192 protein-coding genes, 1 tRNA gene, 1 other RNA gene, 2 pseudogenes and 1 riboswitch (2 of these 197 only partly in view) are annotated in these 230,686 nt (G+C 44.0%); of the genes and pseudogenes, 55 read left to right on the forward strand and 141 right to left on the reverse strand.

Annotation, left to right across the window (positions count from 1 at the left end; genetic code table 11):
* A protein-coding gene (locus A8F94_RS11015) for a zinc-dependent alcohol dehydrogenase (RefSeq protein ID WP_066199733.1) crosses the window boundary here: on the forward strand, positions 1 to 625 show its 3' portion. Its footprint begins 524 nt before the window's first position; the window shows 625 of its 1,149 coding nt (coding positions 525–1,149); its start codon lies beyond the left edge, outside the window; it ends in the stop codon at positions 623 to 625.
* A gap of 664 nt (positions 626 to 1,289) precedes the next feature.
* On the opposite strand, the gene A8F94_RS11020 is transcribed toward A8F94_RS11015, so the two are convergent.
* Positions 1,290 to 2,150, reverse strand: coding sequence for a hypothetical protein (locus A8F94_RS11020; RefSeq protein ID WP_139070071.1), 861 nt, complete (start codon positions 2,148 to 2,150; stop codon positions 1,290 to 1,292).
* A 178-nt stretch (positions 2,151 to 2,328) separates the two neighbouring features.
* Here A8F94_RS11020 and A8F94_RS11025 point away from each other — a divergent pair, with 178 nt between their 5' ends.
* Positions 2,329 to 3,231, forward strand: coding sequence for a nuclease-related domain-containing protein (locus A8F94_RS11025; RefSeq protein ID WP_066199737.1), 903 nt, complete (start codon positions 2,329 to 2,331; stop codon positions 3,229 to 3,231).
* Positions 3,232 to 3,527: 296 nt separating this feature from the next.
* A complete protein-coding gene (locus tag A8F94_RS11030) occupies positions 3,528 to 5,177 on the forward strand; it encodes an FAD-binding dehydrogenase (RefSeq protein WP_066199740.1) in 1,650 nt (549 codons plus the stop codon).
* 88 nt (positions 5,178 to 5,265) lie between these two features.
* Here the strand turns inward: A8F94_RS11030 and A8F94_RS11035 are convergent, their stop codons facing one another.
* The 3 genes from A8F94_RS11035 to A8F94_RS11045 all read right to left on the reverse strand — a co-directional run bounded on the left by A8F94_RS11035 (position 5,266) and on the right by A8F94_RS11045 (position 10,057).
* A complete protein-coding gene (locus A8F94_RS11035; protein WP_066199743.1) occupies positions 5,266 to 5,709 on the reverse strand; it encodes a hypothetical protein in 444 nt (147 codons plus the stop codon).
* 82 nt (positions 5,710 to 5,791) lie between these two features.
* On the reverse strand, positions 5,792 to 6,430 hold the full coding sequence (locus tag A8F94_RS11040; protein ID WP_066199745.1) for an SMI1/KNR4 family protein: 639 nt from the start codon (positions 6,428 to 6,430) through the stop codon (positions 5,792 to 5,794).
* A gap of 558 nt (positions 6,431 to 6,988) precedes the next feature.
* Positions 6,989 to 10,057, reverse strand: coding sequence for an efflux RND transporter permease subunit (locus A8F94_RS11045; protein WP_175384399.1), 3,069 nt, complete (start codon positions 10,055 to 10,057; stop codon positions 6,989 to 6,991).
* A gap of 340 nt (positions 10,058 to 10,397) precedes the next feature.
* Here A8F94_RS11045 and A8F94_RS11050 point away from each other — a divergent pair, with 340 nt between their 5' ends.
* Together A8F94_RS11050 and A8F94_RS11055 are read left to right on the forward strand one after the other, a co-directional pair.
* Positions 10,398 to 11,825, forward strand: a complete 1,428-nt coding sequence (locus tag A8F94_RS11050; RefSeq protein ID WP_066199751.1) for a PAS domain S-box protein — start codon at positions 10,398 to 10,400, stop codon at positions 11,823 to 11,825.
* A 243-nt stretch (positions 11,826 to 12,068) separates the two neighbouring features.
* Positions 12,069 to 13,961, forward strand: a complete 1,893-nt coding sequence (locus A8F94_RS11055; protein ID WP_066199754.1) for an alkaline phosphatase D family protein — start codon at positions 12,069 to 12,071, stop codon at positions 13,959 to 13,961.
* A gap of 69 nt (positions 13,962 to 14,030) precedes the next feature.
* Here the strand turns inward: A8F94_RS11055 and A8F94_RS11060 are convergent, their stop codons facing one another.
* Complete coding sequence (locus tag A8F94_RS11060; protein WP_066199756.1) at positions 14,031 to 14,567, reverse strand: DUF1572 family protein; 537 nt, start codon at positions 14,565 to 14,567, stop codon at positions 14,031 to 14,033.
* Between the two features lie 152 nt (positions 14,568 to 14,719).
* On the opposite strand from A8F94_RS11060, the gene A8F94_RS11065 reads away from it, so the two are divergent.
* Positions 14,720 to 16,534: a monovalent cation:proton antiporter family protein gene (locus A8F94_RS11065; RefSeq protein ID WP_066199759.1), complete on the forward strand. Its 1,815-nt coding sequence runs from the start codon at positions 14,720 to 14,722 to the stop codon at positions 16,532 to 16,534.
* A 315-nt stretch (positions 16,535 to 16,849) separates the two neighbouring features.
* Here A8F94_RS11065 and A8F94_RS11070 read toward each other — a convergent pair whose 3' ends face one another.
* The 8 genes from A8F94_RS11070 to A8F94_RS11105 form a co-directional block, all read right to left on the reverse strand.
* Positions 16,850 to 18,139, reverse strand: a complete 1,290-nt coding sequence (locus A8F94_RS11070) for a purine/pyrimidine permease (RefSeq protein WP_066200467.1) — start codon at positions 18,137 to 18,139, stop codon at positions 16,850 to 16,852.
* 141 nt (positions 18,140 to 18,280) lie between these two features.
* Positions 18,281 to 19,231, reverse strand: coding sequence for a carbamate kinase (arcC, locus tag A8F94_RS11075; RefSeq protein WP_066200474.1), 951 nt, complete (start codon positions 19,229 to 19,231; stop codon positions 18,281 to 18,283).
* A gap of 16 nt (positions 19,232 to 19,247) precedes the next feature.
* The gene (locus A8F94_RS11080) at positions 19,248 to 20,411 is read right to left on the reverse strand and encodes an ankyrin repeat domain-containing protein (RefSeq protein ID WP_441294186.1); all 1,164 of its coding nucleotides are present in this window, start codon (positions 20,409 to 20,411) and stop codon (positions 19,248 to 19,250) included.
* Positions 20,412 to 20,710: 299 nt separating this feature from the next.
* Positions 20,711 to 21,160 (reverse strand): nucleoside deaminase, encoded by a 450-nt coding sequence (locus tag A8F94_RS11085; RefSeq protein WP_066199765.1) that lies wholly within the window; start codon positions 21,158 to 21,160, stop codon positions 20,711 to 20,713.
* A gap of 24 nt (positions 21,161 to 21,184) precedes the next feature.
* Positions 21,185 to 22,726, reverse strand: coding sequence for a xanthine permease (locus A8F94_RS11090; RefSeq protein WP_066199768.1), 1,542 nt, complete (start codon positions 22,724 to 22,726; stop codon positions 21,185 to 21,187).
* 110 nt (positions 22,727 to 22,836) lie between these two features.
* On the reverse strand, positions 22,837 to 24,264 hold the full coding sequence (locus tag A8F94_RS11095) for a DUF1116 domain-containing protein (protein WP_066199771.1): 1,428 nt from the start codon (positions 24,262 to 24,264) through the stop codon (positions 22,837 to 22,839).
* 3 nt (positions 24,265 to 24,267) lie between these two features.
* Positions 24,268 to 25,812: an acyl-CoA synthetase FdrA gene (fdrA, locus tag A8F94_RS11100; RefSeq protein ID WP_066199774.1), complete on the reverse strand. Its 1,545-nt coding sequence runs from the start codon at positions 25,810 to 25,812 to the stop codon at positions 24,268 to 24,270.
* Positions 25,803 to 26,693: a DUF2877 domain-containing protein gene (locus A8F94_RS11105; RefSeq protein WP_066200478.1), complete on the reverse strand. Its 891-nt coding sequence runs from the start codon at positions 26,691 to 26,693 to the stop codon at positions 25,803 to 25,805. The genes fdrA and A8F94_RS11105 overlap by 10 nt, the downstream gene beginning before the upstream one ends.
* A 350-nt stretch (positions 26,694 to 27,043) precedes the next feature.
* Between A8F94_RS11105 and A8F94_RS11110 the strand changes: the two genes are divergently transcribed.
* The 3 genes from A8F94_RS11110 (at position 27,044) to A8F94_RS11120 (ending at position 31,760) form a co-directional block, all read left to right on the forward strand.
* A complete protein-coding gene (locus A8F94_RS11110; RefSeq protein WP_066199776.1) occupies positions 27,044 to 28,747 on the forward strand; it encodes a PucR family transcriptional regulator in 1,704 nt (567 codons plus the stop codon).
* Positions 28,748 to 28,759: 12 nt separating this feature from the next.
* The gene (locus A8F94_RS11115) at positions 28,760 to 29,635 is read left to right on the forward strand and encodes an alpha/beta hydrolase (RefSeq protein WP_254660833.1); all 876 of its coding nucleotides are present in this window, start codon (positions 28,760 to 28,762) and stop codon (positions 29,633 to 29,635) included.
* A 178-nt stretch (positions 29,636 to 29,813) separates the two neighbouring features.
* On the forward strand, positions 29,814 to 31,760 hold the full coding sequence (locus A8F94_RS11120) for a GTP-binding protein (protein WP_066199779.1): 1,947 nt from the start codon (positions 29,814 to 29,816) through the stop codon (positions 31,758 to 31,760).
* Between the two features lie 307 nt (positions 31,761 to 32,067).
* Here A8F94_RS11120 and A8F94_RS11125 read toward each other — a convergent pair whose 3' ends face one another.
* The 5 genes from A8F94_RS11125 to A8F94_RS11145 form a co-directional block, all read right to left on the reverse strand.
* On the reverse strand, positions 32,068 to 33,006 hold the full coding sequence (locus tag A8F94_RS11125) for an STAS domain-containing protein (protein ID WP_077247665.1): 939 nt from the start codon (positions 33,004 to 33,006) through the stop codon (positions 32,068 to 32,070).
* 310 nt (positions 33,007 to 33,316) lie between these two features.
* Positions 33,317 to 33,988 (reverse strand): SGNH/GDSL hydrolase family protein, encoded by a 672-nt coding sequence (locus tag A8F94_RS11130; protein ID WP_066199783.1) that lies wholly within the window; start codon positions 33,986 to 33,988, stop codon positions 33,317 to 33,319.
* A gap of 639 nt (positions 33,989 to 34,627) precedes the next feature.
* Positions 34,628 to 35,221, reverse strand: a complete 594-nt coding sequence (cysC, locus tag A8F94_RS11135) for an adenylyl-sulfate kinase (RefSeq protein ID WP_066199785.1) — start codon at positions 35,219 to 35,221, stop codon at positions 34,628 to 34,630.
* On the reverse strand, positions 35,214 to 36,377 hold the full coding sequence (gene sat, locus A8F94_RS11140; protein ID WP_066199788.1) for a sulfate adenylyltransferase: 1,164 nt from the start codon (positions 36,375 to 36,377) through the stop codon (positions 35,214 to 35,216). Before sat ends, cysC begins: the two co-directional genes overlap by 8 nt.
* A gap of 15 nt (positions 36,378 to 36,392) precedes the next feature.
* Entirely contained in the window at positions 36,393 to 37,127 is a 735-nt protein-coding gene (locus A8F94_RS11145; protein WP_441294187.1) for a phosphoadenylyl-sulfate reductase, read from the reverse strand.
* 196 nt (positions 37,128 to 37,323) lie between these two features.
* On the opposite strand from A8F94_RS11145, the gene A8F94_RS11150 reads away from it, so the two are divergent.
* From A8F94_RS11150 to A8F94_RS11160, 3 genes are read left to right on the forward strand one after another with little or no spacing between them, the layout of a single operon-like run.
* Complete coding sequence (locus A8F94_RS11150; RefSeq protein ID WP_066199794.1) at positions 37,324 to 38,082, forward strand: 2-phosphosulfolactate phosphatase; 759 nt, start codon at positions 37,324 to 37,326, stop codon at positions 38,080 to 38,082.
* Positions 38,009 to 38,761 carry a phosphosulfolactate synthase gene (locus A8F94_RS11155; RefSeq protein WP_066199797.1) on the forward strand — a complete coding sequence of 251 codons (753 nt, stop codon included), beginning with the start codon at positions 38,009 to 38,011 and terminating at the stop codon, positions 38,759 to 38,761. The genes A8F94_RS11150 and A8F94_RS11155 overlap by 74 nt, the downstream gene beginning before the upstream one ends.
* A 13-nt stretch (positions 38,762 to 38,774) precedes the next feature.
* On the forward strand, positions 38,775 to 39,173 hold the full coding sequence (locus tag A8F94_RS11160; protein WP_066199800.1) for a VOC family protein: 399 nt from the start codon (positions 38,775 to 38,777) through the stop codon (positions 39,171 to 39,173).
* A gap of 512 nt (positions 39,174 to 39,685) precedes the next feature.
* On the opposite strand, the gene A8F94_RS11165 is transcribed toward A8F94_RS11160, so the two are convergent.
* Complete coding sequence (locus A8F94_RS11165) at positions 39,686 to 40,102, reverse strand: RrF2 family transcriptional regulator (protein WP_066199803.1); 417 nt, start codon at positions 40,100 to 40,102, stop codon at positions 39,686 to 39,688.
* A 170-nt stretch (positions 40,103 to 40,272) separates the two neighbouring features.
* On the opposite strand from A8F94_RS11165, the gene A8F94_RS11170 reads away from it, so the two are divergent.
* Positions 40,273 to 41,157: a sulfite exporter TauE/SafE family protein gene (locus tag A8F94_RS11170; RefSeq protein WP_066199806.1), complete on the forward strand. Its 885-nt coding sequence runs from the start codon at positions 40,273 to 40,275 to the stop codon at positions 41,155 to 41,157.
* Positions 41,158 to 41,954: 797 nt separating this feature from the next.
* Here the strand turns inward: A8F94_RS11170 and hmpA are convergent.
* Positions 41,955 to 43,163, reverse strand: a complete 1,209-nt coding sequence (gene hmpA / locus A8F94_RS11175; protein ID WP_066199809.1) for an NO-inducible flavohemoprotein — start codon at positions 43,161 to 43,163, stop codon at positions 41,955 to 41,957.
* 414 nt (positions 43,164 to 43,577) lie between these two features.
* On the opposite strand from hmpA, the gene A8F94_RS11180 reads away from it, so the two are divergent.
* Together A8F94_RS11180 and A8F94_RS11185 are read left to right on the forward strand one after the other, a co-directional pair.
* Positions 43,578 to 44,276, forward strand: a complete 699-nt coding sequence (locus tag A8F94_RS11180; protein ID WP_066200486.1) for an ankyrin repeat domain-containing protein — start codon at positions 43,578 to 43,580, stop codon at positions 44,274 to 44,276.
* Between the two features lie 225 nt (positions 44,277 to 44,501).
* The gene (locus tag A8F94_RS11185; protein WP_066199811.1) at positions 44,502 to 45,185 is read left to right on the forward strand and encodes a DUF421 domain-containing protein; all 684 of its coding nucleotides are present in this window, start codon (positions 44,502 to 44,504) and stop codon (positions 45,183 to 45,185) included.
* 60 nt (positions 45,186 to 45,245) lie between these two features.
* Here A8F94_RS11185 and mnhG read toward each other — a convergent pair whose 3' ends face one another.
* The 7 genes from mnhG to A8F94_RS11220 are packed head-to-tail and all read right to left on the reverse strand — an operon-like array spanning position 45,246 to position 51,004.
* Entirely contained in the window at positions 45,246 to 45,608 is a 363-nt protein-coding gene (gene mnhG, locus A8F94_RS11190; protein WP_066199813.1) for a monovalent cation/H(+) antiporter subunit G, read from the reverse strand.
* Positions 45,592 to 45,876 carry a Na(+)/H(+) antiporter subunit F1 gene (locus A8F94_RS11195; protein ID WP_066199817.1) on the reverse strand — a complete coding sequence of 95 codons (285 nt, stop codon included), beginning with the start codon at positions 45,874 to 45,876 and terminating at the stop codon, positions 45,592 to 45,594. Before A8F94_RS11195 ends, mnhG begins: the two co-directional genes overlap by 17 nt.
* Positions 45,876 to 46,352 (reverse strand): Na+/H+ antiporter subunit E, encoded by a 477-nt coding sequence (locus A8F94_RS11200; protein ID WP_066199819.1) that lies wholly within the window; start codon positions 46,350 to 46,352, stop codon positions 45,876 to 45,878. The genes A8F94_RS11195 and A8F94_RS11200 overlap by 1 nt, the downstream gene beginning before the upstream one ends.
* Positions 46,353 to 46,358: 6 nt before the next feature.
* Positions 46,359 to 47,846 (reverse strand): Na+/H+ antiporter subunit D, encoded by a 1,488-nt coding sequence (locus tag A8F94_RS11205; RefSeq protein ID WP_066199822.1) that lies wholly within the window; start codon positions 47,844 to 47,846, stop codon positions 46,359 to 46,361.
* Positions 47,839 to 48,180, reverse strand: coding sequence for a Na(+)/H(+) antiporter subunit C (locus tag A8F94_RS11210; RefSeq protein WP_066199823.1), 342 nt, complete (start codon positions 48,178 to 48,180; stop codon positions 47,839 to 47,841). Before A8F94_RS11210 ends, A8F94_RS11205 begins: the two co-directional genes overlap by 8 nt.
* Positions 48,180 to 48,605, reverse strand: a complete 426-nt coding sequence (locus tag A8F94_RS11215; RefSeq protein ID WP_066199826.1) for a Na(+)/H(+) antiporter subunit B — start codon at positions 48,603 to 48,605, stop codon at positions 48,180 to 48,182. Before A8F94_RS11215 ends, A8F94_RS11210 begins: the two co-directional genes overlap by 1 nt.
* Positions 48,602 to 51,004, reverse strand: coding sequence for a Na+/H+ antiporter subunit A (locus A8F94_RS11220; protein WP_066199829.1), 2,403 nt, complete (start codon positions 51,002 to 51,004; stop codon positions 48,602 to 48,604). The genes A8F94_RS11215 and A8F94_RS11220 overlap by 4 nt, the downstream gene beginning before the upstream one ends.
* 393 nt (positions 51,005 to 51,397) lie before the next feature.
* On the opposite strand from A8F94_RS11220, the gene A8F94_RS11225 reads away from it, so the two are divergent.
* A complete protein-coding gene (locus tag A8F94_RS11225) occupies positions 51,398 to 51,781 on the forward strand; it encodes a YkvA family protein (RefSeq protein WP_066199831.1) in 384 nt (127 codons plus the stop codon).
* A 325-nt stretch (positions 51,782 to 52,106) separates the two neighbouring features.
* Here A8F94_RS11225 and A8F94_RS11230 read toward each other — a convergent pair whose 3' ends face one another.
* The 3 genes from A8F94_RS11230 to A8F94_RS11240 all read right to left on the reverse strand — a co-directional run bounded on the left by A8F94_RS11230 (position 52,107) and on the right by A8F94_RS11240 (position 54,862).
* Positions 52,107 to 52,499, reverse strand: coding sequence for a DoxX family protein (locus A8F94_RS11230; RefSeq protein WP_066200489.1), 393 nt, complete (start codon positions 52,497 to 52,499; stop codon positions 52,107 to 52,109).
* Between the two features lie 263 nt (positions 52,500 to 52,762).
* A complete protein-coding gene (locus tag A8F94_RS11235) occupies positions 52,763 to 53,539 on the reverse strand; it encodes a 3-hydroxybutyrate dehydrogenase (RefSeq protein ID WP_066199834.1) in 777 nt (258 codons plus the stop codon).
* Positions 53,540 to 53,572: 33 nt separating this feature from the next.
* Positions 53,573 to 54,862, reverse strand: a complete 1,290-nt coding sequence (locus tag A8F94_RS11240) for a GntP family permease (protein WP_066199837.1) — start codon at positions 54,860 to 54,862, stop codon at positions 53,573 to 53,575.
* A gap of 551 nt (positions 54,863 to 55,413) precedes the next feature.
* Here A8F94_RS11240 and A8F94_RS11245 point away from each other — a divergent pair.
* From A8F94_RS11245 to A8F94_RS11260, 4 genes are all read left to right on the forward strand, one after another.
* Positions 55,414 to 56,157 (forward strand): threonine/serine exporter family protein, encoded by a 744-nt coding sequence (locus tag A8F94_RS11245; RefSeq protein WP_066200493.1) that lies wholly within the window; start codon positions 55,414 to 55,416, stop codon positions 56,155 to 56,157.
* A gap of 12 nt (positions 56,158 to 56,169) precedes the next feature.
* Positions 56,170 to 56,625, forward strand: coding sequence for a threonine/serine exporter family protein (locus A8F94_RS11250; RefSeq protein WP_368072781.1), 456 nt, complete (start codon positions 56,170 to 56,172; stop codon positions 56,623 to 56,625).
* Between the two features lie 278 nt (positions 56,626 to 56,903).
* Positions 56,904 to 57,452, forward strand: a complete 549-nt coding sequence (locus A8F94_RS11255) for an NADPH-dependent FMN reductase (protein ID WP_066200496.1) — start codon at positions 56,904 to 56,906, stop codon at positions 57,450 to 57,452.
* Positions 57,453 to 57,669: 217 nt separating this feature from the next.
* Positions 57,670 to 58,407, forward strand: a complete 738-nt coding sequence (locus A8F94_RS11260) for an AAC(3) family N-acetyltransferase (RefSeq protein ID WP_066200499.1) — start codon at positions 57,670 to 57,672, stop codon at positions 58,405 to 58,407.
* A gap of 282 nt (positions 58,408 to 58,689) precedes the next feature.
* Here A8F94_RS11260 and A8F94_RS11265 read toward each other — a convergent pair whose 3' ends face one another.
* The 16 genes from A8F94_RS11265 to rpoN form a co-directional block, all read right to left on the reverse strand.
* Positions 58,690 to 58,923: a DoxX family protein gene (locus tag A8F94_RS11265; protein WP_066199843.1), complete on the reverse strand. Its 234-nt coding sequence runs from the start codon at positions 58,921 to 58,923 to the stop codon at positions 58,690 to 58,692.
* Between the two features lie 90 nt (positions 58,924 to 59,013).
* A complete protein-coding gene (locus A8F94_RS11270) occupies positions 59,014 to 61,626 on the reverse strand; it encodes a TrlF family AAA-like ATPase (protein WP_254660834.1) in 2,613 nt (870 codons plus the stop codon).
* 484 nt (positions 61,627 to 62,110) lie between these two features.
* Positions 62,111 to 62,447: a transfer-messenger RNA gene (gene ssrA / locus A8F94_RS11275) on the reverse strand.
* A 160-nt stretch (positions 62,448 to 62,607) separates the two neighbouring features.
* Positions 62,608 to 63,075 carry an SsrA-binding protein SmpB gene (gene smpB / locus A8F94_RS11280; RefSeq protein ID WP_066199848.1) on the reverse strand — a complete coding sequence of 156 codons (468 nt, stop codon included), beginning with the start codon at positions 63,073 to 63,075 and terminating at the stop codon, positions 62,608 to 62,610.
* A 429-nt stretch (positions 63,076 to 63,504) separates the two neighbouring features.
* A complete protein-coding gene (rnr, locus tag A8F94_RS11285) occupies positions 63,505 to 65,844 on the reverse strand; it encodes a ribonuclease R (RefSeq protein ID WP_441294191.1) in 2,340 nt (779 codons plus the stop codon).
* 75 nt (positions 65,845 to 65,919) lie between these two features.
* The gene (locus tag A8F94_RS11290) at positions 65,920 to 66,660 is read right to left on the reverse strand and encodes an alpha/beta hydrolase (RefSeq protein ID WP_066199857.1); all 741 of its coding nucleotides are present in this window, start codon (positions 66,658 to 66,660) and stop codon (positions 65,920 to 65,922) included.
* 151 nt (positions 66,661 to 66,811) lie between these two features.
* Positions 66,812 to 67,045 carry a preprotein translocase subunit SecG gene (gene secG, locus A8F94_RS11295; protein WP_066199860.1) on the reverse strand — a complete coding sequence of 78 codons (234 nt, stop codon included), beginning with the start codon at positions 67,043 to 67,045 and terminating at the stop codon, positions 66,812 to 66,814.
* Positions 67,046 to 67,432: 387 nt separating this feature from the next.
* On the reverse strand, positions 67,433 to 68,809 hold the full coding sequence (gene nagE, locus A8F94_RS11300) for an N-acetylglucosamine-specific PTS transporter subunit IIBC (RefSeq protein WP_066199863.1): 1,377 nt from the start codon (positions 68,807 to 68,809) through the stop codon (positions 67,433 to 67,435).
* Between the two features lie 341 nt (positions 68,810 to 69,150).
* Complete coding sequence (eno, locus tag A8F94_RS11305; protein WP_066199866.1) at positions 69,151 to 70,446, reverse strand: phosphopyruvate hydratase; 1,296 nt, start codon at positions 70,444 to 70,446, stop codon at positions 69,151 to 69,153.
* Positions 70,447 to 70,470: 24 nt separating this feature from the next.
* Positions 70,471 to 72,006: a 2,3-bisphosphoglycerate-independent phosphoglycerate mutase gene (gpmI, locus tag A8F94_RS11310; RefSeq protein ID WP_066199868.1), complete on the reverse strand. Its 1,536-nt coding sequence runs from the start codon at positions 72,004 to 72,006 to the stop codon at positions 70,471 to 70,473.
* On the reverse strand, positions 71,999 to 72,760 hold the full coding sequence (gene tpiA, locus A8F94_RS11315) for a triose-phosphate isomerase (RefSeq protein ID WP_066200502.1): 762 nt from the start codon (positions 72,758 to 72,760) through the stop codon (positions 71,999 to 72,001). The genes gpmI and tpiA overlap by 8 nt, the downstream gene beginning before the upstream one ends.
* 377 nt (positions 72,761 to 73,137) lie before the next feature.
* Positions 73,138 to 74,322 carry a phosphoglycerate kinase gene (locus A8F94_RS11320; RefSeq protein ID WP_066199871.1) on the reverse strand — a complete coding sequence of 395 codons (1,185 nt, stop codon included), beginning with the start codon at positions 74,320 to 74,322 and terminating at the stop codon, positions 73,138 to 73,140.
* Positions 74,323 to 74,618: 296 nt separating this feature from the next.
* Entirely contained in the window at positions 74,619 to 75,626 is a 1,008-nt protein-coding gene (gap, locus tag A8F94_RS11325; RefSeq protein WP_066199874.1) for a type I glyceraldehyde-3-phosphate dehydrogenase, read from the reverse strand.
* An 80-nt stretch (positions 75,627 to 75,706) separates the two neighbouring features.
* Entirely contained in the window at positions 75,707 to 76,729 is a 1,023-nt protein-coding gene (locus tag A8F94_RS11330; RefSeq protein ID WP_066199876.1) for a sugar-binding transcriptional regulator, read from the reverse strand.
* Positions 76,730 to 76,899: 170 nt separating this feature from the next.
* Positions 76,900 to 77,157, reverse strand: coding sequence for a glutaredoxin family protein (locus A8F94_RS11335; protein ID WP_066199879.1), 258 nt, complete (start codon positions 77,155 to 77,157; stop codon positions 76,900 to 76,902).
* 233 nt (positions 77,158 to 77,390) lie between these two features.
* Positions 77,391 to 78,698, reverse strand: coding sequence for an RNA polymerase factor sigma-54 (rpoN, locus tag A8F94_RS11340; protein WP_066199882.1), 1,308 nt, complete (start codon positions 78,696 to 78,698; stop codon positions 77,391 to 77,393).
* 295 nt (positions 78,699 to 78,993) lie between these two features.
* On the opposite strand from rpoN, the gene A8F94_RS11345 reads away from it, so the two are divergent.
* From A8F94_RS11345 to A8F94_RS11355, 3 genes are read left to right on the forward strand one after another with little or no spacing between them, the layout of a single operon-like run.
* Positions 78,994 to 79,680 (forward strand): hypothetical protein, encoded by a 687-nt coding sequence (locus A8F94_RS11345; protein ID WP_139070074.1) that lies wholly within the window; start codon positions 78,994 to 78,996, stop codon positions 79,678 to 79,680.
* Entirely contained in the window at positions 79,677 to 81,290 is a 1,614-nt protein-coding gene (locus A8F94_RS11350; protein WP_066199889.1) for an Mbeg1-like protein, read from the forward strand. Before A8F94_RS11345 ends, A8F94_RS11350 begins: the two co-directional genes overlap by 4 nt.
* Before the next feature lie 15 nt (positions 81,291 to 81,305).
* A complete protein-coding gene (locus A8F94_RS11355; protein ID WP_066199891.1) occupies positions 81,306 to 81,518 on the forward strand; it encodes a hypothetical protein in 213 nt (70 codons plus the stop codon).
* A 106-nt stretch (positions 81,519 to 81,624) separates the two neighbouring features.
* On the opposite strand, the gene A8F94_RS11360 is transcribed toward A8F94_RS11355, so the two are convergent.
* Positions 81,625 to 81,696 (reverse strand) — tRNA-Arg (locus A8F94_RS11360).
* A 181-nt stretch (positions 81,697 to 81,877) separates the two neighbouring features.
* Here A8F94_RS11360 and A8F94_RS11365 point away from each other — a divergent pair.
* On the forward strand, positions 81,878 to 82,450 hold the full coding sequence (locus A8F94_RS11365; RefSeq protein WP_066199894.1) for a DUF6241 domain-containing protein: 573 nt from the start codon (positions 81,878 to 81,880) through the stop codon (positions 82,448 to 82,450).
* 188 nt (positions 82,451 to 82,638) lie between these two features.
* Positions 82,639 to 83,250 carry an ATP-dependent Clp endopeptidase proteolytic subunit ClpP gene (gene clpP / locus A8F94_RS11370; RefSeq protein ID WP_066199897.1) on the forward strand — a complete coding sequence of 204 codons (612 nt, stop codon included), beginning with the start codon at positions 82,639 to 82,641 and terminating at the stop codon, positions 83,248 to 83,250.
* A 445-nt stretch (positions 83,251 to 83,695) separates the two neighbouring features.
* Here clpP and A8F94_RS11375 read toward each other — a convergent pair whose 3' ends face one another.
* The 21 genes from A8F94_RS11375 to hprK all read right to left on the reverse strand — a co-directional run bounded on the left by A8F94_RS11375 (position 83,696) and on the right by hprK (position 104,396).
* A complete protein-coding gene (locus tag A8F94_RS11375; protein ID WP_066199900.1) occupies positions 83,696 to 83,950 on the reverse strand; it encodes an HPr family phosphocarrier protein in 255 nt (84 codons plus the stop codon).
* A gap of 170 nt (positions 83,951 to 84,120) precedes the next feature.
* Positions 84,121 to 85,077 carry a DNA-binding protein WhiA gene (gene whiA, locus A8F94_RS11380; RefSeq protein WP_066199903.1) on the reverse strand — a complete coding sequence of 319 codons (957 nt, stop codon included), beginning with the start codon at positions 85,075 to 85,077 and terminating at the stop codon, positions 84,121 to 84,123.
* Positions 85,078 to 85,230: 153 nt separating this feature from the next.
* Complete coding sequence (locus tag A8F94_RS11385) at positions 85,231 to 86,199, reverse strand: gluconeogenesis factor YvcK family protein (RefSeq protein WP_066199906.1); 969 nt, start codon at positions 86,197 to 86,199, stop codon at positions 85,231 to 85,233.
* Positions 86,196 to 87,089, reverse strand: a complete 894-nt coding sequence (rapZ, locus tag A8F94_RS11390) for an RNase adapter RapZ (protein WP_066199909.1) — start codon at positions 87,087 to 87,089, stop codon at positions 86,196 to 86,198. The genes A8F94_RS11385 and rapZ overlap by 4 nt, the downstream gene beginning before the upstream one ends.
* Positions 87,090 to 87,129: 40 nt before the next feature.
* On the reverse strand, positions 87,130 to 87,588 hold the full coding sequence (locus A8F94_RS11395) for an NUDIX hydrolase (RefSeq protein ID WP_066199914.1): 459 nt from the start codon (positions 87,586 to 87,588) through the stop codon (positions 87,130 to 87,132).
* 454 nt (positions 87,589 to 88,042) lie between these two features.
* Positions 88,043 to 88,996 (reverse strand): thioredoxin-disulfide reductase, encoded by a 954-nt coding sequence (gene trxB, locus A8F94_RS11400; RefSeq protein ID WP_066199917.1) that lies wholly within the window; start codon positions 88,994 to 88,996, stop codon positions 88,043 to 88,045.
* Between the two features lie 161 nt (positions 88,997 to 89,157).
* Positions 89,158 to 90,654: a winged helix-turn-helix domain-containing protein gene (locus tag A8F94_RS11405; protein WP_066199919.1), complete on the reverse strand. Its 1,497-nt coding sequence runs from the start codon at positions 90,652 to 90,654 to the stop codon at positions 89,158 to 89,160.
* A 171-nt stretch (positions 90,655 to 90,825) separates the two neighbouring features.
* On the reverse strand, positions 90,826 to 91,515 hold the full coding sequence (hisIE, locus tag A8F94_RS11410) for a bifunctional phosphoribosyl-AMP cyclohydrolase/phosphoribosyl-ATP diphosphatase HisIE (RefSeq protein WP_066199924.1): 690 nt from the start codon (positions 91,513 to 91,515) through the stop codon (positions 90,826 to 90,828).
* Positions 91,512 to 92,270, reverse strand: coding sequence for an imidazole glycerol phosphate synthase subunit HisF (gene hisF / locus A8F94_RS11415; RefSeq protein WP_066199926.1), 759 nt, complete (start codon positions 92,268 to 92,270; stop codon positions 91,512 to 91,514). The genes hisIE and hisF overlap by 4 nt, the downstream gene beginning before the upstream one ends.
* Positions 92,271 to 92,538: 268 nt before the next feature.
* Positions 92,539 to 93,264: a 1-(5-phosphoribosyl)-5-[(5-phosphoribosylamino)methylideneamino]imidazole-4-carboxamide isomerase gene (gene hisA, locus A8F94_RS11420; RefSeq protein WP_066199928.1), complete on the reverse strand. Its 726-nt coding sequence runs from the start codon at positions 93,262 to 93,264 to the stop codon at positions 92,539 to 92,541.
* A 108-nt stretch (positions 93,265 to 93,372) separates the two neighbouring features.
* Positions 93,373 to 94,014: an imidazole glycerol phosphate synthase subunit HisH gene (hisH, locus tag A8F94_RS11425; RefSeq protein ID WP_066199931.1), complete on the reverse strand. Its 642-nt coding sequence runs from the start codon at positions 94,012 to 94,014 to the stop codon at positions 93,373 to 93,375.
* A 77-nt stretch (positions 94,015 to 94,091) separates the two neighbouring features.
* Positions 94,092 to 94,682 carry an imidazoleglycerol-phosphate dehydratase HisB gene (gene hisB, locus A8F94_RS11430; RefSeq protein WP_066199935.1) on the reverse strand — a complete coding sequence of 197 codons (591 nt, stop codon included), beginning with the start codon at positions 94,680 to 94,682 and terminating at the stop codon, positions 94,092 to 94,094.
* Positions 94,683 to 94,902: 220 nt separating this feature from the next.
* Positions 94,903 to 96,174, reverse strand: coding sequence for a histidinol dehydrogenase (gene hisD / locus A8F94_RS11435; RefSeq protein ID WP_066199937.1), 1,272 nt, complete (start codon positions 96,172 to 96,174; stop codon positions 94,903 to 94,905).
* Complete coding sequence (hisG, locus tag A8F94_RS11440; protein ID WP_066199942.1) at positions 96,171 to 96,809, reverse strand: ATP phosphoribosyltransferase; 639 nt, start codon at positions 96,807 to 96,809, stop codon at positions 96,171 to 96,173. Before hisG ends, hisD begins: the two co-directional genes overlap by 4 nt.
* On the reverse strand, positions 96,802 to 97,977 hold the full coding sequence (locus tag A8F94_RS11445) for an ATP phosphoribosyltransferase regulatory subunit (RefSeq protein ID WP_066199945.1): 1,176 nt from the start codon (positions 97,975 to 97,977) through the stop codon (positions 96,802 to 96,804). The genes hisG and A8F94_RS11445 overlap by 8 nt, the downstream gene beginning before the upstream one ends.
* Positions 97,978 to 98,124: 147 nt before the next feature.
* On the reverse strand, positions 98,125 to 99,837 hold the full coding sequence (locus A8F94_RS11450; protein ID WP_066199948.1) for a cell wall-binding repeat-containing protein: 1,713 nt from the start codon (positions 99,835 to 99,837) through the stop codon (positions 98,125 to 98,127).
* 463 nt (positions 99,838 to 100,300) lie between these two features.
* Positions 100,301 to 100,834: an acyltransferase gene (locus A8F94_RS11455; RefSeq protein ID WP_066199950.1), complete on the reverse strand. Its 534-nt coding sequence runs from the start codon at positions 100,832 to 100,834 to the stop codon at positions 100,301 to 100,303.
* Entirely contained in the window at positions 100,831 to 101,478 is a 648-nt protein-coding gene (ppaX, locus tag A8F94_RS11460; RefSeq protein ID WP_066199957.1) for a pyrophosphatase PpaX, read from the reverse strand. Before ppaX ends, A8F94_RS11455 begins: the two co-directional genes overlap by 4 nt.
* A 35-nt stretch (positions 101,479 to 101,513) precedes the next feature.
* Positions 101,514 to 102,455 carry a nucleoside recognition domain-containing protein gene (locus A8F94_RS11465; protein ID WP_066199960.1) on the reverse strand — a complete coding sequence of 314 codons (942 nt, stop codon included), beginning with the start codon at positions 102,453 to 102,455 and terminating at the stop codon, positions 101,514 to 101,516.
* Positions 102,456 to 102,580: 125 nt separating this feature from the next.
* Positions 102,581 to 103,420: a prolipoprotein diacylglyceryl transferase gene (lgt, locus tag A8F94_RS11470; RefSeq protein WP_066199963.1), complete on the reverse strand. Its 840-nt coding sequence runs from the start codon at positions 103,418 to 103,420 to the stop codon at positions 102,581 to 102,583.
* 37 nt (positions 103,421 to 103,457) lie between these two features.
* A complete protein-coding gene (gene hprK / locus A8F94_RS11475) occupies positions 103,458 to 104,396 on the reverse strand; it encodes an HPr(Ser) kinase/phosphatase (RefSeq protein WP_066199966.1) in 939 nt (312 codons plus the stop codon).
* A 414-nt stretch (positions 104,397 to 104,810) separates the two neighbouring features.
* On the opposite strand from hprK, the pseudogene A8F94_RS11480 reads away from it, so the two are divergent.
* Together A8F94_RS11480 and A8F94_RS11485 are read left to right on the forward strand one after the other, a co-directional pair.
* Positions 104,811 to 105,142, forward strand: a pseudogene (locus tag A8F94_RS11480) (YnfA family protein).
* A gap of 96 nt (positions 105,143 to 105,238) precedes the next feature.
* Positions 105,239 to 106,048: an N-acetylmuramoyl-L-alanine amidase gene (locus A8F94_RS11485; protein WP_066199969.1), complete on the forward strand. Its 810-nt coding sequence runs from the start codon at positions 105,239 to 105,241 to the stop codon at positions 106,046 to 106,048.
* A 237-nt stretch (positions 106,049 to 106,285) separates the two neighbouring features.
* Here A8F94_RS11485 and A8F94_RS11490 read toward each other — a convergent pair whose 3' ends face one another.
* From A8F94_RS11490 to A8F94_RS11530, 9 genes are all read right to left on the reverse strand, one after another.
* A complete protein-coding gene (locus A8F94_RS11490) occupies positions 106,286 to 106,642 on the reverse strand; it encodes a phage holin family protein (protein ID WP_066199972.1) in 357 nt (118 codons plus the stop codon).
* 73 nt (positions 106,643 to 106,715) lie between these two features.
* Positions 106,716 to 107,846, reverse strand: a complete 1,131-nt coding sequence (locus tag A8F94_RS11495; RefSeq protein WP_066199975.1) for a DUF4097 family beta strand repeat-containing protein — start codon at positions 107,844 to 107,846, stop codon at positions 106,716 to 106,718.
* Positions 107,847 to 107,885: 39 nt separating this feature from the next.
* Positions 107,886 to 108,218: a DUF4870 domain-containing protein gene (locus A8F94_RS11500; RefSeq protein WP_066199978.1), complete on the reverse strand. Its 333-nt coding sequence runs from the start codon at positions 108,216 to 108,218 to the stop codon at positions 107,886 to 107,888.
* A 60-nt stretch (positions 108,219 to 108,278) separates the two neighbouring features.
* The gene (locus A8F94_RS11505; RefSeq protein WP_077247667.1) at positions 108,279 to 109,196 is read right to left on the reverse strand and encodes an ABC transporter permease subunit; all 918 of its coding nucleotides are present in this window, start codon (positions 109,194 to 109,196) and stop codon (positions 108,279 to 108,281) included.
* The gene (locus A8F94_RS11510) at positions 109,196 to 110,134 is read right to left on the reverse strand and encodes an ABC transporter permease subunit (RefSeq protein ID WP_066199983.1); all 939 of its coding nucleotides are present in this window, start codon (positions 110,132 to 110,134) and stop codon (positions 109,196 to 109,198) included. Before A8F94_RS11510 ends, A8F94_RS11505 begins: the two co-directional genes overlap by 1 nt.
* A gap of 1,203 nt (positions 110,135 to 111,337) precedes the next feature.
* The gene (uvrA, locus tag A8F94_RS11515) at positions 111,338 to 114,220 is read right to left on the reverse strand and encodes an excinuclease ABC subunit UvrA (RefSeq protein WP_066199985.1); all 2,883 of its coding nucleotides are present in this window, start codon (positions 114,218 to 114,220) and stop codon (positions 111,338 to 111,340) included.
* Between the two features lie 7 nt (positions 114,221 to 114,227).
* Complete coding sequence (gene uvrB, locus A8F94_RS11520) at positions 114,228 to 116,204, reverse strand: excinuclease ABC subunit UvrB (RefSeq protein ID WP_066199988.1); 1,977 nt, start codon at positions 116,202 to 116,204, stop codon at positions 114,228 to 114,230.
* Between the two features lie 434 nt (positions 116,205 to 116,638).
* Positions 116,639 to 116,872, reverse strand: coding sequence for a CsbA family protein (locus A8F94_RS11525; RefSeq protein WP_066200507.1), 234 nt, complete (start codon positions 116,870 to 116,872; stop codon positions 116,639 to 116,641).
* 131 nt (positions 116,873 to 117,003) lie between these two features.
* Positions 117,004 to 117,849, reverse strand: coding sequence for an STAS domain-containing protein (locus tag A8F94_RS11530; RefSeq protein ID WP_077247668.1), 846 nt, complete (start codon positions 117,847 to 117,849; stop codon positions 117,004 to 117,006).
* 234 nt (positions 117,850 to 118,083) lie between these two features.
* Here A8F94_RS11530 and A8F94_RS11535 point away from each other — a divergent pair, with 234 nt between their 5' ends.
* Both A8F94_RS11535 and A8F94_RS11540 read left to right on the forward strand, forming a co-directional pair.
* Positions 118,084 to 118,818 (forward strand): YqjF family protein, encoded by a 735-nt coding sequence (locus A8F94_RS11535; protein WP_175384401.1) that lies wholly within the window; start codon positions 118,084 to 118,086, stop codon positions 118,816 to 118,818.
* A 422-nt stretch (positions 118,819 to 119,240) separates the two neighbouring features.
* Positions 119,241 to 119,591, forward strand: a complete 351-nt coding sequence (locus tag A8F94_RS11540; protein WP_066199993.1) for an NIPSNAP family protein — start codon at positions 119,241 to 119,243, stop codon at positions 119,589 to 119,591.
* A gap of 270 nt (positions 119,592 to 119,861) precedes the next feature.
* Here A8F94_RS11540 and A8F94_RS11545 read toward each other — a convergent pair whose 3' ends face one another.
* Complete coding sequence (locus tag A8F94_RS11545) at positions 119,862 to 121,337, reverse strand: spore germination protein (RefSeq protein ID WP_139070075.1); 1,476 nt, start codon at positions 121,335 to 121,337, stop codon at positions 119,862 to 119,864.
* A 260-nt stretch (positions 121,338 to 121,597) separates the two neighbouring features.
* Here A8F94_RS11545 and A8F94_RS25735 point away from each other — a divergent pair, with 260 nt between their 5' ends.
* Entirely contained in the window at positions 121,598 to 122,146 is a 549-nt protein-coding gene (locus tag A8F94_RS25735; protein ID WP_254660835.1) for a CueP family metal-binding protein, read from the forward strand.
* Positions 122,147 to 122,233: 87 nt separating this feature from the next.
* On the opposite strand, the gene speD is transcribed toward A8F94_RS25735, so the two are convergent.
* A complete protein-coding gene (gene speD / locus A8F94_RS11560) occupies positions 122,234 to 123,121 on the reverse strand; it encodes an adenosylmethionine decarboxylase (RefSeq protein WP_066199999.1) in 888 nt (295 codons plus the stop codon).
* A gap of 254 nt (positions 123,122 to 123,375) precedes the next feature.
* On the opposite strand from speD, the gene A8F94_RS26185 reads away from it, so the two are divergent.
* The gene (locus A8F94_RS26185) at positions 123,376 to 123,834 is read left to right on the forward strand and encodes a PCYCGC motif-containing (lipo)protein (RefSeq protein ID WP_368072782.1); all 459 of its coding nucleotides are present in this window, start codon (positions 123,376 to 123,378) and stop codon (positions 123,832 to 123,834) included.
* A gap of 275 nt (positions 123,835 to 124,109) precedes the next feature.
* Positions 124,110 to 124,565 (forward strand): PCYCGC motif-containing (lipo)protein, encoded by a 456-nt coding sequence (locus A8F94_RS11570; protein ID WP_368072783.1) that lies wholly within the window; start codon positions 124,110 to 124,112, stop codon positions 124,563 to 124,565.
* Between the two features lie 270 nt (positions 124,566 to 124,835).
* Here A8F94_RS11570 and A8F94_RS26375 read toward each other — a convergent pair whose 3' ends face one another.
* From A8F94_RS26375 to A8F94_RS11585, 4 genes are all read right to left on the reverse strand, one after another.
* Complete coding sequence (locus A8F94_RS26375) at positions 124,836 to 124,958, reverse strand: hypothetical protein (protein WP_302621309.1); 123 nt, start codon at positions 124,956 to 124,958, stop codon at positions 124,836 to 124,838.
* Between the two features lie 13 nt (positions 124,959 to 124,971).
* Complete coding sequence (locus tag A8F94_RS11575) at positions 124,972 to 127,410, reverse strand: heavy metal translocating P-type ATPase (RefSeq protein WP_066200012.1); 2,439 nt, start codon at positions 127,408 to 127,410, stop codon at positions 124,972 to 124,974.
* A gap of 160 nt (positions 127,411 to 127,570) precedes the next feature.
* Positions 127,571 to 127,777: a copper chaperone CopZ gene (copZ, locus tag A8F94_RS11580; protein WP_066200015.1), complete on the reverse strand. Its 207-nt coding sequence runs from the start codon at positions 127,775 to 127,777 to the stop codon at positions 127,571 to 127,573.
* 27 nt (positions 127,778 to 127,804) lie between these two features.
* The gene (locus A8F94_RS11585) at positions 127,805 to 128,152 is read right to left on the reverse strand and encodes a metal-sensitive transcriptional regulator (protein ID WP_066200018.1); all 348 of its coding nucleotides are present in this window, start codon (positions 128,150 to 128,152) and stop codon (positions 127,805 to 127,807) included.
* A gap of 223 nt (positions 128,153 to 128,375) precedes the next feature.
* On the opposite strand from A8F94_RS11585, the gene A8F94_RS11590 reads away from it, so the two are divergent.
* Positions 128,376 to 129,515 (forward strand): SpoIIE family protein phosphatase, encoded by a 1,140-nt coding sequence (locus A8F94_RS11590; protein WP_066200021.1) that lies wholly within the window; start codon positions 128,376 to 128,378, stop codon positions 129,513 to 129,515.
* A gap of 165 nt (positions 129,516 to 129,680) precedes the next feature.
* Here A8F94_RS11590 and A8F94_RS11595 read toward each other — a convergent pair whose 3' ends face one another.
* The 4 genes from A8F94_RS11595 to A8F94_RS11610 form a co-directional block, all read right to left on the reverse strand.
* Entirely contained in the window at positions 129,681 to 130,499 is an 819-nt protein-coding gene (locus A8F94_RS11595) for a CheR family methyltransferase (protein WP_066200024.1), read from the reverse strand.
* Between the two features lie 133 nt (positions 130,500 to 130,632).
* The gene (locus tag A8F94_RS11600) at positions 130,633 to 133,407 is read right to left on the reverse strand and encodes an ATP-binding protein (protein ID WP_066200027.1); all 2,775 of its coding nucleotides are present in this window, start codon (positions 133,405 to 133,407) and stop codon (positions 130,633 to 130,635) included.
* Positions 133,408 to 133,587: 180 nt separating this feature from the next.
* Positions 133,588 to 133,944, reverse strand: a complete 357-nt coding sequence (locus A8F94_RS11605; protein WP_066200030.1) for an STAS/SEC14 domain-containing protein — start codon at positions 133,942 to 133,944, stop codon at positions 133,588 to 133,590.
* A gap of 81 nt (positions 133,945 to 134,025) precedes the next feature.
* Complete coding sequence (locus A8F94_RS11610) at positions 134,026 to 135,123, reverse strand: alpha/beta hydrolase (RefSeq protein ID WP_066200033.1); 1,098 nt, start codon at positions 135,121 to 135,123, stop codon at positions 134,026 to 134,028.
* A gap of 113 nt (positions 135,124 to 135,236) precedes the next feature.
* Between A8F94_RS11610 and A8F94_RS11615 the strand changes: the two genes are divergently transcribed.
* Positions 135,237 to 135,773: a DUF1697 domain-containing protein gene (locus A8F94_RS11615; RefSeq protein ID WP_077247671.1), complete on the forward strand. Its 537-nt coding sequence runs from the start codon at positions 135,237 to 135,239 to the stop codon at positions 135,771 to 135,773.
* A 278-nt stretch (positions 135,774 to 136,051) separates the two neighbouring features.
* Here A8F94_RS11615 and A8F94_RS11620 read toward each other — a convergent pair whose 3' ends face one another.
* Positions 136,052 to 137,878 (reverse strand): APC family permease, encoded by a 1,827-nt coding sequence (locus tag A8F94_RS11620; protein WP_066200036.1) that lies wholly within the window; start codon positions 137,876 to 137,878, stop codon positions 136,052 to 136,054.
* Between the two features lie 140 nt (positions 137,879 to 138,018).
* A riboswitch (cyclic di-AMP (ydaO/yuaA leader) is annotated at positions 138,019 to 138,148 on the reverse strand.
* A 194-nt stretch (positions 138,149 to 138,342) separates the two neighbouring features.
* Here A8F94_RS11620 and A8F94_RS11630 point away from each other — a divergent pair.
* The 3 genes from A8F94_RS11630 to A8F94_RS11635 all read left to right on the forward strand — a co-directional run bounded on the left by A8F94_RS11630 (position 138,343) and on the right by A8F94_RS11635 (position 139,491).
* On the forward strand, positions 138,343 to 138,543 hold the full coding sequence (locus A8F94_RS11630) for a hypothetical protein (protein WP_066200042.1): 201 nt from the start codon (positions 138,343 to 138,345) through the stop codon (positions 138,541 to 138,543).
* The gene (locus A8F94_RS26550; RefSeq protein ID WP_077247672.1) at positions 138,544 to 138,813 is read left to right on the forward strand and encodes an OsmC family protein; all 270 of its coding nucleotides are present in this window, start codon (positions 138,544 to 138,546) and stop codon (positions 138,811 to 138,813) included. It abuts the gene before it with no gap.
* Positions 138,814 to 139,032: 219 nt separating this feature from the next.
* Entirely contained in the window at positions 139,033 to 139,491 is a 459-nt protein-coding gene (locus A8F94_RS11635; protein ID WP_066200044.1) for a GyrI-like domain-containing protein, read from the forward strand.
* A gap of 109 nt (positions 139,492 to 139,600) precedes the next feature.
* Here A8F94_RS11635 and A8F94_RS25395 read toward each other — a convergent pair whose 3' ends face one another.
* Both A8F94_RS25395 and A8F94_RS26555 read right to left on the reverse strand, forming a co-directional pair.
* The gene (locus tag A8F94_RS25395) at positions 139,601 to 139,852 is read right to left on the reverse strand and encodes a hypothetical protein (protein WP_139070076.1); all 252 of its coding nucleotides are present in this window, start codon (positions 139,850 to 139,852) and stop codon (positions 139,601 to 139,603) included.
* Entirely contained in the window at positions 139,810 to 140,067 is a 258-nt protein-coding gene (locus A8F94_RS26555) for a DJ-1/PfpI family protein (RefSeq protein WP_077247673.1), read from the reverse strand. Before A8F94_RS26555 ends, A8F94_RS25395 begins: the two co-directional genes overlap by 43 nt.
* Positions 140,068 to 140,208: 141 nt before the next feature.
* Between A8F94_RS26555 and A8F94_RS26380 the strand changes: the two genes are divergently transcribed.
* Entirely contained in the window at positions 140,209 to 140,334 is a 126-nt protein-coding gene (locus tag A8F94_RS26380) for a hypothetical protein (protein ID WP_302621310.1), read from the forward strand.
* Between the two features lie 2 nt (positions 140,335 to 140,336).
* Here A8F94_RS26380 and A8F94_RS11645 read toward each other — a convergent pair whose 3' ends face one another.
* The 4 genes from A8F94_RS11645 to A8F94_RS11660 all read right to left on the reverse strand — a co-directional run bounded on the left by A8F94_RS11645 (position 140,337) and on the right by A8F94_RS11660 (position 146,681).
* A complete protein-coding gene (locus A8F94_RS11645; RefSeq protein ID WP_066200046.1) occupies positions 140,337 to 142,610 on the reverse strand; it encodes a glycoside hydrolase family 65 protein in 2,274 nt (757 codons plus the stop codon).
* 12 nt (positions 142,611 to 142,622) lie between these two features.
* Positions 142,623 to 143,456: a carbohydrate ABC transporter permease gene (locus A8F94_RS11650; protein WP_066200049.1), complete on the reverse strand. Its 834-nt coding sequence runs from the start codon at positions 143,454 to 143,456 to the stop codon at positions 142,623 to 142,625.
* 12 nt (positions 143,457 to 143,468) lie between these two features.
* Complete coding sequence (locus tag A8F94_RS11655; RefSeq protein WP_066200052.1) at positions 143,469 to 144,683, reverse strand: carbohydrate ABC transporter permease; 1,215 nt, start codon at positions 144,681 to 144,683, stop codon at positions 143,469 to 143,471.
* Positions 144,684 to 145,409: 726 nt separating this feature from the next.
* Positions 145,410 to 146,681, reverse strand: coding sequence for an extracellular solute-binding protein (locus A8F94_RS11660; protein WP_066200054.1), 1,272 nt, complete (start codon positions 146,679 to 146,681; stop codon positions 145,410 to 145,412).
* A 107-nt stretch (positions 146,682 to 146,788) separates the two neighbouring features.
* Here A8F94_RS11660 and A8F94_RS11665 point away from each other — a divergent pair, with 107 nt between their 5' ends.
* The 3 genes from A8F94_RS11665 to A8F94_RS11675 all read left to right on the forward strand — a co-directional run bounded on the left by A8F94_RS11665 (position 146,789) and on the right by A8F94_RS11675 (position 150,329).
* Positions 146,789 to 147,559, forward strand: coding sequence for a helix-turn-helix domain-containing protein (locus A8F94_RS11665; protein ID WP_077247674.1), 771 nt, complete (start codon positions 146,789 to 146,791; stop codon positions 147,557 to 147,559).
* 188 nt (positions 147,560 to 147,747) lie between these two features.
* Entirely contained in the window at positions 147,748 to 148,347 is a 600-nt protein-coding gene (locus A8F94_RS11670; RefSeq protein WP_066200057.1) for a DUF5317 domain-containing protein, read from the forward strand.
* 161 nt (positions 148,348 to 148,508) lie between these two features.
* Positions 148,509 to 150,329: a bifunctional diguanylate cyclase/phosphohydrolase gene (locus A8F94_RS11675; RefSeq protein WP_066200060.1), complete on the forward strand. Its 1,821-nt coding sequence runs from the start codon at positions 148,509 to 148,511 to the stop codon at positions 150,327 to 150,329.
* A gap of 84 nt (positions 150,330 to 150,413) precedes the next feature.
* Here the strand turns inward: A8F94_RS11675 and A8F94_RS11680 are convergent, their stop codons facing one another.
* Complete coding sequence (locus A8F94_RS11680; protein WP_066200063.1) at positions 150,414 to 150,767, reverse strand: hypothetical protein; 354 nt, start codon at positions 150,765 to 150,767, stop codon at positions 150,414 to 150,416.
* Positions 150,768 to 151,203: 436 nt separating this feature from the next.
* Between A8F94_RS11680 and A8F94_RS26655 the strand changes: the two genes are divergently transcribed.
* The 5 genes from A8F94_RS26655 to A8F94_RS11700 all read left to right on the forward strand — a co-directional run bounded on the left by A8F94_RS26655 (position 151,204) and on the right by A8F94_RS11700 (position 154,491).
* A complete protein-coding gene (locus A8F94_RS26655) occupies positions 151,204 to 151,284 on the forward strand; it encodes a DUF1541 domain-containing protein (RefSeq protein ID WP_441294192.1) in 81 nt (26 codons plus the stop codon).
* A 274-nt stretch (positions 151,285 to 151,558) separates the two neighbouring features.
* A complete protein-coding gene (locus A8F94_RS11685) occupies positions 151,559 to 152,230 on the forward strand; it encodes a response regulator transcription factor (protein WP_066200066.1) in 672 nt (223 codons plus the stop codon).
* A gap of 394 nt (positions 152,231 to 152,624) precedes the next feature.
* Positions 152,625 to 152,954 carry a four-helix bundle copper-binding protein gene (locus A8F94_RS11690; RefSeq protein ID WP_066200070.1) on the forward strand — a complete coding sequence of 110 codons (330 nt, stop codon included), beginning with the start codon at positions 152,625 to 152,627 and terminating at the stop codon, positions 152,952 to 152,954.
* Positions 152,955 to 153,135: 181 nt separating this feature from the next.
* A complete protein-coding gene (locus A8F94_RS11695; RefSeq protein ID WP_254660848.1) occupies positions 153,136 to 153,747 on the forward strand; it encodes a YdhK family protein in 612 nt (203 codons plus the stop codon).
* Positions 153,748 to 153,858: 111 nt separating this feature from the next.
* Positions 153,859 to 154,491 (forward strand): flavodoxin family protein, encoded by a 633-nt coding sequence (locus A8F94_RS11700; protein WP_066200073.1) that lies wholly within the window; start codon positions 153,859 to 153,861, stop codon positions 154,489 to 154,491.
* A 198-nt stretch (positions 154,492 to 154,689) separates the two neighbouring features.
* Here the strand turns inward: A8F94_RS11700 and A8F94_RS11705 are convergent, their stop codons facing one another.
* The 13 genes from A8F94_RS11705 to A8F94_RS11765 form a co-directional block, all read right to left on the reverse strand.
* The gene (locus tag A8F94_RS11705; protein ID WP_066200076.1) at positions 154,690 to 157,938 is read right to left on the reverse strand and encodes a hypothetical protein; all 3,249 of its coding nucleotides are present in this window, start codon (positions 157,936 to 157,938) and stop codon (positions 154,690 to 154,692) included.
* Positions 157,939 to 158,093: 155 nt separating this feature from the next.
* Positions 158,094 to 159,395 (reverse strand): alpha-glucosidase/alpha-galactosidase, encoded by a 1,302-nt coding sequence (locus tag A8F94_RS11710; protein WP_066200083.1) that lies wholly within the window; start codon positions 159,393 to 159,395, stop codon positions 158,094 to 158,096.
* A 75-nt stretch (positions 159,396 to 159,470) separates the two neighbouring features.
* Complete coding sequence (locus A8F94_RS11715; RefSeq protein ID WP_066200086.1) at positions 159,471 to 160,718, reverse strand: sugar ABC transporter substrate-binding protein; 1,248 nt, start codon at positions 160,716 to 160,718, stop codon at positions 159,471 to 159,473.
* A 722-nt stretch (positions 160,719 to 161,440) separates the two neighbouring features.
* Entirely contained in the window at positions 161,441 to 162,640 is a 1,200-nt protein-coding gene (locus A8F94_RS11720; protein ID WP_066200089.1) for a PDZ domain-containing protein, read from the reverse strand.
* Between the two features lie 576 nt (positions 162,641 to 163,216).
* The gene (treR, locus tag A8F94_RS11725) at positions 163,217 to 163,933 is read right to left on the reverse strand and encodes a trehalose operon repressor (RefSeq protein ID WP_066200521.1); all 717 of its coding nucleotides are present in this window, start codon (positions 163,931 to 163,933) and stop codon (positions 163,217 to 163,219) included.
* A 203-nt stretch (positions 163,934 to 164,136) separates the two neighbouring features.
* Positions 164,137 to 165,804, reverse strand: a complete 1,668-nt coding sequence (gene treC / locus A8F94_RS11730) for an alpha,alpha-phosphotrehalase (protein WP_066200092.1) — start codon at positions 165,802 to 165,804, stop codon at positions 164,137 to 164,139.
* A 126-nt stretch (positions 165,805 to 165,930) separates the two neighbouring features.
* Positions 165,931 to 167,352, reverse strand: coding sequence for a PTS system trehalose-specific EIIBC component (gene treP, locus A8F94_RS11735; protein WP_066200096.1), 1,422 nt, complete (start codon positions 167,350 to 167,352; stop codon positions 165,931 to 165,933).
* Positions 167,353 to 168,406: 1,054 nt separating this feature from the next.
* Complete coding sequence (locus tag A8F94_RS11740; protein ID WP_066200099.1) at positions 168,407 to 169,861, reverse strand: S41 family peptidase; 1,455 nt, start codon at positions 169,859 to 169,861, stop codon at positions 168,407 to 168,409.
* 344 nt (positions 169,862 to 170,205) lie between these two features.
* Complete coding sequence (locus A8F94_RS11745; RefSeq protein ID WP_066200102.1) at positions 170,206 to 171,582, reverse strand: murein hydrolase activator EnvC family protein; 1,377 nt, start codon at positions 171,580 to 171,582, stop codon at positions 170,206 to 170,208.
* A 108-nt stretch (positions 171,583 to 171,690) separates the two neighbouring features.
* Positions 171,691 to 172,575, reverse strand: a complete 885-nt coding sequence (gene ftsX, locus A8F94_RS11750) for a permease-like cell division protein FtsX (protein ID WP_066200105.1) — start codon at positions 172,573 to 172,575, stop codon at positions 171,691 to 171,693.
* Positions 172,565 to 173,251 carry a cell division ATP-binding protein FtsE gene (gene ftsE / locus A8F94_RS11755; protein WP_066200108.1) on the reverse strand — a complete coding sequence of 229 codons (687 nt, stop codon included), beginning with the start codon at positions 173,249 to 173,251 and terminating at the stop codon, positions 172,565 to 172,567. The genes ftsX and ftsE overlap by 11 nt, the downstream gene beginning before the upstream one ends.
* Before the next feature lie 631 nt (positions 173,252 to 173,882).
* Positions 173,883 to 174,188, reverse strand: a complete 306-nt coding sequence (gene cccB, locus A8F94_RS11760; protein WP_066200111.1) for a cytochrome c551 — start codon at positions 174,186 to 174,188, stop codon at positions 173,883 to 173,885.
* 50 nt (positions 174,189 to 174,238) lie between these two features.
* Positions 174,239 to 175,054, reverse strand: coding sequence for a YitT family protein (locus A8F94_RS11765; protein ID WP_066200524.1), 816 nt, complete (start codon positions 175,052 to 175,054; stop codon positions 174,239 to 174,241).
* Between the two features lie 235 nt (positions 175,055 to 175,289).
* Here A8F94_RS11765 and A8F94_RS11770 point away from each other — a divergent pair, with 235 nt between their 5' ends.
* The gene (locus tag A8F94_RS11770) at positions 175,290 to 175,568 is read left to right on the forward strand and encodes a hypothetical protein (protein WP_066200114.1); all 279 of its coding nucleotides are present in this window, start codon (positions 175,290 to 175,292) and stop codon (positions 175,566 to 175,568) included.
* 159 nt (positions 175,569 to 175,727) lie between these two features.
* Here A8F94_RS11770 and prfB read toward each other — a convergent pair.
* Together prfB and A8F94_RS11780 are read right to left on the reverse strand one after the other, a co-directional pair.
* Positions 175,728 to 176,829 (reverse strand): peptide chain release factor 2 gene (gene prfB / locus A8F94_RS11775; RefSeq protein WP_139070077.1). Its coding sequence is split into 2 segments (ribosomal slippage): positions 175,728 to 176,756 and positions 176,758 to 176,829, totalling 1,101 coding nucleotides; the frame shifts between segments, so codons are not numbered across the junction.
* A 107-nt stretch (positions 176,830 to 176,936) separates the two neighbouring features.
* Complete coding sequence (locus A8F94_RS11780; protein WP_066200119.1) at positions 176,937 to 178,484, reverse strand: gluconokinase; 1,548 nt, start codon at positions 178,482 to 178,484, stop codon at positions 176,937 to 176,939.
* A gap of 202 nt (positions 178,485 to 178,686) precedes the next feature.
* Here A8F94_RS11780 and A8F94_RS11785 point away from each other — a divergent pair, with 202 nt between their 5' ends.
* The 4 genes from A8F94_RS11785 (at position 178,687) to A8F94_RS11800 (ending at position 182,293) form a co-directional block, all read left to right on the forward strand.
* Positions 178,687 to 179,538: a DUF1028 domain-containing protein gene (locus A8F94_RS11785; protein WP_066200122.1), complete on the forward strand. Its 852-nt coding sequence runs from the start codon at positions 178,687 to 178,689 to the stop codon at positions 179,536 to 179,538.
* A gap of 17 nt (positions 179,539 to 179,555) precedes the next feature.
* Complete coding sequence (locus tag A8F94_RS11790) at positions 179,556 to 180,110, forward strand: chromate transporter (RefSeq protein ID WP_066200124.1); 555 nt, start codon at positions 179,556 to 179,558, stop codon at positions 180,108 to 180,110.
* Positions 180,107 to 180,637 carry a chromate transporter gene (locus A8F94_RS11795; protein WP_066200126.1) on the forward strand — a complete coding sequence of 177 codons (531 nt, stop codon included), beginning with the start codon at positions 180,107 to 180,109 and terminating at the stop codon, positions 180,635 to 180,637. Before A8F94_RS11790 ends, A8F94_RS11795 begins: the two co-directional genes overlap by 4 nt.
* A 330-nt stretch (positions 180,638 to 180,967) precedes the next feature.
* Positions 180,968 to 182,293, forward strand: coding sequence for a NapC/NirT family cytochrome c (locus A8F94_RS11800; RefSeq protein ID WP_066200129.1), 1,326 nt, complete (start codon positions 180,968 to 180,970; stop codon positions 182,291 to 182,293).
* Positions 182,294 to 182,432: 139 nt separating this feature from the next.
* Here the strand turns inward: A8F94_RS11800 and A8F94_RS11805 are convergent, their stop codons facing one another.
* The 6 genes from A8F94_RS11805 to A8F94_RS11830 form a co-directional block, all read right to left on the reverse strand.
* Positions 182,433 to 183,563, reverse strand: a complete 1,131-nt coding sequence (locus A8F94_RS11805) for a cytochrome c3 family protein (RefSeq protein WP_066200132.1) — start codon at positions 183,561 to 183,563, stop codon at positions 182,433 to 182,435.
* A gap of 302 nt (positions 183,564 to 183,865) precedes the next feature.
* A complete protein-coding gene (locus A8F94_RS11810; protein WP_066200135.1) occupies positions 183,866 to 185,587 on the reverse strand; it encodes a cytochrome c3 family protein in 1,722 nt (573 codons plus the stop codon).
* Between the two features lie 150 nt (positions 185,588 to 185,737).
* Positions 185,738 to 186,709, reverse strand: a complete 972-nt coding sequence (locus tag A8F94_RS11815) for a 6-bladed beta-propeller (RefSeq protein ID WP_066200137.1) — start codon at positions 186,707 to 186,709, stop codon at positions 185,738 to 185,740.
* Positions 186,710 to 186,711: 2 nt separating this feature from the next.
* Positions 186,712 to 187,407: a tetratricopeptide repeat protein gene (locus A8F94_RS11820; protein ID WP_066200140.1), complete on the reverse strand. Its 696-nt coding sequence runs from the start codon at positions 187,405 to 187,407 to the stop codon at positions 186,712 to 186,714.
* 20 nt (positions 187,408 to 187,427) lie between these two features.
* The gene (locus A8F94_RS11825; protein WP_066200142.1) at positions 187,428 to 188,621 is read right to left on the reverse strand and encodes a cytochrome c3 family protein; all 1,194 of its coding nucleotides are present in this window, start codon (positions 188,619 to 188,621) and stop codon (positions 187,428 to 187,430) included.
* A gap of 28 nt (positions 188,622 to 188,649) precedes the next feature.
* Entirely contained in the window at positions 188,650 to 190,056 is a 1,407-nt protein-coding gene (locus tag A8F94_RS11830; RefSeq protein WP_066200144.1) for a cytochrome c3 family protein, read from the reverse strand.
* A 1,116-nt stretch (positions 190,057 to 191,172) separates the two neighbouring features.
* Here A8F94_RS11830 and secA point away from each other — a divergent pair.
* On the forward strand, positions 191,173 to 193,677 hold the full coding sequence (secA, locus tag A8F94_RS11840) for a preprotein translocase subunit SecA (protein WP_066200148.1): 2,505 nt from the start codon (positions 191,173 to 191,175) through the stop codon (positions 193,675 to 193,677).
* Positions 193,678 to 194,031: 354 nt separating this feature from the next.
* Here the strand turns inward: secA and hpf are convergent, their stop codons facing one another.
* The 9 genes and pseudogenes from hpf to A8F94_RS11890 all read right to left on the reverse strand — a co-directional run bounded on the left by hpf (position 194,032) and on the right by A8F94_RS11890 (position 205,441).
* A complete protein-coding gene (hpf, locus tag A8F94_RS11845) occupies positions 194,032 to 194,583 on the reverse strand; it encodes a ribosome hibernation-promoting factor, HPF/YfiA family (RefSeq protein WP_066200149.1) in 552 nt (183 codons plus the stop codon).
* A 178-nt stretch (positions 194,584 to 194,761) separates the two neighbouring features.
* A complete protein-coding gene (locus A8F94_RS11850; RefSeq protein ID WP_066200154.1) occupies positions 194,762 to 195,472 on the reverse strand; it encodes a ComF family protein in 711 nt (236 codons plus the stop codon).
* 29 nt (positions 195,473 to 195,501) lie between these two features.
* Positions 195,502 to 197,028: a DEAD/DEAH box helicase gene (locus A8F94_RS11855; protein WP_066200157.1), complete on the reverse strand. Its 1,527-nt coding sequence runs from the start codon at positions 197,026 to 197,028 to the stop codon at positions 195,502 to 195,504.
* Positions 197,012 to 198,037 (reverse strand): nuclease-related domain-containing protein, encoded by a 1,026-nt coding sequence (locus A8F94_RS11860; protein ID WP_066200160.1) that lies wholly within the window; start codon positions 198,035 to 198,037, stop codon positions 197,012 to 197,014. Before A8F94_RS11860 ends, A8F94_RS11855 begins: the two co-directional genes overlap by 17 nt.
* A gap of 384 nt (positions 198,038 to 198,421) precedes the next feature.
* Entirely contained in the window at positions 198,422 to 200,227 is a 1,806-nt protein-coding gene (locus A8F94_RS11865) for a TIGR04190 family B12-binding domain/radical SAM domain protein (RefSeq protein WP_066200162.1), read from the reverse strand.
* A 202-nt stretch (positions 200,228 to 200,429) separates the two neighbouring features.
* Positions 200,430 to 201,272, reverse strand: a complete 843-nt coding sequence (locus A8F94_RS11870) for a DegV family protein (protein WP_066200165.1) — start codon at positions 201,270 to 201,272, stop codon at positions 200,430 to 200,432.
* A gap of 211 nt (positions 201,273 to 201,483) precedes the next feature.
* Positions 201,484 to 203,061, reverse strand: a pseudogene (locus A8F94_RS26660) (5'-nucleotidase C-terminal domain-containing protein).
* A 516-nt stretch (positions 203,062 to 203,577) separates the two neighbouring features.
* Positions 203,578 to 204,264 (reverse strand): response regulator transcription factor, encoded by a 687-nt coding sequence (locus A8F94_RS11885; protein ID WP_066200177.1) that lies wholly within the window; start codon positions 204,262 to 204,264, stop codon positions 203,578 to 203,580.
* Between the two features lie 31 nt (positions 204,265 to 204,295).
* On the reverse strand, positions 204,296 to 205,441 hold the full coding sequence (locus tag A8F94_RS11890; RefSeq protein WP_066200179.1) for a sensor histidine kinase: 1,146 nt from the start codon (positions 205,439 to 205,441) through the stop codon (positions 204,296 to 204,298).
* 767 nt (positions 205,442 to 206,208) lie between these two features.
* Here A8F94_RS11890 and A8F94_RS11895 point away from each other — a divergent pair.
* Positions 206,209 to 206,853, forward strand: a complete 645-nt coding sequence (locus tag A8F94_RS11895; protein ID WP_066200182.1) for a YigZ family protein — start codon at positions 206,209 to 206,211, stop codon at positions 206,851 to 206,853.
* Between the two features lie 92 nt (positions 206,854 to 206,945).
* Positions 206,946 to 207,980 (forward strand): LCP family protein, encoded by a 1,035-nt coding sequence (locus tag A8F94_RS11900; protein WP_066200184.1) that lies wholly within the window; start codon positions 206,946 to 206,948, stop codon positions 207,978 to 207,980.
* 23 nt (positions 207,981 to 208,003) lie between these two features.
* Here A8F94_RS11900 and A8F94_RS11905 read toward each other — a convergent pair whose 3' ends face one another.
* From A8F94_RS11905 to A8F94_RS11980, 16 genes are all read right to left on the reverse strand, one after another.
* On the reverse strand, positions 208,004 to 208,669 hold the full coding sequence (locus A8F94_RS11905; RefSeq protein WP_066200186.1) for a hypothetical protein: 666 nt from the start codon (positions 208,667 to 208,669) through the stop codon (positions 208,004 to 208,006).
* Positions 208,666 to 210,147: an O-antigen ligase family protein gene (locus A8F94_RS11910; RefSeq protein ID WP_066200190.1), complete on the reverse strand. Its 1,482-nt coding sequence runs from the start codon at positions 210,145 to 210,147 to the stop codon at positions 208,666 to 208,668. The genes A8F94_RS11905 and A8F94_RS11910 overlap by 4 nt, the downstream gene beginning before the upstream one ends.
* A 72-nt stretch (positions 210,148 to 210,219) precedes the next feature.
* A complete protein-coding gene (locus tag A8F94_RS11915; RefSeq protein WP_077247675.1) occupies positions 210,220 to 210,930 on the reverse strand; it encodes an N-acetyltransferase in 711 nt (236 codons plus the stop codon).
* A gap of 10 nt (positions 210,931 to 210,940) precedes the next feature.
* Positions 210,941 to 212,056 carry a DegT/DnrJ/EryC1/StrS family aminotransferase gene (locus A8F94_RS11920; protein WP_066200194.1) on the reverse strand — a complete coding sequence of 372 codons (1,116 nt, stop codon included), beginning with the start codon at positions 212,054 to 212,056 and terminating at the stop codon, positions 210,941 to 210,943.
* Positions 212,057 to 212,074: 18 nt separating this feature from the next.
* Positions 212,075 to 213,211 (reverse strand): glycosyltransferase family 4 protein, encoded by a 1,137-nt coding sequence (locus A8F94_RS11925; RefSeq protein WP_066200199.1) that lies wholly within the window; start codon positions 213,209 to 213,211, stop codon positions 212,075 to 212,077.
* 81 nt (positions 213,212 to 213,292) lie between these two features.
* Entirely contained in the window at positions 213,293 to 214,507 is a 1,215-nt protein-coding gene (locus A8F94_RS11930; protein ID WP_066200202.1) for a glycosyltransferase family 4 protein, read from the reverse strand.
* Between the two features lie 143 nt (positions 214,508 to 214,650).
* The gene (locus tag A8F94_RS11935; protein ID WP_066200205.1) at positions 214,651 to 215,988 is read right to left on the reverse strand and encodes a nucleotide sugar dehydrogenase; all 1,338 of its coding nucleotides are present in this window, start codon (positions 215,986 to 215,988) and stop codon (positions 214,651 to 214,653) included.
* Positions 215,989 to 216,078: 90 nt separating this feature from the next.
* Positions 216,079 to 217,422: a flippase gene (locus A8F94_RS11940; RefSeq protein WP_139070078.1), complete on the reverse strand. Its 1,344-nt coding sequence runs from the start codon at positions 217,420 to 217,422 to the stop codon at positions 216,079 to 216,081.
* Positions 217,423 to 217,427: 5 nt separating this feature from the next.
* Positions 217,428 to 218,711: a glycosyltransferase gene (locus A8F94_RS11945; RefSeq protein ID WP_066200213.1), complete on the reverse strand. Its 1,284-nt coding sequence runs from the start codon at positions 218,709 to 218,711 to the stop codon at positions 217,428 to 217,430.
* 15 nt (positions 218,712 to 218,726) lie between these two features.
* Positions 218,727 to 219,785: a glycosyltransferase family 4 protein gene (locus tag A8F94_RS11950; protein WP_066200216.1), complete on the reverse strand. Its 1,059-nt coding sequence runs from the start codon at positions 219,783 to 219,785 to the stop codon at positions 218,727 to 218,729.
* Positions 219,786 to 220,055: 270 nt separating this feature from the next.
* The gene (locus A8F94_RS11955; protein ID WP_254660837.1) at positions 220,056 to 221,549 is read right to left on the reverse strand and encodes a cell wall-binding repeat-containing protein; all 1,494 of its coding nucleotides are present in this window, start codon (positions 221,547 to 221,549) and stop codon (positions 220,056 to 220,058) included.
* 120 nt (positions 221,550 to 221,669) lie between these two features.
* On the reverse strand, positions 221,670 to 223,865 hold the full coding sequence (locus tag A8F94_RS11960) for a SpoIID/LytB domain-containing protein (protein WP_066200218.1): 2,196 nt from the start codon (positions 223,863 to 223,865) through the stop codon (positions 221,670 to 221,672).
* Positions 223,866 to 224,036: 171 nt separating this feature from the next.
* Positions 224,037 to 225,761, reverse strand: a complete 1,725-nt coding sequence (locus tag A8F94_RS11965; protein ID WP_175384403.1) for a cell wall-binding repeat-containing protein — start codon at positions 225,759 to 225,761, stop codon at positions 224,037 to 224,039.
* A 118-nt stretch (positions 225,762 to 225,879) separates the two neighbouring features.
* Positions 225,880 to 228,093 carry a N,N-dimethylformamidase beta subunit family domain-containing protein gene (locus A8F94_RS11970; protein ID WP_139070079.1) on the reverse strand — a complete coding sequence of 738 codons (2,214 nt, stop codon included), beginning with the start codon at positions 228,091 to 228,093 and terminating at the stop codon, positions 225,880 to 225,882.
* Between the two features lie 162 nt (positions 228,094 to 228,255).
* Positions 228,256 to 229,947, reverse strand: a complete 1,692-nt coding sequence (locus tag A8F94_RS11975; RefSeq protein ID WP_066200230.1) for a cell wall-binding repeat-containing protein — start codon at positions 229,945 to 229,947, stop codon at positions 228,256 to 228,258.
* Positions 229,948 to 229,974: 27 nt separating this feature from the next.
* A complete protein-coding gene (locus A8F94_RS11980) occupies positions 229,975 to 230,367 on the reverse strand; it encodes a hypothetical protein (RefSeq protein ID WP_066200233.1) in 393 nt (130 codons plus the stop codon).
* Between the two features lie 169 nt (positions 230,368 to 230,536).
* Here A8F94_RS11980 and tagU point away from each other — a divergent pair, with 169 nt between their 5' ends.
* A protein-coding gene (gene tagU, locus A8F94_RS11985; protein WP_066200236.1) for a polyisoprenyl-teichoic acid--peptidoglycan teichoic acid transferase TagU crosses the window boundary here: on the forward strand, positions 230,537 to 230,686 show its 5' portion. The gene runs 798 nt beyond the window's last position; only the first 150 of its 948 coding nucleotides appear in the window; its start codon is at positions 230,537 to 230,539; the stop codon falls past the right edge of the window.

Raw genomic sequence — 230,686 nt, forward strand, 5'->3', positions numbered from 1 at the left:
CGGGGTGAAAAAGGGTGATACCGTTATTGTCCTTGGCTGCGGCCCCATCGGTTTGATGGCGCAAAAATTCGCCTGGATGCACGGTGCAGAGCGTGTCATCGCGGTGGACAATGTACCATACCGCTTAATGAAGGCAAAAACGATGAACAATGTTGAAATTTACAATTTTGATGACCATGACGGTGAAATTGAAGCTGGGAAGTTCCTGCGTGAGCTGACAAATGGCGGTGCACAGGTTGTTATTGACTGCGTCGGGATGGACGGAAAGAAATCACCGATCGAAAAAGTTCAGCAAAAACTGAAGCTCCAGGGTGGTACGCTTGGCCCAATCCAAATTGCTATGAACGCGGTCCAGAAGTTTGGAACAATCCAGGTGACTGGCGCTTATGGTGCACTGTATAACGCATTCCCGCTAGGGCATATTTGGGAAAGGAACCTTACCGTTAAAACTGGACAGGCACCGGTCATCCATTATATGCCGATGCTGTTTGATAAAATTACGAATGGCGAATTTGACCCGACTGAAATCATCACTCACAAGGTTCCGCTTGACGATGCCGCCAAGGCGTACCAAATTTTCCATGACCATGAAGATGAGGTCGTCAAGGTTATCCTGAAACCTTAATTCTCTTAAAGAAAGAGGCTGTCCTAAATGAAAACTTGGGACAGCCCTTTTTAATGGTTCATACCTGCTGATTTGCGATCGGCTAGTAGGCTCCCCTTAAAAAAAACTCATTTGTACCAGTTTGAACCTCTCGAGTGCCCAAAACGTTGCCAATACACGTTATTGGTGCCATTTTGAACGTCTGCAAAGCCTAAAACGTTATCAATACAGGTTATTGGTTACATTTTAGACCTCTCCAAAGCTTGAAACGTTACCAATACACATTATTGGTTACATTTTGAACGTTCCTAGAGCTCGAAACGTTATCAATAGTTCTTAGTCCATCAGTCAACAACGTATAACAGCGCGATTTTCCATATACATACGTTTTCAACTTAACCTCCAATTCGGACTTCCGCCTTTCCGCCAGCATCGGGCTTTATCACTATCTACCTGGCTGTGGAGCAACCGCCGAGGAAATACTTGAACTTGCCGACAAGGAAATGTACAAGGAAAAATCGGCGCTGAGGCCGGTGGGGAATGCATAAAAGAGGCTATTCCCAGTCGTTGGAATAGCCTTCTATGACGGCTTGTCTGTGCTCGAAATGGTGCCAGCAGCCTATTGATGACATTTCGCTTGCTCTTTGTACCCGAAACGGTGCCAATACACCTTATTGGTGACATTTCACCTGGACTGGAGGTTTTGAATCGTTTCTTTTTTATAATTCCTGCTTAACTCATGGGCTGTTTTGTACAGAGGATTCTTTTTTCCATTGGTTAGGTCTTCGACGAATCTGATTTTAACGGTTTCCTTCATTTCCTCCCATAGCTGGTTGCCTTGCTGAATTATTCCCTTAACAGGTTTCTCGGCTTTTTCTATAGAAACTGAAAAGTTTTTAGTCCAGTGCTTTTGGTCAGTAAGTATAACAGCTGAAGTAAACTTTCGCTTTTTAATTAATCTTAATGCATCTATTACAGCTATGTATTCACAGGTTACTGATTTTTCATTTTTAACATTATGAACATTTGACTTGCCTGTAACCTTCTCCCAGTTTTCCACAAGAACAATTCCTGTTCCAGCCTTTGGTCTGGTATAGGAGCCATCAACGATTAACACTGGTGTTTCTTTAGGAACGTTCATGGTAAGCAGGCCTAAAAGGGCTTTTAGAGGTTCTTCTATTTCATGCTTTTGCAGCGTGTCGCCTACCCTGAAGTGATCCAATATGTCCTGTATATGAAAAAAGTCCTTTTTACCGACTGTTACATACGGCATCCCTTTGTTTTTTAGAGAATTCAGATGTACCGTGCTTATCCTTAATGTTGAATGAGCGATTGCCTCTGTTACATACTCTCCAAGCGTCCTGCCTTTTTCATCAAGAAAGCCACTTTCAAGCCGTTCTTGCTCATAGGACTCTAACCACTTCATTATCTCGCTTTCAAGAAAACGATATTGCTCGCCAAGAGAGTAATAAGGTAGCCCGGTTTTTATGTAGGATTCTAGTTGGGCATTTGTAATATTTAATTTATCTTGAAGTTCTTTTTTCAAAAGTAAAACTTCTGGAGCCGACATTTTGTCACCTGCGTTCTTATGTATAGCTTTCCATCTTCTCCCTTAATTTAAGGTGGTGTATAATGGAAAAGGAATCTTCTCTATTATCCTCTTTTTTACCCCTCGATACTATCATTTTTCCATTCTTATCAAAAATAAATAAAGGATGTGGCGTATGCTTTACAAAGCCCGAACTAAATCTGAGGAACATCTTATCCTTGAACATCTGGACAGACGTATGAACTTATCGGAATCCGACAAACAGCGGCTGTACAGATTAAACAAGGGATACGAGGGAGAAATCCAATTTGAAAAACTGACATCCGGACTCCAAGCACAATGTATCGTTTTGAGTGACTTAAACTTCAAAGTTAATAACTCCGACCTTCAAGTCGATTCCACCATCTTGTTTGGAAAAACTATCAAACCTTTTGAAGTGAAAAATCTTGAAGGCGACTATTACTTAAACGATGACAAGTTTTTCATGAGGAATGGAACAGAGAAAAATAATCCGCTGCTGCAAACGAAACGAATTGAGAGCCTATACCGCCAATTATTCAAAGAGATCGGATGCCACTTACCCATTGACGCCTCCACCGTGTTCGTTAACCCCGCGTTCACCATGTACAACGCCCCACTCGACCAGCCAATCATTTACCCAACCCAGCTTAAGCGATTGACCGATCAATTAAACAACATTCCTTCAACCTTAACTCAGTATCATTGGAACCTTGCTGACAAGTTGATCTCATTAAACAAGGTAAAATCTGAATATACAAAACTTCCTGAGTATCAATTCGGCAATCTTAGAAAGGGCCCCACCTGTTGCAATTGTCACTCGTTTGACATCGGGGTTTATGGGCATAAGCTAGTTTGTTTACAATGCGAACAAACGGAAGAAGTGGCAGAGGCTATCATGAGGAATGTTCAAGAGGTGAAGTTATTGTTTCCAGATGAAAATATCTCAACACAACTTATCCATAAATGGTGCCTAATCATACCTGAAAATAGAATAAGAAGAGTTTTAGAAAAAAACTTTACACTAACCTGGAATAGTAGATGGTCCTACTATAGTTAATTGCTAACCAAAGATTTTCCAGATTTTCATTGGTTACATTTTAGTCGCTTTTGTCTCTCAAAATGTAACCAATACGATCTATTGGTTACATTTCTCCAATAAAAATAGATTAAAATGTTACCAATAGACTTTATTGATGCTTTTCTGGAGTATTTATCACCTAAAACGTTACCAATACAATTCATGCAGCCTCCTAATCGATAACTTCCTATATTTTTTACATGAATATGCAGGAAATCACCCTAATCTGTGGAACCTTTAACACTATTAATGTATTCAAAAAGGGGCTTTTCACTATGACTTTCGACGCAATTGTAATTGGCGCGGGACTCGCGGGACTGGTGGCGACTGGGGAACTGACGGAGGCCGGCAAAAAGGTGCTGCTCTTGGATCAGGAGCCGGAAGCGTCACTCGGCGGACAAGCGTGGTGGTCTTTTGGCGGCTTGTTCCTTGTCAACTCGCCCGAACAACGGCGGCTTGGCATCAAGGATTCAAAGGAACTCGCGATGCAGGACTGGTTTGGGACAGCAGGATTTGACAGGGAAGAAGACTATTGGGGGCGTCAGTGGGCAGAAGCATATGTAAACTGGGCAGCCACAGGAAAACGGGAATGGCTCTACAACATGGGCATACGATTCTTCCCAGTCGTTGGCTGGGCCGAGCGAGGGGGCTATCTGGCCGAGGGACACGGCAACTCAGTGCCAAGGTTCCACATCGTCTGGGGAACCGGACCGGGTATCGTGAAACCGTTCGAGAAAAAACTGCGCAATGCCATCTCAAAAGGGCTAGTCGATTACCGGCCGCGCCACCGCGTTTCAGAGCTGTTCACCCAAAGCGGATCTGTCACTGGCGTCAAAGGCGAAATCCTTGTTCCGAGTGATGCCAAACGAGGTGAATCAAGTTCCCGGGAAGCAATCGGCAGCTTCGAATTCACAGCACCGGCAGTACTCGTCACAAGCGGCGGGATTGGCGGCAACCACGAGCTTATCAGAAGAAACTGGCCGACTCGGCTTGGGTCTCCGCCGAAAAGGATGATTTCCGGTGTCCCAGAGCACGTTGACGGCCGGATGCTCCAAATCGCCGAACAGGCAGGCGGCCGAATCGTTAACCGTGACCGGATGTGGCATTACACCGAAGGCATCAAAAACTGGGATCCCATCTGGCCGAACCATGGCATCCGGATTCTTCCGGGGCCGTCGTCGATTTGGCTTGATGCAAGAGGTAGGCGTTTTCCGGCACCGAACTTCCCCGGTTTTGACACGCTCGGCACGCTCGAAACAATTATGAAAACCGGCTACGACTACTCGTGGTTTATCCTGACTCAAACAATCATTGAAAAAGAATTCGCGCTCTCTGGCTCGGAGCAGAATCCTGATTTAACCGGAAAAGACATCCGCCAGGTGCTGTCACGTATTCTCCCTGGCCCGGCCGCACCAGTCAAGGCGTTCATGGACAAAGGTGAAGACTTCATCATTGCCGACAACCTCCCTGACCTTGTCGCCGGCATGAACAAACTGACCGGTGAAAACCTGATCGACTTTCACGAAATCGAAAGTCAGCTCATCGCGCGCGACCGCGAAATGGACAATACTTTTACAAAAGACCTGCAAATCACAGCGTTAAGAGGCGCACGAAATTACATAGGAGATAAACTAATTCGCGTCGCGAAACCCCATAAACTGCTCGATCCAAAGAACGGCCCGTTGATTGCTGTTCGCCTGAACATTGTCAGCCGCAAGACGCTCGGCGGCCTCCAGACTGACCTTGATGGCCGGGTGCTCGGCATTAACGGGAAACCTGTTAAAGGCCTGTATGCAGCAGGCGAAGTTGCTGGGTTCGGCGGTGGCGGTGTCCACGGCTACCGGGCGCTCGAAGGCACCTTCCTCGGCGGCTGCCTGTTTTCCGGGAGACAGGCTGGGCACGGGGTTATTGCCGACTTGGGTTAAAGGGGCCGACGCAAGGGGCTAAACCGTAAGATTTCAAAGAGTTCTAAATGGTGTTCCGAGAAAGAAATAAGCAGAGTTTTCCCTGCTTTTAATGAGTTTCCCAGTCTATGTGTAAATTTTCTATAGTCTCAGCGAGTTTATTATTGCCGGATATTCGGTATTGCTCTTTCCCGATGAGTGCCAATTCGTTGTCCATTATAATGTCGAAGCCTTTTATTTCTTCTACATCAGTATAGAAGGTCAACCAATACACAATTGCCGGATTTCTATCATGTGTTTTTAGTTCCATATCGACTGGTTCTTTTAACAAACGGTTTATACTATCTTCATTAGAAATAATAGCGGTTTTTCTACTAGTTACTGCGTTATCATTATATGACGTTTTGGATATTTCCACTCTTATAACAGTTTCATTATCTTTAAGTAAATTTGATACAACGTCCCCATAAGTAGTTTGTTCTATTGAAAAATAGTTGTAGGCGAAAAATGCAGCCAAGAGCGTTATAGTAATTAAAAATGTATTTCGTTTCATACAACACCTCTTTCAAAATTAACATAGTCGAGCATATTTATATGTATGCTCGATTCTATATTTTTGCAGTTGAATCTTCGAATCAATTATTGTGCCGTAAACTTATCACAGTGCCGGTATCACCTAACTTCTCTACCATTTTTCTTGCTTTTCCGTATGGAAAGTTCTCTGCCAGAATAAAAGGCGGATTTTTTGAACCTTTTAGCAATTCTGCAGTTGAAATAGTAATACCTAGTTCCCTCTTTATTCTCGCTAAATCTTTTAGGCCGCCAGGAGGAGTACGATCTATTAAAATAGTGCAATAATCAGATTGATCGCCAGCTATGTCCTCCTCTGTTAAACAACCGTTACGAATCCAACCGCTGAAGTCCCAAGTAATGAAAGATGCATTTTGAGGGTTCATGTCTCCGGAATCCACAACAAGCACTTCTGTTGTGTCATAATCTTGCAACATCAAGAAAACATTCCCACCTCCGTCATCCCCGATGGAAATATACCCAGTTGCATAATCGGCCACTTCCCAGGTTTCATTTCGTTCTACGAAATCTTCAGTACCGTAAATAGTTAATCCTCCATCAATTGAAAACCCATCTGATTGTTTTAATAGACCCTTATATATAGTTGGCAGTTTAATATCCAGCAGATTTTCCACCTCAAGAATTTTACCATCACTTGCTGGTTGGTTTTTTATTAAGTTAGGAATCTTGGATAAATCTAACATCGCTTAAGCCTCCTAGACTTGTGTAATGATATTTGAGAATCGGTTGTTGCAAAGAAGTACAATTGATTGCCCAGGAACAACTCATATCTGAAGGTACGGGCTTTCCTGTTAAACTCAATTCTATTTGCGTGGTGAACCTGGTACAATTTGCAATAGAAAAAACATAGGTGTTTTTCCATTATATATGGCTGGAGTCTCATCTTTGATTAGGTAACATAAATTGTCCATAACAGTTTCCTTATGAATAAATTATAACAAATTTTCCCTTTTTAATTTACATTCCAGTTAGAGCCTGGAATTATTTCAGAATTTCTCAGGAAGAGATTCTGTTTCTGCTACCAAGCCAAGTACAGATGGCTGTCCCGGATGGCAGTTAGGCTGCCGGTAATGGTTGAGGCCAATTATAATGATTGCAAGTTGCAAAAGTAAGATTTCCCCCCTCCTTTTTAATCAACAAAAAAAGAGCCAGCCACCATCGGACAATGTATCCCATGGCGGCTGGTTCCTCCTGATTCCGAGTATTCATTTAAATCCACTATACGGTGACAGGTTTTACAGTTAGGATGGCTTCGTGGCCGTCATGACAACTCCAGCAGGTGCACCCTTCGTTGATTGAGCCATACTGCCTGACTGTGCATGCTTTGCTTTTTTCACCGGATGGAACAGGCTATACAGCACTGGCACAATAAACAGTGTCAGCAAGGTTGAGGTTGCAAGCCCGCCGATGACGACGACTGCCATCGAGGATGAAACAATCCCGGCGTGTGACGAGACTGCCATTGGGATGAGCGCGCCAACTGTTGCGATGGCTGTCATCAAGATCGGTCTGATCCGCACTGCACCTGCTTCAATTAAAGCTTCCCGAACGCCAAGTCCGCTGCCTTCATTTTGTTTGACTTTGTCAACGAGAACGATGGCGTTTGTTACGACGATTCCATTTAGCATCAGCAAGCCAATCATCGCTGGCATCCCGATTGGTTCATTGACAATGAACAGCCCAAGCAGTGCCCCGATCAGTGAGAACGGAATCGAGAACAGGATGACGAAAGGCGCTTTGCCTTCACCGAACGCGATAACCATTACAAGGTAAACGAGCAGGATGCTGACGGCAATGGCGATCGCCATGTTGATAAAGCCTTCCTGCATGACAGCGGAAGCACCTTCCTTGTAGTAGTTTACCGTATCAGGAAGGTCGAGGCCGGCGATTGCATTGTCCGCTTTTTTAGTCACCGCCCCAGTATTGCTGTCAGTAATTTGCGCGAACACCATGACATATTCGTTCTTGTTCAGGTGGGTGATGACAGTCCGGCTGCTTGCCTTTTTCAGCTCGCCAATTTCCTTCAATTTTACTGGCATGCCCATCATGTTGGTGACCTGCTGTTCACCTAGTTCATCCAGTGAAGAAATGGTATCCATCTGTAAGCCAAGTTTAACGTCGGTAGTTGTATCATCAAGTGTCATCGATGTCACGACATCGCCGTGGATCAGTTCGCGCAGGCTTTTTCCAACCATCGCGGGCATCAGGCCATTTTCGGCAAGCTTCTTATCATCCATATCGAGGACGATCTCCGGCTCATCCCCTTCTAGCGAGGAGCGGACATCGGCCATGCCTTCAATTCCCTTCAGTTCACCGACAATTTCCTGGCTCGCGGATTTGATGTCTTCAAAATTTGAGCCGTTGACAATAAGGACATATTGAGACTGGCCGCCGCCTGCGATGCCGCCGACTCCTGTGACGGTAATTTCCTTTGCCATATTCAGCTCGGCAAATTCGCCGCGCAAATCTTCAATAAATCCATCAACGTCCTCAAGAGATTCCTTTATCTCAAAATTGATGGAGGCAGTCTCGAATTGGCCGTTGACGCTTGTGCTGACCAGCTTTACCTCGTCTTTTTCAAGAAGAATTTCCTCGATGCGGCTGGCTGCTTCGCTTGTTTTTTGAGGTGATGAGCCTTTTTCCATTGTCATGCTGATGTCAAAATTGCTGACGCGCTCCTGCGGCAGGAATGTAGTGCCAAGTTTTGGAGCAATAAAGCCAACGCTTCCAGCAAGCAAGATGAGTGATGCGCCCAATGTGAGCAAGCGATGGCTAAGCACCCAGCCAAGCGAGCGGCGATACGTTTTTTGGATAAAGCCGTCCTTGTGCTCTACAGGTGAAAGCTTCAACAAGAACCATTTTGAAAAAAGCGGCACGACCGTGATTGCGACGACTAACGAGAATAGCAGCGAGATGACGATCGTCCATGCAAGCGGGGCAAACATTTTCCCAACAACGCCTGGGACGAAAGCCATTGGCAAGAAGACCGCGACTGTTGTAATCGTAGACGACGTGATTGCGGAGGCCACTTCCCGGGTTGCTGCTTCAACCAGTTCCTCATTGCGTTCCTTTGCGGCCCGGACCCTTCTAAATACGTTTTCAATAACAACAATCGAGTCATCGACGACCCGGCCGACCGCAACTGCAATCCCGGCTAGCGTCATGATGTTCAAGGTGTAGCCCAGCATATTCAAGACCGTTAACGATGCAAAAATGGACAATGGTATGGAAATGATTGCAATGATGGTTGAACGGATATTCCTTAGGAACAGAAAGGTAACAACAACAGCCATCAGCGCGCCAAGCACAGCTTCACGAAGCATCGAGTAAACAGAGTCCTTAATTTCGACTGATTGGTCACGGAGAATTTCTGTCTTGATTCCAGCAGGCGTACCTGCTTCCTTCAACTCTTCCTTTGCTTTTTCAACAATCGATACGACGTTTGCTCCGCCTTCGGCAACGATGCCAACGCGGACGCCTTCTTTTCCGTTAATACGGGTAAAATCGCTCTTGTTTTCACTTTCGTGGGTAATCTTAGCAACATCACCAAGCTTGATTGGCTGTTTGCCAGGGATAAACAATGTGATTTCCTTCAAATCCTCCAGTGATCCTAATTCCTTGCTAACCCGAACCGGCAATGTTTCATCTGATAAGGAAACATCCCCAGTCGGGATTGCCATATTATTAGCGGAGATTGCTTGTTTGACTGCATCAAGTGTCAGGCCAACCTTTGCGGCCTCTTCTGGAATTAAGCGCACCTGAACGCTCTTTTCTGCAAGCCCGCCTGTATCAACTTGGCTAACACCTTCAATTGTTTCAAACCTAGGGACAAGCTCTTCTTTTACAAAGCGCTGGACATCCGCATTCGCCTCATCTGCGTAAGCGCCGACGTAGAAAATCGTCGGGTCGCCATCCGGTCCCTGGCGAATGAATTCAGCCGCCTGAGCAGCTTCAGGAAGTGATACTTTATCGACTGCCGCCCTGACCGACTGTTCTGCATCATCCATATTAATGGACATATCGAACTCCATCGTTGCATAGACAGCGTTGGCAACGCCATCCGTATAGACATTTTTGACCCCTTCCAGATTCATGAGCTCTCGTTCGACCGGCTCGCCTATTTCCTTCATTGACTGCTCAGGCGATGCACCCGGGTACGGAATTGCTACTGTCAGGTAAGGAATATCGATATTGGGATATTTTTCAATATTAATCTCCTTTACCGAGTAAATCCCGCCCCCAAGGATTAAGGCGACCATCAACAACAAAGCGACCCCATTTTTCATACTGAATTGAATAATGTTTTTCATACTTTTCCCCATTCCCATTTATTCGCCAGCTCTGGCGGGTTTTTCCACCTCTTTATCCTAACCTGATTATACATTCTCGATATGAAGCTGTGGAAGGATTTTCCACTACGACTTAAGACTGAGATCGAATAGGTTACTAGGTAAAAAGTTTGTAAAGATGTTGGGAAAATTCAGCGGGAGGGCCGGCTTGCCAGGAGAAAAGGGATAGGACAAGCAATCTATTTTTTGTATAATAAGAGTGGAAACATATGTATATTTACATACAAAAATACTTTCAGCCAGACCGTGACTTTAATCCCTCTACATATATAATTTTCTATTTTGAAAGGAATGGTACGAATTGTTTAACTCGGAACAAGCAAATGCAGTACCTTCCTGCTCCAACAAGCAGGTTGAGTCCGAAACGCTTCAATTGGCCCTCACCTTTGCAAAAGACTTAATTTCAAGGCATACAGCGGATGGTTTCTTTACATACGTCTCTCCTTCTGTCAAAACGCTGCTGGACTACACCCAGGAAGAAATCGCTGGACAGACTATTTTTTCTTTATGCCATCCGGACGATAAAGCGACAGTGAATCAGCTTTTCCTTTACCTTTGGAATTCTGACCGGCGCGTTCGCTTCCGCATCCGTAAAAAAGAAGGAGATTATATTTGGGTTGAAACAAGCAGCTCAAAAGTAGGGAGCTCCCAGGACTTCCTATTGGTTTCCAGGGATATTACGACGCAAATGATAATGGAGGATGGAATCCTTGAAACACAGGAACGCTACCGCCTCCTGGTTGAGCATGCCAAAGATTCGATTGGAATGATGACAGATAAAGGAATTTGGACGTACATTAACAGCCAGGGAAAGAAGCTGTTCGGATTTGCCAGTGCCAAGGAAGCAATTGGTACCTCTCTCTTTGACTATATTCCCTTCTCAGATTATCCGCTTCTTACAAACTACCTCAAGGAAATGCGGCATATGCATTTTGAGATGACGATTAAACGGACAGACGGCGGCTTAAAGAAAGCCCATATCTCGCTCATTCCTATGACATTCAGGAACAGGAAAATCTTTCAGGTGATCATTAAGGATATTACATCCCAGAAGGAAACCGAGGAAAAGCTGCTTCAAGCAGAAAAACTTTCTCTCATTGGCCAAATGGCCGCAGCGATTGCCCACGAGGTCCGCAATCCAATCACTTCGATTAAAGGCTTTACTCAATTTCTCAACGAGAAAGACCCGAATGAGTATTGCCAGGTCATTCTTGGTGAATTGGACCGACTCGACGGCATCGTCAACGACCTGCTTGTCCTTGCCAAGCCTCCATTATCTAATGCCGTTGTTTCCAACCTAGTCCGGCTTACTCAAAATGTTCTCGCTCTCCTGAAGCCATTTACCGAGATTGAAAATATTACATACAAGGAAAACTACGAGTCTTCCGAAATCCTTGTCCAGTGCGAGGAGGACAAAATGAAGCAGGTCCTCATCAATGTCCTGAAAAATGCGATTGAAGCGATGCCGTCTGGAGGAATACTTTCCATTTCAATCTCGAGGGAAGGAGACGTTGTCAGGCTTACTGTCGAGGATGAGGGCACAGGTATAGAAAAGGAAGATCTGGCGAAGATTGGCGAGCCTTTTTACAGTACAAAACAAAACGGAACCGGGCTCGGACTGATGGTGTGCAAGAAAATAATAGAAGAGCACGGCGGAAGAATCTACATTAGAAACCGTGAAACGATTGGGACCGCTGTGAGCATTCTTTTGCCGTTACTAGCAAAGTAATAATCTCACTATTTTAATAACTAGTGTGTAAGAAACTCAGGCGGAATAACTGCCTGGGTTTTTCTACAGTAAAAACCACCTTTCAAAATGGTAAAGAAAATCAGGATTTAAGGCCTATAAAATTTCATAAAATTCTTACATTTGTTTACACGTGATTTATTCACCATTAACAAGCTCCTGATACCATTTACCATAAAGAGAAATGCCAATACAACAATATATCTAAAAAGAAGGAGCAAAGCTATGAACCATGAGATAAATGTGGATAAAAGCAGGAGAAAGTTATTAAAGGCTTTTCTGGCTGGTTCTGCCCTTTTCGTTTTAGAAAGTGCACTATCACCGCTCAATACACTTGCAAAACCAAGAACCAGTAATCAAGTTGTAAAGGCTGCCCGCTATATAGCCGTTCATCCTGCAGGAGTCGGCTTTACGCAATCTGTTGCGTCAGGAGATCCTACTCCGTCTGGTGCAATGCTTTGGACCCGGGTAAATCCTGAAATAACAGGGATTGAAGCAGTCTCTGCAGACATTGTAGATCAAACTATGATTCAATGGCTTGAGAGCGGGCGGAATGGCTCATCAGTGAAAATCGCCGAATTCATTAAAAATGGGCAGGCGGTTATGGTTGAAATCAGTAAATCCAGTGATTTCAGCACGACAGTCCTGACAGGCTTCACCCCTGTATGGAAGGATTTCGATTATATTGTCCGCCTCGATGTTGATGGGCTTCTTGATCCTTCAAGCTACTATTATTATCGCTTCACGACTAAAAGCGGATTCGTCAGCCAAACTGGACGATTCAAAACCCTTCCGGCAGAAACGGATGAAACCCCTGTTAAATTTGCCTATATAACTTGCCAGGATTATACAAATGGCTATTTCAACGCTTTGAACCATTTGGCAGAGGAAGAGCTTGATTTTGTCGTTCACGTTGGCGACTATATCTATGAATCTGTCGGTGATCCGCTTTATCAAAGCCCAATAGAAGGAAGGCAAATCACCCTCCCAAGCGGCGGGACCAAGGCAACGACGCTTGAAGACTACCGGACTATTTACCGGATTTACCGGGAAGATGCGGATTTGCAAAAGCTGCATGAGCGGCATGCGATGATTGGCATTTGGGATGACCATGAATTTGCAAATGACACCTACTATCCGGCAATCGCCCCGGACGACAGCCTTAGTCCGGACCCCGAGCGGCGGCTTATCGCCAATCAGGTGTGGTACGAGTATATGCCGGCACGGGTGATGTTTGATAAGGGTGCGCCATTCGATCAGTCAATTCAAATCTATCGTTCTTTTAAAATCGGAAGCCTTGTTGAGCTGATCATGACCGATGAACGATTGTACCGCAGCCCCCATCCATGCGGGCCGGCGGTGACAGATAAATATTTTTCAAGCGGCTGTGCCGATATCGATAATCCGAACCGGTCCATGCTCGGGACAGAGCAGAGGGAATGGTTTTTTTCAAAACTTGCCTCCTCGGACGCTGTCTGGAAGATCTGGGGCAACGAGGTTCAATTCGCTGTCTTGAAATTGCTTGGGCGATATCTGAATCTGGATGCATGGGACGGCTATGATGCGGAACGGCAGAAAATCGCCCGGCATTTGAAAAACTTCAATGTCAAGAATGTCATCGCATTGACAGGTGACTTCCATACGTTTGACGCCGCGCTAATGAAAGAAGATTACATACATGACCCTGATTCCGAAGCGGTTGGGGTTGAACTGATGGTTGGTTCGGTCACCTCAAGCAATTTACGCGAAGCATTGAGGAATGCGCTGAATAATGTTCCAACCAATTCCAGCCCAATCCCTCTCCCTGTGCTTGATGAAATTATCAAGGTTCTCAAGAGCCGCTTGGGCATCGTGACGACTTTAACTGCAGAGCTTTTGTTAAAAGAACTGCAAAGCATCATTAAGCTCGAAAATCCCTGGATTGAACTTTTTGACAGCACCACCCATGGGTATGCAGTTCTCGAGCTGTCGCAAGCCAAGGCAATTTGGACTACATATACTGTCGACCAAATTGAAACGAAAGGCGCCCGGAAATCCTTGCACTGGCAGTGTGAAATTCCACGTGATAAGGCAGAACTGCGGGTTTTGGAATCTAATACTCTATTAAATCTATTTTAAAAAAGCGGGGTTGCTCCCGCTTTTGCTTTGGCATTTGTTTATGCTGAACCGCTAAAGCTGTTTCCTGTTTTACCTTTTGAATTTTTCCTTATATCCTTCAGTCCACTTCTCCGATTGCCCCCTGGCAATGCTCAATGTTTTCCAGCTTTCATGTTTGATCATTTTTGCAATGTAGACTATTTGGCCGACATGTCCGGATTGATGGACGATCGCACGCTGGATGGCATTGATGGCTGAGTAAGGTTCGCTGCGGATTGTGATTGTCCTGGCAAGGTCATCATCCGTCATCCCTTCCAGCGTTTCGAACAGGACATTCCAGCCCGTGTTCCAAGTTTGAAGCAGCTCTTCCTTTGATTTGAACGACCCAACAAATTCCTCATCCCGCTTCCGGTCCGGCTTCTCCCCATCTTCCGTCAAAAAGGAGCTGAACCTTGACTTCAGGTTTCCGCTCATATGCTTGACAAGAATGGCAATGCTGTTGGACTCCGGATTTGGGGCCCAATGCAGTTCTTCCAATGACAACTGATCCATTGCCCGCTCTGCCTGTGCTTTCATTCCTTTGAAGCTTTCTTTGGCTATTTTCAAAAACTTCGTTTCCGTGTTCATTCCCTCATCTCCCTTTTCCTGGATGGTTAACTTTATTCCGCACGGTCAGCGCACTTCCCTCCTTTTTGAAAAAAGAGATTGTATTTAGGTAAGAATTATGATATCGTTTGGTTTTTTACTACTACTCAATGATTATCAAAGGAGGTTGCCAGATGCAGGAACATGCATCGTTTACCGCACTCATGCTCGTGGTTTCAGCCGCGTTTCTAATACCGATCTTGCTGCACCGTTTCCGCCTTAAGTTCATGCCTGTCGTTGTGGCTGAAATCCTGGTAGGTATTATCCTCGGTCAAAGCGGACTTGATATCATTCATCCGGGCCCCTGGCTGGAAGTGCTATCGGCTCTAGGACTTATTTATCTGATGTTTTTGAGCGGTGTTGAAATAGATTTCACTACTTTTAGCAAAAAAGGAAAAGGTTCGGGCAAGCTGCCGAATCCGTTTATTATCTCGTCACTTATTTTCGGTCTGATGCTCGGGCTGTCATTTGCATTGGCTGAATTAATGAAATGGATGGGGCTTGTGAAGGATCCGTTTGTAATGGCCATCATCCTGGCAACGGTTTCGCTTGGTGTCGTCGTCCCCGTTTTAAAGGAAAAGAAACTGCTCAACACCGAACTTGGACAGACAATTCTGTTGACGGCTGTCCTATCTGATTTTGTGACAATGCTGCTGTTTGTTTTTTATCTTGCTTCGAGAACGGAAGGCGGCTTAAGCCCGTTCTGGATTTCAATGTTGTTGGTTTTCGTATTCGTTGTGTATTTTCTTATTAAAAAAATGGACAATGGCAAGGTATACGATTCTTTGCGCCGTGGAACAACCCAATTGGGAACACGGGGAACTTTCGCATTGATTCTCGTGTTTGTGGTCATGGCGGAAGCACTTGGTGCCCAAGCGATACTAGGCGCTTTTTTGGCTGGAGTAATTGTTTCGCTCTTATCCCCGTCAAAGGATTTTGCTCACCAGCTTGATTCATTCGGCTATGGATTCTTGATTCCAATCTTTTTTATCATGATTGGCGTCAACCTCGATCTCCGGGCTATTTTTAATGATCCGAACGTCTGGATGCTTATCCCTGTCCTGCTAATCTTTATTTATATCGCCAGGGTCACCCCGACTCTTCTATTAAAACGATATTATTCGTGGACGGAAGCAGCCAGCTCGGGTGTCCTGCTTGGCGCAACACTGAGCCTGGGAATCGTGGTCGCAACCGTCTCCCTCGATTTCGGCCTTATTACGGATTCGGTGGCCAGCGCAATCATTTTAGTTTGCATCCTTAGCTGCTTCATATCTCCGATTATGTTCCAAAGGAATGTCAGGACAATTTTGCCGGAGAACCCACGCGTTTCGATGGTTGGAGCAAACACGATTATACTGCCAGTCTCACTCGACCTGCAGGCTGAAGGCTTTGACGTAACAGTCTACGGCGCTGCCCAGAACAAGATAAACGAAGAAGAACACCACTTTCCAATGATTGAGCTCGATGAACTAAGCACCGAGAGCTTGGTTGCTGCGAACGCATTCGAGGCAGACATCCTTGTTCTTGGTACAGGCAACGAGGAGAAGAATTTAGAATTAGCTTCATTTGCAAAAGAGAAAGGCGTTGAACGAATCATCGTCCGGGCAGAGCTACCTGAAACACACAGCAAGCTGGTTGAGGAAGGCTACACAGTTTTTTCAACAACCACCGCCACAAGGGTGCTGATGAAATCGCTCGTTGATAATCCCGAAATGATTCAAATGATTTCCCAGCCTGGTACCCTGCAGCAGTTGAAGGTCGGCAACAGCTTGTATCACGGGCTGCTGCTCCGCCAGCTTCCCTTCCTTGGGGATGCGTTGATTGTGAAAATGTATCGAGGCGATATCCCGATTATTCCTCATGGCGACACTAAACTGCTGCTTGGTGACCGGCTGATTGTCAGCGGCAGTTCGGAGAATATAGAGATGTTGAGAAACGAATTGGGTTAGGCAGAGCGACTGTTGTGCTGGTAGTCCTAAACCACTCCGTTTGTGGGTAAAGGCTGCTTGGAAATTTTACGTTGACCAAGCTTATGGGCAGTTGCTTTAAAATGAATAGCTTTAGTGCTTGAGCCCTTTTCGGACACCCTGCTAAAGGTAAGGGGTTCCGTTTTGGACGATAGAAATCTTAAAAAATGCCCGAGACAAAGGCAGTCAATTGACTGCCTTTGTCCTCCCCTTTTGCGAATGTCCTCTAAAACTTTGGTTAACCTTACTATTCAAACAAAAAAACACTTTCGTACGGCGAAAGTGTCCACATTCAAATTACATTCTCTCTTCTTTCCATAAGCGTTCAAGAATAATCGCCGTAAACGTACCAAGCAAAAGTCCATTCCTCACTAAATTTTGGATGATGTTGGGCAAGCCGGTAAAATTCTCCCCTTGAACAAACATAATTCCAATTCCGACTAAAAGTGATATTCCCACCACTGTCAATGTACGCTGGCTAAGGCCGTTTCTTGTTAACGATTTTAAGGAAATACCCAGCATTTCAATAAGTGTTGCCATCAATGCCGCACTTGCAACAGGCAGGGGTAATGAGGATAATGCACTCACTATGAATGGGAATAGTGATATACCGACCATGATTATACTTGCGAATAGAAACGGAATAATCTTGTTCTGCCTTGAAAGTTTAACAAAACCAGCAGTGGCCGGCAGGGGAACGATTCCGACTGTTGAAAAGACAGAGGATAAAAGATGGGAAATTCCTCCCGCTGCAACCCCTGCGCTCAGACGATTTCCCACCTCTTTTCCGGTATCCTCTTTTTGGTGAACTTCACTCGAAGCCGTAATTGCAGCAATTGTATTTGAAATTAACAAAAAGCTAAATAAAACAGCCGTAATAATCATACTTTCATTTAAGACTGGCGTTCCCCATTCCCATAAGCCCGGCAATTGAACGGCTGCTCCCCCTGCCGGCTCCGATAAATGACTTTTGCCAAGCAGAGCAAAGGCCCCCCACCCCAGTAGGATACCAATCAGAATAGAGTAGCTCTTCATCCAGTCCTTACCCTTTATTGTTAATAAAAAGATCAGGAAAAATACTGCAGCGGATAAAATGAAGCTGCCACTATCCAATTCCCCGCCCGCTCGTTTCCCGGACATCATTCCGGTCAGGAATACCCCGCTCAATTGAATGGCCAGGATAAATAAAAATGTACCTGTCACCAATGGGGTAAACAAAGCTATTAAAATACGGACCCATTTTGTTATTCCCAATATTAATAGAAGAAGGCCTGAAATCATTAGCCCCGCCTCTAAAATCTGCAGGGAATGCTTCAATGAATAGCCCATTTCTACACCGATACTTGCATACAGGATAAATATACTCACCCAGGAACCTGCAGGCCCATCTGCAATTGGGAAACGATGCCCCCATCTTGCTTGAATGAAGGAGCTTAGCCCAACTACAAAGAATGTCCGCTGCATGAGTTCCGATGTTTCCTTAAGGGATAAATCAAATATATTTCCAAGTACGATCGGAAGGGCAACCGAATTCGCCAACAAATAAACAAACCATTGAAACGTGCTCAAATAATAGTTCTCTCTCATTCCTCTTTTAGTCACCCTCCCGTCCCCATACAATTTTCAGTCCTTTTACTATACCAAAAGAGGTTTCCCACAGCCATCGGTACCAGGAACAGGGACCCCAATATAAAAGGCAGCTGAGTTATACAGCTGCCTTTTATCCACTTATCTAATAATGTGTGTACCTGTATTTCTCTTTACTGCCTCTTTTAGGCTTTCCGGGCTGGTGATAATAACTCTCTCTCCGCCGCCCTTAAGAAAGTCCAAGCTCGCCTCTATTTTTGGCAGCATGCTTCCAGGCGGGAAATGTCCTTCCTGCACAAACATTTCCATTTCGGGAATAGTCACCTGATCCAGTGCCTTTTGTGCAGGTTGACCAAAATGAATACAAACTCTTTCAACACCTGTCGTAATGATCAGGGTTTCGGCACTAACCTGTTCAGCGAGAAGACTTGTTGCAAAGTCTTTATCTATGACAGCATCTATTCCGTGGTAGGTTCCATTATCCGACTTGATAACCGGAATGCCCCCACCCCCTACAGCAATAACGATATATCCCTTCTCAACCAGTGATTTAATCACGTCTTTTTCAACTATATCAACAGGTTTTGGTGATGGGACAACCCGGCGGTAACCCCTTCCTGAATCTTCTATGAAATGCCAATCAGGATGCTCGCCTTTCAACTCTTCTGCCTGTTCGAAAGAATAAAATCCCCCAACCGGCTTTGTCGGATTCAAAAAATTCGGGTCGTCTGCTGATACTTCCACTTGAGTAATGACAGTCGCAACCTTCTTGTTAATTCCTCTTCTGGCAAGTTCATTTGTTAATGCCTGCTGAATCTGATAACCAATTCCGCCCTGTGTATCCGCTACACAGTTAACAAGAGGTACTGAAGGCAGGCCTGCTGTTTCATTTGAAATTTCAGATCTTCTGAGTTCATATCCTACCTGTGGCCCATTACCATGGGTAACGATTACATTAAGGCCTTCCTCCACCATGTCTACAATATGGCGGGCCGTTTCACACGCAGCTTCATATTGATCATCAATCGAATTGCTTCCATTGTCTTTAACCAGAGAGTTACCGCCTATAGCAACTATTACAAGATTTTCCAAAGCTGTATCCTCCATTTTACTCCGCAGTCTCCCCAAGCAATTCCAGGGATTGTTTTTTATGCTGGTGATACAAAGGGTTTTCAGGATCATGTTTAATCGCATTCTCAATCGCTTCAATCGCATCCCTGTGCCTTCCTAGCGACCTCAGGCTGTTTGCCTTATGAAACGAGAAATCATACCGGTGAGGCTGCATCGCCAGCAGCTGGTCCATAGCCCGCACCGCTTCTTCATGCCTGCCAAGTTCCCTTAAATAATTTGATTTATGATACAAGTAAAAGGTTTCTTCAGGGTCCCTGCCAACCGCCTTATCGTACTCAAGGAGAGCCGCTTCAGGCTCATTCATCAGCCGCAGACAATTTGCTGTATAGAAATAAAAATCCAGGTCATCCGGGCTTATTTCCAGCGCCTTGTTGTACTCTGCAAGAGCCAATGCGTACTGCTTTAATTCCTGTAAGCAAAATCCCTTATAAAAATATAAGTCTACTAGATTAGGATTCTCCTGAAGTTCCCCGTCTATAACCGAGATTGCTTCTTCATACCGGTCTTCCAGATAAAGCAATTTGGCCTGTTTGACCGCTTCATTCTGCTCTACATATTTTTGCTCAAGAATGGCTTCTACTTTAGCTTGTTTGAGCATTCGGGCATGCTGCAATGATGACGTTCCGTCTCTGTCCTCAAGATGAACATCCGCACCCGCTTTTACAAGCAGTTCAATAATAGTAGAATACAAGCGGCCGCCATTTCCTAAAATAACAGCCTCAAGCAGGGCACTCCAACCGAGATTGTTTACATGATTGACAGGAATGCCGGCTTCCAGGCATCTCTGTACAGTTTTCAGGTAACCCTTTTCACTTGAAGGCAGCAATGCTGTACCGCCAAAACGGTTAACACTCTTCAAGTCTGCTCCATAGTTCAGCATTAAGCTTAAAATCTCATGAAACCCGTTTGCCCCGGAGCAAATAAAAGGAGTTAAAAGAGTGATATCCCTGGTATTTACGTCACTGCCAGCCTCTAATAATCTCTTAACCACTTCATAGTTGTTTTTCTGGGTTGCCGCCATTAAAGCTGTGCGGCCTGCTGCATCTTTATATTCAACATCTGCTCCATCAGCTAATAGTTGACGGACAGCATCAACATCACCATATTCACTTGCCTCAATCAGTTGTTGATTTAAAGTCACCATTATATACTCCTCTTATTAATATAGAACGAACAATAGTTTTGAACATGGTTGTTGATTTCCGTTCCAGGCACTTCGCTTTCCGCGGGGCGGGCGGTGAGCCTCCTCGGCGTAAACACCTGTGGGGTCTCACCTGCCCCGCTGCTCCCACAGGAGTCTTCGTGCCTTCCACTTCAATCAACGGGAGGCTCATTTATAGTTCGTTTTCTATAGCGTAATTACCTGGGCACTGACCCATAGGAACATCTTTCCGGGTAAAAATTCATCCAGCGCTGCAGGTTCCAGCACCGGAGATTTGTCTATTTATTGTTTTTATGGAAAAACTCAAACAGCTCATCGCAATCTTCCCGCTGCTCTACCTTAACCATATTGAGGACACTTTTATCTTCACCTGTTAAATACTTGCGTAAGTGCATATCAGAGAAGCCATGTTTATCGGCATCTTCGCTCGTATTGCAGTAGTATACTTCTTTAATTCCTGCCCAGATGATGGCGGACACACACATTGGACAAGGTTCACAGGTGGCATAGATAACACAATCAGACAGATCCATCGTGCCCAGTTTTTTAGTGGCTTTACGTATGGCAACCATTTCAGCGTGGGCGGAAATGTCAGTATCCCTCATCATCGTATTGCTCACGACAGCAATAATTTCATCGCCGCGTACGATTGTTGCTCCAAATGGCCCGCCAACCTTGTTGGCCATACCAACAAACGTTGCATCCGCCGCTAATTTCATATAATCCATATCCAAACTCCTCCATATCAGGTTTTACTCTGTAACAGGACCAATATTATGTTTTTTATTTACGTAAAGCTTATACGCCAAGAAGAGTGCAATGAGCAGATATCCCCAAACGAAAGGCATTGCAGCCTCTTGTGCAAATCCGATCGAGACTGTATGAATGGCACCAGCAAAAGTTAAAATGGCTCCTAGCACTGCAGCTATGATGCCTCCAATTGGCGTGTTTCGGATCGTAAATACAGCTATACAACCCCAGATAACACTACTAATAGGTGCGCCAGTACCTAAAGCAACCAAGCCATCGTAGAAAAGTCCGGCATTTTCCAGGGCAAGTGATGATACCTGACCGGCAGCTTCCCCCGCAGCCGTACCAGCTGCTGAAAGTGCATTATTAACAGCTACTAATGCCCAGTTTGCTACCCATGGGAAGAAAGTGACAAAGATTGCAGGAACTTCAAATCTCGGACTTTCACTGACAGCCTGATGCCCCGTAACAATCGCAATAAACACGAGCATCGGAGCAATAGCAGCTATCGGAACAATAGCAAGCAACAGACCCATTAGACTAAATATCGATAATAAGAATATGGCACCGGAGCTGGCAATCGAATACCCTAAACCTGCACCAACTGCCTTCCACCCAGCATGACCTACATAGACTGTTACTGGGAATGGGTTACCACAAAGGCCGCCGACTAAAGTGGAAAATCCGTTTGCAAGCATAACGTCTCTCGTATTGTATTCGTCCCCGGCAATAGCAGCAGCTTCAATGTTTTCCAAGTTGAAAATGAAGTTTGACAATCCCAGGGGGATAGCCGTTAAAAGGTAAGGCAAAGCAGCGCTAAAATGGTCGAAAAGCCCATTTAAATGTAGCTTAGGTGGATTAAAGCCAAATGATTTTAGTGCCTCAGTAACATCAGCAGGATTTTGATATCCAGCGATCCAGGCAATTGCAGTTCCAACTAATAGTAATAATAAACCCGTAGGTATTTTCGTTAAGATTGGATGTTTGCTTAACCAGTTCATGAAGATGATGATGAGCGCAACAAATGCGACAATCGGCATTTCAAAAGATTGCATCATTGGATTCATACCTAAGAATACAAATGCCAAACCTGCCAATGCTGCCAACAATACAGTTGTTGGTACTACCCTTCTAATCGCTTCACCAAAAAATGCACCTAAAAATAAAAAGGAAGCCTCGAAGAATACCCAAATTACTGCGACTGCTGTTGTGAAAACAGCATCTTGTGTCTGATGGTAGAGTGGAAGCATAATCACAAAGACGATTAGGAAAATACCAGGTGAACTGGACCCCGATGGGAGTGCGGTAACATCCTTTCTACCTGTTTTCTTAGCCAGCCTGTAGGCAAAATAAGCAAGGATAATCCCGGATAGAAGGACAGCAAATCCAAAGCCGGGAACAATCCGTTTAAAAACAAAATCACCTGGCATACCAACGACGAAAATTAATAACGAGATCATGACCAAAAAGTCTGTTAAAACGTTAACAAACAATCCGAAGGAGGCCGCAAAGTCTCCTCTCCTCCATAAAGCAACCTGTCCCATGTAATATCCCCTTAACATTTATATTTTTTTGTTGCGGTCTACATTTTTACAAGCATGGGAGACACTGGGGAAACGCGGAATGATTGGTTTCCCCAGTGCGTTGTTAAAATCTATTGAATCGTTTCGCTTAAAGCCAGGACTGCTTTTTCAAATGCTTCAACTGGCGGATATGTTATACCTGCACCTATCATGCCGATTCCCGCTTCTTTATGGGCAATCGCAGTATTAATTATCGGCATAATGCCTGTTTGAAGTACTTTCCGTACGTCAATTCCTGATGGGATGCCCATAAAATCGAGCAATGGAATTGTTACGTTTGGATTTTCAGCCGTTGTAATTTCTTTCATTTTGGTCGAGAAGCCAATCGCTTCCTCAACTGTACCGCCAACAAGTGCAACAATGGCAGGGGCCGCTGCCATAGCGAAACCGCCAATTCCATACGTTTCAGTGATTGCACTGTCTCCGATGTCCAGGCCGGAATCTTCAGGCTTATATCCTGCGAACATCGGTCCAATAACCTTCTGGGCAGGGCCAGTGAACCAGGTGTTGCCGCCAATGCCGCTTACACGGATACCGAATTCTGTGCCATTACGGGCCATTGTTGTAACAACTGTACTGTTTTCGATTCCATGGGCAGCGTCCATGGCGCATTTTGACATGGCCATCCAGGTTGGGCCCGAGAAATAGTCACTGCTTGCAACAAACTCGAACACTTCGCGCTTCTGCTCTGTTGTGAAATCGGTTTGCAGTATATAAGGAGTCAACGCCTGGATTAACAGGGTTGTACCAGCAACGTTCCTGTTATGGCATTCATCTCCCATATGGAGGGCCTGAGCAAGCATCAAACGCAGGTCGATTCCATTCGGATTAAGCTTCATTGCCTCCCGCAGCATCGGCCCGAGAACATCCCGCATCCATACAAGCCGGTCGATTACGGACTGATCATTTGCACCCATCCGTAAAATCTTGGATAATTGCTCACTCAAATTTGTATAGGCGATGTTCCCATATGTCTTGTTCTCGACAATATGCATGAACATGGAAGCAGATGTAACACCAGCCATTGAACCAACACAGTTGTGTTCATGGCATGGGGAGAATGTGATTTCACCTGAAGCAGCCAATTCTTCTGCTTCCTTTAGGTCCTTGGCCAACCCTTCAAATACAATTGCACCAGTAACAGCGCCTTTCATTGGTCCGTTCATCTTATCCCAGGTAATCGGAGGGCCGGAGTGAAGGATTGTCGTCTTTGTCATGCCAGGCACAACATTGATTGCCTGGTCAAAACCTATTAATACTGGCTGTGAATTGATAATCCGCTCCACTGCCAATTTATTAGCCGCTTCGATTTTTTTGAGGATTTCCTGGCGTTCCAGTTTATCCAGAGCCTTGATGATCTCAGGCTTTCCTCCGCCCGGCGGTTGCCAGTCAAGATGTGTTGCGCTTGCATTTTGCTTTAGAATATCGTCCTTGAAAAACTCGATTCCAACGTTTAGTGCATGGATTTTACTATTAAAAAGTTCTGTAATTTTGCTCATGGATTATTCTCCTTTCACCACGAATTCCCTGGCCAATAGCCCGGCATTTTGGCTGCTGCTCGCATGTGTTGCACCCGAAGCAATCAGTTTGTTTACCTGTTCCTCAAGATTTTGAGGGTCTGCATCAGTTCCAAGCACATAGCCAAGAATTTCAAGATGCCTTCCTTCTTTTTCAGCGAGCTGTTTTGCTTCCACAATGGCCGGAAGCATAACGCCTACCGGATCTTCATGTGAGCCGAAGCCGAGAACAAAGTCCATGACAATTACGCCAACTTCAGGATCTTTTGCTTCCTGCAAAAACCTTTCAATTCTCGAAGAAGGATCAATCATTGGGTGAGGTTTTCCATTAGTGAATTCATCGCTGCCAAAATCAATAAATGTATGTTCCTTACTGACGTGGACATCAGCCAGTTGATAATTCGGGTCCTTCTGGATGTTGCTGTAGACATTATCGAATTTTTCCAAAGTTGCATACATCGCTTCGTCGCAAAGTGTTCCCCCGCAGAATAGTCCGCGGATATATTGTTGTTCCGGAGAAAGCTTTGTCCGCACTTCTTCAATAAGCGGAATGTTCAGGGCCTTCTTATTGATCTTTGACTCATCTGCTCCTGCAAGAAGGACTGCTTTCAGGGCACCCTCTTTTGACATTTTTGCAAAATGCCCTCCAGCTTTTGTTACCTTCTCTTCGTCTCCGCCAATGAACCAAACAACCACAGGCTTTGAACATTGCTGGATTTTGTTTAGAATTTTGTCCTCCACACTCGGCGCAGGTGGTTTAGAGACCACAACGATAACCTTTGTCGCATCATCTTCTTCCAATGCATGAATGCCATCAAGCATCATGATTCCGCCAACTTCTTCACTTAGGTCTCTTCCTCCGGTACCGATCAGCTGGGAAACTCCGCCGCCAAATTCATGAATGCGGACACTCATCTCCTGGCTGCCTGTACCTGAAGCACCAACAATGCCAATGTTCCCTTTTCTCACAGCATTAGCGAAGCAAAGGCCGACGCCATTGATGATGGCTGTACCACAGTCAGGTCCCATCAGCAGCAACCCATTGTCGTGCGCGAAATTTTTAAGTTCAATCTCTTCCTCAATGCTGACATTGTCGCTGAACAGCATGACATGAAGATTGTTTTCAAGAGCTTTTTTTGCCTCTCTTGCTGCAAAGGCGCCATTTACGGAAATAACGGCTAGGTTTGCGTCCGGGATGCCTGCAGCGGCAGATGCAACTGTTGAAAATTTAACTTCCGCCTTGCTTTTGCCAGAATTTTTCTTAGTAAATAATTCTTCTATGTTCAAGTAACCGTTTTCAGCCAATTCATCAGTTTCTGCTTTTACAACGATCATTAGGTCACTTGTTTGGGCGTCTTCCAATTGCTGTGTAATCAGGCCTATGTTACGCAGGACCTCTTTATTCATTTCAGTCCCCATTGCTACAAAAGCCTGCTCTACACCTTCAATTTGATTTGCTTTTGTTGAAAGGGACATCAGGGATACAGAGTCAAAATACGTGTTCTTTTTAATCACAACTTTTACAGCCATGTCTTACCTCCAACTTTGATAATTAATTCCAATCCTGCAAGCATTCCAAACGCGATATCAGTCCCGGATGTGGAACCGATTGATAGGACCGCCTTAAGCCGTTCCACCACTTCCTTTTGCGAACCGCCAATTACGGACATTGCCAACTGTACAATCGATTCCCTTACTTCACCGACAGAGGCTTTTTTAATCGCCATATAGCTGATTTCGTTCGTCAACGGTTTCGCAATCCCCGCTACCCGCTCTGCAAAGCCACGGTAATTCGAGGCCGGGGAATCTACAAAATGGAAGGCGGCGAACAAGCCTACTAAAAAATCATCTCCGGAAGGGGTTAAACCAGGACCGAGGCCAACCAATCCTCTTGCCTTTTCAATGGCTGCCGCTTCCCTGCCGAGCTCCAAATTTTCGAGCAAGGATTTTATCCTTTCCTCCAGCAATCTGGATGTTTCGTTTTCGAACATGTTACCGTAACTGCCTACAGGCTTTATCCCTCCCTTTTTTCCAAAAAGAGAAAGGCTGTCCTTTACGATTTCGATATTCTGTTCTAACTGGCGTGGATCTTTTGGATACGGGGGCATCGTACACTTCCACGATTCCGTCTCCCAATCCGCTTTATACAGCTTGTTTCTTATTAATAAACGGTTGTTCTCAGAATAGACGGAGTCTTGAATCCGAACCTGCAATTCTTTGAAACTTTTAGTATAGTCAACAATGAGTGTATTTGGAGCCAAATCGACAGTGGGAGCAGCTAGCGTATAAAGTTCTCCATCTTCCTGCCTCAAAATATTAATAGTCCGGTCAAAAACGCTATGGACTGTACCTGTAAACCCGGTGGATATGGCTAGGAGAAAGTTTTCTTCCCCAGCAATAACTCTGTTCATCGATACCACCCCGCCTTCCGCCTGCGAAAATTCCAAGCCTGGACTGGAAACGGATTCATAAAGCCCCGCAGCCATTTCCCTGTTACACTTATAACAGGACTGTTCCTTACCCAATTCGTGCGAATTTGCTGTGCACAAGCAAATTCACGAAAACGCAACTTTTCAAAGCAAGCTGTTTGAGCTATTATCAAAAACAAAATCAATTTCTGGGCAGCCAGCCGCCTTACATGTACAATAGTAGACCCTATACCTTTGCAGGTCACTGTTTACCAAAACCGAAAAGACAGGATTCTGATTGGGCAACTTGCACAATTAATTGTGTAAATTTTTTGACAAAGGAGAGAGTGGATTTGCTGACTGTCAAAGATCTCTTTAGTATCAAGGCAATTGACGGCCTGAAGATAGTGGCGGGGGAACAAGGTATAAACAGGGAAATTTCACTTGTCAATATCATTGAAAATCCCGATGCCTTCGATTGGCTGTCGCCAAATGAGCTGTTATTGTCCACAGGCTATATTTTCAAAGACAATATAGACTACCAGAACAGGATTATTAAAGAATTGGCTGAAATCAACTGCGCGGGTCTTATAGTAAAAATGAGGCGGTATTTTGAAAGGCTACCCCAAAATATGATTGAGCAGGCGAACAAATATGGGCTGCCCCTCATTGAACTGCCATTTGAATACACTCTTTCGAAGGTTATATCGATCATCAACGAGAAAGCATCTGGAAGGTATGACTTGTTAAACAGAAAGACTCTTGACATGCATAACTTGTTTTTCCGAATTACCCTAGAAGGCGGAGGCATTGAACGAATTGTGTCCCTGTTATCGGAAACTATCAATAACCCTATTGTTCTAGTAGACAAAGACTGGAGGCTTTTGCATTATACGGAGCACAAGAATAATAAAATTCCGCTTGAATATAGCCTTGATCTTGTAAAAAACAGGCCTGCCTTTAATCAGGCTTTCCAGGATTCCATTCCAATAACAATTAACGATATAAAAAAGTCGATTAAAAGGATTTATGATCTGGAAGGAATTGAGGTGAAGTGCAGAGTATTGCCGGTTGCTGTTTCCAGCCAGCTTTTCGGATATATTGTCGTCTGGCAGACTGTAAACGAGTTGACTGAATTTGATTACATTATCCTTGAACAGGCATCGACCATCCTGGCTTTGGAAGGGATTAAAGCAAAAGAAATTGAGGAAGTAAAACTAAGAATACGGGAGGACTTTTTTGATGATTTGCTGACAGGGAAAATTACTTCGTCTGATACGATTAAGACTCTCTGTGACCTGCATGGCCTGAATGCAAATTATATGTACAGCACCATCGTTATAAACATGGATCCTCTAGATTATGAAAACAATGAGGATTTAATAGCCCGTAAGTACCACTTAGAGAATCGCGCAAAGCGAATTGTTGAGCTTATTTATGAATATTGCTCATTTGCCCACGGTGAAATTACTGCTTTTTACAGAAACAACCGGATTATCATTCTGCTTGGCCAGAACGCTAACCGCGAGCCCTTAACAGTTAACGAAGCAAAGAATTACGGCAGTGAAATCTTGCGAATCCTGGAAAAGCACATTTTAAAGACCGCCTTTCAAATTGGGATCGGAAGGCAGTACCGACGGATTGATTCACTTCATAAAAGCTTCTCTGAGGCTACTGAATCAATACGGCTTATGCAGAGATTGAACCACCAAAACGGTGTGGCACATTTCGAGGACCATTCCGTCTATCATTTTCTCGATTCCAATATAAAAGACTTGCAGTTGGAAGACTTTTTCATGAAAAGGCTTGGAAAACTATATGAACAGGATAAAACACAAGGTACAGATTATATCTCAACACTAGAAAACTATTTTGCGAACAATATAAACATTAGTGAAACAGCCAAAGCGATGTTTCTGCATAGAAATACAGTGATTTATCGGATTGACAAAATCAAAGAAATATTGAACACAGACCTAAAAAACTCTGAAGAGCTGTTGCAAATACAGCTTGCCCTGAAAATCTACAGACTGCTTAACAAGAAACTGCTGAGGTAAGGATGTGAAACAGTGATAAAAGAGACGGTTATATACAAGAAGGAATCCGGCTTTGCCATCCAGGCGGATTTTTACGGAATAGATAAGAAGGATTGTCCGGTTGTTGTTTATATTCATGGCGGCGGATTTATATGGGGCTCCAGAAAGGACGTACCCCATGACTTTCTTCAGCTATGCCATGATCATGGGTATGCTGTTTTTTCAATCGACTACAGGCTTGCCCCCGAAACGAAATTGGATAAAATCCTTGAAGACATCAGAGATGCGCTAACATGGCTGCAAACAGAGGAGGCCCGCCGTTATTCAATTAATAGTGGGAGAATTGCAGTAATGGGGGCTTCAGCAGGAGGATTTCTGGCTCTCTCTACAGGAATATTACCGAACAGGCCCCGCGCCATTGTATCATTTTACGGGTATGGAGATATCAGCAGCAGCTGGGCGGCAGATCCAAATTCCTTTTATCAAAAAAGCCAATTGATAAGCTGGGAGGATATCGAAAATCTGGCTTCTAGCGAAATGATTACTGAAGGCCCGGTTCACCCCCGCTATCTTCTTTATCTTCATGGAAGGCAGCACGGCACGTGGACCAAGCAGGTTACTGGCTTTGACCCTTTTGCACAATCCCATCTCCTAAAGGAGTTATCGCCGTTATATAGGCTGAAGGAGGATTTTCCGCCAGCCTTGCTTGTGCATGGCACTAAGGATACGGATGTCCCTTATGAACAATCCGTTTTTATGAAAGCTGCCATTCTTAAAGAAAAAGGACAAGCCTCCCTGATAACCGTACCGGGGGCTGGGCATGACTTCGAAAAGCACTCACCAAAACCCGTTATTGATGACGTTTATAGGCAAGTCTTCCAATTTATAAATAGTTATTTAAAGAATTAAAAAGGCGGGGACTCCTACTCCGCCTTCCTCCTAACTTTTGTGCCATAGCAAATAGCTTTTGGTTTCAAGATTAAACCCCGGGTAATATCACCTACTAGATCATCCCTACTATCCCTATAATTAACTTGCCTTTTTTTGATAGAATGAGAGTATCCATTTTCCATAGAGGTGTAGCAATATGAAAAAAACGATTGGGATGTTTGCACATGTGGATGCCGGCAAGACTACGTTAGCTGAGCAGCTGCTTTTTCACACGAACGCAATTAGGCAAAGAGGCCGTGTCGATCATCAGGACACGTTTCTTGACCATCATGATATCGAAAAACAGCGAGGTATTACGGTTTTTGCAGGACAGGCTAACTTTACTTACAGGGACTCTGACTATTATTTAATTGATACACCGGGCCACGTCGATTTTTCGCCAGAGATGGAGCGGGCGATAACGGTCATGGACGCAGCCATCATTATTGTCAGTGCTGTCGAGGGCGTTGAAGGCCATACGGAAACAGTCTGGAACTTATTGAAAAAGCATAACGTTCCGGTCTTCTTTTTCATCAATAAAATCGACAGGGCTGGAGCGGATCCTGTACGGGCCTTAGAGGAAATCCGCAGCCAGTTGACCAGAGATGCTTTCGATGTGGCTGGGTTACAGGCAGATGGCATGATGACAAGCGAGGTCATTGAATTTCTTGCCGAACGGGATGATATGCTTTTCGAGTATTATATGGAAAATGGCTGCGATCTGGAGATTTGGTTCCATACGATGAAAAACATGATCCAGGAAGGACGGCTTTTTCCATGCATGAGCGGCTCAGCCCTCCAGGATAAAGGGATCGGGGAGCTTTTGCAAAAGCTCGACATGCTGACTGTAACGGATTACCGCCCGGATGAGCATTTTGCCGGACGGGTTTATAAAATTCGCTATGATGAAAAAGGAACAAGAATTACGTTCGTCAAAGTGCTGGCCGGGGATCTAAATGTGCGGGATGAAATTCGTTATGGTGAAGATAAATTCGAAAAGGTAACGGGGCTCCGAATCTATAATGGTACAAAGTTTAAAACTGTCGAGGAAGTATCTGCCGGAGACATTGTAGCTGTTATAGGCCTGTCTGAGGCAAAGGCTGGTGATGGCCTCGGTACCTTAAAGGAGCAGGTTAGCTATGAAATGGTTTCCGCGCTCAAGTCCAAGGTTTTGTTTGACAGGAGTTTGAACGTGAAGGATGTACTCGGCTATTTTAAAAAGCTTGATGCTGAGGATCCCGCCCTTAATGTCAGTTGGGAGGAACGTACGCAGGATATCCATATTCATGTGATGGGAGTCATCCAGCTTGAGGTCCTCAAACAGGTGGCAAGAGATCGGTTCGGGATTGATATCGGCTTTGCCGAGCCGGAGATTTTATATAAAGAAACAATCGAGGGTGAGGCAGTTACCGGTTATGGCCATTTCGAGCCGCTCGGCCACTATGCCGAGGTTCATCTGCAGATTCAGCCTGGTCCATCCAATAGCGGGATTTCATTTGAAAGCGTCTGCCATCCGAACGACCTTGAAATCGGCACCCAGAATGTAATTCGAACCCATTTGTTTGAACGTGACCATCACGGGCTTTTGACAGGCTCGCCTTTGACCGATGTGCAGATCACGCTCCTGACCGGACGAGCCCATAATAAACATACATCGGGCGGCGACTTCCGGGAGGCCACCTTCCGCGCACTGCGCCAAGGCCTTGAAAAAGCAAAAAATATACTGCTTGAACCTTATTATGAATTTAAGATAAAAGTAGAAACCGATCATATTGGAAGAATATTAACGGACATCCAACAGGCACATGGCAGATTTGAGGCACCAGAAACTCATGGCAGCTACACACTCTTGGCCGGCAAGGTTCCGGTTGCCACGTTCATGAATTATGGGCCGGAGTTTGCTTCGATTACTGGCGGAAAGGGAACGATGAACCTTGTACTTGCCGGCTACTTTCCTTGCCACAACCAGGCGGAAGTGATTGAGATAATTGGCTATAATAAGGATGCTGACCCGGATTATACTTCATCATCGATTTTTTGCGCAAAAGGGCATGGCTATACTGTGCCATGGGATGAAGCCGAGGCCGAGATGCATTGCTTATAGATATTTTTATAAAAGGTGTAAGACTGTATGAGAGGTTTCAAATGTATATGTCGGATTGGCACTGTTTTGAGTTCTATAACCATATTAAATGTGCCCAATAGCTCGCATTAGCAACGTTTGGGGTTCCGCAAACATGCAAAATGTGCCCAATAGATGGCATTAGCAACGTTTAGGGTTTCGCAAACATGCTAAATGAGCCCAATAACTCTGATTGGCAACGTTTAGGCTTTTAACCATGCGATAAAGAAGTGCCCATGATAAAACAATTAAAGGACAACCCCACATCATAATGGGTTGTCCTGCTCCTTTATAGCACAGCTTCTTTTGCCTGTTGTAATTTATACGTTTGCAATGCCTGCTGTAGGCTGGAGAATGTTTTGATTTTAGACGTATCAATTCCGAGCAGTACCATCGTTTGGGCAATTTCCGGACGGATTCCGCTCAATACTGCTTCAACGCCTAAAAGCCTTAATGCATCAATCACCTGGAAAATTTGGTTCGCGACCATTGTATCCACAATCGGAACCCCGGATAGGTCTACGATAAAATAGGTAACCCCAAGCTGGGCGCTCTTTCTGAGTGACTCTTCCATTAGCAGTTTTGCCCGATACGTGTCAATTGTCCCTACGAGTGGCAGTACAGCCACGCCTTCCTCAAGCGGGACAACCGGAACAGACAATTCCTCAATCTCTCTTTGCGCCTTTTTCATTATTTCCTTATGATGTGCAACGAAAGCAATGCTGAAGCTCTGGGCCGCCTTATCTATAATTCTTTGCAATTTCTTGTTCGCTTCATGATATTCGGCCAACGATTTATCGCTCTCCTGGCCTAATTCAAATATGATTTCAGTCAATTCCTCACGGTAATAATTCAGTTCGTCCAATGCCATGTCGATCGTCATCCCGAGTTCGGAACAAAAGGCTCCTGTCTTTTCGCCCCATTCTGTAATCTTTGCCATGGCGGTTTCGAAGTCATCAACGAGCAATTCCTCATACAAACCGATCAGTTTCACTCTTTCTTTTCGAAGCTGATCTGAAATCGGACCAAGCTGTTCTGGATATCTCTCTACTTGTATATCGGTTATTTCATTGGCCAACTCTACTTTTATTTCGCTGATTTTTTTTATTACAGCCGAAAAATCAAACATCTTCTTCAGACTCCCCTTTCCAACAAGTGATTTTACCCTCTGTTCATTTTGTTTAAACCACTTTTTCGAAAAAATAAAATATGGCAGCTGCCATGCCATTTGTAGTCTTCCTGGCAGGATAAATGTGGCAGAATAGTGAAATTCTCGGATATATCTAAAAAGTCTCGGATATTCGCTCAGAAAGAAAACCCGGATATAGTATCCAAATTCCCGGATATATTTGCTTCAAAAGCAAAACCACTGATATATTAACTGACCATCTTCAAAGTTTACAGAAAAAAAGACTGCCATAGCAGTCCGAAAAAATCGCTACCCTATAAAACAAGCCCTCCCGCAACCTAGAACGGGAAGGTATATCCAAACATAATTTTAATCAGGGCCTTAATGATTCTCTATAATTCATTTCAGATTATTTCTCTCCAGAATGTTTCCAATCAAACCCTGCCGCGTTTAAAAATGCTCTGGCCAATACCATATGGCCTGCAGAGGAGGGATGGACGCGGTCCCAGGCAAGTGATGCAGAGTAAAACTCCTTTAGGACAACATCGAAGGCAGCCTGTGTGTTAATGAAAATAGAATCTGTTTCATTGGCAATCTTTTTCACAATCATGCCATACTCGTCCATCGTTTTGCGCATGCTGTCATCCTTGTTGCCTTCCAAATAATATGGTGTCATCAGGATGATTCCTTTAACAAGCGGCTTTGTTTCACAAACCAGTTCCCGGAGTGTCTTTTCATATTCATTTGCATATACATGTGTTTCTTTAATAAATGGCATGTCATACTGACGCCACACATCATTAATTCCAATCATAATTGAAAGCCAATCCGGTTTTTGGGCAATTACGTCTTCCTGCCATCTGCCCTTTAAATCGCGGACTGTGTTGCCGCTAATCCCTTTATTGACAACCCGGATTGCACGTTCGGGATAAGTCGCCTGAAGGAGCGCGTCAACAAAAGAAACATAGCCTGTCCCTAATGGACGGTTGATGTGAAGCCCTTCCCCGTCCGGTTTGGCACGGTCACAATCTGTGATTGAATCGCCAATAAACAGCAGCTTTTGTGATTTTTCAAAAAGCATGGATGATTAACCCCTTTCCTAGTCCAAAGAAGCTGACTTTATTACCAGCTCCCACTGCTTGTATCCTTGCTTAATTTTGTAATGCTCTCGGCTATAAACTTCTCAACCGTTGCTCTCGTAGCGGAACCGTCAATTCCGATAACCAGCCCCCGCTACCAACATACTGTGCTCTTCCAAGAGGAGAACCGAGCTCAATTGCTATATTCAGTTTATCACTTTTGGAAAGGTTTTCATTTTGATAAGCCTTGGAGAACAATAAAGAAAAACTAGTCTTGTTAGAAAAGTAGAACAGAGGATAAATTCTTGAAACGGGCAACTCCTATCAGGGATAATAAAAGGAAGCAGTAAGTTCCTGGAGGGATTATTCTTGAAAAATATTAACTATAGAAATCCAAAGGTTGCGAGCTATCTAGTACTCGGCAGTTTATTCGTTATTTTAGGGTTTTCTAAGGGGTTAGTCTTCTTTTTATTGGGAGCCCTTTTAATCGTTGGTGGGATAAGAGAGAATAGTAAACTCTCTTAATAGTTTTGTAATACAAAAATATACACTCTCAAGCCCAAGCTATACGCAATAAAAAAAGACTAAATAGGCTGCTATTTAGTCCCCTAAACTCATATCAATTTCCCCTCAAGTTTTTATCATATCAATCTTCTATTCTGCAGATATTCAATGACCCGCTCTGCTGAGTCCACAACGCCACTCTCCGATGTATCAATAACCAGTTCCGGCGAAAGCGGCGTTTCATAAGGAGAGCTGATTCCGGTGAATTCGCGGATTTCACCTTTCCGGGCTTTGCGGTATAAACCTTTGACGTCCCTTTTTTCACATACCTCAAGCGGGCATTGCACCCAGACTTCAATGAATTCACCTGGCTCAAACAATGCTCTTACCCTTTCCCGGTCTTCACGGAATGGTGAAATAAATGCGGTCAGCACAATCTGGCCGCTATCGACAAACAGCTTGGAAACCTCGCCAATCCGGCGGATGTTCTCGATCCGATCTTCCTTGCTGAATCCCAGACCGCGATTGAGGCCATGGCGGATATTGTCACCATCAAGGACATAGCTTCTCACGCCCAGTGCATGCAGCTTGCGGTCTACTTCATTGGCGAGCGTTGACTTGCCTGAGCCGGATAGCCCGGTAAACCAGAGAACGAAGCTTTTATGGCCGTTCAATAAACGGCGGTCTTCCTTTGAAATAACAGTCGGATGCCAGACAATGTGCTCAGTCATGTTTAGCCACCGACTCCTGAAGAGAGCCCACCTGCTTCTGCATCCCCTCAATCAATATCTCGGCAACTTCCGGGCGGCTGTATTCCTTTGGAGGGGCTTCCCCATTATTGAGCATTGCCCTTACTTTTGTTCCTGACAAGGAAACGTGATGTTCCTTGCCATGTGGGCATGTTTTGACAGATGCCATATTGCCGCATACTTTACAAAAATAGCTATTTTCAAAGAATAAAGTTTGGATGCCAATTTCCTCTTTTTTAAATTCGGAAAAAATCTTCTGGGCATCGTAGGTCCCGTAATAATTGCCGACTCCGGCATGGTCGCGGCCAACAATGAAATGGGTACAGCCATAATTTTTTCGGATCAGTGCGTGAAAAATTGCCTCACGCGGGCCTGCATAACGCATTGCGGCAGGAAAAACGGAAAGCAGCACCCTGTCCTTCGGATAATATTTTTCAATCAGCGCCTTGTAGCTTTTCATCCTGATATCGCCCGGTACATCGTCCGCCTTCGTCTCTCCGACAAGTGGGTGCAGGAAAAGTGCATCAACTGTTTCAAGCGCGCATTTTTGCAAGTATTCATGTGCCCGGTGAATCGGGTTCCTTGTTTGAAAGCCAACAACGGTTTTCCAGCCATTTTTTCTAAAAAGCTCACGGGTTTCCTTCGGTTCGCGGTTTTCTTGAGGATATGGGTTCTCTGGCCTCCTGATCATGACAACCGGGCCGCCGATATAAACGTCTCCTCTTTCAAACAATTTTTTGACTCCTGGATGCTCCATATCATCTGTTTTGTAGACAAGCCTTGCTTCCTTTTTCTTATCGGGAATAAACTTGTCAGCAATCCACATGACTCCGTAAACAACACCATTCTTCTCGAGCCTGACCGTATCAGCCGGCCCCAATTGTTTGGCTACCGCTTTTGAAACGGCTAATGTAATCGGGATGCTCCAGACAGTTCCATCCTCAAGGCGCATATGTTCAACAACTGACTGGTAATCTCTTTTGCCCAAAAACCCATTAAGCGGGCTATAGGCGCCAATTGCCAGCAGCTCCAGGTCGCTAAGGGCCATCGCATCCAGTTCGATTGCCATCGAATGTTTCGGGATGGGATATTCCTCGTTCACAAGATTCACTAATACTCCCCCATGGGGCTGGATCATGTAACTTCCTCCTAACTAGTCGAGTCGGCTTAACTTGTTCGCATTGGCACTATGCAGCCCGCATTCGGTCTTCTGTGCAAACGCCCAGCGGCCTGAGCGCATATCCCCGCCTTCTTCTACAGGCAATGTGCATGGCTCGCAGCCGATCGATGGGTAGTTTTTATCATGCAAAGGATTATAAGGAAGCTTGTTGAGCTCGATATACGTCCAAATATCCTCCCAAGTCCAATGAATTAACGGGCATATCTTTATGTTTTTAAAATTATCGTCTTTGTTTATGAATTGAACATGTTTCCGGGTTTCGGACTGTTCCCTTCTAAGCCCTGATATCCAGGCGTCCACTTCGGAAAGCTCCCGGGCAAGCGGTTCAACCTTCCTGATTTTACAGCAGAGGTTTGGATTGCACTTCCACAGCTCTTTCCCATGAATGGCTTCCTGCCCGCTCAAAGTGAGATCAGGTTTCACCATATTGATGGTAAATCCGGGATACCTCTTTTTCACCGAATCAATCAGCTCATAGGTTTCCTTAAAATGAAGATCTGTGTCCAGAAACAGGATTTGTGCATGTTTGTTCACCTTTGAAATGAGGTCAAGCAGGACAATTCCTTCCGCACCAAAGCTGCAGGCATAGACGAGGCGGTCTCCATATTCCTTAAATGCCCATTTCAGGACCTCCATCGTATCCGCATTGTTCCTAAGCATGGTACTGGCCTTCTCTTCCTCCCATGTTTCATATGTTAAAACTGCCATCTCCATCCCCTCTCAATCTTTCAATGTACCGGGGTACTTTGCCGATATGGGTTAAAACCTACGTACAGGTTATTCAGTTTTCACATAAAGTGTTCGGATGGTAAAAGCCTATTTCAAATTTAAAGTGGATTAGGTACCCATTTCCGGTCTGGGCATATACTTTTGGAGAGATTTGAACCCCATAGGAGATAACCAGATGAAGGTGAATATTTTTCAAGGCCACAGTCCTGACCTGCCACATTCAACTGCCAACATTGTCATCGATGTGATCCGGGCGTTCACGGTCGCTCATTATGCGTTCGAGCGCGGAGCAAAGGAAATACTCCTGGTTGGAACTACAGATGAAGCGTTTCGTTTAAAAAGAACCAATCCGGATTATCTTCTTGCTGGCGAAATAGGCGGGCTGCCCATTGAAGGCTTCGATTTTGACAATTCGCCGAAAAAGATGTCAGAGGCAAATGTGGCAGGAAAGACACTTGTCCAAAAAACGACGAATGGAGTACGGGCGACTCTTAATGCACTTGATGCGGAGGCAGTGTTTGTGACAGGCTACTCCAACGCGAAAAAAACCGCTCAAGTTGTCCGTGAATTGTGCGGGCCAGATTCGATTGTTAATATCATTGCCTCCCACCCAGAAGGCGACGATGACCTCGCGTGTGCCGAGTATATAAAAGCAATCCTGCTTGGCGATGAAAGTGCGAGGAGTGAGGTTGTGGTTGAGCGCATCAAGGGCTGTAAGCAGGCTGAAAAGTTTTTTGAACCTGCCATGCGTGAATTTGATGAGGAAGATATCTCTTTTTGCGTGAAAGAACTGGCAAGTGATTTTGTGATGTATGTGGATTGTACAAGAGGACTGCCGCGAATAGTGAGGGTGAATGAACATGAACTACACCGGGTTGGAGCTGCCGGTTCGGGAAATGAAACCGAGAAGCAGAGGGTTAACGATTTTAATTGATAACGGCATTCCAGAAGCTCTTTTTAAGGATACAATCAAGAGCTCTGCGGGCTTTGTTGATTTTGTGAAGTTTGGCTGGGGCACATCCGTTGTCACGCATAGCCTTGAAGGAAAGATTTCATGCTTGATCGAAAATGAAGTCGACTATTTCTTTGGCGGAACTCTTTTTGAAAAATTCCTTAGCCAAAGCAAACTCGACGACTACTATTCTTACTGCAAAAAATATAACTGCAAATACATTGAAATCTCAAACGGAACACTGCCGATTTCCAATAAGAAAAAGGCTGCATATATTGCTGATTTTTCAAAGGAATTCCACGTTTTCAGTGAAGTAGGCAGCAAGGACAGCAGTGTGGAGGCTGACTCGTCCGAATGGCTGGAGTTTATCCTTGAGGATTTTGAAGCAGGCGCCTCCAAAGTGATTACCGAGGCGAGAGAAAGCGGCACAAGCGGCATCTGCCATGCAAGCGGGGAAATGCGCTTGGATATTATCGACGAAATCATCGAATCCGGGTTGGCGTTGGATAAGATGATCTTTGAAGCACCGAATAAAAAAATGCAAACGTCGTTCATCCTGCTTGCCGGACCGAATGTAAACCTGGCCAATATTCCGTTTTCCGATGCAATCGCCCTGGAAACACTGCGCCTCGGGCTGCGCTCAGATACATTTTTCATATAAAGGAGTTAAGAACATGAGAGATACAAATAAGGTTTTCCACCTAGCAATTCCATGCAAGGACCTTGATGAAACCGTCGACTTTTACGAAAAGCTCGGATGCCGGCTGGCGAGGAGGTATCATGACCGGGTCACGTTCGACTTCTTTGGCGACCAGGTTGTCTGCCATTTGAATCCTGACAAAATTGACCTTGCTCCAAAAATGTATCCCCGCCATTTCGGGATTACCTTTGTAGACCGGGACGAATTCAATCAGGCTCTCGATCACGCGCAGAAAAACGAGCTTCCGTTTTTCCAGGAGCTAATGGTTCGGTTTGCAGGCAAGCGAGAAGAGCATGTGACATTTTTCCTGGTTGACCCTGCGAACAATCTGCTCGAGTTCAAGTATTACCATGATGATGGGATGATTTATTAAAGGGTGATGCCGGTTTAGCTTTTCGGAGCTGACCGGTTTTTTTATTTTTTAGAAGAAAATTCCCGATCACACCGGCCCATGGTTGTATGAATGACAACTCGCTCTCTTTTTAACTTGAGTTGCCATTCAATCGCTTTATGATTTACAACTTGCCCTCTTCCTAACCCTGTGTTGTCATTCAATCGCTTTATGATTAACAACTAGCACTCTCCCTAACCCCGTGTTGTCATTCAATCGCTTTATGATTAACAACTTGCACTCTTCCTAACCCTGTGCTGTCATTCAATCGCTTTATGATTAACAACTTGCACTCTTCCTAACCCTGTGCTGTCATTCAATCGCTTTATGATTAACAACTAGCACTCTCCCTAACCCTGTGTTGTCATTCATCCACTTTATAAAAGACCTTCAACAAGGAACATTAGAATATTCTGTTTGTTATATAAAAAAGCAGCCATTCGAATTGGCTGCTTGTATTCCATTGCTAGCTATTTTAACGGTGTCGGATATTGTTAGCTATAAACCCTTCCCTCCAGCAAATCCTTCAGTGTTGTATGGTCCAATAATTGCGCAACCGTATCTCTCACCAAGGCCCATAACGGCTTCAGCATGCAGCCAGCTTCGAGTGGGCAGCTCTCATAGGATGTTATGCTGACACACCCCATTGGAGCCAAGGGGCCCTCCAGATTACGGATAACCTCGCCAATGATAATATCCTCAGAGTTTCTGCTAAGTTTATATCCCCCGTTCACGCCGCGCTTGCTTTGAACGTAACCGTTTCGTTTCAGCTGCAGCAGCAACTGCTCCAAATAATTGATCGGGACGAGGGTTTTTTCTGATATTTCACTGATCGAGACTAACTTGCTATCGTTGCTTCCAAGGCAAATAAGCGCGCGTAGAGCATACTCTCCCCTGCTCGATAGCCTCATTGCTCCCCCTCCTTTTATATAGGCATTTATCCCATTCTGATTCGAATAACGAACCCTCATTTTTGTCCGCGCATATTGTAGGTTACAAACTTGAGTAGATTAGTCGACAATCCCAAAACAATCATCTCTAACTAGTCTATTCATGATTTTTGAAAAAAGGAGAGATATTATTGAGGAGGCTTATTATTCTTGCATTGATTGGCCTGGCAGCACAGCTGGTTGATGGTTCCCTAGGCATGGCGTATGGGGTTACTTCAACATCATTGCTGCTCATGTTTGGAATTGCTCCTGCCGTGGCATCTGCTTCTGTCCATATGGCAGAGGTGGTCACGACAGCTGCATCCGGTGTTTCGCACATCCGGTTTGGAAATGTCGATAAACAAGTTGTTAACAAACTAATCATTCCTGGGTCAATCGGGGCCTTTCTCGGGGCCATTTTTCTCGGAAGCATCCCAGGTGATATCATAAAACCTTATGTTTCTGTGTTCCTTCTTTTGTTGGGCGTCTTCGTTATCTACAGGTTCTTGTTCAAATTTTCCAATGTGAACAAGCCTTCTGTTAAAAAGAGAGGCAAAAAGTTCTTTGTCCCGCTCGGCTTTATCGCTGGTTTTTTTGATGCAACCGGCGGCGGAGGCTGGGGCCCAATCGCTACACCGGTTTTGCTGACCAGCAGCAAGATGGAGCCGCGAAAAGTTATTGGTTCGGTTGATACGAGCGAATTTGCAATAGCCGTCTCTTCAACAATTGGTTTCCTCCTGACACTTGGATGGTCTCAGGTGAACGTTCAATGGGTGATTGCTTTAATGATTGGCGGATTAATTGCAGCGCCGATTGCGGCCTGGCTTGTGAAAATCATTCCGACGAACCTTTTGGGCACACTTGTCGGGGGGATCATCATTTTGACCAACATCAGAACCTTGCTTGGAGCACTCGGTGCATCCCAGACAATCAGCCTGTTCACTTACGGTAGCCTTGCCATCCTATGGGCCACAGCAATAGGATTCGTGGTTTATAAGTTACGGCAGGGAGTTGCCGGGACAGCAAGCTTGGAGTAAATAAGGGTTAGCTGGGGCAATTAATTGCGTAACTCACTTTTTGTGGATTAATTGTGGGTTTTGAAGGAGCAATTAATCTACGAAACCTCCTTTTGTGGATCAATTGTGGATTATAAAGAGGAGATTAATCTACGAATCCAGCTTTTGTGGATTAATTGTGGGTATCGAAGAGGCTATTAATCTACGAACCAACTTTTTGTGGATTAGATGTGGATTTTGAAGGGGCGATTTATCTACGGACCAATAGTGTAAATGATTAACAGAATCGAAATTAGGAGCTGCACAGGTGATCGGAGAATGAGATTTAAAATGGGCTTTCAAGTCATCCTAATTTCTGATTTCTTTACGGTAATTAACCTGCTGGCGGACCTAGTTTGTCCTGAATATCTGAAAATCTGCCCTAAAAAGTTTGGGAAATGTCCTGAATAATCCGGGAAATGTCCTGTATATGTAAAAATCTGTCCTGTATATTGAAAAAGTTGTCCTAATCAACTTATCAGGCTGCATGTTTGGATCGTTAATGTCCCCTATCACCAACTGAACCAAGTTTATGTGGATTAATTGTGTGTAATTGAAGGGTCAATTTATCTCTATGAAACCACTTTTTGTGGATTACTCATGGTTTTAAAGAGACGATTAATTTACAAAACTGCATTTTGTGGATTACTTGTGGGTAATTATGAAGAGGCAATTAATCTGCGAAATTTATTTAAAAAGCGCAGGTTAATTTTCAGGTAAAAATTAAAAACGGTCCAAAGGGGATAACCTTTGGACCGTCTGCAATTTACGTTTCTCGCTTACAGGTTGCCTTTTGGCCCGAAAAATTCAAAATGAATCCGGTCTTCTCCTACACCCATTTCCTTCAAAGCGCTATTGATTGCTCTCATGAACGGAACTGGTCCGCAGAAATAGAAGTCCGCCTCGTCGACCGGGACATTCTTTTCCAGCCACTCTCGGGTTACATAGCCTTCAACATCGAACTTTTCCCCAATCCGGTCTTCTTCAGTTGGTGAATCATAGAATACGAAGGTTGAGATGTTTTCATTTTCAGCAAGAGCTTCCACCTCATCTCTCAGCGCATGCAGCTTGCCATTTTGAGCCGCGTGGATAAAGGTTACATTTCGTTCACGCTGAGCTGCCGCAACGGTTTTGAGCATGCTGATCATTGGAGTTAGGCCAACACCGCCGCTTAGCAATACGACTGGGTTTTCCTTCTCTGTATTAAGGACAAAATCTCCAGCCGGAGCACTGACAGGAAGGATGTCACCTTCACTAACCTGACTATGCAAATAGTTAGATACGATACCTTCTGGATTGTCGGCACCCTCTTCACGCTTCACGCTGATTCGGTAATAATCGTTTCCTGGTGCATCAGAAAGGCTATATTGGCGGATATGGGTATATTCCTCGCCTTCGATTTCAAGCTTGACGCTAATATATTGGCCTGCCTGATGAGAGGCTACTTCCTTTCGATCCTCGGGTTTCAGATAGAAGGAAGTGATCACATCGCTTTCCTTTACCTTGCGAGCTACAACAAAGTTCCGGAAACCGTCCCATCCGCCTTTTTGGCTGGATGCTTCATCATACATTTCTGCTTCAACACTGATGAATGCATCGGCAATCACTCCATACGCTTGAGCCCAGGCATTAATAATTTCGTCGGTGGCAGCTTCGCCAAGTACATCCTTGATTGCCATTAAAAGATGCTTTCCTACAATAGGATAATGTTCTGGCTTTACACCAAGGCTGCGATGTTTATGGGCGATTTGTTTTACGACTGGAATGATGGCGCCTAGATTATCAATATATTTTGCCGCTGCATAAACCGTTGCAGCAAGCGCCTTTTGCTGTCGGTTTTGTTTTTGGTTGGTGTGGTTGAAGATATTCAGTAATTCAGGATGATTTGTGAACAACATTTGATAAAATCGAGTGGTGATCGCTTCCCCATGGACTTCCAGAACTGGGACAGTGGATTTAATGATTTCAATCGTCTTTTGGTCTAGCAAAACAAGCACTCCCTATATGTAGTTATTACTATTTACATAGTGATAATATATCAATTTTCACATGAAGGAAGTGATGTAAATCACACATTAATATATTTATATAATTTTCCCGACAATCCCCACTTGCACCTCTTTTGTTCTCCAAAATAGAGGCGGAAAACCTCAATCAGCTCAATTACTTGTAAAAAGGTATAGTACATGGTTAATTAACAGGGAATGGACTATAGGATTAGGAGTGGTTTGAAAGTGGCTCATCAGGAGAACATGGAGATGGCCATTGAATTGGTTTATCGTAGGACGAAGAACAAAACAGGCAAACCGTTCAGGGCTATCGTCATGAAGGATGGAGAACAATACCTCTCCGCTTTGGAAAGAGCTAAACTCGTAATGGACAACAGCTTTTTTTCAATAGCAATGCGAGCGGTAATTGTGTTATGCTGCCTCCTGTTCCTTCAAGGCTGTGTCTCCTTGAACAATAACGAACAGGCAGAGGAGAAAATGAAACACATGACAACGGAACTAGATGGGCAGCTGCTTCAAGCTGCTGAAAGCGGGGATACAGAAACAGTTGAGAGGCTGATTGAAGAGGGAGCCAACATCAACGTGCAAAATGAACAGGGACAAACTCCAACTATGATTGCAACTTATAATAACGATGTTGACACGGCAAGAGTATTGATTGAAGCAGGAGCTGACGTCAATAAACAGGATGATATGAAAAATAATCCATTCCTGTATGCAGGAGCTGAGGGCTATCTTGATATCCTGCGCCTTACGATTGACGCTGGGGCTGATCCAGCTATTACAAACCGCTACGGAGGAACCGCCTTGATTCCTGCCTCGGAACATGGATATGTCGAAGTGGTAAAAGAACTCCTTACGAAGACTCGCGTTGACGTGAACCACGTCAATAATCTGGGCTGGACCGCCCTGCTCGAAGCCATCATACTTAACGACGGCGGTAAAAAACAACAACAAACCATTAAGCTGTTAATTGAACATGGTGCCGATGTAAATATCCCCGACAGCAATAACATTACCCCTTTGCAGCATGCCCGCGAAAGAGGATTTAAAGCAATTGAACAAATTTTAATGGATGCTGGTGCAAAATAGGAAGCACAACCTTGCGAAGGGCAGGGTTGTGCTTTTTGCTTTTATCTCCATGTTTGCCCGCCTTCCATCACTTGCTTAATTTTCCATAAATAGTTCATGCACAAAGCGGCAAACTAATGAAAAAACTATGATTCTGCCTACAGATGCGCTTTCATTCGTTATTCTTTCATGCAATATGTAACAATCATCGCAAGGGTGATTTTAATCCTAATTCGAGGTGTTCACGTGGACAGCAACTGGTTTGATATAGTGCTTCGTTCTTTTTTATTTTTAGCTGCCCTCTTTTTGATGACTAAATTATTGGGCAAGAAGCAAATCTCGCAAATTTCGTTTTTTGAATATGTGTCCGGAATTACAATTGGAAGTATAGCAGCTGAAGTCATTATGGGCCTTGAGAGAAACTTATGGCATGGGATTGTGGCCATTTTTATATTTTTTGCGATCACTTACCTTGTTGACTATATTTCTTTAAAAAATAAAAAGGTCCGGGATTTTACTGAAGGCAAAGCAACTGTCTTTATTGAAAACGGAAATGTCCTTGAGGAGAATTTAAAAAAGGAGCTTTATACGATTGATGACTTAAACACATTGCTTCGGAATAAAAACGTGTTTAACATTTCTGAGGTAGAATACGCCGTTTTGGAGCCGACTGGTGATATAAATGTTTTTCTTAAAAAAGAGAACCAGCCGTTAACTCCAAAAGACCTCAATCTTAATGTTACAAATCAACAAGTCACTCAAACGGTTATCATGGACGGGAAAATATCATACGATTCCCTTGCTGCCGCAAAACGGACTCCCTTATGGCTCAAGGCGGAACTGGAAAAGCGGGGATTAACTGTCGAAAAGGTCTTTTTGGCACAAGTCGATTCATTCGGGAAATTAACTGTGGACCTTTATGATAACTAACTCGGCCATACAAAATACAAAAGGGCATAGCACCTTAGAATGGGCTATGCCTTTTTACACTTATAACGGACTTTTGTCTCTTCCTTCGTTATATGCCTTCAAATCATCGCGGACACTTTTGTCCCAAAGCTTCACCCCGGAGTTGTAGGCAGAGCGATTGATCAAGTGGCCGGAAATAGGTGAAGTCATAAACAGGAACACAAATCCGAGAATCAGCCTGGAATTAAAATGATCCAGGAAGGCATAGAAGTAGATAAACGTTCCGACTAATATGAACATGACTCCTAAAGTCGTCGCTTTCGAGGCGGCATGGTTGCGTGTGTACACATCCGGAAGCCGAATCACGCCGAACGCAGCAATCAGGCAAAGGAACGCACCTGCCAAAATGAAAAATGCGATTAGGAAATTAACGATTAGGCTCATTTTCGATAATCTCCCCTCTTTCCAAATATTTTGCAAAGGCTACCGTTCCGATAAACGCCAAAATCCCGATTAAAAGAATAATATCAAGAAAGGCAGTCGACTTGTTGGCAACTGAAAACAAGGCGGTTATCGCGATAAGATTGACGCCAATCGAATCGAGGGCAATAACCCGGTCTGCTGTTGAAGGCCCTTTAATGACCCGGTAGATGAGTCCGAGCATCGAGAGTGAACAGCATAGTAATGCTATCCAAATGACAACTTCAAGCATTAGCTGCTCACCTCCAAAATTGCCCGCTCAAACGTATTTTTTATACTTTGAATTTCTTCCTCAATTTCCCCTATATTCATCGCATGGACAAACAGAATTTTATTGTCATCAGATACGGAAATGACGAGGGTTCCAGGCGTCAAGGTAATTAGGCTGGACAAGAGCAAGATTTGCCAGTCTTTTGTTAACTCTGTCTCGAGGGCAAAAATGCCTGGCCGCATATCCAATTTCGGTTTAAGGACAATCTTGATAATTGCAATATTGGATAACAATAGCTCCTTGAAAAATATTAGTGTGAGCTTCACCCAAGACCATATTCTAAACAGATAGAAGCGGCCCTCGAAAAAGCGTCTCAGAACAAAAAGGACAAGCAAACCAAATATATATCCCTTTATAAAATCAATCGGGCCATACGAAACCTTGATGAACATCCATAATAAAGCCAATACGACATTTAACAAAATTTGAAGGGACAACCTGAATCACTCCTTTAAGACAGCTTCAATATAGGTACTTGGGTCCATTAACGTTTCAGCTGCCATGTTAATATACGGCAGGAAGGATTCTGAACCTATACCGTAAATAGCGGATAAAACAACCAGGATGGCCGGAGAGATGAGAAGCCATTTAACAGGAGTCTTTTCTTCCCCTTCATATGTCTGCGCCTTTCCCCAAAAGCCATTTATAAAAATTTTCATGACTGAAAAGAGGACAAGCAGGCTTGACAGCAAGACGAGGCCGGCCCCAATGTAACTTTCTCCCTCAACCCCGCCCTGAACAATCAGGAGTTTACCAAGGAACCCGCTTAGCGGAGGAATGCCTGCCAAGGATAAAGCAGCAAGGAACAATGTCCAGCCAAGTCCTGGGTATCGCGTGATCAGTCCGCTGATTTTCCTCAGATTGCTTGTCCCTGTTATCGCAATCACAATTCCAACAATCAGAAACAAAGCTGCTTTGATGATCATGTCATGAATCAAGTAGTAGACCGAACCTGTTAAGCCAGCAGGATTCATAACAGAAACGCCATACAAAATTACGCCGACAGCGACAATGATGTTGTAAATAACAATATATTTTATATCCCAATAGGCTATGGCCCCAATTACACCTACAATCACCGATAAAAGAGCCAAAATGGCGAGTAGCTGGAAAACGAAGCCATCATGATAAAAGAAAAGCGTATAGGTCCTTGTAATCGCATATACGCCAACTTTTGTCAGCAGCGCCCCAAACAGCGCCAGAACGGCTGCCGGAGGTGCGTAATAGGAACCAGGAAGCCAAAAGTAAAGCGGGAAGATCGCGCCTTTCAGCCCGAATACAATTAAAAACAAGACCGCAATGACTGTTAATATTCCCGGCATTCCGTTTATGCTAATCTCATTGATCCGCGTTGAGATATGAGCCATGTTCAGCGTCCCGACGACCGAATACAAATAGGCAACAGAGATGACAAATAAGGCCGAAGAAATAATATTGACGAGCAAATATTTAATGGTCTCCCTTAATTGAATCTTCGTCCCGCCTAGAACCAGCAGCACATAGGAAGACATGAGCATCACTTCAAAGAAGACGAACATGTTGAAAATATCCCCGGTTGTAAAGGCTCCGTTAACCCCGACCAGCAGAAAATTAAAAACCGAATAATAGTAATGATTTTCCCGATTTTCGCCTATGGATTTAAACGAATATAGCAAGCATGCGAATGCGATGATACTCGTTGTAAACACGAGCAGCGCCGATAGCATATCGGAAACAAGCGTAATCCCAAACGGTGCATCCCAGCTGCTAATGTTGAGTGATTGCACCCCGTCGGTGCGGACCTTTTGAACAATAATGAAGGAAACAATTATCCCCGCTAGAGCCGACAACGTTGCCAGCACGCGCTGAACGAGTTTATTTTTTCCAAAAAAGATTAAGATTGCCCCTGTAAGTAAAGGGATTAAGATCGGCAAAACAATTAAGTTAGTCATTAGGCTTGGTACCTCTCATTTCTTCCACATTATCGGTGCCAAGTTCCTTGTAAGATCGATAGGCGAGAACGAGGAAAAAGGCGGTTACTCCGAAAGAGATAACAATGGCGGTCAAAATTAGAGCCTGAGGGAGCGGATCGGTATAGGTGTCAATTTCATCCCTTAGGATTGGAGCTGCTCCCCTCTTCAAGCCGCCCATCGTTAAAATAAGCAAATGCGCACCATGGCTGAGCAGGCCTGTCCCAATGATAATCCGCAGCAAGCTTCTTGACAGCATTAAATAGGTAGCAGTCATAAATAAAATCCCTATGACAAAGGCCATTAAAATTTCCATTATTCATCCCCTCCTATTGTTTGAATAATGGTCATCGTCACACCGATTACAACCAAATAAACACCGAGGTCAAACAAGGTTGCAGTATGGAGGGATAACTCACCAAGAACCGGGAGTTGAACGTCCGTAAAAACATGAGTCAAAAACGGCACGTTAAACAAGATTGCCCCGGCACTTGTTGCAATGGCGATCAATAATCCAGTTGCGGTGAGGAACCGATAATTCACAGGCAAAATTTTTGCAACCGTTTCGATATCATACGTGATTAGCAGGAGAACAAGCGCACCCGATGTCATCAGGCCTCCGATAAAGCCGCCTCCGGGGTAGTAATGTCCCGCAGTGAAAATATAAACGGAATAGAGGGCGATGATAAAAAGTAATACTTTAAGGGACGTTTCAAGAATAATGTTATTGACTTTTCTCATCCTTCTTTCCCCCTATTCTTTAATTTGATCATACCGAAAATCCCCAGTGAGGCAATCGCAAGGACGGTTATTTCAAAAAGGGTATCAAAGCCGCGGAAGTCAACGAGGATGACATTGACCATGTTTTTCCCGGCTGCTTCAACGTACGTATTTTCAACATAATACTGCGAAATCGAATCAAACAGCTTATTGCTATGCGCTGATAATGCAATCACCGTAACAACTGCCCCAACCCCTATCGAAATGACCGCGTTGGTCAGCCTGAATCTCATCCTCGTTTCAAGCTTACGGAGTTTTGGCAGGTGATAAAAACAAAGCAGGAACAGGGAGACCGAGATCGTTTCAATTACCAGCTGAGTCAGGGCCAAATCCGGTGCCCTGAACAGCACATAAAACAATGAAACCGTATAGCCAACTGAACCCAGAAGGATAATCGACGTCATCCTTGACTTCACAAATAAAATGCTAATAGAACCAACGGCGATAAACAGAACAAGCACAAGTTCATAAATACCGATGTCGGAAACATTGCTTGTATCAACTTTAAATGCATTCTCTCTCAAGAGGACCCCTAATAAAAGAATGATAAAGAATCCGAAGATATAAAGAAGATATGATCTGATGGAGCCAGTCATATACCTATTCATCAATTTGTTCGAACCTGTTTGGGATCCTTTCAATAAACCGTCATATAATCGGTTCAGGGAAAGTCCTTCGGGAATACGTTTGTAAATATTCCCCCACTTCGGATACGTTTTAAAAAGGATATACCCCAGCACCATAACGCCAAGTGTCATCAACAGCTCCAAATTAGGCCCATGCCAGAAATAGATATGAACATCAAATTCATCACCTGCTCCCAATAAATTAGGAAGGATAGCTGCCATTGCAGGTGCAATAAGGCTGTTTGACAGCAGGTTTGGGAAAAAGCCGAATATAATCACAAGAGACACAAGAATAAGCGGAGAAATCAGCATTCCGATTGGTGCCTCATGAGGCTTTTTCGCCAGTTTTTCCGGCTGGAATTTGCCTGTGAATGTTTTGAAAATAAAAATCATGCTGTAAACAAACGTAAAGATACTGGCAATCCAGGCAAGGACCGGAAACAGAATTCCCCAGGTTTCCAGATTAAAGATATTCATTTCTGTAACTTGAATCATGGCCGTAAAGAACATTTCTTTACTTAAAAATCCGTTAAAAGGCGGGATCCCGGCCATCGAGAAGGCCCCGATAAGCGAAACTGTAAACGTAATTGGCATAAGATGTATGAGCCCGCCAAGGTTGCGGATATCCCTCGTGCCTGTTTCATGGTCAACAATTCCCGCAGCCATAAACAGGCTTCCTTTAAAGGTGGCATGGTTGATCAAATGGAAGATTGCCGCCATTATGGCGATAGTAAAAATATTGTCATCCAACGCCTCGAAATGAAGCGCTGCTGCTCCAACTCCAAGCAAGGACATAATCAGACCAAGCTGGCTTACCGTCGAGAAGGCAAGAATTGCTTTTAAATCGGTTTGTTTGACTGCAAAAAACGAACCCCAAATCAACGTTAGCAGGCCAACTCCGCCAACAAGCAAGAACCACACACTTGATTCCCCAAAAACCGGCGTGAAGCGTGCAACAAGATAAATTCCGGCTTTCACCATTGTTGCTGAGTGCAAATAGGCACTAACCGGCGTTGGTGCTTCCATTGCATCCGGAAGCCAGATGTAAAACGGAAATTGAGCCGACTTTGTAAAGGCGCCCAGCAAGATACAAAGTAAAGCGGGAATAAACAGTGCATGGTTAAAAATCTGATTAGCTGACAGGATGATTTCAGTCATGCTGAATGTGCCAGTCATCACATAAAGAAGGATAATCCCGCCAAGCATCGCCAGCCCGCCAAACACTGTAATCAGCATCGACTTCTGGGCACCGTATCGGGACCTCTCCCGTTCGTACCAATAACCAATCAACAGAAACGACGAAAAACTGGTCAGTTCCCAGAAAGCATACATGACGATTAAGTTGTCCGATAAGACAACCCCAAGCATCGCTCCCATAAACAGTAACAAGTAAACATAAAAGTGATTGAGCCGCTCTTTATCTTTCGCCAAATAGTAAATGGAGTAGAGTATTACGAGAGCGCCGATCCCCGATATTAATAGCGCGAATAATAAGCCAAGCCCATCAACCTTGGCCGTGAAATTCATCCCTAACGATGGAATCCATTCCAATGATGCCATGACGGTTTTTTGGCTCATCGTTTCGGGCAGGAAGGAAAGAAAATAGATAAATAACAAAATCGGCAGTGGAAGAGCAAACCAGCCTGTATGTACGCGCCTAAACCCGTTATGGAAAAATGGAATGAAAATAGCAAATAACAGCGGCGAAACGATCGCCAAATGCAAGTAAGACAAACGGTAAAACCTCCTATCCATGATTAGTAGTTTTAGTATGTACAATTCACTTCCGTTTTTGGGCTCCAGGTGAAGGAAACGCGAAGAGGGCGCCGTCTATTTTTTACCCAAAAACGAAAGAGTTGAAGATACAAAAAGAAGCCTGCCGCCAAAGGGCATACTTTCCCCCCGGTGACAGACTCCTCCATTGAAAACAAATTTTTATAATAGTCGGAATTTAGTAAACCCTCATTAGAGTACCACTTTCTTTTATTGCGTTCAACTAACTTGCTTTTAACATCGGGTTTTTAATACAGAGGTGCTGGCACTTTTCTAGTACTATATAATGAAAAGATACAAGAAGCGCAATCTCGCTTCGGAACGGAAAAGGATTTTTTAAAAAGAGGAGATACTATGTTTAATAAGATTAAAGCTTGGGCGAAGCAGTTAAAACGGCAGATATTCATTTTGTATTTTGCTTATAAAGATGAAAGAGTGCCTTGGTATGCGAAAGTGTTTACTGCTGTTATCGTCGCATACGCGTTCAGTCCGATTGACTTAATACCCGATTTCATTCCCATTCTAGGTTATTTGGATGAGGTGATTCTGCTTCCAATAGCGATATGGTTTGCTTTAAGGATGATCCCGGAGGCGGTGTTGTCTGACTGTGAAAGTAAGGCAGACCAGCTGATGAAGAATGGTAAGCCGAAGAATTGGGTTGCCGGCTCGATTATCGTGCTACTTTGGGTTGGAGTAATGGTGTGGGTATTTATAAAAGTTTATCAGTTCCTAAATTAAAACTAAATTCAATTTCCGCCATTTTACTAATGAATTTCCAAAGCTAGATAAGATGAACTTATTTAGTTTAACTATTTAATTTTCGCTCCAGGCGCTTCGCTTTCCGTGGGGCGGGAGGTGAGCCTCCTCGGCGCCAGCGGCTGTGGGGTCTCACCTGTCCCGCTGCTCCCACAGGAGTCTTCGCGCCTTCCGCTTCAATTATATTAAGATTCTTTAGTTCATCTTATTAATATGTGAAAGGTTTTATAGAAAAAAGAGCTAATCGACTTGATTAGCTCTAAATTATTTACCAACTAGGAACGTATAAGGTCTTTTGGCTAGGATACTATGCTTCCTTCCCCTTACCCATCAGCTGGCCAAGAGAAAATAGCTTGCTGCCATTCAAGACCAAATACACTGCCAGAGCTAATAACACAAGGTCGTAAGCATAGCCATCTAGGAACCCAGCTGGCAATTTCACCGTAAAGATTGCACCAATCATAATAAGGCCTAAAAGCAATGAAGCAATCCGGGTCCCTATACCAAGAATCAGCGCAATCCCTCCTGCCACTTCAATGACTGCTACTACATAAGCAAGAAAACCTGGAATCCCAATACTATCAAACCAACCTACCGTATTCTCTATTCCACCCTGAAATTTAGACACGCCGTGTGCTAAAAAGACGATGCCTAGCACAACACGAAGGATTAAAGTTCCAATTTCATTTTTGTTTAAGATAAGATGTACCTCCAATTAAATATTTTATCTTCACTTGATATATTATAGTTTAATATATTTTTAATTCAAGATTGTAAGGTTATTTTACAATAACTTTACATTACCAATTTCCTTCTGGCATGAGGACCTCATCTGAAAACACAATAGAATAGGAGTAGAATAGCTCTATAAATCGGATTCGGATAAATCACCTCACTATAAAAAGGCTGAAAGGAGTTACTACCTCCTTTCAGCCTTTCAGAGTTTTGTGTAGATATACCTTTTTATTGCGCTGTATATCCACCGTCGATTACGACAGCTTGTCCGGTTACACTCTTTGCTTTATCACTAGCAAGGAACAACGCATAATCAGCAATTTCGCCTACATCAAGTAGCCGCTTTTGAGGAACCAGCGGCAAAAGAACTTCTGCCAATACATCTTCTAAAGGCACATTCCTGGTTTTTGCAAGGTCAGCCATTTGTCCGCGAACAAGTGGAGTGTCTACATATCCTGGCGCAATTGCGTTTACAGTAATGCCGTGTTCAGCACCTTCCAGTGCAGCTACCTTTGTCAGGCCAATTACGCCATGCTTCGCGCTGTTGTATGCAGCTTTTCCCGCAAATCCAATCAAGCCGTTAATTGAAGCTATATTAATAATCCTGCCAAACTTTTGTTCTTTCATAATAGGGAATACATGTTTAGTAAGAATAAAAGGTGCTACAAGCATAATCTTTTGCATCAATTCAAACTTGGCTGTTGGGAATTCTTCAATTGGTGAAACATGCTGCAACCCAGCATTGTTAATGACTATATCAACAGTGCCATATGTTTCTTTGGCGACATTGACTAAATTAATCAGTTCTTCCTCACTTGTTACATCCGCTTTTATTCCAATAGCTTCATAGCCTAATTTTTTTAGAGATTCGGCAGATTCCTTTACTTGTTCTTCATTAATATCCGATAGAACGACCTTTGAACCTGACGCAGCAAAATGCTTTCCAATTTCAAATCCAATTCCTCTAGCAGAACCAGTAATAATCGTAACTTTGTTTTCAACCATAATAAAACCCCTCCATCTATTCACTATTAATTATTAAATCAATCCGATAGCGCCCATTATGATGCCAACAATCATGGCTATTGTCGGAATAAGCAAGGCAACCATAAATACATCCTTATAGGTTTCCTTATGACTCAAACCAGTTACAGCGAGAAGCGTTAGCAACGCGCCGTTGTTTGGAAGAATGGATGCACCTGATGCTACCGCAGCCATCCTATGGAAGACTTCTGGGCTAATTCCCGTCGTTTGCGATAATTGATAAAAAGATTCTCCCAGAGTAGAAAGGGCAATTCCCATACCACCGGAAGCAGAACCTGTAATCATTGCCATAATTTGAACAGCCAAAGACTCGGCAACTAATGGATTATCGGAAAGATTGAATAACCAGGTAGTAATATTGTCAAATGCAGGTACTGCTGCAATGACTGCACCAAAACCGACAGCGGCACTTGTATTCAAGATGGCCATGACCGAGCCTTTGCCGCCTTCATTTATAGAAGAAATAAACTTTTTGCGTTTCTTTAAATTAAGAACCATAATGCTCAATACACCTATTAAGAGTGCATACAAAGCTTCCATTTTGACTATATTCAGAAGGATCACTACCATAAGCAAAGGAATTAAAGATATGATCCAGTTCGGAATCTCTTTTTCTTCTTTCTCATCGGAAGCTTCCGGACCCTTTGCAGGTTCAGTAAATACTTCTCCTTTTGCAGTTAGTTTTTTCCGCCTGCGGGCAAGCCAGAGATAACCGCCAATTGCCATAATAAGTGAAGTTACAATCCCTATAACAGGACCTGCAGTAGGAGTGGTATTAAAATATTCCATTGGTATTAAGTTTTGAATTTGCGGCGTTCCAGGCATAGACGTCATGGTAAACGTAAACGCTCCAAGTGCAAATGTTGGAACAAGCAACCTTCTGGAGATATTAGCCTCCCGGAACAATTCCACAGCGATTGGATAAATCGCAAATACTACTACAAACAAACTAACCCCGCCGTATGTTAGTACAGCGGCGGCTATCAGCACTCCAAGAAGTGCTCTTTTTTCACCAATGAGGCCAGTTATTTTCTTAGCAACTGCACTTGCTGCCCCTGTTTCTTCCATCAGTTTTCCGAAAATGGCACCCAACAGGAAGATTGGGAACCAGCTCTTAACAAAATCAACAAGGCCATCCATATAAGTCACTGTATACGTTTCAAAAACGTTTAATCCGCTTAAAAGCGCTACTACCCCGGCAGCCAGCGGTGCAACCCAAATAATGGACCACCCAAGGTAAGCTAAACCTACGAGCAAAAGCAAACCAATAATAATACTTAGCACTGGAAATCACCTCTGTTTCGTATAAATCTATCCTGTTGCCATCCCTCTTGCCAAATGCTTTTAGTTGAAAAAATCTATAGATAGATCGCTTCCTTAAACTTAATCTTTACATTGCAATCCTAAAAATATTTCCAATTGATAAATTATCACACGAAAAATTATTAACCTATATATCTCCATATTGAGATATCTTTGTATAGGGATTTATTGTTTCTAAGATAACTCATCAGTTAAATTACCGGAAAGAAACATACCTTCAATAAGTCAATTCCCTTATCCCTATCATTCAAACAACAAATTCCTCTTCTCCTGTTACTATTCTAAAATGAAATTAAGATTATTGTCAGCAGTTCTAGAATGCCGAGCAGCCTTTTATTGGATTTCCTCTTTAAAAAGCTTTTCCGACTCTTTTGTCATTCCCTACCGCCCATAGTAAAAAGCCTGTGTTTAACTAGAAATTCTTTATGTCGTTAAATGTATATAATCCCAAATAAGTTGGAAGATAACAATAGCCTTATGTTTAATGGAGTGGGTTACAGTTGGATAAAAGAATGAACGCTGATGAATTAGGAGAGCTGTGTTTACTTGCCGGAAAAATAATGTTAGAAAGCGGAGCGGAGACATACCGAGTTCAAGATACAATGATGAGAATTGCAGCTGCTTTTGGGATAAACAACCCAAACAGTTATGTGACACCGACTGGAATTATATTTTCAATATGTGGAACTGAAGAAACCAAATTAGCACAAATCTCAAAACGGTCTACGGACTTATATAAAGTTATTATCGTAAATAGTATATCCAGGAAGATAAGCAGCGGGGAAATCTCAGCAGAGGATGCCTACTCTACTTTAAGAAAAATCGAGAAAGAAAACCTAAACTATCCTAACTACGTAAAGATCATCGCTGCTTCCATCTTAAGCGGCTTTTCCGTCGTCATGTTTAATGGGGAGTGGAATGACTTTTTTTCGGCATTCCTGGCCGGTGGTACAGGTTATTTCTGTGTGAGTTATATTGATCGTATAGTAGATATTAAATTTTTTACAGAATTTTTAGCAGCTCTAATCGTGGGTTTAATGTCCTATCTTTTCCGACACATAGGTTTTGGACAGGATCTTTCCAATATTATCGTCGCAAGTATTATGCCTCTAGTACCCGGCCTTCTGATTACGAACGCTGTAAGAGATTTAATGGCAGGGCATCTTGTTTCTGGATTAGCAAAAGGTGCAGAGGCAGCCTTGACTGCATTTGCCATTGGGGCTGGTGTAGCGGTTGTTTTTTCGCTATTTAAATAAATCGAGGAATACATGGATATGATTATACAGCTTTTGACTAATTTTATTGTTTCAGGGGCCTTTGCTGTACTATTTAATGTACCTGTAAAGAATATCCTGCAATGCTGCGTTGTTGGAATGGTAGGGAGACTTTTACACAGTTCATTAATGAACCATGATTACAATACAGTACAAGCTACATTAATTGCCGCTTTATCTATTGGCATTGTTAGCCGAATATTTGCGAGGATTTACAAGACTCCTGTTATTGTATTTAGTATTTCAGGTATTCTTCCATTAGTACCTGGCGGTTTAGCCTATGAGGCAACAAGAAACTTTGTTGAAGATCACTATAACTTAGCAATTCAATTTTCCGTAAAAGCCATTATGACAGCAGGTTCCATTGCTGTCGGATTAGTGCTGGCAGAAGCAATCATGATTATTTTAAAAATAAGAAAAAAAATTCATTTTAATGGATTTGACAAGTAAATATTGAAAAAGGAATAAAGAGCCTACTAATAATTGGGCTCTTTATTAGTGGACTCCCCCATTTAATCTCTAAACTTACCCTCTCAAACGCAAATAAATAATCCTCAATTTTTAATTTAAGTAGTGATCAACAGAGCTTCGGTCAATTCTTTTAAACCATTGAAATTACCGTAGATCTATCTCACATTTTATTTAAAGCATTTCTTTTGACTAATTACCTTTAATTAAAGATAATTATATTGAATTCAAAATAAGTTAGAAGGATGGCGATGAATAGTATGACAAAAGTTGGTATTATCGTTGGTAGTCTTCGTAAAAATTCTTTTTCAAAACAAGTTGCTGATAACGTAGCACCTTTATTCCCAGAAGGATATGTAACAGAGTTTGTTGAAATCGGCAACCTGCCACTTTTTAACCAAGACTTTGAAGGAGACCTGGGAACTCCTGCAGAATATACTGAATTCCGTAATAGGATTAAAGAATTAGACGCGGTATTATTTGTAACACCTGAATATAACCGTTCTATCCCAGCTGCATTAAAGAACGCACTTGATGTAGCATCTCGCCCTTATGGAGAAAGTGTTTGGAATGGAAAACCTGCAGCAATCATTAGCCAATCTCCAGGTGCGCTTGCTGGATTCGGTTCCAACCATCACTTACGTCAAGTACTCACTTTCTTAAATATGCCTGTTGTTCAACAACCAGAAGCATATATCGGTTCCGTACATGAATTATTAGATGAAAATGGTAAGCTGAATGAAGGTACAGTAGAATTCCTACAAGGTTTCGTTAATGAATTCGTTGAATTAATCAAGAAGTATCAATAAGGTATAAAAAGTTGGAGTGTTGTGCAGAACATATCTGCCAAAGCTCCAACTTTTATTTTTTTTTGCAGAATATAGGGGTAAATATTCTTTCTACATTTTTCCTTCTAATAAATGACAAGTAATCTCTCTTATATCTGCAAGCTTCCAGGGAATATAGACAAATAATCCGAATATGGTAATCTTTTAAATATATTTAAGGATTGAAGGGCTGAATATGATGTACAAGAAACAAGATTTATTAAATCATCTTAAAGAATTGGGAATCGACGAAAATGGAACATTACTTGTTCATTCATCAATGAAAAGTATCGGGCAAGTAGAGGGTGGGCCGGATACTGTTCTTGATGCACTTTCAGAATATATGAAAAATGGACTTTTGGTTTTTCCTACCCATACATGGTCGTATATTAATGCGGAAAATCCTCGGTTTTATGTCAATGACTCACCATCTTGTGTTGGGTTATTAACGGAACGGTTTCGAAAACGTCCGGGAGTTGTTCGCTCATGGCATCCAACGCATTCAGTAGCTGCCCTGGGAAAAGGGGCACATGAATTTGTTTCGGGTAATGAACAATTTGACACACCTTGTGCACGAGAATCGAGTTGGGGGAAATTACTCGATCAGAAGGCAACCATCTTGTTAATCGGAGTCGATTTACGAAGATGTACATATATTCATGGAGTCGAGGAATGGCTTGATATACCAGGTCGATTGACCGATGCTCACGAAATGCTTTACACAATATTACCGGATAAAACGGAAATTTCCGTGCCGCAAAGAAGACATATTGGTCATGTCTCTGAAAAATACGATCGGGTTGAAGATATTTTTCTAAATAATCAAGTTATGTACAAAGGGAAATTCGGCGATGCAACAGTAAGAGTATGTGACACAGCAAAAATGACAGACTTGCTATATCACTTACTAAAAGAAAACCCAGAATTATTTTCTTGATTTAGGGAGACGGATCTCGTGCATTATTTGCATTTTCAAATGATACATGAGAACCGTCTCTTTGTTACCCTTGTTTCTTTACTATATTAAAATTGAAGAGAAGTGTCAGAAACGACTCAAAAAAATGGTGGTGCCTGGCACTTTTTGATATGTTACCGGGGTAATGGTGTAGAGTTCATGAAAATTTGTCCACTCTTAAACTTAGGCGAAAAACTAAGAGCTAATCAACTTTACTTGATTAGCTCTTTTAGTAATTTTAAATGTTGTTATTGGGCTAAGGGTTTATGCTTCTTTTCCCTTAACCATCAGTTGGCCAAGAGAAAATAACTTGCTGCCATTCAAGACAAAGTATACTGCAAGTGCTAATAATACAAGATCGTACGCATAGCCATTTAGGAAACCATCTGGAAATTTCACTGTAAAGATTGCACCAATCATAATAAGACCCAAAAGTGCTGAAGCAATCCCTGTTCCCACACCAAGGAACAGCGCAATAGCACCTACCTCTTCAATCAATAAGCAAAGAAAACCTAGAATCCCATACTCAAACTAGCCTACCGTATACAAAATTATATAATACTATATCTCGTATTTATTGTAACTTATTTACAGATTATATTTTACCTTTCTCATTTTAAATGCAATATCTCCCCCTTCAAGGGTATTAACAACAGCCGATTTAACATTTTGATTATCCACTGACCCTAACGAAGTTTGATCAATATGTCCTTGTCCTTCAATTTCTTGCATAACCATGATTAATTCGGCATCACCAAATACTGGAATATTTGCATTATGGGTGGCAAAAATAAATTGTCTATTTAGCTTATAGTTTCTTAAACCATCTACAAAGTTGTTTGCTATATATGCATTGTCTAAATTATCTTCTGGCTGATCTATAATTAACGGATCGTTATTATCTAACATTAATATGTTTAAAATGGCGGTACATTGCTGACCTTTAGAAAGCTTATTAAGCGATTTAAAATTCTCTTCTTGCTCACTACCAGTATTTAATTTTACATCTATAATATCTAGTAGTTGCACCGTCTCGAGTTCGTATATTTTCTCTAACGGTAGCCCTGCTATTAAATCTGCCTTAGCTTGGGTCATATTATACTCTTCAATAAGTTTGCTGCTGCCTTGTAATAAATGCTCTATAAATGCAAATAATGAAAATTCATCTTTTTCTCTTATCCAGTTTAAACTTTTAGGTCCAAGACCATCTACTTCTGATAATACTTTTATTAGTTGGTCTCTATTTTTCCCAGAATGAACTTCTACATTAACTTTCCCCTTTAATTTCCCTTTATTTATCTTCTTAACTGCCTTTCTCAAAATATCATTGGACTCATCACGGTTCTTTTTTAATTTTTCTATAAGAACTTGTCTTCCAGTCTCAAGTTTACTTTTCTCTTCTTGCAAGCGTTTTACCTCATTTTTATTAGGATTAATCCTTGCAATCTCAGCAACTGTTTCTTTATATTCTAAAGCAATTTCAGGTCCTGTTTTACCATTAAGCCCTTCCAATGAACTGATTGATTGTTTTATTTCACCATCTGCTTCCCTTTTATTTTCTTCCCATTGCAACTTTATTTGCTGTACTTTTTGGGCAGACTCCTTAACAAGTCTCTCATACTCATCCTTTAATTTTAAAAGACCTAAATTAAAGGATGTTATTACATTTTTAATATCATAAAATTCTTTTGAGTTAGGAGTCTTTTCTAGAAATTCATCAGGAAAAGGACTATTTAACTCGTAAAAGTTTACTTCATGTTGTGTTAGAACATCGATAGAACTTTTTATGTATTCTTCCTCGGTTGATAAATGTTCTATTGTACTAAGTTTCTCAGCTATTCCATTTTCCTTAAAAAATCTAACCTTTTCCTCTAATTTAGGTAAACTAGATATTTTGCTTTCTAAATCATCTAACTGTTGGAAGTTATCCAACAGTGCTGTAGCATTTTGTTTTAAATCTTTTATTATCTGTTCCCTCTCCAATAGATTTTCTTCTTGGTTTGGAAGGAATCTATTTAATATATTTAATTTAGCCTCTTCATTTGATACTAATTCCATTATTTCATTTTGTCCGTAAATTTCTATATTAGGCAATATATCTTTTACAGTAAGGTTAGATACGGTGCCATCAATGTTTTTAATGACTACAGGGTCCTCAAACCTCTTAATTATTTTATATTTTTTACCATAGCGTTGGTTTGAAGTAACGTATAGCTCAACCCTACCATTTTCCGCTCCTAAATTAGATCTTATTAATTCTTTAGTGTATCTTTTTGATTCTGTACTTTTTGGTTCCAAATCTAAAGCATACCTAATTAACTCAATTAAAGTTGATTTACCTGTACCACGTCCACCTATAGTTGTGTTTAAATTCTTTGATAACTCAACTGACAAACCATCAAGGTAACCACCGTAAACTTCAATTTTATCTATACTACTATGAAAAAGTTCATTTTGGTCATAAGAAAGCTTAACTCTTGCTGTAGGATCTTGAAACGCCTCTTTGAAACAAGTAAACTTTACTTCTGACATTTTAACCAAACAATAAGCATTTTTCTCTTTAATATCATTTGGTCTACAAACATCCTTTGCATTTATAAAAGCAAAGGGTGTTTCCTTTTTGTACATCGGTTCCTTATTTTTTATAATAGTTAAATATCGTGGATCAACTTCATCAATGCTACGGGGAATTTGAGCTGCTTTTAGCCTTGCATCCCGCCAGATATGATTCATTTGACCCATTTTTAAAATGCCATTATCACTTGTAATATGCGCAGCATACCAGAATCCACCTAAGTCATCCTCTACAATTTTAGCAATGTCTAAACAGGATAAGTTACTTGGCATTACACCATTTTCTACATTTGTTAAACCTAATCTTCCTAGGTAACGATTCAATTGCTCTGGAGTTGTATTTTCTTCAAAAAGGCATACTACATGAATCTTTTCAGCTGTTGCTATTTCAAATCCTGGGAAAACAACAATATTGTTATCACTAAGCAACTTCCTCAGTTTTTCAGAAGTTTCAATATTTCCATGATCAGCAAGCCCAACAACTTTTATATTTTCTGATATGCAATTTTCTAATATCAATTGATTATAACCCTCTTCATCGAGAGTATGGTCTTCTCCCCGATATGCTATATAACTATAAGGATTTACTTGCAAAGCGCACTTGTAAAATTCGGCGTACTTCTTCACTGGTATCCCCCCAAAATTTTATCTATAAATTCATTATAATACAAAAACCGACAGAGAATTTAGAAAGCTTTGTTAAATAAAAAAACACTGTCTTAAGACAGTGCATTAACTCCATAAAGCCTTGCCTTTCAAAAAAAAGCTCTGCTTTACAAAACTTTCATTATAAAATAAAAAAGAAAAACCACCAATATATGTATTGGTGGAGACGGTGGGACGTGCCCTTCCATGCTTTCGACATGGCACTGACTATATCTTCGACCTTCACGGGAAGGCCGTCTGGCGTATTATGCGGAATGTAGTTTTACCCGGACTCCCGGGCAGATCCCGCATCCTAGTACTGCCGCGTGGGCAGCCTATAAGTCGATACACAGCTGTTGGATTGCTCCACATACTGCTCGGTATTGCCTTATCGTTTTTGCGACTTAGGTTTCACCGATAAAGCCAGATTTTCACTTGCATATTGCTATGCAAGGCGACTAATTACTAATCGAACCCACGTCCAAGAATATCGGCACTTAGGCTTCTACGAGTGTAGTCGACATATTCGCGTTTCGCTGATCCATCTGCCTGTCGACAGGCGTCCGGTCAGCTATCCTGGTTGTTCTCTTCCTTCTTCCTCAGGAGGTGGAATCCGGCGTAGCCCACTAAGAGTGAGTCCGCTACCCTACCACATGGGCGATGGAGGGGCGAACAGCTATGCAGTTATTAAGCTGCGAAAGCTAGGTTTTGTTTAGAGTTGCCAGTTATTGGCGTTGACGTTTTTACGAGGCCGATCCCCTCGACTCGCCACCCAAGCTCGAACTACCCCTGTCGAATCCGTAGCGTCCCCATTATAAAATGTGCGGTGATTGGTTAATCACCAGACGTCGGAAAACTCAAGCAGTGAGCTTGATGGTCTGCCACAGAGTCCCTGTGACACTATTTATTATACCATAAACAGCGGTATTTTCAATTGGTAAGACTTGTTTTGAGTCGCAGTACTTAGTACTTCTGCTTTTCCCTCAATGCGCGCTGGATGTCGCGATTAGCGTCCTTCTGTTTCAAGTCTTCACGCTTATCATATTTCTTCTTACCTTTTGCCAGACCAATCAGTACCTTGGCAAAACCATTTTTCAGGTACATCTTCAATGGAACAATCGCATATCCGGCTTCCTTTGATTCACCAATCAGCTTGTTGATTTCCCTTCTGTGTAAAAGAAGCTTCCTGGTCCTAAGCGGATCGTGGTTATGGATATTGCCCTGTTCGTATGGTGAAATATGCACACTGTATAAGTACATTTCACCGTTATGAATCCGTGCATAGGAATCCTTTAGCTGGACCTTGCCTGCACGAATTGATTTGATTTCCGTACCCTGCAAGACGATTCCTGCTTCATACGTTTCTTCTATTGAATAATCATGATAGGCTTTTTTATTTTGCGCAACCGTTTTACCCGCACCTTTAGGCATACTGGCTCCCCCCTAACGTTTCTCTTTTCCGCCGCATTAGCGGTATATCTGAACTTTAAGGGCAGCTGCCGTAAAGTTCATTGGTGAAAAAAACCTTCTCTACTGGAAGGTTTTCTTTATTTTATCAAAATATTGGCCGTCCTACAACGAGTGGGCACTTAGTTGAGTTTTGTACGGCTTGATATTGTTGGAGCCGGGTTTCTATTTGTCCTGAATCTGCAAAAATGTGTACTGTATTTTTTAAAAATGTGTCCTGTTTTTCCAAAAATCTGTCTTGCATTTTTAAAATTGTGTTCTGTATCGTGAAAAAGTTGTCTTGATTGGCAACCGAGTTTGTCTGGAATATTCTGACCCGATTAAATTATCAGTACTAAAAGAGAGCCCCGCCCGGCGAGGCCCTCCTCCGAACTGGTCGCCAGGCAGCCAGTCTTAACGTCTCTTTTTCTTACGCTTTGTGCTTTTATTTACCGGCACGTTTTCGTAGAATTTTCGTTTCTTTTTATACTTAGGCTTATCGCCATTACTGTCTTCGCGGCCGATGCTTTTCGCGACGCCACTGCCACCGCTGCCACGTCCGCCACCTGCTCCGCTGCCTTCCTTGCCGCGCCGAGGTTTCTTTTCGGTGCTGCCCGTATTGAAGACACGCTTTTCGCTTGGGCGCTCACGCCTTGTGCCTTTCATGCCGACGATTTCAAAATCAATCGAGCGCTCATCTTTATTGACATTGATGACGCGAACAGTGATTTCATCGCCGATCCGGAACACATTGCCGGTTCGCTCGCCAATCATCGCGAAATGGCGATCATCAAAGCGATAATAGTCATCGGTCATATAGCTGACATGGACAAGCCCCTCAATCGTATTCGGCAGCTCGACGAACATCCCGAAATTCGTGACGGAAGAGATAATTCCATCGTACTCCTCGCCAATTTTGTCCATCATATACTCGGCTTTCTTTAGCTCATCGGTTTCACGCTCGGCATCCACTGCACGGCGCTCCATTTTCGACGTATGGTCGGCAATCTCTTGCAGCCTTGCATCCCATTTCTCACGGGTCGACTGATCGAGCTTGCCCTGGATTAAATACGTCCGGATTAAGCGGTGGACAATCAAGTCCGGGTAACGCCTGATCGGGGAAGTAAAATGCGTATAAAATTCAGCGGACAAACCAAAGTGTCCAAGACTGTCAGGCGAGTATTTCGCTTGCTGCATTGAGCGCAGCATCACCGTGGAAATGACCATCTCCTCCGGCTTGCCCTGAACCGCTTCGATGATTTCCTGAAGCGCGCGAGGATGGATGGAATTGGCTGTTCCTTTTACGATGTAGCCGAAGTTCGTAATGAACTCGAAGAACCTGCGCAGTTTGTCTTCTTTCGGGTCTTCATGGATTCGGTAGATGAACGGCACTTCCATCCAGTGGAAATGCTCGGCAACCGTTTCGTTGGCTGCAAGCATGAACTCTTCGATCAGCTTCTCGCCAACAGAGCGCTCGCGCAGTACTACATCGACCGGTTTGCCATCTTCCTCCACCAGTACCTTCGATTCTTTGAAGTCAAAATCAATCGCGCCGCGGTCCATTCTTTTTTTACGAAGAATCGCAGCAAGCTCTTCCATCTGCTCGAACATTGGCACCAGCGACTCATATCGGCTGCGCGTTTCCTCGTCTTTATCAACGAGAATCTTATTCACATCCGAATAGGTCATCCGCTCGGTTGTTTTAATCACACTTTCAAAAATTTCATTAGCTACGACTTTACCTTCAGAATCAATCTCCATCTCACACGATAGCGTGAACCGGTTGACCTTTGGATTCAATGAACAAATCCCGTTTGACAGCCGGTGCGGAATCATCGGAATCACCCGGTCTACAAGATACACACTTGTCCCGCGTTCCTCGGCCTCGCGGTCAATCGGGGATCCCTCGGTAACATAGTGGCTGACGTCGGCAATATGGACGCCGAGCTTGTAATTTCCGTTTTCAAGCCGGGTAACAGTAACAGCGTCATCAAGATCCTTTGCATCGGCTCCATCGATTGTGACAATTACTTGGTCGCGCAAGTCACGGCGCTTGCCGATGTCCCGCTCATCAATTTCTCCCGGAACCGCATTTGCCTGGTCAAGCACCTCCTGCGGAAACGCAAGCGGCAGCCCGTGCTTATGGATGACGGACAAAATGTCGACGCCCGGGTCATTCTTGTGGCCAAGAATTTGGATGACTTCTCCTTCTGCACTTGTGCGCCCTTCCGGGTAGTTTGTAATTTTAACAACTACCTTATGGCCCTCGACAGCACCGCCATTAGCGGCCTTCGGAATGAAAATGTCTCCAGCGAACTTCTTTTCATCCGGAATCACAAAACCAAAATTCTTGCTTTCCACATAGGTCCCGACCATTTGGGTGATGCCCCGTTCGAGAATCCGGACAATTGTACCCTCCCGACGTTCACCGGAAGATTCGGATGAAACGCGGACCAAAACGGTATCCCCGTGCATCGCGTTGTTCGTCTCATTTGGCGGAATAAAAATGTCGTCCATGCCAGGCTCTTCCGGCATAACGAACGCAAAGCCCTTAGCATGGCCGGCAACCTTTCCGCGGATCAAATTCATTTTTTGCGGAAGGCCGTAGCGGTTTGAGCGGGTCCGGACGACGAGCCCTTTTTCCTCCATCTGGACTAGCGCCTTTACAAACTCCTTGAAATCAGCCGAATCCTCAATCCCGAAAGCTTCCTCTAGTTCCTGGACAGTCAGCGGCTTATACGCTTCATCCCTCATATATTGCAAAAGCTTGTCTATATGCGCTTGAATGTTTTCTTCCAAGCTTATCCCTCCCTTACAGGGTGTTTCTTATTATTCTTTCCAATCCAGGCTTTCTAAAAACGCATAAACGTCCTCATGAAGCTGGTCTTTTTCCACATCGAACGTAATCGTATGCCCGGACTCTTCGTACCACTTCAGTTTCTTGTCCACCGACTCCGCCTCATTGTAGATTATATTGGCGCTGTTCGTGTTAATCATCCCATCATGGCGTGCCTGGACAACAAACAGCGGTGCATAAATCAGGTCCACATGGTCACGGACGTCTTGGATCAGCCCGTTCAGCTGTTTTAGCAGCGGTTTTGGATCGAACGCAGCCATTTCCGCCTCGATTTCAGCCTGCGTCTTCTTCTCGAACTGTTTGTACTCGCGCGCATAATAAAGGACCCCATTATGGACAGTCTCATCACTCCTGAAGTCCATCGGGGCACACATCGGAACAATACCCTTTACAGGAACAGTGTAACCAAGCTTTAGAGAAAATACCCCACCAAGCGACAGCCCGGCAACTGCAATCTCCTCATAGCCCTTATTTTTCAAAAACTGATAGGCATCCATTACGTCCTGCCACCAGTCTTCTGGAGTATACTTGACCAGCTCCTCAGCAGCAGTTCCATGCCCTCTGTAAATCGGCGCATGGCATGTATAGCCTTTATCGTTCAAGTAGCGTCCAAGCATCCGGACATCGGCCGAATTCCCGGTGAACCCGTGCAGAAGCAGTACCGCACGCGGACCTCCTTCGAACATAAATGGTTTAGGCGGTTGAATTCTCATTACTATAGTTCTCCTTACTCTTGTGGTTTCCTTTAGTTTAAGCAAAGCAAGCCCCGACATTCCAGAAATACGGCTCGGACTGGTGCTTTTGTGGGGACTGTTTTTCAGAAAAAATAAAGCCCGGCACAAAGGCCGGGCTCAATTTACGGTATTAAAGCTTTGCGTATGTTACGGCAATCGTAAGGACGAAGAACAGCACGGACAATACAACCGTAATCCTGTGCAGGATCAAGTCGATGCCACGGGCTTTTTGCTTGCCAAACAGCTGCTCCGCTCCGCCAGAAATTGCGCCGGAAAGACCTGCGCTACGGCCTGATTGTAGTAATACAACGACAATAAGTGCGATAGAGACAATAACTAAAAGCGTTACGAGTATTGCATGCATGAAGGCCACCTCCTGTTAGACGTTCATTCACAGTATTCTTAATTTAACATAAAAATCCTGTTTCGACAATAGCGGGATTTGTGGAGGTTTCGGGACAGGCTGTTTCCAAGCTTATCTACGTTCTCCGGTAATTTTTACTTTTGTGTTTGTCTTGAGAAGGTATGAGAGCTTTTCAAGGATTCCTTAGTACTTTCGGAGGATCCCTATGAGCACTTTCTAAGTTTTTATGAGCACTTTTTGATGATTTGTTAGCACTTTTTAAAATTTATGAGCACTTTTCTCGAATTTACGCGTGGTTTCAGAGATTTATGCAGACTCTTCACTTTTAGGTTCCTCGTATCGAAACCAAAAATGCCCGACAAACTTCCGTCGGGCACACTGCATTTCTTAAAGTTTTTTAATTTCATCAGCGAGGAACTCAACATCCGTTCCTACGACGACCTGTACATCTTTTGAGCTGACTTTGATTATCCCTTTTGCACCGAGCAGTTTCAACCGTTTCTCGTCGATTAATTCCATATCCTTGACCGTCAGGCGCAGTCTGGTTACGCAGTTGTCAATATTGAGCAGGTTATTCTTGCCACCAAGCGCATTGGCATATTGAACGGCTGCAGCGCTGTAGTCACCTCCAGTATTGGTGCTGCCTTCAAACTCGCCGTCAACTTCATCTTCGCGGCCAGGTGTTTTTAAATCGAGCTTTTTAATCAGGTAAGAAAATACAAAGAAGTAGATAACTGCATAGCTGAGGCCGACTACTGCTAGGAGCAGCGGTTTTGTGGCGATACCATAGTTAAGGAAATAATCGAATGCCCCAGCCGAAAAGCCAAAGCCATGCTTAATATCGAGCAGGTAGGTTACTGACATCGCAATACCAGTCAAGATGGCGTGAGTAAAATAGAGGAGTGGAGATAGAAACATGAATAAGAACTCAATAGGTTCTGTGATACCAGTCAGGAATGAAGTGAGCGCAAGGCCGAACATTACGCCGGCAGTTGCTTTGCGCCGTTCCTTCTTGGCAGTCGCAACCATTGCAGCGGCTGCTGCGGGAAGCCCGAACATCATAATGGGGAAGAAACCAGTCATAAAGCTGCCAGCAGAAGGATCTTTTGCAAAGAAGCGGGTCAAATCCCCTTTGACTACCTCTCCTGCCGCATTTGTGAAAGAACCAAATTCAAACCATGCGAGCGAGTTGAGAACATGATGAAGCCCCAAAGGAATGAGCAGACGATTCAGGAAGCCAAAAATACCAACTCCAACTGCACCTGCGTCAACAATCCCTTGGCCAAAATTATTGAGGACATTTTGAATTGGAGGCCAAACATACCCGAATACTCCGGCAAGGATCAGCATAACCAGGCCGGTAATAATTGGAACAAACCGTCTCCCGCCAAAGAAGCCGAGCCAATCAGGAAGTTTGATTGCATGATAGCGATTATACAAGTGGCCGGCTATAATACCTGACAAGATACCTCCAAGCACACCCATATTGATGTCTTCATTAATCGTAGCGCTTCCTTTTGTTAAAACAAAATAACCAATCGCACCGGCAAGTGCAGCAGCCCCGTTACCATCCTTGCTAATCCCGATCGCAATGCCAATTGCAAACAACAGTGCAAGGTTTGCGAATACAGCTTCCCCTGATGCGGCCATGAACTTAATGTTCAACAAATCCTCCTGCCCTAAACGCAAGAGCAATGCGGCAACAGGCATAACAGCTATCGGCAGCATTAACGCCCGTCCGATCCGTTGCAAATAGCCCAACATAGAACCCACCTCTTTCATATTATTTTTTATATAAATAAGTACATAAAGGTGTTGCACTACAACTATATGAGCTAATCCTAATACCTATTCTCACTGAATTGAATGGCTGCAACTAAATCTTGGATCACCAAAGATTAGTTGCCGCTTATTCTATCAGGACAACTTTTTATAGATACGAGACAGTTTTTTCGATATTCATGACATTTCCCGAAAAATACAGGACATTTCCCAAACTTTACAGCACAGTTTTTCAATTTTCCAGGACAAACCAGTCCGTCGCAGTTTTTAAACCCAAAATAAAGGGTACGCATTGGTCAATGCGTACCCTTCTCTGCTAGCTATTATTTTTTCAAGTTGTAGAAGCTCTTTAGGCCGTGGTACTGGGCAGTTTCACCAAGCTGATCTTCGATGCGAAGAAGCTGGTTGTATTTTGCCACGCGGTCCGTACGGGACGGAGCACCTGTTTTGATTTGGCCAGCGTTGGTTGCAACAGCGATGTCAGCGATTGTTGCGTCTTCTGTTTCACCGGAACGGTGGGAGATGACTGCTGTGTAGCCAGCGCGTTTCGCCATTTCGATTGCGTCTAGTGTTTCGGTCAATGTACCGATTTGGTTAACTTTAATCAGGATTGAGTTTGCGATACCCTTTTCAATTCCTTCAGCAAGCTTTTTGGTGTTTGTAACGAACAGGTCGTCACCAACTAGCTGTACTTTGCCGCCAAGGCGCTCAGTTAGAAGCTTGTGGCCTTCCCAGTCGTTTTCATCAAGGCCATCTTCGATTGAGATGATTGGGTATTTAGAAGACATTTCTTCATACCAGTCAACCATTTCAGCAGATGTTTTTACAACACCTTCGCCTGCAAGATGGTATTTGCCGTCTTCTTTGTTGTAAAACTCGGAAGATGCAGCATCCATTGCGAGCATAACTTCTTCACCTGGCTTGTAGCCAGCTTTTTCAATTGCTTCAACGATTGTTTGAAGTGCTTCTTCGTTTGAGCCAAGGTTTGGAGCAAATCCGCCTTCATCACCAACAGCTGTGTTCAAGCCTCTTTCTTTCAAAACAGACTTCAGGCTGTGGAAAATTTCAGCTCCCATGCGAAGTGCTTCCTTGAAGTTTGGCGCGCCGACAGGCATAACCATGAATTCCTGGATATCAACGTTGTTGTCAGCATGCTCGCCGCCGTTGACGATGTTCATCATTGGAACTGGAAGCTGCTTGGAGTTTACACCGCCAAGGTATTGGTACAATGGCATGCCAAGGTAATCAGCTGCAGCATGAGCAACTGCCAGGGAAACGCCAAGGATTGCGTTCGCACCAAGCTTGCCTTTGTTTTCAGTGCCGTCAAGGGCAATCAAAGCCTGGTCAATGCTTACTTGGTCAAGGACGCTGTATTCGCCGATCAGTTCAGGAGCGATCAGGTCATTAACGTTGTCAACTGCCTTTTGAACTCCTTTTCCTAGGTAGCGGCCTTTGTCGCCATCGCGCAGCTCGACTGCTTCGTATTCACCAGTGGATGCACCGCTTGGTACAAGGGCACGGCCGAATGCGCCGGATTCTGTTAGTACTTCTACTTCGACTGTTGGGTTTCCGCGGGAGTCAATAACTTCGCGTGCGTAAACATCAGAAATAATTGGCATGGAAATCTCTCCTTAAAAGATAATTTATTGTTTGATTAATGTTTTTCCAGTCATTTCATCAGGCTGCTTAACACCAAGCAAATCAAGGACAGTTGGTGCAAGATCGCCGAGGATGCCGCCATCTCTTACTTCGACGCCTTCCTTTGTCACGATGACAGGGACAGGGTTTGTTGTATGGGCAGTCATTGGATTGCCTTCGATTGTTACAACTTCATCTGCGTTACCGTGGTCCGCAGTGATGATTGCCGTGCCGCCTTTTTCCAAAAGGAGGTCGACAATTTTGCCAAGGCATTCATCGACTGTTTCAACGGCTTTGATAGTTGGCTCGAGCATACCTGAATGGCCGACCATGTCCGGGTTGGCAAAGTTTAGGATGATGCAATCGAACTTGTTAGCTTCAATTTCGTTTAAAAGTGCATCGGTTACTTCGTAGGCACTCATTTCAGGCTTCAGGTCATAGGTTGCAACCTTCGGCGAGTTAATGAGGATCCGCTCTTCGCCAGGGAATTTATCCTCGCGTCCGCCGCTCATGAAGAACGTGACATGAGGATATTTCTCGGTTTCAGCAATCCGAAGCTGCTTTAAACCGTTGTGGGAAAGCACTTCGCCGAGCGTGTTGTCGAGATTGGATGGCTTGAAGGCCACATAACCGTCAACCGTTTCGCTGAAGTGAGTCATACAAACAAAGTGCAGGTTTTTCGGATGTTCTGGTCCGCGGTCAAACGCACGGAAGTCTTCGTTCGTAAAAGTATTTGAAATCTGGATGGCACGGTCAGGACGGAAGTTATAGAAAATAACAGCGTCATTGTCTTGTATCCTCCCGACAGGCTCACCTTCTGGATCTGTCAAAACAGAAGGAAGGACGAATTCGTCAAAGATACCGTGTTGGTAGGAGTCTTCAACAACTTCCATCGGTTCGGAGTAGGAAGGTCCGTCTCCATAAACCATTGCCCGATATGCCTTCTCAACACGCTCCCAGCGCTTGTCGCGGTCCATCGAATAATAGCGTCCCGAAATGGTTGCAAACTGGCCGACGCCGTACTCTTTAATTTTCTCCAGTGTTTCTTCAATAAATGTGCCTGCTGTCTGCGGTCCGACATCGCGGCCGTCAAGGAAGGCATGGATGTATACCTTATCGAGGCCTTCATCAGCAGCCAGCTTCAGCAGTGCATACATATGCTGGATGTGGCTGTGTACACCGCCATTGGATAAGAGGCCGAACAAATGCAAGGCGGTCCCATTCTCTTTGGCGTGGCGGACTGCGCCAACCAATGTTTCATTTTTCTGGAATTCACCCTCGCGAATTGCGATATTCACGCGGGTCAAGCTTTGATAAACAATCCGGCCGGCTCCAATGTTCAAGTGGCCAACTTCGGAATTGCCCATCTGCCCTTCAGGTAGGCCGACTGCTTCACCGCTAGCCGTCAGGGTGTTATGAGGATACTGATTCCAGTATCGTTCAAAATTTGGTTTTTTTGCTTGTGCAACTGCATTCCCGAAACGCTCGCCCCGGAAACCGAAGCCGTCGAGAATGATCAGTGCTACAGGGGATTTACTCATTCTTGCCTGCCTCCAAAAGCTGAAGGAACGAGTTCGCCTCAAGGCTTGCACCGCCGACAAGCGCGCCATCGATATCCGGCTGGTCCATATATTCACGGATATTTTCAGGCTTTACACTGCCGCCATACTGGATGCGGATGCTGTCCGCTGCTTCCTGTGAAAATTGCTCTGCAACGGTCCTGCGAATATGGGCACATACTTCGTTTGCGTCTTCAGCTGTAGATGATTTTCCTGTGCCGATTGCCCAGATCGGTTCATACGCGATAACTGTTTGTTTTACCTGGTCCTCAGTCAGGCCGTTCAAAGCCTTCTTGATTTGTCCAGCAACGAACTCATTTGTTTCGCCGCGTTCACGCTGCTCAAGAGTCTCGCCGCAGCATACAATCGGCGTCAAACCATGTTTGAATGCAGTGAGAGTTTTCTTGTTTACCGCTTCATCTGTTTCGTTGAACATTTCACGGCGCTCAGAGTGGCCTAGAATCACATATTTAACGCCAAGGTCTGCCAGTGCAGCCGCGCTGATTTCACCTGTGAATGCTCCTTTGTCTTCAAAGTGCATGTTTTGGGCACCGACATCAACCGGATAGTTTTCCGTTTCTGTTACAAGCGAGGATAAAAACAGCGCCGGTGCACAAATGACGGAATCAATTTTTGAACTGTCAGGTACAAGACCGTTTACTTCTTCTACAAAAGCTTTAGCCTCAGAGAGGGTTTTGTGCATTTTCCAGTTGCCTGCAATGATTGGTTTTCGCATACTGGCACTTCCTTTCTGTCTATATGGGCGGTTCTGCTTTCGGGCGAGCAGATGCTGCTGCTTGCCGGAGGCTTGTCCGCCTGCCATTCGTTCCCCAAATAGTTCGTGTAGACATGACCCATTTTTCAAAAGGCGCAGTTAAGGCAATTTGAAAAATTAGAGGATAAATTCCCTTTAAGCTGGGAAATACCAATATTTCCAGAAAAATAAGGGGCGTTTTTCCCTCTATTTGATTAAAACACTTGTTTTTTGCTTGATAAAATCAAGTTAAAGGGAAAATTTCCCTATATCTCTGCTTCTTAAGCTTCTCTAATTTAATTAAAGGGAAATTCTCCTTCTATTAGCTTAAGACCCGCCGTTCAATTCAACATGAACAATTACTTATCATTCAATGCTACGACGCCTGGAAGCTGCTTGCCTTCCATGAATTCTAGCGAGGCACCGCCGCCTGTGGAGATGTGGCTCATTTTATCGGCAAGGTTGAACTTTTCGACTGCTGCCGCAGAGTCCCCGCCGCCGATGACCGAATATGTACCTTCGGCTTCTGCAAGGGCTTCGGCAACTGCCTTTGTTCCGCCTGCGAATTTATCAAATTCGAACACGCCCATTGGGCCGTTCCAGATAACGAGTTTCGAGCTTTGGATGACGTCACGGTATGCTGCCGCTGTCTTCGGCCCGATATCAAGTGCTTCCCAGTCGGATGGGATTTTGTCGATGTCGACTACTTTTGTATTGGCATCAGGCGAGAAATCATCGGCAACAACAACATCTACTGGCATATGGAAGGAAACACCCTTTTCCTTCGCTTTTTGAATGAAGGAATTGGCCAGGTCGATTTTATCCTCTTCAAGAAGTGATTTTCCGACTTCGTGGCCCTGTGCTTTTACGAATGTGTAAGCAAGCCCGCCGCCGATGATCAAATGGTCAACTTGTTCAAGCAGGTTTTCGATAACGCCGATTTTGTCTTTTACCTTAGCGCCGCCGATGATGGCTGTGAACGGGCGCTCAGGATTGGAGAATGCTTTGCCGAGCACTTCAATTTCTTTTTCCATCAGGAATCCCGCAACAGCTGGAAGATGGTGTGCAATGCCTTCTGTGGAAGCATGGGCCCTGTGAGCGGCGCCAAATGCATCATTTACATAAATGTCTGCAAGTGCAGCAAATTCTTTCGCTAATTCCGGATCGTTCTTTTCTTCACCAGGATAGAAACGAACGTTTTCTAAAAGGATGACGTCGCCTTCGTTCATACTGTCAATTTGCGATTTTACAGCGTCGCCATACGCTTCAGTAGCGGATTGGACATTTTTGCCCAAGAGCTCGCCGAGTCTAGCACCAACCGGCGCAAGGCGCATTTCTTCTACGACCTTGCCTTTCGGACGGCCGAAGTGGCTTGCAAGGATTACCTTTGCACCCTGTTCAACCAGGTATTGGATGGTTGGAAGCGCGGCGCGGATCCTTGTTTCATCGGTAATTTTGCCATCTTGCATCGGGACGTTGAAGTCGACACGGCAGAATACGCGTTTCCCTTTAACATCGACATCTTTAAGCGTCTTCTTGTTCATGGATACCCTCCTGGACATCAAATTTAAATCAGAGTAGAGTCTCTCTTCTTTCGGCAAAGGAGAACAGTACCCTTAGCAAAAAAAAGGCGGTGGAGCTAAGCCAATCTATCCTTGTCAATAGAAAGATAACTGGACCTCTGAACCCTTATCACAGAATTCAATCCACTTGCGCCGCTCCGCCCCTTCTCCATAAATATAGGGAGGGGGATTCTTCCCCGCTCCCCTTTAAAAGCTATTTTTATTATATAAGTTTAGAGACTGGATATCCAATGATACCCAAATCAATTAACCTTGTATTATAGGCCTTTTTCTGCAATGTATTCGCAAAGGTCAACTACACGGTTGGAGTAGCCGTATTCGTTGTCATACCAAGAAAGGACCTTTACCATGTTGCCTTCTAGAACCATTGTGGACAAGCCATCGATTGTAGAAGAAACTGTGCTGCCGTTGTAGTCAGAAGATACAAGCGGAAGATCAGTGTATGCCATGATGCCTTTCAGTGGGCCTTCTGCAGCTTCTTTAAGCGCTTGGTTCACTTCTTCAGCTGTTACATCTTTTTCAAACTCAGCTACAAGGTCAACAACAGAAACGTTTGGAGTTGGCACACGCATAGCCATACCGTTCAGTTTGCCTTTCAGTTCAGGAAGAACAAGGGCAACAGCTTTTGCAGCACCAGTTGTTGTTGGTATCATGTTTTCTGCAGCTGCACGAGCACGACGGTAGTCCTTGTGTGGCAAGTCAAGGATTTGCTGGTCGTTTGTGTATGAGTGAATAGTTGTCATCATACCGCGCTTAAGACCGAACTTGTCGTTCAGTACTTTTGCAAATGGTGCTAGGCAGTTTGTGGTACAAGATGCGTTTGAGAGTACATGATGGTTTGCAGCATCATATTTATCTTCGTTTACACCCATAACGATTGTGATATCTTCGTTGGAAGCTGGTGCAGAAATGATTACTTTCTTAGCGCCGCCTTCAAGGTGTTTCGCAGCGTCATCGCGCTTTGTGAAACGGCCAGTTGATTCTACAACAACTTCAACACCAAGGTCTCCCCATGGAAGTTGAGCAGGATCGCGCTCAGCAAGAACCTTTACAGTTTTACCGCCAACTACTAGGTTTGAGCCGTCAACAGTCACATCTTCAGAAAGCGTGCCGTGAACAGTGTCATATTTCAAAAGGTGTGCAAGCATGTTTGCATCTGTAAGGTCGTTAACTGCAACGATTTCGATGTTTGGGTTATCTAGGGCAGCGCGGAATACGTTACGTCCGATACGTCCAAATCCATTAATACCAACTTTTAATGCCATGTTTATTTCCTCCTTTGATTCGGTAAAACTTTTATTTTTTATATCAAAGGGTATTTACCCTTTAACTAACAAATAACACGTTAATTCTTTAAAATCAGCTTTGCTGCTCCTTCATCCGTAACAAGGATGGTTTGGGGCGGTGCTTGTTTCATGTATGCTCGGATCGCCTTTGCTTTCGAGCTTCCGCCCGCAACGGCCAGAACATCCGGGACATGAATCAGATCATTAAGCTGAAGCCCGATGGTAAGAACCTTGTGGACGATTTCGCCATGGCTGTTAAAATAATAGCCAAATGCCTCGGCCACAGCCTTGTGGGAGAGGATTTTCTCCATATCGGCAGCAGCTGTTTTCCTGCGCTCAGCCATTGTCTTAGCGTCCCCAATCCCATGTAAAACCATGCACGCGGACTTGATTAAGCCAAGTACCTCATGGACTATCGGTTCTTTAATGAATGACTCATAAATCTCCATACTGACCTGGTCGGGAACATAGAAGACTCTGTGCCTCCCATGAGTTTTAGCAGCCATTATCGCACAAATGGTATTGGCCTGATTCTGGACATCCTCACCAATGCCGCCCCTGGCCGGGACAAACATGATTTCCTCATTGGAGAGGTCGGGGCCAAGCTCTTCTGCCACCGCAGCCATGGTTGAACCGCCTGTTACAGCGATGATATTTTTTCCATTCAGCAGTTTTTTCATGCAAATGGCTGTTGCCCGTCCGATTTCGGCTTTCACCATTGGTGACTGATCGCTATCACCGGGTACGATAATGGCGTTTCGGATGCCAAGCCGATGCTTCAGCTCCATTTCCATTACATCTATACCCTTCAGCTCTCGCATTAAGCCTTCGAGATCTTCCAGCAAATTCCTGCCCTCGTGGGTCAAGGACATACCGGCAACACCCGCCGCAATCAGGTTTTGATCCTTAAGGAATTCAACCTCAGCGCGGAGGATCCGTTCTGTATAACCAAGGCTTGCTGCAAGGCTCCGCCTCCCGACTGGCTGCATAATTCCTATGTATCTCAGGATGGCGTACCGCTTTTGCATGACCTCGAGGAGATCGGGTAATAATCTTTTTTGAATATCGAGGAACGATTGCATGTCAGTAGCTCCTTTTTTAAAAAAGTGGACATTGTCCCGCCTTTCGGTTTATGTTATACCGAAAAAGTAATGATGGACTTTTTTTGTCCCAGCTAGACATATTCTGTCCCACTTACTCGAAAAAAAATCACCCCTGTACCTAGCCATTGTAGCAAGAGTGAATGTCACTTTCAACTAATATGATTGCGTTGTTTTTCTTGTAAACGGTTACGCAAATACGTTTCGTTCACAATGCCGTAACCAATTTCTTCGCCATCTATATAAATGACAGGAATCATCAGGCCGAACTCTTCTGTCAGCTCATCGCTTGAATTGATATCAATTTCCTCAAGCTCAAATTCAATATCGTTTTTGATATCGAGGATATCTGCCTTCGCCTTGTCACAAAGCGGGCAGTTTGCGCGCGTATATAAGGTTAGTTTTGTCAAATGAATCCCTCCTTATTGTCCATAGTAATCGTGCTGAAGTGCTTTTTGCAAAAAACTTCTACTAGTAGTTCCGTTCGGCATTTTTTTAAAGCGCTTCTGTACACTCCGAAACTAGCGGGTTGTTGCCCAGTGAGAGTTTAGTGGTTCAAGCGGAGAGTTCTTTATCTTGTACTTCCCGTCTGCTCAAATAAAAATGGCCGACCCTGTTGGCATCGGCCATTTTAACCACTTATTTAAAACCGTTTCCGCTTAGACGAGGACGGGATGCCAAGTTGCTCACGGTATTTTGCGACGGTTCGCCTTGAAATGACGAGGCCTTCAGAATCCATTAGCCTGTCGGCAATATCCTGGTCGGAAATGGGACGCCGTTTATCTTCGTTATTTATATATTCCTTTATAAGTGCTTTTACTTGAGACGAAGAAGCGTTGCTGTCTGCAACAGTTTGGATCCCCGACAGGAAGAATAGTTTCAATTCGAAGGTCCCAAATGGGGTGCCGATATATTTTTCACGGACAGTCCGGCTGACCGTAGATTCATGAACACCAATTTCATCAGCAACTTCTTTCATGGTTAACGGGCGAAGCTGTCCTTTTCCTTTTTCAAAAAAGACTGTTTGCTTTTCAACAATTTTGGCAGTGACCTTTAATAATGTTTCGTTGCGCTGCCTGATGCTTCTTGCAAGCCATTGATAATCATTGAACTTTTCATTTAGGAACTTGATAGCCTGCCTGTCACCAACTGCACTCAAACTTTGGTATAGGCTGTCATTGAAACCAATACTGGGCACGGTCCCTTCTACTAGTTTGACCGCCCATTTGCCATCTGAATACTCAACAACAACATCCGGCACAATGTAAGACGCTTTCTCTGTGAAAAATGGAGCGCCTGGCCTCGGATTAAGCGTTTGAAGCAAGTCTTGGACCTGCTGGATATCATGCAGGGGAAGCTTTAATTCCTTCGAGATTTGCTTCCATTTTTTATCGGCAAATTCTGTAAAGTAATCGGTTACAATTGTTTTTGCATTTTCCGCATCGTCCCCCAGCCTATTAAGCTGTAAAAGCAGGCATTCCTGAAGGGATCGTGCACCAATCCCTGCTGGTTCCAGCTTTTGTATTTCATCAAGACACCCCTCAACCATGTCCGTTGTTGTCTTGGCGCTGGTTGCAATTTGGTCTATATCTCCGCGAAAATATCCGTTTTCATCCATATTTAATATCAAAAGCTTGAATACTAATCTTGTAAATTTATTTAGCTCGCCGGGCGGTACTTGGGAAAATAAATGTTCCTCTAAAGTAGGATGCGCCTCCATCGGAAGTCCATTAATATCGTTTTCCTTCCGCTCGCTCGTGCTTACTCGTTTCTTTCCTCTGTAACGGGCAGTAGTATCTACTTCCATAAGAGGGTTTTCCAGAGCCTTCGCTTCAAGGAAGCTTGACAGTTCCTGGGTGTTATATTGTAACAGAGCAATCGCTTGGGCCAATTCCTGGGTCAGGGACAATTTTATTTCTTGATGCTGCCATAAGCCGGTATGCATTTCCATATATGTCTCCACCTCACACTCCTATTTTACATGAAATTAAAGCACTTGCGTCACTGAAGTGAAAAAGGCTGCAAGAATATGGCGGAAATTTGTCGGCATTTTTCAAAAATGCAGAAATGCCGTCCTAAAGAACGATATCCGCGTTCGGTATACAGGACTAAGGACCTGTCTTTTTGGAAACGTCATGATATCAATTGGCTATCGAATACGGTTCTTGTAAAATTGAAAATAATTGATAATTTTTCCATAATTTTAATTCCTGGGTTTGAATCTATGCACTAGGGAGTCGACTGTATTGAATAAAATGATTGCGCTTGTGATATGTATTTTTTTATCAGTAGGGGTGAGTGGCTGCATGAAAGTGTCTGCCGAAGAAGAAATGCTTCAACATATGGAGGAAAAATACAACGAAGAGTTTGAAATCATTAGCAAGGATACCCAGGCCTGGTCTGCGGGCTATGCGGAAATGAGGGTGAGGTCTAGTAAATTTCCTGACGCATCGATTATCGTCCGCAAGACAAAAGAAACCGGGACGATTTCCGATAACTATGTTGATTATTTAATGAAAAAACCGATTGAAGAAGAGTTCCAGGCGATTCTTTCGCAAGTTTATGACAACTTTAAGGTCATCTACCTATCCGGTGGAACGACTTTGCCGGAAAAAGCAAAGCCAGGTATGACTGTTTCCGAGTACTCAGAGGTAAAAAATTTACCAATGACCGTTCAAATCGCTGTTGAACAAGATCCGGCAAATAAAGATGAACTAGTGGAGAAACTGCGCGCCCTGCTGGAAGAGAAACAATATAGAAGCGAATTGTATATTTTTTATATGCTGGATGGAAAACTGGCGGAATTGGATGATTCGACTGCCAATGAACTATTCAACGGTGCAACCGGCAAGAATTGGGCGAGTCTTAGAGGCGACTTTTCCATGGATCGGAACTATCAATTCCGGACGGCCAGGTGGAGGGAATTGCAGTGAATACTCTCGACCCCAATCTACAGGAGCATGCCAATGAAGCCGCGCTATTGAATGTTATCATGTATTTGAATATTGAGGATGTTGGCGTTAAAGACGGCGAGTATATGTCTGATATCATTGTAAAATTAGGCGACATTTACGATGCTCCCGGTGGATTCGATGCCTATATGGCCAACCACCCTTCTGGAAGCGAGGCTGAATATCAGGAACGGCAACGTCAGTATCAGCTGCTGGCCAATGCCAGCAGCCAAAACGAGCACTTCAGTAATTTAATGATTGATAATCAGAGCCTTTTAATGGATAACCCGCCCTATGAAAACGGGGGGTTAAATGCAACGACTTTTATTGACCAGGATGGCAACGTAACGTTCGTTTACAGAGGAACTGGCGGCGGCGAATGGCTTGACAATGGGACGGGGCTTGGCGGTTCAGTTGTGGCGACCGAGCAGCAAAAAGAAGCACAGGAGTATTTTGACAGAGTCATTGAAGCAAACGGCTGGGATAAGAGCACCCCAATCATCGACATAACCGGCCATTCAAAGGGCGGAAACAAAATTCAATTTGTTACGATGACTTCGGAATACTCGCATTTGATACGGCACGGTTTTTCTTTTGATGGGCAAGGTATGTCCCCTGAAGCGATCGCCTGGTTGAGGTCGGCGCTGGGTGAGGAAGAATTTAATGATCGCCGGAATAAACTGTACTCGATTGCTGCTGATAATGACTATGTAAATATTTTGGGCACCCGCATCGTTCCAGAAGACCATATTATTTATATGGAATCCTTATTAACGAAAAAGGCGTGGCATTTTCCTGATAGTTACTTGACGATGGATGGCCGCTTTACTGACTTTGCTTCTCAAGGGAATTACTCCACCTACCTCGAGGGCCTTTCCACTCTTATTATGAAACTGCCTTCGCCTATCCGAAATGTTATTACCGAAGGCGGAATGGGATTTGCCCATATCGCTATGAGCAAAGGTACGGCATTGGTGAATGGCGGGAGTATATCGTGGGCAGAGATGCTGGGCACTATCCCATTAGCCTTGCAGTTAATACCAGGATCAACGATTCAATTTATTGGTGCTAAATTCGGAATGGATCTTGAAGTGGTTTCCTCGATTGTGACAGCCGTTGTCATGCTGGCCTATGCCCCATCCACATTTTGGGCATTTGGTGCAGGTGCTGCCATAGACTTTATCCTGAGAACAATTGATGATCTTAAAGTACTTCATAAAGTCGCGAGAAACGTTGTTGTTCTTTCAGTAACCGCTTTTCTTGAAACCGCTGTCGGCCACCTGCAATCCTGGATTAACAGCTTTTTGAATCCGGGACTTAGAGCCGATGCAGCCAGTCCAATGATTCGGGTTAACACCGCTAAACTCCGCTCCTACTCGCAGCGATTGAAAAGCATTAACAACCGGATCAGCAGCCTGGACCGGCGGATGGATTCGCTTTATTTCAAAGTTGGGCTTCTTGATATACTAAGCCTTATGCAGGCTGATCTCCTAACGAGCGAAAACAGGAGGCTTGCGAGATGCATTGATTACCTGGAGGACACGGCCGACTCCTTCGAACGGGCCGAGCGGAATATCCTGACCAGTCTATAAATTGGAGGACACAGTATGAGTTCAAGTGCTCAACAGGAACTGTATCTGATTAAACGAGAGCTGCAAACCATCATCAACGAGCTGGAGCAGATTGCCGGCGAGATTGGCCATGAATTTGAAGGAATCGGCAGCGAACAATGTGCCTCGGCCATTCATCGAGTTGCGGACCAATATAGGAATGTTAAAAGGAAATTAGGTAGTGTGGATGTGACGAATGTGAAGGAATAAGGAAGCAGGGGATGGTTCCCTGCTTCTTTTTTGAAAAATCAAATCCTTCCGGAAAAATAAAAAGCCCCAGTGTCTGTTGTTTACAACAAACATTGGGACTTTGGTACGCCCTCGTCAGGACTCGAACCCGAATTTCAAGAACCGGAATCTTGCGTGCTATCCGTTGCACCACGAGGGCATGTATTTGGTGAAGACCTATCTAATAATAACGAAATCAATTGTCATTGTCAATGGTAAAACACCAAAAGGGAGTTGCCAATTTCATCTTTCCTCCCAAGTTTGAATGCAAAAAACTTGTAGACTCGGCTAATTGCGGTCATTATTAAAGAAATATGATTGTTGAGAAAGTGGGAAGTGAAATGGAGAGGCCGAAACGGAAATCCCGAAACAAGAAAAAAATCCTGCTGGCTGTGTTCGCTACATTACTTGTCCTTTTCGGCGCCGGCCTGCTCGTTTCTGATTTCCTAACCCCTAAATCGAAAGTCAAAGTTAAAACAGATGAGTCTATTAGCACACTTGGTCAAGAGGGTGCTGGTTCGGATGGTGCTTCCGCCTATTTGATTGTTGATACGCTGTCTCCGGCAGAACTGGAGAAAGAGCTGCCCAGTACGATGAGGGAAACAACCATGCAAAACAATATCCATTTCATGAGCCACCAAAAGGTCAGGGCTGATGACAAATGGGGTTCGGTGCCGTTGACAGAACAGCGGGTTGACAGACTCCTGGCTATTCTCGAGGCCAAAAAGTTCAAGCACGAGGCTCTTTATTTGGATATCCTGACAAGATGGAAAGAAGGCGATTTTAGCAGGGTTGATAAGGACCATAACGCCATCTGGGATTTGCTGGGCGGGACGGTTGGAAAGGCGTACGGTATCCTTTCTGCCGAAGAGGAAAAGAAGTATATTGAGAAATATTATGACACAGGGAACTAATCCGTAAAGCGTTGGGTTTAAAATGGAAAAGTTCCCCTTTCTTGTTTAAATTCGTCCCGTTTGGGTAAGATGGAAGACATGGAAATTGTCGAACGAAATACAGCTTGACCATTGAGCGGTTTGTTTGACCTTAATTGACCATTATTGTATGATACATACATAACGTATACAAAAGGGAGGATTTCTAAATGAATTTGATTCCTACAGTTATCGAACAAACGAATCGTGGCGAAAGAGCATACGATATTTATTCCCGCCTTTTAAAAGACCGGATTATCATGCTGGGAAGCGCAATTGATGATAACGTCGCAAATTCAATTGTTGCACAGCTTTTGTTTCTAGAAGCCGAAAACCCTGAAAAGGATATCACTGTTTACATCAACAGCCCCGGAGGCAGCATTACATCCGGTATGGCGATTTTTGACACAATGCAGTACATCCGTCCAAGCGTTTCAACAGTATGTATCGGAATGGCTGCATCGATGGGAGCATTCCTGCTTGCTGCTGGTGAAAAAGGTAAGCGTTACGCCCTGCCGAACGCTGAGGTCATGATCCATCAGCCACTGGGCGGCGCACAAGGCCAGGCAACTGAAATCGAAATTGCTGCCAAGCGCATTCTATTCCTCCGCGACAAGCTGAACAATATCCTCTCTGAACGTACCGGCCAGCCGCTTGAAGTAATCGCAAGGGACACAGACCGTGATAACTTCATGACAGCCGACCGTGCGAAAGAATATGGACTCGTTGACCATATTATTTCAAGAAACGTACTCGAGGAAAAGAAAAAGGACGATAAATAAGTTAACGCATTTCGGACCGCTCCCATGAAAGAGCGGTCCTTTGCTTTGTCCAGCTCTTTCTCCTTCTCAAGAAAGGAACTATTTTTCATAAACATTTAGCTTTAAATAAAAAGTGAGTTTTGTGTTCTCAATTAGTTATGAGTCCATTTGCATCATATATGAGCCGTTTTGCCCCATTTATGAGCCTCATATGAGCCGATTCCGCACCGATATGAGCATTTAGACATTTACTGGAAAACCAGTGGCGCCAACTCTCTATACTTATGAGCCGTTTTGCCCCACTTACGAGCCTCATATGAGCCGATTCCGCACCGATATGAGCATTTAGACATTTACTGGAAAACCAGATGCGCCAACTCTCTGTACTTATGCACCACGTTTTGAGCTCCAATAAAAAAAGCGGATTCACCCAACAGGCGAATCCGCTTACAGTTTTTTGAAGAAATTAGTCCTTTTCTACAAAAGTTGCTAAAGCTTTGACGGCTTCTTCCGCGTCATGGCCATCTGCCTGGATGCCGATGACAGCGCCAGTGCTGACTGCAAGGCTCATTAGGCCCATGATGCTTTTCGCGTTTACTTTTTTGCCGTCTTTTAATAGAAAAATTTCTGATGAAAAACGATTTGCCTCCTGTACGAATTGAGCTGCCGGCCGCGCCTGGAGACCGGTTTTCAATTTTACTTCAACTTGTTTCTCTACCATACGTATTCCTCCTCATTTTTTTTTCGTACAGATAAATTATTCTGCCGTACATTCGTATAATATGCCTGTCTCTGCTTCCGGTCTCACCCTTGGCTGGAGCGGCCTCTACCAACACCACGTAATGGGTCTGATTCCTTATGCCGAGTTCTAACAAAGTCTTTAAACTTATTTTACCCCTTCACTTTAGGAACCATTTCCCCAGCACGCAACTTTTCGGCTATTTCGTCAATTTTACGAAGACGATGGTTGATGCCTGATTTGCTGATTGCCCCTCCAGACACCATCTCACCCAATTCCTTCAGAGTAACATCTTGATAGGCGACACGCAATTCTGCAATCTCCCTCAGTTTTCCCGGAAGGATTTCCAGGCCGACTGTCCTGTCGATAAAGCGGATATTTTCCACTTGCCTTAAGGAAGCACCGATCGTCTTATTCAGGTTGGCCGTCTCGCAATTGACGAGACGATTGACTGAATTTCGCATATCCCTTACTATCCGGACATCCTCAAACCTCAATAGTGCGTTGTGGGCACCAATGATATTCAGGAATTCAGTAATCTTTTCGGCTTCTTTCAAGTAGGTAATATAGCCTTTTTTGCGCTCATGCGTCTTGCTATTTAACCCGAAGGTATTCATTAATTCACAGAGAGAATCGTTATGCTCCTTGTACATTGAGTAGATTTCAAAATGGTAGGACGAGGTCTCTGGATTATTAACTGAGCCCCCTGCCAAAAACGCCCCGCGCAAATAAGAACGCCTGCAGCATTTTGTTTTAATCAGGTCAGGTGATATTGCATGATTGATTATAAAACCCTCACCAATGATTTTTAAATCTTCCAGGATTTCCTTTGCTTCACGGGCAAGCCGGACAATATACACATTGTTCTTCTTCAGCTTCATTTTCTTTCTGACTAGAAGTTCAACTTCAGTTTGATAATTCTTTTTAATCAGAATATAAATCCTTCTGGCAATTGCGGCATTTTCCGTTTGGACATCGACCACGAGCTTCCGGTTTGAGAATGAAAGGGATCCATTCATCCGAATCAAGGCGGAAAGCTCTGCCTTTTGGCAGCAAGGCTTCGCTTCAATATTGGTCAGTTCTTTTTTTGTTTCTGAAGCAAAAGACATTTCCTCACCTCCAGGCCAGACAAACGTTTGCATGGCTATTAATGTTTGTACGGATGGAAACCGGTTTGGTTTCGCCTGTCACTCTTTTTTAATACTTTTTTCGTTTTGCCTGTCCATATGTCATTCATACAGTGAAATCTCATAAAGTTATGTCTAGTTTTTTTCTTCATTCAGCATTGAATACAAAATCGATGCGACCTTTTTTGTATCATGCCTGAGCGCTGTCCCGTCCTGGACCGCTATTTCAGCAAAAACAACCTCAACGCCAAGACCCCGGAGCGCTTCTGTATCATATTTGACAGGATGTGCCAGCTCTTCCTTGTAGCGAAGCTGAATGTCCTCATCAATTTCCTCATTGTTGACCAGAATCGTATCAATGAACGCACAATCCATATGGTCATATATCGCCCTAACATGATCGCTCGCGGTATAGCCGAAGGTTTCGCCCGCCTGTGTCATTAAATTACAAATATATACCTTTCGCGCTTTCGCTTTGCAGACAGCATCCCCAAGTTCTTTTACGAGCAGGTTTGGCAAGATGCTTGTATACAGGCTGCCTGGGCCGATAATAATCATATCAGCCTGTTTGATCGCCTGCAGTGTTTCAGGAAGAGGCTTGATTCGCTCAGGGGTCAGGTAGACCCGTTTAATTTTTTTGCCCGAATAGGGGATTTTCGATTCCCCTGATACAACTGTGCCATCCTCCATTTCAGCATGGAGGACAACGCTCCTGGCCGCCGCGGGGAGCACTTTTCCCCGAACATTCAGGACCTTGCTCATTTCTTGAATCGCATGAGTGAAATTGCCTGTTATGGAAGCCATTGCTGCAAGAATCAAGTTCCCCAGCGAATGGCCTGAAAGTTCATTTGAAGTGGCAAACCGGTGCTGGAACATTTCCTCCACAAGGGGTTCTACATCGGATAAGGCAGCAAGGACGTTCCTAACATCGCCAGGAGGCGGAATATTGAGGTCCTCACGCAGCCTGCCTGAGCTGCCGCCGTCATCCGCGACGGTCACAATTGCTGTGATATCGACTGGATATTTCTTTAACCCTCTCAGGAGGACAGGTAAGCCAGTTCCGCCGCCAATGATGACGACCCTCGGAAGTCCTGTCTTGGTCATGTCGTTTTTTCCTTTCTTTTCTCAATGTCGCGGTGTGAAACGACTGTCTTATAGTCTTCCTTATAAAAACCGGCAATGTATTCAGCCAGGGTAACGGAGCGGTGCTGGCCGCCAGTACAGCCAATCGCAACGACAAGCTGTGACTTGCCTTCCCGTTTGTAATGGGGCAGCATGAACGTAAGCAGGTCAATCAGTTTTTGAATAAACATTTGTGTTTCTTTCATCTTAAGGACATAATCAGAAACCTCTTTGTCCAATCCGGTCTTTGGCCTCATATGTTCGATATAGTGCGGATTTGGCAGGAACCGGACATCGAAAACAAGGTCGGCATCAATCGGAATCCCATGCTTGAAGCCGAATGACACAACATTCACCGTAAAGGATGTTTGATTATCCTTTGAAAATTCTTTCAGGATTTTTTCACGCAATTCTCTCGGCTTCATATCAGAGGTGTTGTAAATGATTTGAGCCCTGCCCTTCAGCTCTTCAAGCAGCTCACGTTCAAGCTTAATCCCTTCGAGCGGCAGGCCTTCGGTAGCAAGTGGATGGGAGCGGCGTGTTTCTTTATATCTGCGGACCAGAGCGGCATCATCCGCATTCAGGAACAAAATTTTAGGTGTTACCCAGGAAGTCTCAGCAAGCTCATCGAGCGCCCTGAACAAATGATCAAAAAACTCGCGCCCCCTCAAATCCATCACAAGGGCAACTTTATTCATTTTATTCCCGGACTCTTTCATAAGTTCGAGGAATTTTGGCAGGAGGGTCGGCGGCAGGTTGTCGACGCAGAAGAAGCCCAAATCCTCAAAGCTTTGGATGGCAACTGTTTTACCTGCTCCCGACATTCCTGTAATAATGACCATTTGTGTATCATGGACTGAACCCATGCTCATGCTTTTTCCCCCTAGTTCATAATTTCTAAAAATAGTCTGTTTATTGCGGATCTAACCTGTAGCTGATTAATTCATAATCAGGTGTATAAGTAAATGTCCCATAGATGATATCCTGCCCATGGATTAAATAATCGAGGATATGGTAGTCTCCAGGTGCCATCGGCAGTTCGGAGATTTTATCGACAGGGTGCCAGCTCAGGATACCTTCTTCGCACGTTTCATTTGGTTTTCCTTCCGATTCCGTAGCAAGGAACGTAAACATCATCCATTCATTTACCGTCTGGCCATTTTCCTGGATAATGATTGTAAAAACGCTTTTCAGCCTTGGATTTTTCAAATACATTCCGGTTTCCTCGCGGTATTCACGAATGACCGAATCACGGATTGATTCCCCCGGCTCCATTTTCCCTCCAGGTGCTGACCACCAGCCCCGGCGCGGTTTTTGTAAAAGAAAGATTTTGTTGTCCTTCATCAACACACAGTTGGCAACCCTCTGCACTTCTTTCCACCTCAATTAACAGCTACAAAATTATATACGAACGGCACTTCCGCCAAAACGTTAGAGTTGTATCACCTAATTATACTATTTTTAGTATTGCCCTACAATGAACGGAATCGATAAGTTTATACAACAATCCCGTATTTCTATGTAAAAAACCTCATAGGTACATGGAAAAATTCAAAAAAAGGCACGGGCGGCTGCCCGTGCTAAAAGGGTATATAAAAAGGGGGTCAATTTCTATTTTTATCATACCCGACCATTATTTCACTCTTGTTACAAACAGGTTAAATACAGGTTAATTTTTTTAGACGAGCAGTCAAAATTTTCAAGAATGAATGAAGCCTGAGGGGCATGGCGAAATCGAGGCTGTTTCTGTCCCGGTTGACCACTCAGTTTTCAGGTGTGCCAAACCTTTCGTTTATCACCTTTTCCGGATGGCTGTATAAAGCCACTATACCTGCCTTGCTTTCATTTCTTCCTTGACTTCTTCAACATAATGCTGAGCTGCCTGGGCAGCAATACTGCCATCGCCAGTAGCGGTAACAATCTGGCGAAGAGTTTTTTCACGGATATCGCCCGCAGCAAAAATGCCTTTAACTTTTGTTTCCATCTTCTCATTTGTTTCGATATAGCCGTTAGCATTCGTGATGCCAAGGTTTTCAAATGGTTTCGACAACGGCACCATTCCGATATAGATGAAGACACCATCTGCAGAGACTTCCTTTTCGGAACCATCGACAGTCGAAACAAGCGTTACACTGCCAACCTTGCCATCTTTGCCGTTGATTTCCTTGACTGTGTGGTTCCAAATGAAATCTACCTTTTCATTGGCAAACGCACGGTCCTGAAGGATTTTTTGCGCACGGAGCTCATCGCGGCGATGAATAATCGTTACCTTAGTCGCAAATCGAGTCAGGTAAACTCCTTCTTCAACTGCTGAGTCTCCTCCGCCTACGACGAGAAGCTCCCTGTTTTTGAAAAAAGCACCGTCGCAGACTGCGCAATACGATACACCGCGGCCGCCGAGTTCCTTTTCACCAGGGACACCGAGTTTCTTATACTCGGCACCGGCGGAGATAATAACCGAGTAAGCCTTGTACTGCTTGGAACCGGCAATAACAGTTTTTGTATCGCCATTGTCGATGACTTCCTTGATGTCGCCGTAGGCATATTCGGCACCAAACTTCTTCGCGTGCTCGAACATTTTGGTGGAAAGGTCAGGGCCGAGAATATGCTCATAACCCGGATAATTTTCCACTTCTTCCGTATTCGCCATCTGGCCGCCTGGAATGCCGCGCTCGATCATCAGCGTCGAAAGGTTTGCCCTCGATGTATAAACAGCCGCTGTCATCCCTGCCGGCCCGGCACCAACAATAATGACATCATAAATTTTTTCCTCTGACATGCCTGTCACTCCTAACTATATAAACGGTCGGATTACTATTTTTGAAAAAAGGGGAGCCTTACTAAGCTTCCACTGATTCGGATATCTTTTGTATAGAGTTCCCTATTCATCCTTATCCTATAAAACACAGCCGCCGGAGTCCAACAGAATGCTCATGTTAATTATAATAAAAGGCAGGAGTCGACCAGTTTGACGTATTTGCCGACTGTTCCAGCTGACAGGCCATATCGGCCGGCCAGTTCAGCCATGGTGATTCGTTCGTTCTTGTATTTATACCAAGCATATTCGGTTGCCGCCGCCCACGCTTTTTTATTTTTAAGGTTATGTCCCTGGGCCTGGGCTTCAGCAGCAATCGCAAACCACATCAAGTACAATCCGGATTCAAGCGCGCCAATCGGCTGATACGCATCATAGAACAGTTCAGCTGTTTCATGTGCATCCTTCATGTCGGTTGAATTGCCGTATTTCAAGTAGGCCAAGTATTCTTTTTCCAGAAACGTAAACTTCCCGTTTTGGCAGGCTTGTTTGGAAGAAAGAAGTTCCTCCCTTTCAGGTGACATGGACGCCAGAAACAGAGCGAATAACCTTTCCTCCAAATAGTCGCTGTCCATCTTATGCAAAATGGAACGAGGGATTTCTTCGTACCCGGCGGCAGCCGATTCATTCCAAGGTTCTGCGCCCTCTTTATCCGGATTAAGTTCAATCACTTTTTTCCAAATTGACTTGGCGAGGTCTTCCCTGCCTGTAAAATAGGCGGAATAAGCAAACCAGTAATAAAACGGTCCATCTCCATCAAATCCTCGCTTGTAAAGCCGCTTTAACCATTCAAAGGCAAGCCCATACTCGCCTGCGAGTGCGAATGTCGCGCCAAGCTTAAACTGATGATCCACCATCATCGGCTTGACCTTGCCGAGCATGCCAATCAGCCTCGTCTTTTCGGCTGTGTCCCGCTTGTAATGCGCAAAGACAAGCAAATTGCATAGCGCATGAAGGTTGCCGGGATTCCGCTCAAGAACATCGGCGAGGACACCTTCGGCAAGTTCGGCCTCGCCCATGTAAAAATGGGCAAGTGCCAGGTTATTATAGGCCGACCAGTAGGTTGGATATTCTTCAACAATCCCCTTTAGCATTTCAATCGCTTTCGGAAAATAGCCGGCTTCAAGCAGGTTCCGGGCCTCCTCTTGGCGAATCAGCAAGTCGTCTTCCTGGAACCACTCTTCCTCATCTTCCTCTTCATCGCTTTCAAGGAAAAGCACCTCAAGAAGATCCTCGGAATCATCAGAGAACTCACCATCCGGTTCAAGTTCAAGATAAACCCTTGAATGGCGGACAGCATCTTTAAAGAAACCCAAGTGGGCATAATTATTCGCTAAAAAATAATGGCACTCATTCATATGCGAATCCAATTCATCCAAAATCATATGAAGCAGCCTATTCGATTGTTTATATTCACCTATTTCAGTCAATACCAAAGCAAGCTGGCACGCAATCATCGGTTCTCCCGGCTCAAGCTGCAATGCCCTCTGCAAATAACGTTTTGCTTTTTCAAAATCCCGGCGGTGGTAGGCCTTCAGCCCTTTTGTGAAATAGTGCTCACCAGTCGGGAAAAAGGAGAGAATGTTCCCCTTGGATTTAATAGCTTTCGAGTCTTTCCCCATGAAGTCCTCCACAAATGTAATTAACTAGAGTAGTATATCACAAAACTCGAGGTACGTGGAGGTGGGGTTGAGGGATAAGGATAAGATTGGCAGATTGGGAGGATGGGAGGGGTTAATAATACCTAGTTAAGTTGGAGCAAAAAAGCCGGCACTAAGGCCAGGCTTCTTTTGCTAGTGGTTATCTTCCCTGACATGGCGCTCCTCGAGGACGGAGAGTACCTCCTTGAGGGGCAGTTTCTGTTCACGGAGCAGGACGAGCAAATGATAAAGGAGGTCAGCTGCTTCCCATTTGAGTTCCTCGGGATCGCGGTTCTTGGCAGCAATGATCACTTCACTCGCCTCTTCGCCAACCTTTTTGAGGATCTTATCGACACCTTTTTCAAAAAGATAGGTTGTGTAGGCGCCTTCCGGGCGGTTCTTTTCGCGATCCTCGATGAGTGCCTCAAGCTTTCTGAGAATGCCAAATTCATCCTCAATTATTTTTTTCACAAGTGTATAGTCTGCGAGGCTTACGTCCTCGGCCTCTTCCAGGATGGCATCCCTTGAATAAAGAGTCTGGTTGAAACAAGAGGTGGTCCCATTGTGGCAAGCAGGCCCGGCCGGATTGACAAGGACGACGAGGGCATCGCTGTCACAATCATATTTAATCTCTGTGACTGCCTGTGTATTCCCGCTCGTCCCGCCCTTATGCCACAGTTCCTGCCGCGAGCGGCTGTAGAACCATGTCTCGCCTGATTCAATGGTCCGCTGAAGTGACTCTTCGTTCATATAGGCGACAGTCAGTACTTCCTTCGTTTTGCTGTCCTGGACAACCGCCGGAATCAGGCCTTTTTCGTCAAAAGTTAAGCCGCTAATGTTCACCTGACCTCAATCCCTTCTCTTTTTAAAAATTGCTTCACTTCGGCAACAGATGTTTCTTTATAGTGGAAAATCGAGGCTGCCAAGGCCGCATCTGCTTTCCCCTCTCGGAAAACTTCGGCAAAATGATCCGCGTTGCCGGCCCCGCCAGACGCAATTACTGGTATGGTGACTGTCTCGCTGATTGCCTTTGTGAGTGCGATATCAAAGCCGCTCTTTTCGCCGTCACAATCCATGCTCGTCAGGAGGATCTCTCCGGCACCAAGTGCCTTGACCTGCTTTGCCCAGTCCAGCGCTTTTATGCCGGTCGGTTTCCGGCCGCCATGTGTATACACCTGCCACGTTCCCCAGTCCGGCTCGTATTTCGCATCAATCGCAACCACGATGCACTGCGATCCGAAATAATCGGCGCCTTCCTTTATTAATTCTGGTTTCTGGACCGCGGCGGTATTCAATGAAACCTTGTCTGCACCGGCGCGCAGGATCGTTTTCATGTCCTCAAGCGAATTGATTCCACCGCCAACTGTGAATGGAATGGCGAGCTCGGAAGCCGTTTGCCTCACAACCTCAACCATCGTCTTCCGGCCCTCATGTGACGCGGATATATCAAGGAAAACAAGCTCATCGGCTCCCTGTTCATCATAGTATTTGGCCATCTCGACCGGATCGCCGGCATCGCGGAGCTGGACAAACTGGATTCCTTTCACAACGCGCCCTTCTTTTACATCGAGGCAGGGGATAATTCGTTTCGTCAGCATCGGACCACCGCCTTTCTTTTTTGTAAATGGTTTGGATTTGGTTTCAAATCTATATTGGATTGGATTTGGTTACAAATCTATATTGGATTGGATTTCGTATTCGGACAGTTTTTTTCATAATTAAGACAGATTTATCTTTTATTAGGACAATTCCCTGAATAATTACGACAAATTTTCTTGTGATTCGGACAGATTTCTAACTAATTAGGACAAATCTTATAACGGTAGATTGAAGCATTGTTACCGAGTACCCATAATATCTCGTCTTTTATTCCCCTATCCGCAATGCCTCTTTCAACGTAAACCGCTGCTCATAAAGCGCTTTGCCGACAATTGCCCCGCTCACTCCTTCAGCAGCAGCAAGCCTCCTCAGGTCATCAAGCGAACTGACGCCACCTGAAGCGATGACTTCCTTTCCGGTGGCTTCAGCAAGCGCAACAGTTGCGTCAATATTTGGACCCGCAAGCGTTCCGTCAGTAGCAATATCGGTAAAAATAAACGTTTCTGCCCCTGCTTCCGCAAAGCGCCTCCCCAGGTCAACAGCCTTCACTTCGGAAGTTTCAATCCAGCCATGGGTGGCGACGAAGCCATTCCTGGCGTCAAGTCCAATCGCAATCCGGCTTCCATACCTTTCGATCATGGCAAGCGCAAATTCCGGATTGGAAATCGCGATACTGCCAATAATGACACGGGCGATTCCGTTATCAAGATAGTGGGCGATATCAGCCTCAGTCCGAATGCCTCCGCCAATCTGGATTTGCACGCCAGGCAGTTCCCGCGCAGCCTGAATCACAAAACGGTCATTCACCCGCTTGCCGTCCTTCGCTCCGTCGAGATCAACCATATGAATCCACGACGCACCATCCTCTGCAAACCGCTTCGCCATCTCAAACGGCGAATCCCCATAAACCGTCTCCTTCCCATAATCCCCCTGCAGCAAGCGGACACACCGCCCGCCCCTCATATCAATAGCCGGATAAATCGTAAAACTCATTTTCATACCTCCCTAAATAAAGGGGTCAGACCCCTGCCGTGGACTTTTCGCCCGGTTTGTCCACCACACACGGACAAAGCTTCTTCCACTCAACGTTTAATCGGCAAATCAGGTCGGTCCTGCTTTTGCTGCTTCGGCGAGGTTGAGGAAGTTTTGGAGGAGCTGGATGCCGAGCGGGCCGCTTTTTTCTGGGTGGAATTGCATGCCGTAAATATTGCCTTTCCCGACGACAGCGGCAACCTCTTCGTTATAATCTGCCTTAGCGATGAGAAACTCCGGGTTACACGCCTTAACGAAGTAGGAGTGGACAAAGTAGACATGGCCTTCGTTGAGTCCCGCAAGTATTGGGGATTCTTTCGCGAATTTCAGTTTGTTCCAGCCTATATGCGGAACCTTGTAGGGTGTCCCATCATCCGCCAATCCGGAAAACCGTTCAACTTTGCCAGGAAGTATGCCGAGCCCTTCTGTCGGGCCATTCTCCTCACTCTCTTCAAAGAGGAGCTGCATGCCGAGGCAGATGCCAAGTAATGGCTTGCCTGAAGCAGCATAGCCATGGAGCATGTCGGCAAGCCCTTCCGATTTTAATAGAAACATCGCATCCCGGAACGAACCAACTCCCGGAAGGATAAGCGCATCGGCATCTGCCAGCTCCGCGCGGTTACCGGAAAGAAAGTAGCCAGCTCCCAGCCGTTCAAGTGCTTTTGAGACACTGAACAAATTCCCCATTCCATAATCTATAATGCCAATCATTCATTTTCGTCCCTTCTAGCGGACGGCGCCCGGGGCTTCATTTCAACCTCATGGCCCTGCGCCGCTTTTCATAATCATTACAGCATCCCCTTGGTGGATGGCAGCTGATCCTTTAAGCCCGGGTCAATCGATGCTGCTTCATTTAATGCCCTCGCCAGCGCTTTGAAAATCGCTTCTATAATATGGTGAGTGTTTTTCCCATAATGAACGATAACATGCAAATTCATCCGGGCTTCAAGTGCAAGCTTCCAAAGGAATTCATGAACAAGTTCGGTATCAAACGTACCGACTTTCTCTGCAGGAAGCTCAGCACGCATCTCAAGGTGCGGACGGTTGCTCAGATCAATCACAACCTGTGCAAGCGCCTCGTCCATTGGCACAAACGCGTTGCCGTAACGGCGGATGCCGCGTTTTTCCCCGAGCGCCTCACGGATTGCCTGTCCAAGGCAAATCCCAATATCTTCTGTTGTGTGATGGTCATCTATCTCAATGTCGCCTTTTGCATCCACCATCAAATTGAACTGGCCATGCTTGGCGAATAAATCGAGCATATGAGTGAGAAATGGGACACCGGTTTCCAGTTCCGATCGTCCCTCCCCGTCAAGCTCGATTGAGAGTTTAATATTTGTTTCATTCGTTTTCCGTTCAATTTCTGCGATACGCTCCATTCTTGCTCCTCCAATCCAATTCCAGTTTGCTATAGTTAAGTTTTTATATGTTTTTTAAAAAAGTTATCAAGAGAGTTTTCGTCTTTATCAAGAGAGTTCACTGTTTTATCAAGAGTTTTCTCTGATTTATCAAGACTTTTCTATATTTTATCAAGATAGTTTTCAACTTTATCGAGACTTTCACTTTAAACCCATCCATCGTCCAATCTAGTGTTCCCATCTATTTATTCTTAAGCCTTGCCTCAACTGCCCTGGCATGTGCCTCGAGGCCTTCCAGGCGGGCAAAGCTGGCTATTTTTCCGGCATTGGCTTTGAAAGCCGCTCCGCTATATGAAATAATGCTCGATTTCTTTTGAAAATCATCTACATTGAGCGGGCTGGAGAACCGGGCTGTCCCATTCGTCGGGAGGACGTGATTCGGTCCGGCAAAATAATCTCCAACAGGCTCCGAGCTATACCTTCCAAGAAAGATTGCTCCTGCATGCCTTATTTTCCCGAGCAGCTCCATTGGATTTTCCGTAATAATTTCAAGATGCTCCGGAGCCAGCTCGTTAACCAGGCGGACCGCTTCATCCATGTCCTGCGCCACATAGATTGCACCATAATCCTCAATAGCCCGAAAAGCAATCTCGCGCCTCGGCAGCACATCCAGCTGCCTGTCAATTTCAAGCGCAACTTCCTCGGCCAACGCCTGGGATGTCGTCACCAGGACACTGCAGGCCCGCGGGTCGTGTTCAGCCTGTGACAACAGGTCGGCGGCAACTTCATCCGCATAGGCAGTTTCATCGGCAAGTACGGCAATTTCACTCGGCCCGGCAATCATGTCAATCGCAACATCGCCGTATACTTCTTTTTTGGCAAGCGCGACGTAAATGTTCCCGGGGCCAGTTATTTTATCAACAGAGGGAATGGACTCCGTTCCGTAGGCAAGCGCTGCAATGGCCTGGGCTCCGCCTACTTTATAAATTTCAGTTACACCGGCTTCCTTTGCGGCAACGAGCACTGCCGCTGGTATCCGCCCATTTCTGTCGGGGGGTGAAACCATCGCAATCCTTTCGACTCCGGCAACCTGGGCAGGTATGACATTCATGAGCACCGATGACGGGTAGGCTGCCGTGCCGCCCGGAACATAGACGCCCGCGCTATCAAGAGGAATGATCTTTTGACCGAGGATCGTGCCATTCTCCTCAGTTGTGAGCCACGACGGCCGCAGCTGCTTTTCATGAAAGGAGCGAATGTTGGCCGATGCTTCCTGGATGATTTCAATAAGACTTTCATCCACTTCCCGGTACGCCGCCTCCAATTCACTCTCCGTCACTTTAAAAGAAGCAAGCCTTACTCCGTCAAACTTCTCGGTGTATTCACGGACTGCTTCGTCGCCACGGGCCCTAACATCTGCCAAAATTCGTTTGACTATTTTGAGCTGGTCGCTTGTTCCTGATTCAACCGACCGTTTAATCGATACAGCTTCTTCTGCAAAAACAATTTTCATAGACGTTCACCTCCGACAACCTTGCTCAACCTGCTGACCATGTCGTTAATCAACTCATCCTTCATCCGATAGCTGACCGGATTCACAATCAGCCTCGAGGTGATGGCAGCTATTTTTTCGAATTCAACAAGCCCATTTTCCTTCAGTGTCCGGCCGGTTGAAACAATGTCTACAATCCGGTCCGCCAGTCCAATTAGCGGTGCCAGCTCAATCGAACCATTCAGCTTAATGATTTCAACCTGCTCCCCCTGCTCCCGAAAATAGGCTGCTGCCACTTGAGGATACTTCGTGGCGATTTTCGGAGCGATATCATTCATTTTCGTTCCAGGCAGCCCGGCAACTGCCAAATAGCACGAGGAAATTTTCAAATCCAATAGTTCGTATACATCGCGTTCTTCCTCGAGCATTACATCCTTACCGGCAATGCCAAGGTCCGCGACGCCATGCTCGACATAGGTGGGAACATCCATTGGCTTTGCCAAAATAAATCGCAGCTTTTCGTTTTCTGCCTCGATAATCAATTTCCGAGATTCATCAAACTCCGGGGGCAATTGATAATCTGCTTCCCTAAGTAAATCAGCCGCTTCCTCAAAAATTCTCCCTTTCGGCATTGCAATCGTTAACCATTTATCCATTCTGAATCCCTCCAAGGAGGTAGGTAATTTCATCAAAGTTCCTCGCGAACGCATCGACATCCCTGACACCGCCAATGTCCTGAAGTACGGCCCGCTTGCCTTTTTTTCGTAAAATTGACGCCGTTTGGAACGCTTCCTTCCTTCGTTCCGGCGAAAAGAGTATGCAATAGATCGGCTCATCCGTTTTAATCGTGCCAAGTGCCTGAAGCAGGCGGTCAATCCTGATTGCAAATCCGGTTGCACCCGCAGTCCTGCCGAATTTTTCAAGCAGCCCATTGTACCGGCCTCCGTTCCCAAGCGGAAAACCGACCCGATCCGCATATACCTCAAACAAGATGCCTGTGTAATAGCTCATATGGCTGACAAGCGTCAGGTCAAACTTTACCCTGCTGCCTACACCATAATCCTCAAGGATTCCCCATAATTCACTCAGCTGGCCAATTGCATCCCGGCCTGTTCCGTTTTCCGTCAAACCAAGTGCATGCTCAATCACATCCGGTCCGCCGCGCAATTCGAGAAACTGTAGGAGCCGCTGCCGGTCGATGGAAGATAGTGCGAGACTATTCACGTGCTCCCGGTAGCCGACGTAATTTTTTTCATAAAGGAATTTGCGAAGTTGCTCGGCGCGCTCGCTTGTGCCTAAAATTTGCTGAAACAGCTCCTCAACAAAACCGATGTGGCCGATTGAAATCTGGAACTCTTTCAATCCCGCCGCTTCCAGCGATTCTGTTAAAAGTGCGATCATCTCTCCGTCACATGAAACCGTCTCGTCATTCAGGCACTCTACCCCAATTTGTTCAAACTCTGCCGGACGGCCGCCTTCACGCTGCTGGGCCCTAAATACATTTGCAGAGTATGCCAATTTCAAAGGTGTATCATCCTTCATCAAGCGGGATGCCGCTACCCGTGCAATAGGCGCTGTCATATCAGGCCTGAGTACAAGCGTGTGCCCCTGCTGGTCAAGAAGCTTGAACAGCCGCCTGTCAAGAATTGCTGACGCCGCACCGACTGTTTCGTAATACTCCAATGCCGGTGTTTCAATAAACCGATAGCCCCATTGGCCAATCGTTTCTTCGACCGAAGTGCGCACCTTTTTCTTTTTTTCAAAAAGCTCAGGCAGCGTATCACGCATGCCCAGCGGTTTTTCAAACATAAACAAACGATCCACTCTGCTCATCCTTTTCTGCGCTTATTGCTTTAGTTCGCTAATGTGATAATATATTAAAGATTTTACTCCTTAGACAAAAAAACGTCAAATATAATGCTAAAAAAATAGCCACCCCGCGATATGCAGGATGGCTACGATACTTTCCGTCTATTTAATGTAACCTTTCAATTGGGACTCAGTTTGGGGAGTTATCGACCCTTCCCCGCCAACAAGAAACATCAAGTCTGTTTTTCCCCTGTTAGCCTCCAGGAAGTTTGCAACCTTCCCTTCAAGTTTTGCTGATGTTGTTAACAATATTGGGGCAAAATGATAATTTGCAAGCGGAGCTCCGGAAAGAGCATCCGGGAAGAGGTCCCCCCTAACAAAGGCTATTGTGCTTAAATCCATCCTATAGTTTGCCATACTATACTTTGCCACATTTATACTAACTTCATAGCGGTCTTTCCCCGAAATCCGCTCCACTACGGCCCCCGGACGCAGCTGTTTCACCTTGCTGATAACCGTGTCTTTCACCGTTCCAGGTCCGCCGACAATAATGTAGTTGGATATTTCAGGATGATTTTTGATGAATGTTTCAATAGATGCTGGAATTGTGCCAGATCGGACTAGCAGAATCGGCATTCCGGCAGGTCCGGCAATCGATGAAGCAGACAGGGCATCCGGAAACACTTCCCCGCTGGCAATAATAGCCATATCCGAATCCATACCTGATGAAACCCTTTCAGCAAGACTCGCAGAGACCGCATAACGGTCACTTCCGCCAATCCGCTGGATATCGGTAACACCAAGGTTCTTCAATTGCTCTACTACAGCCGGGGAAACCGAACCTTCCCCGCCAAGAATGATTACCCTTTCCGGCTGATAATCTGCAATCCTTGCCTTAATCCGATCTTCAAGTTTATTGGTCCGAGTCAACAGAACCGGAGCATTTTCCATATATGCAAGCGGCCCACCGGACAGGGCATCAGGATACAAATCACCTCTAGCGAGAATAATCGTGTCACTTCCGAACCCCCGGTATTCAAGAACACTATAGACATTGGAAGATACCTCATAGCGATCTTTTCCCGGAATCCTCATTGTTCCTGGAAGCAGGATAGTAAACATTTCAGTGACAATATTTTGATTTGTCCCTCTTCCGGTAAAAATGATTTCGCTTTGGCCTGCAGCCAGGTGGATATTCTCAAACTTGAACGTTCCATCATTTTCAATATTATAAACCGGATACGTTTCATTCCCATTGTTGATATCAACTTCCAAATAGTAACCATCAAAAATGCCCTCTGCCGGATAGCTTGCAAACGTTCCCTTGCTTAACCGGATTTCGTTGCCCGGCCAGTTGGTAATTTCAAGCTTAGGAAGGATTGGGTCGGGAGCAATGTTAAAATCTCCCCTAAGAACATAGTTATAACCGACAGGCGTATCACTTAGGCCCATTGTTACAAAATAATATCCTGTCCCCTCCTCAAGTATGTACTTACCAGGGGCTGTTTCCTCTATCAGTTCCTCTGTCCCCACCTCATAAATGAGATATTCAACATCTTCGCTGCTTCCTTGATTTTCAACCGTCAAGGTACCACCGAAAGTTACAAACCAGTATTCATGAAATTGATACATATCAATTTTATTAGCAAGCGTAACGGAAGTGGCATTCGTCTCTGTGCTGGCAGCCGTTAGCTGAACCGGTGCAGGCTCAACCCTGTCAGCAGCCATGCTCAGATATTGCTCTGCTTTTAATTTTTCATTTCCCTCCGAAACCGCAGGGCCGCTGTTAGCACGGGCGGGCAAGTTCGTCATGACGCATGAAGCTACAAGGAAAACAGTTGCTAGGCTTAAAGATAGTTTTGAAACTAGTTTCATGGTAGCGCTCCTATTATTATATTTTGAAATACGAATCTATTTTAGCAGATTCTGGTGCTTACGAATTGGGAGAAACTACTCATTTTTACAAAATTCTTTCTATTCTATCAAAAAAAAGCTATGTTAAACAACGTTGTTGATTTCCGCTTCAGGCGCTTCGCTTTCCACGGGCGGCCTGGGAGCCTGTCTAGCTGCGGCTCCTAGCTCCTCGAGGTCGCTTCGGTCCTTCAGTTGAAGTCAAAGAACGACTTCTGCTTCAGGCCCTCCAGCGCTTGTCGGAGCTGGGCAGTCGCCTCCGCTTTTCTTTCTCCTCGGCGCAAGCGCCTGCGGGGTCTCCCACTGACCTTTTCTCCCGTAGGAGTCTTCGCGCCTTCCGCTTCAATCAACAATGCTAATAATCAACAATATTTATTAACATAGCTAAAAAAAAGAGAGCCTCCACATCAGCGGAAAGCTCCCTACATTATTGATTCGTACCATAAATCGGGTCTTGTTCATTTCGTTTAGCGAGTTCTTCGGCGGTGTAGATCATCCGCATCGGGTTGCCGCCGACAAACGAGCCGGCCGGGACGTCCTTATGGACAAGGGTTCCGGCGGAAACAATCGCACCGTCCCCAATGACGACACCAGGGAGGATGGTCGAGTTGGCGCCAATCATGACTTCGCTGCCAATCCGCACCTCGCCCAGGCGGTATTCTTTAATCAGATACTCGTGAGCGAGGATCGTTGTATTGTAGCCAATCACGGTGTTGCGCCCGACCGAAATCTTTTCCGGGAACATGCAATCCAGCATCACCATCAGCGCGAACGAGGTCTGTTCGCCGACGTTCATCCCTAGGAAATTCCGGTACAGCCAGTTCTTCATTCCAAGAAACGGCGTATAGCGGGCCAACTGGATGACAGCGAAGTTCTTGACTACTTTTAAAAAAGGGACGGTTTTGTATATATGCCAAAGCGAATTTGCGCCTTCGACGGGATACCGCTCAGTGCGCCTCATTCCGCCTTTGCCTCTACAATATCGAGGATATCGGCCATGCTTTCAAGCATGAAGTCCGGCTCGAATTTTTCCAAGTACTCACGGCCCTTGGCTGACCAGGCAACCCCCGCGGTCTTTGTCCCCGCGTTTTTACCCGCCAGGATGTCGTGGTAGTTGTCGCCGACCATAATGGCTGTATCCGGATTTGAGCCCAATTTTTCCAAAGCAAGCAGGATCGGTTCCGGGTCGGGCTTTTCCTTTGTCACATGGTCAAGGGCGACAATAACGTCAAAGTACTCGTCCAGTTTGGAAAGCTTCAAACCCTTCAAAACGACATCATGCATTTTTGTCGTGACGATGCCAAGCTTGTAGCCGCCTTCTTTCAATTCCTTGACCGCTTCCAGGACACCGGTGAATTCCTTGACAAGAGTGTCATGGTTTTCAAGATTGAAATTTCGATAGGTAAGAATCATTTCTTCGACGTTGTCCGGATCCATCGCACCGAACGTCTCGCGGAGGGATGGCCCCATGAACGGGAGAACGTCATCCCGGCTGTATTTATTCGGATAGTAAATACCCAGCGTATGCACGAACGACTGAATGATTAAGTCGTTCGTATCAATCAGCGTTCCATCGAGGTCGAACAGGATTGTATCAATTTTCATACCGAGGTAGCTTCCTTTCCATCTTAAAAAACAGCTTAAACATTGATTTCTTTCCGGCGAATCATGCCGGCCCGCTTCCAGATTGAGCCGACAATCAGCGTCAGCAGAACAGCGACGCCAATCCTGATGAGCAAGAGCGGCCAAACTGGAATGCCAAGCGGAATAAAAATAAGTGTATCCTCGACAACCGCATGGCAGGAAACGAGGAAAATGAATGCGAGCGTTACATCCTTTTTACTGACACCATCTTCTTCGACAGCCTGGATCATGACTCCAGCTCCGTAAGCAAGACCAAACAGGAGCCCCGCTGCCATCGTTGTCGATGTATTTTCCTGCATGCCGAGCGTGCGTGTCAATGGCGCCATTGTTTTCGAAAACTTGCCAAGCCACTGCAGGTCTTTTAACACCTGGATTGCAATCATAAGCGGAATGACAATTAGAGCAAGCTGGACAATGCCAATGCCGGCCTTCTCAACTGCCTCAAGCAGGATTGCAGCCGTTCCGACAGCCGGTTCATCTGTTGCCTGGATGAAGCCGTACACCGCCCGGCTGCCGCCTCCATGCCAGACAAGATTGATGACCGCCGCAGAAATGAACGCCAGCCCAAGCCTGACGGTAAGCACAATCCAAATTTTCACGCCAGCTTTCATCGCAACGGTGCTTTCAATAATCAAGTTATGTGAAAAGCTCAGCATCACCGCAAGGATAAATACTTCTTTTACGGTAAAATCAAGAGTCAGAATCGCTCCGATTGCAGCATAAAGGTTCAGGAAATTGCCGAGCACAAGCGGAATCGCTGCCTCCCCAGGCAAGCCAATCAGCCTCATCAGCGGCTCAATCGCCTTCATCAGCCATGGCAAAACAGGTGTATATTGTAAAATGGACACGATCAGCGTGACCGGAAAAATCACTTTCCCAAGCGACCACGTGGTCTTCATGCCAACCAGGAGCCCTTTTTTAAATGAATCAGCCAGCATATCTTTAAAATTCCTCCGGTCCTGTTTCCAGAATATTCTGCACTTAAAGAATTATTTCTAAAATCGCTGAATTGTTGAAAAAACTGTTCGAATTCATGAAAAAACCGCTGAATTATGACGAATTATTAGTTCGCTACTACGTCCTTACCAGCTCCATCGTCATCAAGATACCGCGCCTCAGCAAGGCCTTTTTTACGCCGATAGACTATCAGCGCTACCGCGGCAACAATCAGGACGAGCGAAATGACCTGCGCAATTCGAAGCGGCCCAAGCATCAGGCTGTCCGTACGTAATCCTTCGATGAAGAAGCGCCCAACAGAATACCAAATCACGTATGCAAGGAAGCTTTCCCCGCGGCGCAAATTGACGCGGCGAAGCCAGAGCAGCAAAGCAAACCCGAGGAAATTCCACAATGACTCATACAAAAAAGTCGGGTGATAGTAAACTCCGTTGATTTCCATCTGGTTGACAATCCAGTCCGGCAGCATCAGCCCTTCGAGGAAATCACGTGATACTTCTCCGCCATGCGCCTCCTGGTTCATGAAATTTCCCCAGCGGCCAATCGCCTGGCCAAGGATTATGCTTGGCGCCGCAATGTCTGCGAGCTTCCAGAATGATATACCGCGCGCCCGTGTAAAGAAGTACGCTGTCAAGACTGAGCCGATCAGCGCACCATGAATCGCAATCCCGCCTTGCCAAATCTTAATAATATCACCGGGATTGTCCGCATAAAGCTCCCATTGAAAAATGACATAATAAATCCGAGCCGAAAGAATCGCAATCGGGATTGCCCAAATCATTAAATCGGGGAATGTCTCCTTATGCAACCCCCTCCGGTCACCTTCGCGCATCGCCAGATACAGTGCAAGTGCAAGCCCAGTGCCGATAATCAGCCCATACCAGTGTACCTGAAACGGCCCAAGTGAAAACGCAATCGGATCAAGTGCAGCATACTTGTCTTCCATCCTCATTCTCCTTCATTCTCTCTGTTTTTTAAAAAAGCTAGAGCATATCTTCATGGTCGCCATCACCAATGGCATGGTTCAGCTTTTCAGTGAACTGCTGGGCAGCATTGACGCCCATTCTCTTGAGTCTGTAATTCATTGCAGCCACTTCAATAATAACGGCAAGGTTTCGCCCTGGGCGGACAGGTACGGTCAGCTTGGTAATTTCAGAGTCCAGAATCTTAAGTTTTTCCTCATCAAGACCGAGGCGGTCATATTGCTTGTGCTTGTCCCAAATTTCAAGGTCAATGTTCATCGTGATTCGCTTGTGGCTCCGGACAGCGCCCGCCCCGAACAAAGTCATTACATTGATAATTCCAAGACCGCGAATTTCCAGCAAATGCTCAATTAACTCAGGAGAGGTACCGGTTAACACATCCTGGTCTTCCTGGCGAATTTCAACACAGTCATCGGCAACCAGCCGATGGCCGCGCTTAACGAGTTCAAGAGCGGTCTCACTTTTACCAACACCGCTCTTGCCGGTGATTAACACACCGACACCGTACACATCAACCAAAACCCCGTGAACAGCTGTCGTCGGCGCAAGCTTTGCTTCGAGGAAGTTAGTGAGGTTCCCAGAGAAACGGGTTGTCTTTTGGCCTGTCCTAAGCACAGGCACCGAATCGCGTTCAGCGGCTTCAATCAGTTCAGGCGGCACTTCCTGCCCGCGTGTAATAATGACAGCCGGGGTAATGTCGGTACAAAGTTCCTCCATCCTGGCAACGCGTTCAGTCTTTTCCAGCCTTTCAAAAAACGTAAGTTCGGTCATGCCAAGCAGCTGGATCCTGTCTGCAGGATAATAGTTGAAATAGCCTGCAAGCTCAAGGCCAGGCCGTGACAGGTCACTCGTTGTAATCGGCCGGTCTATTCCCTCTTCACCACAAATGAGTTCCAGCTTGAAATGTTCATAAATATCCCTGGTGCGTACTTTTTGCAAACTCGGTTCCCCCTTCTCGACTCAATTGTAAAGTTATATATAAACCGTCGATTTAAATGCAGTTTATCATTCTTCCTATTTTAGCATTAATTGTCCTGGAACCAAAGAGTGGAATTCCGGGTTTAGACAGCACAGCGATTACGCCCTATACTGAAACTTAGCAAACGGCTGAATTTAGCAAGGCTGATGCTTTACAAGGGTTTCCCCGATCATTAAATGACTACTTATATTTTGCAAATGTAACCTTTATGTCCATTCAAGCCCTGAACGCCTATTGGTTACATTTGATACTAATTCAAGACTCAAACCGTAACCAAGAGTGTCTAGTTAGAAATTAGACTAAAATGGTATCGATAACCTTATTGAGGACGTTTTAACTGATATTTTTAGATAGTGATTTACAAAAGGAGGAAGATTATGGCTGCTTCAATTTTATTATTTATATTAGCAGGTCTTGCGGAAATTGGCGGAGGGTATTTGGTGTGGCTATGGCTTAGGGAAAGCAGGCCGTTATGGTACGGAATTGCCGGCAGCTTAATTCTTGTGGCGTACGGCGTCATCCCAACATTACAGAAATTCCCGACCTTTGGCCGGGTGTACGCTGCTTATGGGGGAGTGTTTGTTATCCTGGCGGTACTATGGGGCTGTGGGGTGTCGACAAAAAGACTCCAGACCTGTATGACTGGATCGGAGCGGCAATTTGTCTTGTCGGGGTTTCGGTCATACTGTGGGCACCCCGAAACTGACAAGGTTTTGTCACTATTTTTCTAGTTTGGCATGTCCTTTGTGATGCTTTTTCCATATATAAAAGATGAAAACAGTATGGAAAGGAGCTGTCAAAAATGAAGATTATGCTGGATGCTGGCCATGGCTATTCAACGGCTGGAAAACGAAGCCCTTCTGGGATGAAGGAGTTCGAATTTAACCGGGCTGTTGCCGCCTATGCACGTCAGGAGCTTGAAACCCATCATAATGTAACGGTTTATTTCGCCCACTCCGATAATCATGATGTACCTCTCCAGGAAAGGACAGACAAAGCAAATAGGCTGAACGTCGGCGCCTATATTTCGATTCATGCAAATGCCTATCAATCTACATGGAACAGCGCCAATGGAATTGACACATTCGTCTATATTACTAAACCGACGGAAGCGTATGAGCTTGCACTAAAGGTACAAAGTCACCTGGTTGCAATGACTGGCCGTCGGAACAGGGGGGTAAAGACCGCAGACTTCCACGTGTTGCGCGAGACAAACATGACCTCCATCTTATGCGAATGCGGATTTATGACAAACAAGGAAGAGGAAGCGTTGCTCCGGTCGGATACATACAGAAGGACAGTCGCCAGGGCGATTGTAGCCGGGATTGCCGAACAGTATCATTTGAATAAAAAATCCGCTACAAAACATGCTCCAAAACCGGATATTGGCGCTGATCTGTACAAAGTTCAGGCGGGTGCTTTCAAAGACAGGCAAAACGCAAATGTCCTCTTAGAGCGGTTGAAGGCCAAAGGCCATGAAAGCTTTGTTATTAAGGAAACGCACGGGTTCTTTAAAGTTCAGTCCCGCACTTTTCAAAACAAGGAAAATGCCGATACCCTCGTAAAAAAGCTTTCTCGCGACAGGTTCGACGCCTTTGTCTATCGAGACTAATTCCCGCAGATTTGCGGGAATTTTTTTCGGGTCATGAATAGTCGATCACTTGAAAAGACATTTGACAAACCAAATAAATGACAAAATTACCTTCAAATCCGCGAAATGTGATTCAACGCGCCGATAAATGAGGATCCTCCACCTCAAAACTATATCTACTTACCCCACGCCCCTGCACAAAGAAAAAACCCGCCTGGCTAGGGAGGCCGGCGGGAGAAATCCATATTGACCTGCACATCAGTCCTTGCTTTTATCAAAGACGACTTTTTGAACAACCAGATTGACGAGTGATATGATGATAGCAACGAGGAACGCCATCCCGAAACTTGAAATTTCAAAGGCGGAACCCATCAGCTTGTCGGTCAGCATCAAGGTCAGTGCGTTGATGACAAACAGGAAGAGACCAAGTGTAAGAATCGTAACTGGAAGGGTGAGCAAAATTAGAATCGGCCTGACAATGATGTTCAGAACGGACAGAAGGAAACTGGCCCCGATTGCTGCTCCGAGCCCTGTCAGCCTGAATTCATCATCAAAGTAACCTGCAATCGCCATGAACAGAACGGCATTGATTGCGATTCCGAGTAACCATTTCAATTTGTTCACCCTCCCCTGGACCATACTTCACTTTAATAATAGTGTATATGAGACTGCTTGAAAAAATACACTATTATTCTTGATCATCCTTTTTATAAACAGTTGCCTTGCGGACAGAGATTCCACCAGTTTTTGTTTCAGCGACAATCCTTGAGACGCGTTCTTGTTCCTGGATTGTTTTAAAACGAAGGAGTTTCTGGATCATTTCACTTTTTTCCTCAAGCAGCTGGATTCTGTCAAGGTCAACCTGGAAACCTCCCAGATTGGATCTCAACTCCCCATCAACTGGCAGCTCGGCAGGCACATAGATTTCAATGCCTCCGGTTACGGCTTTGGCGGAAAGGAAGTCACAGTCGCCCTGCACTTCACACTCGATGCCTCCGTTGAATGTCCTCAGGTCAGCTTTTGCGAATGGGCCGGCCAGCTTAATGCCGCCGTTAATCGTTTCCGCATCCACTCTTTCAACCGCACACCGTTTTAGCTTTATATGTCCATTTGCGGTTTCGGCTTCAAGCTTTTCACCCGATACTCCCTTGAAGGAGATTTTTCCGTTCCCGGTTTTTGCCTTTAAATCCTCGACTCGCAGGTTCTCACCTGTTACAGGGCCGTTGAACAGTTTGGCGCGGATTTTTTCATAGGCGGCATCCGGAACATATAGGACTGCATCAAGCTTCATCCATTTTTCATTGGCAAGGAACTTTAGCTTGCTGCCTTCGACTATGAAAATAACAGAGTCGAGCAACGCCTTCCGAGCTTCATCCTGATTATCGGCTCTGTACACCTTCGCCTCGCACTCAATCCGGACATCCTCCTGGTCGGTTGGGACAAGTTTCACCGAACCGTTGGCGATGCTAATGTCAATATCCGTAACGTTGACTGCGTTGTGCTGAAAAATATGTGAGATTTCCACTGACTGGCCGAAATTCAAATCCAAATCGAGTTCTCTAACTTTTTTAATCACGGTGTCTACTAAATCAAACAGCTTATCCTTTGCCGAATTATTTTTGTATTGCCCGTATGAGGAGGAAGATTTCTTTTCCGAGCTTTGGTCAACAACAACCGAAAGGTCGTTCATGATTTCCTGTTCCTTTTGCCCCGCCGATTTGGATGACTTTTCGAGTTCCTCCAGAAGCGTGATTGCTTCCGATGCGGACAGGCTGCCTCTTTCAACCATATCAAGAATTCGTTTCCGTTCTTCCTTCACAAAAAACTCCCCTTTCCATTCTTACATTGTTCTATTTTTTTACATATGATACGTATGTGCCGGATCTTGAAGTACTTTAATTCCCATGACGACGTTCCAAATTGTTATACCCACTGTAAGGATCCCATACACAATGAAGCCTAGAATTGCGAACGCCATTCCAGCTCCTGGTTCTGTGGCAGCGGCAAACATGGCAAGCATGATGATGAATGGTATGCCAGCGAGCGGAATGAGATGGGATAGAAATGCCCGTTTCGCATGGCTTTTCGTCACTTCATTGTCAGCAACAAAATAAATAACGCATGGCAGCAGGAAAGCCGCAAAGAAGATGCTGAAATAACTAAGCGCCGAAAGTATTCTTTGTGTATCCATGTGGATCACTCCTCTAAACTTAATGTACGTGGCGAAAGCCCAAAGGTTTCACTTCAAACGTTATAAATCATTTCTAACAAGTCTGTGTTTATTTTCAAAATAGCGCTGAAGCCCGCCGGCAAACAGATTTAAAAACAGGATTGTCAATCCGATCGCGGCTATTGCCGAAAACGGAATCCATCTGTAAATTCGGACATCATCGAGTATCGTCATAAACAATGTTGGCCAAGCCAGCGATGTATTGACGACATCATACAGAAAACCGTTTTCCTGAACGATGAAGGTATGGTTGATGAAAATATGGATGATACCAAGCTGCGAAATCAGGAAAAGCACCCTGCCGATGTCATTGATTACCAGCACAATAATATTTGGTATGACGACAGGAAGATAATAATTCCTGAACATTTTAAAAGGTGAGCAGCCTGAGACGATGCCAGCCTCGATATATGGGCGTTTTTCGGTTTGCCTCATGTGCTCATGGATGATTTCCGCTACCCTTCCACCTTCAATTAAGGCAAGCACAAGTACAATCCAAACCGGCCTGATTTCTGAAAAAAAGATAATTGGCAAGCCTGAGAAAAATGAAACAAAGAAAATCGGGGGCATGAATGAAAACAGCTGCTGCCAGGCATGCATAAAGCCTTCCATGAACGTTGAATAAAAAGCTGCGACCGCAAGCGGGATTGCAAACACATATCTGGCAACCACAACAGCAAGTACAACCAAAAGCGTCTCCCCCGCCCCCAGGATAATTAGGCTGAGAATATCCAGGCCTTTATGGTCACTGCCAAGCGGATAGCCTTCCATTGGCGGAAAAGGCGGCAAGACAAATTTCCCCTCGTCCGTCCGAATTACCCCCAACGGCTTAAGCTCGGTGTCCACAAATGGAAAATACGGGCCAAAAACCGCAACAAGCACGACTAGCAGCAGAAAAAATGCACCTGTCCAAAGCCTCCAATTCCATTTCATCTCCATCAGCCCCTCTCCAGCGGAGAGACCATATTTTTCCCGACCCCTGTTGCCAGTTTTGATAGAAAAATAACTCCTGTAAAGAGGATGATGTAGCCGGCTGCACCAAAAACGTTGATAGAGTTTGGCTGGCCAACTGCAAACACATCGGGCGAGGCTACAGTTTCGAGAAAGAAGAAGGCGGCACCCCGGTAATTGGTTAAATACTCAACAATGAACAAGTTTGAAAGAGTATAAAGTGTGATGGTGTTCGTATGGCTGAGAATTTTGGGGTAACAGTTTTTTAAAACATGCCGATAAAGCACCTGAATAGGGGGTGTCCCCTTTGAAAAGGCTGTGACGATATAATCGCGGCCCTGTTCATCGCGGATGCTCGAATAGGTGATATTGGCAATATAGAATACCGGGTAGATTGAGAGGAAAATGATATTCAAGATTATCACACTCATAGAATCGCCAAATACCCTCATGTATGGCATAACTCCCCATTCATAGGCAGTCATAATGGCGATTTGAGTCATAATAATCAAGAACAAATCTGGAATCGACAAAAAGACCCGCGTCGTCGGTTCGCCAAGGAAACGAGCTTTTCTATTACGAGACCGGTAATCAAATATCCCCTTAGCAACTCCGACAAAGAGGCCGATGACAAGGGCAGGCAAAGCAATCTTCATGCTTTTGTTAAAAGTCCGGACAATGTTTGTGGTCATCGAGTACCCATCCATAACATCGCCAAGCCCTTTATTTTCTTTTATATATGTAAAGAAACCCTTGAACTGTTGTACATGTTCCTTGAAGGAATACTCATAGCGTGCCCCTTCATATGAACCTGCACGCCCTTCCGTATAGACCGCTGTTCTTGGCAAAAATAACAGCGTCAAAAAAAGGATTGTCGCCACAACCCATAACGCTCCCTGGCGCAAGACCAGATTAACAATATTCAATTTGCCTTCCCCCTTATCCAAACTCGTTTCTATCTCTATTACATTTATTTTACAATTTTGTCAGAATTTTTTCAATTTGGGTACAATTTAAAATGTTTTTATGCGACGAATCCCTCTTCGATGAACACTGGTCCGTCTCTTAAATTGTTTTTATGGGATGAATCTCTCTTCACTGAATACTGGTCCGTCTCTTAAGTTGTATTTATGGGACGAATCTCTCTTCGCTGAATACTGGTCCGTCCCTTAAATTGTATTTATGGGACGAATCTCTTTTCACTGAACACTGGTCCGGCTCTTAATTGTTTTTGTACGACGAATCTCTCTTCGCTGAGCACTGGTCCGTCTCTTAAATTGTTTTTATGGGACGAATCTCTTTTCACTGAATACTGGTCAGTCTCTTAAATTGTTTTTGTGGGACGAATCTCCCTTCAATGAGCACTGGTCCGTCTCTTAAGTTGTATTTATGGGACGAATCTCTCTTCGCTGAATACTGGTCCGTCCCTTAAATTGTATTTATGGGACGAATCTCTCTTCACTGAACACTGGTCCGTCTCTTAATTGTTTTTGTACGACGAATCTCTCTTCGCTGAGCACTGGTCCGTCTCTTAAATTGTTTTTATGGGACGAATCTCTTTTCACTGAATACTGGTCAGTCTCTTAAATTGTTTTTGTGGGACGAATCTCCCTTCAATGAGCACTGGTCCGTCTCTTAAGTTGTATTTATGGGACGAATCTCTCTTCGCTGAATACTGGTCCGTCCCTTAAATTGTATTTATGGGACGAATCTCTCTTCGCTGAATACTGGTCCGTCTCTTAAATCGTTTTTATGGGACGAATCTCTCTTCACTGAGCACTGATCCGTCCTTAATAGTTTTTATGGGACGAATCTCTCTTCACTGAGCACTGGTCCGTCTCTTAAATTGTTTTTATGCGACGAATCTCCCTTCACTGAGCACTGGTCNTCTTCACTGAACACTGGTCCGTCTCTTAATTGTTTTTATAGGATGAATCTCTCTTCGCTGAGCACTGGTCCGTCCTCAGGACAGGAACTTGAAGGCTTGACTACATATACATTTGGACATGTCGGGCTAGTGAAAAACTGCTATAACCCTTTCGAGAGTAGCAATAAAGTCCGGTTCGAAGTTACTGATCTCCAAAAAACAGGACCGCACTGATCCAGTGCGGTCCTGTTTATCTTCACTCTTATTTCGTTTCAGCAGCTTGTTTTTCGGTTGCTTCGATTTGCATGCGCATCCGGTCGCGGTCACGTTCAAGGACGGGCTTCAGGTAGCGGCCTGTATGCGATTCTGGAATCTCCGCAACTTGTTCAGGTGTACCGGTCGCCACAATCGTACCGCCTTTGTCTCCGCCTTCAGGCCCGAGGTCGATGAGGTAGTCGGCAGTCTTGATGACATCTAGGTTGTGCTCAATCACCAACACCGTATCTCCATTCTCGACGAGACGCTGCAGGACATCGAGCAGGCGTGAAATGTCATCCGCGTGAAGCCCGGTTGTCGGTTCATCAAGGATATACATCGTTTTCCCGTTCGAACGCCTGTGCAATTCTGATGCGAGCTTCACCCTTTGGGCTTCACCGCCGGACAGGGTTGTCGCCGGCTGGCCAAGCGTGACATAGCCAAGGCCAACATCGGCAATTGTCTGCAGCTTGCGGCTGATCTTCGGATGATTCGAGAAAAATTCTACAGCATCGGCAACTGTCATACCAAGGATGTCAGCAATGCTTTTGCCTTTGTATTTTACCTCTAGTGTTTCACGATTGTATCGTTTCCCATGGCAAACCTCGCAAGGGACGTATACGTCCGGCAGGAAGTGCATCTCAATTTTTATAATTCCGTCGCCCTTACATGCTTCACAGCGGCCTCCCTTAACGTTAAAAGAGAAACGTCCCTTCTGATAGCCGCGCACCTTCGCTTCATTAGTAGAGGCGAACAAATCGCGGATATCATCGAAGACTCCAGTGTAGGTGGCCGGATTGGAACGAGGTGTCCGTCCGATTGGCGACTGGTCAATATCAATGACCTTATCGAGGTGGTCAATTCCCTTGATGCTCTTGAATGCCCCTGGCTTTGTTTTTGCACGGTGAAGCTTCTGAGCAAGCGATTTATGCAGGATTTCATTCACAAGTGTACTTTTCCCTGAGCCGGAAACACCTGTTACTGCCTGGAAAACACCGAGTGGGAACTTGACGCTTATGTTCTTCAGGTTATTTTCCGTAGCGCCATTGATCTCCAGATAGCGCCCATCAGGCTTGCGTCTTTCGACCGGCAGCGGAATGAACTTTTTACCAGAAAGGTATTGGCCTGTTAAGGAGGCGGGATTGTTCATGACCTCTTCAGGTTTACCGATAGCAACAATCTCGCCGCCGTGCGCACCTGCTCCTGGACCGATATCAATCAAGTAGTCGGCAGCAAGCATCGTATCCTCATCGTGTTCAACAACAATGAGTGTATTGCCAATGTCCCTCATGCTTTGCAGGGTGCCAATCAACAAGTCGTTGTCACGCTGATGGAGGCCGATCGACGGCTCGTCCAGAATGTAAAGAACGCCAGTCAGGCGCGAGCCAATCTGGGTCGCAAGCCTGATCCGCTGCGCTTCACCTCCGGATAATGTTCCGGCCGCACGGTTAAGCGTCAAGTAATCAAGGCCGACATTTTTCAAAAAGCCCAGGCGTTCGCCGATTTCCCTCATCAGCAGTCTGGCAATCTGCAATTCCTTCTCGGTCAGGCTAAGTGAAGAAAAGAAATCCAAAGCCTCAGCGACGGAATACTCCGTCACTTCACCGATGTGCTGTCCTGAAACCTTGACAGCAAGGGTTTCCCTTTTCAGCCTATAGCCTTTACACGTAGGGCAGGCTTGCTGGCCCATGTATTTTTCCATCTGCTCGCGAATCCAGTCCGAGCTAGTATCTTTATAGCGCCGCTCCACATTTCGCAGGACGCCTTCAAAAACGATATAGCCTTCCTTAACCTGTCCCCAGTCATTTTTATACTTAAAATAAATCTTATCATTTTTCGCACCGTTCAGAATCCGATCCAACTGGTTCTTGGGAAGATCCTTGACCGGGACATCCATATCAATGCCGTAATGGTTGCAGACTGCCTTCAAAAGTGAAGGATAGTATTGGGACGAAACCGATTCCCAAGGCGCTATTGCATTCTGGTTCAAGGTCAAGTCCTTGTTAGGGATTACGAGGTCCGGATCGACTTCGGTTTTGGAACCAAGGCCGTCACACTCAGGGCAGGCACCAAACGGGCTGTTGAACGAGAACATCCTTGGCTCAAGCTCGCCGATTGAAAATCCGCAAATCGGGCAGGCATGATGCTCACTGAACAGGAGCTCTTCCTCTCCAATGACATCGACAACCGCCTTCCCGCTGCCAAGCCGGAGGGCAGTTTCAAGGGAATCCGCCAGCCTTGCCGCGATTCCTTCTTTGACGACGACACGGTCGACGACAACATCAATTGAGTGTTTTTTATTTTTTTCAAGCGAAATCTCTTCACTTAGGTCTACCATTTCCCCGTCAATACGGACCCGCACAAAACCCTGCTTCTTGATATCCTCAAGAACCTGAACCTGCATCCCCTTCCGGCCCGCAACGACAGGGGCAAGAATTTGCATTTTAGTCCGTTCCGGGTATTCCATAATCCGGTCAACCATTTGTTCGATCGTCTGCGAGGAAATTTCGATTCCGTGCTCGGGGCAAACCGGCCGGCCGACCCTGGCAAAAAGAAGCCTTAAATAATCATAAATTTCAGTGACCGTTCCAACAGTTGACCGCGGGTTGCGGCTTGTGGTCTTCTGGTCAATCGAGATAGCCGGCGAAAGGCCTTCAATTGAATCAACATCGGGTTTATCCATCTGGCCGAGGAACATCCTTGCATAGGCGGACAGCGATTCGACATACCTGCGCTGCCCTTCGGCATAAATGGTATCGAATGCAAGCGAGGACTTTCCGGAACCGGAAAGCCCAGTCACTACGACAAGCTTGTCTCTCGGAATGGTGACATCGATATTTTTCAAATTATGGGCCCTGGCGCCTTTTACGACAAGTTTATCCAATGCCATTCTTCTGTCATCCTTCCGCTTTTAACTCTAATATCAAATCACGAAGCTCGGCTGCGCGCTCAAAGTTAAGCGCCTTTGCAGCTTCCTTCATTTCTTTTTCCATTTGAGCGATTACGCGCTCACGATCTTTCTTGGCCAGCTTGGCTAGCGAGGCTGTTGCTGAGTACTCCTCGGTTTCTTCTGCCGCCTGGGTGGCACGGATTGCCTCGCGGATATCTTTTTGGATCGTTGTCGGCGTAATTCCGTGTTTCTCGTTGTATTCCTCCTGAATGGCGCGGCGGCGCTTTGTTTCCTCAATTGCAATCTGCATCGAGTTGGTTATTTTATCCGCATACATAATGACATGTCCATTCGAATTCCTTGCCGCGCGTCCAATCGTCTGAATCAGCGAGCGTTCGGAACGGAGGAAGCCTTCCTTGTCGGCATCAAGAATTCCAATCAGCGATACTTCAGGAATATCGAGTCCTTCCCTTAGGAGGTTAATACCGACTAGGACATCGTATTTCCCAAGCCGAAGTTCGCGAATGATTTCTATCCGCTCAAGCGTCTTGATTTCGGAATGCAGGTAATTAACCTTAATGCCGATTTCCTTCAGGTAATCAGTCAGGTCCTCGGACATTTTTTTCGTTAGTGTTGTAATCAGGACACGCTCATTCCGGGCGACACGCTCATTGATTTCAGCAATCAAGTCGTCAATCTGGCCTTCGATTGGGCGGACATCGATTGTCGGATCCAACAGGCCAGTCGGACGGATGATCTGCTCGACCATCTCCGGCGTATGTTCGATTTCATATGGCCCAGGTGTTGCGGAAACGTTGATCATCTGCCTGATATGCTTCTCGAATTCCTCAAACATGAGCGGGCGGTTATCCAGCGCGGACGGCAGGCGGAAGCCATGGTCAACAAGCACCTGTTTCCTCGCCTTGTCTCCATTAAACATACCCCTGATTTGCGGCAGCGTAACATGCGACTCGTCTATAACAAGCAGGAAATCATCCGGGAAGTAATCAAGAAGAGTATAAGGAGTTGAGCCCGGCGGCCTAAGCGTCAGGTGGCGGGAGTAGTTCTCGATTCCCGAGCAAAAGCCCATTTCCCTCATCATTTCAAGGTCATACCTTGTCCGTTGTTCAAGCCTTTGTGCTTCGAGCAGCTTCTCTTCAGATCTCAGTTCTTCCAACCGTTCCTCAAGCTCGGCCTCAATGTTTTGAATGGCGAGGCGAAGCTTTTCTTCACGGGTTACGAAGTGGGAAGCCGGGAAGATGGCGATGTGGTTTCGTTCACCGAGTATTTCTCCGGTCAATGCATCCACTTCACGGATACGGTCAATCTCATCTCCGAAAAATTCCACCCGGACACAGTGCTCATCGCGCGATACCGGGAATATCTCGATAACATCGCCGCGAACCCTGAATGTCCCGCGCTTAAAGTCAATATCATTCCTCGCATACTGGATATCAACCAGCCTGCGGAGAAGCTTGTTCCGTTCAATTTCCATCCCGGTCCTGAGGCTGAGTACCATCTCACCATACTCCTCAGGAGAACCGAGGCCGTAGATGCAAGAAACGGATGCAATGATGATGACATCCTTGCGCTCGAACAAAGCAGATGTCGCCGAGTGGCGCAGCTTGTCAATCTCGTCGTTGATGCTCGCATCTTTTTCTATAAATGTATCTGTCGAGGGCACATAGGCCTCTGGCTGATAATAATCGTAGTAACTGACAAAGTATTCAACAGCGTTGTTCGGAAAAAATTCCTTGAATTCACTGTAGAGCTGTCCGGCAAGCGTCTTGTTATGGGCAATGACAAGCGTCGGCTTGTTCACTTCTTTTATGACATTGGAAACCGTGAACGTCTTGCCGGTACCAGTCGCCCCGAGCAGTGTCTGGACACGCTTGCCTTTATAAATTCCGTCCACCAGCTTTTCAATGGCTTTCGGTTGGTCTCCCTGTGGCGAATACTTGGACACTAGCTCAAATTTTTTCACATTCCTGCCCTCCAATAGTCAAAGTGAAACCCCGCAAAGGGGGACGGTTCTCGTTTGTTGAAAAATCTTTCCCCGGCATAGCAGGGAAAGGCAACTAAAAGGATGCCCGAATTTACAATCCCGGCATTGTTCCCAAAACTTATATTAACCATTCTACCACAAACTGTATAAAAGTAACCAATAATATACGAACAAATATTCGATTGGTTTCGAGTTTTTTTGCCTAATTAAGGAAACAACCTGCAATGGAACGGTTTTTGATACTGGTTTTCCAAACCTTGCAGGATGAGGGTTCCAGACACATGGCGAGCTTACTATGCGCTTCCGCACAGAAATAGCTTTTCCCAGCAATTGGCGGACGTTCAACCGCCTTAAAATGTATGTTAGCCAACTTTTTTGGCAACAAAAAACCCGAGGGAGAGTTCCACACGGGATTATGTTTGCTTGCCGGACAATTTCGGCTTAAGGTATGAGGCTGCCCAAAAACCCACTGTCAGCGAGAAGGCGTCGACAACAATCAGCCCCCAGCTGTCGGTGTAGCCTTTATAAACAGAGGCTGCAATCAGGGCAACTGTCAGGACAAGGCCAATAACCCGGCTGTAGGTAACGCGGGAAAACAGGAGAACTGTCAGCCCAGGCAAGAAGAGTGCGGCTACATATTTAATCACCTTTTCCACTTCGCTTTCCTAAGAATCGAATCTTCTTTAGCTTTGGCGCTTATCGTCCTTAGTGGCTCCCCACGGCAGAAATTGGCTCGTTTGAGGAGTTCCAGTCCATGTGCCGTTAATTGAACACATTTTTAGTACCATTTTACTTTCGCCAGAGCGGCACCAAGGTTTGGTTCAATCTGTGTATCCCTAAACGTAATTTCTTCCAAAATCGCAGACTGAGCCACTTCCGGCCGCATGCCGGACAAAATCGTTTTGACGCCAAGCAAATTGAGTCCTTTAATCACCTTGGACAACTCACAAGAGGCAACAGCATCCATTTCAGGTACACCTGACAAGTCGATATACAACTGAGTAATCCGCATTCTTGAGCTCTGGGTCAGGACCGATTCGATAATGGCACGAGCCCGCTCAACATCTATTTTGCCGATAAGCGGCATGACGCCGATGCTACCGGCAATCGGTATAATCGGAGCACTTAGTTCCAGAATAATATTTTCCTGTTCAGATAGAAGGTTATCATTAACTTCATGATAATGGTCTGAAAATAGTTCAATCACTCTATCAAAAGCTATATTAATTTTTTTTAACCACCGGAAAATATCTCCTTGCTGAATTTCAAGGTTTTGATTTTCAACAGCGAACTTTTCGATAAAATCCAAAAAAACACCCCGGAAAATTCCGAATTGCTTCAAGATAAGATGCAGCGGGACACCCGAATTGACGCGGTCTTCAGCAACCATCTTTGTCCATGGAATCAGGCCTTCCTTGTAGGGCTCTTCTTCCTCTATAAAAACTTTCGAAATAGTAGTATTGAATTGTTTATTTTGCTCGCGGAGCTTCAGGACTAATTCCGGTGCTGCATCACTCGAGTATAGCGATCCTGTTTCCTTACTCCTCCGGCTAAGCCATTCATCGGTCATATCCGAGGAATGAGACAGTAGGTATTCATAAAGGGCCTGGTCTTTTGTTATCACTTAATTCCTCCGCCATTTTATTCGCTTTCACGTATTTATCATACATGAAAATCGATTACAATGCATATATGCAGATTTACTGGTTTCGGCTTGGCGGAAGATGAGTAAAGGGTAGGTAAGGTGAAACTTCCATCAGTGGTACCTTCTACTGATCGGACATTTAAGGACAGTTCCCTCTGAATAAGGCGTACTGACCCTAAATGCGGGAAAACCATGCTGAATGGAGGTATATTTTTGGAAGATATAGTGAAAGTAACAGCGCACAGGCCTTATCCGCTGCCGGATTTGCCTTGGATGATGACCCAGACATGGGAGAATTTGCTGTTCTTGCATTGGCCGATTCCCGCTGACCAATTGAGGGCGCATGTTCCCGAACAGCTTGAATTGGACACATGGGAAGGCCAGGCCTGGCTGACGATTTCGCCTTTTCAGGTCAAGCACCAGCGCTTCAGGATATTACCGGAAATTCCGCTTTTAAATGAATACCTTGAATTGAATGTGAGGACATACGTAAAGCATGGCGGAAAAGGCGGCGTCTATTTCTTTTCACTTGATGCCAATTTGGCGCCCGCAGTATTGGCTGCAAATGGGCTGCTTGCGCTTCCTTATAAAAATGCCGATATGGAATTCAAACAGGCTGAGGATGCTTTTATTTTCACAAACAAAAGATTGTCTGCCGAGGATGGATTCGGGGAATTCAAAGCTATTTACAAGCCTGAAACAGAGCCTGCCTTGTGCGGTCCTGGATCGCTTGAACACTGGCTGGTTGAACGGTATTGCTTGTTCACAACACGGAACGGGAAGGTGCTGCGCGGCGATATCCACCACTTGCCATGGGATGTGTCAACAGCATCTGCTGATGTCGGCGTCAATACGATGAGCCCTGTTCCGTTAAACGGTGCCCCAATTATTCAGTTTTGCAAATCAAAAAAAGTGCTCATGTTTCCGTTTGTAGAAGAAGAAATGTAGGTTGCTTGTATTTGAGAGTGAAGTGCCAAGGTGAACTTGCGGCGAGGTTGCCAGTTTATACTCTTCCCGAAAATTTGAAGCCGCTATCCGTAAATTCAAAGTAATTTCCCGTAATTTTTCAAATTTTCCCGTAAATTCAAAGCAGTTTCCCGTAAATTTTTCAAGTTTTCCCGTAAATTTAAATCAGTTACTAGTAAATCCGACCATCTACCAATAGATTTTCAAACAATCTAGTAAAAGCAAGTAAGCCTATTTAACATGGATTAAGCCGCTGCAATCAATTTAAATGTACGTTCCAGCACCCCTATATCAATGAGGGTGCTTTTTCAATAAAAATTCCCAAAAATATGAAACTATTTCAATTCTATTACGACAAACAAAATGGAAGTTAATGAACTATTAAAGGAGAAGTGGCGTTTCCAATGTTTTACCGCAGGAAATCCTATATTGTTAAAAATGACTTTGTTGATTCCCTAAATACGTTATTCAATGACTATTCGTTTTTGAAAAGGCTCCATTATGGTGCCCGGCTGACAGGCCGCTGGATGGTCCCGATTGATGCCGAGACAACTGAAATCTTCTCAATCTGGGAATATGATAATTTCGAATCGTTCCTGGAAATAGAAGCGACAATCCGCGAAGACGAGGATCATCTGCAGCAGGTCAATTCCTGGTACGATGCATATGGCGGCAAGGACTATGTGTACAAGCAATATATTGTTGAAGTCCGAGATGAGCAAATCCGGCCGACATTCTATCAATATGTACATTAAAATCGAGGGCTTTTAGTGAACGTTCAGAAGCTTCGAAGCTGAAAATAATAAAAGGGAGAGACAACACGGATGCTGTCCCTCCCCCCTGGCTGGCAAAGCAAGGTTGCCATTACGAATTATATAACTGAACAGGCTTGAATATGACTGCCTTCCTATTTTCATAACGAGAGGCACCTGAGTACAACTAATTACTGCACAGATCGCTACTAGCACTAAAGTGGAGCTAGCAACGCCTCTAAAGTCCTCCTCACAAATAACCTAAAACCCGATTTACCGGTCAGGATCTTTTGGCTTTAAGATTTCAGGCCGCTTGGGTTGAAGCGGAATCGGTGATCTGAGCAAAATATCCTTGAACCCCTTAAAATTAAAGGGTATGAACGGCCACATATACGGAACCCCAAAGCTTTTCATCCTGGAAAGATAAATCACCACGAGTGCGAAGCCGACAACCAATCCAAGCGTGTGGAACAAAGCTGTGGAAATGAGCAAAAATAAGCGGACAAGCCGATTGGCAAGGCTCAGCTCATAGCTGGGGGTCGAAAAGGTTCCGATTGCAGCAAGCGCCAAATAAAGGATGACTTCATTTGTGAGCAATCCCACCTCGACAGCCACCTGGCCAATCATCAGCGCAGCCACTAGGCCAAGTGCGGTGGCCAGCGATGTCGGTGTATGAATGGCGGCCATCCGCAGCATATCAATCCCGACTTCAATCAGCAGAAATTGCAGGAACAACGGAATTTTTCCAGGGTCGTTCGGACCGATAAAATCCATACTTTTCGGTACCAGGCTTGGGTCGATTGCCAGAAGGTACCAGAGCGGCAGCAGAAACAAGGATGCCCAAACCGCTAGAAATCGCACCAGCCTTAAGTAAGCACCGACAAGCGGCTTGTTCCGGTACTCCTCCGCATGCTGTAAATGGTGCCAGTAGGACGTCGGCGCAATCATCGCGCTCGGTGACCCGTCGACAATCAGGCAAACATGCCCTTCATACAGATGGGCCGCTAATGTATCGGGCCGCTCTGTATACCGGACCGCCGGGAACGGGTTCCACTTGCTTCCGGTAATGAACTCCTCGACAGTCTTCTCCGCCATCGGCAGCCCATCCGTATCAATTTTCGAAAGCCTATCCTCGAGCTTTTTTACTAAATCGTGATCGGCAATGTCGTCAATATAGCAAATGACCATGTCAGTCTTTGAACGGCGTCCCACCTGCAGATACTTCATTCGCAGCGTCCGATCGCGCACCCTTCTTCTAATCAGTGCTGTATTGAATACAATCGTCTCAACGAATCCATCACGCGAGCCGCGGACAACCCGTTCTGTATCGGGCTCTTCAGGACCCCTGACCGGATATGTACGTGCATCAATCAAAATAATTTCCGATTCGCCGTCAATGACGAGAGCAGTTGGCCCTGCCAATACCATGTCGACAGCCTTATCAAGGTCATCAGTCGAATCGAGCTCAACATACGGGATATAGGACTGCATCATTTTTTTAATGGTTGAGGATTGGAGCTCATTCTGCTTCAGGTTCGCCATGAATTTTTGAAGCAGATGCAGCATGTCATCCTTTATAAGGCCATCAATCATGAACAAACTCATCTTTTTCCCGGAGTACTCGACATCCAGGTGAATGACGTCAAAACTGTCTCCCACTCCAAGCTCTCTTTTTAAAAAAGTAACATTCGCCTCAAGGCTCGTGCTAACTTTATTCTTTACTTCCGCTTCCATTTCCCACCTCGGCATACCGCATGCATCATGCATGCCAGTTTTTCCATCAACTACCACCCATCTTAGCCATTGAGGTGAGGAGATATACTTGGTATACAAAACGGTTTCTTGTAATGAACTGAACGATTCTCATCTCCAAATCCAGCCATCAACGTGGATGACCCAGCGAATGATTAGTGCCAAGGTAGAATTTTTTGGATTTTTTGTGAAAAAGTAAACACAAGTAAAGCAGTAAGCTATAATGGCTTTAGTAAAAACAAAGAGGAGTGGATCCATTGAAACTTAAAATGTTTGCGGCTGCCTTGCTGGTTGGTGTTGTACTGGCCGGTTGCAGCGGACAGGGTGAAAAGGAAGAAACTTCGCCTCCTAAACCAGCTGTATCTCAAGAACAGCCAACCATAAAGGAATTGGTTGCCGATATTAGTTCAGGCAAGGCGGGCGTTGAATCGGCCTCCATCACGTCGGATGAATTGATTATTAGAAAAGCCGGTGGAAGCGAAGTGGTTGAGAACTTGCCGGCAGACGAGTTTTTTGTTTCGATTGCTCCATATATCACTCAAACCCATGAATGAGCAATCCATAACTTGGCAGGTTGCCAAGGAGAGCTTTCAAACACCGAGTTTGACGTTTACATTGAAGACAGCAAAGGAAATGTAGTAGTCGATGAGACTCTTGCTTCAGGAGAAAATGGATTTATCGATTTGTGGCTGCCGCGGGATGACACGTATAAAACCAGAATTGAGCACGACGGCAAAGCGGTTGAGGCCGAACTCAGCACCTTTCAGGGCGAAAACACGTGCATCACTACCATGCAGCTTATGTAATAGATTTAACTACAAAGGGCCCAGCCGCGTTGTTGGCTGGACCCCTTTCATATTAGAGAGGCCCGCATAAAAAGTAGGGCCAGCCCTCTAAAACTCATTTTTCCTTTTCTGCACCTCATTTTCCAAATTGTCACGGAAGGCCTTTTCCGCATTCTTGTCGAAGCTTCCCATGTAGATGTTTTTCCCATAAAAAATCTCGTCCATCTCCCACTTGATGCTGCCTTCGATTTCCTTCCGCTGCTCCTTGCTCAGCTTATCCTTTGTATAGCCGAACAAGTAATTATTCAAATCGAAATCGCGCAGCTTGCACTTTGTATGGAAGATGTTTTCCTGATAGACGTTGACATCAATCATCTGAAACTTATCGGCCATTTCGTCCGGAATGTAATTCTGGATTGACGAAATCTCGTGGTCAATGAACAGCTTGTAACCTTCCTTATCACGTGTGAACCCGCGCACCCGGTAATCAATTGTCATCACGTCCGTCTCGAACGAATGAATCAAGTAATTGAGCGCCTTCAGCGGCGAAATCTCCCCGCACGTCGACACATCAATATCGGCGCGGAACGTCGAAATCCCTTCATCCGGGTGATATTCCGGATATGTATGCACCGTAATATGGCTTTTATCAAGGGCCAGCGTTACATTTGAGGGCAGCGGCCCGGGCGATTCCTCAAAATGCTCAGTCGGCACCTCGACAACCGGCCCCTCCGATACAAGCATCGTCACACTCGCACCCTGCGGCACATAGTCCTGCTTGGCCACATTCAGCACATGCGCCCCGATAATATCGGCAACATGTTTCAGGATATTCGTAAGGCGATCCGCGTTATACTGCTCGTCAATATACTCCAAATACGCTTCACGTTCTTCCTTCGTCCCGGTATAGCAAATATCATACATATTGAAGCTAAGCGACTTCGTTAAGTTATTGAATCCATGCAGCTCCACTCGCTGCTGCGGTGTCAAATCCATCGTGCAAACCCCCTCCGAATCTCGTAAATACTTTTATCATACCCATTCCAACTTCAAAAAAAACGACGCTTGCTTTTTGGAAAACCAACAGCCGCCGAAGCCTATTCATAGCTGGCCATACGACAAGCACTGTTGGCCTGTCCTTATTCCCGATACGCGTATCTCTCCGTCACAAAACGTTTGAAAAGCAGCAGGTTTCCACCATATATTCCTTGTTAAAATAGGAATATAAATAAATGAAAGAGGAGAGGGCCATGAAATTATCCCGATATTTGCTGCTAATGTTTTCAATCCTGGCCATCGGCATCATTTCGGCCTGCAGTTCGGAATCATCAACTGAAGAGCTGAAATTGGATTCAAAACATGCCGCCTTGCCAGATTATGTCCTGCAAACTCCTGATAAGGTGCAGGAAACATATGTAATGGCTGCCCAACATCCCGATGCACTCGCATCCGTGCCATGCTATTGCAGCTGCGGCACTGGTTCAGGCCACGAAAGCAACCTGGACTGCTTTGTTAAAGGAATGGATTCAGACCTTGCTGTAACTGAATGGGATCCTCACGGCACCGCTTGAGACATTTGTGTCAATATCGCCCGGGAGGCGGTAGAAATGAAACAAGACGGAAAAAGCCTGAAGAAAATCCATGAAACAATTGTAGATAAATACTCACAGTACGGTGAAGAAACGCCAACACCAGTACCTTCCAATTAATATTCTTAGAAAAGCTGGGCTCTTTTTTAAAAAAGAGCCTTTCTAGTTCAGCAAAAATAGTAATCCAGCGACCTTTAAAATAATTCAGCGATTCTGGAGATAATTCAGCGATTTTTAAAATAATTCAGCGATTCTGAAGATAATTCAGCGATTTTAAGAGTAGAGAGGGAACCTGTAAAGTCCCCAATCGCCGTTCACAATTTCTTAGATGTTTCTCGATACTTTCTGCACATTTTTCGTTCATTCTTAAACTATACAAACAAGGAGGTCCGACGATGAAATTATCCAGATATCTGTTACTGATGTTTTCTATCCTGGCAATCGGAATTATTTCCGCCTGCAACTCATTGGATACAGAAAACCTTGAGCTGGACGCAAAGCATACACCTCTGCCGGATTATGTATTGCAAAGCTCTGATAAAGTGCAGGAAACATACCTATTGGCTGCCAAATATCCTGAAGCTCTAGCTGCATCTCCATGCTATTGCGGCTGCGGAATGGATGACGGTCACAAAAGCAACCTTGATTGCTTTGTCAAAGGAATGGGTGAAGGCAATGCCGTAACCGAATGGGATCCTCACGGCACCGCTTGAGACACGTGTGTCAATATCGCCCGGGAGGCGAGTATGATGAAACAAGACGGTAAAAGCCTGAAGGAAATCAATAAAACGATTGTTAAGCATTATAAGAACTTGGGGGAAGGGACCCCTACACCTGTCCCTGCAAATTAACAGCCCATAAAGAAAAGGCATTCGAGCGAATGCCTTTTCTTGTTCGTATATATCGGCTTCAACATTACGCCGCCATTTTCCGGTATGCCTCGGCACAGCGGAAGCAGGCTTCGCCATTGCCTGCAATATTCGTGTAATCATGCATGTCCAAGTTGAGATTAATTTAACTAGCACTTTCCTTTTAGATGTCCGAGAAAGGTTTATCTGCCAAAAATTCCAAAGAGGTAAAAAAACTGGCTGGATTAGAAGAATTCCAGCCAGTTTGCTATTTTAATGGTTCGATTGTTCCTGTTGCGGAACTTCATCCGCTCCGGCTGTTGCCGAGTATATTCCATATCCCGCCATTACCAGTGCAAGATATGCAACAGCTGCAATTGCCCACTTTTTAACCATGTCTTCTTCCTCCTTACAATTTTACCTTTTGAAGGCGGAGTGCATTCAGGACGACAGATACAGAGCTGAACGCCATGGCCGCACCAGCGAGCCAAGGGGCGAGGAAGCCGAGTGCCGCAACTGGAATGCCAAGGGTATTGTAGCCAAAGGCCCAGAATAGGTTCTGCTTAATGTTGCGGATCGTAAGCTTACTCATAAAGATGGCATCCGCAATGCTGTTCAAATCACCGCGAATCAAGGTAATGTCGGCAGCTTCCATTGCCACATCCGTACCGGTTCCGATTGCCATACCGATGTCAGCCATTGCTAGCGCCGGAGCATCATTGATACCGTCGCCAACCATCGCAACTTTTTTACCGGCAGATTGAAGCTTTTTCACTTCCTCTGCTTTCCCTTCTGGAAGGACCTCGGCAATCACGTTGTCAATGCCGGCTTCTGCTGCGATTGCCTTCGCAGTCTGGGTATTGTCACCTGTAATCATGATGACCTCAAGGCCCATCTCTTTAAGGCGTTTGATCGCAGCCTTTGAAGTGTCCTTGATCGTATCCGCTACTGCTACGATTCCAACATATTGGCGATCAATGGCAACCAGCATCGCTGTTTTTCCTTCACGCTCGAGCGCATCCATTTTTTCAAAAGCAGTTTCGCTGTTGACTCCATGCTTTGCCATTAATTTGCGGGTTCCAATCAGCAAATCACGGCCGCTAACTGAAGCCTTTATACCAAAGCCAGGAATATTTTCAAAAGCAGTTACAGAAGAGAAAGCGACTTCCCTTTCTTTGATGCCCTGGACAATCGCCTGGGCGAGCGGATGCTCGGACTGCCGCTCAGCAGAGCCGACAAGGGCAAGGAAATCATTTTCTGCCATCGTTCCGGAAAGGATCACATCTGTCAAAACAGGCTTTCCGTTTGTAACTGTACCTGTTTTATCAAGGATGACTGTATCAATTTTATGGGTCATTTCAAGATGCTCGCCGCCCTTGAACAAGATTCCGTATTCAGCGGCACGCCCGGAGCCGGCCATAATGGAAGTCGGAGTTGCCAGGCCGAGTGCACATGGGCAGGCAATGACAAGGACGGCAATCATGTTTTCAAGCGCTTCGGCAAAGTTGCCAGGCTCTGCCCAGAAGTACCAAACAAGGAAGGTAACAACGGCAATTCCAACCACGATTGGAACGAATATACCGGAAATCTGGTCTGCAAGACGCTGGATTGGCGCCTTTGAACCCTGCGCTTCCTCGACGACCTTGATGATTTGGGCGAGCGCCGTGTCACGCCCAACCTTTGTTGCTTCAATTTTAATAAAGCCATTCTTATTGATTGTCGCGCCGATGACTTCGTCTCCGACTGTTTTATCAACCGGAACGCTTTCCCCGGTCAGCATCGATTCATCAATGGCAGACTGTCCCTCGACAATTTTCCCATCCACCGGGATTTTATCGCCTGGTTTGACATGGATGATGTCGCCGACAAGCACTTCCTCGAGCGAAACTTCGACCTCAGCCCCATTTCGTTCCACAATCGCCGTCTTAGCCTGAAGTCCCATCAGTTTCTTAATGGCCTCTGAGGAACGCCCCTTTGCCTTTGCTTCAAAAAGCTTCCCAAGGATAATTAGTGTCAGCAGGACTGCACTTGTTTCATAGTAAAGCTCAACGGAATGCGCGCTGCTGCCCAGTGATGCAAACGATAGGTACAAGCTGTAAAAATACGCGGCGGATGTGCCGAGGGCGACCAACACATCCATGTTGGCACTGCCGTTTTTCAAAGCCTTATAGGCGCCAACGTAGAATTGGCGGCCTATTATGAACTGGACCGGTGTTGCCAGAGCAAGCTGTACCCACGGATTCATAAACATATCCGGCACATAAATAAAGGATGTGAACGAAAAGTGACCCACCATCGACCAAAGCAGCGGCAACGATAAGATAAGCGAAAAAATGAATTTTCCGGTTTGTTTTTCAATCTCACGCTGGCGATGGTCAGCTGTTGCCTGCTCGTTTGCTGCTTCCTTTATGGAAGCCCCATAGCCAAGATCCTCAACTTTTTTAATAATATCGCGTTCCGAAAGAAGGGATGGATTATATTCAACCGTTGCTTTTTCAAGGGCAAGGTTTACATTTGCGTTGGCCACTCCGTCCATTCTTTTCAAGCCTTTCTCGATTCTAGTCGAGCAGGCTGCACAGGTCATCCCGGTGATATCGAATTCCTTTTTCTCGGCTATAACATCATAGCCAAGGTCACGGACCTTACTTTCCAGTGCGGCAAGGTTAGTGACAGCCGGGTCAAACTTGACTGAGGCCTTTTCGAGTGCCAAGTTGACATTTGCTTCCTGGACACCTTCAAGCCTGTTCAAGCCCTTTTCAATTCGGACCGCACAGGCTGCACAAGTCATTCCGGTAATTTGCATGGTGGTTTCTTTCGCTGATTTTTCAATCGCTGTCCCAGTACTCATATTCTCAACTCCTTTATACCCCATTAGGGTATATTTATTTGAAAAAAGGAACGTGCCAGCAGAGAGGCACGCGCCCTAATAGTTCCAGCTACAGCACCAAGCCTGGCCGTCCAGTAACTTCGCCTTAAACAGGCCTTTTCTGGCGCTATCGCTTTTAAAATTAAACTACGTCATATCCTTGGTCTTCAATTGTTTCCTTAATTTTATCAAGTGAAACGGAATCGCTGTTGTACTCGACTGCAACTGTTTTTTCGTTTAGGTCAACAAGGACACGCTCCACGCCGTCCAGCTTGCCTACGCTTCCTTCAACTGCTTTGACGCAATGCCCGCAAGACATTCCTTCTACGTTCAACAATGTTTTTTCCATGAGTGAATTCCCCTCTCAAAAAGTAAATTATTTTTTCATGAGCCTTTGAATGGTTACAAGCAGCTCATCGACAACCTCGTGATCGCCTTCCTGGATTCGTTCTACTATGCAGCTTTTCATATGCCCTTCAAGCAGGATTTTTGCGACGGAATTCAATGCGGCCTGTGTCGCCGAAATTTGTGTAATGACATCATCGCAATACGTATCCTTTTCGATCAGGCCCTTGATGCCTCTGATTTGACCCTCAATCCGATTTAGCCTGGTGATAAGATTCGATTTCGTTTTATCGGAATGATGGCTTTTTCGCACCGAGCCTTCAGAATTGCAATGGTCCTCGCACACAGGTACTGTTTCTTCAGGATTAATTAATTCCATTCCATCGCCTCCTTATGGCTATTCTACTATACCCCCCTACCCTATGCAAGTTATTTTTACCAAAAAATTTCTTTTTATGTACCAATTCATTCAAGGTATCTTAATTTCGTCACAATTATATTTTCTCATGAAATTGGTTTCAATTATTCCACAGGGGGTAATGTAAAGGGATATACTTAATAAAGAGAGAGAACAGTTTTAAGGAAGGCAAAGGGGTATTGAGATGGCGATTTTGATAGTTGACGATAACCAAGTGAATTTATTTTTAATAGAAAAAATCCTTAAACGGGCGGGTTATACAAATTACCGGTCCTTTTTGTCAGCCCGGAAGATGCTCGAGTATGTACAAATTGACAATCCGCATCCAATTGAACGGCCAGCAGATGTTATTCTCATGGATATCATGATGCCGGAAATGGATGGAATTGAGGCATGCCGGCGCCTCCAGGAGCATCCGCAAACAAGGGATATCCCTGTCATCTTCGTAACCGCGCTGGAGGATTCGAATAAAGTGTCTGAAGCGCTTGATGCTGGTGGAAGTGACTATGTCATGAAGCCAATTAACAAAACCGAACTGCTGGCGCGAATTCGTGTTGCGCTCAGACTGAAATATGAAAAAGACTGGCACAAGGAGCAGGACGAGAAAATCCAGAACGAGCTGCACCTGTCAATGCAGGTACAGAAAAGCCTGTTAAGCGAGCCTGTAGTTGAAGACAACTTGTTGATTAAGGCTTCTTATCAGCCGGCCAATACACTTGCCGGAGATATGTATTATTGGCATAAAATTGATAAAAATCGATATGCGGTCATCTTGCTTGATATGATGGGACACGGTATTTCTGCCTCACTCGTATGCATGTTCATTTCCTCTGTACTCCGTGACTTGATCAGGGCCAATCCCGATCCCGAGCATGTTATTCGTGGGCTGAATCGCTGGATGAGTTCACTGAACAGCCGGAACCAGCAAATCCCGTATTATTTTACGGCTATTTATGGTGTTGTGGACACGGGGGCGAAAACACTTCAATATGTTAATGCCGGCCATCCATCCGGGTTTGCCCTCATTGATGGAACGGAACTGGCAGAACTAAAATCCACTACATTCGCAGTTGGTTTTTTTGATACCATTAATGTTGAAAAACAAGTTTTAACCTATAAGGACTCGGCTCAGCTTCTCCTGTTTACAGATGGAGTTCCGGAAACGGCGGAAAAGCACGGTCTTCCCGGAATGGACTTTATGAGGGAGGTTGCCTCTCAGCACTTGGAAGTCAACGAACAGGAACCTGTTGACTTTTTGCTGTCCAAGGACCTCCAGAAAGTGGCCGATGATGATATTTGCGTCATTGTGATCCAAGCTAGCTAAATGATTTGGTTTACTTTTTACCCTTTCGAACGCATAACTCTTGATTGGAGTTGTGCGTTTTTGTTTTGAACGGCGCCCCGGATCTATTCAGTCAAGAAGGCTCTGCCCCATCTATGTGGTTCTGTTTAGCAAAAAAAAAACGAGCGCCGAAGTCCGGTGCTCGTATTATTTTGCTGAAATCTTCCTATATAGTTTTTCTGTAGCATCGAATTCTTCGAAATTCGTATATGTGTCAGTCCGGATGGCTTCCTTGCTGCCGAGGCCGAGGAAGCCCCCGATGCTGAGACTGCCATCAATCAGATTCAGCACATGCCGCTGGAGATCTTGATTAAAATAAATCAGGACGTTCCGGCATATGATGACATGAAATTCATTGAATGATCCGTCCGTAACCAGGTTATGCTGGGCAAATACAATCCTCTCGCGCAGCTCAGGGATAATCGTGGCGAAATGGCTGTCGGCTGTATAATATTCCGAAAAAGCCTGTATACCACCCGCCTGCAAGTAGTTCTTCGTATACGCCTGCATTTTGGACAGTGGTATAATTCCATTCTCTGCTACAGTCAGGACTTTCTCACTCATATCAGTCGCATAAATCTTTGCCCGTTTCCCAAGCCCCTCCTCTTCAAGCAGAATGGCCATGGAGTATGCTTCCTCACCAGTCGAACAACCAGCGTGCCAGATGCGGATTTGTTCAAGTTGCTTCAAGCGCGGAATGACATTTCTCCTGAATGAGGCAAAAAAACTTGGGTCACGGAACATCTCAGTTACATTAATTGAAAAGTCATCAAGCAGCTTTTTCAAGACCGTCTCGTCCTCAATAATCCGTTCCGTCAAACGGGTAATCCCAGGCAGCTGCTCAAGACGAAGCCGATTCTGTACCCGGCGCATGATAGACGAATTCATATACTGTCGAAAATCGAACCCCGACAGCCTATACACCGCCAGTAGCAGCAATTCCAATTCCAAATCTTCCTTTTGCACCCATATACCTCCTGGGGGTAGGGGTCTGACCCTTACCCCCTACCCGTATGCAAAACAAGTTTGCACCATAAAGTGATTCTCACCGGAATGATTCCCCAATTATTAGGGTTTATTCATTCCTATATTTCAAATTTTAAGCGAGCCAGACTCTCATGGCGGAGAGAAGCTGGTCGATTTTAAGTGGTTTACTGATGTAATCCGATGCTCCGGCTTCGAGGCATTTCTCTTTATCGCCTTTCATGGCCTTTGCCGTCAGTGCGATAATAGGGAGCTCATCAAACCGATCCATCCCGCGGATTTGCCTCATCGTTTCATAGCCGTCCATAACAGGCATCATGATATCCATCAAGACAATGTCAACCTTCTCTGTCGTTCTAAGGACCTCCAGGCATTCCATCCCGTTTTCAGCGGTTATGATGTTCATACCTTCCTTCTGGAGCGCCTTTTCGAGTGCGTAAATATTGCGGTGGTCATCATCCGTAATAACAACCGTTTTGCCTCTTAAGCCATTTGAAGGTTCCTGCATGTTCCCGTCACCTGAAAAAGCAGCCGGATCTCTTTGTTCAGGCATCTCAGCAACGGCTTGGTCCGCCAGAGTAGTCTGTTGTTCAACACCGATCGCGACTTCCTTACTTGCTTCATGAATCGGATTAACCTCTTGGACACCTTCCGGCAGGCTTGGCAGAAGCAACGTGAAAGTACTGCCTTTTCCTTCCTCGCTCTCCACCTTGACCGTCCCGCCCAGCAGCCTGGCAAATTCAGTCGAAATTGACAGGCCAAGTCCAGTACCGCCATATTTCCGCATCGTTGCCCCGTCAACCTGTTGGAATGCTTCAAAAATTTCCTGATGCTTATCCTTTGGTATTCCGATACCGGTGTCACTGACTGAAATCTTCAGCCAAGTATCTGACACAGGGAAATCGGGTTGTTCCTCCGATGGAGCCTGTTCAACTTGAACGACAACCGCTCCCTGTTCAGTAAACTTGAACGCATTTGAAAGAAGGTTTTTGACAATCTGCTGAAGGCGCTGTTCATCGGTATAGAACAGTTCAGGCAGGTTGTCACCTAGCTCAACCATAAAGCCAAGGCCTTTTCGTACCGCATGATGCGAGAATACGTGCTCAATCCTTCCCCCGAAGTCAGAAATATTCACAGCATCAAAAACAACCTCGAGCTTGCCTACCTCAACTTTTGACAGATCAAGTATGTCATTAATTAAATTTAACAAATCCTGACCAGAAGAATGAATGACATTAGCAAAATCTCTCTGTTCCTCTGTTAGATTTGATTCCTCATCCTCGCCGAGCATTTCGGAGAGCAGCAAAATGCTGTTAAGAGGTGTCCGCAATTCATGGGACATATTTGCGAGGAATTCCGATTTGTATTTCGAGCTTTGTTGCAGTTCTTTCGCCTTAATCTCAAGATCTTCCTTGGCAAGCTGCAATTCAGCCGATTTTTGCTCGGCATCCCGCGTGCGTTCCTCAAGCTGCTCGTTGATCATCCGCAGTTCCTCAGCCTGGGTTTGCAGCTCCTCAGACTGAGCCTGAAGCTCCTCAGATTGTGACTGCAGCTCTTCAGCCTGAGCCTGTGATTCAAGCAGAAGGCGCTCCACTTCCATCCTGCCAAGGATATTCATTACAGCAATTCCAAGCGTCTCAAATACCTTTTCGGCAAGCCTTCGCTGTGCATGTGTAAATGGCTTCAAGGAAGCTAGTTCAACAACAGCTACCGTTTCATCCTTGACCATGACCGGGGCAATCAAGATACTCTTCGGCCTCATTGAACCTAGCCCAGTGGAAATGGCTGTATAATCCTCCGGAACATCTTCCATATAAATCATTTCTTTTACTGCGGCACTCTGCCCAGCCAGCCCTTCCCGCAAGGATATTTCCTCCCGGCCTGCCGAACCCCCGCCATCAGCATATGATGCGATTTTCTTTAACGATTTGTTTTCCATCAAATAGAAAGCACCAAGGCTAGCTCCGACAGCAGGTGTCAATTTTTCCATCAACTGCATTGCGAGAGATTCAACTTCTGTACTTCTTGTATAAAGATTGACAAGTTCAGCCGATTGGGTCTGGACCCAATTCTGCTCGGAGATTTCCTCTGTAAATTCTCTTTCCTTCTTATAAAATGTCTCCAGTGAAGCAGCCATCGAGTTAAAGGAAGAAGCAATTTTACCGATTTCGTCATGAGATTCCACTGTAAGCCTTGGAATCCTCTCCAAGTTGTTGTAATCCACATTCTGGATCCCTTCAGTTACCGCCTCCAAGCTTCGGCTCGTGCTGCGGATGACCCACAATGTGACACCAGCAATCAAAATCGTTGCGGCTACAACTGAAGCAATCAGTGACAGGAATAGCTGATCATACGCTGCATCCGCTGTCTCAAACGCCTCGTTCATCAGGCCTTCCTGATATGTCTTGAATTCATTAACCTTATCTAGCAGAAGATTTTTATCATCTGTCGCACTATAATAAATTTGCTGCATTTCATCCTCTGTTGCACCTGATTCCAGGGCAGCCAGCAAACGCTGCTCCATGTTCAAATAATTAGTATACGCTGTATCAATTTCCCCCAAAAGCGTTTTTGACCTTTGCATATTCAACGTATCTTCAAGCTCAAGGATTGATGTCCTAATGAATTCCTGATTTTCCCGGAGCATCGGAACGACTGATGCACTGTCTGAAAGCGAACTGTCAAGAATAATATTGACCAGCTCACGGTCCGTCAAAAGAACATTCTGCCTGATATCCATTGCGGCATTCACTTTCGTGTACCGATCCTCAACGATTTCCAGCATATTTTCTCTCATTTTTCCTGTATTAAATAAAATGACAAATAAAAGCACAACTAAAAAGAAGACTGTTAATCCCAGTCCCAACATTTGCTTTTTCTTAAAAGTCACAGCTATACCCACTTTCCTTTGGAATCTAGCATTCTCCCTTGTAGTTACTACTATATCAATAGTGATATGTTTTATCGAGAAATAAAGCAGGGTTTATATACTTTTTTTACTGGAAAAAGGCTGGCTGCATCAAGCGCAGCCAGCCTTCTAGGTTATTGAGTATTATGTTGCATATCCAGCTTACTGCCTCAACCATGCCCAGGCCGCCTCTTCTGCACCTTTGTCAAAGTGCCTCGCTTCAAGGCCGGGCAAGAATTTACCCAATTCTGTCACGGCTTCAAGCCACTTTAGGTCAGTAACAACGGCAAATTTACTGAACTGTCCCCAGCGCTTTGCATCGAACTTCATTCCATAGGCCATCCCCATTAGCGTTGTCCCATCCACATCGTGCATTATTGCAAATATATTAAACTTTTGGTTTTCACCAAATCTTTCCTTCACAACTTGATCCAGTTTCTCGGCATCCTCCTTTGTCGCCGTTCCGCTGAATTCAACCGCAATCGTTGACTCATCCCTGCTCGGAATAAACGTTAGCATAGTTGGAGGCCTCCTTGTTAAAGTTATCCCTCCTTCGATTCCCCGGATATCCTCCTCCGAAACTAGTGCTATCATAGAACGTTATTGAGCAGCGGAAATTTCCTTCAGTTTAGCAACCAAAATATTAAAGTCTTCTTCATTCGGATAATGCGCCGACTGCTCAAGAGTTGTAAATCCCTTTCCTTTTGGTGCTTCAAGATTGTCAAAATACTCTTTAGTAAGCTCATAGTTTGTAAGGCCATCATGCTTGCCTTGAATTAGGTAGACAGGAACTTCGAACCTCGGCACATCTTTAATCAAATTGACCTGATTGATTTCTGCCTGCAGGTTTTTTGCTTCAAGGAGGCTGAATGTCGCCCCTGACGCCATTGATTTATATATATCCGATAAGGAATAGTCCGGAGAAATGAAAGCGGATTTGATCAGGCCAAAAATACTCGCCTTTTTGACATTTTCGTCCTCGTAGTTATCTCCTCCATACCTTGAAAGGTACTTTGACCAAATTTCGTCCGCATTCCCTGTATACGGCGGTTCCCCGAGAGATTCGAGGTCATTTAGCATCTGTTCATCCTTTTCTTGTTGTGCAATTCCTTTCAGGAACTCTGTTGAGCGGCGCTGGGTTTCCTGCAAATCAACAAATTGCGAAATGCCAATATAAGCCCCTACCTTTTCTGGGTGAAGGCTGCTATATTTTGTACCAATGATTGACCCCCAGGATATGCCTGCAATCATGATTTTTTCCGCCTCAAAGCGAGTCCTTAAATAGTCAACGACTACATCCGTGTCGTCCAAAAACTGATTGATATTCATTGTTTCCATCGGGATATCCTTAAAATAGCTCTTGCCTGAACCCCTCTGGTCATAATAAACTGCCACATAATCCTCGGTTAGTTCAGGATATTTCCCTCTTGCACTAACCCCAAAAGGGAACGGCTGGCCAGGCCCTCCGTGCAAAAACAATAGGACTGGTTTGGACGTGTCTTTCCCTTCAATTAGGAGGTATTGCTTCGTTCCATTCACATCAAGCTCAACCAGCTCACTAACCCCACCGTCTGAAGCCAGTTTGCCCGCATTCTTTTTAATGATAAATTGATTCACTTCCCTCAAGCCTAAAAGAAGCAGAATGATGATAATTAATCCAAACCCAATGAACTTTATCCCCTTTTTCACCCTTTTCATTTCCTATACCTCAATCCTTTATCATGACTTTTTACCTATAAAAATATTACCATTTATTTCTGTTTATGTGATATTTTTGGTAATATGAAAAATAAAAATAGGAGTGGTCGGAATTGACATATATTGCTTTGTTACGCGGCATCAATGCGAGTGGCCATAATATTATCAAAATGGCCGAACTGAGGGCTTTATTTGAAGATCTGGGATTTGAAAAAGTAAAAACATATATTCAAAGCGGCAATGTGTTATTTTTTGTAGAGGACGATGCTGCGGAGCTTGCTTTACAAATTGAAAAAGCTATTTCGGTAAGGTTCGGCCTAGAAGTCCCAGTCGTCATCCGGACAGCCGAGGAGCTAGTTTCCGTCATTGCCAATTGTCCCTACCCGCCGGAAACCCTAGCTGAAGGGGAGCTGGTTCATGTTGTCTTCCTATCGGATATTCCTTCTTTGGAAGCAGTAAACCGCCTTGAGAGATACTGTTCGGAAAACGAGGAATTTGTGCTAATGGGGAAGAACATCTACTTACTGCTGCGGAAAAACTTTCATACTTCCAAGCTGGCAACACAAGTCATGAAACTCGGCGTCCATGCGACACTGCGGAACTGGCGGACAACGGTTAAGCTTGCCGAACTGGCTAAGACGCTCTACTAATAATTTAAAAAGAAAAAAGGCTTGGGTAATCAAGGACAAAACGGCGTCATGAAAATGTGGAAATGTCCTTGAGCAGTGCGTCCAGATATATTTTGACACTGCCAGAAAGGCCAAATATCCTTGATCACGGCCCCCAAGTTCAACTCTCTCATATATCGTTTGTGTAATTGCCCATAACAGCGCTAAACGGATCATCTCCAAACAACGGATCCCTTTTGAAAAACTAAGAACGGTCCCTCTTCAAAGGGACCGCTGCGCAAAGGAGAACCGTCCCTCCTTTATTTTTTGAGGTGATAGGGGACGGTGGTGATGATGATGTCTCGCTTGTATAGGAGGTAGGCACGGATCAATAGGCTGGATTGGTTGTGTAAAATGTTGTGCCAGCCCTTTTTTGGTATAAATTGCGGGATGATGACTGTTACTTTGTAGTTGGATTCCGCCGCCTTGTGTTCGATGATATCAACAAATTTGGTAAGCGGCTGGATGATGCTCCGGTACGGCGAGTACAGCGTGACCATACGTACATCCGGCTGCCATTGTTTCCATTTCTCTTCGAAGCGCTTCTGCTCCTCCTTATCGAAGGAAACATAGACTGCGATTAGCTTATCCGCTTTTAGTGATTTTGCATAATTCAGGGAGTTCTCTACCACATGCGTGATTCCAGCTACCGGAATAATGATGACATTCCCGGCAACCTCCATCGCAGGCTCGGATGAAGCCACTCTTAATTGATCGGCAACTTCGTAATAGTGTTTATGAATCCGGCGGAACACAAAGATGATCAGCGGCAGGAACACAAGCACAGACCATACCTGGGCAAACTTTGTCAAAAAGAACATGACTGTAACAAGTAAGGAAATAACCGCTCCAGTCGCGTTAACTGCAAGCTTCACCTTCCAGCCGGCTGGTTTTTCCCGGAGCCACTTCAAAATCATTCCGGTCTGTGAGAGCGTGAACGGAATGAACACCCCGACCGCGTAAAGTGGAATCAGATTTTCCGTATGTCCTCTGAACACAACAATCAACAAAATCGATGCAAGCCCAAGGAAAATGATCCCGTTTGAATAACCAAGCCGGTCCCCGCGAATCGTGAACATCCTTGGAATGAATTTATCTTTTGCAAGATTGACCGCCAGCAAAGGGAATGCAGAATATCCAGTGTTTGCAGCCAAAATCAAGATTAGTGCAGTTGTGAACTGGATGAAGAAATACAACCAGTATCGGCCAAATACAGAGGAAGCAATTTGCGAAACAACTGTCTCCTCCGCTTTAGGATTAATTCCGTAAAAATAGCCGAGCAGGACAATCCCGGTAAACAAAATTGCCAGTAAAGTTCCCATAGCTGCCAGCGTTTTTGCCGCATTTCTCGGTGCCGGGTCCTTAAAGGTTGGGATTGCGTTTGAAATGGCTTCGATCCCAGTCAGCGCCGAGCTTCCAGAAGCGAATGCACGAAGCAGCAGGAACAGCGAAATGCCGGCAACCGGTGTTCCAATTGGTGCACTCAGCTCCGGCGGGACCTGCCCGGTTGCAACTTTGAAAATTCCAGCACCAATCAGGATGAACAGTGCCATCACAAATAAATAAACCGGGTAGGCAAGTACAGATGCCGATTCAGTTAAGCCTCTAAGGTTCAGGATTGTGATAACGATAACAAATACAATCGCAATTCCGACATTATGTTTATGCAAGGCCGGGAATGCCGAAGTAATCGCATCTGTACCCGCAGATACGCTAACCGACACCGTTAAAATGTAGTCGACCAGCAGCGAGCCTCCCGCAATCAGCCCGTAGTTGGTCCCCAAATTTTCCCTAGAGACAATATAAGCGCCTCCGCCATGCGGATAGGCATAGATAATTTGCCGATACGAAAGGATAAGTGCAAGAAGCAGCACCAGGACGCCGAGCGCTATGGGCAGCGAATACCAAAATGCCGCGGCACCAATCGTTACAAGGACGAGCAGAATTTGTTCCGGGCCGTACGCGACTGACGACATTGCATCGGAAGAAAGGATCGCAAGTGCCTTCCTCTTACTTAGCCTCTGCTCCCCAAGCTCAATTGATTTCAAAGGCCGACCAATCAAAAACCGCTTAATAGGTGATTTCACCGCTGGTCATCTCCACTAATGAATTTGTTTCAAGAAGAGATTTGCCTTTTGCCTTTTTCCGCAATAAAGGATAAAAAAATGCCCGCAAGCCACAAGAAATAGACTTGCGGACATGTTGGAATCAGTCCGGCAAGCTTCATCTTCCTTACCAGTAACGCTTACGAGGTTAGCTGCCGGATTCGGGCGCATGAGTTGCCCTACCTTTAAAAAGGATTCACCCCAAATTACGAGTGGGTCCCCCGCACCAAATGGTTTCAGCGATTCAGGAATTTGAAACTGCACTTACTATACTCCCGCCAACCACTCCTGTAAAGATGCTAAATTGTGAACTTTTTTATGGGAAAAATGGGCCTACGCTCCTAGCGGCACTCTCCATTCTGCACGCCAAAATCCTGCACAAAGCAACCTAAGGAACTTTTTGGTATCATGAACATACGACTTACCAAATGATAGGAGGCCTACTAATGGGTGAACCAATTGAGTTAACGAGGATTAAAATTAATCAGGTTAGTGTTCAGGATAAGGTTAAGGAAGCGTACATCGGCGATTTCGCTGAGCCTATCCGGTTTGGAGTCCATAGCGGCGTAAAGAAGTTTTACGGGGCAACACCCGAAACAGAATATCCGTCAACCCTTGATCATATTGTTGCCGCGGCTGGCGGCTGACTGGTCGGGACCTTATCTGGCGCGCTGGAGGCGCGTAAAATTCCCGCAGTACCCGACAAAGTCAGTGCCGACGTGACAGGAACGATTAAAAATGTCGACGGCATTCTGAAAATCACCAAAATCAGTGTTCACTACCACCTAAAAATACCAGCCGGCACACGTTCGGCTGCCGAGCGTGCGTTATCGGTCTTTGAGCGCGCCTGCCCCGTTTCCCAGACGCTTGAGGCCGCGATCAGGTTCGAGCACACACATACAATTGAAGAATATTAAGTGAGTGAGAAAAACTACGGGGTTCCCAATTTTCAAAACTAACTGTAACTAACTGGCAGTCCAATCCACATTTGGTTGGACTGTTTCTTTTTGTGTTGACTCGGAATTCCAATTACTTTTATTACGTATCTGTAATGAAAAAGAGCAAGAAATGATAAGCCAACTCTCTAAGTGTTCTACTATACTGGACTATATCAAGTGGGGATTGAGGGGAATTTTATGCTATTCAAAGAAGCTATTAAAGGTTCGTTTGTAATTGTAGGTTATAGTGCAGCCGGAAAGTGGAATGATGGGATTGTTTATCCAATTCCACAATTATGGGCCTTGGGTAGTAAATTTACCGAAAACAATGTGGACCAGATAGTCGGGGTATGCCTGCCGCCAAGAAGTGATCACTACTTTTATACATGTGGAATCGAAATTGAATCCGTTGACTACTTCAAAATTGGGAAAGGAATGACTCTACATACCTTCCCTGAACAAAAATATGTTGTATTTACACATATCGGCCCCTCCAATAACATCCCAAATACTTACGGGGAATTGTGGAGAATTTTCGATGAGGAAGGGTACACCATAAAAGAGGGAATGCCTGAAATTGAAATTGTAAAGACTGCTATGGTTGGTAAAGAAGAAAGCCATGAATATGAAATGGAAATTTGGATACCTGTTCAATGAAAATAGAATAGGATAATGTCATACCCTATTCCTTCGTATTTAAATTAGAATATAGACCAAAATGTAAACTATTGCCAAAAAACATTGAGCCCACTAGTGACCAGGCTTTTTACGTCTCCATGAGGTTATTCCTTTTTCCTTTATAAAAATCTATTGACTCTGGGGCGACTTCTCCAATCATTTGATTCAATTGAATAACAAAATCCACATAAGCGTGGCCCTGTGCCGTGAGAATATTGTTATAAAGAACAAATGGTTTGTAACAATAATGCTCTTCATCAAAACAACCTAAAAAGTCTCTTTGTTCCTTTGATAAGGTTACGGTATACGGAACATCGTGCAGGACGTCAGCCTTGGCCAACACAAATACGCCACTGCAATGGCTGCAGCTATCTTGCCTTCGCCAACAAAATTTTTAACCCAGCTAAATAACTCCTCTTTCTGTGCGATTGGCTTTAAATCACCACCAGGGATTATCAAAACATCATAATCATCATTTGAAACTTCTCTTATTGTTAGGTCAGGAACTACCGTCAATCCTGCCTCTGATATACACGGGGTATTTTCTATCGAGATAGTACATAACTATATGTTATGAAACTCCCCTAAATTTCAACATACACGGCCAGTAACCCTTCCTAATTCTCCTGAAAATTTTTAAGTCTCATATTTTTTCTGAGTTCGAATAATAATCCAATGAGTGTAGGGGGTAGGATTGTGACTAAAAAGAATGCCTTATTATTTGTATATGAAGGATTTTGTGAATTTGAAATTGCGACGGCTATCTCTATGCTAGAAACAGTCCAATTTAATAAAAACTGGACTGCTTTTCCGTTTAAATAAGATTACCTTTTTACAATAGTGCTTTCTCCTTGAACCAGAACATATGGTTTTTCGGAAAGTTTTATTTCAATATCCCCGCCTGAAACAAGCTCAACTTTTGTATTCTCTTTCGTAATCGATATGAGAAGCTTCCTTCCCCGATAGCGGAGCGGGAAGGAATAGCTTTTCCACTGTTCCGGAAGCACAGGGTTCAGGGAGAGCCCGTCTTCCTTGATTCTTAACCCGGCAAACCCAAAGATGATCGCCATCCATGTGCCGCCCATATTGGCCATATGGAGCCCGTCCTTTGTATTTCCGTGTGTGTTGTCCAAATCAAGGCGCGCTGTTTCGATAAAGTAATCATACGCCTTCTCCTTATAGCCATGCTTGGCAGCCATTATACTGAACACACAGGAAGAAAGAGAGGAGTCGTGTGTCGTAATGGTTTCATAGTAATCATACGAATTTTTCATCGTTTCAGAATCCTGTTCGTCCTCGAGCAAGAAATGGGCAAGAATCGTATCCGCCTGCTTGCATACTTGGTACCGGTACAATGTCAACGGATGATAATTCAGCAATAGTGGAAATTTCTCTTTTGGTGTAGCCTGCAGATCCCACTTCTGTTTATTCAAAAATGAATCATCCTGGGGATTTATGTTCAGCTCCGGGTCGTAAGGAAGATACATTTGCTCCGCAGCCGTCTTCCATTCTTCCACTTCTTCCATTTCAATCCCAAGAGACTTATTCCACACCTCAACAAGGCCAGGCTCTTCTTTACTTAAAAGTTTAAACGTGTTGAATGCCCATTTTAGATTATGCTTTGCTATCACATTTGTATAGTAGTTATTGTTGACGACACATGTATACTCGTCCGGTCCGGTTACGGCATCAATCCTGAACTGGCCATCCTTGAAGTGGCCGGCTTCAACCCATATTCTTGCCGTCTCAAACAGAACCTCGGCGCCATACTCTTTTAAAAATTCAATGTCCCCGGTGATGAGATAATATTGGATAAAGCTGTAGGCGATGTCTGCACTAATATGGTATTGCGCCGAGCCGGAAGGGAAATAGGACGAGCATTCCGAACCCGAAATCGTCCGCCAAGGATAAAGAGCGCCTTTTTTATGGCCCATGATTTTTGCATGCTCCCGCGCTCCGTCCAAAATCGAATATCGATACAATAGCAGCTGCTTTGCAATATCAGGGTTGGACAGCAAGAAAACAGGAATCATGTAAATCTCTGTATCCCAGAAATAATGGCCCTCATACCCTTCTCCGGAAAGACCCTTGGCCGCTATATTGGAAACCCTGTCCTGCCCTGCAGATTGCAGGAGGTGGAATAAGTTAAAACGAATCCCTTCCTGAAGTCCCTGGTCTCCCTCGATTTGAATGTCTGTATCCGACCAGAACTCTTTAAGGAAGTCTATCTGCTCGCGGAGCGCCTCCTCAAAATCGACAGCTTCCAGCTGTGAAGCAAGCTCAGAAACCTTTTCCCGTATTTCCTCACCATGCCTGAGTGTATCAACATAGATGTTCTTTTTCTCAAAAACGATCGGTTCAGTTAATACGCCACTAAACGAGGACTCTACACTTCCCCCGTTCACTTGGCCTTCACAGGCTGACTCTTGGTTAATAGAATGAACCGTCCCACAGGAGGCTTTCAGCTTGGACTCCAGTGCTTCCACTTCAACATATGAAATGCCATCTTGCTGATAGGCCTCATTTAGCTTCAGGCGTTTCGCATGCCCCGATGAAACCCGCGGGTCATTTTTATCAGTAAAATTGGAAACATCTCCATTAACCGTCGAAACAATGGTGATCTCGCCATGATAGTTGACAGGTTCAATCACAATCTTTTGGATAAAAAGCTCTTTATGCTTAAAAGATGCTAGCCGCAGGAAGTTGATTCTCACTTCTTTCCCGCCTGGCGAGCGCCAATGCACACTTCTTTCTGCATACCCTTTATCCAAATGAAGCGTCCGGCTATACGAAATGGCCGACCCTTCAAATAATGAGAAGCTTTCGTCACCAAGCTTTATACGGATGGTCTGTGCATCAATAACATTTAACAATTTCTGCTGCGTTTCCGGAAATCCGTACAGCTTCTCCCCATACTCAATCGGCACAATATCATGAAACGCATTGATATAGGTGCCGCGAATTGATGTAAATTGTGGAGGGAGACCCTCCTCAAAATTCCCGCGTACCCCGAGGTAACCATTCCCCGTGAAAAATAAGCTTTCTTCATTTAAAAGCTGGTTTTCCTGCAGCGAATACGAGTTGATTTTCCAGGACATTTAAACGCACCTCTATTCTTTCACTCCGCCACTTGTCAGTCCTGACACAATTTGTTTTTGGAAAAAAAGGACAATGATAAGTGTTGGGATCGTAACGATGACAGTTGCAGCCGACACTTCACCCCAAAGGATTTCGAACTGAGTCCGTAGGAATGAAATGGCAACCGGAACCGTGTGGTATTCTGAATTCGTGTTTAACGTGATTGACAGCAAAAATTCATTCCATGCAGCGATGAACGTAATAATTGCAACGGTAAATACACCGGGGGCCGCCAGCGGAAAAATGACTTTATAAAGCGTCTGAAAGGTAGTCGCGCCGTCAATTTTTGCTGATTCCTCCAAGGCGAGCGGAATCTGGTTAAAATGGGTCACCAGAATCCAGACAGCCATCGGAAGGGTAATCGTCGAATAAGGCAAAACAATAGCATACGAGTTTAGAAGCCCCAAATCCAAAAATAGATTATAAACCGGACCCGTCATAATCATTTGCGGGAACATCGAAACCGCAAGAATCAAGCCGAGCAAAATATTTTTTCCTTTAAAATGAAAGCGTGAAATCGCATAGGCAGAAAACGTAGCGACCACAACGACATACAGGGTCGTTACTGTAGCAACAATGAAACTATTCTTTATAGAGTTTAGTATTCCCTTTTCAAACAGGATCTGAACATAGTTTTTCAGAGTTGGATTTTCCGGGATAACATTAAAGGCACCGGTCCCGAAAATTTCCCCGGATGTTTTAAAGGAGGTGATGAATACCCAGAAAAACGGGAATACCATCGCAAATAAATACAATACGACGAATACTCCAAGCGTGAGCCATAATTTCCGTTTTGAAGATTGCATTCTTTCCCCTCCTTAATTTTTCTCCATTAAATTCGTACCGAGGAACCGGACAAACAGGATGGCGATAATCGCAACACATACAAACATAAGCATGACAATGATCGAGCCATAGCCGAAGTTGGTTTGGCCAAACATGACTTTATAAGCATAGATTGATAGGGTCTCCGTATCTCCGCCCGGTCCCCCACCTGTCAAGACATAGATCAGGTCAAAGACTCGGAACGCATCCAGCGTCCTGAAAAGCAGCGCAACCAGGATCGATGGTTTTAACAGCGGCAGTGTAATTCGGAAAAACGACTGGATTTTCCCTGCACCATCAATTTCCCCGGCCTCATACAAGGATTTCGGTATGTTTTGCAGTCCCGCCAGTAGGAGTAGCGCCATATACGGCGTCGTTTTCCAGACATCCGCAAAGATACTGGAAGCCATTGCGCCAGGGCCGCTCAGCAGCAAATCCTGGGACTGCTCAATCAAGCCAATATTTTCAAAAACATGGGCAACAATCCCGCTGCTCCCGTTGTATAAATAGCTCCACATCAACGCTGCTACTGCGGTCGGGATCGCCCAGGGAATAAGAGAAGTGGTCCTGACCAGCCCTTGTCCAGCCATTGCTTTATTTAGTATAAGTGCAAGCCCAATCCCAAGAATAAGTTCGATAAACACCGATACGGCTGTAAAAAGGGTTGTATTCCAAAGCGCCTTGCCGACACGGTCATCCGTAAATACCTTCGCATATCCCTTCAGCCCAATAAAATTGGACGGGATGATGCTATTCTGAATGTCTCCAACAAGGGCTGGCAGGTCGTCTTTATGAATGAGTGTATACTTCCCATTCAGGCTGTCGACGAGTTCCTTAGTATCCTTGTGAAGGGCAGAGATTTCGTCCTTCTGAGCCTCGCTAATTTTTATAACACCTTTATCACTTTCAAACTGCTTGCCAGTTTCAGCAAGCCGCTCCTTTATTCCTTGAATCTCCTGCTGGTCTCCTGCATCCGCTACATTTGGCAAATCTTCATCAAGGAACATCGACACATACAGCGAGGTTTCTTTGTACAGGTCGACATTGAACCGTTCATTCAAATAAAGGCCGGCCTTTTGCTGGTCATTCAGCCGATAATCAAAAAACGTATACGTTAGAGATTGGAACACCGGCCATAATGAGAAGATCGCTATAAAAATGATAGTCGGTACAATAAACAGCCATTCTTTAAAACCCATTTTCCACAATTGAATCACCCTTTCATGGGCTGTATAAAAAGCGAAAGCGGCTCTACGACAGGGGAAACTTCCCTCGAGGCAGGACTCCCTTATCATCGGGAGCTTCGCTTTTGATCGCTGAATACTGCATTGAACGTTATTTAGTAACAATTAACTATTTTCGGAAGTTTAATTAGTAATAAAGTGTGGTTCGATAAAGTAGTCATTTATAGTACTACTCAGAGTACTACTAGTTTTTTCGTCAAAATGACTAGTGAGTCTCTGAGTACTGCTAGTGAGAAGTAACTATTCTTGAAGCTTGATTAGTAATAAAGTGTAGTCCAGACAGGTAGTCATTTGTAGTACTACTCAGAGTACTACTAGTTTTCCTGCAACGTTGCCTAGTGAATCTCTGAGTACTCCTAGTGAAAAGTGGCTATTCCTAAAGCCCAAGTAGTAATAAAGTGCAGTCCAATAAAGTCGTACTACTGAGTGTACTGCAGTGACAAGTTTGCCCGAATTTAGCAAGGATAGCCTGCGATAGCCTCAATACAACTTATTGGTTACATTTCGACCTTCCGAAAAGCTTGAAACGTTACCAATGGCACCTATTGGCTACATTTCGACCCTCCGAAGAGCTTAAAACGTTACCAATCAGCCAGGTACAGTTTTGCATTGCCGTTCGACTAGAGTGGCAAGTACTTATTTTTATAGAAAAAGGCTCTAATGGTGATTAGAGCCTCCTCCTCTTATCCTTTACTCGGCTTTACCGGCTGCTTCAATGGCTGCCGCTGCTTCGTCAAGCCCTGTTCCGGAACTCAGGTATTTATGCGCCTGTACCTGGATTGTATCCGATACTTTGGAATACTCAGGAGATACCGGGCGGGCAATTGTCGTTGTTAAGGCTTTTTGGAAGCCTGGATATGAAAGCATGACATTCTTTCCTTTTACATCCGCGTTTTCTAGGAGAGCATTGAAGCCTGGCAGGTAACCGCCTTCTGTGCTCATGATTTTTTGGCCTTCTTCTCCAGCGGCAAACTTAACAAATTCCCAGGCGCCATCGATATTCTTGGAGTTTTTGTTCAAGCTGAGCAGCCATCCGCCTACAGAGCCGCCATTTGGCAGCGGAGCGATTCCAACCTGGTCAACCTTGATTTTCACTCCGTCTTCCTGCCCATTAATACGTCCGAAAGCATATGGCCAGTTACGTGAGAATACGGCATTTCCTTGCTCAAAGTTTGTATGGGTTTCGCCTTCCATGAAATTCAGAATATCCTTTGGCGAGAAAGGAGCCTTTGTGAATTTGTACATCGCCTCAAGTCCGCCTTTTACATCTGTGTAAGACTTGGAAAACTCTGTAACGTTAACAGTCAGGCCTTCGTATTGCTTGGACTGGTAAACGAATCCAAACTTTGTTTCTTTTTGGCCGGTATATTTTTCAGCCATGGCATACAGGTCATCATACGTATAGCCGCCGCTTTCCAATTTTGCAGCATCTTCAGCGCTTACGATATCCTTCCTGAAGTAAAGAAGGCCCAGGTCAGGGAAGAAAGGAAGCGTATATTGTTTTCCTTTGTAATTTCCTGAAGCCATTGACCCAGCGTTGAAATTGGTCTTTGTCAGTCCGGCTTCATTCATTCTCACATCAATTGGCTCAAGGTATCCTGCACCGGCAAATTCGCCAGCCCAGACTACATCGAGGGATAGAACATCGTATTCACTTGATCCGCTAGATAACGAGTTTAACAGCTGGTCATGCATTTGCGCAGAGTCGTTCGTCATTTGGGTCCATTGAATCTCGTACTTATCCTGGCTGGAGTTAAAAGCATCTAACAATTTCTGTGTGGCTGGTGTATTATCATTTTGAGCGGCAAACTTAAGGACAACTGGTTCATTCTTTGCATCTCCACCCGCCGGTTTTTTGGTTGGTTCCTTGCCGCTGTCATCACTGCTGCAGCCTGCTAAAGCAATGCTCGCCGCAAAAGAAAGCGCTAACATTTTTGTGAAAAAACTTTTCTTTTTCTTCATGTCACACTGACCCCCTTAAGGTTTATACTTAGATTGTATATACAAGAATTTGACAATTATACTATTATTTTATAGTTTTTATTAATTATTTAGGGTGAAAACATGCCATGATTCAAAACCAATCTATGAAATCTGCGATTATTCAACAATATTTTGAAACCAGGCTGAAAAATAAACAAAACTTTTTTGTCCATCCCTCCTACGCCCTTGAGCAGCAGCTGATGGACTGCATTGGGCGTGGAGCCGAGGAAGACGCAAAGGCCGTCCTCGATCAGATCAATGCAAGCGAGCGGGCAAAGCTGGCCGATGATCCAGTCCGTTCTTTAAAAAATTCACTGATTTGTTCATGTACACTGTTTACCCGTTCCATCATTAAAGCCGGTGTCCTGCCCGAGGATGCATTCAACCTTAGCGATGTCTATATCCGGCAAATTGAAAAACTAAGTTCGCCGGCAGACATTAGTGCCCTTGAATATGAGATGGTATCTTCATTCATCGATACGTTGAAATCAGCCAATCGCCCTTATTACAACAATATAATCAACAAAGCAATCACCTATATTAATCAGGAAATCTTTCAAGACTTGTCCCTTGAAACAATTGCTGGCCATGTCGGGGTAACGCCAAGCTATCTCTCGAAGGTGTTTAAGGAATCCGTTGGGGTAACCATATCAGAGTTCATTAACCGCAGGAGGGTGGAGGAATCGAAATACTTTTTACTGCATTCCAAACTATCCCTAAGTGACATCGCCCATTTATTTGGCTACTGCAACCAAAGCTACTACACTCTTCTTTTTAAAAAATACATAGGGGTCACGCCGAAACACTTTAGGAACATACAGGCATCAGAAGGACTAAATGAGACTTTTGCAACTTGACTAGTCCTTCTGTGCTTTTGCGTACCTTGGCAATACGTACCCCAAAGAAATCTCATCAATCTGCAAAATAATTTAAAAAACTGCAAATTTTTCAAAAAACGATTGTCAATTTTTTGTCTATAATTTACTATTATGATATATTTACAATTTAATCATTTTTGCCAAATTTAATTAGGTGGTAGAGTTTATTGGTATATGACGGGATAATTATTTCCTTTATTGTCGGCTTGCTTAGAAAAGGCAATTTAAAAGGCCTGGCTGAATTAAAACTTAAATATGGCTGGATCTTTCCACTGTTATTAATAGTACAGATCATTGTATTTGTTCTACAAAATAAGATACCTTTTCTTGGGCAAGCAAGCGCTTATATCTATATGCTGGTATATGTTGTGGGATTGCTGTTTTTGTTTCTCAATCGGCATCATACCGGTTTTATGGTTATTTTTGTAGGGGTGTTCCTAAACTTCCTGGTAATGGCTGTGAATGGCGGCAGAATGCCTGTTTCCATGGAAGCTACTGCTGCTGTCCTGGATCCGGCGTTTGTTGATGTTATGAAAAACAGCCTATACGCAAAGCATATGATTTTGGATGAGTCTACAAGGTTGGGATTCCTTGGTGATATCATACCGTTGACAAATCCCTATCCCCGTGACCAGGTAATCAGCATTGGCGATGTCATTATGAATATTGGGATCTTCCTTTTTATCCAGCATCTTATGGTCCCTACTTCCAAGGATAACGAGGTTCAAGATCACTCCTTATCGATGGAAGGAGGTGAAACTAGATGAGCAAGGCACAAGTAAAAAACCTTTTATTAAATGCAATTATTGTTGGTTCTGTTATCGTTGCTTTAACTTCCGGCTTTAGGCTAGGATGATAACCCAAATTGAAAGGGAGGAGTTATTCACCAATAACTTCTCCTTTATTCTATAAATGAGAGTGATGTATCATGCAATTCCTTAAGTCTCGCGCCGACATATACCTTCTTCTAGTTTCCATATCCGGCATCACAATCTTTGCTTTAATGAGCGGCTCCGGACACTTTGCTACCTCTGAATGGCCTATGATATTTACACTTGCGGGTTCCATACTTCTGTTTAATCATATTACTATTGAACTGCCTCCAGAGGGGAATCGGCTATCCATGGATTCGTCCATATACTTGGCAAGCCTTTTTTTGTATGGCCTTGAATTGACTCTCGTTGTATTAGTAATCTTTTCAATAGTTTATATGTTCTCCTATCGAAAAATGGAATGGTGGAAGCATGTCTTTAATTTTTCCATTTATACTTTTATGATTGTAAGCGCCTATTATCTCTTTATATTTGTTGGCGGATCCGTTGGCAACGACCAATTTACATCGTTATTTCCATACGTTGTTGCCTTAAGTGTCTATTTTGTATTAAATGTAGGGCTTATCGCAATTTATTTCCTTTTAGGTAATTCTGACAGCATTAGCGAAGTATTAAACGGTATGCTTAAGGGTACACTTCCCACCTATATGACCACGTTATTGCTCTCATTTGTATTGGTAATTTTAATAGATTCACAAGAGATATTTGGAATTTTCCTTTTTATTAGTATGTCATTGTTGTTATCTGTAGCCTTTAAACAGCACATTGAATTATATAAACAAATTTCAGACAAAGCCAATAAGGATTATTTAACAGGGTTAAATAACCATGGCTACTTCAAGGAGCTGCTTGAGGAACAAGTTTCTTTAGTGAAAGAGACAGAGCACCCTCTAAGCATTGCCCTTCTTGACCTTGACGATTTTAAAAAATACAACGATTTATATGGCCATATCCAAGGTGATCAGCTATTGAAGGATTTTGGCACCCTGCTGGCATCTGAATCCAAAATCAAAAACTTTATCGTTGCCCGTTATGGCGGCGAAGAGTTTTCCATAATTATGCCAAACACACCGAGGGATTTAGCGTTCGGTTTTATGAACGAATTAAGGAAGAAGACGAACGATACTTTTTTCAAAGGGGTTGAGGCATTGCCTTATGGCTGTTTATCCTTTTCCGCGGGGATAGCGGAATGGGAAAAGCAGACATATAGCACCTCGGAATTTTTAAATAACGCCGACCAAGCAATGTATTCCGCAAAGAATCAGGGAAAAAATTTGGTTCAGGTGTTTAAAGAGCATTCCGATTATTCTGTTCAGCGGTCTCTTAATCTTGAAAAAGATCTTGAGGAAGCAGAGCAGCAGCTGAAAATATTCCTTTCAAAGGATGTTTACACATACCGCCACAGCAAGCGAGTTTATCAATACGCAGTCGATTTTTCCAAGAAGCTGAATTTAAGCGATTACGACAGGAAAACCCTTATCCTCGGTGCAATTCTCCACGATATCGGAAAGCTTGAGATTCCGAGGGATATTATTAATAAAAAAGGGAAGCTGGATCCCCATGAATGGGAAATCATGAAAAAGCATGTAACATGGGGCAAGGAAATCATCTCAACCAACAAAAAACTGGAGGATCTTATTCCATTGGTCGAGCTTCATCATGAGAGATATGACGGCCATGGCTATCCATACGGCCTTAAAGGTAAAACGATTCCGAAGCTGGCCCGAATTCTCTGCATTATTGACTCGTTCGACGCAATGACAACCGAAAGGCCTTACCAGAAGACCAAAACCTTCGAGGAAGCGATTGAAGAATTAAGGGCGTGTGCCGAAAAGCAATTTGATCCCCAATACGTGGAACCTTTCATTGAAATGATTGAACAAGAATCAGGATTGAAAAAGGTAATGGTTGTGTAATCTCACGTTAATTTCATGAATACCATCAACCGCAAGCTTAACAAAAAAGGTTAGTATTCCCAACAGAGGATTACTAACCTTTTTCTATAAATATAATTTCAATAAAAGGATTCCTGCAGCAAACAATATGATGACTGCAGCTCCAAATAAACAGAAACTAAGCTGATTTGCCCTTTTTTGCAACCTTACATATTCATCATAAGTAATTTCCCCTCTAGTAAATCGGATTCCAGGAAAACCCGGTTTCACTGAATACGATATTCCCGCTTTATCCACGAGTAACACGCTCGTAATCAAATCGGTTGGTTTTACTACGGCAGTTGAGACAACCCTTCCGCCATTGATTTCGAGGCCGGTTATCCTATAGGCAGAATCCTGAATCATTTGGCGCACGATGGTTTGAATCCCTAGTTCAATGCTGTCATTAGGTACACACACGTATATCACCTCAAAATATTATATGGACATACAAGCCATTGTTTCCACTCAGGAATTCGCAAGTATTAATTTTTTTGCAAAAGTGCTTTAACGTAAATTTTGAACATTTTGTGAAGCATACTGCATAAAATCCGCACATATTTATTATATCTTCTAAAATGAATTGAAATTATGGAGATATTCACCGTGAGCATCAAGAAATTTACCCTTTTTTTCATACGTTCTCCCTTGCCCTGTTTCTAGCCGTCTGTTCCAATGGGACAGATAGCAGCCAAAACAAAAAGGAACACACGGTAAGAAACAGAGCAACATGCAGGACTTGAAGGAATGGAACATTCAGGTTCAGGCGAAATTGCCGAAGGTTTAAAAGAAACTCAAAATCCTGACTTCAAAAGTTGGGATCCAGGCCATTATAACCGATGCCCATATGGAAGGGATGAAAGGTGCTGTAGCAACCATAACAGGTGCCTTTGATACAACTGTCTATACAGCATCCTATACACTTATGACCGGTTGAGTAAAAGTAACTAATCATAAATGGGTAACCGAAAGTGAACTTTCAACGAATTAAGTATTAAACAAAAGCTTTTATTCTGTCTCGGCGCCAACTACTGAGCTTTTGTGTACCCGAGAATTCAAGTTTCCTTCTCTATCCACTTTTTGGAGTATAGTTTATAAACCTAGATAGATTGTGTCCAGATGGAGGAGCCTTTCATAAAATCTCCAAATCTATCTAAGTTACAAACAGTTATAATAGGTAGTATTAGGCAGCCAAATGGGGGGAATCCAACTTGAAAAAAGTCGTTTTAATCGATGATGAAGAGAGAATGCTTGATTTAATCTCCCTGTACTTAAAGCCGAAGGGCTACAAGTACATGAAGTTCACGTCTCCATTAGCTGCATTGGATTATTTGGAATCTGAAGGAGCTGACCTGGTCCTTCTTGATGTCATGATGCCTGAGATGGACGGATGGGAAACGTGCAGGGAAATTAGGCGGGTCTCCGATATTCCAATCCTTATGCTGACCGCAAGGACCGAAAAAACTGATATTGTTAAAGGCCTCAAATTGGGCGCTGACGACTATATTCAAAAACCGTTCGATGAAGAGGAACTGATTGCACGAATCGAAGCTGTTTTAAGAAGGAAAGGTCCTTCAAACGATACGTTGTCATTTAAGGGGCTAGTCCTAAAGCCAGATTCTTTTGAACTCTCTTTTGAAGACAAGGCAGTATCATTAACTCCAAAGGAATTCGGTTTGCTCAGTATATTTTTACAAAATACAAATAAAGTGTTCTCTCGCGAGCATTTGTTAACAACAATCTGGGGCCATTCCGTCGTAACGGAAGACAGGACAATCGATTCCCATGTAAGGAACCTCCGGGATAAGTTGAGAAAAGCAGGATTTTCTGTCGATGATTACTTGTTAACTGTTTGGGGTGTCGGTTATAAATGGTCTGAATAATAAAGGGCTGGCCGCGCTTATAACGGCGAGTCCTTCATTATCATTGAATGTTTCTTTACATAGGATGGGTTAGCTGACCACCTTAGTAGTCTCCATCAATTCTTATTCTTTCCCACTGCAACATCCACCTGAATCTGTTTTCTCTGTACAACTACAAGCTGCTATTTTGCTGCCAAAGCAGAAGTATGAATAAGAGTCTAAACAGCGGGGAAAATCAGGAAGCCAGAATAATCATCCTTCACTCTATTGGTAAATGATAAATTGCCTTTATTTCTTTAGCTGTATAGTTCTTGGCTACTTTGATTACCCTACCCTGGTATTGTAAAAAGCAAGTTTACTATGCCATCCTACGGGAATAAGAATCAAGAATAACTTTAAAAGGAGGAATCTTATCATGTCCCATGAACAATATGAATCTGTTATCCAATCGCTTCACGAATGTATGGTTGCATGTAACCACTGCTATGATGCTTGCCTGAAAGAGGAACATGTAGGAATGATGGCTGAGTGCATCCGATTGGATAGGGAATGCGCGGATATATGTGCTTACTTAGAGCAGGCACTTGTAAGAGGAACCCCTTTTGTTGCGGAGCTGGCAGAAGTTTGTGCCAAAATATGTGAAGCATGCGGAAACGAATGTAAGAAACACGACCATGAGCACTGCCAAAAATGTGCGGATTCCTGTTTCAAGTGTGCAGAAGCATGCCGACAACTAATCGCTTAACTTTATGTATTGTTCAAGGTTAGTGAATCTTTGGGGATTCACTAACCTTTTTACGATCCTTTTGTTAAGACCAGGCATATGATTTTGTGAAAGTTTTCTCAAACACAAAGGAATCTTACTGCATAAATTCTGCACATTTTTACTATAAGATGATTGTTAACTCTACATTTAGGAGGTATTCATAGTGAAAAAAACCATTCTTTTTTTTCTTACCCTGGTAATGTCCATTTTTTTAGCAGCATGTGGCAATAATGACCAGGGAAACGGGACTGACAATGCAAATCCAGCCCCAGAAACAGAACAAGAACAGGAAAAAGAACAGGAACAAAATAGCGGTGGCCATAATGGTCACGATATGAATCATTCAGGATCAGGCGAAATACCAGAAGGCTTGAAAGAAGCAGAAAACCCTAAATTCGAGGTTGGCAGCAAAGCCATTATTACCGATGCACATATGGAAGGGATGAAAGGTGCCGAGGCAACCATCGCAGGTGCGTTTGATACCACTGTGTACATAGTATCCTACACACCGACTACCGGCGGAGAAGAAGTAAAAGACCACAAATGGGTCGTGCATGAAGAAATTCAAAACGCGAGTGAATCACCATACAAACCCGGTGATGAAGTTGTACTTGAGGCAGTCCATATGAAAGGAATGAAAGGCGCGACCGCAACAATCGATTCGGCTCAACAAACTACTGTTTATTTGATTGATTTCACACCAACTGATGGCAGTGAACCTGTAACAAATCATAAATGGGTTACGGAAAGCGAACTCTCAGAAAAACAATAATGAAAAAGGCACCAGTGACCGAGTATATGCCGCGAACGAACCAGATTCCTAGTTTTTTAAAGTGGCCTTAGGGTAAAGAAAACTATTACCATGATTTAAGGAGATGTAGCAATGAGCATTAAAGCGCTAGTTTTGAATTGCAGTTTGAAAGACAGCACGCAGCAATCCAATACCCGTGCGCTGATTAACGAGATTGTAAAGATTTTCGACGAGAACGGGGCAGAGACGGAAGTGCTCAGGATGGCTGATTATACCATCGGCTTTGGCATTACCCATGAGGCAGTGAATGATAAGGATCAGTGGCCAGAGATTTTTGAAAAAGTAAAGCAGGCGGATATCCTTTTGATTGGCTCTCCGATTTGGCTTGGCGAACAAAGCAGTCTGGCCACTTTGGTTGTAGAGAGATTGTATGGCGGAAGCAGCCTTACGAACGAAAAAGGCCAGTACATTTACTACAACAAAGTGGGGGGAGCGGTTGTGACCGGGAATGAAGACGGTGCGAAAAACGTCTCAAGCTATCTAATTTACGCATTGTCGCATATTGGGTTTACCATTCCTCCAAATGTGGATACCTATTGGGTGGGGGAAGCGGGCCCTGGTCCATCCTTTATAGAAGCAAACGGGAAAGAGAACGATTTTACGATGCAGCAAGCAAAAACAACTGCTTACAATTTACTGCATTTTGCCCGGTTGCTAAAAGAGTATCCGATTCCGGCAGAAGGAAATGTGATTGAAAGCCAATAGTATGGCGGCTTGAAATGTTCGAATGCAAAACTCAAATTACATGACAAGCTAGCAGTCCGATTCAAATAGAATTGGATCGCTTCTTTTTTGAAAAAATCCGACCCCATCATTAGATTCATAAGATTAATATAAACTAGAAAAGCCGAGCCAGAATCAGGATATTATACCTGAAATCTGCTCGGCTTAAAACATACATTTTTATAAATAACCTGCGAGTTTGCTAAGAATTCGCGCTTGCTCCTCTGTTAATTTCTTACCGCTTTGAGCTTCTGCCTGGTTGATAAATGCTTGAATCATTCCAGCGTTTGCGTTTGCATTTCCCTGTTCCTCTGCGTCTTGTGCATTTTCAAGCTTACTTGCTAATGCATGAGCAAGCCCGGTATCCTCACCTGCAAACTGATGGGCAAGCTCAGCCAGCCCCTCGTACGTCACAGTGACCTGGAAGGTAAAGGTCTTGTTTGCTTTATTGCCGGCTTTGTCTTCAGCAGTGACGGTAATGTCATGGCTTCCTGGCTCAAGCTCGTAGGCTGGGCGCTCTATTAACGGTCCTGAGCACGGGTCATCTGCCAAACCAGACAAGAGGTCTGACGCCGTACAGCTGATTTTGACAGTTTCTGAAACGGAATACTCCGGCTGACCCGTAAATTCAATAACTGGGGCCGTCTTGTCGATTTTCACTTCAAGCGTCTGTGGTGCTTCTTGAACACCTGAATAGTTCGTAGCATAATACGTGAGCGTCGTTACATCTTCCTGACTTATTGGTACTTGAACCGCATTTCCCTTTACCGTTACTTGGTCAACAGCCTGTGCGCCTTCCACTGAATACGTGATCGAATAGGCATTGTTTGCTGCAATCGAAATAACAGTGTCGCTGTTAATCCAGCCGTTTTCGTTTGGAGCTGGGTCGAAGCTTGCGAGCGATACAGGAACAACCTTATCCTTATATTTTACAGTGAAATCGTCATAATACGCTTCCGATATATTATAACGCGACGTAACGGCTATTAATTTTGCATAGGCCGCATTAGCAGGCGCCTTGCCTCTAAGAATCACGTGCTGCCATTGTGCTAACCGGGATTCGTCTAAATGCGTTTCCAGTGTCGAAATCACAGCGTTGTTCTTATCAAAAAAGCGAAACATAAAACCTGGCTGACCCGATTTAATGTACAAATTCACTCCTGCTTCATATTCTTCTCCAGGAATTATAGGAATACTGTCGCTAATGACGGCGACAGAAGCTGTCCGCAGCGTATCTGTCGTCTTTAAGCTATAGCTGCCCGTAAAGCTCCTCTCGCTGCTAAGCTCATACGTGTAGCCATTACCGGTAGCAAAGAGCGGGCTCCATCCTGGTATCGCATTCGTACTTCCGCCACCTTCAAAGCCGGCGTTTTTCACAGGAACCGAAACGTCCGGGAATGGCTCCTTGATTTCCCCGTCCACTTCGATTCGGTAAAGAATCGTATTCGTCTGTGCATCTGTAAAATATATGTTTCCGTCCAGACCTAAATCAAAGCGCGATGCATCGGTCAGTGTACGTGACTCCAGCGTTTCCGGGTCAATCACGGTCAGCTTGTTATTGAAGAGGACATAAAGCAGTCCGTCCTCAGACCATCGGAGAGGATGGTGAGCCCAATGACTGAAATTCAGCTTCTGGTGAATTTTCTTACTTTTAACAACTTCAAATGTATCCGGGTCAATCGCGAAGATAAACTCATAAGAAGCTCCCCAGATCAATCCGTCAGGCCCTACTGATAGATCTCCGATAAAGATCGGCTTATCCAAGCCTGGAATGCGAAGCGGGAATTCAGCAATCTTTTGTTCCGTTTCCGTATCCCAAACAAAAATTTTCGCTTCGGCTTCAGTTGGCTCTGAGCCAAGGCCGCCGCGAATCGTCGTAGAGCCAAATAGCTTGCCATCATGGAACGTCGTGCTTAACACGCTTTGGTTTTCGACAACGTTACGATGTACACGGGTTTCCCCAGTTGAAGGATCATATACCGTTACAGAACCTCCCAAAGCTCCATAACCCGAAATTGTCGAAATATAGATTTTGTCATTGCCGCCCGTAATATTTACAAGCCGTTCTTGCTGTTTGCCCAGAACTGCCAGACTTTTCGGATTCGTACTGCTCGGTTCCGCGGATAAATCGTATTCGTATAACGCGCCTTCCGGATAAACTCCCAAATACACTTTGTTCCCTACTGTATATACACTGTCCGCCTGTCCAATATTGAACGGCTTAGTCGTGTTACTCCCGAGATCGACAAGAGAAGATCTCGCCTGCGAGCCCGTTGCGATCAACTGAGTTTCGGAGACCGCACTTAGTTGATTAACGACTCCTGGCAATCCAGGAATAATAGGAGGGTAGGTATGAACCTTTTTTGTCTCAATATTCATGATGGTTACGCCGCCATCATAACGAACGGTTACTAAATTCTTACCGGGCAGCTCAGGCTTGTTTGGAAACTCAACCCAATCCACTCCCCGGAACCCGCTTCCGTATGTCATGCCGGTCGATTCTATCTGGTGGCTCGTCAAGTCGAATGTTTTCAACTGCTTGTCGGCCAGGAAATACAATTTTCCATCCAATGAATCCGTAGCATGGAGCCCAACCAGATTATCCAATACAACGTCGAGCCAAGTTTCTGTCTGAGTATCGTAGATAAAACCTTCTCCCGGAACCCCGCTGCCGTCCGTATAACGAGCTAGCAAATACCGGCCATCAATGGTACTTAAGTCATATACCGTGTCCTCTTTTACATTGAGAGAACCCGCAATATTTGTTTTTTCGCCGGTTTCAAGGTTGACCCTGACAATTTGCTTATGAGCTGTACCTGCATAAATATGTCCACCCTGGTAAGCAATCGAACGAACATATTCCTGGTCTAAAGCACCGATCATCCGGCCGTAATCTTTCGTTTGCTTGGTGACAGGATCGTACTGATACACTTTTCCTCCTGGATAAGTGCCTACGTAAACACGTCCCTGCTCATCCGTTGTAATGCTGTTCGGTACGGATTGTCCAGCAAATTCGGCAACCAGCACTGGGGTTTTTGTTACAGGTGAGTAGTTCCATAACTTCGCTCCGCTTCCGTCAGCAGCAAGGTATAATGACCCGTCCGGGGCTATCGTGTGTGCCCATGAGCTTTCCGATGGAGCGATCGGGATGCTTCGAAGCAGCTGGTAATTATCCAGGTCGATGACATTCAAATAACCCGGCTTTCCTTTCGCCGTAGCATAAAGTACATTACGCCCGTCTTCCTTGCCGACCGTACCGTTAAACACAGCGACAGTGTAATTATTCGGATATAGAAGCTCTTCTGGGCTCCCGTATATTTTCTGTGAAAGCTTGCTTTCTGCTGCCGAAGATGTTCCTCCACTAAAACCAGCTATGGTGAGAAGTAAGCACATCATGGTTATGAGGGCTTTATTCCTGCCTATTTTCAATTAAAGAACCTCCTCGATAAAACTATTTTCCCTATATGCCAGTTTCATTGCGAACGCTTACAATTTGTTTATTAATCTTTCTTCTTTCGATTAATGATAAGAGAACACACATTGAACTGGCATATTAGGATCTGCCTGCTAGTATACGGACAGAATTAATTAAACACTGGTAACCAATCACCATGGGCTTCAATAAGGTCGTTACATAATGAAACAATATCATCAAGCGATAGTTCTGCTGCCGTATGCGGATCCAGCATGGCAGCCTGATAAATATATTCTTTTTTTCTAGTCATTGCTGCTTCAACAGTAAGTAATTGCGTATTAATATTTGTTCGATTTAAAGCGGCTAATTGTTCAGGAAGCTCTCCAATATAGGTAGGGGCAATCCCGCTTGCATCAGCAAGACAAGGAACTTCCACACATGCCTTTTCTGGCAGGTTGCTAATCAAACCACCTGTATTTAAGACATTACCGCCAAATTTAAAAGGTATATCTGTTTCCATTGCCTCAATAATGCGTGATCCATATTCATGTGTACGTTCATGCGATAAATTTTTATTATCCACCAAGTCTTTACGCATGCTTTTCCAGCCTTCAATTTGATTGACGCATCTTCTTGGATATTCATCCAATGGAATATTGAAACGATTAATTAACTCCGGGTACCTGCTTTTAATAAAGTACGGATGATATTCGGCATTATGCTCCGAGGATTCGGTAACATAATAACCAAAATGATTCATTAGCTCAAAGCGAACCATATCATTATGCTGCGTCTCTTGTTTTGCTTTTGCTCTTTTCTTGATTTCCGGGTACAAGTCTTTTCCATTTCGGGTAATCTCCAACAACCATGCCATATGATTAATCCCTGCAATCTTCCACTGCACTTTATCAGTTGGCATTTCCAAAGACTCTAGCAGTCTGCTGGCACAGACCTGGACACTGTGACATAATCCGACTGTTTTAATATTTGTATACCGTAACATCGTACCAGTCAAAACCGCCATTGGATTAGTATAATTTAAAAACCATGCATCCGGACAAACCTCTTCCATATCTCGAGCAATGTCCATCATGACCGGTATCGTCCGCAAACTACGGAATATCCCGCCTATTCCAACTGTATCGGCAATGGTTTGACGGAGGTTGTATTTTTTAGGTATCTTAAAATCTATTATTGTACTAGGGTCATACCCGCCAACATGGATTGTGTTGATTACATATTTTGCATTTTTTAAAGCCTCTTTACGGTCAGTATAAGAAACAATATTCACAGTTGATTGAAGATTTTTCTTTAAATTAGTCAACATTGCCTCAGACTCTTTTAATCTTTCATGATTTATATCATATAAAGCTAATTCAAATCCTTGAAGCGCTTCCACAGTCATGCAATCTCCCAATATATTTTTTGCAAATGCTGTGCTTCCTGCTCCAAGGATGGTGATTTTAGACATTGCGTTTCCCACCTTATTTAACTAAATTCCCTCGCATACTTTAGTTTAGTTATATTGAATAGGCAGTTATTCACTTTACTTCGCAAGCTCAGCCTTAATCGCTTCTTCAGTGGCTTGAATTGCTTCTTTCGGGGTTAAATCTCCCGCCATCATTGCCTGGATTTTAGCCTGAATTACTGGCATGATTGCCCGGCCTTTTGGATGGATTACTCCTGGGCGAACGTGTTCTGTGTTCGAAGCTATCTGACTTAAATATTTTTCATCAGCAAAAATATCTCTCGAAGATTCTCTTGCAGGGATAAACTTGGTAAGCTTATTAAATTTTCTTTGATTCTCTGCATTTGTTATTGTTTTTACAAACTCAGCTGCTGCATCTGGATTATCACTATTAGAAGGAACGACAAACATTCCAGTTGTACCATAAGCTACTTGTTCCTTATTTTTTAGAGGTGAAGAAATGACAAAATTAAAATCCTCATTCTTCTCCAACTCAGCTATTAAATCGGCGGAACCCATCCTGGCCAACATTTTTCCGCCAAACCATAATTCATTATGATCGGTTGCAGTAACTGAATCCTCAGGAATCCAGCCTTTTTTATACATGTCATTTATAAATTCAAATGCCTGTAAGCCTTCCGGGCTATTGATTAAAACTTCATTATCCTCGTTAACAACATCCCCGCCTGCCTGCCATAGCCATGGATATAACGTGTGATTCATCGATCCGCCACCTGGATAACTCATTGCATAAAACCCTTTGGACTTCGCTTTTTCAGCCCATTTTTCGAATTCTTCCCATGTTTTCGGAAGATTATTTGGATCCTCTCCGATTGCTTCTATCACATCAACATTATAAAAAAATGTAGTTGCTTCTTGTAATATCGGAAGACCATATGTTTTATCTTTCCATTTAGTTGCAATTAATGCAGTATCAACAAAATCATCCATATCGTTGTCTTTCAAATACGGATCAAGTTCTAATAACATGCCTACATCAGCATATTGCGGCATCTGATCAGGAATGGCATAAAAAACATCTGGACCACTATTAGCTGCCAGTGCTGTAAGTATTTTCTGATCACGGTTTGGCCAAGGTATTGTCTCAAAATTTACCTTAACGTCAAATTTGTCTTCAAAAGAAGCAATCATCTCATCCCACATTGCTTCTTCCAGTTCTGGTCCTCCAGTATACGGATGCGCCCAAACTGTTATTTCACCGGATATTTCTCCTTTAACGCTCCCTTTCGACTTTTCATTCGAACTGCATGCAGATAATGCTAAGCTTAAAATAATTAGCAATGACAGAAGACCTGATCTTTTCATTAATTAAACCCCTCCCTATTTTTAAAAAAGTTACTAAAAAACCAATCTAAAACTTCACCTCCTTCAGTAATTAATGCTTGTTTCAAAAACGATTTGTGACATATACATATTAGATATACAAAAAACAACATAAAACTTAATATTTGGAATTTATCAAGGATTCAATAAATAATACTAGGCATCTTCCAAATAATAGGCAAGGTCGTAAAATTGTCTTTAATTCCCCTAGTCCATACGCAAGGTTGGGAAAATTTTAAATACTTTTGTTCATCATAGTTCCAGTAGGGAACCTTATCTACAGCTGGAAAAAGAATTAAAATAAGAACGGAAAGCCATGGAGATTTCGGCATCACTGTATAAAAATACAACGGCTCTCTGGTACGATGCAGTAACAATTTAGAGGTTTAGGGCATAAGGCGAACCGAAGAAAATAAAGAAGTGCAGAGGGTTCAGTTTAAGGTGCATTTATCTTATTGAAATTTCTAATTTGGAGAAAAACGGCGTGAGAATTAATAGGGGATTAAAGAACGAGTTACATAAATTTCTCATACTTGTTTTCAATAGCTAGTCTACCTATGTAACCACGTAGTCTCAAAACATATTTCGGTCTAGGTAAAAGGTGAATTATAGGAATGCAAAAAAAGCAGCCATTAATGTTAATGGCCGCTTTTTGTTTTCTACCAAGTATGAATGATGAACAAATTCCGATTAATGATGAAAAATCACACTGATACCGCTTTGTCATCCCATTTTTTCTCGTCATGGACAAACAGGATCCCGAGTTCATGATGGTCGCCTTCGTAAAGGGCACGCTGTGCGAAGCGGACCTGATTATTTGTGTCGAATACTTCAAGACGGCACTGGGCACGGTTATGTTGGAGGGCTTCATAAAACTCCTGTTCATCGTGGACCGGCATGCCATTCACCTTGCTGACTAATTCGCCGACCTTTAATCCCATCTTTTCTGCCGGGGAACCCGGAATGATGCCGAGGATCATCAACCCATTATTTCTCCGGGAAAAATAGAATGGCCTTCCGTCTTCCTTCAGCTTTTGGAAAAGGGCCAGGGCTTCACGTCCAAGGATGGCCAGTGCCGACGCTCCGACTGCTGCGATTGGATACCAATAGCCGGCAGCCGCAATAACGAGGACAAACATACCAAGCGTAATAACCTTTTTCCCTTGTGACTGGATTGCCTCGACGGGATGCATGCCAAAGACTTGCTGGTGCATACCGACTGCGAAGGGAACGAGGAAGAGTGAGTACGTTTCTGCACCAAGCGTGAACACCGGCCACCAATCTACCGGCAGGCTCAGCGCACTTCCTGGAATGAGCAGGAATACCGGAACCAGCCAGAGCTTCCTTGCCTCATGAACGCCAACACGCTGGCCGCGCTTGCTTGTTTTGAGCTTCGGTGAGGTGGCGAAGCTTCCCCTTTTTAAAATCAGTACTCCTTCTGCAATCACGAGCAGGGCGAGCAGGATGGCAACGGATGGGTATAATTTATCACCGGCCGCTTCAAACGCAGCCTGCACAACTGGGAAATTGACGCTGACCCCGCCAAGAATGGCAAGCGCAAAGAAAGCCGCCCCTATTGTATAGGCGGGCCCGATAAGCCGCATATTTCCTGTCAGGCTGAACAGCAGTGTGAATCCAGCGATCAGGATAAGCGCCGCGACCGGAACCGCCAGGCCTGACGCAATTGCCGCAACCGACAGCACCAATCCCACGGCAAGGCCTGCAGGCACCAATTGGCGCAGTTCGAAATACGCATCGCGGGCACGAATGTGGAAATTCTTCCGCTCACGCTTCACCCGGCTCACCCCGAGCACAGCAGCCAGGAAAAACACATAGTAGAAGACAGGATGCAGAAACATCCTCCCTATTCCCTTTATCACCTCAAAACCCCATTGCTCAATCATTTTTCTGCACCGCCCTGTTTGTAAGTAACTATTCGTCCAATTAGCTTATTCTTATTCTATCAAAAAGCAGGACCAAAACATATTGCAAGATTCTTGAATCCAGGAAATGTTTTGTAGGGCGAAACTTTTGTTCTGGGTTTAAATTTATAAGCCCTAGCCAAGTTTCAGTCTCTTAGTGCAGACCTGATACACTATTCGACCATGGCTGGGTTAAATTGGGGCTCCTGACTAGTGTTTTTACTAGTTATAGAACCGGTATTAATTTTTGCTACTCCTTACCTTACTAGTGCTTTTCTTTTTAAACCCCAATAGGTCACTAGTGAATATTATAGAGAATACTAATCATAGACCCTTCCTCTAACAGCCTTCAAACCATTAGTATGAACTTGCTATCCATATGATTCTTGCCGTACATAGACTAGTTACTAACGGCAGTAATACTATATCAATTAGTGAAAACTAACTATACAAAACGCCAGCTTATAATTAATAATCCCCAGTCGTCTTAACATACTTAAACAACCAAACTTCTTTTCAAAACAAAAGCCGCCCAAACGGACGGCCATTTCCAAAAGACTATTTACTTCGCCTTGCAAAGTCGACAAAACGGAACTTATCGAGTCGATGCCGTGATTCAGTGTACTCAATCAAGACGGCGTTATCGAGGAAAACATGATTCCTGACAACTACGACATGAGTCGTCCCATTCAAATCAAGGTACTTACGGTCCTCATCCGTGCATTCCTCGACCGTGATTTCCTTCCGCGCGAATGATATTTTCAGCTTCAGGCCATTTTCAATGTATTCATAAATGCTGTTTTCACAAATTTCCTTTGTCAGGCCGGGGACATGCTTTTTAATAAAGAAGTCCTTATCTAAAATAATTCGCTCCCCGCCCGTTTCCCGGGTCCTAACGACTTTCCAGATTTCCTCACGTGCTGGGATTTTCAGTTCATTTTGCAAAAACGAATCTGGTTTCATGATATAAAGTTCGTGTACTTCTGTCGAAAACGGCTGTCCAACCTTTTCGGCCACTTCCTTGAAGCTCGTCAGCCCGGAAACAGGGAAATCAAAGCGGCCAATATCCAGGACAATCGAACCTTTGGCTTTGATTTTCTGGATATAACCGTGCTGTGATAGCAGGTTGAGAGCTTTGCGAATCGTTTCCCGGCTTGTCCCATATTGGTCAGCCAATTCATTTTCAGACGGAAGCTTGGTGTTCTTCTTCAGCACCCCGGATTCAATCTGGGCGGCAATATCCTGATAAATGCTGTCATACTTGTTCTGGACCATGTCCCTCACCCAGTTCATATAATAATGTAGGAGGCAGCTGATTCACTGCCTCCCTTATTGTACCATTTATCCCGCATTAAGGAGCAGTAAGCCTCTTTCAGAGGCAACTGCTCCTAATTGCCCGATTGGTTCAACTCACAATCAGTGGGGATGAAGCCCCCCTCTGATTGAAGTTTCACTTTAGATCCTGTTAGCAGCACTGATTAGCGGATATGAAAGACGACAGATTCATACGGACGCAGGTCAAAGCTGCGGTAATCCGCCGGTGTATCCTTATAATTCGAAATCAGTACGTGTGATTCCTGCCCTGCAAAGCTAATATCCTCAGGCAAATTAAACTTCCCTTCCTTGCCGTAGAAATTATTAACGACAAGCAATGCTTCATCACCCATCCTGCGAACATACGCAAAGATTTGCGGGTCCTCTTCGAGCAGTAGCTTATAGTCTCCATGAGTAATGATGTCATAGCCTTTCCGCAGCGCAATCAGCGACTGGTAGTGATAAAACACAGAGTCACAGTCGGCGAGCGCCTGTTCAACGTTGATTTCGTTATAGTTGCGGGCTACATCAATCCACGGCGTGCCAGTTGTAAAACCTGCGTTTTCAGACGCGTCCCACTGGACAGGGGTACGTGAGTTGTCACGGGACTTAGCTTTAAGAATTTCGATGACTTCTTCTTTCGACTTCCCCTGCTCAAGGAGGATGTTGTACATGTTGAGCGATTCAACATCACGATAGCCTTCAATCGTTTCGAATTTCGGGTTGGTCATCCCGATTTCCTCACCCTGGTAAATGTATGGCGTTCCCTGCATCATATGAATCGTTGTCGCGAGCATTTTCGCTGACTCAACACGGAATTCGCCGTCGTGCCCGTAGCGGGAAACAACGCGAGGCTGGTCATGGTTGCACCAGAATAAAGCGTTCCAGCCGCCACCCTTATTCATTTCGGATTGCCAGGTTGACAGAATTTGTTTCAAGGCAATGAAATCAAAATCGGCAAGCGTCCACTTGTCTCCACCCTCGTAATCGACCTTCAGATGGTGGAAGTTGAACGTCATGCTCAGTTCACGGCTGTCCGGGTTGCTGTATTGGATGCAGTGGTCAATCGACGTCGAAGACATTTCACCGACGGTCATGCTATCGTACTTCGAAAATACTTCACGGTTCATTTCCTTCATATACTCATGAACGCGGGGTCCATCTGTGTAAAAACGGCGCCCGTCGCCGATATCATCATTCGGGAAGCTTTGATCCTTGGAAATAAGGTTAATGACATCCAGCCGGAATCCGTCTACGCCCTTTTCCAACCAGAACGTCATCATCTCATATACTTCACGTCGCACCTTTTCGTTTTCCCAGTTCAAATCAGCCTGGGTTACATCAAACAAGTGCAAGTAGTACTGGCCGGTCTGCTCATCATACTGCCAGGCATTCCCGCCGAATTTGGATTCCCAATTCGTTGGCGGGCCGCCATCTACAGGGTCTTTCCATATATAGAAGTCGCGGTACGGGTTGTCTTTAGACTTGCGCGCTTCCTGGAACCATGGATGTTCGGTCGACGTGTGGTTCACGACGATATCCATGATGATTTTGATGCCGCGCGAATGGGCCTCTTCCAGGAGCCGGTCAAAGTCTTCCATTGTGCCATATTCTTCGTGAATGGCAAAATAGTCACTGATGTCGTAGCCATTGTCCCTCTGTGGCGATTTGTAAATCGGGGTCAGCCAGATGACATCAACCCCAAGCTGTTTCAAATAGTCAAGCTTGTCGATGATCCCGACAATGTCACCGACGCCTTTTCCAGAAGAGTCTTTAAAGCTTTTCGGATAGATTTGGTACACGACTGAGCGTTTCCACCAAGGTTCGTTCATGTTTTGCACCTCATTTTCTGGGGTGTGTTTGCACTCCCCGGTTTTTGTTGGATGGCACTCGGCACACCCGGATTAGAAAAGATACCACTGGCAGCTTCGCCAATGGTATCTAATTTTAAAATTTAGTTATGCCTTCACTCCGCGGCGCTCGCGTCCTTTGCCCCATAGATAAGTAAGAATGAAAGGAACCACGATGGAAATTGCCATCCCGATAAAGAATGGAACCCATTTTTGCGGCACGATGGACAGGAAGCCTGGCAGGCCGCCGACACCGATTGATGGCGCGAGTGTTTTATTGACTGTGATGAAAGCACCTGCAATTGCAGATCCGATCATCGCGGAAATAAATGCAAAGCGGTACCGGAGGTTTACCCCGAACATTGCCGGCTCCGTAATACCAAGATATGCTGATACTGCGGATGTTCCAGCAAGACTCTTTACCTTTTTATCGGTAACGAGTAGCATCATCGCAAGTGCGGCAGAACCCTGGGCAATATTGGACATAACCAGGATTGGCCACAAGAATGTTGTACCTGTGCTGCCAATCAGCTGCAGGTCCACAGCCAGGAACGTATGATGCATACCTGTTATAACAAGTGGGCCATACAGTGCTCCATATACAAGCCCGCCAATCGCTGGAGCGAAATCAAAAATGCCCGTGAACAAATTTGTAATCCATTGAGCAACTGTAAATGTAACTGGTCCAATGACAATGAAAGAAAGGAAGCCAGTAACAAGTAGCGCAATTGGTGCTACAAGCAGAAGGTGGAACGCATCCGGAATCTTATTGCGCAAGAATGTTTCAAGCTTGGCCAACACATAGGCGGCAACAAGGACTGGCAATACTTGTCCCTGGTAACCCACCTTCTGAATTTCCAAACCGAACAGATTCCATACTGGAATCTCACCTTCCTGCTGTGCAGCTCCCCAGCCCCAGGCATTCAAAAGATCTGGGTGGACGAGCGTAAGACCGAGCACAATACCAAGCAGCGGGCTGCCGCCAAATTTTGTGACGGCGGACCATCCAACTAGGGCTGGAAGGAAGGCGAATGCTGTCCCGGCAATCAAGTTAATGATCGATGCAAAGTCTGCCCATTCAGGGTGAACTTCGACAACTGATTTACCTGTGTAGAAAATATCTGCACCAGTCAGGATATTGTTGATACCCAACAAGAGACCCGCAGTTACGATGGCTGGCAAGATCGGAATAAAGATGTCAGCGAGTGTCTTGATTGCGCGCTGAAGCGGATTTAAGTTGGACTCAGCTGCGTCCTTAATGTCCTGCTTGCTTCCCTGAGTAATCCCGGTTTGGCCAGTCATTTCATTGTATACTTTATCAACAGTTCCCTGGCCGATTACAACCTGGAACTGGCCATTAGCGGAGAACGACCCTTTAACCACGTCAATGTTCTCAAGTTGTTCTTTATTTACTTTGCCTTCGTCCTTCAATGCAAAACGCAGGCGTGTGACACAGTGGGTTGCGGCTGCAATATTGTCTTTACCGCCGACTGCGTCAACGATCTCATCTGCTGACTTTTTGAGATCCATACTGTCCCCTCCTAATATAAAGATGATAGCGTTTGCTCTTTGGGAATTAAAGTCCCATTGGGATTAAACACATCCTTCTTTTTCTCTAAAGAGAAAAAAGTAAACATGCTCTTTTTATCCGTTGTCCCCCTTGTATCGTACAGTTTTATAATTTAACGCTTACATTTTTCTTTTCATCCTGTATATACAAGTTACAATGATTAATATATCCTGTATATACAAGTTTGTCAACGCTTCTGGTTTGGAGGTTTATACCCACCAGATTTATGAGCTATTCTACCCTCACTTTATAAGCCTCATCTGGGTCTTTCACCCACATCTGAGCATATAGACATTTACCGGAAACTCGAGAACGTACTCGCACCTTACTAAAAAGTCTTGAGAAACGTAGAAAAGGTCTCGATAAAAACAGAAATAGTCTCGATAAAATTGAGAAGTGGTTACTATCGAAATGGTACTCATAAATATTAAAGGAGGATTCGCGGCATGGATTAGTAATCGGAGAGAACTGATGCGAGGTAAGTGTTCTGTTCAGTTTTCCAATGTGGTGGACGCGCCAATACAACAAGTCTTGATAAAACCTAAAAATGTGCTCATACAATACTAAAAAGTCTTGATAAACGTAGAGAAAGTCTCGATAAAAACAGAAATAGTCTCGATAAAATTGAGAAGTGGTTACTATTGAAATGGTGCTAATAAACATTGAAGAAGGATTCGCGGCATGGATAGTAATTGGAGAGGACTGATTCCGAGTAAGTGTTCTGTTCAGCTTTCCAATGCGGAGGACGCGCTCATACAACAAGTCTTGATAAAACCTAAAATGTGCTCATACAAAACTAGAAAGTCTTGATAAACGTAGAGAAAGTCTCGATAAAAATAGAAACAGTCTTGATAAATTGAGAAGTAGTTACTATTGAAATGGTACCACCCCTACCCACTAAATTTAATGAGCTATTGCACATACATATGAGCATATATACGTTAACTAGATCATCCACCACCACCAGCTAACACTCCGAAAACAAAAAATAGACAGGAACAAGTCCTGTCTCGATTACTTCGCGAGCAGCGTAAGCGCTGTGCGCAGCTGCAGGTCATTTTTCTCTTTTTTCCGCTCTTTTAGAATGGCTTTCTCTAGGGCCCCCGCAGTCTTGGCATCAATTTTTCCAGTTGGCTGGAGGCCAGCCTGCTGCTGGAATGCCTTCACAGATCGAACCGTCCCGGCGCTAAAGTAGCCGTCTGTCCGGCCTGGTGTATAACCTAACCCTTCAAGGATAATCTGGGCAGTTTTTACCTGTTCATTGTTCATGTCAACTTGAAGCGCCCCGTCTACTTGAAGCGGATGGGTAGAAAATATTACTGGCTGGGCGACTTCCACCGTCGGCTTTATCCCTTTTTTGTGGATCCAGTTCCCGTCTGGAGTCAGCCATTTAAACAGTGTCAGCTTGATGTTGCTGCCATCGCCCATTGGCATTGCCTGCTGGACAGTCCCCTTCCCGAACGTCTTCTCACCGACAAGCGGGTACCCCTCGGCCTCGGCGAGAGCTCCGGCAAGGATTTCCGAAGCGGAGGCACTGCCCTTGTCAATGAGCACCGCAACTGGATAATCCTTTTCTTTCTTCAAAGTTGAAAAGTACTTGTCACGTTTGCCGTCACGCTGTTCGATCATCACAAACGGTTTATCTTCGCTCACAAACTCGCGGAGGATTTCCTCGACACTAGATAAAAGCCCCCCCGGATTTCCTCGTACATCAATGATAAGCCCGGCTATCCCGCCTTCCGAGCGCTCAAGACCCTTCAGCTGCTTCTTGAAATCAGGGGCAGTCTCTTCTGCGAATGAAGTCAGCTCAATATAGCCGATCCGCTTCCCATTCACTTCCTTGATTTCCGAAAAAACAGTTTCGACTGGAATTTGGTCGCGTTTTACCTTCACCTTAATCGGTTCCTTCAAGCCGGCCCGTTCAATCTCGAGCTCCACAATCGTCCCTTTTTTGCCGCGAATCTTCACGGTTGCCTCATATAAATCAAGCCCTTCGACACTCTTTCCATCAACCTTCCGGATCACATCATTCGGCTTGAGGCCAGCCTTCTCAGCGGGTGAATTCTTGAACGGCGACACAATGACAATTTTTCCGCCGTCCATCCCGACCTCAGCACCTATCCCTTCGAATGACGAGTCCAGCGATTCATGAAACTGCTTTGCAGTCTCTTGATCCATATAAACTGAATAAGGATCATCCAACTTGGCAAGCATCCCCTCGATTGCTCCCTCAATCAGTGTCTCTTTGTCAACCTCCTCTACATACCCGCTGTAAATCAAGTCGTAGGCCTGGCTGACCTTTTTAAGATTCATCGTTTCAGCCTGCTTGTCTCCCTTTTTCAGGACACCTGCCACATCGACAGCAAATCCGCCTTCATGTGACTCCATCCATTTCATCCCGGCATATGTTCCGCCAGAACCAACTGCCAAGCTCGCTGCCATCATTAGCACCAACCACTTCCGCCTCATCCCCGTCACTCCCGGTACAGTCCGCACGAATGCGGAACCTTATCATTTGGGCCAAACTTCGGCTTTTGCCCCGTTACACTACATATATGCAGAAGAGGACGAGTTATGATTCGACTGCTTAACTAGTGGCAGCGTTCTTTACACTAATTGCTTACCACTCATAAGGAAACTCTGTTTTTTTGCAGAAATTAGTTTAATAGTCTTTGAAAAAGGAAATAAATAGAATGTAAGGCCGGCAGATTACACCACGACGGGACAGCACGAGCCGCCTTATTTTTAAAAAAACGAAAAAATAAAAGAGCGGAGAAGCTTAGCTTCTTCCGCCCTTACCTATAGTATTCTTTTTATCTTGGCACTCCATAAGCGAACGGATTGACTGCATTGGATTTGCTGCCGTTCCATTGGCCTTTGTGAAGCTCAAAGTGAAGGTGCTTGCCTGTCGATTGGCCGGTATTGCCCATATAGCCGAGGAACTGGCCTTTTGATACAACATCGCCAGACGAAACACTGCGGCTGTCAAGGTGAGCGTAGACAGTTGTGAACGTCTGCCCGTTGATGGAATGAGCAATGAATACCGCATTTCCGTAGCTGCTTGAATAATAAGACTTGATGACAACACCGCCTGCAGCTGCCACTACTGGTACATTGGCAGCACGGTTCGCCCAGTCAACGCCGTAGTGGAATGTACCCCAGCGCGGACCAAATCCTGATGAGTTATAACCTGTTGTCGGCTTCATGAAGTTGCCGGCAGTTACAGCTGGTTTTTCAACAGGTGTGGAAGGTGCCGGAGCAGAAGATACCGATGCTGTGGTACTTGATGATCCGCCTCCGCTATTATTCGCAGCAGCTGCTCTTGCAGCGGCTTCGGCTGCCGCACGTGCTTCTGCTTCCTTACGGGCACGCTCAGCTTCTTTGCGGGCACGTTCTGCCTCTTCAGCAATCCGGGCTTGTTCCATTTGGATCGCTTTCGCCATAGCAGCTTCCTGTGCCTTTAAGATTGAACCCTCTTCTTCGAGAGCCATTTTGTGGTCGTGTTCTTCTTCTTCCTGTTTAACCAGTTCTTTCATGAGCTTGTCTTTTGCTGCACGCTGGGAATCGAGCTGTTTCTTTGCTTCTTCAATCTCTGCCTTCATCTTTTTCAGGCTGGCCAACTCTTCTTCCACTTGCTTTTGTTTCTTTTCAAGACTTTCCTTGTCTTTTTGATGCTCCTCAAGAATACCTTTGTCAGCTTCCATGATTGTTGCTACCGCGGTTGCACGGTCAACGAAATCACCAAAGCTTGTGGCACCCATCAATACATCGATATAGCTGACCATCCCGCCGCTAACCTGGAAGTTGCGGGCACGGTCTTTCAATAGTTCTTCACGCTTAGCAATACGGTCCTGGAGAATTTTAATTTCTCCCTGAAGCTTTTTGATTTCCGTTTCTGTTTCCTCGATATCAGTTGTCAAGCCGCGAATCTTTTTATTTGTATCACTAATGGCCATATCAAGGCGCTTGATTTCTGCATTAACTTTATCTTGTTCACCTTTAAGCCTTTGAATTTCCTTATCTGCCGCTTGAATATCGGAATCAATACCCGAACGCTCCGATTGAATTTGCTGTTTCTGATCCTTTAAATCTGATAGCTTTGAGGCTTCTGTTTTTGTTGTAAAGCCCCCAAACAAACTCCCTATGCCTACCGTAGCCGCTACAGTAAGCGCCATGACTGATTTTTTCACTTCCCGATTTCTCCTTTCCAGTGCAACCCATGTACAGGTAAATCGTTCTTTGTTAGGCTAACGCCGGTTATTTTTTTAAAAATTAAAGTGACAATGTGACAGTTTTTATTACGCCTTTAAAAACTTGCGGACTGACATTACGCTACCCCATACTCCGATTAAAGCTCCCATTAGGATGAGAAGTCCCGATACCTGATACATGAATGGGTCAAACGGAAGGATTTGAATGAAATGTCCTTCAAGAAATGGCGAGATGAATTCATACGCGTGGTAGTAGGCAATCGACAACAGGACAATTGGCACAACTGCACCTAGAATGCCAAGCATTAGGCCTTCCAGGAAGAACGGCCAGCGGATAAACGCATTCGTCGCCCCTACCAATCTCATAATTTGAATTTCTCTGCGACGTGCAATGATTGTAATTTTAATAGTGTTAGAGATTAGGAATACTGCTGTAAAAAGCAAGCCAGCAATTAAGGCAAGTCCGACATTCCGGCTGGCCCCAATGAACTTAAACAGCCTTTCAACACTATCCTGTCCGTACTGGACTTTATCCGTGAATTCAAGGCCATCAATTTTTTCGGCGGCCTTCATTGTATCTTCGGGATTTTTCGTTTTTACGATAAATACATCGCTTAAAGGATTATCCTGTTCAAAGAGCTTATACGATTCACCAAGATTCTTGATGAGAATATCAAGTTCTTGTTCTTTTGAAGAGTAGGCAATTTCATCAACTTCGGGGATGGAACCGATTTGCTCCTTTAACATCTGCTGCTGTTCTTCAGTAGCAGTGATATCGATGTGAACGCGGATTTCCACGTCCTCTTCAATGGTTGTAGCCACTTTGTTAAGATTCATCATAATAACGAAAAAAACACCGACAAGGATGAGAGTCACAGTAACTGCACCAACGGACGCAAATGTCATCCAGCCGTTGCGGCCAATGCTTTTCAAGCTTTCCCGAGCGTGGCGGCCAATGGTTCTAACTTTCATAACCGTAGTCACCTCTTTGCTCGTCGCGAACAATTCTGCCATCCTCGATCGCAATAACACGATGCTTGATAGCGTTCACGATTTCTCGATTGTGGGTAGCCATTACAATGGTGGTTCCCCTCATATTGATTTCTTCAAATATCTTCATGATCTCCCAAGACGTATCCGGATCAAGGTTCCCTGTAGGCTCGTCCGCAATGACCACTTTTGGCGAATTTACAATCGAACGCGCAATCGAAACCCTTTGCTGCTCCCCGCCGGAAAGCTCTGTTGGCAGCATTCTTGCCTTATGCTTTAATCCAACAAGATCCAGAACTTCCATGACCCGCTTTTTTATAATCTTCGGCTGTTCCTCAATGACCTCAAGTGCGAATGCGACATTTTCATAAACTGTCTTCATTGTCAGCAGCTTAAAGTCCTGGAAAACAACACCGAGATTGCGGCGGAAGATGGGAACCTTCTTTTGTTTCAGCTTGGCTACGTTGATCCCATTCACGAGGATTGTTCCTGATGTCGGGACTTCTTCGCGGTACATCATTTTAATGAATGTCGATTTACCCGCTCCGCTTGGCCCGACAACATAGACGAATTCGCCCTGGTTGATTTTGATATCTATACCATTAACAGCTGTTACGCCATTTGGATACTTCTTATAAACGCTCTGCATTTCTATCATTTAATTAATCACCTTACTAGTTTTTGTCCAAAGCTTGATGACTGAACCGGTTGACAATATTCTTGTATATCTGACAAAAAACCCTTGTGTATCTGTAACACAAACCCATTATACCATTCAAATCGTGTAAAAAAAGGGGTAGAAATATTACAGTTTCTTTTCAAAGAGAAGATTTTATGACATTTTTATCCTCCATCGGACAAATAATCCAGTGTTTTTTTCTTTAAAAATAATATTGTTTTTTAAATTTTAATAGTGTCTTCATAGTAAAAATAGGGTTTGAAAGGAAAGATTGCTTTTCTTGTATATCATTTCATCTCTAGTCAATATGACAAAGAGATGACAAAGAGATGACAAAGTCTTTGTGACGAGCTTGTGAAATTTTTTCGAGAAGGCGTTTACAATTGAAAATTGTTATTCTTTTTTACTTTACAACTTCTTTTTTATCAATATAAAAACGCCCTGCCTTTCGACAGAGCGTCCAAACTCATCCCGCATTAACGGGCTGTAATAATCCCCACCTAGCCCTAAGAATAATCGAAGAAGCTTTGGTGGGGACAACAGCCCGTAAAAGCCCGATTGGTTCAACTAACAATCAGTGGGAAAGACACCCACTGATTGAAGTTTCACTTTATTTCTTTTCGGATAACCATTCGGCAACCTTTGATGCTTCTTCACCTTTATAGAGACCAGGAGGCATGCCGCCTTTTCCATCCACGATGATTTTCTCAATTTCTTCTTTCGAGTATTTGCTGCCTACTTTCGTAAGGGCTGGAAAATTCCCGCCAGTCAAATCCACACCATGGCAGCCTGAACATTTTTGTTCATACAGTTTTTGTGGATCTGCGCTTGCAGTATCGCCGCCGCCACTATCCCCTCCGCAAGCAGCGAGTACCAAGGAAGCTCCCATCAATAAGCCAACCAGCTTTTTCTTCATATATTTAACTCCTTTGGCAAGATAATCAACCTTAGTTCATTATACCAAGACTACTCCCGTTTGAAACCCTCGCCAAGCACCTCAGCAGCATCCATTACAATGACAAACGCAGCTGGGTCAATAGTTTTGACTAATTGTTTCAAATTTGTGAACTCTAATTGGTCAACCACACACATCAGCACCGGTTTTTCTGTATCGGTATATCCTCCGAATGCAGAAAGCCTTGTTACACCCCGGTCAATTTTCGTAAGAATCCCCTGGCGGACTTCCTCCTGCTTACTGGTAATAATCATCGCCATTTTTGAGTTGCCAAAGCCGACCTGCACGAGGTCTATCGTTTTACTCGTGACATACAATGCAATCAATGCATACAGGCCCCGTTCAATATCAAATATAAGACAGGCCGCAAGGACAATGAGTCCGTCAATCAATACAACGCATCGGCCAAGCGTCATGCCTGTATACTTATGAATGATTTGCGCAGCCAAGTCGGTCCCTCCTGTTGAGGCCTTCCCTCGAAAGACAATTCCAAGCCCCAACCCGACACCAATTCCACCAAACAATGCCCCAAGGAGGGGATCCGCTGTCCATGGTTCAAGATGTGCTGACGCAAAAACAACCAACGGGAGGAAAACTGTCCCAACCAGTGTCTTAATGCCAAACTGTTTTCCAAGCAGCAGAACACCTGCAATGAACAGGGGGATATTCAATGACCATTGGACAAACGCAGGCTCCCACCCGAAGACTGCATCCAGGATAGTGGATATCCCGCTCACACCACCGGAAGCAATCCGGTTCGGGAGCAGGAAAAGGTTAAATGACAGGGCAATAACCGCTGAGCCCGTAAGTATGTATATATATTCCATAATTTTTTGTGCTGGGGTTACGGTCAAACCGCGTTTCCTTCTTTTTCTCACACATATGCACCTCTTACTTACTTCCTAATGAAAAACATGCCCATTAATAAGGCCTTTTTGATTATACCATCACAGGGGTGGTAAACATAATGTTACAAAAGGAAACGAATACTGATTCCACCCTTATCAAGCATCTTAACCAAACCTCTACACGCTATACTTGCACTTAAAGGAGGTGAAACAAATGGAAGAGTTAATGAAAAAATTTATGGCAGAGATGACGGGACAATTCGAACAGGTCAACAAGCACTTTGAAAAAATGGACCAACGTTTAATTGGCATCGACAAGCGGCTGAATGGAATGGATATCCGTCTAAATGTCATAGACAGCAGATTAAATGTAGTAGACACCAGGTTAAATGGGATTGATTCCCGCATTGATGACTTAACAGATGCAGTCAATAATCAGGCATCCGAATTCAGGAGCAACTTTAAGCTTGGAAACGAAAATGGGGCAGCATGACCACATGTTCCCTGCAGACCGCCTCCAATAAAGTCCCCTCTAAAGACCTCAAAGGCTTCAACTTCTCCGGCAAAATAAAATTCAAATAAAAGCAAAAAGCCTTTGCCGGCAGAGAACAGCGGCAAAGGCTTTATTATATTCTAAGGGTACTTTTAAAAACTAGGATAGCTTCGACCTTAAATAAGCATCGATAAACTGGTCAAGGTCACCGTCCATGACGGCTTGAACATTGCCGGATTCCGTTCCAGTCCTGTGGTCTTTTACCATTGAATAAGGATGGAATACATAGGAGCGGATTTGGCTGCCCCAGCCAATTTCCTTCTGTTCTCCGCGAATCTCGGCAAGCTGCTTTTCCTTTTCCTCAATCTGGCGCTGAAGTAGCTTCGCCTTTAGCATGTTCATTGCGCGCTCACGGTTTTTGATTTGAGAGCGTTCCGTCTGGCAGGTTACAACGACACCAGTCGGAATGTGAGTGATCCTTACCGCTGAATCGGTTGTATTGACATGCTGGCCTCCCGCACCGCTAGAGCGGTACGTATCAATTTTCAAATCGTCGGTCCGAATGTCAATATCAACATCATCGCTAAGCTCAGGCATGACTTCGCACGATACAAACGATGTATGGCGCCGCCCCGATGAATCAAACGGTGAGATTCGTACCAAGCGGTGAACGCCTTTCTCAGCCTTCAAATAGCCATAGGCATTATGCCCTTTGATTGAAAGCGTAACACTCTTGATTCCAGCTTCATCACCCGGAAGGTAGTCAAGCGTTTCGACCTTGTACCCGCGTTTTTCAGCCCAGCGTGTATACATCCGCAGAAGCATGGATCCCCAGTCCTGGGACTCGGTACCGCCAGCGCCAGGATGAAGTTCAAGTATTGCATTATTTTTATCATAAGGCTCGCTCAGGAGCATTTCCAATTCGTAATCATCAAGCCTTGAAGTAAGCTCGGCAAGCTCCTCTTTAAGCTCGGCCATTAGCTCTTCATCGGGCTCTTCCTTCAAAAGCTCGAATGTCACTTCCAGATTCTCATACGATTCATTCATCTCAACGAATGCATGAACCTGGTCCTTAAGGGCATTTGCCTCGTTAATAACCTTTTGCGCGGCTTCCTGCTCATTCCAGAAGTCCGGGTGCAGCATTTCATTATCGAGCTGCGCTATCCGCGCTTCCTTTTCCTCGAGGTCAAAGAGACCCCCTAAAGCCCGCTAATCGCTTAGCTGTTTTCTCCAACTCATGTCTAATATCTGCCATTTCCATATCGATCACCTCATAATGCTTTCCGTAAGAATTATCATTATACAGTATATCGTGTTACCGCCGGAATGCCAAAGGCTGTGGTAAAAAAAGGTTGAGGGCTAGGGCATTCATTCCCTCTCTTCCCGTTGGAAAGTGGAAATCGCGTCAAACTGCTCCTTCAAAGTGCTATAAAGAGACATATAGATAGTATGGAACCGTTCATATACCTGTTTGTTCCTTTCAATTGGGTAATGCTCTGTCCTGATCGTAACCATCTTTTTCACGTCTTCCAATGACTCGATATAGCCTAACGCATATAAAGCCAGGGTAGCTGCACCAAGACCTGATCCTTCATGGCTTTCCAGGACGGAAACAGGCTTGCCTGAAACATCCGCCAAAATTTGCCTCCAAACTTCCGACTGCGCAAATCCACCCGATACCCTTATCCGATCAGGTTTTCCCGCCATGTTTTCCAAAAGGACACCGACACTGTATACAGCATATATAATCCCCTCAAGGACCGCACGGATAAAATGCTCCTTTCGGTGGGTAAGTGTAATGCCGATAAATGCACCACGGGTATTTGCATCCCACATAGGCGCCCTTTCCCCTGAAAGGTAAGGGAGGAATATCAATCCTTCTGCACCGGCAGGAATGGCAGCAGCCTTCTCGATCAGCACATCGTACGGATCTTTCCCCAGGCTCGCCGCCTCTTCAATAACACCACTAGCCAACTGGTCCCGCAGCCACCTTAGCGCGATTCCTCCATTATTAACAGGCCCGCCAATCACCCATTTTCCATCAGCAAGATAATAACAAAAGGTCCGCCCCTTTGGTTCGAGAAGCGGTTTGTTTACAACGGTCCTGATTGCCCCACTTGTCCCGATTGTTACCGCATATTCCCTTTCATTGATTGCACCCACGCCAAGATTAGCAAGAACGCCATCACTGGCCCCTACTATGATTGGCAGGTCGGCAGGAATCCCCATTGTCTCAGCAGCTGTCTTTTCCATATTCCTATAAAACGCCGTTGTTGGCACAGGTTTGGACAATTTATCTTTGGAAAGTTCAAGCAGTTCCAAGACCTTATCATCCCAGTCCAGCTCTTCCAGATTAAACAGGCCTGATGTCGAGGCAATTGAATAATCAACAATATAGTCCCCAAACCACTTCCACATCACATATTCTTTCATTGAAATCCATTTGCTCGCCTGTTCATACAAAGCCGGCTGTTCGTATTTCATCCATAGCAGCTTGCTAAGAGGCGACATCGGATGGATAGGGGTTCCAGTCCTTCTATAAATATCAAGTCCATTCCATTCCGCTTTTAACTTTTCGGCATAGTAATGGCTCCTGTTATCAGCCCAAATGATACAATTGGTGAGCGGCTGTCCGTTTTCATCGACTGCCATGATGCTGTGCATCGCGGCTGAAATGCCAATTGCAATTAGTTCACCAGTATCGATTTTCGATTTTTTTATTACTTCCCTAATCGATTCCAATATCGCTGTATAAATCTGTTCAGGATTCTGTTCTGCCCAGTCGGGTTTGGGATGAGTAATTGGATATTCCACTGCAGCAGAAGAAACCTGCCAGCCCTCTTTTGAAAATAAGGAGGCCTTCGTTGAGGTTGTTCCAATATCCAGGCCGATAACATACTTTTTATGTATTTCCATGGGTTTTCCTTCCCCGCTTTCAGGCACGAAATAGAATAGTAGTATGATAAACTACATTCACTTAAAATTAGTATATCAAACATCTTCTTCTTAAAGGAAATCCGCTTTGCAAACCTATTTTAAAAGCAGGATTCTTTTTTCGGATATCGAAATGATGTAAATAAGGAAAACTATTATTTACTATAATAAAGGAGGAAAAACAATGACCTTCTCGATTGTTGGGTTTGATCCTGTTGAAAAAGAATGGGGAATTGCGGTACAATCTAAATTTCTTGGCGTAGGAGCAGTTGTACCATGGGCAAAAGCGGGTGTCGGTGCAGTAGCGACCCAATCCTATGCAAATACTGCATACGGGCCCCGCGCACTCGAGCTGATGGCCGAAGGAAAATCCGCGGAAGAAGCGTTGAAGCTCATCCTCGAGGATGACAGGGAAAGGGAAATGCGCCAGGTTGGACTGATTGATGCAAATGGAAACGCCGCCACGTTTACAGGCTCACAATGCTATAAGTGGGCTGGCGGGTTAACAGGGCCCAATTTTGCAGCTCAAGGAAACATTCTTGTTGATGAAAAAACTGTGGCCAAAATGGCTGAAACATTTATCTCTGCTAGCGGAACACTTGCAGAGCGATTGCTTGCGGCCCTTGATGCTGGCCAGGAGGCTGGAGGGGATTCGCGCGGGCAGCAGTCGGCAGCGCTTTTGATTGTAAAAGAGCGCGGCGGCTATGGCGGCTTCAACGATCGCTATATCGATCTTCGGGTCGATGACCATCCAGCGCCAATTAAGGAACTTATCCGTATTTACGGACTCCAGCAGCTTTATTTTGCCCCATCCAGGCCTGAGAGAATTGTCCCGATTGATGGGAATGTTGAAACAGAATTGGTTGAGCATCTCGGCAGACTCGGATATTTCAAGACCAACTTCGCGGGCAAGGAGGATATCCAAAAGGCTTTGACCTCCTACCTTCACACCGAAAATTTTGAAATGCGGGAGCAGGAAACAGGGATGATTGACCTGGACGTGCTCGATTATATGAAACTACAGCAGCAGAAATAGAAATGAGATGACAGTAAATGAAACAAGCAGATTTATTCATGGCTTTCTTCCGGGTCGGCATGCTCGGATATGGAGGCGGGCCTTCATCCATCCCGCTAGTTCAAAAGGAAGTCGTCAGCCGGTACAAATGGATGAGTGCGGATGAGTTTGGTGATGTCCTCGCATTGGCCAATGCACTCCCCGGCCCGATCGTGACAAAACTAGCCGGATACGTCGGATACCGGATAGCCGGATATCTTGGCATGATTAATGCTGTTCTGGCAACAATTCTCCCAACCATTTTCTTGATGATTTTCCTTCTGACCGGGCTCAATGCCCTCAAGGACGAGCCATGGGTAAGCGGTGCCGCAAGCGCCGTCGTTCCAGTTGTCGCCGTCATGCTTTTGACAATGACATGGGAATTTATAAAAAAATCAGTTGGTTCGAAGCTTGGAAAAATTTGGACCGCCATTCTCGTCGTTGCAAGCTTTGTGCTGCTTGAAGCACTCGGTGTCCATCCTGCTATCATTATCTTCACCCTCCTTCTTGGTGCACTTCTTATGAAGGACAAAAAGGAGGAAGGCAAAGCATGATTTACCTTAAAATCTTCTGGGCCTTTTTCCTGCCAGGCATCCTTGGCTACGGCGGCGGCCCGTCTTCCATCCCGCTTATTGAAGCGGAAGTTGTCGACCGATACGAGTGGATGTCAACAAGCGAGTTCTCCGAGGTTCTGGCGATGGGAAATGCACTGCCGGGACCGATTGCAACGAAAATGGCAGGTTATATCGGTTTTGAGGTCGGCGGAGTTTTTGGCGCTGTGGTCGCTGTGTTTGCCAGTGTCGCTCCGTCACTTGTACTGATGATCGGCCTTCTCAGTCTGCTTCTCCGGCACAAGGAATCACCAAAGGTTAAGAGGATGACAATGATTGTCCGCCCTGTCATTGCGGCTCTTCTTGGGGTTATGGCATGGGATTTCTTTGTCGAGTCGTATCAGGGTCCGGGGTTGCTGCACACGATTGTGCTCGCTGGTGCAAGCCTGTTGTTGATGGAAAAACTGAACGTCCATCCTGCTTATGTTATTGTGGGGAGTTTGGTATATGGGGCGATATTACTTGGCTAATTTGAAACCGAAAGGCGGATGCCTTTCGGTTTTTTTATGCTGTATAAATCGACAAGATTAAAATCTTCCGACAGGGGCTGGCAAAAAATTTCCCGGGAAAGGATGTTTTTACGTTAGGATTAGTGTAAATTAGACAGATTATTTGAATCGATTAAAAGCCGCTCTTACACCTAAAGATCTTGCCTCTACGGGAATATATAGTGAAGCCTCGAAGCCTCATTTCTCCCTAATTTCACAGTATAGTTTTGACAAAATATATAAAGTTTTCACAATGTATCCATATTAGGAAGGTGGCGTCTGGTAAAATAGGAACTGAATGGGAGGTTTGCCATGATATTTAAAAAACAAAGAAATAACAAGAATGGAGAAGAAATAAAACAAGATAACTTTTCTCCTATCGAAAGCATGAAGAGAGGCACAAAAAACTCGATTAGACGATGGAAGTTTATGGTCTGGACATTGTTGATGCTGATTGCACTGTCAGCTTCTGGCTATGGTGCATTAAGTTATGCTTCAACTCCTTCTTTTTGTGCAAACTGCCATGAAATAACACCCCAGCTTGCAACATATGAAGCAAGTGCCCACAATCAAATTAAATGTACTCAATGTCATATTAAGCTTGGGGGAAAAAACCAGTTATTACATAAGATCGATGGAATAAGAAATGTTTATACCCATATAACAGCCCCACCCGGGACTATCGTTCCGACAGTTACAGTATCAAACGAAAACTGCGAACAATGCCATTCCAAAAAACGGCTTGTTTCAGCAACCGGCGATCTTATTGTTAATCATGAAGGACATATTACTGAAGGGATTCCCTGTGTAACCTGTCATAGCGGCGTTGTACATGCAAAGGTTGTAGAACGAGGGATAAGTGACACCTCTTCGTATACATTCTGGACAACGGAAAACACCAAAAAATTGATTGAGGATAAAAATGTTAAACCAAATATGGGTACGTGTATTGACTGCCATGAAAAGGTCAACCTTGGTAAAAAGCCTTGGACCGATCCGAAGTACATTTTACCAGGAACAAATGACGGGATCTCAAAAAATGCATATAACAACGATGATTCCCCGGAAGCAAGGGCAGGGGTGTTGGAAAGAACGTTGCCTGACAATAAACAAAAACTAATATTCGAAGCGATAAGCGGCCAAGAAAAAGAGGCAAAACTTTCAATGGAGTGCATGACCTGCCACAGGGAGATAAACACTCCAAAAAACCACGATAACAAGGCGTGGCAACAAAACCACGGCGATTCGGCAGTAAAGGAATTGGAGCAATGCTTGAATTGCCATAAAGATTCATTATGGATCAAAACATTGGAAAAACAGCATATAAAGACATTATTAAGTGAAAAAGATACGGAAAGTGTAAATAAAGACTGGTCAGTAGCTATAGAAGAAACACGAGGTAATTATTTCTGCAGTATCTGCCATGCCAACCGGCCTCAAAACCATCTGGACCGTAATGACTGGCTTTACAACACACATCGCCTTGAATCATCGACCCCTGAAGAGAGAAAAGGCTGTTTTGTCTGTCATGATAATGAAAAGCCATTGAAAAACGAAACAAATGCTCCTTCGGATGTGTATTGTGACTTTTGCCATGAAGGGTTATTCCAAGGTGAAGCTGTTAAACGTAATTCCTAGCTAATTAGAGATAAAGAGCTGGAGATGGCATATTTCCAGCTCTTTAATCCTATTTAATTCCTTTAAGGAAAGTAAAAAAAGATGTGGTTGGGTCCTTGCGCGAACCCCAAACACATCTTTTTTGTATCTTATCAGTTTTTTAGTTAGAAGAATTACTTAAATCAGAAACTGTTTCTTTAGTTGCCTTAGTAGTTTCTATTGTTGCTTCAGGTTGTTCGAGTACAGGATTCTCTCCAGTCACAGCAGTTTTTTCATCAGGGTTGCTTAAGCCAGTTCCCTCTGCTTGGCCGCTAGACGTTGGTGATGGAGGGTTAGGCTTTTCAAGGATAGGCCGCTTTGGAGCATGAGCAGAACTCGTATACTTGTTTGTTCCATATCCATGGCATAAAGAGCATGATTTTATGGTTTCACCTGAGTCATGCCCATTTCCATAATCGGCAATATCCCTAGGAAATATATATTCACCCTCTTTGTTCCTTAAATCAGAAAGATCTTTGTGACAGCTAATACAGAACTCTCTATCATTTGAAGAAGTGAACTCTTTTAACTTAAAGTTTGGATCATGTAGCTTATGGCATTTCGAGCAGGAAAGATGCCCGGAAGTCCCATCCTCCAAAGTAACGTAATGTCCAGATTCCTTATCTCCATAATATGTTCCAATCTCGTTTTCATGGCATTGGATGCATAACTTAAAATCATCCTTTGTTCCAGGGGATTTTGAATATGTTTGCTGTTGACCGTATTGCCCGCCTATTAACTGGTTTCCGGAAGCAATATGTGTACTGTGGCAAAACGAACAAGAATTTGTATTTGCCATTACTGGGTCATGTATCCCCCCAATCTCGAAACTGACTGTTGCTGAGGAAAGCTGATTACCTTCCCCATCCAACACAATAATGGTGATTCTATGCAACCTTACATCAAGCTTCATTTTTGTAAAGGACCATTCAATTACATCACCATTTCGTTTGAATTTTATTTCCCCTTCCAATGGGGTGATGTCTTTGCCTTCAGAGCTATCGAGATGGGGTTGTTCATCAATTACCTTAATTCTAATCTGATCGGAAGAACCTATATTCACAATCCTTCCGTTAAAATTTATATTTGAATACTCAACAGTAGTATTTTCCTTGGGCGACAAAATTTCGATTTGGGGAGCTGCAGAAGTATAGACGATATTGGTGCCAATTATAACAAATAGAAGAATGCTTGTAAGGGTAAACAAAGTGAACCCGACTAGAAGTAATGGTTTGTTAGTTCTTCTGGCCATTGACTTACCCTCCTTTCAAGTGCTGTTAAGGTTATTACTGGCTACCCAATTTTATTATATCAATGAGGATTACACTAACTATAACCCGAAAAGGAACACTTTTTGACAGTTTACCCTGGAAGGTTTTATAATTCCTAAAACCAATTTACTTTTTAAATATTTTCATTTATCAATGTTGGTAGATGAAATTAAGAAGCAATATGATAAACAAATATGTAAGAGAGTAAGGTGCTGTGCAGATGCACAGCACCTTACTCGTTTTTCTGGCTAACATTTAGTGGGGCTAAATGTTGTCTTTATTGCTAATAGCTCTTTGTTGATGGATCTGGAATCATGCCATCTGGATGCAACTCATCACGGTTTGTGTTTTTCAGAGAAGCAGCCTTGGAACTGTTGTGGCAAGCCCAGCATCCTGATAGGTTGGTAAACTTCTTAAGTGCAGAAGATGGATTTTTGTCAAGCATGTATTCTTTAGCAACATCTTCAGTCCAGCCTTTACCTAGAGGAGCAGTATCGGCATTATAAGGCTTTTGCAAATCGTGTATTGTTGCACCATCAGCATCTACCATAATTTCAACATCAGATCCGTGTGCATAGTGGCAGCGTAAGCAAGTGTAGGAAGAGCTTGTAGTTGTATGTCCATAATACTTCTGGCCATTATAGTTCCCATGCTTGCTTGTAGATCCACCGGATGCGGTTAGGTAATCTGTATGGCATGTTGAACACCATTGAGATACTTGAACTCCTGCACCGCCTGTTCCCCATAGAGCTGAAACATCATGCTTTGTTACAACATTTGATACGGCACCAGGAACTGCATCTAGCTTCAATTTCACTGCAAATGCACGGCCGATGTCGGCAGACAAGGCATTGTTTAGCAAGGTCTTACCCTCTGCAGTAACTGAGTATACCATACCTTTATCGTATTTGAATTTTACTGGTGCGCCTACTTTTCCATTTTGATAGTCATTTTGGTCAATAACCACATTTGACCAATGATAAGCATCGTTCGCACCAGTAGTTGGGAAGTTCTTTATTGTACCATCAGCATTTAGAACTGAACTAATTTGATCTGCAGTAACTGTAAATAGCCTAGATTGATAGTTACGTCCGTTCGATGTTGCACTATAACCATACAGCCATGGGCTAGTTGTTTTGTCATAACTATAAGTAGTATTACCATTAGTGGTAGTACTTTTTAATTCATAGACCATAATTATTACAGCATCACCCGGGATACTGTCATATGCTGTCGTTGATAAACCGTGGTTTAATTTTGTACCTCTAACCGCCCTGAACTTTGGAGAATCAGCAGATACCCCAGAGTTTCTGTCAGCATAGCTAACAACATCGATTTTAGCAGCCTTAATACCACCCTGTTCTGGAACAGTATTACCCATGTTGGCAGGATTATAATGCAACAAACGGTCGCTATATGATCCATGTGGAGCATGACAGCTTGCACAAGTGAAATTACTACCCCAAGAAGCCGCATCATTGGACGCTTTATTCCCACCAGGTGCAGCTTTTACTTGTAATGCGCCTGTTGCCAAGTGAACACTCATATTGCCAGCGTGGCTACCGCCGAATGTTCCAGCTGTTGATTCAGAGTTAAAATAGTCTTTACCATTTTCAAAAACGTTATAAAAACCTAGTGTACCGTCATGGCAAGCTGTACATGTGTTGTAGGTGCTGTCTGCAAAAAGTAGTTGCTTTGCTTTTGCAGTATGCGTCTGGTGACAGCTTGCACAAGAGTTGGTGTTATTTTGGTAAGAGCCGTGTGTTTTTTGGTCTCCTGCGACTCCATGATTATCTCTCATGTCGGTAGACTTGATAACCTGGTCAAAGGTGCTGCCGTCATTAGTGTTAATCCCGGAAGTCGTATTGTTGGCATTAGGATTGGCTGTCACAGCACTTGTTGCCGGAGCTGTTTTGTTATGCTCTGATTCTTCTGCATATGCTGCTATCGCAAAAATGCTCATCAACAAAAGGGTCAATAAAAAGCTTAAACTAAACCTTTTCACGCTTAAAAACCTCCCTTAATAAATCTTTCTTTTTCTCTCTTCTTTTTTCTCTATCTGTTCACTACCTGCTCTAGCTTAATTAATTTCCCTTCATCACCTCCCTAAAGTATCAGTCTTTAAAAATGCCAGTTTAGTAACTTCTCCATTAAGCTAATTAAAGACTGAAACCCTTAAATTCAATGTATCTGTAATCAAAACATTGTCGTCATCATCCAGGAATAGGCCGTTAGGCAACTGGAACTGGCCGTTCCCCTCGCCCATGGAACCGAATTGGAATACCTGCTCTCCTTCTTTGGTGAATCCATAGACAATATGGGTTAGATTGCTGACAACATAAACGTATCCCCGGCTGTCTATTCCAATACCCCTAGGGTTTACGAAGTAAGATTCTCCCTGCCCATTCTTGGTTCCGTTAATAACCCTGACAAACTTTCCATCCTTATCAAACGCCTGAACCCGCTGGTTACCAGTATCGACAACATAGACATTTCCTTCTTTATCAGCAGTTACCGCGTTAGGAGCCATGAATTCGCCCTCACCGGTTCCCGGTTTGCCAATTTCCTGCAATAATTTTCCTTGAAGATCGAATACCATTACCTTATTTTGCTGAATGTCGGTCACATATACTTTTTCATTGATGATCCTTAAACCAGCAGGGGAAGTAATTTTTTTGTCTTTTACAGACTGTTCGGCAAAGTATTTAATGAATTTTCCCTTTTCATCAAATATAGAGATATTCCCATTATAAAGATCTGCTACAAATATATTGCCTTTGTTATCGGCAGAAATCCCGTAGGGGAATCTGAACTGTCCCGGTTTATTTCCTTCTTCGCCGAATTTATATAGAGGGGAGCCGGCAAGGTCGTAGACTACAATCCGTTTATTATTTGTATCGGTAACAAAAATGAATGAGTTTGATTTCGTTACATCCATTGGTTTAGCTAATGAATCACCAAATTCGCTATCCAAATGTTGCTTAAATTGTGGCGCATCCGATGGGTTGATCACTGCTTGTAAACCTGTTGGGATATCACCCGAGTTGTTTATAAACAGAAAAGTAAAAACAGCTGCGGTTGAGACTGAAATAACAAGCATCAATATATAAACTGTCCGACGTTTCATTGTTATTCACCCTCTGTTTTGATTTCTTTATTTATGCGGTCCAAAGCTGCTGTTGCGTCTTCAAATAAGGGATCAAATTGCAATGCATCTTTATAAATGTCGGCGGCGATTTTTAATTCACCCTTTGCTTCTGCAACCATACCAATTTGATAAATGATGTCTGCATTAGCTGGGTTCAATTTATTCGCTGACTCAAGAGCTTTCGTTGCTTCTTCATACATCTTCAAATGCCGGTAAGTAATCCCCAGCTGGACATGCCCTTTGAAATCCTTGGGAGCTATTTCAACCGCTTTATTAAAAACTAGTAACGCATCATTGAAATACTCTTCATCTAGATAAACTAGGCCAAGATTGTAATAGGCATCATAATATTTTTTGTCCTGGTCAATAACATATTGAAGTTCCTGGATTGCCTTTTTATTTTCCCCTTTCAAAAAGTGCGTATATCCAAGAATAACGCGGTTTTCCAGGTTGGCCGGATCCACTCTTACTCGCTCTTTATAGTACTCCAGCTGTTCATTTACCTTTTTCATGTCTATATCATTCCAAAAATAAAAGTGGCCAATTGCGTAACCTGTACCCGAGGTAAGGGCGAAGGTAAGAAAAATTAGAAGAATACTTTGAAATATAGTAAACGTTTTAGGTTTATTCTTTTGTTTGGTTTCATTAACTGGTTGGGGAATGTTTTCTGTATCCATAAGTACTACCCCTTTCTTGGTTAGAGTTCTTCTTCTCTATAGCGATTAAAGCTATGGCAGTTTTCACACGTTGCTTCGACATGGCATTGTGTACAAGTGGCATCATACTTTTGATTTTCTCGGATTGGAACAGGGTGACTCTTCTTCCACTCCCTTTTATGGGAGCTGGGATGACAAGAAGAGCAAGCTACATTCGTTACAGGAGTCTCACTGGCTATCTTATTATCATGGCAGGTTAAGCAATTATCCTTATCTTCAGCTAATCTCCCATGATTCATCTGGAAGTGGGATTGTTTGTGGCTCTTCGGACGTTCCCCATGGCAATCTTTGCAAAAAGTATTTGTTTTTGCGTATTGAGGCACTGTGACGTTATTACTGTCGGCTTTTTCGTCGTTCAAGTACTTTGTATAGCTTAAGCTTTCTTTAAACAGGTCATATTTCTCACTGGACATATATGAATGACATCTTTCGCATTTTGGCAGTTCAGAAGTTTCTATTTTTCCGTGGCCGCCATTTTTAAATTCATTGGTTTTATGGTCCTCTGGAAACATCGATGTCTGATGGCAGGCTTCACATTCCAGTGGTGCTTTTCTAACTTCATGGCATTCCATGCACGTATCCATTTGCGGCCTTGTATACTTGGTCTCTGCCATTAAACGCTGTCCTTGGACCTCAGTCCACCTACTATAGTCACTTTTGTAGGTGACTTTTCGATCAGCTATCTTTCCATGCGCAACTCCACTATGACATTGCGCACATTCTATACCTTCATTTTTATGTTTATCATGAGGAATGATAATATCCCCGGATGGTGTGACCTCTCTCTTGAATACATTGTGACATTTTTCACATGCACTATCTGGTATATCCTTTGGCATTCGTATTGGTGCGGTATATGTTTGTGTCTGTTTTTTGTACAGTTCGACAATTCCGTTCCCTTTTGCTTTTACTAGATTATCGACCCCTGGTTCGATATGGCAGCTTTCGCAATCTACTTCACCGTGGGAGGACGCCTTCCAGGTGTAGTACTCCGGTTTCATTTCATGACAGGATGAGCAGAATTTGGAACTGGATGTTGCTTCTAGCCCTATTAATCCAATTGAGAAGAATAGGGCCAGAAACAACAGGGTTAACGTCATGATTTTAAAAATCGTATTGCGAAAACGTGGAGGGGCCGGAAGTTCGTTCTGCTGTTGTTGTTCATTTTCTTCCATAAGACTGTCCCTCCATTATGAGTTTTGGTTATGCACCTTTTTTACCTTTAAACCCAGTCCTGTGGCAATATTGGCAGTATACATCCGTCGGTGCGTTTGTTTTAACATCTTCAGCTGGTTTTTCATTGTCGTGGCATACAAAACATTCCGCTTTCGCATCGTTCGTTTTTGCATTTTCCGAGTGCTTTGTCAGCCAGACATCACTGTCACCGTGGCTTGCCGGGCGTTCAGCGTGGCAGGTTGAGCAGAATGCGCTCTCCCGTGATTTATCTTTAGCAACCTTTGCGTTTGGAACATACTCTTCTTTCTTGTCCTGGTTAATCAGTGTCTTAATATCTTGTTTTGCAATATCGCGGATCCACTTCGAGTCTTCGTGGCAATCAAGACATGTATTAAGTTCTTTGATAGCTGAGTCACCGTGGCCTTGGTTCCATTTTTTATCCTTGTGATTTTCCGGAATGGAAATTTCCTTATGGCAAGTGAAACATTCCATGGAAAGCTTTACGCCTTCGGTTTGTTTTCCTAATGCCTGAAGAATTATTTTCTGTGTTTGCTTCGTTGTTTCATGGGATCCCTGGACGCCGGTTACAGTCGCTTCGTGGGGCTCGGCAGCTGTCTCCTCTCCATGACCTTCCGGTGTGGCAACGGCCTTTTCGGCGCCATGGCCTTCACCCTTCTTATCGGTTTGCCCGTGAGTGTTAACTGGCAGGCTATACGCAATGTCTTTCCAAGGTTTTTGTCCTTTGTTGACCTTGTCATGGCAATCGATACATGTTCCCATATTCGGATTGATGTACTCTCTTGTCATGAGCTTATCGATATTTTCTTCTGTCCAAAAATCGTATGTTTCAGAACCGTTGATTCCCCGGTCAACAACTTTCCCATGTGCAACACCAGCATGGCAAGTGATACATGGAACTCCTTCTTTTACGTGTTCCTTGTGGTTCACCTTCAAGTCACCTGTAGCCGTTACAAGGCGGTTATCCGAGTGGCACTGGCCGCAGTTCACCTTCATGACTGGAACTGTCTGTACGATTGGATCTGGCGGGCCAACAACGTGGTAATACACTTCCTTCATTGACTCTATTTTGTGAAGGACCATATTTTTTGCACCTGGCTCGATGTGGCACTGGGTACATTTAATCTCACTGTGAGCACTTGCCTTGAATGTTTGATACTCTGGGGCCATTTCATGGCAGCTTGCACAAAAGCTCGGATTTGATGTAAATGCAATTGCGCCGTACACCGTTCCGCTCATTGCGATTAGTGCGAACAAAAGTACGAAACCGAGTTTCCACTTATTGACCGGGTTCTTCCAGTCTATATTTTTGAACTTCCGCCAAAGTCCGCGTATAAGGCCAACCTTCTTTTTCCCTTCCCTTGTCTCTGTCTCAGGGCTTATCTCTGAATTTTTGGATCTCCTCCAAAAGGCCACGCTGTTTCACCCTTTCCTGTTTGAGCTCTGCTTTTTATATTTTTTACTTAACCTCTAAAGGTAGTATCTAACATTTCTACGTTATTTTCCAATGTACAATTTGTGAATAAACCTGCGAAACTTGTCAACGAAACATCTTTAAGTAAACACCTAAAAAACGTTGATAAATCAACATTTATGTTAACAACACCTATGTAGTGAAAAGGGAAAAGTAATTTTATAATTATTAATTTTATTGTTTATTTATACAAAATCTCACCATTTTCAGCGCTGTTTTTTGCATACGGTTACATACCTCTTGCATTCGAAGTTATGTGGAATTTGTGTTGTTTACATGAAGAATTTATGTGGATGCAATGTGGAATTTATGAGTGACTTGTGAAGAAAGTATGAACATTTAAAAAAGCAATGGCAAATCGCCATAGCTTTGGATAGTAAATTAGAGTTTCCCAAAAAATCCGGTGTTATAGCAGTATTCGCAATAAACAGCGGTTGGTGCATTTGTTCCTTTTTCAGGAAATGTCTCTTCCACTTCATGGCATACTACACATTGTGCTTTTTTTCGTCGCCCTGTGCTTAGGTGAATGTCCCTTAAGCCATAACCCAATCTCTGCGTGGCTTGGTCGCCTTTTTCCATGACATGTATAACAGAAATCATTATTACGTGCTTTTTCCTTTATGCTTGCCGGGGGATGGGGTATACCCCTCATTTTGTTCTGCTTTCAGATGAGTTCGGATATCTTGCTTAGGCATTTCCTTAACCCATTGGGTATCATCATGGCACTCTACACACTTGTCCGCCTCCGGGATTGCGTCGCGACCATGGCCATGGTTTAGAGTGTTTCTTTCGGTTTATCCAATCACCCACCCTCCCTCATCAATAAGGGTTCAGAAATGTAAAAGATTCTCTGTTCCAGTTTAGAAAATGTACGCTAGTATAACAGAAATTACACATATGAACACGTTCAAAGCTATGCGGCATTTGTTGTCACACGTATGCGGAAGTGGTAAGATGGTAAAAGAAATTGGCGAAATGTTTTTACAGGAATTGTACTGTTACAGAACGAATTCTTACCTCTTGTAGAATTCGAATGCATATATAGAAGGAGCGTAAATATGGGCATCTTAAATAAATTGTTTGATATGAACAAACGCGAAATCAAGAAGCTGACAAAGATTGCCGACAAAATCGAAGCCCTTGCCAGCGAAACGGAGAAGCTGACGGATGACCAGCTCCGCGATAAAACGGAGGAATTCAAAAAGCGTTATCAAAATGGGGAAACTCTTGATGATCTGCTAGTAGAAGCGTTTGCGGTCGTCCGTGAAGGCGCGCGCCGCGTTCTTGGCTTATATCCATATCCTGTCCAATTGATGGGCGGTGCTTCCCTGCATGAGGGCAATATCTCCGAGATGAAGACGGGTGAAGGTAAAACGTTAACGGCTACGATGCCGGTTTATTTGAATGCACTATCCGGGAAAGGCGTCCACGTTGTCACGGTCAACGAATACCTTGCCAGCCGTGATGCCACCGAGATGGGGCAGCTCTATAACTTCCTCGGCCTGACTGTCGGCTTGAACCTGAATAGCATGACAAAGGAAGAAAAGCAGGAAGCTTATGCAGCCGATATCACATACGGAACAAATAACGAATTCGGCTTTGATTATCTTCGGGACAACATGGTCTTATATAAGGAACAAAAAGTTCAGCGTCCACTTTTTTATGCGGTTATTGACGAGGTTGACTCGATTTTGATTGACGAAGCACGGACTCCGCTGATCATTTCCGGTACTGCCCAAAAGTCAACTTCCCTTTATATCCAGGCGAATGCATTCGTCCGCACCCTTAATAAGGACGATGATTATACGTATGATGAAAAAACAAAAGGCGTTATGCTTACCGAGCAAGGGATTTCCAAGGCAGAGCGCGCTTTTGGGATCGAGAACCTGTTTGATATTAACCATGTAACCTTGAACCATCATATCAACCAGGCATTAAGGGCAAACGTCTCCATGCATCTCGACGTTGATTATGTTGTCCAGGATGGCGAAATCGTCATTGTTGACCAATTCACTGGGCGTTTGATGAAGGGACGCCGTTATTCTGAAGGACTCCACCAGGCGATTGAAGCAAAGGAAGGCCTTGAGGTCCAAAACGAGAGCATGACTCTCGCAACCATCACCTTCCAGAACTATTTCCGAATGTACGAAAAGCTTGCCGGGATGACCGGTACAGCCAAGACTGAGGAAGAGGAATTCCGCAATATATATAATATGAACGTTATCGTCATCCCGACGAACCGCCCGATTGTCCGTGATGACCGAGCGGACTTGATTTATGCAACGATGGACGGAAAATTCCGCGCCGTCGTCGAAGACATTGCCGAGCGCAATAAAAAGGGACAGCCTGTCCTTGTCGGTACAGTTGCAATTGAAACGTCCGAGTTGATTTCAAAATACCTTCAAAAGAAAGGTATTAAGCACAATGTATTGAACGCGAAAAACCACGGACGTGAAGCGGAAATCATCGCTGAAGCAGGCCAGCCTGGCGCTGTTACAATCGCGACAAACATGGCCGGACGCGGAACGGATATCAAGCTGGGTGAAGGTGTAAAGGAAGTGGGCGGACTTGCCGTTATTGGTACAGAGCGCCACGAATCCCGCCGGATCGATAACCAGCTGCGCGGACGTTCAGGCCGTCAGGGAGACCCAGGTGTCACTCAATTCTACTTATCAATGGAAGACGAACTGATGCGCCGCTTCGGCTCAGACAATATGAAGGCCATGATGGAGCGGCTTGGCATGGATGATTCCCAGCCAATTCAAAGCAAAATGGTGTCCCGCGCAGTCGAATCCGCGCAAAAGCGCGTTGAAGGAAATAACTTTGACGCCCGGAAGCAGCTCCTCCAATACGACGACGTTCTGCGCCAGCAGCGTGAAATCATTTACAAGCAGCGTAACGAAGTCCTTGAGGCGGAAAACTTGCGCGATATCGTTGAAAACATGATTAAAGCAACGATTGAACGTGCAGTTGATTCCCATGCCCCACGCGGCGGGGATGAAGAGGATTGGAACCTCGATGCGCTTGTAGATTGGATTCATGCGAATCTTCTTCGAGAAGGCGATATTACCATTGACGACCTGAAGGGTAAGTTCCAGGATGAAATGATTGATACCATCTTTGCAAAAGTAGTCGAACGATACAACGAAAAAGAAGAAATCCTTTCTTCCGAACAAATGCGCGAGTTTGAAAAAGTAATCGTTCTCCGCGCGGTTGACTCGAAATGGATGGATCACATCGATGCAATGGACCAACTCCGCCAGGGTATCCACCTTCGCGCGTACGCCCAGACCGACCCACTTCGCGAATACCAGCATGAAGGCTATGCAATGTTCGAAAGCATGGTCGTGTCGATTGAAGAAGAAGCAGCCCGCTATATTATGAAGGCTGAAATCCGCAACAACCTGGAACGGCAGGAAGTTGCAAAAGGTGTTGCTGTTAACCCGAAAGCAGATGGGGAAGCGAGCAAGAAAAAACCTGTCACTAAACAGGTGCAAATTGGACGCAATGATCCATGCTACTGTGGCAGCGGCAAAAAGTATAAAAACTGCCATGGCGCGTAATAGTCATTTAAGGAAGGAAGCCGGCTGAGTGCCGGCTTCTTTTTTGATTCGAATCAGGCTTCCTGTAGTTGTGTACAAAGTTGTTCTGAATTGGTACTTTATTTGGGGGCTGTGCATATATCGGGGAAATTGCACATTGTTTTTAAAAACTGTAGATATCCAGCAAATGCGCATAACCTTTATTTCGCTTATATCGGGTAAAGTGCGCCTAAATCTTCAAAACTGCGCTTAAATCAGGAAAAGACACACAGCCTTGCAAAAATATAAATTATTAAAATTCCAACATAAGTGCACAGATACTAAAAAAAGCACAAAATCCGGCTCCCCAAATGGGAAACCGGATTATTCATAAAATTAGTGGGCCTCGATCAAGCCGTAGCGGCCATCGTGGCGCTTGTAAACAACGTTGGTTTGGTTTGTTTCAGCATTGGTGAAGACATAGAAGTTATGGCCTAGCATGTTCATTTGAAGAATCGCTTCTTCACTGTCCATTGGCTTCAGTTCGAATCTCTTTGTGCGGACAACTTCAAGCTCGTCTTCTTCATCATAGGTAGCGACGGAAGAGTTATCCCCGTTGGCGAACAGTGCAGCAAAGTCGCCTTTTTCACGGAATTTGCGGTTTACCTTTGTTTTATGCTTTCGGATTTGGCGTTCTAACTTATCAGTAATCAGGTCAATTGCGGCATACATATCTTCATGGCTTTCCTCGGCCCGAAGCACGAGGTGCGGCATCGGAATGGTTACTTCCACTTTGGATGTCTTATCCTGATACACCTTTAAATTCACATTGACATTTGCCTGCGGTGTTTCAGTGAAATACCTTTCAAGTTTAAAAATCTTCTTTTCCAAGTATTCCCTAATTGCTGGAGTTACTTCAATGTTTTCACCACGAATATTGAAATTCATGAGAAACGCCTCCTTTTGTTAAGACTATGTAAACTATATTCTCTTCTACCCTATGAGAATCCTTCTAAAACAGAACAAAAATTTTGTCGAATCTATGACAAAAACAATAGCCTGATAGTGACAACCTTCGAGTGATGTGGAAAAGACTTATAAATTTGTCGACCCTACACCAAGTTTCTCACCCCCGCGCAATTGTAAAGGATATAATTTCCCTCGCTCCTGCTCTCTTTAGGCATTTTGCGGCATAGCGCAAGGTTGACCCTGTTGTGTAAATATCATCAACTAACAAAACTCTTTTTCCATCAACTTCTGCATCTGTTTTGAACACTTGCGGCAGATGAATCCGTTCCTGCCGGGATTTCTTCGACTGTTTTTCAGAATGTTCTCTGGTCAGAATTGCAGACCATTTGATACCTGCTTCGCGCAGAATAGCCTCAGACTGGTTAAAGCCACGATCATACAGGCGTTCATTGCTTAACGGAATCGGAACAATGATGTCGGGTTTTAAGCTGCGTATCATGTTTTTCGTTTCCTCAGAGAATGCCAAGGCAATCTGATAATCACCACGGTACTTAAACTTTGCGATTACATCCTTTAGAGAATCATTATAAACGTATAACGATTTATTTTGCTGAAGCATGCCAGCCCACTTGGGATCACTCTCCCATCGGATACAGTCATGGCATACACCTTCTGAACTGAATCTTTCAGCCTGTTCATTGAACATCCTACCGCAAATTTTGCACCCGTTTCCTATAATCGATTTCAGTTTTGGACGGCAATTTTTGCAAACATCCCCTTTCTTTGCAGGCAAAAATAGGCTTGCCCAGCTCGGTTCTTCACCTGATTCTCCACCACAAAGCAAACATCGTTCATTTATATAAATCATTTATTTCATCCCTTTATAGTATGCCCTAATTATTCCAATGAATCCTTAATAAGCCCTCTTGATTTCGCCTCTTTGTTCATCATTTTAATTTGCATTTGTGCCCTTTCCATGGCAATCGTTTTACCAAAATGAAAAAAGGTGACAGTCCCGTCCGGGTATGCGGCGCTTCTGCCCGCCCGTCCGGCAATTTGTACGAGCGCACTATCCGTAAAGGTACGATCCTCGGCCCCGATGACGGCAACATCGATATTGGCCAATGTAACACCCCGTTCGAGTATAGTCGTTGTCAGCAGGATTGGAATGGCACCTTTTCGTGTTTGTGCAACCTTCTCTTTTCGGTTTGGGTCTTCCGCATGAACAGCTTCAATGTCCGGGTTTAGTTTTTGCAAAAGAGGAAGTGCTGCTTGCATGGATTGAATATGCGGAAAAAAAACCAGTGCCTGTTTTCCCGCTGAAAGCCGTTTTTCAATCCAACGCAGGCAATCACGGGGAAGGTTTCCTTTTTGAAGCCTTCTTCTCCAATTCCCGCACCAGCGGAACTCGGGTATTGGAAGCGGATGGCGGTGAAAACGGGCAGGAATGGTAACAAAGACACGTTTCCCTGACCTGCATTCCTGCTGCCATTTCCGGTTAGGTGTCGCCGTTAGATAGATGATTGATGATACCGGTTTTCGGGCTTGGTCCGCAGCATGCTGGAGAGCCTTATCAACCGTATAAGGAAAGGCATCCACTTCATCAAGCACCATCATGTCAAACGCCTCGTAAAAGCGAATCAGCTGGTGTGTGGTCGCAATAGTCAGCTGGGAAAAAAGATGGCGGTCCTCGCTCCCGCCATATAGAGAAGCAATTTTTACAGAAGGAAATGCAGCCTGGAGTCTTGGGGTAAGTTCGAGGACCACATCTGTACGCGGCGTGGCGATACACACCCGTTTCCGGTCCTTTAGCGCGGTTTCAATTGCCGCGAATAACACCTCTGTCTTCCCAGCCCCGCAAACCGCCCAAACGAGTAGGCTCGAATTTTGACGAACGGCATCAACTGCGCGGTTCGACGCATTTTGCTGCCCGTCGGATAATGTCCCAGTCCATTCGAGAATTTTTTCAGGCGGGTCGAAATCAGGCGGCGCGCCAATCCAGCCTATTAAAGGAGTACATTCACTGACACGGCCCATCATAATGCAGTTGCGGCAATACGTGCAGAGTTCTCCGCATCTTGCACAGAGGAAGGAAGCAAACAGCTCTTTAGCCCGGTTCCCGCATCTGTAGCAGCTGGGATTTCCGCCTTTTTGCTCAATTCCCCTTCGGTACGTTATAAAGCCGTTTTCATAGTGATCGTGAATTTCCTGGAGGGTGTTTGGTAAATCATCTAGAAGCAGCTGTTTTCCGGCCAAGTGGGATTGAAGTTCAGGGTTGAATTGGAAGTCACGGTTTAGGTCTGGGCGGGGGATCGCCTGGAGGTCAGTGATTCTTTTTGTATTGAATGGGAACTGCGCGATGCCGGAATTAGTATAGGTTGGGAGGATGGGGGTGATAAGTCTATTTTCAATGGTGAATTTCATGAACATGCCCCTTTTGTTTAGTTTTTAGGAATAGAAAAGGATCGGCTAGGAGCTCTCTGATATTGTTTGGCATATGGTATACATGTCCTTTTGCATTACCTGAAAAGGGAATGTTTATTCCTTTTAAAAAGTTATGGGTATGATGGCGGTTGGGAATTGCCAAAAATACTCTTAAATCTGAATTAGTGGCTGTGGGCTCACAAAGCAGAAAATAATCTATGAGTTTTATTAAGTAGGCATCTTTAAAAGATTGGTTGCATAAAAAACAACCTCCTTTTCCTCTAATATAGACCAATTGATTATTACAGATGGGACAAGTAACCCCATCCATTAAATCCTTTCGAGTTATATGAAATGCGCTTGTCCCACTTTTGTTATAAGGTGTATTAAGTGAAAGAAGGAAAGCGCAAATATCTTGAACTTGGTTAAAAGTTAAAATCTCTTTTTTATACAATCTTTCCAACTGAAAGATTCTCTGGACTATGGTATTAGCATGACATACCCTATCTACTTTTTCTGTGTTGGATTTTAGAATAGTCTTTGGGCTGGCAATTGAAACAAGATAATCAAAAGATAGGCCTGGAAATTGTTTTGATAGAAGAGAGCTGAGCTTGAGGATTAAATTTTTTGACTGAACAATGGGGTCTTCAAAGGCTTCTTCCATATCACCTTCAATCCTGATGAGTTGGTCAAAATGTCCATCGAAAAACAGGACCCCTTTGATATTTTTGGACTCGATAATTAGACAGTATCTTCTGGTGAGAATGAGAGTATCAATTTGAAAGTAGTCGTCTTTGAAGGGAAGGCGGAGATCGTTGAGGATAAAATACCCGTCATCAGGAAGCATACGCAGGTAAAAATCTAACTGAGTTTCACCCCAGTACCCTGCTTTTCTCCGAGAAAGCTCACTTTCAATATCACTGCGCTTCGAACTTTGTTTGGGGAGGTTCCTGAGCAACGCTTCTAACTTTAGTACCTTAAAAGGAATTTTCCGTTCATTTAAATTCAATAATCATTCTCCTCCTTTCGTTTACTAGGAACTTTCTATAAATGCGTTGAATCTTCCTTCCAGCCAACTCTTCGTTTTGTGAAAAAAATATGAACTATTTTTCAATCCGCTATCATTCTGCTATTGCAGAGCTAGCTTTTATGCGTGCTTTTTTGTTTTTATGTGCAATTTTAAAAATTTATGCGCACTTTTTCCGTTTTTATGCGTACTTCCAGAAATATATGCGCACAAGCTATGGTCCACCTATTAAATACTAGTTGCTCCTCCCCCAAAACTCTAGCTGACTATTAAAAATTATATTTCTCTAAAGGAAACAAGCCATCCCGCTAACGCAGGATGGCCCCATCATCCAAAACCCAAACCTCTACACACTCTAAAACACAATTAAAAACCTTTCTCCTCCCCGGAATAGACCGAAACGCTTTTGCGGTCCACGATACCGAGCTTGCAGCGAATTCCACGTAGGATCTCGTCACCAAGCAATTCGAGTCCTATCCAGCCGAGGGATAAGAAGTCGGCGTAGCGTTTGGAGACTTCCCATTTGAGTTCGTTTTTGCCGCAGATGCTGTGGCGGTTGACTTCTTCGACTTCTCTTTTGATGAGGGCGAGTCCGGCTTGTTTGTCATCTTCAGGCAGGAGCAGCATTTGATCGATTCGCTTCATGAATTCTAGGGATTTGGTAATTTTGTATTCTATTTCCTCGTATTCATCCTGCTGAATCAGGCCGTATTTAAGCTTGAATTTATTTAGCAGGAGGGCCGAGTCATAGGTAGCGCGGACGATTTCGTCGCGGGTCATGGCGTTGGTTTCGTAGCTGAGCATGTACTTCCAGGAAGGTGACAGCATTGCCTGGCGAAAGTCCTCCAGATGAAAACAGAACTTCCTGTAGCCGTGCAATTCTGGGTGCTCATAGGCCGGGCTGCCGGGATCCAGGAATGGAGCGAGCGGCGCAATAAAATACGATATGCGTGAGTCGTTACCACACTTATTGTGAATCTTTTCACAAAATAACACATTATCAAGAGCGCTCTGATAGCTTTGTCCAGGGATACCGGTCATGAAGAACAAATCAATCTTGGCACAGCCGTGCTGTAGCGCATATTGCAGGGTTTCAATAATCTTCTTATTGGTGCAGTTAAACTTGCCATTGACGCGGCGAATTTCCTGATCAGACGATTCGAGTGTAATCTCGATGCTATATTTGGGGACCGCTTTATGGAGCCTTTCGAAAAAGTCCTCATCCACATACTGAAACAGTTCGAAAACAAGCTCATCCTTGAGGTTCATTTTTGACAACCCATCAAAAAACTCTTCAACGTATTCCTTGCCGCCTTCGCGAATGTCATTCAATAGGAAGATGGGTGCCCGGCTGAATCGCTGAATAAGGGAGATGTCTTCCAGCATACTCTGCGGAGACCTCATCAAGATTTTCTTCCGGTTGCAGTTCAATGCATAGGCATCCCGGGATCCTCCGCAAATCAGACAATTATAATTGCAGCCTTTCGAAGTCAGGATTGCCGTATTCGGATAGTGCAGCCAACCCTTATAGGGCAGCGGGTCAAGCAGGTTGAAGCATTTAAAAACTGAGCGGATGACATAGCGGTAGCCCGGGAGGTTGAAATCATCCAGGCTGTCCGGAACATACGTATGCGGGTTATGAATATGTTCCCCATCCCGTTTCCAGCTTAGATTAGGAATCATGCTCAAATCCCTGTGCCCGGCATCCAGGGCATTCAAGAGCATCAGAATCAGCTTTTCAGTTGTATCACCCCTCACAACATAGTCAACACAAGGGTACTCAAGCAATTCTTCGTGAAAATAGGTGGAGGATAGTCCCCCGAACATGACTGGTACTGTCGGATGGAGTTTTTTGCAAATGTTTGCGAGTTCTATGCTGCCATGTGCGTGTGGCAGCCAATGGAGGTCGATGCCGAATGATTTTGTCTTAATCCGGCGGAGCTTTTTTTCTACATCGAAGTGTGGGTCCATCAGCATCCGGTTGGCGATGTTAATGATTTTGACTTTTAGTCCGTACCGTTCTAGGTAATCCCCTATACTCGTCAAACCAATTGGGTACATCTCAAACACTGGTGAAGAGGGGACAACATCGCTAATTGGGCCAGTGAATAGCATCTCCTTCCTAAAATCATAAACAGTTGGCGGATGAAGCAATACTAAATCGTAAACCATTTCATCACCCTAATTTTTTATTAAATGATGTGCTCCCTTACATTTTGGCATATTTTGGTCAAAATAAGGTCTTTTGTTACGAAATGTAATCGAATGTTCAATCTTTCACAAATTTTAGTGAGAAAGCTCTCACTCCCTTACTACCAAACGGAGAAGTCACCAATTAAAAAGCCATCCCAAAATGAGATGGCTATGTTAGACATTATCTTTTTTTATACCAGCCCATCCCCATTGCGCCTTCACCTAAATGGGTACCGATAACAGGGCCAAAGTAGCCAATCGAAAACCTGACTTGGGGAAGGGTTGATTCTAGTTCTGCCTTCCATGCAAGTGCTTCTTCCTCGCGGTTAGCATGAATGATCACCGCTTCGTATTCCCCAGCTTCTACGGTGGCTTCTTTCAATAATTCAACAATCCGGTTCATTGCTCTTTTACGGGTGCGGATTTTTTCAAAAGGAACGATCATCTTTTCCTCAAAATGAAGCAGGGGCTTCACTTGTAGAAGGCTGCCGATCAATGCCTGGGCACTTGATAGCCTGCCGCCTCGCTGAAGATGGGCAAGGTCATCTACCATAAAATAAGCCCGCATCGTCTTTTTCATTTCCTCTAGCCGTCCGACAATTGCCTCGGGATTTTCACCGCGATTTGCCATTTCCGCTGCCTCAAGTACATAAAAGCCCTGGACCATGCAGCTGATTTCGGAATCGAATGGATAAAGCGCAATCCCTTCTACCATCGAGCCTGCCGTGACTGCTCCCTGATAGGTGCCGCTTATCCCGCTCGACAAGTGAATGCTGATGATAGCATCATATTCCTTGCTAAGCCGTTCAAAAAGGTCAGCAAATTGCCCAATTGGAGGCTGGGAGGTTGTGGGCAATCCCTTTGTCTTTACTTCCTCGTAAAATTCGGATGCATGTATTTCAACTTCTTCCTGATACGCTTCTTCACCAAAAATAACATTTAAAGGAATCATATGTATGTTCAATCGTTCGCGCAGTTCCCGTGGTATGTATGCCGTACTATCTGTGACAACAGCAGTTTTCATATATTAATACCATCCTTATAGGTTTATATGTTCCTATTTTATAGGAAGCCAGTGGAAAAAGCATCCTTGTAAATAGAAAAGATTAGAATCTCAAACGAGGAAAACCGCACCCTGCTGGATGCGGTTCTTATCCCATTATCATGCTTTGTCTTTCATGGAGTCTATTCTTTAGCTTAGCATATCTCAAATAAAGAGACGGCAGCTGCCCAACCTATTGATTTGCAACGACTGGCAAAGTCAGTCGGTACTTTGCAAACCCGCCTGCTGCTTCACCAACATACGCAATAGGGCTGTTATCGCCAATTACTTTTTGTGCATCTGGAGAGGATTCAAAGGTTACATTTACCTCAGACGATACTGCCGAGAACCGATAGTTTTGATCGGCAGAAGGATTGATTGTTCCAACTTCCAGAATGTAGTCGATGATAGCCTGGCGGTTTTCATCAGGGTACATTGTTACTGCCGATTTGTTTCGTACACCAGGGAAATTCCCGCTTGCACGGTAATTGTTTGTTGCCACAAGGAATACCTGGTTTGGATCAATTGGCTTGCCATCGAACTCAAGGTTCTTGATTCGGTTGGCAGAATCATTTACCAGATTTCCTTTAGGATCATATTTCGCCGGCTCAGTTACATCAATCTCATACGTAACCCCATCAATAACATCATAATTGTAAGCTTGGAAATCAGTATTTATTAGCGGCTGCTCGCCGCCCTTTGTTACATCAATTTGGTTGAATTGGCCTGCGGACATTTCAAGCCATTCTTTCACATCTGCACCCGTCACTTTAATCGTGGCAACTGTGTTCGGATACAGGTAAAGGTCTGCTACGTTCTTAATAAAGATGCCGCTTACGACCTGACAAAAGTTGAAGGCGTCGACGCCGTCATTTCCGGACATAACCACGGCTTGTTCCCTGGAGGCTATAAAGACCTTCCTGGAGTTGACCAGGCGAAAGGAACAGTAAACGGCGTTCCATTCATCATGGCCGGCAATTGGGGCAACAACCTCGGTGTCATGGACATTGTGATTGAAAAAGTAAAGGGAAAATGGTTAGTAACAGATTCAAAAGTCCATTTCCTTATAACCAGCATCTCCCATGCCAGTATGGGCCAGGACGATAATCAGGTCCGCACCCTCTTTTTTCATTTTAGGAATATTGGTTTCTACCGATTTGACAATATCCTTTGTAATGACTTTTCCTTCCAGGTTTGCTTTATCCCAGGTCATAATTTGTGGCGGAACTACTCCGATTACGCCCACTTTAATCACTTGTGTTTTGCCGCTGTTGTCTTTAACCTTTTTGTTTATGATTTGGTATGGCTTGAAGTAGTTTACATCGTTTGAAGGGTTGCTGTCTCCATCATCCTTAAAGACGTTCGCGTTTACATATGGCATTGGCGCATCGTCAAGAACTTCATCAAGGAACTCGAGACCATAGTTAAATTCATGATTGCCCAATGTTGCAGCATCATAGCCAAGCAGGCTCATCGCTTCAAATACAGGATGGACCTCGCCATCTTCAAGTACATCAACCTTGGCTTTGTAATCGCCAAGCGGGTTACCCTGGATGAGGTCACCGTTATCGAACAGGAGTGAGTTTTTTGCCTCAGCCCTTGCCTGCTTAATGAGAGTTGCAGTTTTAGCTAATCCATACTCATCGGTAGGAGCATCTTTGTAGTAATCGTAATTAACCAGATGAGTATGAATATCTGTCGTTCCCATAATCCTTAAGTCAACTTCAAATTTTCCGGCTTGATCCGGCTTAGCTGCAGTTGCCGGGTTAATGGAAAATGGTGTAGAAAAAATAGATAATGCCAGTGTTGCCACAGCTAAGGATTTCCCAACCTTTTTAATGGACCCCTTCACATTGCGCACTCCCCTATTATTTTAATTAGTGCCAAAAGTATGACACCTCTATCATTTTAGTCATCAGTAGAATCGTTTGTAAACTTTTAAGAAGCGGAAATATTCGTTTATTATCGATATAAACTCGCAGATTAAGCACTTTTTTTACACATTCTTAACTATTTTCCGAACATTTTAGGAAAATCGGCCCTTTCTGACAGTAAAACTGCTATTTCCGACAATTTTCTTCGTCAAAAAATGCTTCTATTTGCCCGGTACATTTTAAACAAATATAGTTCTTTGTATTTACAACTTAACCAAACCCGAACAAATCATTCTATAACCCTAATCAATACAAAAAACACTCCAACAAATGAACTGCACCCCAATTGTTAGACACACTTAACAATTGGGGTCACTTCACAAATGGAGTGTTTTTTGAACAGCACGGGATACTTATCTAACCTCGACCCAGCCATTCTTGATGGCTACGACTACAGCCTGCGTCCGGTCATTTACATTCATTTTCTGTAAAATATTGCTGACATGGTTTTTAACCGTTTTTTCGCTTATATAGAGAGCTTCGCCTATTCCGCGGTTGCTTTTTCCATCAGCCAGCATTTGGAGAACCTCGCATTCCCTTCTGGTCAGCAGATGGAGCGGCCTGCGAATTTCGGTTTGCTGCAAACCGGCCGCAGCACTTTCCTCAGCTGCCCCTACAAGCCGGCGATATTCATTAACAAGATTGTGGGTTACTTTGGGGTGGAGGTAAGATCCTCCTGCCGCGACGACTTTTACTGCCTCGATAAGGGCATCTGCATCCATCTCCTTGAGCAAGTAGCCCCTTGCCCCAGTTTGCAATGCATGCATCACATAATTCTCATCATCATGGATGGACAAAATGATGATTTTCGTTTCCGGATAGCGCTCCATGACAAGTGCCGTCGCTTCTACCCCGTTAAGATTCGGCATGTTGATATCCATAATGACAACATCTGGGTCATGCTCCTTAATCAAATCAAGAGCGCTTGTCCCATCGTCCCCTTCGGCAACAACATCAAAGGATTTTTCAAACTCCAAAATCCTTTTTACTCCTTCACGGAAAAGCTGGTGGTCGTCTATAATTACTATCTTTGTTTTCATTCCCATCGCCTCCTTGTAACTCCTCCCGCTATTATTCCTGCGGTATCGGCACCTGGATGATGACTGCTGCCCCCTGTCCAGGCTTGGATGAAATCGCGAATTGTCCGCCAAGCAGATCAACTCGTTCTTTCATGCCCATGATGCCGAACGAATTGTATTTTCTCTTTTTCGGATCAAATCCTTTGCCGTTGTCCTTAATGACAACTGTAACTCCTGTTTCCTTCATTTCAAGCTTTACTTGGATTTCACTGGCTTCAGCATGCTTCAAGGCATTCTGGACTGATTCCTGAACCAGCCTGAAAAGAGCCACTTCATAGTTGGAAGGGAGACGTTGGTCGGCCCTAAGATTGTGGAAGGATATCTTTACTGTTTTATGGTAATCCTCCATTGTTTGCAGGTATTTCTTTAATGTTGGAATAAGTCCAAGATCATCGAGTGCCATCGGCCGTAAATCATAGATGATACGGCGAACTTCATACAAAGAGTTCCTGACCATTTGCTTGAAGCTTTTAATTTCGGCAAGGGCTGCATCAATGCCATCTTCTTTGTATACACGCTCAACCAGGTCAGAACGCATCATGACATTTGCCAGCATTTGAGCGGGCCCATCATGAATTTCACGTGAAAGCCGCTTTCTTTCCTCTTCCTGGGCCTCAATGATTTTCAGGCCGAATTCCACCTTAAGCTTGGCATCTTCAATCAGTTCCCCCATTTCCTTCAAATCGCTCATTAGGTAATTCATGACGACAGAAATTTGGGAGACAAGGTGATCTGCACGGTCTATCGTTTCATGTAAGCCATTCATCCTTCGGACCAGGTCCTTCTTCCGTTCATGCAGCTGCTTTTCCATCTGCCTGTTCAGAGTCAGCTCCAACTGAAGTTCATGCGCCTTTTCATACGCTTCCCGTACTTGATCTTCGCTATAGTTTTTAAAATGCATACTGACTTCCGAAAGCTTGGATCTGGATAGGCGGACTTTGGCTTCGAGGCGCTCCCCTTCACCAACCACCCTATCTGTCAGTTCCTCCACTTCTGCCAATTCCGAATTCAATGTTTCCAAATCAGCTCGAGATTCTTCACCAATACTGTAGATTTCATTCTTGCTTCTTCCGACTGACTCAATCATTCTTGCCAGGATGACATCAAGTGTTTTAGTATCAAAATCCTTTATTCTCATATCTTCCTCCCGGTGCCCAGCGCCCCGTTAAACTCAAGATTTTAGTTGGGAACATTCTTGGATTCCCATTTCTAATTCTTAGTTTATCGTGAAAGAATGAACGAAACTATCCATTAATTGAAATAATTTCCGGGATAAAGAAAAAATCGGCAATAAGGATTATAATTGCAATATCAGTCTGTATCCTTTAGCCTATATAAAGGAGCGATAAACCTATTACTCTGGGTTTTTTTAACCAAACACTATGATTATATTAGATAGTCATAGATGTTCTCACTATGTATGCAGTGCTAATTATATCATGCAACTTTTTATCCATGTTAACATTTCACCTCTTTTATTGGCTAATGAATTGGGAAAATATTTCTCCCTTCGCCTCGCCATCCCCATTGAAGACATATTTCAAGGAGGGTAAAATGGTGAGTGCAGTTTGTACTATAAATCTGTAAATGTGGGTAAATAACTAACAAATTTTCCAATAAACACCCTTTGTGTAAGTATATTTACAAAAATCGACTTTCTTTTAAAGAATACGTAACACCTTTATGATTTTTGTACCATCACCTAGAGCAGGTTTGGAAAATTTATGCCTCATTAACGGGCTGTAAGACCCCACCTCAAGGCTAGGGACTCAATGAAGCGTAGGTGGGGGTAACAGCCCGTAAAAGCCCGATTGGTTCAACTAACAATCAGCCGGGGATGAAGACCCCCCACTGATTGAAGTTTCACTTTATCTGAATAATAACAGCAGGGAAGGAGCATTCTTTATGCTTCCATCATATCTCACCGTGAAAGAATATGGCGAACACGAAATCATTATTGAAAAGTCCCGTTTTATTGCTCATGTCAACCGGGCTGAATCCGAAGAAAGCGCCCAGGAGTTCATAGCTGAAATAAAACGCAGGCACCGGGATGCAACCCATAATTGTTCAGCCTATCTGATTGGAGAGAACGACCAAATCCAGAAGGCAAACGATGATGGCGAGCCAAGCGGCACTGCCGGGGTCCCCATTCTTGAAGTGTTAAAGAAGAAAAAGCTGAAGGACACCGTTGTGGTGGTGACCCGATATTTCGGAGGAATTAAGCTGGGAGCAGGCGGACTGATCCGTGCATACGGGAAGTCTGCATCCGAAGGGATTAACGCGACAGGGGTTGTTGAGCGCAAGCTGATGCGTGTGATGCATACCACTATCGACTACACACTGCTTGGAAAAGTTGAAAATGAATTAAGATCCGCTGCTGCTCATATCCGAAATATCCATTATTTGGACAAGGTTGAGATCGAAACCTTTGTTGAAATTGACAAAGTAGAAGCTTTTCGAATTTGGATGACAGAGCTAACAAATGGAACTGCGACTATTTCTGAAGGCCAATTGCAATACCTCGAGGAATCCGTTAGCCAAAATGGGTAAACACGTATTGTAAAAAATTTTATATTTCAAATAGACAACTATTGCATTATAATTATTATGGCACTTCATTGACTATTTAAAGGAAGGTTCCTATGAATAACTATAATCTAGCAAGTAGGAGTAATAACGCAATTAAAAAGAAGAAGCGCCGCAGAAGGTTGCTACTGGGGTTTCTCATCCTGCTATTCCTTTCGGCTATTACATTTTTCGGATATATTCTCGTAAAAACATACCAAGTTTCAAGCAGTGCTTTCAATGATATCGATGGCAGAGACGGAAAATCTGAACTTAGGGACGAACCTGTATATATTTCAACTGACCCGTTTTCTGTTTTGTTACTAGGAATTGAAGACTATTCAGACGATTATGACCAAGGCCGTTCTGATTCAATATTGGTTGCGACCTTTAATCCTGAATTCCAAACTATGAAACTACTTAGTATTCCCAGGGATACATTGGTTGATATTCCAGGCTACGACCAAGATAAAATCAACCATTCCTATGCGGATGGCGGAAAAGAGCTTGTGATAGAAACTGTAGAGGATTTCCTAGATATCCCTATTGATTATTATGCTACAGTAAATTTCGATGGGTTCAAGAATATCATTGATATTGTCGGTGGGGTTACCGTTGATGTCCCGTTCACATTCGATGACATAAATAGTAAGTGGGATCGCTTCTATTTTGAAGAAGGGAAGCAGAAACTAAACGGTGAAGAAGCGCTGGTGTATGCCAGAATGCGTAAAAAGGATCCCCGTGGTGATTTTGGCCGGAACATGCGCCAAAGGCAAATCATTACCGGGTTAATCGATAAACTTTCTTCTCCTAGTACTTTGCTGAAAATTGATGATATTGCTGATGAAGTTGGCACCAACATTCAGACAAATATGAGAATGAAAGAAGCCCTGGCCTTTAGGAAAAAGTATCCTGATTTCAATTCCTCTTCCATAGAACAATTAGAGTTAACCGGAGAGGACTATAATAATTCTTATGGTACGTATTATTTTATCCCCTCAGAAGAAAGCTTAAATGAAGTTAAACAGACTCTCGCAAGCCATTTGGAGCTTGGCCTTTCATCTTCGAATGAAACAGCAGAATCAACCACGATTGAAACAAGCGGCCAATAAATAGGCCGCTTGTTTTTGTTTAATTATTCTTCATTTCTGATAAAAAATTCAGGGATGAACGGGATACATAGAGAAATGAATAATCCCACTACCAATCCCAGCAATAAGTTAGTCACAGGAGAGGAGGAGTTCGTTGTAACAGTAACTTCTTTGTTTAAATAGGTCGGTGTTAAATTTTCCAGTTCATCACTCATCTTCCAAGTATTCATGTACTTATTTGGGTCTTCTTCATCACTAAACTGCTGCAGTTTATTAATTTGCTCAATAAGTACCTCTCTTTGTCCATTGTACTTTTCATCACTATATTGAATAAACGCTTTTATTAAATTTTCAGCTTCCCGTTTAACTTTCTCTAAATTCGTTCCTGTAAAAGTTAGTATGATTTTCCTACCAGCTCCGGTTGAGATAGCCGTATTTTCAGCTAGATAATCCACGTCAAGTTGTATTCCCGTTTCATTACTAAGATTTTGTAAAAAACCTTCTTGTGAAAGCCGTCCTGCCATTAAGTCAGAACTTGTAATACTTCTATCCGAAAAATTCCCCAATGTAATTTCGGATTTAGCCGTATACGTTTCCGTTTCTCCCTTTGCCAGAAAATAGCCAATCGCTCCCGTGAGTAACGGAATGATGAGCAGCACAATCCACCATTTCTTAAACCTGTTTACTATCCTTTTTAGCATGTCATTCAATTTCTTAACCTCCTGGTCAGCGATTCAGTATTTGATAGCATGTTTAGATTAATTAAACATATGGAGAGGCCTATTAGCAGCCAATGGTAGTTAAGCCCCATGATAGAGCTTGGCCCGAGGCTTGCTATCGAAAAGACTACCATCCCCATAAAGAAGGCTTCCAGCAGCATTTTCATATTCTTGTCCCTTGCTTTCCGCCAATAGTAGTACAGATGATAAACAATTGAGAAATATAGACAACTATATAAGAGGAAAATAATGAATCCGTAATTAGTTAATGTTTCAATCCACCAATTATGTACGTTATAGTCCCCGTAAGTAGGGAAAACCCCTTCGTTTTCCATGAAGCGTTCCGCGTTCCCTGCACCTACGCCAAATCCGAGGGTCTCCTTGACAGAGTACAATCCATTTTTTATTAAGTTCAAGCGAATTTCGACAGATCCCCCGCTAGTGTCTGCTGGCACATTCAGACTACTTAATTCATTTATTATTGGATCTATAGCCTTTTCTATTTTCTCCGGAAAGGCTGCCAGCCCTGCACCAAGCATCATGAAGGCCAGCACGATAATCTTGATTTTTTGAGTCCCCCTGGCAATAAATACGAACCAAATAAATGAACCGAAAAATATTCCAAGCAAATTAGCCCGGGCTGATGTGACGAGAATTAAATACAGCGAAATAATCATTAATCCTATGCTGATTGCCTTAACTAAGAGATTTCTCGTTTGATTGAACCATGCTAGAAATAAGAAAAAGGTTATAGACAAAAAGCTTGCAAAATCATTTTCATTTACAAAGACCGAGGTAGGTATCATTTTTTGATAGGCCGAAGCAAGATAAATCCTTGAGATTGGAAGATGAATTTGAAAAAAGTGGTTGGCAAGGCCGATAGCAATTAGGAATACCGCCATAAAAATCCAAATGTAAAAAACATTTATAAAGGCTTGTTTGCTTCGTATCATGTATACCATTAAAAACACAAGTCCAATTCCAAATCCAAGCAGGACAATCCCTTTAATCGCACTTCCTACACTGTCGACCCAAATCAACGATAATATGGCGTATAATAACCAAATAATAAGGAGCAGCAAGGGGGCCTTAAAAGAAACTTTATTCAGGAATATCGAAACATCATTCCTCAAAAATCCATAAAGAACCATGTAAAAGATGATCCCAATAAATAATATCCTGTACGGGAAAAGGCTAAAAAATCCGACATTCAGACTAAGGAAGGCCGCTCCTATAAACGATGTTGCTATTAACAAAATCAGCAGGTTTGTTAACAGGCCATACCGGTCTATGATCTTCTTTTTGTATACTAGACAAACTAGAATCCCTACAAATAGGGCCACTGGAAAAACAAATGCCAAATTACTTGATAGCGACCCGTTTATTCCAATTAATATAGCTACCGAAATAGAGGTTCCTACTAGTAGTGCCAATAATTGTTCCTTGTTATGTATCATTAAATTTTTCAATTAAACCATCACCAACTTTTAAAAAAGTGTAAAAAAAGTACGCTGTACTCTTTCTACACTTCTATTTTTTCCCTATTGGTTTCTCAAGAGTTGATTTTCTGGTACAGAACGTAATTTCCTTGCAGGACTCCCTACCACCAACTCTTCTTGCTTCACGTCTTTTGTTACAACGCTAGCGGCGGCAACCGCTCCGTCTTCTTCAATGACTTTTCCAGGAAGGATGGTCGAATTGGCACCGACCCGGCCGCCTTTTTTAATCGTCACACCTTTAAACTGCTCATACCGTTCCTTTGACCTTGCCATAAAGTTATCATTTGTTGTAACAACACATGGAGCAATAAAAACAAAGTCTTCAAGCTCGGAATAGGCAGTAATGTAACAATTTGTTTCTAGTTTGCACTTGCTGCCAATTTTGCAGTCATTTTCAACCGATACGCCGCGGCCAACTATCGTTTTTTCCCCAATTGTGACCCTTTCCCTAATGGTCGCAAGATCGGCTACAAAAACATCATCGGCCAATTTTGCATCTGCATAAATAATGACCGATGTGCCAATTGTGCATCCGGCCCCAATAACTGCTGGAGGCAATTTTGTAACCTCTGGCAAAATTGAATTTTTCGCCCGAGTTGGATATTTTCCTATGACAGCATTGTCCTGGATGAGAACATTGTCACCAATCATGGTACCATCATAAATAATGACGTTATGGCCAATCGTAACATTTTTTCCAATAACAACATCTTTACCGATGATTACATTATTCCCTGTAATAGGTGTATTCATATCTGCCCCTCTATTTCTTTTTTGAATAAAACTCGGCAATTTTGCTAACGACATATTCTTGTTCCTCAAGCTTCAATTCAGGGAACATCGGCAGCGATAATGCTTCAGCACAAGCCTTCTCTGTGATCGGCAGATCGCCTTCCTTATAGCCAAGTTCTGCAAACACAGGCTGAAGATGAAGTGGTTTTGGATAATAAATCATTGTACTGATTCCATTATCTTTAAGGAATGCTTGTAATTCATCCCTTCTTTCCACACGGATTGTATATTGGTGGAATACATGAAAATTATGCTCCTCAATAAAAGGAGTAACTACCTGAGGGACACTTTCATTCAAAAGCTTTGTATAGTTTTCCGCCTTTTCGCGTCTAAGTTCGGTCCATGAATCAAGGTGAGGGAACTTGACGTTCAGGATTGCAGCCTGGAGTTCATCAAGACGGCTATTATATCCCAGTACATGGTGATAATATTTTGGTTTGCTGCCATGGACGCGGATAACCCTCATTTTCTCGGCCAATTCCTCATCCTTCGTAACGAGCATCCCTGCATCACCGTACGCACCAAGGTTTTTGGTTGGAAAGAAGCTGTAAGTTGCCGCAGTTCCCAGTTCACCAACATTTTTACCCTTATATTTGGCTCCTATTGCCTGGGCAGCATCCTCAATAATGTACAAATCATGTTTTTTGGCAATCTCGACTATTCCATCCATATCAGCCATTTGTCCGTAAAGATGAACAGGAATGATTGCTTTCGTTTTTTCAGTTACTGCCGCTTCAATACTAGCTGGATCGATGTTGAATGTTTTAGGGTCAATTTCAACAAAAACGGGGGTAGCACCAGTCCTAGCCACGGCTCCTGCTGTTGCGAAGAAAGTAAAAGATGGAACAATTACCTCATCACCAGGTCCGACTCCACAAGCCTCTAAAGCGATATGGATTGCGTCACTTCCATTTGCTACACCGATCCCGTGAGCAACTCCACTGTAGTCTGCGATGTCTTTTTCAAGTTTTTTAACATTGTCACCAAGAATGAAGTGGGATTTTGACATAACATCATCAAGGGCGGTGAGAATCTCATCTTTTAACGTTTGATATTGTTCTGATAAATCAAGCATAGTTACTTTCATTGGTTTCTCCCCTTTTCGTTAATAAGAAGTGGATACACGTTTGCCTTCAAGCCTGTTATAGAGTGAGACAAGCTTCTGGCTTTCAGTTTCCCAATTGTAAATTGTTTCAATGGCACGGCGTCCGTTTCTGCCCATCTGTTCAGCCTGTTCAGGATTCTCAAGTATCCGCCGGATGGCTGATGCAATCTCATCGATATTTAGCGGATCAACACAAATACCACAATTGTTTTTTTCAACAATATCTTTCCATAGCGGGAAGTTCGATGCTATGACTGGAACTCCTGCTGACATATATTCAAACATTTTTATCGGCAGCGACACAACAAATCTTGGTTCAGGATGCAGAACAACCATGCCCATATTTGCTTCTGAGAGGGCGTTTTTTACCCCTTCCCTGTCTAAATAACCGCGAAAATCCGTATACTTAAATCCCGGCATCGACCGGACTTCTGCCTCTAAGGACTTGGGTGTAAAAGCCCCAGCAAGTATGAAGGTTGCCGGTAAATCTTTATTTACCTTTTCGATGGCGCGTACCATCTCCTTAATACCCCTAAGGGCATAAATGCCGCCAATATACAGGACATTATGACCGTTCTTCTGGCCATAAACTTCTTCACCAGAGGCCAATTCATTCAATAATGGATAATTATGAACCGTTACGGTATTAGGATTATACGTAACGAATCTTTCCTCAATGGTAGGAGTAGCTGTTACGATTGCATCGAACCTTTTAGAAGCATACCGTTCGTAGCCTTTTACCAAAACCGAAATAAGTTTCCTGAGTGGCTTGGGAATCCATTGCTTTGACATAACCTGTTCAGGAACATCCTCATGGACATCGTAAACAACTTTCTTTCCTTTTGCTTTTAACTTTAATCCAACAGGCATCAGTTCCGGATCATGGAAATGATACACTTCTGCGTCAATTTCAAGCGCTTTTTCAAATACCTTTTGAGTCGTCTTCCGCATCCTGTCCAGGCGGCCCTTAACGATGGAATGAACTCCAATGATAGTTACTCCAGATTGCTTAACACTCTCAGTATTGGGTGCAATTAAATATACGTCATGCCCTGCATTTGCGAGTGATTGGCACTCTTTTATAAATATCCTCGTATCAGTTGCGGGATGGAGAGAGGTTAAATGGCAGATTTTCATTTCGTTCACTACCTTACAAGTTCATTTAAAGAATTCGCATTATTAGTAAGTTTGAACATGCTTGTCCAAAAAACAAACAGTTTATTTAGTGCAGGCTTTTAAAAACTCTTCAGCCAGCTTCTCAATATTATGATGCTTATTTACATATTCAAAACTGCTAACCTTAATCGAATCTATTTCATCCTGATTAAGTTGTAACAGTTGTTTAATCCCTTCTGCAAACTTCTCGGGATTTTCAGGTGGCACTGTGATGCCTGCCTTCGCATTTTCAATTATATTGTTCAATACATTCCCTGCAAATATAGCAGGTTTTCCCGCGAGCAGGTAATCGTTTAATTTATTCAGGCTAATACCATACTTATAGAGTGGGGTATCCAGCATTGAAACCATTAAAATATCCGCCAGCCTTAATGTAGAGAGAACTTCTTCCTTTGGGATGCTATTAAAAAAGTAAACATTGGAGTAAGGCTTTGCACGATCTATCAGCTTTTGTTTTTCCGGCCCTTCTCCGATAAATACCATTGCCACCTTATCAGGATTAAGATAATCAGCACTTGCAATGACAGTTTCCAAAGCATTTGCGGTTCCATGGGCACCCACATAAACAGCAATTCTCTTATGTTTGCTTTTTATAGCCTCAAACTCATCACTCAACGAAGATTCAATCGTAAATTCATCCAAACGAGACATATGTACCCCATTAGGGATATAGACGATTTTTGTTCGATCTACCCCGCAGCCTTCAATATAGTCTGCTGCACCTGGGAGGGTAACAATGATTTGATCAGCTTTTTTGTAAACAAATTTTTCAATAGCACCAAATAGGATTGCCAAAGGATGTCTCTCGGTTATTGCGCCAAAATCAATTAACGTTCTTGGCCAGAGATCCCTTATTTCTACTATATATCGTGTCTTCAGAAATCTGCTTAAATAATATCCAGCCAAACAAGCAAACAAATGAACAGAAGAACCTACAATAACATCAGGTTTTTCCTTTCTTTTTTGCAAGCCCCTATAAATGGACATAAAAAAATAACTGATCATATTCAGGAGACGCATTGGACTATTCCCTTTATATGGCATTGTCCATAGCCATTCAAAAAGCACTCCATTAACATTTTCATTGTAATTTTTTTTTGCAGGATTTCTCCATTTAAAAAAATAAGGGATAAAGCTGCTGGCAAAAATGGTAACCTCATGCCCCTTCTCAACCATAACGCTGGCCAGATCATAATGTCTTGTTATTCCACTCTCACCAGGTTTTAATGCTGCGTGATTTAAAATCCATATTTTCAAAAATACCACCAACTTCAATTCAAGAGTGTTTTAGTCCACGATAAGTGTTTTACACTAATCACGGCTTCAACTTCCTTTATTCATTGCTGTCTTATTATTGACGTAAATATAGTTAGAACCAGAATTACTTCTGGTTCTAACGCTTATAGTTTGTAATATCCTTTATGTCCCTTTGCAAATTCCTTCATCGCATTCCTAGTGTCGAATATCAACTCGGCCTTCTCACCCATTAATTTATAGTCAAAATCACTATGGTCGGTAAGAATCAGTACCAAGTCGGCTTCAGTGAGCATTTGCTCGGTTAATTCAACTGTTTCCACAGTCAGGCCACAGGAACGGAACGATTTAACATAAGGATCGATGACAGTATAATCGGCACCAGCATCATTCAAACCTTCAATAACTTTCAATGCAGGAGATTCCCTGACATCGTCAATATCCTTTTTATAAGCTACTCCCATAATAAGCACTTTTGCTCCATTTAGGGCCTTTTTGTTTTTGTTCAGAATTTCCATGGAACGAGTAACAACAAACTCAGGCATACTGTTATTGATTTCTCCAGCAAGTTCAATTAGACGAGTGTGGTAGTTATATTCACGTGCTTTCCATGTTAGGTAGAATGGGTCGATCGGAATACAGTGGCCTCCAAGCCCTGGCCCAGGATAAAATGCCATAAAGCCATAAGGTTTTGTTTTTGCCGCATCAATAACTTCCCACACATCAATCCCCATTCGGTCACACAAAATTGCCATTTCATTTGCAAGGGCAATGTTAATATGCCTGAATGTATTTTCAAGAATCTTTTCCATTTCAGCTACTGCAGGGCTTGAAACTTGATGTACATCACCTTCAAGTACACTTTGATACAATTCTGATGCGATAGCTGTACAAGAAGGAGTGATTCCGCCTACAACCTTAGGAGTATTTTTGGTATTATACTGTTTATTTCCTGGGTCAACACGCTCTGGAGAATAGGCCAAGAAGAAATCTTCGCCCACCTTCAAGCCGCTTGATTCAAGAATTGGCTGCAGAACTTCTTCCGTTGTGCCAGGATATGTTGTACTTTCCAGGACAATAAGCATCCCTTTATGCAAATACTTTGCAATTTCCTTGCCTGAACTCTCCACATAGGAAGTGTCAGGCTGCTGATACATATCTAGCGGGGTAGGAACACACATTGCCACTGCATCTACTTCCTGGATGAGAGAATAATCGGTTGTTGCGACCAACCTCTTATCCATAACAATCTCCTTTAACTCTTCGTCGACGACATCGCCGATATAGTTAATGCCTTGATTGACCATGTCTGTTCTTTTTTCCTGAACGTCAAAGCCAATAACCTTATAACCGGCTTTAGCTTTTTCTACAGCTAGCGGAAGGCCTACATACCCAAGGCCGACTACGCCGATTGTTGCTTCACGGTTTTTAATTTTATTAAATAGGTCCTGGCCAGTTTGGTTTAAAGTTGTGGATTCACTCATTGTACTATCCCTCACAATATCAATTTAATATTCGTTTATTCATCAGCAATAAAAGACATTTTTTTCTACCATTCATTAATCTAACACACTTTAGCCACTATGTCGTCGCTGAAGTTTATTTTTAAATTGGTTAATCAATTTCCTCAAAAGGACAATATCGGCCGGTTTAATAAGAAGAAATCCCGACAGTTTTTCACCTGTTATCCTTTTAAATAAAAATGATTTTATTAAAAAGCTTAAACTATAGGATATGGATGTAGCAATCGCTGCCCCTGTCGCTTTATATTCAGGTATAAGAATCAAGTTCAGGATTGTACTTAACACAACATTAAAAATGGATACATACAGATTTACCTCTGGTTTCCCCCGTGCAGCTATATCGTTTGAGAGAATTTTTTCAACCGCCAACAACGAGATGCCAGGGAGTAAAACTTTAATTAGGAACGGTGTTTCTAGATAATCATTCCCTAATATTGGGACAATAATGTCTATTAACAGAAAAACGACCAGAGAAAAGGCAGCCATAAATATCATAGTGAACCTGCTCACTATTGATGTCAGCCTATTGCGTTCCTCCTCCGTTCCCATCGAGGCGATCCTCGGAAGAAGCACAGAGGAAATGGATTGCGTAAAAACGGATAACTTTTCACTTAAATTAAGTGCGGTGAAATACACACCGAACGCTGCAGGACTAGCAAAGGCATAAAGAATATAAACATTGATTCGATAATTAAAAAAGGTGACCAGATTGCTCAGATAGGATTTAAACCCATAGCGAAAAGATTTTTTTAAATAAGGGACATTTAATTTAAGGTCTTGTTTTGAAAACGAGAATTTTTTTAAGAAAACCGTTATTATAAACAAAAATGTAGCTACATGCCCAAGAATAAAAGCAAACAAAGCCCCTTGCAGCCCTAAATTAAAGATGACGACCAGAAAAAGGACAAATAGCAAATTCGAAATTTGCGTAAACACCAGGATTGTATTAAAAATTTTAAAGTCCTGGATTCCCTGAAAAATCGTTTGAAAAAACGTATTTAGAAGCATAAAAGGAATCGCGAACAATATGAGATAGACAGACGATTTATCTGGTATTTGATCGAAAGAGGCTCCCCCGCCGAAAAGGGCAATAAATGCAAATCCCCCTGCGATTCCGACCACACTAAGGAAAATCCCAATCAAAAGGTTATTATAGAATGCCTGCTGGACCGAGACCTCTTCCTTACTCACATAGTATACGGTTGATATATTCCATCCCATGTTAATCATCATGACCAGAGTTGCAGCGAAAGTAGTGATGATTCCGTAATGTCCCTGCAGAGTCGATCCCAGAACCCTTGCTATGATCATAATTAGCAGGAAGCCAATTATAATACTTGTTATTTGGCGGACCAGTGTGATGTAGGTATTCTTCAGAAAACTATTTTTCGCCATAGTTGTCACCCGTGGCCGCCTAGCCGCTTAGTAAAGTCTAAATAATTCTTTTCGGCATTATAGTTCTCATTCCACATTGAAAATGCATTATTCCTAAAACGGATGATATCAGTCTCTGGCAAGGAAGCAAAACGGTCAAATTGGCCTGCCAGCTCTTTGGGGCTCACATCTTTGGATACGAGCTGCCCGTTGTCGCTGTTAACCAGTTCTCCCGTGCCTCCCACATCCGTTGCCACTGCCGGGATTCCGCAGCTATATGCTTCCATAATAGATACAGGTATACCTTCACTCGAACTTACATTCACAAAAAGATCTACAGGATGTTGAATGTAATAGTTAATCACTTCATGGTTATCCATACTTCCCTTAAATTCATACGTAATAGTAGAAGGGAGGTTTTTGGCCATTTTTTCAAGTTTTTCGCGTTCCGGGCCATCACCTATATGAACCCAGTGGATCGTGCTTCCGCAGCAGGCAAGCGCATCCACTAAGAGTTCAAGCCTCTTGACCGGCACCATATACGAACAGCTGATTATCCTGAAAATACCATCACTAGATTTTTCAGCTCTGCCAGCAGGTTGCAGCGTCCCTAGTCTCGCTAACTCAAGGTTATTAAAATTCAAACCGTTTTGGTTTTTCATGTAGTTCAATCCGTAATTCGATATTAAAAAAAGTTTATCAAGTCTTTCTACTGTTCTTTTCTTTAGCGGAAGGTAAGGCGGGGAATGCCTGTCATCGTAAATATCGCCACCATGCCCTCTCGAATATGCTTTTAGGCCAGGGAAAGTTTCTTTAAGAAGTCCGAGGCCCGGTGCTAGAGAAAGCCAATAAGAGTAAAGTATGAAGTTTTCCTCATTCTGCCCGCTTATGATTGCGTTACGGATATAATTTCTTAAAATTGCTGCCTTTGCGGTCCAGGATAATAGTTTGGCTATTCCTTTAAGGCCGAATTGTTTAGCAGTTTTAAATTCCGCTGCTATCCAACGCATTGCCTGAAGATTAATGAATAAGCCTGCTGAATCAACGGCTTGATTTCGTTTACCTGCCTTAATAGGCTCGTGGAGAATCACATTTCCGGGTACATCTCGCTTTGTTGATAAATCTTGTGCATTAACAGGGATAATATGTACCTTGCCAAATTTTTCACAAAGATAATCCAATTCCACTTTTAGAAACTCTTCACCAGGATAATATGGATAACGATGAGTTATGAGAATTAATTCTTTATTTTTCATGCCGTTCACATCAATTCGATTTGGATTTAAAAAACCGTCTGTAACCAAAGTCACAAACGGTTTTTCTCATTAATGTTTTCCAGTGACTTTCCTATACATTTTTATAAATGGCCTATGGCGCTCATTTACCAAGCCAATAAATTCAGCTATAAGCTGGAAGAATATCAACAGACCAAATATTATCAGCAATGAACCCCAGAGCGTTGTGGTTTCAAACAGGACAGCACATACACTGAATAATATCCCCAGAGCATATATAACTAATACCGTATTGCGGTGGGATAAGCCAAGGGCGAGCATTCGATGGTGCAAATGGCTCTTATCCGGGGCAGAGATCGGCCTTTTGTTAACAAGTCTTCGAATTATTGCATAAGTTGTATCAAAAATAGGAACACCTAAAATAATGATTGGAACAACAATACTGAAAAGAGTCACACTCTTATAAAGCCCGAGCAAAGAAAGGATTGATATCGAATAACCTAAAAATAGGGATCCGGTGTCTCCCATAAAAATCTTTGCCGGATGGAAATTATAAAACAGAAAGCCGATCGTGCTTCCCAGTAATATTAAGGCCAAAGCAAGTATCAGAGACTTTCCCGCGATAAATGCCATAAAAGCAATGGTTGCAATCCCTATTGATGAAATCCCGGCAGCGAGGCCATCAAGCCCGTCAATCAAATTAATCGCATTGGTTATGGCAACAATCCAAAAAATCGTGATAGGAATTGCCCATATACCAAGATTAATTTTTTCCATAAAAGGTATACTAATAAAGTCAATTGTTAATCCTGTACTTACAACGATCCCAGCAGCAGCTATCTGACCCAAAAATTTCATCTTGGCAGAAAGTCCATATTTATCGTCCAGAATCCCGATAATGATGACAAGAATAGCACCAATGGATATTCCTGTTACTTTTTGATCATGAAGGCCTGCAGCAAAAAAACCTGTTACGACTCCAAGGAATATCGCAAGCCCACCCAGCCTCGGCATGACCTTTTCATGTACCTTCCGGGCGTTGGGCTTGTCTGTTGCGTTTATCTTTATCGCAAGTTTTATGACAAATGGAGTACAGATGATAACTGTGAATAGGGATACAAAGAAGGCTATTATTAATTGGTTTGTCATTTTGCTTCCCCTTTTTTTTGAGGTAATTTCAATCCTACCTAGTTTAACATACAATAGGACGACTAACAGTGGTCTAAAGTTACATTTAAGTTACATTTCCCAATCAGTTCTTTTTCAGATACCAAAATTCGAATGACTTTAAACTTATTTTCAGCCTAAAACATGGTACATGTCAATTATTTATATTTTCCATCCGTTTGGTTAAATTAAGTCTGTGTAATTAAAGGCAATAATCCCTGTGGTATGCACCCACAGGGATTATGTTTAGTTTTATTGCTTATTGAAATAGTTGACAATACCTCTATATATTGCATCCGAAGCCTTTTGCCTTTGGGCATCTGTTTTAAATTTGCCTGCATCTGTTCCATTTGAAATAAAAGCCATTTCGACAAGGACACTCGGCATTCTTGTTTCCTTTATTACCCTGAAATCCCCTTCTTTAACACCTCGGTCTCTCGTCCCGAGAGCTTTAACCAATTCCTTTTGGATTTCTTCGGCAAGCAATCTGCTATCCGCCGAGGCATAAACATCATTCCACCAGGTTTCTGTCCCATTTGCAGAAGATGTCGTAAAGGCATTCATATGGATACTAATAAAAATATCAGCTCCTGATTTATTTGCCTGGGCAACCCGTTCACTCAACGATGGGAAGGAGTCTTCAGTTCTGGTCATTAAAATTTTTGATAAAGAATCATTCAGCCTGGAATTGAGCTTATTCGCTACATCCAGTACGATTTCCTTTTCAACAAGGCCATTGCCTGAAGCGCCGGGATCGGTTCCACCGTGTCCTGGATCGATCATAATTGTTTTACCAACAATAGAAACACTCAGTTTATTGAAAATTTCATCCGAAACCGACCCAGGACCGCCAAGAATTGTGAAATCCTCGAAACCATTATTTATAATGGCGTTTTTAGTATTTTGAGGGATCGTTGAGTTGGTTAGCAAAATCGGCTGGTTCCGCTTTGCAGCCAGGACTGAACCTGTTAGTGCATCTGCAAAATTCATTCCGGTTGCGATAAAGGATTCATTCCGGGCATTAAAGTACAAACCTGCAATATTTTCTGCAACCTCATACCTATTTTGTCCCCCTATCCGGAATGGGCTAGGTACTTGGCCGGCGACTTTTGCAGAGACACTCCCTTCGCCTCCAACGATAATAGTTTGCTTTACACCAAATTGGTTTATTATATCCTTCGTGGACTGTGAAAGTTCATTTGTGTTAGTTAACAAGATCGGATATCCGTTCCTTGCAGCATAAGGCGCAATGGCAAGGGCATCTGGAAAGTTCATACCATAGGCAAGGACGACTTTATCACTGCGGCCAAGATGGGTTGCAATATTATTGGCTACTTCATAACGGTTACTTCCGGAAATTCGCTCAACGGTCTTCCCCATCGCCCTCAATTCATTGAGTACATCCTCGGAAATGCTTCCCGGGCCCCCGACTGCAATGATTTTGGTTGCATTCAGCCTTACAATTTCATTTTTTGTTGCTGCAGTTAATACTCCTGGGTGGGTCAATAGGATAGGAGCGTTATATCTATATGCCAAAGGGCCGGCTGCCAGTGCATCTGCAAAAGCTTCATAATTGGCCAAAATAACAGTAGAAGAAGATGTCCATCCATTAGTAGAAACATTAACCGCAACCTCAAAACGATTCTGTCCGCCAAGCCTCGTTGTGTAACCCTCTGCTGAGGCCTGGACAATTCCCATAAAACTAAGAACGGCGGCAAACAGAAGAGTTACATAAAACTTTTTCACGATTGATAAAACCTCCTAGTTGTCTATTAATCTGTCATGCTGTACTAAACTTGCAATAAAAAGCCCAAAAGAAAAGATTGCCAGATTGCCGGCAATCTTTCCCAAATAACCATTCAATTTTTAGTAATTTACTAATGAAGCTCCTGGATAATAGTGGCGAAGTATTTCATCATATTTGAAGCCTTGCTTAGCCATATTGTTAGCCCCAAATTGGCTCATCCCTACACCATGGCCAAAGCCCTTACCTCTAATGGTCAATGTATCGGTTCCAGCATCATAAGTAGTAGGATCAAGGAGAGTACTCTTAAATACTCCTGTACCAAAAAGGCTTCTAAATGCTCCGACACTATCGGTGATCTCAACCGGGATTCTGTCAATTTCACTTAAGCTGTTATAACGGTACTGGTTGGTAGCCTTATCCTTTACCATTATCGTCATCTTAATCGTAGCGTTGATTGCCCTGTTCCCTGCTGTCCTTTGCGGAGCAGCTTCAAAGCCGTCAATTGAAACAATTTTTATTTCTGTATTTGCAAACCCTTTGTTTTGGAGCCACGCCTTCAATTTTGCAGCGATGGCTGAATCCTTTTCAGCAGGTGTGGTGCTTGTCCACCACCAGCCGGGATTTTTTAAAGAACCTGGCTTATTAGCTTCAAGAGCATTCAAATCAATTTGAGTCTTCTTCAGAGGAATGCTCCACGGGTTTATAGGATCAAAGGAATCCGGTTTAGCCTGTAAATAAGGAACCTGCGCAGTGCCCCATGCACCAGTATTTGATTCAATATAACCGCCATTGCTTGATGAGAAAACAGCGGAAATCAGGTTACCGTTGTACTTCAAAACTTTGCCCCTGGTTTCCTCTACAGCCTGGTTTGTCCGTTGTTCATAAGGATCCTTCCCCCATGAATATCCGCCATATACCTGGTAGCCCTGAGTATCCGCAACTACTTTGCCCATATCATCGATCGAGTACGTCCTGGCAGCAACCGCCTGGGCTTTTAGTGCCTCTAGGCTCCAGCTTGCAGGCATTTCTCTCGGAACGACCCCTTTTAAATAATCCTCGAACGGAATATTTCTATTAATTGGCCTTACATTGCCATTTTCAAGGGTAAAATCCATTTGCCCAATGTAAGGGCGGTTATTGATTTTGATTTGATGCTGGTCTCCATAACCCGCTGGCAACAAGGTAAAAGGAGCAGTACCAAAATCCTTTATTCTTTCAGATCCTTGGAATAAAGCCAGTCTCCCATTTTCATTTTTTACGGAATAAGCAGCATTTTGTGCTAGCCAAACTTCATTCGGCAGACTTGAAACTACAGCTTCACTTACAGACCCTGTACCACCAAGAATCGTGAAGCTGGAGATACTGCGCTCATTTATTACCGCCCTAATGGAATCAGGAAGCCTATCTGGCCTTGTCAATAATAAAGGAGCGTTTTGTTTTGCTGCCAAAACGGAACCTGTCAGCGCATCCGCAAAAGTCAGTCCGGTAGAAACAAAAGCGGTCTCCGCTGGCAAGTTCAACTGTCTGATAATATTGGCAGAAACCTCATAGCGGTCCGCACCGCCAATCCTAGATGAATTAGGAAGCTGCCCTGCAACAGCTGCGGAAACACTTCCTTCTCCCCCTATAACCAGGGTATTCTGTTTCCCTTGTAACGCGAGCTTTGTAGCATCTGGAAGCTTATCCTTAGCAGTCAGTAAAATTGGATAACCGGTTCTTGCTGCATAAGGAGCAATTGAAAGAGCGTCAGAGAATACGAGCCCGTTTGCCACAACAGCTCCACCGTTATTCGGAATTTCAGCAGCTATATTTTTTGATACTTCATATCTGTCTTTCCCGCCAATCCTGATAACATTTTGAGCCATGCCTCTTAACTGGCTCTCTACAGTTGCCGAAACACTTCCTGTTCCGCCAATGATATAAATTGTTTGGGGCGCAAGCTCATTAATTTTTAATAATGTTTCAGATTTTAAAGAATTGGGTAAAGTAAGCAATATTGGAGCATCTTTATAATAAGCAAAAGGTGATGCAGCCAGAGCATCAGCAAATGCCAGATAATTTACCACAACGACAGAGTTCGATTTGTTCCATCCACTGGAAGCTACGTTGTTTGCAACTTGGAATCGATCGCTTCCTGACAATCTTATATTTCCATTTGCAAGCTTGTAGCTGCCAGTGGTTGTTATATCGATAGATTTGGAATTTCCAATAAAATTACTCAGCTTTACTGAAATGGTAGAACCTTCTGCAAAAGTCGACAATGAAAAAAAAGAAATAACAAAGATGAGAATGCAAGAAAGTATTCTTTTATTCAATTATGTGTCCTCCCCAACTTAATAAACTAGATTTGAAAAATCCTCCTTTTTCACCAATTTTTTTATTATATCTATAAATTTATCAAAATTTGTAAAAGGAGTAAATGGGCAATTTGATACACAAACAATAAAAAGCCCTTTCTATTTTTAGAAAGAGCCCTTAATTGTCTATTAATAATGAATTTTTACATACGTTTCTTTGACTACGGAATCAAACTGAGTTCTTACAGAATGATATCCGGATGCATAGCGGCCTACTTGTGGCCTGAAGTCTCTATATACATCCACAGAAGAAACTAAAGCCTTTTTACTGGCAGGATTGGTCAAAGCCAGCGTTCTTACGGGATAAGGTATACTTACTTTAGCGAACCTATCGGTATAAACAGATACAAAATAAGCTGTCTTTAATGGATTGATTTCACCGCTATCCTCCATCTCTTTTAAGGCTGTTCCAATCATCGCATGTGGGGAATGGGCATCAAGCCAGGACATAGAACGGAATTGTGCATCGGGATATTTGGCTAAATAAGATCTAATAACGTTTTTAATGTTTGACCTATAATATGCCCCATTAAAAGTGAACTGTGAAAAATGATGTTCTTTAACTCCCAAAGCTTCAGAGGCTAATCTGTAATCCTCTTTTCTTATCTCACCAAACTCTTTTAAGCTAATATATCCATGTAAATACTTCTCTGTTACTGGATTATGATAAACTCCGTGCCAAGAACACTTTACCCGTGTTCCTGCTAATGAAAAAACCCGGGACTCAAGGTCATAAACTCCATTTACAACTTCACGTGCAACTGAATCTGCTCCTTCGGAAAACAAGATGAGTTGTACATTTCTTTGTTTATTCAGTTGATTTAATATATCGACGCCAAACGTCAATACCTCATCATCAGCATGGGGTACCAAATAAAATATCGGTCCCGTACTTTTTTTATTAAATTCAATATCAGAAACAGCCTGTTCGCTTATTGAACCCTCCCCACCCAGGACAACATATTTTTCTATTATATTCTCACTGAATATCTTAATTGTTTCAGCGGGGGTTCCTTGGGGCTGGCTAAGTAAAATTGAAGCATTTTCCTTTGCCGCTGCTATCGAACCTGTCAGGGCATCCGCAAAAGAAACTCCTGTTGCAAGATAGACTGTTTCGGTCGGCATTTTTTCTTTATATATGTTTGCAGCAACCTCATAGCGGTTTTTGCCTCCCAACCTATAAGGGTTTGGCAATAGTGCCTCAACTTGTTTGCTTACACTTGCTTCTCCGCCAACGATAATGGACTGATTGATCCCTCTGCTTTTTATCAGACTGCTAACCGTTTCAGGAAGAGAAGTAGGCCTTGTAAGTAGAATAGGCACGCCATTCCTTGAAGCATAAGAGGAAATCGACAAAGCATCAGGAAAATTTAATCCGCTCGCAACTGAAATAGTGTTCCAATCACCAAGTTTTTGGGCCACATTCACTGAAACCTCATACCGATCTTTCCCGGCCAATCTTTCAATAGCAGGAATCCCCAAGGCTTGAATAGAAGAAGCAACTGCTTCCGAAACACTGCCTGTTCCACCGACAATAATGACATTGGATGGATTTAAACGAGCAATTTCAGCACTGGTTGTTGGAGTCAGCTCGTTAGAATGAGTAAGTAAAATCGGAGCATCCAATTTATACGCCAACGGACCAGCAGTCAGCGCATCAGCAAAAGCCATATAATTTGCAACAACAACCGTCTCTGCATGATCCCACTTTTTTGCTAGATTTGCCGCCACCTCAAAACGATCCTTTCCCCCTATCCGGTCTGGAAGGCTTTGTGCTTGAGCCTGGCCTTCTCCTGCAAAACACCATAAAAGGAGTACCACAAATATACTTTGCAAATAAAGTTTTCCCTTCACAATCATTCTCTCCCTATTATTAACCATTGATAGATGTTCCAGGAGTTGCATTTTCCCCAAAAGCTAGACTTCCTGATATTATATCGGAGCCCTTTTTCTATTTATTGATTCCTTGAAACTATGAAGCTAGTAACTTATTCAATGCATTTTTGGTCATGATTTCAATGTTTTTATTGTAAGAAGCCCTATCGGTATGGCCATACGGGTCAAGGAACCAGTTCCAATAAAATGTTCCAACTGAAAATACTTTTCTTCCATCAGGGTTGTTGAACCAAATAACATCCGCAGACTTTTTTTGACCGTACAAGGTCACAGGCGATCTTGAAATAATTTCAACATTCGACGTTAAGGTCGTAGCGTCCACTTCCCCTCCTACTACCCCAGGAATTTGGTCGCCCAGTTTTAAGCCGGTTCCTGTATAAATCCAATGGCTAGGATTGGTGACAACCATCGGCATTGTTTTTTCCGGAATCCCCCGGTACATTGAGCCAAACAGATCCTGTTCAGGTCTGTTTACCGGAGGAGACCTGAATGTGGTAGTGACCTGAGCGGGATCAATTTTGTTATATGGATCCTGGGAAGCCAAAGCTTTGTACCCGACCATCGTCCTGCCACCGTCTTCGTATCTCACCTGCCAATAGCCGATATTGGCATTGAACAACGCCAAATTTACATCTGGAGAGTTTTCTATATTATCGCGCATATGTTTGGACCAGTATTCATCATGTCCAGGAATTAGAATTGTTTTTACGTTCGAATTGGCGAGAATTCCGTTATGAATATCATGGTCGGTTACATACGTAACGTTATAGCCGTTTTTTTCCAGCCATCTGATCAGGTTATATTCATAAGCAAAAAATTCGCCGGCACCGTTACCGCTTTTGTATGGTCTGTTAAACGATAGCTTAATTGCCGGTGTTTTGTTGCTGCTATTGTATCCATATAGGCTTTTGCCACCCCAGTTATTATAGGCCTGGTACGTATTGTGAGACATAACAGCCATAAAATCTGCATTGGGGGAGCTATCCCTGACTACAAAGGGGATATAGCTTGCCTGTTTATCGGTATTGACCAGCTTGGCCAAATAAGCTCCCGATTTCCAATCACCAGGAATTTTATGGGTAAACGAAACATTCCATTTAGCATTAAGTGTTATAGAATCCGGAGAATTTACCTGCGCCTTTGCTGCAAGGCCAGTTTTAGTCCCTGTCAAAAGTCCGCCCCGTCCGTTGTAATAGCCCATTCGGTAGAATTCAACGTGGTAAGCTTTGCTGCTCTTCACATAAAAAGATAAAGATTGGCCGGGGGCAACAGAAGTAGCAGAAGTATACCCTTCCAGGCTATTGCCTCCCGGGCTGGTAATCTCCCATTTTCCCGGCAGATAGACAATATTATTGTTAACCGACGCTGTTCCCCCAATAATAAGAACATTTGTCATCATTTTATCGATGAGGACATTTTGGGTCGTGTCCGGCAATGAAGAAGGCCTCGTCAAAAGAATCGGCACATTTTCTTTTGCCGCCAGAACAGAACTGGTCAGGGCATCAGCGAATGTCAGGCCATTTGCTATATAAGCTTTTGATGGTTTTGCAAAGTATTTTCGGAAAATATTGCTTGCTACCTCATAACGGTCTTTTCCGCCAATCCGTTCAGGGCCAGGCAATTTACTATAAACCTCTTTGCTGACACTACCTTCCCCCCCGGAGACAATTGTTTTCTGGAATTGTCCTGCCTGGAGGGCGTTTTGAGTTTCGGCAGGCAATGCATCTTTTCCTGTCAGGAGAATCGGGATGCCGCTTCGGGCGGCATAAGGGGCAATTGCCAAAGCATCCGGAAAATTAAGGCCATTGGCGACAACCGCCGTCCCAGTTGGATTCATCAGCAATGATATGTTTTTTGCCACTTCGTATCTGTTTTTGCCGTCAATCCTTGAAACCCTTTCAATACCTAGTTGTTTTATTTCTGTTATCAGCGAGGGGTTTAGACTTCCGCTGCCACCTGCCAAAATAACTTCCTTTGGCTTAAGCCTCATCAGTTCATTTTTCGTTGCCAAGGTTAATGAAGAAGGATGAGTTAATAAAATAGGAGAATTTTTTTGATAAGCATATGGTGTTGCTGCAAGGGCGTCTGCAAAGGCCAAATAATTTGTAAGAATAACAGTTTCGGCCGTCGTCCCAGCCGGCCATCCTTTTTGGGAGATATTAACAGCAACTTCAAAACGGTCCTTTCCCCCAATCCTTTCCGGAGTGCTTTCCGCTTGTACAGTTACATTACTTGCTAAAAACAAAAAAATTCCCGCCATGATGCCTCTTATTACTAATTTTCCTTTCAACAATCATTCTCTCCCCATTTTGGTTTTTTTGGTATTTTTTCTCTGACCTTATCTTAGCATGATTTTGGAAAAATAATGGATTTTTTTCCAAAAATAAATTTTGCTAATTTCTGTAAAACAAAAAGGCTGTTTCCAATGAGATGATTGGAAACAGCCTTTTCATTATTGGTTAAATGTTGAACTAATACTCTTAGCAAGGGACGCCGCTCTTGCGCTTTGAATAGTTGCATTTTGAAGTAATTTGGCTTCATCAGGATTCGAAATAAAGCCTAACTCTATAAGAACCGAGGGCATTGTTGTCCATCTTGTCACGTATAGGTTATGATCTTTCAAGCCTGTGGAAGAGTATATGGTTGTAAAATTAATGCCTGGGTAAGCCAAGGATTTTACAAAACCTTCTCCAAATTGTCTGCTTAGGACAACCTGTGGTACCGGTGTAGGATCATAAGCAATATTAGGTCCATTATAGCTTAGTTCTCTTTGTCTGCTGCCATCTTGGACAATAAATACTTTCCTGTCCGTGTCCTCCCTTATAAACGGATATTTAATTCCACTTGATAGAACATAGACATCCGTTGTATCAATTGCAGGCCTGTAAGAGCTGTAATGGACACTATATCCTTTAGGCGAGGAAGAAACATTTGAATCATGATGGATGCTTACGAATAAGTCCCCTCCAACTTTATTGGCATATAAAGCCCTGTCTTGCAAAGAAATATAAACGTCATTTCCAGGTGCCCTTGTAAAAATCACTTCCGCTCCCAGTTGTTTTAGTTCATTTGCCAGCTTCTCAGTAAACTGGATATTTAAATTTTTTTCAAGCAGCCCATTTTGGGCAGCTCCAGGATCATAACCGCCGTGGCCTGCGTCCAAAATAATTCTTTTGCCAGCCAATGGTGCCTTGCTAATTAATTGCAGAAAGGTTGCCTGCGGAATCGAGCCGGTTCCACCTAGTACAACGATTTCTTTCACATTGCTGCCAGTTGCCACTTCTTTTACTGATGGATAAACATTTGTTGGATGCATCAACAGCATTGGAGCATTGTTTTTTGAAGCCAGCACCGATCCTGTCAGCGCATCCGCAAATGTCAGGCCTGTAGCCAGAAAGATCTTCTCGGAATTCGGAGACAACTGTTTTGCAATGTTAGCTGAAACCTCATAGCGGTCTTTGCCGCCAATTCTAGTTGGATTAGGCAATTGAGCAGCAACACTTGGTGTTACACTTGCTTCCCCACCTGATATAATACTATTTTTTACGTTTAGTATTTTAAGAGCCTCCTGCATTGGAGCAGGGAAAGAATTGTTTCCTGCAAGCAGGATAGGAAATCCATTTTTTGCGGCATAAGGGGCGATGGATAACGCATCCGAAAAAACCAGGCCGTTGGCAACAACTGCTGTATCGGAAGGCCCCATTCGATTTGCGATATTAAGGGCAACTTCGTATCTGTCTTTTCCATCTACTCTCTCTACCGCCTGAATTCCAATGGAAGTAAGTTGTGTCACTATATTTTGTGATACGCTGCCCGTCCCTCCGATAATTACGACTTTTTCGGGACTAAGTCTTTTGAGTTCATTTATAATCGAAGTTTCGAGTGCATTAGCTCGGGTCAGAAGAATCGGTCCGTCTTCTTTGAATGCAAGAGGGCTGCCGGAAAGAGCATCAGCAAACGCCTCATAATTAACTAAAAATGCTGTTTTGGCTCCCGAAGGCCAGCCTTCCTGGGAAACTTTCACTGCTACTTCAAATCGGTCCTTCCCGTCTAAGCGTTTGGATACAGTTTCTGCAAAAGCAGAAGATTGGAACAAGAATACGAAGGCTATAGAAACCAAGAAGACTCTCAAAAGGTTTTTCATGCTGTTCTCCTCTATGTATTTTTTAAACTATCTTTTACGTATAAACTTTTTTGTAGACAGCCAGAGACCTTTTAGCAATAAAAAGATGCCAAAAAACAACAAAAATCCCCATAGACTTATGACGGCATCATTAAAATCCATTTCCCCCCTTCCAGTTATTTTTTGCTGTATCTCTATGGAAAAGACTATTACCAGCATTACGGTAAAAGTATAAATAAATGATATAGCTGTAATGCTGTATTTAGCCAGTGTCTTAAAGACTAGATGGACTATAAGAAAACTAAAGATGCCTAGTATACCAAAAACATATAAATGCAGATCCTTATCGGTCAATTCCCAGCCAGCACCTAAGGCATAAGAATTAATAATATCATGGATTCCGTTTACAATTTCCGCCACAAACAAAATAAATTCTTTCATACGTTTTTCCTGCTCCTACTAAATTACTTAATAAAGGAATTATAAAGGAAATTTGACGATTTTTGGTGATTTTTTTAAAATTTCCTTTTTATTGGGTTTAAAATCTATTTTATTTCATTATAGAATTTGATATCCTATAAATGCTGTTCAAACTATTAGGAGGCTTAGTATGAGTTCCAGACTTGACAAAAAAGCACACAAGAAGAAAAGAAGATGGTTAAGAGTTTTATTGATTACGTTCGCCCTGCTTTTCATTGGTGTAGGGGTTTACGTTTTATCCGTATATAGCTCTCTAACAAATGCCGTTGAGAGAATGCAC

The organism is Bacillus sp. FJAT-27225, from assembly GCF_001685025.1.
Classification (GTDB): Bacteria; Bacillota; Bacilli; order Bacillales; family Cytobacillaceae; genus Bacillus_D.

Coding starts and splice junctions, on each gene's coding strand:
- A8F94_RS11025 (WP_066199737.1), top strand. CDS start 2,329: ATGCTTTACAAAGCCCGAACTAAATCTGAGGAACATCTTATCCTTGAA.
- A8F94_RS11030 (WP_066199740.1), top strand. CDS start 3,528: ATGACTTTCGACGCAATTGTAATTGGCGCGGGACTCGCGGGACTGGTG.
- A8F94_RS11035 (WP_066199743.1), bottom strand. CDS start 5,709: ATGAAACGAAATACATTTTTAATTACTATAACGCTCTTGGCTGCATTT.
- A8F94_RS11040 (WP_066199745.1), bottom strand. CDS start 6,430: ATGTTAGATTTATCCAAGATTCCTAACTTAATAAAAAACCAACCAGCA.
- A8F94_RS11045 (WP_175384399.1), bottom strand. CDS start 10,057: ATGAAAAACATTATTCAATTCAGTATGAAAAATGGGGTCGCTTTGTTG.
- A8F94_RS11055 (WP_066199754.1), top strand. CDS start 12,069: ATGAACCATGAGATAAATGTGGATAAAAGCAGGAGAAAGTTATTAAAG.
- A8F94_RS11060 (WP_066199756.1), bottom strand. CDS start 14,567: ATGAACACGGAAACGAAGTTTTTGAAAATAGCCAAAGAAAGCTTCAAA.
- A8F94_RS11065 (WP_066199759.1), top strand. CDS start 14,720: ATGCAGGAACATGCATCGTTTACCGCACTCATGCTCGTGGTTTCAGCC.
- A8F94_RS11070 (WP_066200467.1), bottom strand. CDS start 18,139: ATGAGAGAGAACTATTATTTGAGCACGTTTCAATGGTTTGTTTATTTG.
- A8F94_RS11085 (WP_066199765.1), bottom strand. CDS start 21,160: ATGGATTATATGAAATTAGCGGCGGATGCAACGTTTGTTGGTATGGCC.
- A8F94_RS11090 (WP_066199768.1), bottom strand. CDS start 22,726: ATGGGACAGGTTGCTTTATGGAGGAGAGGAGACTTTGCGGCCTCCTTC.
- A8F94_RS11095 (WP_066199771.1), bottom strand. CDS start 24,264: ATGAGCAAAATTACAGAACTTTTTAATAGTAAAATCCATGCACTAAAC.
- fdrA (WP_066199774.1), bottom strand. CDS start 25,812: ATGGCTGTAAAAGTTGTGATTAAAAAGAACACGTATTTTGACTCTGTA.
- A8F94_RS11105 (WP_066200478.1), bottom strand. CDS start 26,693: ATGAACAGAGTTATTGCTGGGGAAGAAAACTTTCTCCTAGCCATATCC.
- A8F94_RS11120 (WP_066199779.1), top strand. CDS start 29,814: ATGAAAAAAACGATTGGGATGTTTGCACATGTGGATGCCGGCAAGACT.
- A8F94_RS11125 (WP_077247665.1), bottom strand. CDS start 33,006: ATGGCATGGCAGCTGCCATATTTTATTTTTTCGAAAAAGTGGTTTAAA.
- A8F94_RS11130 (WP_066199783.1), bottom strand. CDS start 33,988: ATGCTTTTTGAAAAATCACAAAAGCTGCTGTTTATTGGCGATTCAATC.
- cysC (WP_066199785.1), bottom strand. CDS start 35,221: ATGACTGAGCACATTGTCTGGCATCCGACTGTTATTTCAAAGGAAGAC.
- sat (WP_066199788.1), bottom strand. CDS start 36,377: ATGATCCAGCCCCATGGGGGAGTATTAGTGAATCTTGTGAACGAGGAA.
- A8F94_RS11145 (WP_441294187.1), bottom strand. CDS start 37,127: ATGGCAGTTTTAACATATGAAACATGGGAGGAAGAGAAGGCCAGTACC.
- A8F94_RS11150 (WP_066199794.1), top strand. CDS start 37,324: ATGAAGGTGAATATTTTTCAAGGCCACAGTCCTGACCTGCCACATTCA.
- A8F94_RS11155 (WP_066199797.1), top strand. CDS start 38,009: ATGAACTACACCGGGTTGGAGCTGCCGGTTCGGGAAATGAAACCGAGA.
- A8F94_RS11160 (WP_066199800.1), top strand. CDS start 38,775: ATGAGAGATACAAATAAGGTTTTCCACCTAGCAATTCCATGCAAGGAC.
- A8F94_RS11165 (WP_066199803.1), bottom strand. CDS start 40,102: ATGAGGCTATCGAGCAGGGGAGAGTATGCTCTACGCGCGCTTATTTGC.
- A8F94_RS11180 (WP_066200486.1), top strand. CDS start 43,578: ATGCGAGCGGTAATTGTGTTATGCTGCCTCCTGTTCCTTCAAGGCTGT.
- mnhG (WP_066199813.1), bottom strand. CDS start 45,608: ATGAGCCTAATCGTTAATTTCCTAATCGCATTTTTCATTTTGGCAGGT.
- A8F94_RS11195 (WP_066199817.1), bottom strand. CDS start 45,876: ATGCTTGAAGTTGTCATTTGGATAGCATTACTATGCTGTTCACTCTCG.
- A8F94_RS11205 (WP_066199822.1), bottom strand. CDS start 47,846: ATGACTAACTTAATTGTTTTGCCGATCTTAATCCCTTTACTTACAGGG.
- A8F94_RS11210 (WP_066199823.1), bottom strand. CDS start 48,180: ATGGAAATTTTAATGGCCTTTGTCATAGGGATTTTATTTATGACTGCT.
- A8F94_RS11215 (WP_066199826.1), bottom strand. CDS start 48,605: ATGAGAAAAGTCAATAACATTATTCTTGAAACGTCCCTTAAAGTATTA.
- A8F94_RS11225 (WP_066199831.1), top strand. CDS start 51,398: ATGTTTAATAAGATTAAAGCTTGGGCGAAGCAGTTAAAACGGCAGATA.
- A8F94_RS11235 (WP_066199834.1), bottom strand. CDS start 53,539: ATGGTTGAAAACAAAGTTACGATTATTACTGGTTCTGCTAGAGGAATT.
- A8F94_RS11245 (WP_066200493.1), top strand. CDS start 55,414: ATGAACGCTGATGAATTAGGAGAGCTGTGTTTACTTGCCGGAAAAATA.
- A8F94_RS11250 (WP_368072781.1), top strand. CDS start 56,170: ATGGATATGATTATACAGCTTTTGACTAATTTTATTGTTTCAGGGGCC.
- A8F94_RS11255 (WP_066200496.1), top strand. CDS start 56,904: ATGACAAAAGTTGGTATTATCGTTGGTAGTCTTCGTAAAAATTCTTTT.
- A8F94_RS11260 (WP_066200499.1), top strand. CDS start 57,670: ATGTACAAGAAACAAGATTTATTAAATCATCTTAAAGAATTGGGAATC.
- smpB (WP_066199848.1), bottom strand. CDS start 63,075: ATGCCTAAAGGTGCGGGTAAAACGGTTGCGCAAAATAAAAAAGCCTAT.
- rnr (WP_441294191.1), bottom strand. CDS start 65,844: ATGAGGGATGAAGCGTATAAGCCGCTGACTGTCCAGGAACTAGAGGAA.
- A8F94_RS11290 (WP_066199857.1), bottom strand. CDS start 66,660: ATGAGAATTCAACCGCCTAAACCATTTATGTTCGAAGGAGGTCCGCGT.
- secG (WP_066199860.1), bottom strand. CDS start 67,045: ATGCATGCAATACTCGTAACGCTTTTAGTTATTGTCTCTATCGCACTT.
- nagE (WP_066199863.1), bottom strand. CDS start 68,809: ATGTTGGGCTATTTGCAACGGATCGGACGGGCGTTAATGCTGCCGATA.
- eno (WP_066199866.1), bottom strand. CDS start 70,446: ATGCCAATTATTTCTGATGTTTACGCACGCGAAGTTATTGACTCCCGC.
- gpmI (WP_066199868.1), bottom strand. CDS start 72,006: ATGAGTAAATCCCCTGTAGCACTGATCATTCTCGACGGCTTCGGTTTC.
- tpiA (WP_066200502.1), bottom strand. CDS start 72,760: ATGCGAAAACCAATCATTGCAGGCAACTGGAAAATGCACAAAACCCTC.
- A8F94_RS11320 (WP_066199871.1), bottom strand. CDS start 74,322: ATGAACAAGAAGACGCTTAAAGATGTCGATGTTAAAGGGAAACGCGTA.
- gap (WP_066199874.1), bottom strand. CDS start 75,626: ATGGCATTAAAAGTTGGTATTAATGGATTTGGACGTATCGGACGTAAC.
- A8F94_RS11330 (WP_066199876.1), bottom strand. CDS start 76,729: ATGCAATCGTTCCTCGATATTCAAAAAAGATTATTACCCGATCTCCTC.
- rpoN (WP_066199882.1), bottom strand. CDS start 78,698: ATGGAAATGCATACCGGCTTATGGCAGCATCAAGAAATAAAATTGTCC.
- A8F94_RS11355 (WP_066199891.1), top strand. CDS start 81,306: ATGAGTTCAAGTGCTCAACAGGAACTGTATCTGATTAAACGAGAGCTG.
- A8F94_RS11365 (WP_066199894.1), top strand. CDS start 81,878: ATGGAGAGGCCGAAACGGAAATCCCGAAACAAGAAAAAAATCCTGCTG.
- clpP (WP_066199897.1), top strand. CDS start 82,639: ATGAATTTGATTCCTACAGTTATCGAACAAACGAATCGTGGCGAAAGA.
- A8F94_RS11375 (WP_066199900.1), bottom strand. CDS start 83,950: ATGGTAGAGAAACAAGTTGAAGTAAAATTGAAAACCGGTCTCCAGGCG.
- whiA (WP_066199903.1), bottom strand. CDS start 85,077: ATGTCTTTTGCTTCAGAAACAAAAAAAGAACTGACCAATATTGAAGCG.
- A8F94_RS11385 (WP_066199906.1), bottom strand. CDS start 86,199: ATGACCAAGACAGGACTTCCGAGGGTCGTCATCATTGGCGGCGGAACT.
- rapZ (WP_066199909.1), bottom strand. CDS start 87,089: ATGAGCATGGGTTCAGTCCATGATACACAAATGGTCATTATTACAGGA.
- trxB (WP_066199917.1), bottom strand. CDS start 88,996: ATGTCAGAGGAAAAAATTTATGATGTCATTATTGTTGGTGCCGGGCCG.
- A8F94_RS11405 (WP_066199919.1), bottom strand. CDS start 90,654: ATGGGGAAAGACTCGAAAGCTATTAAATCCAAGGGGAACATTCTCTCC.
- hisF (WP_066199926.1), bottom strand. CDS start 92,270: ATGCTGACGAAACGAATTATCCCCTGCCTCGATGTAAAAGAAGGGCGC.
- hisA (WP_066199928.1), bottom strand. CDS start 93,264: ATGAGTTTTACGATTTATCCGGCTATTGATATGAGGGGCGGGCGGTGT.
- hisH (WP_066199931.1), bottom strand. CDS start 94,014: ATGATTGGCATTATAGATTATGGAATGGGGAATTTGTTCAGTGTCTCA.
- hisB (WP_066199935.1), bottom strand. CDS start 94,682: ATGGAGCGTATCGCAGAAATTGAACGGAAAACGAATGAAACAAATATT.
- hisD (WP_066199937.1), bottom strand. CDS start 96,174: ATGAAAATTGTTTTTGCAGAAGAAGCTGTATCGATTAAACGGTCGGTT.
- hisG (WP_066199942.1), bottom strand. CDS start 96,809: ATGGATAAATGGTTAACGATTGCAATGCCGAAAGGGAGAATTTTTGAG.
- A8F94_RS11450 (WP_066199948.1), bottom strand. CDS start 99,837: ATGAAACTAGTTTCAAAACTATCTTTAAGCCTAGCAACTGTTTTCCTT.
- A8F94_RS11455 (WP_066199950.1), bottom strand. CDS start 100,834: ATGAGGCGCACTGAGCGGTATCCCGTCGAAGGCGCAAATTCGCTTTGG.
- ppaX (WP_066199957.1), bottom strand. CDS start 101,478: ATGAAAATTGATACAATCCTGTTCGACCTCGATGGAACGCTGATTGAT.
- A8F94_RS11465 (WP_066199960.1), bottom strand. CDS start 102,455: ATGCTGGCTGATTCATTTAAAAAAGGGCTCCTGGTTGGCATGAAGACC.
- lgt (WP_066199963.1), bottom strand. CDS start 103,420: ATGGAAGACAAGTATGCTGCACTTGATCCGATTGCGTTTTCACTTGGG.
- A8F94_RS11485 (WP_066199969.1), top strand. CDS start 105,239: ATGAAGATTATGCTGGATGCTGGCCATGGCTATTCAACGGCTGGAAAA.
- A8F94_RS11500 (WP_066199978.1), bottom strand. CDS start 108,218: ATGGATACACAAAGAATACTTTCGGCGCTTAGTTATTTCAGCATCTTC.
- A8F94_RS11505 (WP_077247667.1), bottom strand. CDS start 109,196: ATGGAGATGAAATGGAATTGGAGGCTTTGGACAGGTGCATTTTTTCTG.
- uvrA (WP_066199985.1), bottom strand. CDS start 114,220: ATGGCATTGGATAAACTTGTCGTAAAAGGCGCCAGGGCCCATAATTTG.
- A8F94_RS11540 (WP_066199993.1), top strand. CDS start 119,241: ATGTTTTACCGCAGGAAATCCTATATTGTTAAAAATGACTTTGTTGAT.
- A8F94_RS11545 (WP_139070075.1), bottom strand. CDS start 121,337: ATGCCGAGGTGGGAAATGGAAGCGGAAGTAAAGAATAAAGTTAGCACG.
- speD (WP_066199999.1), bottom strand. CDS start 123,121: ATGGATTTGACACCGCAGCAGCGAGTGGAGCTGCATGGATTCAATAAC.
- A8F94_RS26375 (WP_302621309.1), bottom strand. CDS start 124,958: ATGGTTAAAAAGTGGGCAATTGCAGCTGTTGCATATCTTGCACTGGTA.
- A8F94_RS11575 (WP_066200012.1), bottom strand. CDS start 127,410: ATGAGTACTGGGACAGCGATTGAAAAATCAGCGAAAGAAACCACCATG.
- copZ (WP_066200015.1), bottom strand. CDS start 127,777: ATGGAAAAAACATTGTTGAACGTAGAAGGAATGTCTTGCGGGCATTGC.
- A8F94_RS11585 (WP_066200018.1), bottom strand. CDS start 128,152: ATGGAATTAATTAATCCTGAAGAAACAGTACCTGTGTGCGAGGACCAT.
- A8F94_RS11590 (WP_066200021.1), top strand. CDS start 128,376: ATGGCGATTTTGATAGTTGACGATAACCAAGTGAATTTATTTTTAATA.
- A8F94_RS11605 (WP_066200030.1), bottom strand. CDS start 133,944: ATGCTAACGTTTATTCCGAGCAGGGATGAGTCAACGATTGCGGTTGAA.
- A8F94_RS11610 (WP_066200033.1), bottom strand. CDS start 135,123: ATGAAAAGGGTGAAAAAGGGGATAAAGTTCATTGGGTTTGGATTAATT.
- A8F94_RS11630 (WP_066200042.1), top strand. CDS start 138,343: ATGGGTGAACCAATTGAGTTAACGAGGATTAAAATTAATCAGGTTAGT.
- A8F94_RS11635 (WP_066200044.1), top strand. CDS start 139,033: ATGCTATTCAAAGAAGCTATTAAAGGTTCGTTTGTAATTGTAGGTTAT.
- A8F94_RS11645 (WP_066200046.1), bottom strand. CDS start 142,610: ATGTCCTGGAAAATCAACTCGTATTCGCTGCAGGAAAACCAGCTTTTA.
- A8F94_RS11650 (WP_066200049.1), bottom strand. CDS start 143,456: ATGCAATCTTCAAAACGGAAATTATGGCTCACGCTTGGAGTATTCGTC.
- A8F94_RS11660 (WP_066200054.1), bottom strand. CDS start 146,681: ATGAAGAAAAAGAAAAGTTTTTTCACAAAAATGTTAGCGCTTTCTTTT.
- A8F94_RS11665 (WP_077247674.1), top strand. CDS start 146,789: ATGATTCAAAACCAATCTATGAAATCTGCGATTATTCAACAATATTTT.
- A8F94_RS11675 (WP_066200060.1), top strand. CDS start 148,509: ATGCAATTCCTTAAGTCTCGCGCCGACATATACCTTCTTCTAGTTTCC.
- A8F94_RS26655 (WP_441294192.1), top strand. CDS start 151,204: ATGAAAGGTGCTGTAGCAACCATAACAGGTGCCTTTGATACAACTGTC.
- A8F94_RS11690 (WP_066200070.1), top strand. CDS start 152,625: ATGTCCCATGAACAATATGAATCTGTTATCCAATCGCTTCACGAATGT.
- A8F94_RS11700 (WP_066200073.1), top strand. CDS start 153,859: ATGAGCATTAAAGCGCTAGTTTTGAATTGCAGTTTGAAAGACAGCACG.
- A8F94_RS11710 (WP_066200083.1), bottom strand. CDS start 159,395: ATGTCTAAAATCACCATCCTTGGAGCAGGAAGCACAGCATTTGCAAAA.
- A8F94_RS11715 (WP_066200086.1), bottom strand. CDS start 160,718: ATGAAAAGATCAGGTCTTCTGTCATTGCTAATTATTTTAAGCTTAGCA.
- A8F94_RS11720 (WP_066200089.1), bottom strand. CDS start 162,640: ATGATTGAGCAATGGGGTTTTGAGGTGATAAAGGGAATAGGGAGGATG.
- treR (WP_066200521.1), bottom strand. CDS start 163,933: ATGGTCCAGAACAAGTATGACAGCATTTATCAGGATATTGCCGCCCAG.
- treC (WP_066200092.1), bottom strand. CDS start 165,804: ATGAACGAACCTTGGTGGAAACGCTCAGTCGTGTACCAAATCTATCCG.
- treP (WP_066200096.1), bottom strand. CDS start 167,352: ATGGATCTCAAAAAGTCAGCAGATGAGATCGTTGACGCAGTCGGCGGT.
- A8F94_RS11740 (WP_066200099.1), bottom strand. CDS start 169,861: ATGAGGCGGAAGTGGTTGGTGCTAATGATGGCAGCGAGCTTGGCAGTT.
- ftsX (WP_066200105.1), bottom strand. CDS start 172,575: ATGAAAGTTAGAACCATTGGCCGCCACGCTCGGGAAAGCTTGAAAAGC.
- ftsE (WP_066200108.1), bottom strand. CDS start 173,251: ATGATAGAAATGCAGAGCGTTTATAAGAAGTATCCAAATGGCGTAACA.
- cccB (WP_066200111.1), bottom strand. CDS start 174,188: ATGAAGAAAAAGCTGGTTGGCTTATTGATGGGAGCTTCCTTGGTACTC.
- A8F94_RS11765 (WP_066200524.1), bottom strand. CDS start 175,054: ATGGAATATATATACATACTTACGGGCTCAGCGGTTATTGCCCTGTCA.
- A8F94_RS11770 (WP_066200114.1), top strand. CDS start 175,290: ATGGAAGAGTTAATGAAAAAATTTATGGCAGAGATGACGGGACAATTC.
- A8F94_RS11780 (WP_066200119.1), bottom strand. CDS start 178,484: ATGGAAATACATAAAAAGTATGTTATCGGCCTGGATATTGGAACAACC.
- A8F94_RS11785 (WP_066200122.1), top strand. CDS start 178,687: ATGACCTTCTCGATTGTTGGGTTTGATCCTGTTGAAAAAGAATGGGGA.
- A8F94_RS11790 (WP_066200124.1), top strand. CDS start 179,556: ATGAAACAAGCAGATTTATTCATGGCTTTCTTCCGGGTCGGCATGCTC.
- A8F94_RS11795 (WP_066200126.1), top strand. CDS start 180,107: ATGATTTACCTTAAAATCTTCTGGGCCTTTTTCCTGCCAGGCATCCTT.
- A8F94_RS11800 (WP_066200129.1), top strand. CDS start 180,968: ATGATATTTAAAAAACAAAGAAATAACAAGAATGGAGAAGAAATAAAA.
- A8F94_RS11805 (WP_066200132.1), bottom strand. CDS start 183,563: ATGGCCAGAAGAACTAACAAACCATTACTTCTAGTCGGGTTCACTTTG.
- A8F94_RS11815 (WP_066200137.1), bottom strand. CDS start 186,709: ATGAAACGTCGGACAGTTTATATATTGATGCTTGTTATTTCAGTCTCA.
- A8F94_RS11820 (WP_066200140.1), bottom strand. CDS start 187,407: ATGGATACAGAAAACATTCCCCAACCAGTTAATGAAACCAAACAAAAG.
- A8F94_RS11825 (WP_066200142.1), bottom strand. CDS start 188,621: ATGGAAGAAAATGAACAACAACAGCAGAACGAACTTCCGGCCCCTCCA.
- secA (WP_066200148.1), top strand. CDS start 191,173: ATGGGCATCTTAAATAAATTGTTTGATATGAACAAACGCGAAATCAAG.
- hpf (WP_066200149.1), bottom strand. CDS start 194,583: ATGAATTTCAATATTCGTGGTGAAAACATTGAAGTAACTCCAGCAATT.
- A8F94_RS11850 (WP_066200154.1), bottom strand. CDS start 195,472: ATGATTTATATAAATGAACGATGTTTGCTTTGTGGTGGAGAATCAGGT.
- A8F94_RS11855 (WP_066200157.1), bottom strand. CDS start 197,028: ATGAAATTCACCATTGAAAATAGACTTATCACCCCCATCCTCCCAACC.
- A8F94_RS11865 (WP_066200162.1), bottom strand. CDS start 200,227: ATGGTTTACGATTTAGTATTGCTTCATCCGCCAACTGTTTATGATTTT.
- A8F94_RS11870 (WP_066200165.1), bottom strand. CDS start 201,272: ATGAAAACTGCTGTTGTCACAGATAGTACGGCATACATACCACGGGAA.
- A8F94_RS11885 (WP_066200177.1), bottom strand. CDS start 204,264: ATGAAAACAAAGATAGTAATTATAGACGACCACCAGCTTTTCCGTGAA.
- A8F94_RS11890 (WP_066200179.1), bottom strand. CDS start 205,441: ATGAGAATAAAGGATTTTGATACTAAAACACTTGATGTCATCCTGGCA.
- A8F94_RS11895 (WP_066200182.1), top strand. CDS start 206,209: ATGCTTCCATCATATCTCACCGTGAAAGAATATGGCGAACACGAAATC.
- A8F94_RS11900 (WP_066200184.1), top strand. CDS start 206,946: ATGAATAACTATAATCTAGCAAGTAGGAGTAATAACGCAATTAAAAAG.
- A8F94_RS11915 (WP_077247675.1), bottom strand. CDS start 210,930: ATGAATACACCTATTACAGGGAATAATGTAATCATCGGTAAAGATGTT.
- A8F94_RS11920 (WP_066200194.1), bottom strand. CDS start 212,056: ATGAAAGTAACTATGCTTGATTTATCAGAACAATATCAAACGTTAAAA.
- A8F94_RS11925 (WP_066200199.1), bottom strand. CDS start 213,211: ATGAAAATCTGCCATTTAACCTCTCTCCATCCCGCAACTGATACGAGG.
- A8F94_RS11935 (WP_066200205.1), bottom strand. CDS start 215,988: ATGAGTGAATCCACAACTTTAAACCAAACTGGCCAGGACCTATTTAAT.
- A8F94_RS11940 (WP_139070078.1), bottom strand. CDS start 217,422: ATGGCGAAAAATAGTTTTCTGAAGAATACCTACATCACACTGGTCCGC.
- A8F94_RS11950 (WP_066200216.1), bottom strand. CDS start 219,785: ATGACAAACCAATTAATAATAGCCTTCTTTGTATCCCTATTCACAGTT.
- A8F94_RS11975 (WP_066200230.1), bottom strand. CDS start 229,947: ATGAAAAACCTTTTGAGAGTCTTCTTGGTTTCTATAGCCTTCGTATTC.
- A8F94_RS11980 (WP_066200233.1), bottom strand. CDS start 230,367: ATGAAAGAATTTATTTTGTTTGTGGCGGAAATTGTAAACGGAATCCAT.